The 195,942-nt window shown below is 42.1% G+C and carries 206 protein-coding genes, 4 pseudogenes and 2 other annotated features; of the genes and pseudogenes, 137 read left to right on the top strand and 73 right to left on the bottom strand.

From position 1 onward, the window contains the following. Nucleotides 1-222: 222 nt before the first annotated feature. The 5 genes from CHH48_RS13695 (at nucleotide 223) to CHH48_RS13715 (ending at nucleotide 4,678) form a co-directional block, all read left to right on the top strand. Nucleotides 223-1,170: an iron-hydroxamate ABC transporter substrate-binding protein gene (locus CHH48_RS13695; RefSeq protein ID WP_095219715.1), complete on the top strand. Its 948-nt coding sequence runs from the start codon at nucleotides 223-225 to the stop codon at nucleotides 1,168-1,170. Nucleotides 1,171-1,173: 3 nt separating this feature from the next. Further along, nucleotides 1,174-2,187: a FecCD family ABC transporter permease gene (locus CHH48_RS13700; RefSeq protein WP_095219716.1), complete on the top strand. Its 1,014-nt coding sequence runs from the start codon at nucleotides 1,174-1,176 to the stop codon at nucleotides 2,185-2,187. After that, the gene (locus CHH48_RS13705; RefSeq protein ID WP_095219717.1) at nucleotides 2,177-3,214 is read left to right on the top strand and encodes a FecCD family ABC transporter permease; all 1,038 of its coding nucleotides are present in this window, start codon (nucleotides 2,177-2,179) and stop codon (nucleotides 3,212-3,214) included. The genes CHH48_RS13700 and CHH48_RS13705 overlap by 11 nt, the downstream gene beginning before the upstream one ends. A gap of 4 nt (nucleotides 3,215-3,218) precedes the next feature. Further along, a complete protein-coding gene (locus CHH48_RS13710) occupies nucleotides 3,219-3,965 on the top strand; it encodes an alpha/beta hydrolase (RefSeq protein ID WP_095219718.1) in 747 nt (248 codons plus the stop codon). Between the two features lie 71 nt (nucleotides 3,966-4,036). After that, nucleotides 4,037-4,678: a FusB/FusC family EF-G-binding protein gene (locus CHH48_RS13715; protein WP_095219719.1), complete on the top strand. Its 642-nt coding sequence runs from the start codon at nucleotides 4,037-4,039 to the stop codon at nucleotides 4,676-4,678. A 41-nt stretch (nucleotides 4,679-4,719) separates the two neighbouring features. Here CHH48_RS13715 and CHH48_RS13720 read toward each other — a convergent pair whose 3' ends face one another. Beyond that, complete coding sequence (locus tag CHH48_RS13720; RefSeq protein ID WP_095219720.1) at nucleotides 4,720-5,391, bottom strand: hypothetical protein; 672 nt, start codon at nucleotides 5,389-5,391, stop codon at nucleotides 4,720-4,722. Between the two features lie 334 nt (nucleotides 5,392-5,725). On the opposite strand from CHH48_RS13720, the gene CHH48_RS13725 reads away from it, so the two are divergent. From CHH48_RS13725 to CHH48_RS13755, 6 genes are all read left to right on the top strand, one after another. Further along, the gene (locus CHH48_RS13725; RefSeq protein ID WP_095219721.1) at nucleotides 5,726-6,112 is read left to right on the top strand and encodes a PH domain-containing protein; all 387 of its coding nucleotides are present in this window, start codon (nucleotides 5,726-5,728) and stop codon (nucleotides 6,110-6,112) included. Further along, nucleotides 6,113-6,316 (top strand) — a binding site (T-box leader). It begins immediately after the preceding gene. Between the two features lie 40 nt (nucleotides 6,317-6,356). After that, on the top strand, nucleotides 6,357-6,815 hold the full coding sequence (locus CHH48_RS13735) for an HIT family protein (RefSeq protein ID WP_095219723.1): 459 nt from the start codon (nucleotides 6,357-6,359) through the stop codon (nucleotides 6,813-6,815). Beyond that, nucleotides 6,802-7,587 (top strand): protein phosphatase 2C domain-containing protein, encoded by a 786-nt coding sequence (locus tag CHH48_RS13740; protein WP_095219724.1) that lies wholly within the window; start codon nucleotides 6,802-6,804, stop codon nucleotides 7,585-7,587. Before CHH48_RS13735 ends, CHH48_RS13740 begins: the two co-directional genes overlap by 14 nt. Then, nucleotides 7,574-8,044 carry an ASCH domain-containing protein gene (locus CHH48_RS13745; protein WP_095219725.1) on the top strand — a complete coding sequence of 157 codons (471 nt, stop codon included), beginning with the start codon at nucleotides 7,574-7,576 and terminating at the stop codon, nucleotides 8,042-8,044. Before CHH48_RS13740 ends, CHH48_RS13745 begins: the two co-directional genes overlap by 14 nt. Before the next feature lie 50 nt (nucleotides 8,045-8,094). Then, on the top strand, nucleotides 8,095-8,748 hold the full coding sequence (locus CHH48_RS13750; protein ID WP_095219726.1) for a DUF3298 and DUF4163 domain-containing protein: 654 nt from the start codon (nucleotides 8,095-8,097) through the stop codon (nucleotides 8,746-8,748). An 86-nt stretch (nucleotides 8,749-8,834) separates the two neighbouring features. Then, nucleotides 8,835-9,797: a Gfo/Idh/MocA family protein gene (locus CHH48_RS13755; RefSeq protein WP_371809517.1), complete on the top strand. Its 963-nt coding sequence runs from the start codon at nucleotides 8,835-8,837 to the stop codon at nucleotides 9,795-9,797. Between the two features lie 37 nt (nucleotides 9,798-9,834). Here CHH48_RS13755 and CHH48_RS13760 read toward each other — a convergent pair whose 3' ends face one another. From CHH48_RS13760 to CHH48_RS13780, 5 genes are read right to left on the bottom strand one after another with little or no spacing between them, the layout of a single operon-like run. After that, the gene (locus CHH48_RS13760) at nucleotides 9,835-10,491 is read right to left on the bottom strand and encodes an ABC transporter permease (protein ID WP_095219728.1); all 657 of its coding nucleotides are present in this window, start codon (nucleotides 10,489-10,491) and stop codon (nucleotides 9,835-9,837) included. A 15-nt stretch (nucleotides 10,492-10,506) separates the two neighbouring features. Continuing rightward, a complete protein-coding gene (locus CHH48_RS13765; protein WP_095219729.1) occupies nucleotides 10,507-11,424 on the bottom strand; it encodes an osmoprotectant ABC transporter substrate-binding protein in 918 nt (305 codons plus the stop codon). Nucleotides 11,425-11,442: 18 nt separating this feature from the next. Next, a complete protein-coding gene (locus tag CHH48_RS13770) occupies nucleotides 11,443-12,096 on the bottom strand; it encodes an ABC transporter permease (protein ID WP_095219730.1) in 654 nt (217 codons plus the stop codon). A gap of 18 nt (nucleotides 12,097-12,114) precedes the next feature. Then, a complete protein-coding gene (locus tag CHH48_RS13775; protein WP_095219731.1) occupies nucleotides 12,115-13,245 on the bottom strand; it encodes a betaine/proline/choline family ABC transporter ATP-binding protein in 1,131 nt (376 codons plus the stop codon). A gap of 16 nt (nucleotides 13,246-13,261) precedes the next feature. Then, entirely contained in the window at nucleotides 13,262-13,945 is a 684-nt protein-coding gene (locus tag CHH48_RS13780; protein WP_095219732.1) for a TetR/AcrR family transcriptional regulator, read from the bottom strand. A 162-nt stretch (nucleotides 13,946-14,107) separates the two neighbouring features. On the opposite strand from CHH48_RS13780, the gene CHH48_RS13785 reads away from it, so the two are divergent. Beyond that, nucleotides 14,108-16,156, top strand: a complete 2,049-nt coding sequence (locus tag CHH48_RS13785) for a CocE/NonD family hydrolase (RefSeq protein WP_176466451.1) — start codon at nucleotides 14,108-14,110, stop codon at nucleotides 16,154-16,156. Nucleotides 16,157-16,173: 17 nt separating this feature from the next. Here the strand turns inward: CHH48_RS13785 and CHH48_RS13790 are convergent, their stop codons facing one another. Continuing rightward, nucleotides 16,174-16,824, bottom strand: coding sequence for a DUF975 family protein (locus CHH48_RS13790; protein WP_095219733.1), 651 nt, complete (start codon nucleotides 16,822-16,824; stop codon nucleotides 16,174-16,176). A 194-nt stretch (nucleotides 16,825-17,018) separates the two neighbouring features. Between CHH48_RS13790 and CHH48_RS13795 the strand changes: the two genes are divergently transcribed. From CHH48_RS13795 to pbp4b, 5 genes are all read left to right on the top strand, one after another. After that, a complete protein-coding gene (locus CHH48_RS13795; RefSeq protein WP_095219734.1) occupies nucleotides 17,019-17,342 on the top strand; it encodes a PadR family transcriptional regulator in 324 nt (107 codons plus the stop codon). 2 nt (nucleotides 17,343-17,344) lie between these two features. Further along, complete coding sequence (locus tag CHH48_RS13800; RefSeq protein WP_095219735.1) at nucleotides 17,345-18,094, top strand: HAAS domain-containing protein; 750 nt, start codon at nucleotides 17,345-17,347, stop codon at nucleotides 18,092-18,094. 100 nt (nucleotides 18,095-18,194) lie between these two features. Continuing rightward, the gene (locus CHH48_RS13805; protein ID WP_095219736.1) at nucleotides 18,195-18,389 is read left to right on the top strand and encodes a helix-turn-helix transcriptional regulator; all 195 of its coding nucleotides are present in this window, start codon (nucleotides 18,195-18,197) and stop codon (nucleotides 18,387-18,389) included. A gap of 2 nt (nucleotides 18,390-18,391) precedes the next feature. Continuing rightward, on the top strand, nucleotides 18,392-18,859 hold the full coding sequence (locus tag CHH48_RS13810; RefSeq protein ID WP_095219737.1) for a hypothetical protein: 468 nt from the start codon (nucleotides 18,392-18,394) through the stop codon (nucleotides 18,857-18,859). A gap of 119 nt (nucleotides 18,860-18,978) precedes the next feature. Then, the gene (gene pbp4b / locus CHH48_RS13815) at nucleotides 18,979-20,310 is read left to right on the top strand and encodes a penicillin binding protein PBP4B (RefSeq protein WP_095219738.1); all 1,332 of its coding nucleotides are present in this window, start codon (nucleotides 18,979-18,981) and stop codon (nucleotides 20,308-20,310) included. A 28-nt stretch (nucleotides 20,311-20,338) separates the two neighbouring features. Here the strand turns inward: pbp4b and CHH48_RS13820 are convergent, their stop codons facing one another. Beyond that, the gene (locus CHH48_RS13820; protein ID WP_095219739.1) at nucleotides 20,339-20,932 is read right to left on the bottom strand and encodes a C39 family peptidase; all 594 of its coding nucleotides are present in this window, start codon (nucleotides 20,930-20,932) and stop codon (nucleotides 20,339-20,341) included. Nucleotides 20,933-21,111: 179 nt separating this feature from the next. Here CHH48_RS13820 and CHH48_RS19820 point away from each other — a divergent pair, with 179 nt between their 5' ends. Next, nucleotides 21,112-21,204: a putative holin-like toxin gene (locus CHH48_RS19820; RefSeq protein WP_245609660.1), complete on the top strand. Its 93-nt coding sequence runs from the start codon at nucleotides 21,112-21,114 to the stop codon at nucleotides 21,202-21,204. Between the two features lie 145 nt (nucleotides 21,205-21,349). On the opposite strand, the gene CHH48_RS13825 is transcribed toward CHH48_RS19820, so the two are convergent. Then, the gene (locus tag CHH48_RS13825; RefSeq protein ID WP_095219740.1) at nucleotides 21,350-22,081 is read right to left on the bottom strand and encodes an ArsR/SmtB family transcription factor; all 732 of its coding nucleotides are present in this window, start codon (nucleotides 22,079-22,081) and stop codon (nucleotides 21,350-21,352) included. An 80-nt stretch (nucleotides 22,082-22,161) separates the two neighbouring features. Between CHH48_RS13825 and CHH48_RS13830 the strand changes: the two genes are divergently transcribed. Next, on the top strand, nucleotides 22,162-22,758 hold the full coding sequence (locus tag CHH48_RS13830) for a flavin reductase family protein (RefSeq protein ID WP_095219741.1): 597 nt from the start codon (nucleotides 22,162-22,164) through the stop codon (nucleotides 22,756-22,758). Nucleotides 22,759-22,794: 36 nt separating this feature from the next. On the opposite strand, the gene CHH48_RS13835 is transcribed toward CHH48_RS13830, so the two are convergent. Together CHH48_RS13835 and CHH48_RS13840 are read right to left on the bottom strand one after the other, a co-directional pair. Next, entirely contained in the window at nucleotides 22,795-23,472 is a 678-nt protein-coding gene (locus CHH48_RS13835) for an HAD family hydrolase (protein WP_095219742.1), read from the bottom strand. 12 nt (nucleotides 23,473-23,484) lie between these two features. Further along, a complete protein-coding gene (locus tag CHH48_RS13840) occupies nucleotides 23,485-24,249 on the bottom strand; it encodes a DeoR/GlpR family DNA-binding transcription regulator (protein WP_095219743.1) in 765 nt (254 codons plus the stop codon). A 226-nt stretch (nucleotides 24,250-24,475) separates the two neighbouring features. On the opposite strand from CHH48_RS13840, the gene lacG reads away from it, so the two are divergent. The 4 genes from lacG to CHH48_RS13860 all read left to right on the top strand — a co-directional run bounded on the left by lacG (nucleotide 24,476) and on the right by CHH48_RS13860 (nucleotide 29,637). Continuing rightward, nucleotides 24,476-25,876 carry a 6-phospho-beta-galactosidase gene (gene lacG / locus CHH48_RS13845; protein WP_095219744.1) on the top strand — a complete coding sequence of 467 codons (1,401 nt, stop codon included), beginning with the start codon at nucleotides 24,476-24,478 and terminating at the stop codon, nucleotides 25,874-25,876. Between the two features lie 74 nt (nucleotides 25,877-25,950). After that, nucleotides 25,951-26,265: a PTS lactose/cellobiose transporter subunit IIA gene (locus CHH48_RS13850; RefSeq protein WP_095219745.1), complete on the top strand. Its 315-nt coding sequence runs from the start codon at nucleotides 25,951-25,953 to the stop codon at nucleotides 26,263-26,265. A gap of 14 nt (nucleotides 26,266-26,279) precedes the next feature. Next, entirely contained in the window at nucleotides 26,280-27,983 is a 1,704-nt protein-coding gene (locus CHH48_RS13855; RefSeq protein ID WP_095219746.1) for a PTS lactose transporter subunit IIBC, read from the top strand. Between the two features lie 16 nt (nucleotides 27,984-27,999). Further along, complete coding sequence (locus tag CHH48_RS13860; RefSeq protein ID WP_217903026.1) at nucleotides 28,000-29,637, top strand: glycosyl hydrolase 53 family protein; 1,638 nt, start codon at nucleotides 28,000-28,002, stop codon at nucleotides 29,635-29,637. A 31-nt stretch (nucleotides 29,638-29,668) separates the two neighbouring features. Here the strand turns inward: CHH48_RS13860 and CHH48_RS13865 are convergent, their stop codons facing one another. Continuing rightward, nucleotides 29,669-30,184 carry a hypothetical protein gene (locus tag CHH48_RS13865; RefSeq protein ID WP_095219747.1) on the bottom strand — a complete coding sequence of 172 codons (516 nt, stop codon included), beginning with the start codon at nucleotides 30,182-30,184 and terminating at the stop codon, nucleotides 29,669-29,671. A 135-nt stretch (nucleotides 30,185-30,319) separates the two neighbouring features. Between CHH48_RS13865 and CHH48_RS13870 the strand changes: the two genes are divergently transcribed. From CHH48_RS13870 to CHH48_RS13915, 10 genes are all read left to right on the top strand, one after another. Beyond that, nucleotides 30,320-31,009 (top strand): response regulator transcription factor, encoded by a 690-nt coding sequence (locus CHH48_RS13870; protein WP_095219748.1) that lies wholly within the window; start codon nucleotides 30,320-30,322, stop codon nucleotides 31,007-31,009. Continuing rightward, nucleotides 31,006-32,007 (top strand): sensor histidine kinase, encoded by a 1,002-nt coding sequence (locus CHH48_RS13875; protein WP_095219749.1) that lies wholly within the window; start codon nucleotides 31,006-31,008, stop codon nucleotides 32,005-32,007. The genes CHH48_RS13870 and CHH48_RS13875 overlap by 4 nt, the downstream gene beginning before the upstream one ends. 105 nt (nucleotides 32,008-32,112) lie before the next feature. Beyond that, nucleotides 32,113-32,874 (top strand): ABC transporter ATP-binding protein, encoded by a 762-nt coding sequence (locus CHH48_RS13880; protein ID WP_095219750.1) that lies wholly within the window; start codon nucleotides 32,113-32,115, stop codon nucleotides 32,872-32,874. Further along, nucleotides 32,864-34,807, top strand: a complete 1,944-nt coding sequence (locus tag CHH48_RS13885; protein ID WP_095219751.1) for an ABC transporter permease — start codon at nucleotides 32,864-32,866, stop codon at nucleotides 34,805-34,807. Before CHH48_RS13880 ends, CHH48_RS13885 begins: the two co-directional genes overlap by 11 nt. A 165-nt stretch (nucleotides 34,808-34,972) precedes the next feature. After that, nucleotides 34,973-35,527 carry a YdhK family protein gene (locus CHH48_RS13890; protein ID WP_095219752.1) on the top strand — a complete coding sequence of 185 codons (555 nt, stop codon included), beginning with the start codon at nucleotides 34,973-34,975 and terminating at the stop codon, nucleotides 35,525-35,527. A 114-nt stretch (nucleotides 35,528-35,641) separates the two neighbouring features. Next, the gene (gene nikA, locus CHH48_RS13895) at nucleotides 35,642-37,171 is read left to right on the top strand and encodes a nickel ABC transporter substrate-binding protein (protein ID WP_095219753.1); all 1,530 of its coding nucleotides are present in this window, start codon (nucleotides 35,642-35,644) and stop codon (nucleotides 37,169-37,171) included. Further along, nucleotides 37,171-38,115, top strand: a complete 945-nt coding sequence (gene nikB, locus CHH48_RS13900) for a nickel ABC transporter permease (RefSeq protein ID WP_095219754.1) — start codon at nucleotides 37,171-37,173, stop codon at nucleotides 38,113-38,115. The genes nikA and nikB overlap by 1 nt, the downstream gene beginning before the upstream one ends. Nucleotides 38,116-38,124: 9 nt before the next feature. Next, nucleotides 38,125-38,958 carry a nickel transporter permease gene (gene nikC / locus CHH48_RS13905; protein ID WP_371809546.1) on the top strand — a complete coding sequence of 278 codons (834 nt, stop codon included), beginning with the start codon at nucleotides 38,125-38,127 and terminating at the stop codon, nucleotides 38,956-38,958. Beyond that, nucleotides 38,955-39,743 carry an ABC transporter ATP-binding protein gene (locus CHH48_RS13910; RefSeq protein ID WP_095219756.1) on the top strand — a complete coding sequence of 263 codons (789 nt, stop codon included), beginning with the start codon at nucleotides 38,955-38,957 and terminating at the stop codon, nucleotides 39,741-39,743. The genes nikC and CHH48_RS13910 overlap by 4 nt, the downstream gene beginning before the upstream one ends. Continuing rightward, nucleotides 39,740-40,501, top strand: coding sequence for an ABC transporter ATP-binding protein (locus CHH48_RS13915; RefSeq protein WP_095219757.1), 762 nt, complete (start codon nucleotides 39,740-39,742; stop codon nucleotides 40,499-40,501). The genes CHH48_RS13910 and CHH48_RS13915 overlap by 4 nt, the downstream gene beginning before the upstream one ends. A 29-nt stretch (nucleotides 40,502-40,530) precedes the next feature. Here CHH48_RS13915 and thrS read toward each other — a convergent pair whose 3' ends face one another. Then, a complete protein-coding gene (thrS, locus tag CHH48_RS13920) occupies nucleotides 40,531-41,724 on the bottom strand; it encodes a threonine--tRNA ligase (RefSeq protein ID WP_095219758.1) in 1,194 nt (397 codons plus the stop codon). A gap of 298 nt (nucleotides 41,725-42,022) precedes the next feature. Then, nucleotides 42,023-42,238, bottom strand: a binding site (T-box leader). Between the two features lie 61 nt (nucleotides 42,239-42,299). Between thrS and CHH48_RS13925 the strand changes: the two genes are divergently transcribed. The 3 genes from CHH48_RS13925 to CHH48_RS13935 are packed head-to-tail and all read left to right on the top strand — an operon-like array spanning nucleotide 42,300 to nucleotide 44,026. Beyond that, on the top strand, nucleotides 42,300-42,998 hold the full coding sequence (locus CHH48_RS13925; RefSeq protein ID WP_176466452.1) for a nucleotidyltransferase domain-containing protein: 699 nt from the start codon (nucleotides 42,300-42,302) through the stop codon (nucleotides 42,996-42,998). 23 nt (nucleotides 42,999-43,021) lie between these two features. Then, a complete protein-coding gene (locus CHH48_RS13930) occupies nucleotides 43,022-43,477 on the top strand; it encodes a hypothetical protein (protein WP_095219760.1) in 456 nt (151 codons plus the stop codon). 33 nt (nucleotides 43,478-43,510) lie between these two features. Then, on the top strand, nucleotides 43,511-44,026 hold the full coding sequence (locus CHH48_RS13935) for a GNAT family N-acetyltransferase (protein ID WP_095219761.1): 516 nt from the start codon (nucleotides 43,511-43,513) through the stop codon (nucleotides 44,024-44,026). On the opposite strand, the gene CHH48_RS19950 is transcribed toward CHH48_RS13935, so the two are convergent. Further along, nucleotides 44,017-44,190, bottom strand: coding sequence for a hypothetical protein (locus CHH48_RS19950; protein WP_342747556.1), 174 nt, complete (start codon nucleotides 44,188-44,190; stop codon nucleotides 44,017-44,019). The two genes, CHH48_RS13935 and CHH48_RS19950, sit on opposite strands and share 10 nt — an antisense overlap. On the opposite strand from CHH48_RS19950, the gene CHH48_RS13940 reads away from it, so the two are divergent. Together CHH48_RS13940 and CHH48_RS13945 are read left to right on the top strand one after the other, a co-directional pair. Continuing rightward, complete coding sequence (locus tag CHH48_RS13940) at nucleotides 44,161-44,799, top strand: HAD family hydrolase (RefSeq protein WP_342747553.1); 639 nt, start codon at nucleotides 44,161-44,163, stop codon at nucleotides 44,797-44,799. The two genes, CHH48_RS19950 and CHH48_RS13940, sit on opposite strands and share 30 nt — an antisense overlap. Further along, nucleotides 44,796-45,015: pseudogene (locus CHH48_RS13945) on the top strand (DUF3977 family protein). Before CHH48_RS13940 ends, CHH48_RS13945 begins: the two are co-directional and overlap by 4 nt. Before the next feature lie 20 nt (nucleotides 45,016-45,035). Here the strand turns inward: CHH48_RS13945 and CHH48_RS13950 are convergent. Further along, nucleotides 45,036-46,043, bottom strand: coding sequence for a FecCD family ABC transporter permease (locus CHH48_RS13950; RefSeq protein ID WP_095219762.1), 1,008 nt, complete (start codon nucleotides 46,041-46,043; stop codon nucleotides 45,036-45,038). Beyond that, complete coding sequence (locus CHH48_RS13955; protein WP_095219763.1) at nucleotides 46,040-47,041, bottom strand: FecCD family ABC transporter permease; 1,002 nt, start codon at nucleotides 47,039-47,041, stop codon at nucleotides 46,040-46,042. Before CHH48_RS13955 ends, CHH48_RS13950 begins: the two co-directional genes overlap by 4 nt. A 118-nt stretch (nucleotides 47,042-47,159) precedes the next feature. Between CHH48_RS13955 and CHH48_RS13960 the strand changes: the two genes are divergently transcribed. From CHH48_RS13960 to CHH48_RS13970, 3 genes are all read left to right on the top strand, one after another. After that, nucleotides 47,160-48,128 carry an iron-hydroxamate ABC transporter substrate-binding protein gene (locus CHH48_RS13960; protein ID WP_428848889.1) on the top strand — a complete coding sequence of 323 codons (969 nt, stop codon included), beginning with the start codon at nucleotides 47,160-47,162 and terminating at the stop codon, nucleotides 48,126-48,128. A 375-nt stretch (nucleotides 48,129-48,503) separates the two neighbouring features. Continuing rightward, nucleotides 48,504-51,554, top strand: a complete 3,051-nt coding sequence (gene ileS, locus CHH48_RS13965; protein ID WP_095219764.1) for an isoleucine--tRNA ligase — start codon at nucleotides 48,504-48,506, stop codon at nucleotides 51,552-51,554. 119 nt (nucleotides 51,555-51,673) lie between these two features. Then, nucleotides 51,674-52,255 carry a YjgB family protein gene (locus CHH48_RS13970; protein WP_095219765.1) on the top strand — a complete coding sequence of 194 codons (582 nt, stop codon included), beginning with the start codon at nucleotides 51,674-51,676 and terminating at the stop codon, nucleotides 52,253-52,255. 14 nt (nucleotides 52,256-52,269) lie between these two features. Here the strand turns inward: CHH48_RS13970 and CHH48_RS13975 are convergent, their stop codons facing one another. After that, entirely contained in the window at nucleotides 52,270-52,602 is a 333-nt protein-coding gene (locus CHH48_RS13975; RefSeq protein ID WP_095219766.1) for a hypothetical protein, read from the bottom strand. Between the two features lie 82 nt (nucleotides 52,603-52,684). Here CHH48_RS13975 and CHH48_RS13980 point away from each other — a divergent pair, with 82 nt between their 5' ends. Both CHH48_RS13980 and CHH48_RS13985 read left to right on the top strand, forming a co-directional pair. Beyond that, the gene (locus CHH48_RS13980; protein WP_095219767.1) at nucleotides 52,685-53,431 is read left to right on the top strand and encodes an SDR family oxidoreductase; all 747 of its coding nucleotides are present in this window, start codon (nucleotides 52,685-52,687) and stop codon (nucleotides 53,429-53,431) included. 124 nt (nucleotides 53,432-53,555) lie between these two features. Further along, nucleotides 53,556-54,779, top strand: coding sequence for an AAA family ATPase (locus CHH48_RS13985; RefSeq protein WP_095219906.1), 1,224 nt, complete (start codon nucleotides 53,556-53,558; stop codon nucleotides 54,777-54,779). A 119-nt stretch (nucleotides 54,780-54,898) separates the two neighbouring features. Here CHH48_RS13985 and CHH48_RS13990 read toward each other — a convergent pair whose 3' ends face one another. Next, complete coding sequence (locus tag CHH48_RS13990) at nucleotides 54,899-55,525, bottom strand: DedA family protein (RefSeq protein WP_095219768.1); 627 nt, start codon at nucleotides 55,523-55,525, stop codon at nucleotides 54,899-54,901. 17 nt (nucleotides 55,526-55,542) lie between these two features. Next, on the bottom strand, nucleotides 55,543-56,154 hold the full coding sequence (locus CHH48_RS13995; protein WP_095219769.1) for a DUF1232 domain-containing protein: 612 nt from the start codon (nucleotides 56,152-56,154) through the stop codon (nucleotides 55,543-55,545). A 114-nt stretch (nucleotides 56,155-56,268) separates the two neighbouring features. Here CHH48_RS13995 and CHH48_RS14000 point away from each other — a divergent pair, with 114 nt between their 5' ends. Continuing rightward, a complete protein-coding gene (locus CHH48_RS14000; protein ID WP_095219770.1) occupies nucleotides 56,269-56,919 on the top strand; it encodes a YoaK family protein in 651 nt (216 codons plus the stop codon). A gap of 31 nt (nucleotides 56,920-56,950) precedes the next feature. Here CHH48_RS14000 and CHH48_RS14005 read toward each other — a convergent pair whose 3' ends face one another. The 3 genes from CHH48_RS14005 to CHH48_RS14015 form a co-directional block, all read right to left on the bottom strand. Next, entirely contained in the window at nucleotides 56,951-57,883 is a 933-nt protein-coding gene (locus CHH48_RS14005) for an LCP family glycopolymer transferase (RefSeq protein ID WP_095219771.1), read from the bottom strand. A 350-nt stretch (nucleotides 57,884-58,233) separates the two neighbouring features. Continuing rightward, on the bottom strand, nucleotides 58,234-58,929 hold the full coding sequence (locus CHH48_RS14010) for a YqeB family protein (protein ID WP_095219772.1): 696 nt from the start codon (nucleotides 58,927-58,929) through the stop codon (nucleotides 58,234-58,236). A 1-nt stretch (nucleotide 58,930) separates the two neighbouring features. After that, entirely contained in the window at nucleotides 58,931-59,512 is a 582-nt protein-coding gene (locus tag CHH48_RS14015; protein WP_176466453.1) for a TetR/AcrR family transcriptional regulator, read from the bottom strand. Nucleotides 59,513-59,639: 127 nt separating this feature from the next. Here CHH48_RS14015 and CHH48_RS14020 point away from each other — a divergent pair, with 127 nt between their 5' ends. From CHH48_RS14020 to CHH48_RS14045, 6 genes and pseudogenes are all read left to right on the top strand, one after another. Further along, nucleotides 59,640-60,206, top strand: a complete 567-nt coding sequence (locus tag CHH48_RS14020; RefSeq protein WP_095219774.1) for an AAA family ATPase — start codon at nucleotides 59,640-59,642, stop codon at nucleotides 60,204-60,206. A 5-nt stretch (nucleotides 60,207-60,211) separates the two neighbouring features. Further along, complete coding sequence (locus CHH48_RS14025) at nucleotides 60,212-60,994, top strand: hypothetical protein (RefSeq protein WP_176466762.1); 783 nt, start codon at nucleotides 60,212-60,214, stop codon at nucleotides 60,992-60,994. Between the two features lie 14 nt (nucleotides 60,995-61,008). Further along, nucleotides 61,009-61,404 carry a thiol-disulfide oxidoreductase DCC family protein gene (locus CHH48_RS14030; protein ID WP_095219776.1) on the top strand — a complete coding sequence of 132 codons (396 nt, stop codon included), beginning with the start codon at nucleotides 61,009-61,011 and terminating at the stop codon, nucleotides 61,402-61,404. 112 nt (nucleotides 61,405-61,516) lie between these two features. Further along, a complete protein-coding gene (locus tag CHH48_RS14035; protein ID WP_095219777.1) occupies nucleotides 61,517-62,932 on the top strand; it encodes a hypothetical protein in 1,416 nt (471 codons plus the stop codon). 207 nt (nucleotides 62,933-63,139) lie between these two features. Continuing rightward, nucleotides 63,140-65,260: pseudogene (locus tag CHH48_RS14040) on the top strand (DUF5689 domain-containing protein); the annotation flags it as partial. Nucleotides 65,261-65,683: 423 nt separating this feature from the next. After that, nucleotides 65,684-65,800, top strand: coding sequence for a YjcZ family sporulation protein (locus tag CHH48_RS14045; protein ID WP_095219779.1), 117 nt, complete (start codon nucleotides 65,684-65,686; stop codon nucleotides 65,798-65,800). Nucleotides 65,801-65,822: 22 nt separating this feature from the next. On the opposite strand, the gene CHH48_RS14050 is transcribed toward CHH48_RS14045, so the two are convergent. Together CHH48_RS14050 and CHH48_RS14055 are read right to left on the bottom strand one after the other, a co-directional pair. Further along, a complete protein-coding gene (locus CHH48_RS14050) occupies nucleotides 65,823-66,287 on the bottom strand; it encodes a YrvL family regulatory protein (RefSeq protein ID WP_095219780.1) in 465 nt (154 codons plus the stop codon). A 56-nt stretch (nucleotides 66,288-66,343) separates the two neighbouring features. After that, on the bottom strand, nucleotides 66,344-66,865 hold the full coding sequence (locus CHH48_RS14055) for a GNAT family N-acetyltransferase (RefSeq protein WP_095219781.1): 522 nt from the start codon (nucleotides 66,863-66,865) through the stop codon (nucleotides 66,344-66,346). Between the two features lie 74 nt (nucleotides 66,866-66,939). Between CHH48_RS14055 and CHH48_RS14060 the strand changes: the two genes are divergently transcribed. The 3 genes from CHH48_RS14060 (at nucleotide 66,940) to CHH48_RS14070 (ending at nucleotide 69,319) form a co-directional block, all read left to right on the top strand. Next, nucleotides 66,940-67,566, top strand: coding sequence for a LysE family translocator (locus tag CHH48_RS14060; protein WP_095219782.1), 627 nt, complete (start codon nucleotides 66,940-66,942; stop codon nucleotides 67,564-67,566). Between the two features lie 69 nt (nucleotides 67,567-67,635). Further along, entirely contained in the window at nucleotides 67,636-68,721 is a 1,086-nt protein-coding gene (locus tag CHH48_RS14065) for a DNA alkylation repair protein (RefSeq protein ID WP_095219783.1), read from the top strand. 13 nt (nucleotides 68,722-68,734) lie between these two features. Next, nucleotides 68,735-69,319, top strand: coding sequence for a TIGR00730 family Rossman fold protein (locus CHH48_RS14070; protein ID WP_095219784.1), 585 nt, complete (start codon nucleotides 68,735-68,737; stop codon nucleotides 69,317-69,319). 14 nt (nucleotides 69,320-69,333) lie between these two features. On the opposite strand, the gene CHH48_RS14075 is transcribed toward CHH48_RS14070, so the two are convergent. Further along, nucleotides 69,334-69,753 carry a cytidine deaminase gene (locus CHH48_RS14075; protein ID WP_095219785.1) on the bottom strand — a complete coding sequence of 140 codons (420 nt, stop codon included), beginning with the start codon at nucleotides 69,751-69,753 and terminating at the stop codon, nucleotides 69,334-69,336. A gap of 101 nt (nucleotides 69,754-69,854) precedes the next feature. Between CHH48_RS14075 and CHH48_RS14080 the strand changes: the two genes are divergently transcribed. The 7 genes from CHH48_RS14080 to CHH48_RS14110 all read left to right on the top strand — a co-directional run bounded on the left by CHH48_RS14080 (nucleotide 69,855) and on the right by CHH48_RS14110 (nucleotide 73,860). Then, on the top strand, nucleotides 69,855-70,742 hold the full coding sequence (locus CHH48_RS14080) for a helix-turn-helix domain-containing protein (RefSeq protein ID WP_095219786.1): 888 nt from the start codon (nucleotides 69,855-69,857) through the stop codon (nucleotides 70,740-70,742). A 1-nt stretch (nucleotide 70,743) separates the two neighbouring features. Then, nucleotides 70,744-71,322: a hypothetical protein gene (locus CHH48_RS14085; protein WP_095219787.1), complete on the top strand. Its 579-nt coding sequence runs from the start codon at nucleotides 70,744-70,746 to the stop codon at nucleotides 71,320-71,322. 96 nt (nucleotides 71,323-71,418) lie between these two features. Continuing rightward, the gene (locus CHH48_RS14090; RefSeq protein WP_095219788.1) at nucleotides 71,419-71,772 is read left to right on the top strand and encodes a VOC family protein; all 354 of its coding nucleotides are present in this window, start codon (nucleotides 71,419-71,421) and stop codon (nucleotides 71,770-71,772) included. Beyond that, nucleotides 71,769-72,347, top strand: a complete 579-nt coding sequence (locus CHH48_RS14095; protein WP_095219789.1) for an AAA family ATPase — start codon at nucleotides 71,769-71,771, stop codon at nucleotides 72,345-72,347. Before CHH48_RS14090 ends, CHH48_RS14095 begins: the two co-directional genes overlap by 4 nt. A 53-nt stretch (nucleotides 72,348-72,400) precedes the next feature. Next, a complete protein-coding gene (locus tag CHH48_RS14100; protein WP_095219790.1) occupies nucleotides 72,401-72,886 on the top strand; it encodes a YbaK/EbsC family protein in 486 nt (161 codons plus the stop codon). A gap of 112 nt (nucleotides 72,887-72,998) precedes the next feature. Further along, the gene (gene lepB / locus CHH48_RS14105; protein ID WP_095219791.1) at nucleotides 72,999-73,526 is read left to right on the top strand and encodes a signal peptidase I; all 528 of its coding nucleotides are present in this window, start codon (nucleotides 72,999-73,001) and stop codon (nucleotides 73,524-73,526) included. Nucleotide 73,527: 1 nt separating this feature from the next. Further along, nucleotides 73,528-73,860, top strand: coding sequence for a CHY zinc finger protein (locus CHH48_RS14110; protein WP_095219792.1), 333 nt, complete (start codon nucleotides 73,528-73,530; stop codon nucleotides 73,858-73,860). A gap of 22 nt (nucleotides 73,861-73,882) precedes the next feature. Here CHH48_RS14110 and CHH48_RS14115 read toward each other — a convergent pair whose 3' ends face one another. Beyond that, entirely contained in the window at nucleotides 73,883-75,049 is a 1,167-nt protein-coding gene (locus CHH48_RS14115; protein WP_095219793.1) for a cation:proton antiporter, read from the bottom strand. A gap of 254 nt (nucleotides 75,050-75,303) precedes the next feature. Between CHH48_RS14115 and CHH48_RS14120 the strand changes: the two genes are divergently transcribed. After that, complete coding sequence (locus CHH48_RS14120; RefSeq protein WP_095219794.1) at nucleotides 75,304-76,500, top strand: AGE family epimerase/isomerase; 1,197 nt, start codon at nucleotides 75,304-75,306, stop codon at nucleotides 76,498-76,500. Nucleotides 76,501-76,557: 57 nt separating this feature from the next. Further along, on the top strand, nucleotides 76,558-77,109 hold the full coding sequence (locus tag CHH48_RS14125; RefSeq protein WP_095219795.1) for a GNAT family N-acetyltransferase: 552 nt from the start codon (nucleotides 76,558-76,560) through the stop codon (nucleotides 77,107-77,109). A gap of 42 nt (nucleotides 77,110-77,151) precedes the next feature. On the opposite strand, the gene CHH48_RS14130 is transcribed toward CHH48_RS14125, so the two are convergent. From CHH48_RS14130 to CHH48_RS14140, 3 genes are all read right to left on the bottom strand, one after another. Next, nucleotides 77,152-78,381 (bottom strand): L-lactate MFS transporter, encoded by a 1,230-nt coding sequence (locus CHH48_RS14130; RefSeq protein WP_095219796.1) that lies wholly within the window; start codon nucleotides 78,379-78,381, stop codon nucleotides 77,152-77,154. A gap of 110 nt (nucleotides 78,382-78,491) precedes the next feature. Further along, nucleotides 78,492-79,226: a LytR/AlgR family response regulator transcription factor gene (locus tag CHH48_RS14135; RefSeq protein ID WP_095219797.1), complete on the bottom strand. Its 735-nt coding sequence runs from the start codon at nucleotides 79,224-79,226 to the stop codon at nucleotides 78,492-78,494. 2 nt (nucleotides 79,227-79,228) lie between these two features. After that, nucleotides 79,229-80,893, bottom strand: a complete 1,665-nt coding sequence (locus CHH48_RS14140; protein ID WP_095219798.1) for a sensor histidine kinase — start codon at nucleotides 80,891-80,893, stop codon at nucleotides 79,229-79,231. A 317-nt stretch (nucleotides 80,894-81,210) separates the two neighbouring features. Here CHH48_RS14140 and kduI point away from each other — a divergent pair, with 317 nt between their 5' ends. The 4 genes from kduI (at nucleotide 81,211) to CHH48_RS14160 (ending at nucleotide 85,063) form a co-directional block, all read left to right on the top strand. After that, nucleotides 81,211-82,041: a 5-dehydro-4-deoxy-D-glucuronate isomerase gene (gene kduI / locus CHH48_RS14145; RefSeq protein WP_095219799.1), complete on the top strand. Its 831-nt coding sequence runs from the start codon at nucleotides 81,211-81,213 to the stop codon at nucleotides 82,039-82,041. Nucleotides 82,042-82,053: 12 nt separating this feature from the next. After that, a complete protein-coding gene (gene kduD / locus CHH48_RS14150) occupies nucleotides 82,054-82,830 on the top strand; it encodes a 2-dehydro-3-deoxy-D-gluconate 5-dehydrogenase KduD (protein WP_095219800.1) in 777 nt (258 codons plus the stop codon). A 214-nt stretch (nucleotides 82,831-83,044) separates the two neighbouring features. Continuing rightward, nucleotides 83,045-84,055, top strand: a complete 1,011-nt coding sequence (gene kdgT, locus CHH48_RS14155) for a 2-keto-3-deoxygluconate transporter (RefSeq protein ID WP_095219801.1) — start codon at nucleotides 83,045-83,047, stop codon at nucleotides 84,053-84,055. A 57-nt stretch (nucleotides 84,056-84,112) separates the two neighbouring features. Continuing rightward, nucleotides 84,113-85,063 carry a sugar kinase gene (locus tag CHH48_RS14160; protein WP_095219802.1) on the top strand — a complete coding sequence of 317 codons (951 nt, stop codon included), beginning with the start codon at nucleotides 84,113-84,115 and terminating at the stop codon, nucleotides 85,061-85,063. A 35-nt stretch (nucleotides 85,064-85,098) separates the two neighbouring features. On the opposite strand, the gene CHH48_RS14165 is transcribed toward CHH48_RS14160, so the two are convergent. Beyond that, complete coding sequence (locus tag CHH48_RS14165; protein ID WP_095219803.1) at nucleotides 85,099-85,860, bottom strand: IclR family transcriptional regulator; 762 nt, start codon at nucleotides 85,858-85,860, stop codon at nucleotides 85,099-85,101. Between the two features lie 96 nt (nucleotides 85,861-85,956). On the opposite strand from CHH48_RS14165, the gene CHH48_RS14170 reads away from it, so the two are divergent. The 3 genes from CHH48_RS14170 to CHH48_RS14180 all read left to right on the top strand — a co-directional run bounded on the left by CHH48_RS14170 (nucleotide 85,957) and on the right by CHH48_RS14180 (nucleotide 87,525). After that, a complete protein-coding gene (locus CHH48_RS14170) occupies nucleotides 85,957-86,616 on the top strand; it encodes a bifunctional 4-hydroxy-2-oxoglutarate aldolase/2-dehydro-3-deoxy-phosphogluconate aldolase (protein ID WP_095219804.1) in 660 nt (219 codons plus the stop codon). A gap of 56 nt (nucleotides 86,617-86,672) precedes the next feature. After that, nucleotides 86,673-86,891: a hypothetical protein gene (locus CHH48_RS14175; RefSeq protein WP_095219805.1), complete on the top strand. Its 219-nt coding sequence runs from the start codon at nucleotides 86,673-86,675 to the stop codon at nucleotides 86,889-86,891. A 181-nt stretch (nucleotides 86,892-87,072) separates the two neighbouring features. Continuing rightward, nucleotides 87,073-87,525 (top strand): GNAT family N-acetyltransferase, encoded by a 453-nt coding sequence (locus CHH48_RS14180; RefSeq protein WP_095219806.1) that lies wholly within the window; start codon nucleotides 87,073-87,075, stop codon nucleotides 87,523-87,525. A gap of 37 nt (nucleotides 87,526-87,562) precedes the next feature. On the opposite strand, the gene CHH48_RS14185 is transcribed toward CHH48_RS14180, so the two are convergent. Both CHH48_RS14185 and CHH48_RS14190 read right to left on the bottom strand, forming a co-directional pair. After that, the gene (locus CHH48_RS14185) at nucleotides 87,563-88,612 is read right to left on the bottom strand and encodes a hypothetical protein (RefSeq protein WP_095219807.1); all 1,050 of its coding nucleotides are present in this window, start codon (nucleotides 88,610-88,612) and stop codon (nucleotides 87,563-87,565) included. A gap of 90 nt (nucleotides 88,613-88,702) precedes the next feature. Then, nucleotides 88,703-89,068 (bottom strand): MerR family transcriptional regulator, encoded by a 366-nt coding sequence (locus tag CHH48_RS14190; protein WP_095219808.1) that lies wholly within the window; start codon nucleotides 89,066-89,068, stop codon nucleotides 88,703-88,705. Between the two features lie 133 nt (nucleotides 89,069-89,201). On the opposite strand from CHH48_RS14190, the gene CHH48_RS14195 reads away from it, so the two are divergent. Further along, complete coding sequence (locus CHH48_RS14195; protein WP_095219809.1) at nucleotides 89,202-90,044, top strand: SDR family NAD(P)-dependent oxidoreductase; 843 nt, start codon at nucleotides 89,202-89,204, stop codon at nucleotides 90,042-90,044. A gap of 248 nt (nucleotides 90,045-90,292) precedes the next feature. Here the strand turns inward: CHH48_RS14195 and CHH48_RS14200 are convergent, their stop codons facing one another. Continuing rightward, nucleotides 90,293-90,736, bottom strand: a complete 444-nt coding sequence (locus CHH48_RS14200) for a MarR family winged helix-turn-helix transcriptional regulator (RefSeq protein WP_095219907.1) — start codon at nucleotides 90,734-90,736, stop codon at nucleotides 90,293-90,295. Between the two features lie 28 nt (nucleotides 90,737-90,764). Continuing rightward, a complete protein-coding gene (locus CHH48_RS14205) occupies nucleotides 90,765-91,973 on the bottom strand; it encodes an MFS transporter (protein ID WP_095219810.1) in 1,209 nt (402 codons plus the stop codon). Nucleotides 91,974-92,099: 126 nt separating this feature from the next. On the opposite strand from CHH48_RS14205, the gene CHH48_RS14210 reads away from it, so the two are divergent. The 4 genes from CHH48_RS14210 to CHH48_RS14225 all read left to right on the top strand — a co-directional run bounded on the left by CHH48_RS14210 (nucleotide 92,100) and on the right by CHH48_RS14225 (nucleotide 95,893). Then, nucleotides 92,100-92,528 (top strand): NUDIX hydrolase, encoded by a 429-nt coding sequence (locus tag CHH48_RS14210; protein WP_095219811.1) that lies wholly within the window; start codon nucleotides 92,100-92,102, stop codon nucleotides 92,526-92,528. Nucleotides 92,529-92,822: 294 nt separating this feature from the next. Next, nucleotides 92,823-94,091, top strand: coding sequence for a DUF5068 domain-containing protein (locus tag CHH48_RS14215; RefSeq protein ID WP_095219812.1), 1,269 nt, complete (start codon nucleotides 92,823-92,825; stop codon nucleotides 94,089-94,091). 327 nt (nucleotides 94,092-94,418) lie between these two features. Then, on the top strand, nucleotides 94,419-94,868 hold the full coding sequence (locus tag CHH48_RS14220; protein WP_095219813.1) for a flavodoxin: 450 nt from the start codon (nucleotides 94,419-94,421) through the stop codon (nucleotides 94,866-94,868). Beyond that, a complete protein-coding gene (locus tag CHH48_RS14225; protein ID WP_095219814.1) occupies nucleotides 94,856-95,893 on the top strand; it encodes a ribonucleotide-diphosphate reductase subunit beta in 1,038 nt (345 codons plus the stop codon). Before CHH48_RS14220 ends, CHH48_RS14225 begins: the two co-directional genes overlap by 13 nt. A 34-nt stretch (nucleotides 95,894-95,927) precedes the next feature. Here CHH48_RS14225 and licT read toward each other — a convergent pair whose 3' ends face one another. From licT to CHH48_RS14245, 3 genes are all read right to left on the bottom strand, one after another. Then, entirely contained in the window at nucleotides 95,928-96,773 is an 846-nt protein-coding gene (gene licT, locus CHH48_RS14230; protein WP_095219815.1) for a BglG family transcription antiterminator LicT, read from the bottom strand. 552 nt (nucleotides 96,774-97,325) lie between these two features. Next, entirely contained in the window at nucleotides 97,326-97,775 is a 450-nt protein-coding gene (locus CHH48_RS14240; RefSeq protein ID WP_095219817.1) for a spore coat protein, read from the bottom strand. 13 nt (nucleotides 97,776-97,788) lie between these two features. After that, nucleotides 97,789-97,992 (bottom strand): hypothetical protein, encoded by a 204-nt coding sequence (locus CHH48_RS14245; RefSeq protein ID WP_038562919.1) that lies wholly within the window; start codon nucleotides 97,990-97,992, stop codon nucleotides 97,789-97,791. 353 nt (nucleotides 97,993-98,345) lie between these two features. Here CHH48_RS14245 and CHH48_RS14250 point away from each other — a divergent pair, with 353 nt between their 5' ends. The 3 genes from CHH48_RS14250 to CHH48_RS14260 are packed head-to-tail and all read left to right on the top strand — an operon-like array spanning nucleotide 98,346 to nucleotide 99,565. Further along, nucleotides 98,346-98,885 carry a TetR/AcrR family transcriptional regulator gene (locus tag CHH48_RS14250; protein WP_095219818.1) on the top strand — a complete coding sequence of 180 codons (540 nt, stop codon included), beginning with the start codon at nucleotides 98,346-98,348 and terminating at the stop codon, nucleotides 98,883-98,885. Continuing rightward, nucleotides 98,881-99,201 carry a DMT family transporter gene (locus CHH48_RS14255; protein WP_141230077.1) on the top strand — a complete coding sequence of 107 codons (321 nt, stop codon included), beginning with the start codon at nucleotides 98,881-98,883 and terminating at the stop codon, nucleotides 99,199-99,201. Before CHH48_RS14250 ends, CHH48_RS14255 begins: the two co-directional genes overlap by 5 nt. Before the next feature lie 13 nt (nucleotides 99,202-99,214). Beyond that, the gene (locus tag CHH48_RS14260; RefSeq protein ID WP_095219820.1) at nucleotides 99,215-99,565 is read left to right on the top strand and encodes a DMT family transporter; all 351 of its coding nucleotides are present in this window, start codon (nucleotides 99,215-99,217) and stop codon (nucleotides 99,563-99,565) included. Nucleotides 99,566-99,594: 29 nt separating this feature from the next. Here CHH48_RS14260 and CHH48_RS14265 read toward each other — a convergent pair whose 3' ends face one another. From CHH48_RS14265 to CHH48_RS14275, 3 genes are read right to left on the bottom strand one after another with little or no spacing between them, the layout of a single operon-like run. After that, nucleotides 99,595-100,599 (bottom strand): FecCD family ABC transporter permease, encoded by a 1,005-nt coding sequence (locus CHH48_RS14265; protein ID WP_095219821.1) that lies wholly within the window; start codon nucleotides 100,597-100,599, stop codon nucleotides 99,595-99,597. Further along, nucleotides 100,596-101,591, bottom strand: a complete 996-nt coding sequence (locus CHH48_RS14270) for a FecCD family ABC transporter permease (RefSeq protein WP_095219822.1) — start codon at nucleotides 101,589-101,591, stop codon at nucleotides 100,596-100,598. Before CHH48_RS14270 ends, CHH48_RS14265 begins: the two co-directional genes overlap by 4 nt. Before the next feature lie 42 nt (nucleotides 101,592-101,633). Then, complete coding sequence (locus CHH48_RS14275; protein ID WP_095219823.1) at nucleotides 101,634-102,551, bottom strand: iron-hydroxamate ABC transporter substrate-binding protein; 918 nt, start codon at nucleotides 102,549-102,551, stop codon at nucleotides 101,634-101,636. A 210-nt stretch (nucleotides 102,552-102,761) separates the two neighbouring features. On the opposite strand from CHH48_RS14275, the gene CHH48_RS14280 reads away from it, so the two are divergent. Then, nucleotides 102,762-103,808 (top strand): NAD(P)/FAD-dependent oxidoreductase, encoded by a 1,047-nt coding sequence (locus tag CHH48_RS14280; protein ID WP_095219824.1) that lies wholly within the window; start codon nucleotides 102,762-102,764, stop codon nucleotides 103,806-103,808. A gap of 192 nt (nucleotides 103,809-104,000) precedes the next feature. On the opposite strand, the gene CHH48_RS14285 is transcribed toward CHH48_RS14280, so the two are convergent. After that, a complete protein-coding gene (locus CHH48_RS14285) occupies nucleotides 104,001-105,263 on the bottom strand; it encodes a tartrate dehydrogenase (RefSeq protein ID WP_095219825.1) in 1,263 nt (420 codons plus the stop codon). Nucleotides 105,264-105,566: 303 nt separating this feature from the next. Here CHH48_RS14285 and CHH48_RS14290 point away from each other — a divergent pair, with 303 nt between their 5' ends. Continuing rightward, the gene (locus tag CHH48_RS14290; RefSeq protein WP_095219826.1) at nucleotides 105,567-106,898 is read left to right on the top strand and encodes a hemolysin family protein; all 1,332 of its coding nucleotides are present in this window, start codon (nucleotides 105,567-105,569) and stop codon (nucleotides 106,896-106,898) included. A gap of 33 nt (nucleotides 106,899-106,931) precedes the next feature. On the opposite strand, the gene CHH48_RS14295 is transcribed toward CHH48_RS14290, so the two are convergent. The 4 genes from CHH48_RS14295 to CHH48_RS14310 all read right to left on the bottom strand — a co-directional run bounded on the left by CHH48_RS14295 (nucleotide 106,932) and on the right by CHH48_RS14310 (nucleotide 110,779). Next, the gene (locus CHH48_RS14295; protein ID WP_095219827.1) at nucleotides 106,932-107,846 is read right to left on the bottom strand and encodes an ABC transporter permease subunit; all 915 of its coding nucleotides are present in this window, start codon (nucleotides 107,844-107,846) and stop codon (nucleotides 106,932-106,934) included. Further along, nucleotides 107,843-108,715 (bottom strand): ABC transporter permease subunit, encoded by an 873-nt coding sequence (locus CHH48_RS14300; RefSeq protein ID WP_176466455.1) that lies wholly within the window; start codon nucleotides 108,713-108,715, stop codon nucleotides 107,843-107,845. Before CHH48_RS14300 ends, CHH48_RS14295 begins: the two co-directional genes overlap by 4 nt. Nucleotides 108,716-108,849: 134 nt before the next feature. Further along, nucleotides 108,850-110,226: a DUF4179 domain-containing protein gene (locus tag CHH48_RS14305; RefSeq protein ID WP_176466456.1), complete on the bottom strand. Its 1,377-nt coding sequence runs from the start codon at nucleotides 110,224-110,226 to the stop codon at nucleotides 108,850-108,852. 1 nt (nucleotide 110,227) lies between these two features. After that, nucleotides 110,228-110,779, bottom strand: coding sequence for an RNA polymerase sigma factor (locus CHH48_RS14310; RefSeq protein WP_428848890.1), 552 nt, complete (start codon nucleotides 110,777-110,779; stop codon nucleotides 110,228-110,230). Between the two features lie 542 nt (nucleotides 110,780-111,321). Here CHH48_RS14310 and CHH48_RS14315 point away from each other — a divergent pair. The 4 genes from CHH48_RS14315 to CHH48_RS14330 all read left to right on the top strand — a co-directional run bounded on the left by CHH48_RS14315 (nucleotide 111,322) and on the right by CHH48_RS14330 (nucleotide 115,844). Continuing rightward, on the top strand, nucleotides 111,322-112,089 hold the full coding sequence (locus CHH48_RS14315) for a DeoR/GlpR family DNA-binding transcription regulator (protein WP_095219830.1): 768 nt from the start codon (nucleotides 111,322-111,324) through the stop codon (nucleotides 112,087-112,089). Then, nucleotides 112,089-113,375 carry a four-carbon acid sugar kinase family protein gene (locus tag CHH48_RS14320; protein ID WP_095219831.1) on the top strand — a complete coding sequence of 429 codons (1,287 nt, stop codon included), beginning with the start codon at nucleotides 112,089-112,091 and terminating at the stop codon, nucleotides 113,373-113,375. The genes CHH48_RS14315 and CHH48_RS14320 overlap by 1 nt, the downstream gene beginning before the upstream one ends. A 13-nt stretch (nucleotides 113,376-113,388) precedes the next feature. Next, entirely contained in the window at nucleotides 113,389-114,399 is a 1,011-nt protein-coding gene (gene pdxA / locus CHH48_RS14325) for a 4-hydroxythreonine-4-phosphate dehydrogenase PdxA (RefSeq protein ID WP_095219832.1), read from the top strand. Nucleotides 114,400-114,497: 98 nt separating this feature from the next. Next, entirely contained in the window at nucleotides 114,498-115,844 is a 1,347-nt protein-coding gene (locus CHH48_RS14330; RefSeq protein WP_095219833.1) for a gluconate:H+ symporter, read from the top strand. A gap of 40 nt (nucleotides 115,845-115,884) precedes the next feature. On the opposite strand, the gene CHH48_RS14335 is transcribed toward CHH48_RS14330, so the two are convergent. Beyond that, nucleotides 115,885-116,697 (bottom strand): TSUP family transporter, encoded by an 813-nt coding sequence (locus CHH48_RS14335; protein WP_095219834.1) that lies wholly within the window; start codon nucleotides 116,695-116,697, stop codon nucleotides 115,885-115,887. A 187-nt stretch (nucleotides 116,698-116,884) separates the two neighbouring features. On the opposite strand from CHH48_RS14335, the gene ftsW reads away from it, so the two are divergent. Both ftsW and CHH48_RS14345 read left to right on the top strand, forming a co-directional pair. Further along, nucleotides 116,885-118,015 (top strand): putative lipid II flippase FtsW, encoded by a 1,131-nt coding sequence (ftsW, locus tag CHH48_RS14340; protein WP_095219835.1) that lies wholly within the window; start codon nucleotides 116,885-116,887, stop codon nucleotides 118,013-118,015. Nucleotides 118,016-118,017: 2 nt separating this feature from the next. After that, nucleotides 118,018-119,205 carry an FtsW/RodA/SpoVE family cell cycle protein gene (locus CHH48_RS14345; protein ID WP_095219836.1) on the top strand — a complete coding sequence of 396 codons (1,188 nt, stop codon included), beginning with the start codon at nucleotides 118,018-118,020 and terminating at the stop codon, nucleotides 119,203-119,205. A gap of 181 nt (nucleotides 119,206-119,386) precedes the next feature. On the opposite strand, the gene CHH48_RS14350 is transcribed toward CHH48_RS14345, so the two are convergent. Further along, on the bottom strand, nucleotides 119,387-119,803 hold the full coding sequence (locus CHH48_RS14350; protein WP_095219837.1) for an Lrp/AsnC family transcriptional regulator: 417 nt from the start codon (nucleotides 119,801-119,803) through the stop codon (nucleotides 119,387-119,389). Between the two features lie 130 nt (nucleotides 119,804-119,933). Between CHH48_RS14350 and CHH48_RS14355 the strand changes: the two genes are divergently transcribed. Then, nucleotides 119,934-120,695 (top strand): MBL fold metallo-hydrolase, encoded by a 762-nt coding sequence (locus CHH48_RS14355; protein WP_095219838.1) that lies wholly within the window; start codon nucleotides 119,934-119,936, stop codon nucleotides 120,693-120,695. 64 nt (nucleotides 120,696-120,759) lie between these two features. Here the strand turns inward: CHH48_RS14355 and CHH48_RS14360 are convergent, their stop codons facing one another. From CHH48_RS14360 to CHH48_RS14375, 4 genes and pseudogenes are all read right to left on the bottom strand, one after another. Continuing rightward, nucleotides 120,760-121,503, bottom strand: coding sequence for an SDR family NAD(P)-dependent oxidoreductase (locus tag CHH48_RS14360; protein ID WP_095219839.1), 744 nt, complete (start codon nucleotides 121,501-121,503; stop codon nucleotides 120,760-120,762). Nucleotides 121,504-121,649: 146 nt separating this feature from the next. Next, complete coding sequence (locus CHH48_RS14365; protein ID WP_095219840.1) at nucleotides 121,650-121,901, bottom strand: alpha-glucosidase C-terminal domain-containing protein; 252 nt, start codon at nucleotides 121,899-121,901, stop codon at nucleotides 121,650-121,652. After that, nucleotides 121,902-123,335 (bottom strand): annotated as a pseudogene (locus tag CHH48_RS14370) (alpha-glucosidase); the annotation flags it as partial. Nucleotides 123,336-123,603: 268 nt separating this feature from the next. Further along, the gene (locus CHH48_RS14375; protein ID WP_095219842.1) at nucleotides 123,604-123,807 is read right to left on the bottom strand and encodes a hypothetical protein; all 204 of its coding nucleotides are present in this window, start codon (nucleotides 123,805-123,807) and stop codon (nucleotides 123,604-123,606) included. Between the two features lie 133 nt (nucleotides 123,808-123,940). On the opposite strand from CHH48_RS14375, the gene CHH48_RS14380 reads away from it, so the two are divergent. Further along, nucleotides 123,941-124,147: a hypothetical protein gene (locus CHH48_RS14380; protein ID WP_095219843.1), complete on the top strand. Its 207-nt coding sequence runs from the start codon at nucleotides 123,941-123,943 to the stop codon at nucleotides 124,145-124,147. Beyond that, nucleotides 124,144-124,626, top strand: a complete 483-nt coding sequence (locus CHH48_RS14385; RefSeq protein WP_095219844.1) for a tetratricopeptide repeat protein — start codon at nucleotides 124,144-124,146, stop codon at nucleotides 124,624-124,626. Before CHH48_RS14380 ends, CHH48_RS14385 begins: the two co-directional genes overlap by 4 nt. 119 nt (nucleotides 124,627-124,745) lie before the next feature. Here CHH48_RS14385 and CHH48_RS14390 read toward each other — a convergent pair whose 3' ends face one another. After that, entirely contained in the window at nucleotides 124,746-125,483 is a 738-nt protein-coding gene (locus CHH48_RS14390; protein ID WP_095219845.1) for an SDR family NAD(P)-dependent oxidoreductase, read from the bottom strand. A gap of 146 nt (nucleotides 125,484-125,629) precedes the next feature. Between CHH48_RS14390 and CHH48_RS14395 the strand changes: the two genes are divergently transcribed. Further along, a complete protein-coding gene (locus CHH48_RS14395; RefSeq protein ID WP_095219846.1) occupies nucleotides 125,630-126,232 on the top strand; it encodes a TetR/AcrR family transcriptional regulator in 603 nt (200 codons plus the stop codon). Nucleotides 126,233-126,324: 92 nt separating this feature from the next. On the opposite strand, the gene CHH48_RS14400 is transcribed toward CHH48_RS14395, so the two are convergent. Then, nucleotides 126,325-127,743, bottom strand: coding sequence for an MFS transporter (locus tag CHH48_RS14400; RefSeq protein WP_095219847.1), 1,419 nt, complete (start codon nucleotides 127,741-127,743; stop codon nucleotides 126,325-126,327). Between the two features lie 652 nt (nucleotides 127,744-128,395). Between CHH48_RS14400 and CHH48_RS14405 the strand changes: the two genes are divergently transcribed. Beyond that, nucleotides 128,396-128,821 (top strand): MaoC family dehydratase, encoded by a 426-nt coding sequence (locus CHH48_RS14405; RefSeq protein ID WP_095219848.1) that lies wholly within the window; start codon nucleotides 128,396-128,398, stop codon nucleotides 128,819-128,821. Between the two features lie 34 nt (nucleotides 128,822-128,855). On the opposite strand, the gene CHH48_RS20015 is transcribed toward CHH48_RS14405, so the two are convergent. Further along, nucleotides 128,856-129,716 carry a GNAT family N-acetyltransferase gene (locus CHH48_RS20015; protein ID WP_095219849.1) on the bottom strand — a complete coding sequence of 287 codons (861 nt, stop codon included), beginning with the start codon at nucleotides 129,714-129,716 and terminating at the stop codon, nucleotides 128,856-128,858. 53 nt (nucleotides 129,717-129,769) lie between these two features. Then, the gene (locus CHH48_RS14415; RefSeq protein WP_095219850.1) at nucleotides 129,770-130,834 is read right to left on the bottom strand and encodes a tetratricopeptide repeat protein; all 1,065 of its coding nucleotides are present in this window, start codon (nucleotides 130,832-130,834) and stop codon (nucleotides 129,770-129,772) included. A 266-nt stretch (nucleotides 130,835-131,100) separates the two neighbouring features. On the opposite strand from CHH48_RS14415, the gene CHH48_RS14420 reads away from it, so the two are divergent. Beyond that, complete coding sequence (locus tag CHH48_RS14420) at nucleotides 131,101-131,514, top strand: STAS domain-containing protein (RefSeq protein ID WP_255212177.1); 414 nt, start codon at nucleotides 131,101-131,103, stop codon at nucleotides 131,512-131,514. 176 nt (nucleotides 131,515-131,690) lie between these two features. Continuing rightward, on the top strand, nucleotides 131,691-132,104 hold the full coding sequence (locus CHH48_RS14425; protein WP_095219852.1) for a YbaN family protein: 414 nt from the start codon (nucleotides 131,691-131,693) through the stop codon (nucleotides 132,102-132,104). Between the two features lie 50 nt (nucleotides 132,105-132,154). Here CHH48_RS14425 and CHH48_RS14430 read toward each other — a convergent pair whose 3' ends face one another. Continuing rightward, on the bottom strand, nucleotides 132,155-132,538 hold the full coding sequence (locus CHH48_RS14430; protein ID WP_095219853.1) for a glyoxalase: 384 nt from the start codon (nucleotides 132,536-132,538) through the stop codon (nucleotides 132,155-132,157). A gap of 217 nt (nucleotides 132,539-132,755) precedes the next feature. Here CHH48_RS14430 and CHH48_RS14435 point away from each other — a divergent pair, with 217 nt between their 5' ends. The 7 genes from CHH48_RS14435 (at nucleotide 132,756) to CHH48_RS14470 (ending at nucleotide 138,641) form a co-directional block, all read left to right on the top strand. Continuing rightward, nucleotides 132,756-132,965, top strand: coding sequence for a DUF5316 family protein (locus CHH48_RS14435; RefSeq protein ID WP_095219854.1), 210 nt, complete (start codon nucleotides 132,756-132,758; stop codon nucleotides 132,963-132,965). A 1,069-nt stretch (nucleotides 132,966-134,034) separates the two neighbouring features. After that, nucleotides 134,035-134,655, top strand: coding sequence for a nitroreductase family protein (locus CHH48_RS14445; RefSeq protein ID WP_095219856.1), 621 nt, complete (start codon nucleotides 134,035-134,037; stop codon nucleotides 134,653-134,655). A gap of 20 nt (nucleotides 134,656-134,675) precedes the next feature. Then, the gene (locus CHH48_RS14450) at nucleotides 134,676-135,611 is read left to right on the top strand and encodes a ring-cleaving dioxygenase (RefSeq protein ID WP_095219857.1); all 936 of its coding nucleotides are present in this window, start codon (nucleotides 134,676-134,678) and stop codon (nucleotides 135,609-135,611) included. 136 nt (nucleotides 135,612-135,747) lie between these two features. Beyond that, nucleotides 135,748-136,692: a ring-cleaving dioxygenase gene (locus CHH48_RS14455; protein ID WP_095219858.1), complete on the top strand. Its 945-nt coding sequence runs from the start codon at nucleotides 135,748-135,750 to the stop codon at nucleotides 136,690-136,692. Continuing rightward, the gene (locus CHH48_RS14460) at nucleotides 136,692-137,291 is read left to right on the top strand and encodes an alpha/beta hydrolase (protein ID WP_095219859.1); all 600 of its coding nucleotides are present in this window, start codon (nucleotides 136,692-136,694) and stop codon (nucleotides 137,289-137,291) included. The genes CHH48_RS14455 and CHH48_RS14460 overlap by 1 nt, the downstream gene beginning before the upstream one ends. A gap of 142 nt (nucleotides 137,292-137,433) precedes the next feature. Then, complete coding sequence (gene wrbA, locus CHH48_RS14465) at nucleotides 137,434-138,045, top strand: NAD(P)H:quinone oxidoreductase (RefSeq protein WP_095219910.1); 612 nt, start codon at nucleotides 137,434-137,436, stop codon at nucleotides 138,043-138,045. 233 nt (nucleotides 138,046-138,278) lie between these two features. Further along, nucleotides 138,279-138,641 carry a hypothetical protein gene (locus CHH48_RS14470; RefSeq protein ID WP_095219860.1) on the top strand — a complete coding sequence of 121 codons (363 nt, stop codon included), beginning with the start codon at nucleotides 138,279-138,281 and terminating at the stop codon, nucleotides 138,639-138,641. 567 nt (nucleotides 138,642-139,208) lie between these two features. Here CHH48_RS14470 and CHH48_RS14475 read toward each other — a convergent pair. Both CHH48_RS14475 and CHH48_RS14480 read right to left on the bottom strand, forming a co-directional pair. Next, nucleotides 139,209-139,541 (bottom strand): hypothetical protein, encoded by a 333-nt coding sequence (locus tag CHH48_RS14475; protein WP_095219861.1) that lies wholly within the window; start codon nucleotides 139,539-139,541, stop codon nucleotides 139,209-139,211. 105 nt (nucleotides 139,542-139,646) lie between these two features. Then, the gene (locus tag CHH48_RS14480; RefSeq protein ID WP_095219862.1) at nucleotides 139,647-140,621 is read right to left on the bottom strand and encodes a Gfo/Idh/MocA family protein; all 975 of its coding nucleotides are present in this window, start codon (nucleotides 140,619-140,621) and stop codon (nucleotides 139,647-139,649) included. Nucleotides 140,622-140,750: 129 nt separating this feature from the next. Here CHH48_RS14480 and CHH48_RS14485 point away from each other — a divergent pair, with 129 nt between their 5' ends. After that, nucleotides 140,751-140,957, top strand: coding sequence for a hypothetical protein (locus CHH48_RS14485; protein WP_217903027.1), 207 nt, complete (start codon nucleotides 140,751-140,753; stop codon nucleotides 140,955-140,957). Between the two features lie 124 nt (nucleotides 140,958-141,081). Here CHH48_RS14485 and CHH48_RS19610 read toward each other — a convergent pair whose 3' ends face one another. The 3 genes from CHH48_RS19610 to CHH48_RS14495 form a co-directional block, all read right to left on the bottom strand. Next, entirely contained in the window at nucleotides 141,082-141,219 is a 138-nt protein-coding gene (locus tag CHH48_RS19610) for a hypothetical protein (protein WP_176466457.1), read from the bottom strand. Between the two features lie 16 nt (nucleotides 141,220-141,235). Continuing rightward, nucleotides 141,236-142,288 carry a tetratricopeptide repeat protein gene (locus tag CHH48_RS14490; RefSeq protein ID WP_095219863.1) on the bottom strand — a complete coding sequence of 351 codons (1,053 nt, stop codon included), beginning with the start codon at nucleotides 142,286-142,288 and terminating at the stop codon, nucleotides 141,236-141,238. 303 nt (nucleotides 142,289-142,591) lie between these two features. Beyond that, entirely contained in the window at nucleotides 142,592-142,813 is a 222-nt protein-coding gene (locus CHH48_RS14495) for a hypothetical protein (protein WP_095219864.1), read from the bottom strand. Between the two features lie 721 nt (nucleotides 142,814-143,534). On the opposite strand from CHH48_RS14495, the gene CHH48_RS14500 reads away from it, so the two are divergent. Then, complete coding sequence (locus CHH48_RS14500; RefSeq protein WP_176466458.1) at nucleotides 143,535-144,821, top strand: glycosyltransferase family 2 protein; 1,287 nt, start codon at nucleotides 143,535-143,537, stop codon at nucleotides 144,819-144,821. Nucleotides 144,822-144,884: 63 nt separating this feature from the next. Here CHH48_RS14500 and CHH48_RS14505 read toward each other — a convergent pair whose 3' ends face one another. Then, a complete protein-coding gene (locus CHH48_RS14505) occupies nucleotides 144,885-146,330 on the bottom strand; it encodes a DEAD/DEAH box helicase (protein ID WP_095219865.1) in 1,446 nt (481 codons plus the stop codon). A gap of 228 nt (nucleotides 146,331-146,558) precedes the next feature. Continuing rightward, the gene (locus tag CHH48_RS14510; RefSeq protein ID WP_245840390.1) at nucleotides 146,559-148,619 is read right to left on the bottom strand and encodes a peptidoglycan D,D-transpeptidase FtsI family protein; all 2,061 of its coding nucleotides are present in this window, start codon (nucleotides 148,617-148,619) and stop codon (nucleotides 146,559-146,561) included. Between the two features lie 142 nt (nucleotides 148,620-148,761). Between CHH48_RS14510 and CHH48_RS14515 the strand changes: the two genes are divergently transcribed. From CHH48_RS14515 to CHH48_RS14540, 6 genes are all read left to right on the top strand, one after another. Next, nucleotides 148,762-149,130 carry a DUF956 family protein gene (locus CHH48_RS14515; protein ID WP_095219867.1) on the top strand — a complete coding sequence of 123 codons (369 nt, stop codon included), beginning with the start codon at nucleotides 148,762-148,764 and terminating at the stop codon, nucleotides 149,128-149,130. A 380-nt stretch (nucleotides 149,131-149,510) separates the two neighbouring features. Beyond that, nucleotides 149,511-150,479, top strand: coding sequence for a mannose/fructose/sorbose PTS transporter subunit IIA (locus CHH48_RS14520; RefSeq protein WP_095219868.1), 969 nt, complete (start codon nucleotides 149,511-149,513; stop codon nucleotides 150,477-150,479). A gap of 41 nt (nucleotides 150,480-150,520) precedes the next feature. After that, the gene (locus tag CHH48_RS14525) at nucleotides 150,521-151,321 is read left to right on the top strand and encodes a PTS mannose/fructose/sorbose transporter subunit IIC (RefSeq protein WP_245840394.1); all 801 of its coding nucleotides are present in this window, start codon (nucleotides 150,521-150,523) and stop codon (nucleotides 151,319-151,321) included. 18 nt (nucleotides 151,322-151,339) lie between these two features. After that, complete coding sequence (locus tag CHH48_RS14530) at nucleotides 151,340-152,251, top strand: PTS system mannose/fructose/sorbose family transporter subunit IID (protein ID WP_095219870.1); 912 nt, start codon at nucleotides 151,340-151,342, stop codon at nucleotides 152,249-152,251. Nucleotides 152,252-152,412: 161 nt separating this feature from the next. Then, nucleotides 152,413-153,429, top strand: coding sequence for an oxidoreductase (locus CHH48_RS14535; protein WP_095219871.1), 1,017 nt, complete (start codon nucleotides 152,413-152,415; stop codon nucleotides 153,427-153,429). A 146-nt stretch (nucleotides 153,430-153,575) separates the two neighbouring features. Further along, nucleotides 153,576-154,991, top strand: a complete 1,416-nt coding sequence (locus CHH48_RS14540) for an amino acid permease (RefSeq protein WP_095219872.1) — start codon at nucleotides 153,576-153,578, stop codon at nucleotides 154,989-154,991. Between the two features lie 71 nt (nucleotides 154,992-155,062). Here CHH48_RS14540 and CHH48_RS14545 read toward each other — a convergent pair whose 3' ends face one another. Further along, on the bottom strand, nucleotides 155,063-155,767 hold the full coding sequence (locus CHH48_RS14545; protein ID WP_095219873.1) for a DUF421 domain-containing protein: 705 nt from the start codon (nucleotides 155,765-155,767) through the stop codon (nucleotides 155,063-155,065). 371 nt (nucleotides 155,768-156,138) lie between these two features. Between CHH48_RS14545 and CHH48_RS14550 the strand changes: the two genes are divergently transcribed. The 5 genes from CHH48_RS14550 (at nucleotide 156,139) to CHH48_RS14565 (ending at nucleotide 161,830) form a co-directional block, all read left to right on the top strand. Further along, nucleotides 156,139-157,176 (top strand): tetratricopeptide repeat protein, encoded by a 1,038-nt coding sequence (locus tag CHH48_RS14550; RefSeq protein ID WP_095219874.1) that lies wholly within the window; start codon nucleotides 156,139-156,141, stop codon nucleotides 157,174-157,176. 12 nt (nucleotides 157,177-157,188) lie between these two features. Continuing rightward, nucleotides 157,189-157,332: a hypothetical protein gene (locus CHH48_RS19615; RefSeq protein ID WP_175073889.1), complete on the top strand. Its 144-nt coding sequence runs from the start codon at nucleotides 157,189-157,191 to the stop codon at nucleotides 157,330-157,332. Between the two features lie 311 nt (nucleotides 157,333-157,643). Next, on the top strand, nucleotides 157,644-159,491 hold the full coding sequence (locus CHH48_RS14555; RefSeq protein ID WP_095219912.1) for a beta-glucoside-specific PTS transporter subunit IIABC: 1,848 nt from the start codon (nucleotides 157,644-157,646) through the stop codon (nucleotides 159,489-159,491). Nucleotides 159,492-159,496: 5 nt separating this feature from the next. After that, complete coding sequence (locus CHH48_RS14560) at nucleotides 159,497-160,951, top strand: glycoside hydrolase family 1 protein (protein ID WP_095219875.1); 1,455 nt, start codon at nucleotides 159,497-159,499, stop codon at nucleotides 160,949-160,951. 30 nt (nucleotides 160,952-160,981) lie between these two features. Next, on the top strand, nucleotides 160,982-161,830 hold the full coding sequence (locus tag CHH48_RS14565; protein WP_095219876.1) for a BglG family transcription antiterminator: 849 nt from the start codon (nucleotides 160,982-160,984) through the stop codon (nucleotides 161,828-161,830). A 170-nt stretch (nucleotides 161,831-162,000) separates the two neighbouring features. Here the strand turns inward: CHH48_RS14565 and CHH48_RS14570 are convergent. Continuing rightward, nucleotides 162,001-162,330 (bottom strand): annotated as a pseudogene (locus CHH48_RS14570) (RidA family protein); the annotation flags it as partial. A gap of 125 nt (nucleotides 162,331-162,455) precedes the next feature. On the opposite strand from CHH48_RS14570, the gene CHH48_RS14575 reads away from it, so the two are divergent. From CHH48_RS14575 to CHH48_RS14610, 8 genes are all read left to right on the top strand, one after another. Continuing rightward, entirely contained in the window at nucleotides 162,456-162,794 is a 339-nt protein-coding gene (locus tag CHH48_RS14575) for a winged helix-turn-helix transcriptional regulator (RefSeq protein ID WP_095219913.1), read from the top strand. Nucleotides 162,795-163,327: 533 nt separating this feature from the next. After that, nucleotides 163,328-164,326 (top strand): LacI family DNA-binding transcriptional regulator, encoded by a 999-nt coding sequence (locus CHH48_RS14580; RefSeq protein ID WP_095219914.1) that lies wholly within the window; start codon nucleotides 163,328-163,330, stop codon nucleotides 164,324-164,326. A gap of 114 nt (nucleotides 164,327-164,440) precedes the next feature. Beyond that, entirely contained in the window at nucleotides 164,441-165,415 is a 975-nt protein-coding gene (locus tag CHH48_RS14585; RefSeq protein WP_245840395.1) for a substrate-binding domain-containing protein, read from the top strand. Between the two features lie 78 nt (nucleotides 165,416-165,493). Then, on the top strand, nucleotides 165,494-167,008 hold the full coding sequence (locus CHH48_RS14590) for a sugar ABC transporter ATP-binding protein (protein ID WP_095219879.1): 1,515 nt from the start codon (nucleotides 165,494-165,496) through the stop codon (nucleotides 167,006-167,008). Beyond that, a complete protein-coding gene (locus CHH48_RS14595; protein ID WP_095219915.1) occupies nucleotides 167,001-167,978 on the top strand; it encodes an ABC transporter permease in 978 nt (325 codons plus the stop codon). The genes CHH48_RS14590 and CHH48_RS14595 overlap by 8 nt, the downstream gene beginning before the upstream one ends. Nucleotides 167,979-167,988: 10 nt before the next feature. Next, entirely contained in the window at nucleotides 167,989-169,023 is a 1,035-nt protein-coding gene (locus CHH48_RS14600; protein WP_095219880.1) for a Gfo/Idh/MocA family protein, read from the top strand. 480 nt (nucleotides 169,024-169,503) lie between these two features. Next, complete coding sequence (locus tag CHH48_RS14605) at nucleotides 169,504-170,604, top strand: hypothetical protein (protein ID WP_245840391.1); 1,101 nt, start codon at nucleotides 169,504-169,506, stop codon at nucleotides 170,602-170,604. Between the two features lie 54 nt (nucleotides 170,605-170,658). Beyond that, a complete protein-coding gene (locus CHH48_RS14610; RefSeq protein ID WP_095219881.1) occupies nucleotides 170,659-171,291 on the top strand; it encodes a copper homeostasis protein CutC in 633 nt (210 codons plus the stop codon). A 221-nt stretch (nucleotides 171,292-171,512) separates the two neighbouring features. On the opposite strand, the gene CHH48_RS14615 is transcribed toward CHH48_RS14610, so the two are convergent. The 4 genes from CHH48_RS14615 to CHH48_RS14630 all read right to left on the bottom strand — a co-directional run bounded on the left by CHH48_RS14615 (nucleotide 171,513) and on the right by CHH48_RS14630 (nucleotide 176,920). Continuing rightward, nucleotides 171,513-172,877: a sodium-dependent transporter gene (locus tag CHH48_RS14615; RefSeq protein ID WP_095219882.1), complete on the bottom strand. Its 1,365-nt coding sequence runs from the start codon at nucleotides 172,875-172,877 to the stop codon at nucleotides 171,513-171,515. A 215-nt stretch (nucleotides 172,878-173,092) separates the two neighbouring features. After that, a complete protein-coding gene (locus CHH48_RS14620) occupies nucleotides 173,093-173,689 on the bottom strand; it encodes a pyroglutamyl-peptidase I (protein WP_255212178.1) in 597 nt (198 codons plus the stop codon). 15 nt (nucleotides 173,690-173,704) lie between these two features. After that, the gene (locus tag CHH48_RS14625; RefSeq protein WP_095219883.1) at nucleotides 173,705-175,690 is read right to left on the bottom strand and encodes a S9 family peptidase; all 1,986 of its coding nucleotides are present in this window, start codon (nucleotides 175,688-175,690) and stop codon (nucleotides 173,705-173,707) included. Nucleotides 175,691-175,792: 102 nt separating this feature from the next. Continuing rightward, entirely contained in the window at nucleotides 175,793-176,920 is a 1,128-nt protein-coding gene (locus CHH48_RS14630; RefSeq protein ID WP_095219884.1) for an amidohydrolase, read from the bottom strand. Nucleotides 176,921-177,108: 188 nt separating this feature from the next. On the opposite strand from CHH48_RS14630, the gene CHH48_RS14635 reads away from it, so the two are divergent. The 13 genes from CHH48_RS14635 (at nucleotide 177,109) to CHH48_RS14690 (ending at nucleotide 189,876) form a co-directional block, all read left to right on the top strand. Next, nucleotides 177,109-177,555, top strand: a complete 447-nt coding sequence (locus CHH48_RS14635; protein ID WP_095219885.1) for an Lrp/AsnC family transcriptional regulator — start codon at nucleotides 177,109-177,111, stop codon at nucleotides 177,553-177,555. Nucleotides 177,556-177,570: 15 nt separating this feature from the next. After that, nucleotides 177,571-178,629 carry a M42 family metallopeptidase gene (locus CHH48_RS14640; protein ID WP_095219886.1) on the top strand — a complete coding sequence of 353 codons (1,059 nt, stop codon included), beginning with the start codon at nucleotides 177,571-177,573 and terminating at the stop codon, nucleotides 178,627-178,629. Between the two features lie 64 nt (nucleotides 178,630-178,693). Beyond that, on the top strand, nucleotides 178,694-179,542 hold the full coding sequence (locus tag CHH48_RS14645; protein ID WP_095219887.1) for a M55 family metallopeptidase: 849 nt from the start codon (nucleotides 178,694-178,696) through the stop codon (nucleotides 179,540-179,542). 34 nt (nucleotides 179,543-179,576) lie between these two features. Beyond that, nucleotides 179,577-180,503, top strand: coding sequence for an ABC transporter permease (locus CHH48_RS14650; protein ID WP_095219888.1), 927 nt, complete (start codon nucleotides 179,577-179,579; stop codon nucleotides 180,501-180,503). Nucleotide 180,504: 1 nt separating this feature from the next. Beyond that, a complete protein-coding gene (locus tag CHH48_RS14655) occupies nucleotides 180,505-181,449 on the top strand; it encodes an ABC transporter permease (RefSeq protein WP_095219889.1) in 945 nt (314 codons plus the stop codon). Between the two features lie 8 nt (nucleotides 181,450-181,457). Next, nucleotides 181,458-182,480, top strand: a complete 1,023-nt coding sequence (locus CHH48_RS14660; protein WP_176466460.1) for an ABC transporter ATP-binding protein — start codon at nucleotides 181,458-181,460, stop codon at nucleotides 182,478-182,480. Further along, entirely contained in the window at nucleotides 182,477-183,433 is a 957-nt protein-coding gene (locus CHH48_RS14665; protein WP_095219891.1) for an ABC transporter ATP-binding protein, read from the top strand. Before CHH48_RS14660 ends, CHH48_RS14665 begins: the two co-directional genes overlap by 4 nt. Nucleotides 183,434-183,454: 21 nt before the next feature. Next, nucleotides 183,455-185,056, top strand: a complete 1,602-nt coding sequence (locus CHH48_RS14670; protein ID WP_095219892.1) for a peptide ABC transporter substrate-binding protein — start codon at nucleotides 183,455-183,457, stop codon at nucleotides 185,054-185,056. 71 nt (nucleotides 185,057-185,127) lie between these two features. After that, nucleotides 185,128-185,496, top strand: a complete 369-nt coding sequence (locus CHH48_RS14675; RefSeq protein WP_095219893.1) for a DUF3899 domain-containing protein — start codon at nucleotides 185,128-185,130, stop codon at nucleotides 185,494-185,496. Nucleotides 185,497-185,658: 162 nt separating this feature from the next. After that, a complete protein-coding gene (locus CHH48_RS19620; protein ID WP_176466461.1) occupies nucleotides 185,659-185,835 on the top strand; it encodes a hypothetical protein in 177 nt (58 codons plus the stop codon). Nucleotides 185,836-185,969: 134 nt separating this feature from the next. Further along, nucleotides 185,970-186,449 carry a 23S rRNA (pseudouridine(1915)-N(3))-methyltransferase RlmH gene (rlmH, locus tag CHH48_RS14680; RefSeq protein ID WP_093726097.1) on the top strand — a complete coding sequence of 160 codons (480 nt, stop codon included), beginning with the start codon at nucleotides 185,970-185,972 and terminating at the stop codon, nucleotides 186,447-186,449. Between the two features lie 61 nt (nucleotides 186,450-186,510). Then, complete coding sequence (locus tag CHH48_RS14685; protein WP_095219894.1) at nucleotides 186,511-186,906, top strand: (deoxy)nucleoside triphosphate pyrophosphohydrolase; 396 nt, start codon at nucleotides 186,511-186,513, stop codon at nucleotides 186,904-186,906. 84 nt (nucleotides 186,907-186,990) lie between these two features. Beyond that, nucleotides 186,991-189,876 carry a DUF3427 domain-containing protein gene (locus tag CHH48_RS14690; RefSeq protein WP_095219895.1) on the top strand — a complete coding sequence of 962 codons (2,886 nt, stop codon included), beginning with the start codon at nucleotides 186,991-186,993 and terminating at the stop codon, nucleotides 189,874-189,876. Nucleotides 189,877-190,005: 129 nt separating this feature from the next. On the opposite strand, the gene CHH48_RS14695 is transcribed toward CHH48_RS14690, so the two are convergent. Next, complete coding sequence (locus CHH48_RS14695; RefSeq protein ID WP_245840392.1) at nucleotides 190,006-190,596, bottom strand: TetR/AcrR family transcriptional regulator; 591 nt, start codon at nucleotides 190,594-190,596, stop codon at nucleotides 190,006-190,008. Nucleotides 190,597-190,814: 218 nt separating this feature from the next. Between CHH48_RS14695 and CHH48_RS14700 the strand changes: the two genes are divergently transcribed. Further along, nucleotides 190,815-191,921 carry an NAD(P)-dependent alcohol dehydrogenase gene (locus tag CHH48_RS14700; RefSeq protein WP_095219897.1) on the top strand — a complete coding sequence of 369 codons (1,107 nt, stop codon included), beginning with the start codon at nucleotides 190,815-190,817 and terminating at the stop codon, nucleotides 191,919-191,921. A 32-nt stretch (nucleotides 191,922-191,953) separates the two neighbouring features. Beyond that, on the top strand, nucleotides 191,954-193,405 hold the full coding sequence (locus CHH48_RS14705) for an aldehyde dehydrogenase family protein (protein ID WP_095219898.1): 1,452 nt from the start codon (nucleotides 191,954-191,956) through the stop codon (nucleotides 193,403-193,405). A gap of 48 nt (nucleotides 193,406-193,453) precedes the next feature. On the opposite strand, the gene CHH48_RS14710 is transcribed toward CHH48_RS14705, so the two are convergent. Both CHH48_RS14710 and CHH48_RS14715 read right to left on the bottom strand, forming a co-directional pair. Beyond that, a complete protein-coding gene (locus tag CHH48_RS14710; RefSeq protein ID WP_095219899.1) occupies nucleotides 193,454-193,837 on the bottom strand; it encodes a hypothetical protein in 384 nt (127 codons plus the stop codon). Between the two features lie 122 nt (nucleotides 193,838-193,959). Further along, nucleotides 193,960-194,409, bottom strand: a complete 450-nt coding sequence (locus CHH48_RS14715) for an SMI1/KNR4 family protein (RefSeq protein WP_095219900.1) — start codon at nucleotides 194,407-194,409, stop codon at nucleotides 193,960-193,962. Nucleotides 194,410-194,746: 337 nt separating this feature from the next. On the opposite strand from CHH48_RS14715, the gene CHH48_RS14720 reads away from it, so the two are divergent. Continuing rightward, nucleotides 194,747-195,079: a hypothetical protein gene (locus tag CHH48_RS14720; RefSeq protein ID WP_095219901.1), complete on the top strand. Its 333-nt coding sequence runs from the start codon at nucleotides 194,747-194,749 to the stop codon at nucleotides 195,077-195,079. A 221-nt stretch (nucleotides 195,080-195,300) separates the two neighbouring features. Then, the gene (locus tag CHH48_RS14725; protein WP_095219902.1) at nucleotides 195,301-195,735 is read left to right on the top strand and encodes a hypothetical protein; all 435 of its coding nucleotides are present in this window, start codon (nucleotides 195,301-195,303) and stop codon (nucleotides 195,733-195,735) included. A 129-nt stretch (nucleotides 195,736-195,864) separates the two neighbouring features. On the opposite strand, the gene CHH48_RS19355 is transcribed toward CHH48_RS14725, so the two are convergent. Further along, a partial coding sequence (locus CHH48_RS19355) for an IS3 family transposase (protein ID WP_141230080.1) occupies nucleotides 195,865-195,942 on the bottom strand: 78 nt, incomplete at its 5' end.

A 195,942-nucleotide genomic window follows, 5' to 3' on the forward strand; every position in this document is an offset into this window, starting at 1 on the left:
CCCAGCCTCTTTTTTTGTTATAAGTACGAGCGGTATAGGTTCATAGTTATCAAGGCTGCAGATTGAGATTTCTGCAGCCTATTCATTTTTTCTATACAGCAAATTTCCATTTATTTATTGCATAAATTCTCTATTTTGTTATAGTTGATTATGATAATCATTATCAATTAGGCGATTGCTTTAGTCCTGATCAAGCTAAAGTACGAAAGGGAGAAGAGCAAAATGAAGTGGAAAACAGTAACTGGTATTGGTCTTGCAGCAGCCTTGAGCTTTTCTTTGGCAGCTTGCGGAAATAGCGACGATACAGCATCTAGCGAATCATCGGATAAGAAGGAACAGCAGATTACATATTTGGATAAGGAATACTCGCTTCCAGCAGAAACGGATACAATCGTGACAGCAAGTCTCGAGTCAATGGAGGATGCAGCTGTATTGGGAGTAAAGCCTGCCGGGGCGCTATCTGTGGGTGGTGAAACCCCTCCATATTTAGAAGAAGATTTATCAGGTGTAGAATTGATTGGCGAGAAAATGCAGCCAAATTACGAAACGATTCTTTCACTTGACCCCGATGTGATTCTAGGATCTTCTAAGTTTCCTGAGGATGTTAGCAAGTCACTAAATGACATAGCTATGACTATTCCATACTCTCATATCTCGGAGAACTGGGAAGCGAATCTGGAGCTGCTCGGTTCCTTGACTGGCAAAGAGGATGAAGCTGAACAGATCATTTCAGATTATGAAAAGGATTCGCAGGAAGCCAAAACGGAACTTGGAGAAGTGCTTAAGGATAAGCAGGTGTTAGTAGTCAGAATCCGGGCAGGCAGTCTGTACGTTTATCCGCAGAATGTCTATTTGAATCCTGTATTATACAGTGATCTAGGCTTGCAAGTACCTGAAGTTATCAATGAAGCGGAAGCACAGGCGGAAATTTCCTTGGAGAAGCTGGCAGAAGTAAATCCGGATTATCTGTTCCTGCAATTTGAAACGACTGAAAATCCTGAGAAAGCTAGTGCTTTGGAAGACCTGCAAAACAACGACATATTCAAGTCTATTAATGCAGCAAAGGAAGATCATGTATTCGTGAATGCTATCGATCCATTGGCACAGGGCGGAACGGCATGGAGCAAGACAGAATTCCTGAAAGCAGCAACTGAAAAGCTGGCTGAATAAGCAATGTATGGCACAAAGAATAGAATTGCTTGGATAGTGCTGCTCACTGCTCCTTTGACAGGAGTGCTCGTTGTATTCGCTTCAGTATTATATGGGGTTAAGGATATGCCAATCAGTACGATTTGGGATGCGATTTTACATTATGATTCTGACAATGTAGACCATACCATCTTGCTGACTGCGAGACTGCCAAGAGCTTTGGCTGCCTTGCTGGTAGGTGCTTTTTTAGCGATAGCTGGGTCAATTATGCAAGGCATCACACGGAATTATCTTGCTTCTCCATCTATCATGGGAGTCAATGACGGTTCTGCACTAGTAATTACATTGTGCATGGTCCTTGTTCCTGGTCTATCTGATCATATGATGATTCTTTCCTCTATGGCAGGCTCTGCAGTGGGTGCCGGTATCGTATTCGGCTTTGCCTCGCTGCTGAAAAATGGAATGGCTCCAGTTCAACTGGCTATTATCGGGACAGTCATCGGAACATTTCTCAGCGGCTGTGCAGCAGCTTTCGCCTCCTATTATCAGGTGTCACAGCATGTAAGCATTTGGTATAACGCGAGAATGGACGGAGTAGATGTCCATATGCTGAAATTGGCTGTGCCGATTGGTCTTATTGGGCTCGTTTTGGCTATGTCGGTATCCAAATCGGTCACGATCATGGCACTGGGTGAGGAAGTTGCTGCGGGACTTGGGCAGAAGACAGTTTATATCAAGATGATTAGCATGCTCAGCGTCGTCTGCCTGACAGGGACAGCTGTCGCCCTTGTCGGGAAGATAGCTTTTGTCGGACTTGTTGTCCCGCATATTACCCGTTTTCTAATCGGGGTTGATTACCGTCTGCTCATTCCTTGCTCTGCAGTGATTGGCGGAATATTCCTCTGCTTATCCGATGTGGTCAGTCGCTTTATCAACGCACCGTTCGAAACACCAATTGGAGTGGTGACTGCTTTTATAGGCGTTCCATTCTTCCTTTATCTCATTTGGAGAAAGGGAGGGAAGCAATATGCGGCTTAGTATCGGCTCAAAATTAATTCTAAGTGGAATGATTATTAGTTTGCTGCTGCTGCTTTCCATCTATCTGCATATAACGAGCGGCAGCTATACGATGACTGTAGGAGATATTTCTAGAACATTATTTGGATTGAGTGATGATCGCAAGCTTGAATTGGTTATCTTTCAGTTCCGTCTGCCGCGGATTGTAATTGGGGCACTTGTCGGCGCAGGTTTAGGCATCGCAGGAACTGTGATGCAAGGAGTCACGCGTAATGGATTGGCCGATCCGGGAATACTTGGCATCAATGCTGGTGCGGGGACAGCCATTGTTCTATATATCTTCTTTTTTCAAGGGATGATTCAATCCGAGACAATTGGCGGTTGGCTGGCGGTCTTGATGATGCCGATATTCGGCTTCATTGGCGGGCTGCTGGTGGCGCTGCTTATTTTTGCTTTCTCCTGGCGGCAGGGAACGCTTGATATGCAGCGGCTCATCCTGACGGGTATCGCTCTTGGAACAGGATTTGGAGCGCTGTCGCTATACATATCATTGAAGATGAATGCGAATGATTTTGAAATGGCCACTGTCTGGACGACAGGCAGCATTTATAATGCGAATTGGATTTATATCTATGCGATGCTGCCTTGGATCATCATCCTTGGTGCAGTGCTTTACCGGAAATCATATTTGCTCAATTATTTTCAATTGAGCGATGACTCGATTCGGAGCCTAGGCATCCGTAATGAACGCGAAAAGGCGATACTGCTGCTAGCAAGCATTGGTCTGGTGAGTGCCTGTGTGTCCGTTTCAGGTGGGATTGCATTTGTCGGATTGATTGCACCGCATATCAGCAGGCGTCTTGTCGGAAATGATTACCGATATAATATGCCAATCAGTGCTTTAACTGGCATGGTGCTGCTCGTCTTTTCAGATTATATTGCGAAGACTGTTTTTGCGCCGGCAGAACTGGCAGTAGGAATTGTTGTATCAATTATAGGCGTACCTTATTTCTTGTACTTACTGGCAAAAGCAAACAAAGGAGGCTGAAAACATGACAGAGGAATGGACACTTTCGGGGAAAGAGCCTGGAGTGAATTACCGTGTGCAACTATTTATCCCGGATCAACCCCCTCAATCAGAAGATGGCTATCCGGTTATCTATATGCTGGATGGAAATGCTTATTTTGGATTCGGTGCAGATGTCATACGCAATCAATCTCATAATATGCTTAAAACCGGAGTGGATCCGGCAATAGTTGTAGGTATAGCATTAGATGCAGAAGAGACGGTTATTAGGGAACGGCGTTTTTATGATTTTACACCGCCAGCATCAGCTTATGAATTTCCAGATAGAATGAAATGGAAAACAACCGGAAAGCATGGAGGAGCAGATATTTTCCTGGATTGGCTCATAGATGAGCTGCAGCCGAGAATCTTGGAAAACTATAACGTTCAGCATGAAAAGCAATGTCTGTACGGTCATTCCTTGGGTGGATTGTTTACGCTGTACAGCATGTTCAAACGTCCAGAAGCTTTCCAATGCTATTTGGCTATCAGTCCTTCTATTTGGTGGAATGACAAGCATATCTATTCCTTTTTGAACAAAGCCAAAGATTCCAAGCTCTTCATTGGTGTAGGAGAAAAGGAAGGTTTCATGGTAGAAGATGCGTTGGCGCTCTATCATCGTTTACCGAGCTCTATAGATGAAAAGACTGCATACTACGTTGCAGATGATGAAAATCACGCGTCAGTCGTTCCTGCTACGCTTAGTCGAGCGTTCCGCTATTTCTTCAGCTGACCCGGTTTTTTTGTTTCCTGCTCGATATCTGCTAAAATGAGAGGAAGCGATCAAAACGGAGGGATGTCCACATGCAAGCCTTTATCCGGAACGACCAATATAACAATATTAAGGAACAGGTACAGCAGCTCGTGAATAGTTCTGCTGCTGTAAGAGATATAGACATCATTTTTGGACTCCGCTCATTAGCTGAAGAGAAGATTCTGAATCGATTCGAGAAGCTCTCAGAGGAAGAGGCGGAAATGATTAAAAGAATCCAGGGTGTGCAGGATGAAATCGATGCAGAGCTCTTTTTAGCTCAGCTGCGTCCATCCATCAAGCCATTTCCTGCGCTTACGGAACAGCAGTTGCGGAAGCTATTCCCGAAAGTGAAGCATTTACATGTACCGAAACTTGATGAATTCGATTGGGAAAAAACATCCTATCTAGGGTGGAATGATCCTGGTCAGCAGGCAAAATACATGGTCGCCCCACATGAGGATGGCATGATGGCCGTCCGCGGCACTATGACCCCATCCTCTCAGCCTGGGATGTGCACCATTTGCAATAAGCTAGAAAGTGTAGGATTATTCATGGCAGATTCAATTGGGCGCGGCCAAGGGACGTATGTAAAACGCGGAAACTATGTTTGCAGGGATAGCGCCAAGTGTAATCGAAATCTAACAGATATCAACCGCTTCTACAGCTTCATCTCTAATCTGCATGCATCATAAATAAAGAAGGAGCACATGCCTTGAGGCGAGTGCTCCTTCTTTTATTCTTCGGGCAGATCAAATGTCAAATCAGCTGCCAGCAAGTCTTCTTCTTTATCAGTGATACTGGAGATACGCAATGAGAAGGAATCTTCTTCTTTGTAATCTTCCTGATCCATGAGGAAGACAACATATTTGGTCGAAGTCTGGCCAGGTTCGATCTCACCAGAATCTGCTTCCAAAACATTATGGTTCAGGATCCGGTATGTTGGAGTTTCAAGAAAAGCACCCATTTCCTTTAATGGTACCGCACTTTCCCCATCATTCTTCACTTCCAGCTTCGCTGTCGCTGCAACAATTTTCTCCGGATCCTCGAAACCGGTGAAGGAATCCTCATAGGAATCTGCCGGTTTCAGCTTCGTATATTGAATCCCTTTCAGGGTCACTTCCAGATTATCATCATTTTTGGACTGATCAAAGTTCTGTTCAGCTAGCATTTCCTTATCTGCAACCGCATCTTTCGTCAGGCGGTCCGGGAAGTAGGGATTTTCTGCTGTCACAGTGTCCGTCAAATTGACAGACAATGCATCTGTATCTTCGTTTCCTTCTGTAACTGCTGCTTGTGCCGTCGGTGCCTTTGGCTCTTCGGCTGCTTTTTCGTCCTTACTGCAGGCGGATAAAGTCAATGCGATTGCGAACAACAATACTGCAGCTGGAATACGGAACAGTTTCATATACTTCTTTCATCCTCTCTTTTAACAAGATCGTCTTCTAGAAAATAAGTAAATAAAGACATAAATATCATACCGTAACCCTATATGGAATGAAATGAAAAGAGCCTAATTTCCTAGAAGAAAGTCTAGGAAGGGCTGGAAAAATTGGAGATGAGAGGTATCATTTCTTTCTGTTAGCTGGTAAAATGTAGGAGAGTATGAGCAATGTATAACAAACAGAAAAGAGTTACATCTACAGCATTTTTTTATTGCATAAATTCTGAAGTGCGATATATATTTAGAAAGTATGAATCAGGATTGGAAGCAAGTACATTAAGTGAGGAGAACGCGGAAAATGGGGCAAAGAAGAGATCTGAAGGAATTGTCCATGTACCTAGAAGAAGACGAACGAATTTTTCTCTACGTACAAAGTAAGCTCGACGAGAGGAATGGCATCCTTGGTGTCACACAGAACCGAATCCTGTTTACGCACAAACCGTTGATAAAACCAGCTTATCTGGATACGACCAGCTATGACAGCATCGACTATATCCTTTATACAGAGGGTACAGGGGAAGGCGAATTGTCTATCCATATGAATAATGGAGATATAAAATATGTAACAAGCCATCGCCTGATCCATCTAAAGGGTGTAAGTGATATCGTCAGGATGTTCGTTAACAATCATCAGCGTGATCTCTTGTTCCGGAATACGTTCAATCGCAAGCAATTGTTGGAATAGATAGACGCAGGGAACAGAAGCAGTAGGATGGAAAACTGTCATAGAGAGCTGCCGGAAGGTGCAAGGCAGTCAGAGAAACATCCGAACTCATCTGTGAGTGCCCGGGAGGAAATGCCTGGTCGGCTGGCAGCCGTTATCAGCTTTGAGGGTGAGCTGGCTTTCTCGCCGAAAAAGAGTGGTACCACAATGTCCATTGTCTCTTTAGGAGATGGTGGACATTTTTTTATATAAGGAGGAGTGCACTATGGAGAATTGCTTTATCTGTGACAAGCATGCAGGACGTATAGAAGTGAGCGGTGATTGTATTTATGAAGACGAATATATTTATATGAGTCATATCGATAAAAAGGGACAACCGACTTATCTTGGTCATATTATGCTCGATTTGAAACGCCATGTCCCACAAATCGGGGATATGTCGGAGGAAGAAGCGGCTGCATTCGGTATTGCAATGAAACGCGCTGCAAAGGCATTGCAGGGGACATTGCAAGCAGAGCATGTGTACACACTTGTCTCCGGAAATGCTGTGCCTCATGTTCACATGCATATCATTCCTAGATATGCAGGAACTCCTGAAAAATACTGGGGACCGATGGATGTTTATGCTTGGCCAGATGCGCCTTTTGGCGGAGAGTTGGAAATAAGAGAGGTCACAGCAAAACTACAGTGCTTTATGAAAGAGAATTTCCGTGCAAACGTTTAGTTGGACAGGCGATCAACATACATTCCTGGATGAACCCGATGTGAAGCAAATCGAGAGTCTTGTGTTAGGAAGACTTGGTGGAATGACCCAGGCCGGTCAAACAAAAAACGAAGATGGAGTAGTATTGTTCATCGGAGAGAATTGGGAGTTCATACTTCTGATGGATGCGCATCATTCAGCAGATAGTGCTAGACTCGTTGCTGAAACTTTTCTGCAGGTAGAGCCTGAGTTACGAAAAGCTTGCGATGCAGCATCAGCATTTGGACAAGTACCTGCATTCGTTACAGATCAATTATCCCAGCCTTCTTTCATGGAAGCATGTCGAAATGTTAATGGGGAGACTGCATGTCTCTTTGTCTTCCGTAAAGATGCATATGTCTGGTGGCTATCAATAGGAGATTGTCTTTTTTATCTGTTCCATAGTGAATTAGCGGATATGGGTGAGTTTGAGCAAAATACCCGACATTTTTACGAATGGATCGGTCAGCAAAATGCCTGGTCATTACATGTTCCCTCCTATACAACAGGTACGCGGCAGCTAAGAAAAGGAAAGAATCAACTTTTCATGACGACAGATGGGTTGCTGGAATGTCCAGGACTGAACATGGATGGTCAAAAACTATATGATTTGTTATCCAGAATGGATGATGATGCGTTTGTGCAGCGGCTGCTATCTGATTTGGAATCTCATTCCGTTCGGGATAGCTCTACATTTGTTTGCTGGACAGTAGATATTGCAGAGGAAGGATTGATGCCAAGTGACAAATTATAACGAGAAAACAGAAGCTTTTTATCGAACGTATTTGGAACAAAACCCAGAGGCACCACAAACTTATACAGCCTGGAGCTTCGGCGGCGATGATGCTTTAGCGGATGAACTAGCTGAGCTGGTTGTTCAGGGGACCAAAACAGCAACATCTTCTAATCATCTGCTGTATGAATTGGAGAATGAGCCTGTCCCAGAACCTGGTCTTCATAGTATTGTTCTCGACAGAGCAGGAAATCCTCGTGCTGTGATTGAAATTATACAGGTAGAAGTAAAATCGTATAAAGAGGTTGATGAGACTTTTGCCTTCAAAGAAGGTGAAGGTGATCGTACACTTGCTTATTGGCGTTCTGTTCACGAGCCATTCTTCTCAAAGGAAATGGAAGAAATCGGACGTGACTTTTCAGCTGACATGCTTGTTGTATGTGAGGAATTCGCTGTACGGTTTATCGCTCATAAATAATTGGTGTCCTGCACACACTGTAGACAAGAAGATACAGTGGAGGGAAACTGATGAAAAAAGCGATAATATTGTTTGCGTTACTTCTTGCTTTTTCTGCTTTAACGCACCAAGTGCAAGCACAGCCTAAGAAGAATGTAATTGTGGAAACAGAGTACTACGATGGCATTGAAGAGCTGAAATATCCGCAAGTAAAACATGCGGGAACACCTAAGCTTACGAGAATGATCAACAAGGACTTCAAGACGTATATCGAGAAAGCTGCATCAGTACGCAAGGAGAATATAGAGGCTGGCAAAAAATATAATTATGATCCTGATTATCAGACTGATTTTGAAGTCAAATATAATACGGATCGCAGGCTTAGTATCCTGATGAGCAGCTATATCTTTACCGGTGGGGCGCACGGCTCTACTGTGGTAGAATCCTACAATTACGACTTAAAAGAAAAGAAACGCGTCTATTTGACAGATATTCTGCAGACACCGAGTCAGCTGAAGAAAGTGCAGCACTACGTCTTTACCTATGCTAAGGCGAGACCAGAGATATTCTATCCTGATCTGAAAAAAGAGGACATCCACCTAAATGAGAATACGGCGTTCTTTTTTACAGATGAAGGCATAGCGCTTGTATTCCAGCAATACGATATTGCACCATATGTCTCCGGCAATCAAGTTATCAAAATACCTAAGAAAATATACAGCTAAGAAAGAAGCCATGGAAGTATGCTGCATCCATGGCTTTTTCGGGTATATCTAATTAAATATAATAGAGAAATGGGGAGAAACAAATGATGAAGTGGGGAATTCTAGGACCAGGCTCGATTGCACATCATTTTGCGGAAGCTTTGCAGAAAGAAGGAGAATCCATTCTGGCGGTTGGCGCAAGGAACAAAGAAAAGGGACAAGCATTTGCAGAGAAATTCGATATACCTAGGGTGTATGAAGGATTCCAGGGTGTGCTGGATGACTCTGAAGTAGATGTTGTATACATAGCGACGCCTCATGCATTTCATTATGAAACAATCATAGAAGCCTTAAAGCATGGAAAACATGTGCTAGCCGAGAAAGCGATTACAGTGAACTCCAAGCAACTGGATGAAATCACTGCATTGGCAGCAGAGAAGCAGCTGATTGTAGCAGAAGCAATGACAATTTATCATATGCCGATTTATAAAGAACTACAGCAGTTGGTCGATGCTGGGAAAATCGGTGACATCCAGACATTAAGTGTGAACTTTAACAGCATCAAAGAAAATGATCCGAAAAATCGTTTCTTTAATCCTGATTTGGCGGGTGGAGCACTCTTGGATATAGGCGTTTATGCTTTGGCGTTTGTTCGTATGTTTATTCAGGAAGAGCCTAGTGAAGTTATCAGCACCGTTACGAAGCATGAAACAGGTGTGGACCAGCAGGCAGGAATAATTCTGAAGAACAAGAAAGGCCAGCTTGCTACCATCACATTATCCTTTATGGTGGAATCTCCAGAACGTGCTACAGTCATGGGTACAAAAGGATTCATTGATATGGAGAAGTTCTCCAGGGCCCAACATGCCACGGTTTGTTATGTAGAGCAAGGCAAAACAGAAACTATAGAAGCTGGAGAGACAGAGAAGGCATTGCAGTATGAAGTAAAAGCAATGAAGGAACTCATCGAAAAGGATGTTCCACATGTAACATTGCCCTATACAAAGGATGTTATGAAGATTATGGATCAGCTTCGGAAGCAGTGGGAAATAAGCTTTAGCTTTGAATAAAAAAATGCTCCGGACACTACCGGAGCATTTTTGCTGTTTAACTCAATTTTCTGCTGTTTGCCGGAGAAAGCAATTTCTCAAACCAACCCATAACTAAGTCGGCCATTACAGCCATGAGTGCAGTCGGAATAGCGCCTGCTAATATGATGGCGCCCCCTTCTGCTGCATTCGTACCTCGGACGATGATGGAGCCTAACCCGCCAGCGCCGATGAATGTTCCGATTGTGGCGATACCAATCGCAATAACAAGCGCAGTACGCAGTCCAGCCATAATGACAGATAGGGAGAGAGGAAGTTCAACCATACGCAAAATCTGGAATCTGGTCATTCCCATCGCATTTCCTGCTTCCTTCAATGTCTTATCTACTCCAAGTATTCCTGTATACGTATTTTTTATGATCGGGAGCAGTGAATAAAGGAATAACGCTAGGATGACTGTATTTGTCCCTAAACCCATCACCAGCATGAGAACAGCTAGCAATGCAAGTGCAGGCACTGTCTGGATGACATTCACAAAGGAAATGACCCAAGGACTGAGCTTGCTGTAGCGGGCAATCAATATACCGACTGGGATGCCCACGATACCCGCAAACAATACACCGTATGCAGACATAAGGAAGTGCCGATAGAACTCTGTCCAGATGTAAGCGCCGTTTTCGCTATAATATGTCATTAGTTCTTTTAATATATCCATCGTCTCTGCACCTCCTTAATTGTCCTCAAAGTAGTTATGTTCCTCTAAATATTCTCTTGCTACTGTACTAGGTTCCTTTTTCTCGATATCTGCCTGGTAGTTCAGTTCAACGATTGTTTCGTTATTGAATTTCCCTACCATCTTCTGCAAAATATCATCAATCTCTGGATGTTCCCGCAGTACTTCATTCGTTGCTACCGGAGAAGCGTCGTAAGGGGGGAAGAAATGTTTATCATCCTCCAATGTTGCCAGGTTGAATTGCTTCAATCGGGCATCTGTAGAGTAAGCCAATACGGCATCCATTTTTCCGCTGTTCAATGCGGAGTAGACGAGACCAATCTGCATCGGGTAGACTTTGTTGAATTCGAATCCATATCCTTTGACGAATTCGTCATAGCCAATCCCTTCACGATTAATCCAGCTATTATCAACACCGAATTGATATTTGTCGGCTACAGATTTCAGATCGGAAACTTTCTCCAGCCCTTCTTCGTCAGCTACATCCTGACGGACAGACAGAACATAGGTGTTGTCGAATCCGTAAGTGTCAAACCATTTCTGATCGAATTGCTCCTCGAATTCGCGCTGCACAATCGCCATCGCTTCATCAGGATCATTCACCAAATCCATGTGGAGGGCACCGCTAAGGTCAGTACCTGTATATCTTGCTGCAGATATATCTACATCACCATTGACCATTGCTTGATGCATAACGATGGAGGATCCCAAGTTTCCGACGATTTCTGCATGCAGGTCGGTATAATGCTCGATCATATATTTCTGAATATAGCCTAAAGTCTGTGTTTCGGATGTGGTCACTGTACCGATTTTTATCGTATCGGCGGAGCTGCCACCAAGGCCGGGAAGCGAACAGCCAGAGAGAAGAAAGGCCGTCATCATACCAACCAAGACCAGTTTGATTCGCTTTTTCATACCTGTTGTCGCCCCTTTCTATGCTGTTTCATAATGAGTGCTCTTTGTAGTAGGAGTAAGCTTCTTCTCAACCTTGCCCAGGATGAAATCAGCAAGCAGTGCTAGGACTGTAGAAGGAATTGCTCCTGCTAAAATCAATTCGGGTTGATAAAGATTTAACCCATCAAAAATGAAATCACCAAGACCGCCAGCTCCTACGAATGATGCAAGTGTAGCCCAGCCGATCAGGTAGACGGTAGAAACACGGATTCCTGCCATGATGATGGGAATGGCAAGTGGCATTTCCACGCTGAAGATAAGCTGTGTACTTGTCATACCCATCCCACGGCCGGCCTCCAGTAGATTTTTATCGGTGTTTTTGATACCAATGTAAGTGTTACGCAGAATTGGAAGCATGGAATAGAAGAATAATGCAACGATTGCCGGTACCTTGCCAACGCCTAAGATAGGAATGAAGAATGCCAGGATGGCGAGGCTTGGGAAGGTTTGAATGATACTGACAATACGAATGACTGTATCTGCTGCCCGGTTGATCCGCGTCAGCAGGATGCCCACCGGTACAGCGACAAGGATACCGAGCAAAACAGCAATCAATGATATATATAAATGCTCCCACGTTTTCAGGGCAAGTGTACTGCCTTGTTCCTGGAAGAATTGAATCAATGTATCCATGTGATTTGGACCTCCTTCTTAATTGTCATCCTCATCGCCCCAAATAGAATCATAGACAAGGTCTGCGAGTGTTGCTCTTGTAACGATACCTCTGAGTCTGTTTTGATCGTCTACGACAGGTACATATTTAGTATGTCTTCGCAGCATTTTCTGGATAGTATCACGTATGAGGCTGTCTTCTTTCACCTTGTAAAGCTCTGTTTCATAGATTTCACCGACGAGTGTTGATTTCTTACGATTCTCTTCTATATCCTCTACGTCGATGTATCCTTCAAGTGTTTGATCGTCTCCGATAACAAGCAAGGAATCCACTCGTTTTTCCTTCATGCGCTGAATCGCTGTCGATAATGTCTCTTCTTTATGAACTGTAGCAGGTATCTTGTTCATGATCTGACCAACTGTCGTAACATCTGGTTTTGTCTGGATAAGGCGTTCTTTTCCGATGAAGGATTCTACGAATTCGTTAGCTGGATTGCGCAGGATCTCATCTGGTGTATCTACTTGAACGATTTCTCCATCCTTCATGATGACAATACGGTCTGCGAGTTTGATAGCTTCGTCCATGTCGTGGGTAACGAAAACGATTGTCTTACCTAATCTTCTTTGAAGATCCTTGAACTCTTCTTGTAAGCCATCTCTCGTAATAGGGTCTAATGCACCGAAGGGTTCATCCATCAGAATGAGAGGAGGATTGGAAGCCAAAGCTCGTAGTACACCGATCCGCTGCTGCTGACCGCCACTTAGCTCCTGCGGATAACGATCAAGATATTCCTCAGGAAGATTGACCAATTTAATCAATTCTACAGCTCGCTCACGCCGCTTTTCCTTGGACCATTGCAACAGCTTCGGGACGAGCGTTATATTCTCACTGATCGTCATATGCGGGAAAAGACCGATTTGCTGAATGACATAGCCGATTTCTCTGCGCATCTGAACACGGTTCTGCTTCATGATATCCTTGCCATCGATCAAAATTCTTCCTTCTGTTGGTTCGATGAGACGGTTGACCATTTTCATACTTGTTGTTTTACCGCAGCCACTCGGACCGATAAAGCAGATGAATTCGCCTTTCTCGATCTGCAAGTTTAGGTTGTTCACAGCCTTCTTGCTGCCACTGTAGATTTTCGTTACATTCTCGAACGTCAGCACAAAAATAACCTCCTGTTTAAGGTGCAAATTTATTGTCTGTGAAATCAAATGATGTTTCATTACGGACAATTTCCGTAATATATCGCATCGTTTTTTGCATCGCAATTTCAGGATCATAAGTCCTGCGATGGTTCAGCACATTGTTGAACATCCCTTGCCAGATGAGGATAGTCAATTCGTTGATCGCATCTACATTCCTCTCGCTGATTTCACCAGCTTCTAATGCCAGCTCTAATGCAGAACGGCCGCGCTTGGACATATTGCGTTCCAGTAATGTCGGTTGAAGCTCCTCTGGGATGTTAAACAAATCCCTTGGAAACTTCGCATAATACCGCTCCAGCATATTTTCCGGGCTGTCACCAAGATCCATGATGAAAATAGCATGGAATAGCTTCGGGTGACGGAAGGAATACGTGCAAAAGCATTCCCAAGCCAGCAAATACTTTTCCAAAGGCTTATCGGAACGGTTCATATAGACGACGACTTCGTCGGTATAATCCTTAAGGAATGTCATGGATGCAAAGAAAACGAGGTGAGATAAATCAGAAAAGTAATTGTATATCGTGGCACTGTTGTAGCCCGCACGATCCGCTACTTTACGGATCGTAACTTTCTCTAATCCCTCTTCGCGAATAATATCCGCTGTCGCTTCCACGAAATATTTCCACATGCGGCTTTTTTGGATTTCCTTTTTGTTCATAGTGCTTTTTTTCTCCTTTACATACGCGTTCGTGCTCGCCTCCCCATGGTTGTTAAGTCGTAATCGCGTATGTTATTATAATCTCGATTAAAAAGTAATCATGATTATAAAGTATAGCATAGAAGCTTAACAATGCAAAATTGCCTAGGAGGGAAGATAGATATGGTATTTAACGTCCGCGATAATCAGCTGCAAATTAAAACGACTTATCCGCACAAGGTAAAAGAAATACCCCATATATGGATTCCGATGCGAGATGGTGTGAGATTATCGGCGAGAATCTGGCTTCCTGAAGATGCAGAAGAAACACCAGTACCAGGTATATTGGAATATATCCCGTATCGAAAAGATGATTTTACTGCTTTGCGTGATAGCATTCGTCATCCTTACTTTGCAGGTCATGGATATGCCAGTGTACGTGTGGACATCCGCGGTAGCGGGGATTCAGAAGGTATTCTTTATGATGAGTATTTGCCGCAAGAGCAGGATGATGCAGAAGATGTTCTGAAATGGATAGCTGAGCAGCCATGGTCAACGGGCAAAGTAGGTATGATCGGGAAATCATGGGGAGGATTCAATGGACTGCAGGTAGCTGCCAGAAGACCTCCAGAGCTGCAAGCAGTTATTACACTCTGTTCGACCGATGATCGCTATGCAGATGATGTCCATTATAAAGGCGGAGCACTGCTCGCATCGGACATGCTTTGGTGGGCATCAACAATGTTTGCGTATAATGCAAGACCTGCTGATCCCGAGATCGTAGGAGAAAAGTGGCGGGAGGACTGGATTCGCCGCATGGAAGAGACACCACCATTTGCACAAGAGTGGGTGCGGCATCAACGACGGGATGCTTATTGGAAACATGGTTCCGTCAATGAGGACTATCAGGATATAGAAGTACCTGTATTTGCTGTAGGAGGCTGGGCAGACGGATATACGAATGCAATTCCTCGGCTTTTGGAAGGATTAAAAGCACCGAGAAAAGGACTGATCGGACCTTGGGCCCATGAATATCCAGAGGTAGCTATACCGGGCCCATCTATCGGATTTTTGCAAGAATGTCTGCGCTGGTGGGATCATTGGCTCAAAGGGAAAGATAACGGAATAATGGAAGAGCCGATACTGCGAGCCTGGATGCAGGATAGTGTACCGCCTCAGGTAGAATATGAAGAGAGACCAGGCAGATGGGTAGCAGAAACACAATGGCCCTCACCAGTTATCAAGCAGAAGGAACTGTACTTGTTCAATCAAGAACTAGGCGAAGAGTCTAAAAGCGGTCTGCCTATAAATGTTTCAAGCATGCAGCAGCATGGACTTTATGCGGGAGTGTTTTGTCCATTTGGACAGCCAGGAGATATGCCATCTGATCAACGCTTGGAAAATGGATTTGCTACTGTATTCACCAGTACACCTTTGGAAGAAAGAATGGAAATTCTCGGGGCTCCGAAGCTGCAATTGGAAATAGCAAGTGACCAAGAAAAGGCGCTGTTGGCAGTTCGTCTAAATGATGTTGCTCCTGATGGAAGTGTTACACGTGTAACATGGGGGATGCTTAATTTAACGCACCGGAATAGTCACGAATTCCCGGAAAAATTAACACCCGGGAAGAAGGTACAAGTAACTGTACAGCTGAATGATATTGCTCATGCAATTCCAGCCGGTCACCGCTGGCAAGTAGCCGTTGCACCGACATATTGGCCACATGCTTGGCCGTCGCCTAAAGAGGCAACCCTTACCATCTATCCAGGCAAAGAGACGAAACTGCTGCTGCCAACGAGAGAGACACAATCTATCGATGATCAGCTGCCAGCATTCCAGCAGCCTGAAACAGCACCGGTGTTGAAAAAGGAAATATTGCGACCGGAAAGCCGAAAACGACAAATACATTATGACATGGTGGAAAAAACATGGATTCTGGATGATTATTCAGATGAAGGTGCGCGTAAGCTTGCGGATAACGGAATGGAATATGGCAGTACAAACCGCAACGTTTACACAATTAAAGAAGGAGATCCGCTTTCTGCTAGTGTCCAATGTGATTGGACAATGGATATAGGGCGCGATGATTGGCAGACGCATTTGGATTTGTCCTGCTATATGTGGTGTGATGAAGGTCACTTTTACCTTAAGCATAAACTTAAGGCCTTTGAAGGAGAGAAAGAAGTTTTTAAAAAGGAATGGAACGAAAAGATTCCTAGAGATTTTATGTAAGAGGAAAGCAGGCATCCTCAGGATGCCTGCTTTATTTTCAGTTCATAGAAACTGGCCATGGTTGTCCGGAAGTATGGTTCCAGCCAAAACAGGCCGATAAATAAGGTTAGAATGGATAACAAAGCCCAGCCTATAAAGCTCAGCTGCAATAAAAATAACTCCATCTTGTATCCGTGCATTTTTTCTTTACTTTCCCGAATAGCTTCGAAAATAGAATAATGTGGATTCTCCCGCAAAATGTAAAGTGTCTGGGAATAACTTAAATATTTGATGATGCCAGGTACAATCAACAATAAGGTCCAAAAAGTCAGCAGGATAGTCAAAATCAGTCCTGTCAGCATGTACCGCCAGAAACGCTTGAAAGGGGAAAAAATGAAGCCGAAGGAAGGTCGATTTCCTTGGACGAAGCTTTGAAATAGCCAAGTTGTTCCTACAAAAAGTGGCATAAGCAACACATAATCTAAAAGAGTATCTCGTATAAAACTTAACGACTCTTCCTTAATGGTGATGTCTTCTCCCGCCACAGCAGAAAAGCCAAACCAAGAGTTTGTTATTATCTTTATGGTAAATGAAATGACCGAGAAGAGGAAGACAGCAAGTACACCTTTTCCCCAATTGCCGCTAAGACTGTCTAGAGCATCCTGTTTTAGAGTACGATTATCAATCACATGTTTGTCCCCCAGCGTTTTTTCTAATGTATATGTCTAGTGCCGTCTTGAGCATACCATACATTAATGGAAAAGTATGGTTGTTATTTCGGGGAGCACATGTTAAAGTGTAACTATCTTGCAAAACAAAGTAGTGGGGTTCTTTTTTTGTCCAACTATCTTGTAAAACAATATAGTTGAGGAGGAAGTTGATTTTGTCATCCAGTCAATTATTAAAAGGCATCTTAGAGGGTTGTCTGCTTGCAATCATTGCTGAGCGTGAAACGTATGGCTATGAAATGGTGGAGAAGCTTGCTTCCTATGGTTTTACCATGGTAAGCGAGGGCAGTATCTATCCATTGCTGCTGCGTATGAAAAAAGAAGGCCTCGTTACGACAACCAGTAAGACATTACCATCAGGCGGACCAAAGCGGAAGTATTATAAGTTAACCGCAGAAGGTCATGCAGAACTGGAAGATTTCAAAGGGAGATGGGCAGTCATCTCTACGAGCGTGGATAACATTTTGAAGGGGGATTAATCATGACATTATCTAAGGAAAGCCAGACATTTCTCGATAACTTGCGGATTTATCTATTCGCCAGCAACAAAAAAGAAGACGAAGTGAATGAATTAATGGAAGAGTTGGAAGATCACCTGTATGAAGCAGAGCAGAATGGAAAAAATGTCGAGCATATTATCGGGAAGTCTCCAAAAGCATATATGAAGGAAATAGAAGCAGAGGTGGAAACGGATGGGAGGTTTTGGCTTATATTTGTCCCGCTTATCTTGTTGAATGCCTTTGCATATCTCATCATGAATAAGGCGATAGCAGACGAAAGGGATTATTCCATGCTGGCGCTCATTGGAAATCCCTTAGTATTTATTGTTACCATACTCTTGCTGTTTGGAATGTATCGTTTTATAGCAGCAAACAAACTATCCAAAAAAGTGACCGTCATGCTATATATAGTGATGGGATTCGCTCCTACTGCCATGTTCACGGGAATACTGGTGGCAGATCTTTTTATTGAGACACCAATGCTGACAATCAGTCCAGCCATGAATATAGCAGTGATCATTGCCGCTTGCATCATTTTCATTGCTGCAGCACTATATTGGAAAGCGTGGATTTCCGTCATCGTGCCAGCAGTTCTTTACATTCCGCAGGTGATTTTACATTTCATTAATATAAATGAGCAAAGCAAGCTTATTATTATTCTTTCAATCATTATTTTATTTTCTCTATCTCTAATAATTTGGCAACTTAGACTACTTAAGAAAGATAATTAGCGCATGCTTAGGCATGCGTTTTTTATTGACTGGGGAGAGATTTGGATGTAATATATACCCAACAAATGTAATGTATATATTACATAGGAGATCCTGATACATGAAAAATAAAGTGAAATTTACACGGATGGAACAGAAAATGACGCAGGAGCAATTGGCCAGGCAAGTGCGGGTGACCAGGCAGACAATCGGTTTGATCGAAAAAGGAGAGTACAATCCCACGCTTCAGCTCTGTGTTGCGATCGCAAAGGCGTTAGGGAAGACATTGGATGACTTATTCTGGGAGGTAGATTGAGAGTGGAGAAGACATGGATTCGTTTTTTGCTGCCGGATGATGAATACAAGCGCAGGACTATACTCGTTTACTTTGCGGAAGCTGCCATTTTGCAGCTGATAGCTGTCTTGACTCTGATTGTTATTTCTCAATTTGATTTTATTCCTATGGATGGTGTCGTTGTTCTGATTGGGATGTTGTTCGGAACAATAGCTTACGTCTGGATTCGTTATATTCTGTCAGGTATGGAGTTTGCTGAAATAATGACTGCAAAAGCTTATAGACGAGAGAGGAAATTGATTATTATTAAATCAACGTCATTTCTTGTTATTATGTGTGCGAGCATTGCGTCATTCGATGTATTTGGCATGATGTCAGTCCCTCTTATAGAAGGTCTGATCGTCAGCTTCATAGCAGCATTACTGCTGTTCTTAACTAATTATGTATCACTGAAAAGGTCCTACTGGAAAAACCGAGAGTTGATTGACTGACCAGATCATTTACCTGTCGAGCACTGCATATTGCAGTGCTTTTTTCGTGTTTTTCCAATGCGGAAAGGAATTTGTTTTAGCTTAAGGGAAACAGTAGACAAGACAAAGGAGGAGTTCGGATGAAACGTCTTGGTCAGCAGTTTGCTATTTTCTCACTTATATTCTTGCTATTATTTGTCCCTACGTCAGCATTGGCAGTTACAACTGAGTACCCAACATTGGATAAGGCGAAGAGAGTTGAAGAAGCGGGATTCACTAAGGAAGGGTTAGCGAAAGTGGATGAATTAATTGAAAGCGATATCGAAAATGGATTTCCGGGAGCATCATTGCTCATTATAAAGGACGGAAAGATTGTGAAGGAATCCCGTTACGGTTACCGTCAAGTATATGACGGACTGGAGGAGCTTAAAAATCCTAAGAAAGTGAAAAAAGATACCTTATATGATCTGGCTTCCAATACAAAGATGTACGCAACTAATTTTGCGCTGCAGCATCTTGTCAGCGAGGGAGAAATCAGGTTGACGGATAAAGTCAGTGATTACATTCCAGAATTCAAGGATGAGGCAAATGCAGCGATAAAAGGGAAGAATACGATTTTAATACAAGATCTGCTGCAGCACCAGGCAGGTTTTCCAGCGAGTATTGAATTCCATAACCCGGATACAGCAGGTGCATTTTATTCGCAGGATCGAGAGCGTACAATCGAACTTTTGCCTCAGGTTCCGCTCCAATATGAACCAAGAACCAACCACCTGTATAGCGACATTGATTATATGCTGTTGGGTGTCATAGTGGAACGTGTGACGGGTGAAAGACTGGATACGTATGTAGAAGACACCTTTTATGATCCGCTTCGCTTGAAGAATACGATGTTCAACCCCTTGAAGAACGGCGTGAAGGTGAAAGATGTGGCCGCGACAGAGCGTCTAGGTAACACAAGAGATGGGTATTTCTCTTTCCCGAATATCAGGACAGAAACGATTATCGGAGAAGTGCATGATGAGAAAAGCTATTATGCAATGGATGGTATATCCGGGCACGCGGGACTCTTCTCGACGACGAATGATATGGCTGTTTTGCTGCAAGTCATGTTAAATGGCGGCGGATATGGCAAACAGGAATTTTTTGGTGAAGATGTGATTGAGACATTTACAGCGGCTTCTCCTACAAATGAAACGTATGGGCTTGGCTGGCGCAGGAATGGCGATGAAGGGACGATGGATTGGATGTTCGGTTCGTTGGCAAGTGACACAGCCTACGGTCATACGGGCTGGACCGGTACAGTTACAATCCTCGACCCGGAATATGACCTTGGGATCGTCCTGCTGACAAACAAGAAGCACACACCTGTGCTTGATCCGGCAGCAAACAGTAATTTGTTTGCTGGAGACGAATATGCTACAGGCGATTATGGACCAGTTGTCCAGGCGATATATGAAGCGATGGAATGAAAAAACACGGTCATTTGACCGTGTTTTTCTATGTGATAACAAGGGCGCGCCTTCCCATTTCATCATAGATTCGGATAAACTGAGTTTTTCCTACCTTTACATGCTCGCCGCTTTTTTCTGTTGATTCACAGTCGTGGAAATAAACGTAGTCATCATCTGCACCGGTCACGACGATGCAATGCAGCGGACGGGGTGCTTGAACGACTTTCCCAGCTGGAGTGTGCCAGACACGTGGTGTAGGCATGTCATGGTGAATTGTAAACCAAACCAATACAGGGCGGTCATTTGCTACATGAGTTTCAATGACATCCCATGCTTTTCCGTACAGTGCCGAGCTGCCAGACCGGTACTTTTCTGCTACTTGTTTCAGCGGATTCGGGTTTATCGTAATACCATTATCGAATGGATCGCCGACAAAACCATCCTCCGGATCACCCCATATGCGGATTGTTCCATCCTCATTGCGTTCTACAGATGTTTTATCTATGGGCATTTCACGAGCTAATGATAGTTTATCGACATCTTCTCCATAATAGGACAGAGCCATTGCCAGCGCTGTTACTTCACATCCGGAAGGCAGCTCTGGGCGCTGCTTGATGTAGGGTACGTCTAGTAACCTCAAATCTCATCCCACCTTACGCAATTTTTCCTAATTATAGCAATAGAGCGGTGCCGTTGAATACAAGAAAAACTCCACCGAAAGTAAGATGTGGCCAAGAGACGAGCTTGGTATAATGAACAGACAATAGCATAGATGACTCAAGGGTGGTCGGCTCACTTATCCCTCCAGGGAGGGAGGTGATGCCTCTGACAGTATTCGAAACGCTGACGCTGATGATTTCTTTCGGTACGCTGGTTGTTGCGATCATGTCTGATAAAAACCAAAAAAAATAACCACCCTTGAGTGACAGCTCATGATGGGTAGGTTATTTTTTCGCTCTTTCATGGGTCGATTCCTTTGAGGAATCCTTGCTATTGCTTGACCGTTTGGTGTTACCAGCACCAGGCGGTCTTTTTTCGTTATTATCTTATGCACATTTTATCGTAAATAAACCTTGTTGTCATGTGTTTTATGTATGTTTGCAGTGTCCAAACCGAATACCTCAGCAAACCCATTTCTCCCTTTCTCTGTAAGAAGGAGAGCCCGCGATTCGGGTTTTCTTCTCAGCCATTCCATTTCCAGAAAACGTTCCAGCATTTCACTTCCTAAAGCGCCGGCGAGATGGTGCTTCCGCTCGCTCCAGTCCAAGCAGCAGTGGCTGAATGAACGCCTTTTTCTTCGCGTTGTTTCCAAGTTGATACCGAAATTTGAGAAGAAGGCTTCTCCTTTTGCTGTCAGGATGAATTGATCGTGATCTTGAATTATATAACCACTATCAACCAGAGCTTTCGCAACCTGTATACCGAGTGAACCAGCCAAATGATCATAGCAGGTCCTGGCATAGCGGATAGCTTGGTCTTCAGCTGCCTGCTTGAAGGAGGAAACTTGAGCAGGCGGTGTAATTGTCAGCAATGATTCGATTACTTGTGCAATGGCAGGATCTTTTAATCCGTAATAACGATGGCGTCCCTGCTTGGTCTGATCAAGGAACCCAGCTTCTTCTAGCTTTTTTAGATGAAAGCTGGCTGTCTGCGGCGTGATACCGGCAGCCCGAGCTAGCTCCCCTGAAGTATGGAATCTTCCATCGAGCATGTAAGTGAGCATGATACTCCGAGAAGATTCACTAAGCAGGCTTGCAGCTGCTGCGACATGTTGAGGATGCAAACCCATTCTCCTTTCGTAACATCCATATTTCGATGACGCTCGTAATATCTTTATTTTAAGCTAAAGATGGAGAGGGGAGAAGTAAGATGATGAAAACAAAAACAATTAATCCTAAGATTTTATATTATGGCAACGCTGTTGTCCTTCTCACGACAGTGAATGAGGATGGAACGACAAACATCAGTCCAATATCTTCTTCCTGGGCATTGGATCATTTTCTTGTCATCGGTCTCGGTACAACCGGGAAAGCATATGAGAATTTACAGCGGAGAGGGGGATGTGTGCTGAATATTCCAGGTCCTGATTTATGGCAGCACGTCGAACGGATTGCTGCTTGTTCAGGAAAAGAGGCGGTTCCGTCGGATAAAGCGGCATATGGATACATCTCTGTAAAAGATAAATTCCATGCAGCTGGTCTAACGAGAAAAATCTCCTCAGTTGTGAGCGCAGAGGCTATTGCAGAATGCCCATTACAAATTGAAGCAGAAGTAAGACATATCAGAGAACCGGACTATATGGAGGGTATTGCCATTATAGAGGTGGAAGTTGTAGCCGTCCATGCACAGGAAAACATTTTAAAAGAGGGGAAGCATATTGATCCAAGTAAGTGGAGTCCGCTCATCTACAACTTCCGTCATTACTTTGGACTTGGAGAAGAATTAGGCAAGACCGCGCGGGCATAATGGAAGAACCCCTCATCGGTCAGATGAGGGGTTCTGCTATTTAACGAGCAAAAGTTCTTGGAAAGTCGTAAAATCTTGAATAATACCACCTGAACCAAGCTCGTTCTGTTCAAAGGCTTCACGATTTTTCCCAAAAGGATCGATTGCAATGACTGTACCAATTCGGGCTTTCTTCGCGGCGGTGAGACCGGAAAAGGCGTCTTCGATGACAAGGCACTCGTTTGGCTGCAGACCTAGTTTATTAGCTGCTATCAAGAAGATATCAGGAGCAGGTTTTCCGGGGAAACTGCCATCATCGAATGTGACAGTTTCAAAATTGAACCACCTGTCCAGCTTGAAAACATCGAAGTAGAAGGCAACATTTTCTTTCACCGTTGCCGTTGCTATTGTAATAGGCGTACCCTGTGCTTTTAGGTGATCCAAAGTTTCCACCAAACCCTTGGTGAGTACAAGATCCTTCTCATTTTGCAGACATAGATCTCGGTAGAGACTTTCCTTTTCATCGGATAGTTTCTGTATATCTCCCTTTGTGAGGTCATTATTGATGAAGTGTCGTAAAATCTCACTGTTCGTGCGGCCGTGGATATTCTTGAAAATTTCTTCATCTGTTATGGGTGCTGCAGCATACTTGCGGATCATATGGAACCAAGCCTGCTCATGTAAATGGGAATCCAGGAACATGGTGCCGTTGAAATCGAAAATGACGCCTTTCATTTCTATTCCTCCTTATGCCTTTTGTGGTAATTGCATCTCAACATACTGCTCGTAATGCGCCTGAACGTCTGATCGTATCTTGTCATCCGTTATTAGATAATCCATATCATGCAGGTTGTAAAATACATAGAAATCTTCCCGATTGAATTTCGTATGATCGACAAGTAAGTATTTGCTGCGTGAGTTGTTCAGAGCAATCTGATGTGCTTCACCTTCTTCAATGCTGTAGGTAGAAATCTCTTCATTGTGAACCCCGTTCGCACTGATGAAAGCTTTTGTGAAATTGAGCTTTTGCAGGCTGCTATTTACTAGCGGTCCGACGAACGTACCAGTATTTTTTCGGAAATCCCCGCCGATCAGCATAATCTCAGCTGTATCACTTTGGGTTAGGATCTCAAACACTGGATAGCTGTTCGTGATGATTCTGATTTTCTTATGAAGTAAGTGGCGGGCAAGCAGTTCAATCGTTGTTCCTGGACCAAGAAAAACCGTATCTCGGTCATTTACGATAGAAGCAGCTAATGCAGCAATCTGCGTTTTTTCCTCTACTTGGACATCCAGCTTTTCCACATGGGACAACTCCTGGTCCATTGCATGGGTGATACTTTGTGCGCCGCCATGTATCCTTACTAGCTTACCTGCTTTATCCAATTCATCTAAATCTCTGCGGATTGTCATATCTGAAACGTTCAATTCGTGGATGATATCGTTGACTGTTATGATTCCTTGTTTGTTGACGATGTCCACTATTTTCAATAAGCGCTCTCTTTTCAACATATTTTCACCTCAAAACTTTAAACATAACTTATCATATGCAAGTTAATACAGTCAATATAAATAAACAAATACAAACACATGATTGTTTGTTATCCATTAACATTTGCCTAATTTTAGAAAAAAATTCGTTGACAGGTATATTGTATCCGTTTACAATAAACGAAAGATAACAAAAACAAACAATATATTACTGTTTAAACAAACATTCTGGAGGAGGAATCCGATCATGTATAAGTTGCCTGAGGATTTTATATTTGGGGGAGCAACAGCAGCCTATCAAGCAGAGGGTGCGACAAAGGAAGGCGGTAAGGGGCTAGTAGCCTGGGATGAATTCCTGGAGAAGCAAGGACGATTCAGTCCCGATCCTGCTAGTGACTTTTATCATCAATATCCAGAGGACATCAGGCTTTGTGAGAAATTCGGTGTAAATGGTATCCGTATTTCGATTGCATGGACAAGAATTTTCCCTGATGGAACCGGAGAAGTGAATCAAGAAGGTGTCGACTTCTACCATAATCTATTTGCAGAGTGTCAAAAGCGGAATATCACAGCCTTTGTCACCTTACACCATTTTGATACTCCAAAGACACTGTTCGATAAAGGAGACTTCTTGAATCGGGAGAACTTAGACGCCTTCGTCGACTACGCAGAATTCTGTTTCAAGGAATTCCATGAAGTTCACTACTGGAGCACATTCAATGAAATTTATCCGGTTGCCACAAACCAGTACTTATTAGGAACATTTCCGCCGTCTGTGAAAAGTGATTTTTCAATGATCATACAGTGTTTGCATAATATGATGGTTGCCCATGCTCGGACGGTTAACTTGTTTAAGGATAACAACTACCCTGGTGAGATTGGAGTTGTACATTCCTTAGAAACGAAATATCCGGCAACAGACTCACCGGAAGATCAGCATGCGGCTTTCTTGGATGATGCGCTTTCCGTCCGCTTCCTCTTGGATGCTACATATCTCGGATACTATTCAGATAAAACGATGCAAGCACTCGAAGAAATTGCCGAAGCGAACGGTGCGACTTATGAATTCCTAGAAGAAGATTTTGAGATTATGAAGAAGGCATCCCACCGTAATGACTATCTTGGAATCAACCACTATCAATGTCACTTCGTTAAAGCGTATGATGGCGAAACGCAGATTCATCACAATGGAACAGGAGACAAAGGGACTTCTGTCTACAAAGTAAAAGGAATTGGAGAACGAATCTATAAGGAAGGACTGAAGCGCACAGATTGGGATTGGCTGATCTATCCGGAAGGTATGTATGACATCCTAATGCGTATAAAAGAGGATTATCCTCATTACAACAAAATCTATATTACCGAAAACGGAATGGGCTACAAAGATGAGTTCGAGGATGGCGTCATCATGGACGAGGCACGGATCGACTATCTGAAAGTCTACCTGGAAGCTATCGGCAAGGCAATTGAGGATGGGGTGAATGTGAAAGGTTACTTCCTCTGGTCCTTGATGGATCTGTTTTCTTGGACAAATGGGTATAACAAACGCTATGGATTATTCTATGTTGATTTTGAAACACAAAAGCGTTATCCGAAGGCTTCTGCTTACTGGTACAAGCGTCTGAGTGAAACCAAAACAATCAGTTGATTCCCTGCACGGTGGGTCCTGCTCGCCGTGCTTTTCCGAAACTAATATAAAGCAAGCATTCTAGGAGGGTTATTATGACAAAAGAATCATTACAAATGCTAGGTTTTGAGATTGTTGCATATGCCGGGGATGCGCGCAGCTCGCTGATGAAGCTGTTGCGGGAAGTGCGTACAGGAAACTTCGAGAATGTAGAAGAAGAGCTGAAAAGTGCAGATGAAAATCTTAAATTAGCTCACAATGCACAAACGCAAATATTGGCAGATGAAGCAGCCGGCAAGGATATGGATATCGGCTTCATCTTCATCCATGGTCAGGATCATCTGATGACAACATTGCTTCTTCGGGAGCTCGTACAGGACTTCGTCGAGCTCTACCGTAAAACGAGTTAAGAGGAGGAAGTAGGATGAAAGGGATTATAGGGCAAATTGAGAAAGGGAAACCGTTCTTCGAGAAGGTTTCCCGGAATATCTATCTTGGGGCAGTCCGTGACGGTTTCCTGACGGCAATGCCTGCGATTCTGTTCGCCAGTATCTTCATCCTTCTGGCAGCTTTGCCGGAAGTACTAGGATTTGCCTGGCCGGAAAGTGTTTCGACATGGCTGTGGAAAGTATATAACTATTCCATGGGTGTGGTAGGCTTGCTTGTTTCCGCTACAACAGCCAGAAGTCTGAGTGAATCAGTGAACCGAAAAATGCCGAAGAATAAAGTAATCAACTCGACATCAGCAATGCTTGCATCCATTGTTGGGTTCATGCTGTTGAGTGTTTCGCAGATCGACGGTGGGTTCTCTGCCGAATACATGGGAACCAAAGGTTTACTGGCATCATTTGTATCCGCTTTCATAACGGTTAATGTTTATCGTTTCTGTGTATTGAAAAATATTACGATTAAAATGCCAAAAGAAGTGCCAGGAACGATTTCCCAGACATTCAAGGATATTTTCCCGTTCGCATTCTCTGTCCTCGGTATGGTCATTATCGACTTGATTGTGCGTACTACATTGAATGTGCCATTCGCGGAAGCACTAGTCAAACTGCTTTCCCCATTATTCACTGCGGCCGATGGCTACCTCGGTATCATGATTATCTGGGGTATGATGGCATTCTTCTGGTTTGTCGGTGTACACGGACCGTCTATCGTCGAACCAGCGATTGCTGCCATTATCTATGTCAACGTAGAAGCTAATCTGCAGCTATATAATGCAGGCGAGCAGGCATCCAATGTATTGACAGTAGGTCTTGGTAACTTTGTAGGTACGATGGGAGGGACAGGTGCCACGCTTGTAGTGCCGTTCATCTTCATGCTCTTGGCGAAATCCAAACAGCTGAAGGCAGTTGGTAAGGCGTCCTTCATCCCGGTTAGCTTTGCGGTGAACGAGCCATTATTATTCTCGGCGCCGATCATCCTGAATCCGTATTTCTTCATTCCTTTCTTGCTGACACCGATGATCAACGTGTGTATCTTTAAGTTCTTCGTTGATGTCATTGGCATGAATAGTTTCATGTATGTCCTGCCTTGGGCCACACCAGCACCAATCGGCCTTGTGCTCGGAACCGGAATGGGATTATGGTCGTTCGTGCTAGTGTTGACCTTGATTGTCGTAGACTTCTTGATTTATCTGCCGTTCTGTAAGGTATACGACAAAGAGCTCGTCATGCAGGAAGCGCAGAAAGCTCAGTTGGAAGCGGCTGCGGTGAGAACACAGCCAGCTATGGCTGCAGCAGTAAGCGGAATTGCAGCAACGCAAGCAGTGGTAGAACTGGGAGAAACAGAATCTGTTTCCAATGAAGTAAAACCAACAAACGTCCTCGTCCTTTGTGCAGGTGCAGGTACGAGTGCCATGTTAGCCAATGCATTGACAGAAGGAGCTGAACAATTCAGCGTTCCGATCTCAGCATCTGCTGGAGCATACGGCTCGCATTATGAAATCATGCAAGATTACGATATGGTCATCCTGGCGCCTCAGGTGGGATCGTACTTCGAAGATATCAAAGAAGATACTGATCGTCTCGGCATTAAATTAGCTGCAACAAAGGGCGCGGAATATATCAGTTTGACGCGTGATCCGAAGAAAGCAGTTGACTACGTTATCGACCAGCTTAAATAAGCAGGAGGAGAATATCTTGAAAAAGAAGTTCGCATTGCTGTTTGCCTTAATGTTAAGTTTCTCGATTGCTTTCCTAGCAGTTCAGCCCGCTGAAGCAGCTGGCTATGACAGCTCCTTCATCCGAGGTGCAGATATTTCGACGCTAGCGGATATGGAGAAGGCTGGAGCAAAGTATTATGAGAATGGTGTGCAGAAGGATCCCTTGCAAATCTTAAAAGACAATGGAGCTAACTATGTCAGACTGCGTATTTGGAATGACCCGAAAGATGCAGCTGGCAATTCGTATGGTGCAGGTACGAACGATTTGAAAACGACAATCGACTTGGCAAAGCGAGCTAAGGCGAAAGGCATGAAGGTATTGCTTGATTTCCATTACAGCGATTTCTGGGTGGATCCTGGTAAGCAAAATCTGCCGAAAAGCTGGCAGGGATTATCTTTCGAACAGCTAAACACGAAGGTATATGATTATACACACAGTGTGCTTGCCGAAATGAAGAAACAAAATGTCTACCCGGATATGGTTCAGATAGGGAATGAATTAAATAGCGGTATGCTGTGGCCTCATGGTAAAAGCTGGGGGGAAGGCGGCGGTGAATTCGACAGACTTGCAGCGTTCCTCAAGTCTGGTATCAAAGCGGTGAAGGATACAGAACCGAAAGATACTACCTTGATGCTGCATTTGGCAGAGGGCGGTAATTATGAAACCTTTAAATGGTGGTTCGACGAAATAACTGCCCGCAATGTAGAATACGATACAATTGGAATTTCCTATTATCCTTATTGGCACGGTACGCTGGATGACTTGGAAACAAATATGAATAATATATCCAAGCGTTATGGAAAAGATGTCATGGTTGTCGAAACAGCATATGGCCATACGACAGGTAATGCAGATGCAAAGGAAAATGCATTTGGTCAGGAAGAAGCTGCAACTGCTGGTTACGCAGCAACTCCGAAAGGACAACATAACTTTATGCAGGATCTGGTAACGTCTATCCAGCAAGTGCCGAATAAGAAGGGAACCGGATTCTTCTATTGGGAGCCGCTTTGGAATAACGGAAAAGTATCCTGGGCTACGACAGCTGGTATGAATTATCTCGGCGTTACAGATGAACCAGGTAATGAGTGGGATAACCAAGCAATCTTTGATTTCAATGGAAATGCATTGGATGCTGTGAAGATCTTTGGTACACCGAATGCAGCTGCTCAAACGAATTATGCGAAGAATCCTAGCTTTGAATCAGGCGCATCCTCTGGAACTCCGACGGATTGGACAAAATGGACTGCTGCAGGAACAACAGGAACGGCTGTGAAGACAGAAGCTGATGCACTTGATGGGAATTACAAGTTATCGTTCTGGGATGCAAAGGCATATGAAGCATCTATCTACCAGCAGCTGACTGGTTTGCAAAATGGAACGTATAAACTAACTGCTTGGGTGAAAGCAGGCGGTGTGCATTCGACTTCTGAGATCTATGCGAAAAGTGCTACTACGCAGCTGAAGCAGGCAATACCTAGTGTTGCTTCTGATTGGACAAAAGTAACGCTTGATGATGTCAAAGTCACAGATGGTAAGATAGAAATTGGCGTTTACAACAAAGCTCAAGCGAATGCTTGGCTGAATGTCGATCATATAAAGCTCCAGAAAAAATAAGAACAGCCCGCAGATATACTGCGGGCTGTTCTTATTCTGTTGTCAGTGCTTCGAGAGAGTCCAGAATATGATCAATCAGATTTGGAAGATCCTCCATTTGATTTTCATTAACTTTCCGGTCAAAACGGACTTCGGCTGTATTTTGGTAATGCTTTTGCTGTTTATCGTACGTATATTGCAATGTTTGTTCTGGGCGGCTTGGAGGTGTCCAAATTTGAGTCAGGATAGACTCGATCAGAGGACACTCTGTATCAGGATCTTCAACTGTCATATAGAAAAATAACCTTAAGGTACAGCCAGGATTCTTTTCTGGCTCTTCCAAAATCTCATCTGCCAAATCACTCAAAGAAGCGTCCAGACAGATTTCAGCAGTCACATTCGCATTTGCCCGCAACGTGAATCCGAGACGGAATTCACGTGACATTGTAGCCATTTCCAAACGGTCATGGCGGGACACGATGGTAATTTCCTTGTCTAAGTTATCCAAATCATATAGCTGATTCTCGAATGCCACTTTCAAGTTATCGAATACAGTAGGATCGAACATCGTGCAGGACCTCGCTTTGTTTATATGAGAAAACTCTAGCATAGTGCTGATATAGAAACAATCTTTACCCTGGGATGCTAGTAAAAACAGTGCATATTCGTTACAATTTTATGGAAGACGAATGAGGTGACGAACGTGTTTAAGATACTATTAATCGAAGATGACAAAAGTCTGTTCGAAGAAATCAGGACGCGATTGACGCAATGGTCTTATGAAGTGCATGGGATAGAAGACTTTGGACAGGTGATGGAAGAGTTCTCAAGTGTTCAGCCGGAGCTCGTGCTGATTGATATTCAGCTGCCGAGCTATGACGGGTTCCACTGGTGCCGGATGATACGGGCGCATTCGAATGTGCCGATTATCTTCCTTTCCTCTCGGGACCATCCAATGGATATGGTCATGGCGATGCAGCTTGGCGGGGATGACTTTGTTCAAAAGCCGTTCCATTTTGAGGTGCTAATCGCAAAAATACAGGCTATTCTTCGCCGCGTTTACAATTACAGTACGGATAAAGTCACATTAAAAACGTGGAATGGTGCAACAGTTGATTATGAAAAGAACGAAGTGGAAAATGACACAGGTAAAGTGGAGCTGACGAAAAATGAGATGTATATCCTGAAGCTTTTAGTAGAACAGAAAAATAAAATTGTCTCTCGGGAAAAACTGATTACAAGTCTATGGGATGATGAGCGTTTCATTAGCGATAATACATTGACTGTAAACGTGAATAGACTGCGGAAGAAGCTTGATGATATCGGGCTAGGACAGCAAATTGAAACGAAAGTAGGACAAGGCTACTGTGCGTTGGAGGTAAACCAGCCATGATCCGAAAGTATCTTCGGGATAAGGCGAGCTGGATAGGTATGTTCGTCCTGCTTTCCTGTTTACTGCTATTAGTGGCGTATGTGGATACGACGATTCCGTTTGATTCCATCCTCTACGTACTTTTGTTGTTCTGGCTGCTGCTAGCGGTATTCCTTTTTTTCCGTTATCACCGGGAAACACGTTTTTATCGTAGTTTGAATGATTGGGAAAAGAGTTTGGACGCGTCGACATTGCCTGAACCAGATCGGCCATACGAATATATCGTTCATGAGAGTCTCCAAGAGCAGGTCAATTTCCTTAATCGTACGTCTTCTGATCGCCGGGAGTCGTTAGAACGGGAGAAGGATGAACTGCTTTCCTGGATTCACGAAGTAAAGACACCGCTGACGGCTATGCAACTGATCATGGATCGTATGGAGGATGATGAACTAAAGCAGCAGCTGACTTATGAATGGCTGCGTGTACACATGCTGCTGGATACTCAAATCCACCAGAAGCGCATCACCTTCATTGAGAATGACTTATATATAGAAGAAATCGAGTTACATACAGTCATCAGTCAGGAGATCCGTTCCTTGCGTTCGTGGTGTATGCAGAAGGGAATTGGATTCGACCTTGATTTGCAAACAGAGGTAGTGCTGAGTGATACAAAATGGCTCACGTTTATCCTGCGTCAGCTGTTATCCAATGCAGTGAAGTATAGTGAGAACAATGATATTTATATTTCTAGTGAAAAAATCGATGGTCATGTGCAGATTCGTATTCAGGATCATGGTATAGGGATTGATGCAAAAGACTTGCCGCGTATATTCGATCAGGGGTTCACGTCCACTATCCAGCATAATAAGGCTGCCACCGGCATGGGGCTATATTTGACCAAGAAGGCGGCAATACCCTTAAAAATCAAATTGGATGTAACTTCAGAAATTGGGAAAGGCACTTGCTTTACACTCACTTTCCCGAAACGAAACGATGTGGTCGGCATGACTGGCGTGTGACAGGATTGTCACACGCTTTTGTTCGTTTGTTAGCTGAAAAGCAGGAGTATATTCTAGAGCATCCGTATACTTGAGGTAACAAATCACACAAAGAGGTGCGAAACAATGGGAATTCTAGAAGCGACAAGAGTCCAGAAGAATTACGGAAATAAATTCAATAAGCAAGAAGTACTCCGAGGTGTCGACCTTAGTATCGAGGAGGGAGAATTCGTCGGCATCATGGGTTCATCGGGATCCGGTAAGACGACACTGCTGAACGTGCTCTCTTCCATTGACCGTGCGAGCGGCGGAACAATCTTGATCCAAAACAACGAAATTACAAACATGAAAGAGAAGCAGCTGGCCGAATTTCGTAAGAATCATCTTGGCTTCGTGTTCCAGGAATACAACCTGCTTGATACGCTGACAGTGAAGGAAAACATACTGCTTCCACTATCGATTAAGAAAGTACCAAAAAAAGAAGCTGATCGTAAATTTGAAGAGGTAGCCAATCAGCTCGGTATTATGGAGATGCAGCATAAGTACCCAAGTGAGATTTCCGGCGGTCAGAAGCAGCGTACATCAGCTGCACGTGCATTCATTCATGAGCCAAGCATCATCTTTGCCGATGAGCCAACAGGTGCGCTTGATTCGAAATCAGCATCTGATTTGTTGAACAAGCTTAGTTCATTGAATGCCAACCGAAAAGCAACCATCGTCATGGTCACACATGATCCGGCAGCAGCCAGCTATTGCAGCCGTGTCATATTCATCAAGGACGGTCAGATTTATACGCAGCTGAACAAAGGTCAGCAAGAACGCCAAGCCTTCTTCAAAGACATTATGTCCACACAAGGTGTGCTCAGCGGGGTGCAAAATGAGCATTAATAGTCTGATACTCCGAAATCTGAGAAAAAACCTTCGTAACTATTATTTGTATGTGTTTGCTTTGATTTTTAGCTCCGGTTTGTACTTTGCCTTTGTCACCTTGCAATATGATAAGTCGATGGATCCAGTGGAAGGCTCTGTAAAAGGCGGTGCGGGTATTGCTACGGCTTCTGTGCTTCTGATCTTTATCGTCGCTGTGTTCTTGCTGTATGCAAATACGATTTTTATCAAACAGCGCAGCAAGGAAATTGGACTGTTTCAGCTGATTGGTATGACGAAAAACAAGATTTTTTGGTTGTTGAGCGCAGAAAATGCCATCCTTTATTTTGGCAGTCTCCTAATCGGCATTGCACTAGGATTTGCCGGTTCCAAGCTATTAATCATGATATTGTTCAAAGTAACAGGTATTGAAGGAATTGCATCCTTATCCTTCTCATCAAGGGCATTACTTCAAACTCTACTAGTATTCCTATGTATCTATGCACTTATCATGCTGATGAATATACTCTTCATTAAACGCCAGACGATTCTTTCATTGTTTCACGTGAAATCAAAAACAGAAATGACAGCGCGAAAGCTATCTGTTTTCCAAGTTATTATCGGTATCTTTGGGATTGCACTGATTGCAGTTGGTTATATTGTGTCAGGTAAATTATTTGATGGTGATTTCTCATCCATGATTGAATTGTTCGGAGCTATGTTCTTTATCCTGTTTTGTGTCATTGTTGGAACGTACTTGTTTTATAAAGGATCCGTAGCTTTCTTGGTAAGCCTTATTAGGAAGCAAAAAGGCGGCTATCTGAATATCAAGCAGGTACTGTCTCTCTCATCCATTATGTTCCGGATGAAATCGAATGCGATGCTGCTTACCATCATTACTACTGTATCTGCATTGGCGATCGGTTTGCTTTCCCTAAGTTACATTACGTTTTATTCTGCTGAGGAAACGGCTTATAACTATACGGGAGGAGAAGATTTCTCCTTACTGACAGAAAGCGATGCCGAAAGCTTCCGACAGGCAATGGATGATAATAATATCGCTTATACGGAGGACAAAGCAGAGGTGTACACCGTACAGCTCAATATCGAAAACATTCTGCAAACGGAGCTGGAAATGAACTTTGATTCTTCTATGATGGATACAGCTGTTATCAGTGAGAAAGCAGCAGGGTTGGATGTAGCCCCAGATGAACTGACACTGACTGGATACAATGAGCTGCTGCAGCGTTTCATGTCTCTAAAGGACGAAGGCGATGTTACTGTCCTTGGGAAAGAAACAGAGACAGCTCTGCATTACACGGGGCTTGAGGACGAGTATCCAATCTCTAACTATTACACCATGGGCGGTCTGCCGACAATGATTGTCGATGATGCTTTGTTCCAGGAGCTGAAGCAAGATATTAACCCAGATTTGAATCAAGGCTATCATTGGTATTTCGGTTATACAATTGAAAATAATGATCAGTTGCAAAAGGCAAATGATTTATTCAACAGTCTGGATTTCGAAGCAAAGGATAACAGTGAATCCAGAACTGATGTTGCTGCGGATCAGAAATCAACAATTGGATTAACACTATTCATCGTCGGCTTCCTAGGTCTGACATTCCTGATCACATCTGGCTGTATCCTCTATTTCAAGCAAATGGATGAAGCAGAAAGCGAGAAACCGAATTATACGATTCTGCGCAAGCTTGGTTTCACAACGACGGATCTTCGCCGCGGTATCCAGCGCAAGCAGCTGTTCAACTTTGGAATTCCGCTCGTCATCGGACTCTTGCACAGCTACTTCGCTGTCAAATCTGGCTGGTTCTTGTTTGGATCGGTCATGCTGACACCGATGATTGTCGTGATGGTAATCTATACACTCTTGTATTCAATCTTCGGCATTCTATCAGTTGTCCACTACAACAAGGTCATCAAACAATCGCTTTAAACTCATAGGGCTGCTCAGTAGCCTTGCATACTGGTAACGACTTTTAAGGACAGTCAACAGACTGTCCTTTTTGTGTGTCAGCATTCTTACGTTAACGAGAAAGATGGAAGGGTATAGGAGTAGGAGAGTATGATACATACTAGTGCTAAAAAGGAGGAGAATCGAATGAGGATATTTTTGATTCTGCTTGGGGCAGTTTTCATGCTAAGTGCATGCGGCAATGACGAGCCGCAAACGCAAGATAGTAAAGGTGCAGATGAAACGGAACATATGCAGCATGATGAATCCGGAAAATTACCGGAGGGTCTGGAAGAAGCGGATGATCCGGAATTCCCTCCAGGCAGCAAAGTAATCATCCAAGCCGATCATATGGAGGGGATGAAAGGTGCAGAGACAACTATTGTCGGTGCATTTGATACTTATGCTTATGAAGTTACATATACACCAACGAATGGCGGCAAGCATGTCGATAACCATCGATGGGTCATCCAGGAAGAGCTGAAAGAAGCAGCTGATCATCCGCTTGAGCCGGGAATCGAGGCTACTCTCGAAGCCGATCATATGGAAGGGATGAAAGGCGCGACAGCGATTGTTGAAAAGGTTGAGGATACGACCGTATATATGGTGGATTACAAATCGACCACTACAGGGGAAGAAGTAAAGAACCACAAGTGGCTGACCGAGGGAGAATTGACACATATGGAAGATAGCTCCGATTAACGGGGCTATTTTTTTGTAAAAATTTACTTTACAAAACGTAATCATTACGATAATATACAAAACGTAATGATTACGAATTTATTTACATATATATAGATTTGGGGAGGAAGACGAATGAGAAAGTTATTATTAAAGGTTATGGGAATAGCAGTACTTATCTTGCTGCTTGCAGCATGTACGAATAATGCAGATTCAGAGGGAGATAAGAAGCATCTGACCTTCGTCTATAACTTCGCAACGAATTCCTTGGATCCTAATGTAGATTCCAGTTATGTACCTTTGCGTGCAGGTATGACAGAAACGTTGGTCCGATTGAATGAAGAAACGTTAACGATTGAACCGTGGCTGGCTGAGAGCTGGGATGGTACTGATGAAGGAAAAGAATGGACAATCAAGCTTCGGGAAGGTATCAACTTCCAGAATGGTGAGCCAATGGATGCGGAAGCGGTAAAAGCATCATTGGAGAGATCTTTAAAGGATAACGTAGCTATCCAGAATGCTTTAAAAATTGATACTATCGAAGCAACAGATAATAAGACATTGCATATCACGAATACGCAGGCGTTTCCTGAATTTGTTTCAGAACTTGTAAACCCAAATGTATCAATTATTGATGTGGCAGCTGGGGATTTTGTAAATAACCCGATTGGGACAGGCCCTTTCAAATTGGAATCCTTTACGCCGGGAAGTAAATTGGAGCTTGTTCGGAACGAGGATTATTGGGATGAAAAAGCAAAGCTTGATTCTGTCACATTCTCCTTTAATGAAGATGCCAACGCACGATCCCTGGCATTAGAATCTGGTGATGCCGACGTTGTATTCCGTCCAGAAACGGAAAGCATTGAAAATTTGGAAGCGAAGGATGGCATTAAGGTTGAATCAACCGAAACCTTCCGTGTGCACCAATTGACAATGAATATGCAGCGAGAAGCTCTTAAGGATGTAAATGTCCGTAAGGCAGTGGATGCATTGATTGACCGTGACGAGATTGTAGATTCTGTGCTGCTTGGCTATGCACAGCCGGCAAAAGGTCCGTTCCCTGACTCCTTGCCATTTGCGCCTAGTTATAGTGAACATGAAATAGGAGAAGATGTTGCAAAGGATTATCTTGAGAAAGCTGGCTATTCACTAGAGGACGGAAAAATGCAGAAAGACGGGGAACCTCTTGAGCTGACGATGCTGACGTATTCTGCCAGAGCTGACCTTCCATTGATTGCACAGATTTTCCAATCAGATGCGAAAAAACTTGGTATTGATGTAGAGCTGCGCCAAATCGAGATTCCGGAAGAATATATGGCAGCAAATCGGGATTGGGATTTGGCCACATACAGTAACCTGACAGCTCCCCGCGGTGATGCAGGCTATTACTTGAATGCTACGTATCACCCAGATGGTGCTTTGAATTTCAGTGGTGCAGATGAACCAGAATTGACTAGAATCATAGATGAATTAAATGTAACAGTGGATACAGACAAGCGTGCAGAACTAGCTGAAGCGGCTGCCAACTACGTGGATGAGAATCAAATCAATAGCTTTGTTCTTTACCCAGACACACTCGTTGCTTACGATGAAACGAAAGTGAAAAACTGGGTTACAACTAGAAGTGAGTATTACATGATCACAAATCAATTGGATGTGAAGTGATGTTTCGTATTATTGGGAGACGATTATTGGAGGTTGTGCTGTTCGTCTTGTTCGTCACCTTCTTCAGTTTCCTTTTCCTTCGTCTTGCGCCTGGAGACCCGGCGCTAACCATCCTGAATGTGGATGAACTGAATGTCAGCCAGGAGCAGGTAGAGGCGCTTAGGGAAGATATGGGCTTTAACGATCCGTTACTTGTTCAATATGGGAAATGGCTGTTAGATTTTGTCCAACTTGATTTTGGCAATTCCTATATTACGAGTCAGCCAGTTTCGGAGATGCTGCTGACTGGGCTTCCGGCTACCCTGGAGCTGACTATCGGTTCCTTGATTGTTATGCTTTTGGTTGCTATTCCATTAGGATCTCTCTCGGCATTGTATAAAGGCAGCTGGATTGATCATATCAGTCGCTATTTCTCCATCATTGGCGCTGCGGTTCCGAGCTTCTGGCTCGGGCTTATCTTAATTGATGTGTTTGCGGTGAAGTTAAGCTGGTTTCCGACTATGGGGCGTGACAGTTTGCTGTCCCTTGTACTGCCGGCAGTGACGTTAGGACTTGCCATAGCGGGTGTGTATGTACGGCTGCTCCGCTCCAGCCTATTGGAGTCCTTAGGTCAGGAGTTTGTCCGCGCAGCGAGAGCGCGCGGCATTTCGGAAAGACGCATTTTCTTCTCGCATGCTTTCCGATACAGTTTGCCGCCTGTCATCACAGTATTCGGTGTCAGTCTGGGCAGCTTGATTGGCGGTGTAGTCGTGGTGGAAGTATTATTTGCTTACCCTGGTGTAGGAAAGCTTGTCGTTGACTCTATCCGCCAGCGTGATTATCCCCTGATTCAAGGCTATATCGTTCTGATGGCAGCTATTGTATTCGTTGTGAATACATTAGTGGACCTATCTTATCGTTATGTAAATCCTGAACTTCGATTAAAAGAAAGGAAGCTCAGCTAGATGAGTGTTATGGCTCTTTCTCAGAAAAAAATAAAGAAGACTAAGATCTGGCTGATCAGTGGGCTTCTGCTTGTATTGCTAGCATTAGTGGCATATACGTTTCTTTACTTGAAGCACGATGCAACGATGACGGATGTAGGGAACCGTCTGGCATCTCCGTCGTGGGAGCATCCGATGGGGACAGATCATTTAGGTCGGGATGTACTGACGCGGCTTCTACTCGGCTTCCGTCTGACTGTCGGCTACAGTATGATTGCTTTGGCAGCAGCAGTTATCATCGGTGTTCCGTTCGGTCTGCTTGCTGGGTTAAGAGGGGGCTGGCTTGATCGGGTATTCATGCGTATTGCAGATGGCTTCCTAGCTTTCCCGGATACCGTAATTGCTATTGTCCTGAGTGGTCTGCTGGGACCTGGTATTGGTAATCTGCTGTTTGCTATCGTTCTCGTGAAATGGGTTAACTACGCCAGAATGGTGCGCAGTACCGTACTGACAGAGGTGCAAAAAGACTATATCACGATTGCCAGAATTAATGGCCTTTCCACATTTACAATTATGCGTAAGCATCTGCTGCCGCATATTATCGGAAACGTGCTCGTTTTGGCCAGTCTGGATTTTGGTAAGATCATCTTGCTCATTTCCTCGCTTTCCTATATTGGCCTTGGTGCACAGCCGCCAACGCCAGAGTGGGGTGCCATGCTGAATGAATCCAGACCATATTTCCAAGGAAACCCAGAAATGATGGTGTATCCTGGATTAGCAATCGTTGCAGTAGTGTTAGTAGCAAATGTTCTCGGCGACTATTTACGAGATAAATTTGATGTAAAGAAGGAGGTGCAACCATGATCCTTTCGATTAAAGATCTAACCGTATCACATGGAGAGAAAACGATTGTCGATAAAGTCAGCCTTACAATCGACAAAGGAGAATGGTTTGCCCTCGTAGGTCAAAGCGGAAGCGGGAAAACGATGCTGTCACAAGCGATTGGTCAGCTGCTCGGACCTAATTTAAGCGCCTCTGGCAGTGTAAACTACCAAGGCGCCAATATACTAGTGCGCCCAAAAACAGAAATGAACGAGTTGCGAGGAAAGGCGATCAGTTATATATTCCAAGACTATCACGGCTCTTTCACGCCATTTTTAACAATCCAGCAGCATATGGATGAGTATTTGCAAACGCATGGAGTGAAAGAAAAGCAAAAACGTAACAGCATGATAATAGAGGCGCTGGAATCGGTTGGCCTGGACGATAGCTTTGTTAAGAGATATCCATTCCAGCTGAGCGGTGGTCAGCTGCAGCGTGCGTCTATAGCGCTTGCGCTGCTCTTAGAACCTGATATTCTGATTGCAGATGAAGCAACGACTGCACTTGATAGTGTATCTGCGCATAGGATTCTTTCCTTGCTGCAGGAGCTGCAGCAAAAGACAGGTTGTGCAATTCTTTTCATTACACATGATTGGCGTCATGTTGTTCGTTATGCGGATAAGATCGCTGTCATGAAAGACGGTAAGGTCATTGAAACAGGAACAAAACAAAAGCTGGTCCATCAGCCAGAGCATGCATATACGAAGCAGCTGATACAAGCTGCCCCAACACTTCCTATGCGTGTAAGGGAGGTAAGCAAGTCATGACCGTGATCGAGATCAATCATCTAAAAAAAAGCTATAATCCTGACAAGCTGGCAGTCAATGATGTGTCTCTTTCTATTGAAGAAGGTGAAAGCTTAGGTTTGGTAGGAGAAAGCGGATGCGGTAAAAGTACACTTGCTCGCTGTCTGTTGGGTGTGGAGAGAGTTGATGGAGGGTCCATTACATTTAATGAGAAACCTCTTGCAAATGCTAACCGGAAAGATCTTCGAGACTATCGCCGCAACGTGCAGACAGTCTTCCAAAATCCAACCGCTTCTTTAAATCCGAAGTTGAAGATTAAAGACTCACTTCTGGATCCATACTTGCAATTCCAGAATGAGCTTCAGTTAGAGCACTTTCATTTCACTTCTAAGCAAGCATTTGTCGAGCAGCTGCTCGAAATAGTGGAACTGCCAAAAGAACTGGGTGATCGTTATCCGCATGAACTGAGTGGCGGACAAAAACAGCGTGTAACGATTGCGCGTGCCATCAGCATCGAACCCAAACTCATCGTTCTGGATGAACCAACAGCAAGTCTGGATGTGCTTTCTCAGGGAGCTATTCTCGAGCTTTTAGCTACCTTGCAAAAATCACTAGGTATGTCATATCTATTCATTTCGCATGATTTGGCAGCTGTCTATCAGCTATGTCAGCGCATTGCAGTCATGAAAGATGGCGAGCTGCTAGATATGTTCCAGAAAGAAGATATTTATAATAGTCGCCGGCATGAGTATACAAAAGAATTGATCGGTATATTTTAAGCGGATGCTCATGGAGCACCCGCTTTTTCTTAACCCTCAAACTGTTTAATTAGATCTCCTACAGACATCTCCCCGATATTCCCTTCTGGGCGTTTTCGGACAGCAACTGTCTTGTTTTGCATTTCGCTGTCTCCGACAATAAGCAGATAAGGGATTTTCTGCTGTGAACCCTCCCGGATTTTCAGACCGATTTTCTCCGAACGATCGTCGACCGATACGCGGTAACCCGCCTTCCTTAGTTCTTCACAAACAGAATGTGCATACTCTGCGTGTGCATCGCTGATTGGAAGGATACTTGCCTGGACAGGTGCAAGCCAGAATGGGAAATCCCCAGCATAATGCTCGATAAGAATGGCCATGAAGCGCTCAATTGAACCATAGATAGCCCGGTGAATCATGATTGGCTGTCTGCGGCTGTTCTCCTGATCGATATAGCTGCAGTTGAATTTTTCAGGCATCTGGAAATCTAACTGAACAGTTCCGCATTGCCAGCTGCGTCCGAGGCTGTCTAGAATGTGGAAGTCAATTTTGGGCCCGTAAAATGCGCCATCGCCAGCGTTGACTTTATATGCAATTCCCTGTCGTTTAAGGACATTCTCCAAGGCTGCTTCCGCTTTATCCCAAACAGCAGGTGAACCCATGAAGTCTTCTGGACGAGTGGATAGTTCTACCTCATAAGTAAAGCCGAACAGGCTGTAAAAATCATCTATCAGCTGGAGTACTTTTTCGACCTCTTGCTCGATCTGATCTTCGCGTACGAATAAATGCGCATCGTCTTGTGTAAATGACCGGACGCGCAGTAATCCGTTCAGAGAACCTGACAGTTCATGCCGGTGCACCAGTCCTAATTCCGCATAACGCAATGGAAGATCGCGGTAACTGCGGAGCTTGCTATTGTAAATGAGTACGGCACCAGGACAGCTCATGGGTTTGATGGCATAGCGCTGGTCATCCACTTCTGAGAAATACATATTTTCGTGATAGTGATCCCAGTGGCCTGACTGTTCCCAGAGCTGCTGCTTCATCATGATTGGAGTCTTGATTTCATCATATCCAGCCTGTGCATGTTTTTCCTTCCACAGCTCCTCCAATTTATTACGCAATACCATTCCCTTTGGCAGGAAGAAAGGCATGCCTGGAGCTTCCTCCATGCTTAGAAAAAGCTCGAGTTGCTGTCCGAGTTTGCGATGGTTTCGTTTTTCTGCTTCTGCTTGTTTGTTCATGATAATTCCTCCTTTGAATATAAAAAAGACCACAATCCTCCCGTGATAGGGACGATTGTGGTCGTGGTTCCACCCAAAATTCCGCCAATACTGGCGCTTCATTCGTGATAACGGATTTCCCGATAGCGGATACTGCTAGTTCCCCGCCATAGCTTGAAGGTGGTAATCCAAATCGTTCTCCTGCAGGGCTCTCAGCCGGTGACCCTGCTTTCTGTGAGGAAAAGGTTGATATGAATCATGTCCTTCGCATCGCTTTTAAGATATAAAATTGTAAACAAAAAGACCGCACTCATCCCCCTGAAGGGACGATTGCGGTCGTGGTTCCACCCTAATTTCGTCAGCATAAAGCTGACGCTCCAAAATACGATAACGGTCTTCCCGATTACGGATACTTGTGTTTCCCCGTAATAGCTCCAAGGTGGTAATGCATGTGCTTATCTGCGAAGGTCCCAGCAATTCCTTCACTCTCTGAAAGATAGAGACGCGTGCATCTTGTCCTTATCAACGCTTCTGTTTTGTTGTATGCTCATTATACAGATACTGGATATAGCCGTCAAATGGAAATGAGGGATTTTATGCAGAAGCCGATTGAAGCAGCAAAAAGATTTATTAAAACTGCCCATCCTGACTGTGATGGCGCTGTGCTTGCAGGTAGCTGCGCCAGAGGGGAGGCTACAGCTACATCCGATTTGGATATCATTATTCTATATGAGGGAGAAAACCGTGCATATAGAAAATCGGTATACGTTGATGGCTGGCCGATAGAGATGTTTGTATACACAGGTGATGCCTATTTGGATTTCTTCAGCAGTGATGCTATGCGTGGAATTCCATCATTACCAAGGATGGCGAGCGAAGCGATCATCTTGAAGGAATCTACTGCTGTTCATAAGATGCAAGCAGAAGCAAATCGAATTCTAGCTGAAGGACCTTTGCCTTGGAGCGAGCAAATAATCGATCATCATCGATATATGATTACCAACTTGATCGATGATTTTCTCGACAAAGAAGATGGTGGGGAAGCTTATTTTCTAGCCAACAGCATCGTGCATGACCTGGCTGTCTTTATGCTTCGCACAAAGAAACACTGGATTGGCGCGGGGAAATGGATGTTCCGGGAGCTTCATGACTTGGATCCGGAACTCGCCAGTCAGTTTGAACAAAGTTTAGCCGCTTTTTACCGGCGGCATGATAAGCAAGCCATTGTTCACCTGGCAGATAAGTGCCTGGAGTTGTTCGGCGGTCGTTTTTTCGAAGGATATTATGTGGGTTAAATGAAAATAAAGGGGATTTAACTATGAACCTGAGAAAGGCCATTGCAGTTGTTAGCTGTTTGCTGCTATTAGGTTGTTTACTATTCTTCGCTTTTCAATGGGATGTAAGTTCATCCGAATCCACACCGCCTGTTTTGCAAGTGCAAGCTGGTGAAGAAATAATCACTGCCAATCAAGGCGGTTACTGCTGGAATGAACGAGGCAAAGCAGTTTGCGTAGATGCTACCGACCCTGCAGAAGATCTAGAGGAAAGACAAGGGGTAAGCGCTGTATCAGGAGGGAATGTCGAGTTGGTATTTGACAATCCTCCATATGCTATTGAAGTTGAAGGAAAGAGTATAGGAGGAAGATGGGAGAAACAACAGATAAATAACCTGCAGATGGAACTTCCCGAGACCAAAGATAACTATATCTACCGTGTATCCGGACAATGGGAGCAAGGAGATGTCAGCTATGCTTTTCTGGTAAGAGCAAAGTAGGGTGAAAGTTACAAGTATAGGAGGATAAAGTCTATGAATATAAGAAAATTGACTGCCGCAGATGCAGAAGTATATTGGGAACTAAGATTACAAGCATTGCAAGATCATCCAGATGCATTCGGCACATCTTATGAGGATGCGGTAAAACAGGAAGATCCAATCGGGCGGGTGAGAGATAATTTGGAGAGTCCGGATGCGGAAACCTATGGGATATTTGTGGACGGTAAGCTTGCCGGAAATGCAACACTAAGATACGAAACACCTGCCAAATTGCGGCATCGTGCTGAACTGGTGGCAGTTTATTTAGCACCGAAAACAAGAGGGAAAGGCTACGGAAAAATGCTTATCACAAACATGATTGAGGCAGCCCGCGACCGAGCAGGAATCGAGAAAATAAACCTAGTTGTAGCAGCAACGAACCCATTAGCGAAACACGTGTATGAGCAGGCGGGGTTCAAGCAGTTTGGAGTCGAGGAGCATGCATTGAAACTAGGAGATACATATATAGCAGAGATACATATGGCTTTGATTTTGGAGGATTACAAATGAATTTTATCTTCGATTTGGATGGTACGATCTGCTTCAAAGGTAGACCTGTTACAAAGAATATTATAGACACCTTGTAAGAGCTGGAGCTGAATGGTCATCAAGTAATTTTCGCTTCGGCCCGACCAATTCGAGATTTGCTGCCTGTTATCGATGAGCACTTTCATTCAACCACTCTGATAGGAGGCAATGGTTCCCTAATCTCCAGTAACGGAAAGGTGATTTTCTCTCGAGCATTTTCATTTGTTCAATTAGCTGCCATGGAGAAACTTATCGACACATATAAAGCCACGTACTTAATAGACGGAGAATGGAACTATGCTTATACAGGAGATCCTGAGCACCCGATAAAGTCCAATCTGGATCCAAATAGTCTGGCTGAAGAAGTGCCGTTGATGGATCTGGAGCATGTAGTGAAAATACTTATCCTTAGCTCTGCTGATCAGGAGAAAATGGCTGCAGAGGCAGAAAAGCTAGGTCTTCGAGTCCACCGTCATCATGGTGAGGATATTGTTGACATCAGCCCACCAGGTATCGACAAATGGAGTGCAATACAAGAATTTGGAATTAAGGAAAACGAGTATATCGCTTTTGGCAATGATTCGAATGATATTGAGATGTTCCGTCATGCCAAGTATGCGGTGATGATTGGCGAGCATGAAGAATTAGCCCGATATGCAGATAGAGCTGTTCCTTTGGATGAAATTTGCGAACAGACCATCGTGGATTGCTTGAAGGAATTAACTGATGAAAGAACGATTATGGAGCTTGCGTGAAATACATAGAGATTGATTGGGAAATTGCTGGCTGATACGGACAGAATGTGAAAATGAAGATAGAACTGAGTATGAAAAGAAGGGGATAGATTTCCACTCATTTTATTTCCATATTTGGATAAATCGATCTGCATTCATCTTAGATACAAAGGATGGAAGAAACAAAGAAAAGCCCGAAAAGCCTTCAAATTCATAATTGGTATAGTAAGTAAATGAACCCTCGCTAATGCGAGGGTTCATTCTTTAATCAACAAATAAATAAAGTAAGGTGCGCCAATTGCAGAGACAACCAATCCAATCGGAATCTCCGATGGGGCCAGGATCGTCCGTGATAAGGTGTCGGCTACGAGCATGATGAGCGCTCCGATAAGTGCACAAATCGGAAGCAGATGCTTGTGATTCGGACCGACGATACGGCGGGCTAAGTGGGGTGCGACAAGTCCGAGGAACGTAATTGCTCCCCCAGCGGCTACGCAGGCTCCGGCCAGTGCAACTGCAAGTAGCAGCAGAATTGTCCGTTCTCTTTGCACCGGAGCTCCAACACCTACAGCGATTTGGTCGCCTAGTGTTAAAACGTTTAATGCTTTTGCTTTATAAATTGCATATGGGACGAGCAGTATAATCCAAGGCAAGAGTGCCAAGACATAATTCCAGCTCGTTTGCCAGATGCTGCCGTTCAGCCAGATAGTCGCCTGCGTGAAATCCTTCGGTTCCATCATAAGCTGGAAGACGATAATCAGGCCGCCGAAAGCTGCGTTAACACCAATACCGACAAGGATAAGCCGGACTGGAGTGACGCCCTTCTTCCATGCCAGTGCATAGATAAGGCTTGCTGCCAGGAACGCCCCAGCGAATGCGAATAGTGGCATAATGAATACTTGCAGGCTGCCTGTGCCGGCTAGTTTGTCCTGCAGGAAGAAAATATAAAGGACGACAGCAAAACCTGCACCTGCATTAATTCCTAATATACCTGGGTCAGCCAGCCCATTTTGTGTTACACCTTGCAGAATTGCTCCTGCAATACCCATTCCGATGCCTATCAATAGTGCAATGACCATACGCGGCAGACGGAAATCGAATAAGATCACGTCAAATGAGCCATCCCCCGTACCAAGCAAAGTTCTTACAACATCGGCCGGTCCGATGGGGATTGTCCCTGTATTCAAGCTGATGAAAAATACAATGAGAATAGCAGCAAGTATTCCGATCGCTACCAGACTCGTTTTTTTCGCGGAGTGTATCATATGTTCTTACCCTCCCGCCGAGCTAGATAAATAAAGAATGGTACGCCGATCAAAGCAGTGAGGGCGCCAACAGGTGTTTCAAAGGGTGGATTGATCATCCGGGACGCAATATCTGCAAAGTTCAGCAGGATACCGCCCAATACAGCTGAACATGGAATAATCCAGCGATAATCTGGTCCGACGAGGAACCGGGTGATATGCGGAATAACCAATCCGACAAATCCGATTGTACCGCCTACTGAAACGGCAGCTCCTGTTAAAATCAGCACAACAAGCACTCCTGCTGCTTTCACCAGGCCAGTCTTCAAACCAAGTCCTGTCGCTACATCTTCTCCCAGACTAAGTGTCGTAACTGATCCGCTGATGAACAGTGCCAGTACCAAACCGATTGCAGCAGCAGGAAATAACAGTTTCACCGTATCCCATTGCACATTCGCAACACCGCCTGCATACCAGAAGCTCAAATCCCGAGCAACATCAAAATGAATTGCCATTGCGTTGGAAAAGGATCCAAGCAATGCAGTGACAGCAGTCCCTGCCAATGCCAGCTTCACGGGTGTTAATCCGGTTTTGGCCAAAAGACCGATCCCGAAAACAAGTCCAAGACCAAGTCCTGCACCAATAAATGAGAATAGGAGCAGATTCACATTGGAAATGCCAGGCAGGAAGACGAGTGCAATCGCAATCATGAACGTTGCACCTGAAGTTACTCCCATGATTTGCGGAGAAGCAAGCGGGTTACGAGTCATCCCTTGCATGATCGATCCGGATGCTGCAAGCATTGCGCCAATCAGAACTGCTGCTACAGTACGAGGCATGCGAAGCCGGTGAATGATCTGATGTGATGTATTTGTAGCATCGTAATGGAAAATACTATTCCAGACAGTATTAAGTGAAATATCCGCTACACCGAATGCAATGGATAATCCTATCGAAAAAATCAGCAGGGCGATACCTGCGATAAGTATGATTGTGCCAACTAGTCTGCGTGCTTGCATCGTTATCCCGCTTTCTAAGCTCTATCTATGCCAAAAGAATGAAATGACGCTTGTAATTGATAATGAGAATTGTTATCATCTAATATGAGATTATAACATAAACCAAGAGGTGAATCCCTTGTTCAAAAGAAAGAGTATGTTTTTACTTCTGGCAGTCTTCGCCAGTGTTGTATTCATTATAACAGGTTGCGGCAATAACGATTCAAGTGATAATGCCGAAAGTAACTCTTCTGACCAGGAGAGTAACGAAACTCGTACAGTGACAGATGCAATGGGTCATGAAGTTGAAGTTCCTGCAAATCCTAAAAATGTACTAGCTTCCTATTTGGAGGACAACCTTGTAGCGCTTGATATTACACCAGTAGCACAATGGTCTGTAAATAACGGCTCTCCGCAAGGGTACTTGCAGGACAGCTTGAAAGATGTACAAACGATTGATTCCACACTTCCTTTCGAGGCAGTAGCTAGTGTTAAACCAGACTTGATCATCATGGATTCTGCATCCATGGTAGAAGGCGATAAATATGAGCAGTACAATAAGATCGCTCCTACTTATGTAATGGGAACGGAAGAAAATGGCGACTGGCGCAAAGAACTTCAGACAATGGGTGAGATCTTCGGTAAAGAAGATGAAGCACAAAAAGTTCTGGATGAGTATGATGCAAAAGCTACAGATGCAAAAGAACAGATCCAAGGTGCAATTGGCGATGAATCAGCTGCAGCTATCTGGCTTGTTGGCGGACAGCTTTACATCGTTAGTGAAAACCTATCCAGCGGTGCGGTACTATATGGCGACCTAGGCATTACAGTTCCTGAAGGCGTCAAAGAAATTTCCGAAAGCGCAACAGCAAACTGGAATCCAGTTTCCCTAGAGCAATTGGCTGAAATGGATGTCGACCACCTCTTCTTAATTAATAGTGATGAAGGTGATGGATCTGAAATCCTTGATGATCCATTGCTTGCAAATGTACCAGCTATCAAAGATGGCAATGTGTATAAATACGATAAAGACACAAGCTGGCTGTACACTGGCCCGATTGCGAACGAGCAAATCGTGGACGATGCAGTTGAAAGCTTAGTGAAGTAAGTAAGAATAGACTTCTTCCCTGTGAAAATGGGGGAGAAGTTTTTTGAATTTGACATATACTAGAAGTAGCTGTAATCTTGTAAAAAACATAAGTAATTCGCTGACGAGAACAAGTAGTCAAGACAGCTTATCTTTAGAGAGTCGACGGTTGGTGCAAGTCGATGATAAGATCATGATGAAAATCCTCTCCGAGAAGCAAAGCCGACATGTAGGCTTTGACGGTTTTCCACCGATACAAGGGACGCGTATGATAGTACGTAGTGTTTCCGACTAAAAGCCCTACTTATGGTTTTTTTATTTTGGAATTTTCGGTAGATCCCGGCGCTGTGTATGCAGTGTCGGGATTTTTATTTTATCTGGAGGAGAGTGAAATAGATGCAGAATAAAGCAGCTTTAAAAGAGCAGAAAATAAGAGAGTATTGGCAGGAGAACGACACTTTTCATACATCTGTTCGAAACAGGGAAGGAAAGAAGCCATACGTATTTTATGAAGGACCGCCAACAGCAAATGGAATGCCACATGCAGGTCATGCATTAGGAAGAACGATCAAGGACTTTATCGCTCGCTACAAAACGATGGACGGTTATCAGGTCAAACGTAAGGCAGGATGGGATACGCATGGTCTGCCAGTTGAGCTGGAAGTCGAGAAACAGCTGAAGATAAGTGGTAAAGAGCAAATCGAAACGTACGGGGTAGAGCGTTTTATTGAAAAGTGTAAAGAAAGTGTATTCACGTATGAGCGGGAGTGGAAGCAGTTTACGGAAGCTCTCGGCTACTGGGTCGATATGGAGGATCCGTACATTACGCTGGATAACAGCTATATCGAATCTGTATGGCATATCTTGTCGCACATCCATGGGGAAGGTTTGTTGTATAAGGGGCATCGAGTCGTCCCATATTGTCCACATTGTGAAACATCCTTGAGCTCACATGAGGTAGCCCAAGGCTATAAAGATGTATCAGATTTATCTGCTACAGCTAAGTTTCTAGTGGAAGGTACGACTGACGAATACTTGCTGGGCTGGACAACTACACCTTGGACACTACCTGCGAATGTCGCAATCGCGGTCCATCCGGATCTTAACTATGTGACAGTCCAGCAGGAAAATGAGAAATATATCGTTGCAGAGGGATTGGCAAAGAAATTATTCAAAGAAGATTTTCAAGTTGTAGAATCCCGCAAAGGAAAGGACTTAGCGGGTGTCCGTTATGAAGCGCCTTTCTCTTACGTCCAAATAGACAAAGGGCACCAAGTAGTGTTAGCAGATTTCGTTACAGATCAAAGTGGAACGGGTCTTGTGCACATCGCTCCGGCATATGGGGAAGATGACTATCGCGTCGTTCAGGATAATGATCTTGATTTTGTCCACATTGTGGATGAGAAAGGGAGATATATAGAAGAAATCACACCGCTCGCTGGCCGTTTCGTAAAGGATTGTGATGTGGATATCATCAAGCTGCTTGCAGAGAAGAACAGGTTATTCCATAAAGAGAAATACACCCATAGCTACCCGCATTGCTGGCGCTGCGACTCTCCGCTTCTGTATTACGCAATGGAAGGCTGGTTCATCCGCATGACTGATGTGAAGGAAAAAATGCAGGAGAATAACCGGCAGGTCGAGTGGCATCCAGGTCATATGCAGGAAGGGCGGTTCGGTAAATTCCTCGACAATATGGTCGATTGGAATATCGGCAGAAATCGGTACTGGGGTACGCCTTTAAATGTATGGACCTGTAAATGCGGCAAAGAAAAAGCGCCCGGATCCATCGCGGAATTAAGGCAGGAAGCGATTGGTTCTGTACCGGAAGATGTGGAACTGCATAAGCCATATGTAGATCAGATCCAGCTGCGTTGTGAGTGTGGAGATACGATGCAGCGGACGAGCGAAGTGATTGATGTATGGTTTGACAGCGGCTCGATGCCATTTGCACAATATCATTATCCTTTTGGTGACAAAAAGTTGTTTGAAAGCCAGTACCCAGCTGATGTTGTCATCGAGGGAGTCGATCAGACAAGAGGATGGTTCTACAGTCTCCTTGCTGTATCTACTTTGGTAACTGGGAAGGCACCTTATAAACGTGTCCTGTCACTAGGGCACATCCTTGATGAAAACGGACAGAAGATGTCAAAAAGCAAAGGTAACGCGCTGAATCCGACTGAGCTCATGGAAACGTACGGAGCAGACGCATTACGGTGGGCGCTCCTTTCCGATAGCGCGCCTTGGAACAATAAGCGTTTCTCGGAACGAACAGTTGCACAAGCAAAATCGAAGATGATTGACACATTGTCTAACGTCTTTTCCTTCTATCAGCTCTATCAGCAAATCGATCAATTTGATGGAGAGAAGGACAATGGCGGAGTGCGTTCGACACTGGATGAATGGATCCTATCCCGCTTGCACAGTGTTACCAAGCAAGTAAACGATTATTTGGAGCAGTATGATATCACAAATGCTGCAAGAGAATTGGGCACGTTCTTAGATGAATTGAGCAATTGGTATGTAAGAAGATCACGTCAGCGGTTCTGGAGCAGTGGTATGACCGAGGACAAACGTGCAGCATTCAGTACGCTGTATGAAGTACTGAAGAAAACGGCACAGCTGCTGGCACCATTTACACCATACATCGCGGAAGACATCCATCTGCAGTTAACTGGTAACAGTGTCCATTTAACAAATTATCCAAAGCCTTGCGACGAGTTAATCAATACCCAGCTGGAGGAAGATATGACAACAGTCCTTCAAGTTGTTGAACTGACCCGTGCAGCCAGAAATACAGCCGGAATCAAGACAAAGCAGCCCCTCGCAGCAGTGTATGTGTTAGGCGAAAATTGTGTTGCTGAACGATTGGCAGGCTATGTTGCAACGATAAAAGAAGAGACGAATGTAAAAGAAATAAAATTAGAAAATAACGATGACTTGTTCACCTACTCTGCGAAACTGGATTTTGCAGCTGCCGGACCAAGACTCGGCAAGCGTGTTGGAGAAGCAAAACAGGCATTAGCTCAGATTGAACAGGTGCAGATAAAAGAGTTGTTAGAAAAAGGCAAGATAGCTATATCTAATTTAGAGCTGACAAAAGCAGAGGTCATCATAGAAAAAGTGCCTTCCAACCAGCTGCTGCTATCGGAAGGAAATGGACTGTCTGTCCTTTTGGATACGAAGCTTACAACGGAACTGAAGGAAGAAGGATTTGTTCGTGAAGTAATCCGTGAAGTGCAGACGTACCGGAAAGAGCTTGATCTGCCTGTTGAAAAGCGCGTGAATCTATATATCGATGCCAGCCCTACAGTAATAGATGTGCTGCAAAAATATACGGATATGCTTCATCATAATCTCGTTTTACAGGAAGTGCTTTATAAACAGTATGAGAAGGCAAAGGGTGTCGAAGTAGAAGGAGAGCATTTGCAGCTTGGGGTCGAATAAGTACTGTGCTTGCTGGACGATGGAACCGTAAATGTCGAAACAAATGATGTGTACTTCCTGTATGTTTGATAAAACCTCTATCGCGGTAAACATAACTATACCAAAAGGAGGTATGCTTTATGGCAAGAAGGAATCCAGCACGCAAGGCAGCGCTAAGTGTCGTTTGCGCAGGAGCTGTTCTAGGGGCTGGAAGCTTCATGATTCCGGGTGCGGTATCTGTTGACGCCGAAACTAGGGAAGCGGTCCATTCTTCCGAAACGAATGAAGCAGCTCTTGAAACACTCCAGACTATCTATACGCAGGCTTCTGAAGGATCTTCCATCGGAGCGGCCGGCAATTTCACTATAGGTGAAACGACGCGAACAGATATTGTGGATAGACTTGGGGAACCTTTCCTATCCGATAGTTTTGATACGTATCATGCAGAGATGGGAAATCCAGGATTCAGCTTCGCATACAGTCAAGATGGCACATTGAAGGAAATTCGCTATTTGGGAACCAATGTTGAGCGCCAGACGAATCTAGACAGCATCACACCTGCTGTATTGGAGGAGCAGCTTGGCAAGGCAGATGCCATTACTTCAATCTCGCAGACAAACCAGCATAAATATCTATATGAAACCGGCGATTTTGAACTGGAATTCATCGTGAATGATGAAACACTTCAAGTCGATCATGTAAATCTTGTACCAATTAATTAGGCGAAGCAGGAGGATCACTCCTGCTTTTTTGCTGCCCGAATTATATACTGCAGGGGCAGTATGAGCGTTCCAATCAGAGTTGTAATGAGGAGAAATATACTAGGTTGTGCGTGCAAGTAGATGTCCAGTGCAGTACAAATTGCTGCCGTCAGCAGAAAGAGGTCGTATGCAGAAAAACCTTTTTCTCTGCTGCTTGTCCAGCCGATTACATAAAGAGGAACAATGATAGATGTCCACATATCACTTTGAGTGAATGCAGATTCGGAAGTAGCTTTATAAAGAAGCCAGCTGTAAATCGGGATTGTCAGTATAAAGCTGCCAATTGTAAACAATAGATGCTTTTTCAATAGAAAGCCCCTTTCTTACAGGATTTCCTTTAAGTGTACACGAATGATGTTTGGATATGGTTAAAAATAGGAGGTTTCCTGAATGGCTAAAATAGCAATAATCACAGGTGTTTCGTATCCTCGCTCCATTGGTACAGCAGTATGCCGCCGATTAGCAGAACAAGGGATGGATATCTTTTTTACATATTGGCGCGCAGGTGAGACATGGCCCAATCAGTTAACGAATGAAATAAGTGAAATGGGAGTTAGGTGCAAAGGACTGGAAGCAGATCTTGAGCAACCGGAGGCAGCCGAAGCTATTCTGCATAAAGTACAAAAGCAGTTCGGAGTTCCGGCTATACTGGTCAATTGTGCTGCCTTTTCCGAGAATGGTACCTATGAGGAGCTTGATGTGATCCAGTTGGATCGTCATTATGCTGTGAATATGAGAAGTGTCTTTTTGCTTTGTTCGGGATTCGCAAAACTCTTCAAAGAGCATCGGCCAGCTGACAAAGGAAGTATCGTAAACCTCACTTCTGGTCAGAGCCAAGGTCCTATGCCTGACGAACTGGCATACATCGCTACAAAAGGTGCCATTACCGCATTCACCCAGTCACTTGCGGCTGACTTGGCGCAGTTTGGAATCAATGTGAATGCAGTCAATCCAGGGCCGACAGACAGTACATGGATGACAGACGATATAAGACATCACCTGCTTCCACAATTTCCAATGGGAAGAATCGGGGAGCCGGATGATGCTGCGAGACTCATCAGCTTCCTAGTCGGAGAAGATGGCTATTGGGTGACAGGGCAGGAGCTTCATTCAGAAGGGGGTTTCCTCCGCAGATGACATTTATGGAAAATAAATCTATTAATGGTTCCTGCTTTCAGTTAAGATGAAGGGGATGTAAGTAGGAGGGGGACACTAATTGCGCTATTTATATGAAGAAACTGTAAAGGAAACAGGAAAAGAGATGCCTGGGTATCCTGCATTTGCGGGATTGATGAAAAGCATGCAAGAGGAACTCCAAGAAAAGTACGGTGAATTTTACGCTGTGTATAATACAGACGATATTCATTTTGAATTATGGACAATCGTAGAAGAAGATATCCGAAAAGAAAATCCGGAAATTGAGCATGTTGCGCAGCTTTTTGAGCGGCTGGAGAGCTATACATTTGAATATGATGAAGAAGCACAAGTACCAGTTTACAAGGTATACCGTGCATTGAATAACCAGTTGTATGCCTATCCTGATGCTGGTGTAGCTTTTGCGAGAATCCCGTATTTCAGTGATGCGAGCATCGTGTATTTGCAATGTGTGCTGGCAACAGGGAAAGAGAATATCACCTCCTTCCTGCAAACACTTCGGGATAGAGTCTGGAAGAAAAGCAGAGATGAAGTTCTTGTCTTTAAGGATAATGGCGAGGGTGTATCACAGGAACAGCAGCAAGTAACGAATACAGTGACACGCGAAGATGTCGTGCTGAGTGAATCTGTAAAAAAAGAGATTTATGGCATGCTGGATCAATTCTTTACGGAAGATCGATCCTTCTTCACAACCTATGATATTCCGTATCGCCGTGGAATTCTTTTGTATGGACCGCCTGGAAACGGAAAAACAACACTTGTGAAATCAATCGCCAATACAGTTGCGGCACCAGTCGCTTACTGGCAGATTACTGAACATACATCCAGTGAATCAATAGAAGAAGTATTCAGTTCAGCTACACGACTGGCACCAATGGTTCTGGTTATCGAAGATATTGACTCTATGCCCGATGAAGTGCGTTCCTACTTCTTGAATACATTGGATGGGGCGACGTCTAAGGAAGGTATTTTCTTAATTGGTACAACCAACTATCCAGAGGAAATTGACCCCGGTTTGATTAACCGCGCAGGACGATTCGATCGAGGCTACGAAATTACTTTGCCAGATGCATCCTTGCGCAGCCAGTACGTAGAGAAAGTTGGTTTCCTGAATCTACTGGACCAAGAAGAAGTGGACAAAGTGGTGGTTAAGACAGAAGGTTTCTCGTTTGCTCAGCTCAAAGAGCTCTTTGTTTTTCTGGCAGCAGCCAAACATCAAGGTGATGAGGTTTCCGCTAAAGACATCATTAAGAATATGAAGCGGGAATTTAAGAAAAGCAAGTCCGGAAAATGGTGGGAAGAACAGCAGGATGAATTAGGATTCCGTTGAAAATCTGAGAGACACCATCTATGTGAAGAATAATAAAAGAGTCCGAAAATATCATCAAGAAGTTGTATTTAACCGGAGATGCATCTCCGGTTAATGGCTTTAATTGAAATATGCTGTTGTCACTTCAGCCCTTCAAGTTCTTTTTTTCTTTTTTTGCCTAATTTCCAGATGACAATCCCGCCGGCAGCAGCAATGATTAATGCTAACATGCCATACTTATAGTAATCGAGATATGCTTCCACCCTAGTCCATGAAGCCCCGACCCATACCCCTAACATAACGACTATCGAATTCCAGATCAAAGTTCCTATAGCAGAGAAGAAAAGGAATATTCCAAAATGCATCTTGGCCATACCAGCAGGAATAGAGATCAAGCTCCTTACGAGGGGAATGAAACGACAGAGGAATACAGCCCACATATCATACTTCTCGAACCATGCTACAGCTTTATGCAGATGAGCTGGATTGAGGCGCAGCCATTTGCGTCGCTTTTCTATCCAATTCGAAAGCTTGTCTATATCAAACAATGTTCCAATCCAGTACAAAATCGAAGTGCCAACCATCGCGCCTAATGTAGCTGCCAGTATTACAAAGATTGGATGTAAGCTAGTAGTAGCTGCAAGAAAGCCTCCGAACAACAGAGTGACTTCCGAAGGCAGCGGAGGAATTACAATCTCTACCATCATCAAGAGGGCAATAGCAGGATAACCATAGGCAGCCATTAATTCATTCATCCACGATTCCACGTAAGTATCTCCTTTTGCTATTTACTACTATTCATCATTGCGGTATGGACAACCAACGTATCATCTAGATAGCCGAATGGAAATATATAATCAGGCAGCACATCTATAGGATTGATAAAATAAAGTAAAGCTGCACCAAAAAGTATTAATTCTCGTTTTGTTCCGATACCGGATTGAAATTTATAAAACATGTGCTTTAGATCATTTACTAGTTTTCCCGCACTTCCAACAGATGAAATTTTGTCATTGAATTCTTTTTCAATTATTTGTTTCCCGCCATCAGTAAGTGAAATCTCCTCATATGCAGCCAGTTGATTTAACATTCTTTCTGTTGTGAAGGAAGGGTCGGCCTGTTTGCAAAGAGCTTCCAAATGATGTTCTGTTTGTAAGGTTTCGGTTTGGTCCAGAAAACCGGCCGCACGCATCAATTCCTCGTGTGAAACATCCAGAACTTCACTGAACTTCTTAAGGTGGTTAACGGTCACTTTGCGTTTACCATTCAGTATCTTGGATATGATAGCAGTATCAATTGCAGTGCGTCTGCTCACTTCTCGGATGGATAGATTTTTTTCCTTGATTAAGGAACGTAGAAGATTCTCTATATTGGAATTATCTTTGTTAATGTCCATAATGCAGACATCTCCTCTTTTAAGATTTCATTTTCTAACCGTACAAGGATGTTGACAATTTGTCAATAGATACGGTAGAAAGGAATAAGGAAGAAGGAAAGAAGGAAAGAAAAAATGCAAATAAAGCGTGACCACATTGCCATTTTGCTCTTATGTGCTATATCTGGAGTGATTGATGTATTAGGTTATATTGGATTATCGCATGTTTTTACTGCAAACATGACAGGAAACATTGTGTTGCTAGGTATTGATATCGGGGATGCAAGGCAGGTTGTTTTGAGTAATGCTGCATTAGCATTAGTGGGTTTCATCATTGGGATCGTTTCTACTGTATTTATACAAAGGAAGAGCGGTAAATCAAGAAGTATTTTAACTTGGGAATTTATTTTAATCTTACTTTCTGCGGTAGTGATTCTGCTCATGCCGGTCAATGGCACAGTATCATCAATTATCCTCCTAATACTAAGTACAGCTATGGGAATGCAAACTATAGCAGGAAGGAATCTCAAGATTGCTGGTCTTTCCTCAACAGTACTAACGAGTACACTTGCAGCTTTCGTAGAAGGGCTTATGGGGGCGATGCAAAAGAATGCTCAAAAGCTATCGCTTGATACATACCTTAGAGGTGGTGCTATTCTTTTGTACCTATTAGGTGCAGCTGCAGGTAGTTTAAGTGAAAGACTCATCGGACTGCATACTATTTGGATAGGTGTGGCGTTGCTAGCATTAGTACTCCTGCTTCAAAGGAAAAAAACTATTGAGTAATAAAGAAGAAGATCCAGACGGATCTTCTTCTTTATTTGCTTATAATATCATGTATAGCAGTTATCTCATCCTCTGGCACTATCAAGTAATAAATTCCATTGATTTTAGTGCCTTCGCCTCTCATTTCATGCTCTTGAACAGAATTACGAACATTACGGTAATCTGTTAGCAGATGACGCATGGAAGCAAGGTTGATATTTGTCTGCACGTTTTTGCCCAATACATCCAGTAAGTCATCAATTTTGCCGACAGATTTGATATTGGCACCTTTATTGAGTACGGCTTCAATTACTTGACGCTGTCTGGCGTTCCTTCCAAAATCCCCGTCAGGGTCTAAGTGACGCATTCTTGCATAGCCCAAAGCTTGCTGGCCATCCAAATTGATTTGCCCTTTTTTATAATGATAGTCTTTTTTGTAAAAGCCTTCATCATACCAGTCTAGGTCGTTTTCTACTGTCACACCGCCTACAGCATCCACAAGATCAGCTAGACCTTGCATATTAATCTCTACAAAATAATCGATATCAACATCCAGCAGATTCTCTACTGTTTCCAAGGACATGTCAACACCACCAAAAGCATAGGCATGATTGATTTTATCAACTGTATTGTGTCCAATAATTTCCGTTCGAGTATCCCGTGGAATACTTACCAATTCCATAGATTCAGTGGCTGGATCCAATGACATAAGCAACAAAGCATCTGAACGCCCAGAATCAAATTCCCTTTCATCAATACCAAGCAAAAGAACATTAATTCTCTCTTTGTTCTTGATTTTCTTAGATGTCACACCTTCATCAATCGCAGTCGTTTTCTTCTGAATACCGTCAACTGTCTGTTTTACATCCCTTGCGGTAAGAAGGAGGAAGGAACCAACTCCAATTACGAGGACAAGAAGGATAAGTATGATATACCTCCCTATTCGTCGCTTGCGCTTACGTTTTGTTTTACGTTGTCTTTCCATTTTCGTACTACCCCCCATACCATTCCAAGGTACGCTGTTGTTGACGATTTGTCAACAACGTGTATAAAAGAAACTGTTAGAGGGATACTAATTTTATCGTACTAATGGCTCCATTTACTTCCCAGCAACAGACCTGCCCGATGAGTATGGAAGGGAGGAATGTCTGCCATGAAGGAATGCCCAACCAATCCCAAACAGCCAAAAGATAATCTGGCTCTTCTGCTCGCACTCTTCACTGTCATCCCTACAGCTTGCAACCAACTACTTGATGCTGCTCATAAATTATTTCAGCTATTTCAACTCTTATAGTAAGAAGAGCTGTAAGGTTTCCCTTGCAGCTCTTTTTTTTGTTAATTTAATTTTTGGTCAATCGTTGAATGGTCAAGACGGACATATTGTTTATCTTTGCGATCTTTCACTGCAACACCTATTGCTGCTAGATCCAATCGTAACTGTCTAGCCATCGTTTCCTGGCCATTTTCCAAACAACCTTTTCTTGCTCGTAATAAGGCATGCACAGCTGCTGGTATTTGGTGGTCATTTTCATACCAGCGGCGGTAAGCGGCTTGGTATGGGTCTGAGTCGAACCATGGATATCCTAATGAGAGAAATATCTTTGCGATTTTCTTTTTGTTTCCCTCATATTTCTCATTGAACATCTCATTCTCTTGTTGCCCTACAAATACAAGTGATTTCCCGTCCATATAGATGGATTGAAGATCTTCTTTGCGGAAATTGTCTTTTGTATCTCGTATCTTAACAGTCACGGAATCATCGTTAATAAAGACTCTCAGTGTTTCATAGAAAATGAACTGGGAAAGAGCTATTCCAGCAACAATGCCTACAATGCAAAGGATGACAGATGCCGTCATTCCTGAATAAGAAGCTATTTTTTCAATGACTCCTTGATAAGGAAGCCATGGAAGCTTCAGAATCGATCTGGCTAAAACAGGTAAATACCAGCCAGCAACTGCTCCAAGAATGGGTGGTACTAAGTGTACAGCGTATTTTTCATTTCTCGTCAGCCCGAATTCAATATTCCTCATATCAGTCATCTCCCATCACATAAGAAACAGCTTGGGTCCAAACGGCAGTACTTTCCACTTTAATACCCATTAAAAGATAGCTGCTAATGTTGTCTAGAACCAATCCGAGTAATTGAGATTTAGCAGTTAAGTCTTCTCCTTCTTTTATTACACCAAGCTTCTGGCCGTGAATCAGCAGTCTTCTAAAGCCGTCGAGAAATTCTGTCAGTGTATGTTTGAGCTTTTCATCATAGGCCTGTTTCTGTCCGGCATACACAATAAAATGGTTAATTATTTTCAAAAGCTCAGGATTTTCATCGTACTCCTGCAGTAAATGCAGTCCATTGTCTGTAAGCAGGGAGGAGAAATTATCCTTTGTGTACGTTTCTAAAGGGAAATAGTGATCAAATTGATAGTCATCGAAAAGCAGATTAAATAAATGATCGAGTAGTGCTTCCTTAGAAGAAAAATAATAATAGATCGCTGGTTTTGATATACCAGCTTTGTTAGCTATCATTGATAAGCTGGCCTTCTCCAGCCCAAATTCTGCTACAAGTGCTAATGCTGAATCGATTATATGCTTATACGTATCTCCTTTTGCCACGGTCTCATCCTTATAAGTATGTTTATACACTGTATTTTACTTACCGGTCGGTAAAATTTCAAGTTTATAACAATAATTTACAATAATTCCAAATGGTTTGCTACAATGAGGAAAAAGGGGTGGTTACATGAAAGTCATCTTATTATTCGGACCACAGGCTGTCGGGAAAATGACAGTCGGACAAGAGCTAGAAAAGCAACTGGGTTACCGATTGCTGCACAATCATATGACAATTGATTTATTAGTGCCTTTCTTTGGCTTTAGTGAGGAAATGTGGCGTCTATCCACTCTTTTTAGGGAAGAAATATTCCAGTCAGTAGCTAAAACAAATCTTCCGGGTTTCATTTTCACATTTGTATGGGATTTTTCCAGTCACGAGGATTGGGAAACGGTTGAAAGAATGCGTTCCATATTTAAAAAGCAGCATATACCAGTCTATTTCGTCGAGCTGCAAGCTGGTGTTGATACCAGATTAAAACGTAATGTCACCGAAAACCGTTTGGAAAATAAAGCGACAAAACGAAATATTGCTTTTTCGGAAGCAGATCTGCTCCGGACGATGGAAACTAGCCGCCTTCAATCGAGGGAGGGAGAAATCAAAGAAACAAATTATTTGCGGATCCAAACTGATGACCTCTTAGCCTCTGAGACAGCAGGGCGGATTGTTGAGTATTTTGGTTTAGAGGAAAAGTAATGAGCATGAAACATAAATTTGGTGCGGGTTTTTTGCTCGTTAGTATGTTTTCTTTATGCATGGGCTTTTATTTCAGTGACTTCTTCGGCATTGGAACTGCAAATCAACTGGGTAATATATGGATGTCTGGTTCGTTTGTCTTCGCACTATATATGAGTCCCTTCATTTTTATATATGGCATCCTTATTTCCTGGCTGATTAGCCGAAAAGTACAGCTTGTTGAAACGGAAAGGACAGGACTGTATATCGCGCTGCATGGTTTAGGCGGGCTGCCTTTTGCGGTCCTGAGTCTTTCTTCGCAAAGTACGGCGGCTTTTTTGTTTACTGCTGGTTTGGGTGCATTATTGGCTATACTGTTCGCTCTCCTAGAACTGGGTCTCGGGTATATGACTAGAAAAGGGCGTATCGGCTGGCTGGTGCTGTATATACCTTTCCTGGCGTATCTGGCAGTTTACATTATTGGTCAGGTACAGTCGGTTCCGCCATCGGTTGACGAGGCGGCATACGATGAGCCGGGTTATTCGCGCAAAGAAGCAGTAGAATTTGTTACACAGCAGCATGGCCAGGGAGAAAACGGCGGTTTCCCTGCAGAAACGGGAAAAGTTGAGCATTGGGAGCTATTCGGTGAGCATTTTGCAAGAGAAACGATTATTGAAAACGTTCCGGGGGAAAAGGAAACGTATTATGTGACATTGATGGAAGAAAATTTGGACCGGCAGGAAGTCTATAAGACAACCTATCTTACGAAGGAAGATCAAATGACGCTTCATAATAGAGTGACGGAATAAAGAGGAGGGATAGGATGGACAACAAAGCAATCATTCTTTTTGATGGTGTATGTAATTTATGTAATAACAGTGTCCAATTCATCATCAAACATGACAAGGCTGCTTATTTCAAATTCGCTTCCCTCCAAAGTGACTTTGGCGGACAGTTGAAAGAGGCTAAGCAAATACCGGGTCACGTAGACAGCATCATACTTGTGGAAAATGGAAAAGTGTACATGCAATCCAGTGCGATTTTGCGCATTTCACGTCATCTGAACGGTCCCTGGAAATTGGCTGCAGCTGCGCTGATCATACCTAGGCCGCTTCGGGATGGGCTTTACCGGTATGTAGCTAAAAATCGTTATCGTTGGTTCGGCAGACAAGATCAATGCATGCTGCCATCACCCGATTTAAAAGAGCGATTTTTGTGAGAATAAAGATTTTATGAAGATTCAGCAGAGCTCCTATACAAATTGTCTGAGGAACGGTATCATACTAGCAGTAGCCAAGAACGGCAAATATTGCATAGAAAAGAGTCAGCTGATGAGAATAACGATCCTGGCCGCAATCGTACTGTGCTTGATTGGCGCGGGTATCTATTCGATTGCGTCGAACAACAAGAAGGAAGTGGAAGCAGTAACCGCTCCAAAACAGCTATTTGTCGCCACTGATGGGGATGATGAGAATGAAGGAACGAAAGAAAAACCTCTTCGTACGATACAAGCAGCAGTGGATCAGGCCACCGCTGGTACGACCGTTTATATTCGTGGTGGTACTTATACGGATGGATTTGAAGTAGCTCATAGCGGAGCGAAAGAGGCACCAGTGATCATTCGTAATTTGAAAGATGAAAAAGTGGTTATCAGCGGCAAAGACAAGGTAATGGAAGAAGATACAGCACTTGTAAATGTAGACAGTAAGCAATACATAACAATTCAAGGACTAACCATGCAGGATTTGAATGCAGATTCTCCAGACTTCGCTGTGATGGGTATTTTCATAACGGGCAACAGCTCTAATATTAATATCATTCAAAATCATATCCACCATATAGGAAACAACTCAGATGAAGGTAATGCTCATGGCGTTGCGGTATATGGAACCGGCAAGATGGAACAGATCCGAGTTATGGATAATATTGTAGAAGAATTGACGCTTGGTCTTAGTGAAGCGGTAGTGCTGAACGGTAATATTGATGGATTTGCTGTAACGGGCAATACTGTTCGTCATAATAACAATATTGGAATCGATCTTATTGGTTATGAGGGCACATCGGAAGACCCTGATGCAGATTATGTACGGAACGGAACAGTACAAGGCAATGTAGTACATGATAACTCTTCTTTTGGTAATCCAGCATATGGAGAAGATTATTCTGCAGGCGGCATCTATGTTGATGGTGCAAAAGATATCAAAATCAAAGCGAATACAGTTTTTCGGAATGACTTAGGTATTGAAGCAACGTCTGAGCACAAAGGACAGTACGCAGACAACATCGAAATCACTGAAAACAACGTATATGAGAACAACTATACAGGCATTTCAATCGGCGGTTACGACGAGGAGCGAGGCGGCACTAAAAATTCGTCTATCACTTATAACGTGCTCTTCCGAAATGACACAAAAGATCTTGATGGCGGTCAACTGCTTCTGCAGCATGATATTAGCGGCAATGATATATCACATAATGTGTTTACTTCCAGCAAAACAGGACTTTTCATATCTAATTATTTCAAATCAAACAGCAGCAATACTATGACAAGAAATGTTTACGATAAAGAAGAGAGCCGGGAAAACAGCTGGATTTGGAAACAGCAAGAATATAACGATTTTACTGAATATCAAGAAGCGACCGGACAAGAAGAGGATTCTGCTTTTATAGAAGTGCATTACATGGATGTCTCGAGTAAGGATTTCACCCTAAAAGAAGGTACGACTGCTCAAGCAGTAATAGACTGAGAAAAAACCTGCATGCTAAGCATGCAGGTTTTTTCGTAAGAAGGTTGTGGAATGACGATGCATCGCCCTTTTACAAAATAGGATTACAGCTGCGTAAATATTCTCTTATCTTTGTAGTGTTTCTGTAAACGGATACAAATATAGACGAGTATTTGCTATGCTTTATCTATTAAAATATAAGGGAGGAATCTGCTCGTGAAAAGAGCGATGGATTGGAAGTTCTTCATATTGGCTGTATTGCTTATTCCTATTACGTTTTTCGGCTATGCCGTACAAAGCCAGGCTGAAACTGCAGCTGACCCTGCACCGGAAATACAGCCAAAGGGGGAAGCGAACGGGAAAAAGGTCTTATTTGATAATTCACATGGACAGACTGCGGGTGCTGCAGACTGGGTTATTGATGGTGCTTTTTCTGATTTTGGTAATGGATTAGCTGAGGAAGGCTATTATGTGAAGGAATTACGGAAAACATCCGCTATCACGTATGAGGATCTGAGTGCGTACGATGTTTTCGTCATTCCGGAGCCGAACATCCCATTCAAGACATCGGAGCAGGATGCTATGCTGCGCTACACGCAGGAGGGCGGCAGTATTTTCTTCATCGGTGACCATTACAATGCGGATCGCAACTTTAACCGCTGGGATTCTGGTGAGATCTTCAACGGTTATCGCCGGGGCGCTTTTGAAGACCCAACCAAAGGTATGTCGGCTGATGAAGCGAATTCTGATCGAATGCAAGGTGTAGAAAGCTCTGATTGGCTAGGTGATAATTTCGGTATTCGCTTCCGGTTCAATGCTGTAGGTGATATCGAATCTGGACAGACTGTGGTCGAACCATCTGATTCTTTCGGTATTACAGAAGGTATTGAAGTCGTTGAATCCCATGCAGGAGCTACATTGACAATTCTCGACCCGACGAAATCCAAAGGCTTGATTTATTTCCCGGAAAATATCCCGGCTTGGCCGAATGCTGTCGACCAAGGGGTGTATGCTGGCGGTGGAATTGATGAAGGAGCTTTTGCGGCAATATCCAAATTGGAGAAAGGTAAAGCTGCATTCATAGGTGATTCATCACCTGTAGAAGATGCTACACCTAAGTATCTTCGAGAGGATAGCGGCAGAACTAAGCGTACGTATGACGGTTTTACTGGAGAGGGTAATAACGGGCAGTATCTGCTTAATGTCATGGAATGGCTAAGCGAAAAGGAAGACTATTCCAGCTTTGAGGAAACATCTATTTCTTTGAGTGAAGTGACGCCTTTGCTGGAAACAGCTACAATCAATGAAAATCCTGAACTGACTACTGAAACGGAAGCAGAGCCATGGTCAAATCCACCAGCTGGATACCGTTGGTATGATCCGAGTACATTTGCAGCTGGTTCTTACGGTTCCGATGAAGTAGCATCAAATCCGAAGTATGACGTCGTGACACCTGCTACATTGCCAACACAACAAGAGTTTACTGTGCGAGTTGTGGTTGAGGATTTACAGCCAGGTGAGACACTGACAGGTTTGCAACTGGGAAGCTACTTACCAGGCGGGCAGCAGATCGGGAAATTCAACACAACTGGATCTTGGCCGAGCAGCTATGGATATAGCAGCAGCTTCTCTGTCACAGCAGATGCGACAGGAAGAGCTGTAGCAGAAATTCCTGCACAATTAAATCCGTCGACCGCAGATGGCACAGCAAGCCTGCGACTTCGCAAGGATGGCAGCAATCTGCTGACGAAGTCTGTACAGGTCGGAAACGTTGAAACAGAGCCTTTACCGGAAGACGAGGTGGAGCTTCCGCAGCTGGTAGCTATTCAGGAAGCGCGCAACGTACAGGATGGAGAAGTTGTTACTATTGAGGGCATTGTAACATCTGCTCCGGGCAGCTTTGGCGGTAAAGGTTTCTATGTACAAGACGACACTGCCGGTATTTATGTTTTTCAGGACAGTGACAGTTTCAAAACTGGAGATCATGTCCAAATCAGTGCTGTAAAAACTACTTTTAATGGAGAAGTGGAAGTAACAGACATCATCAAGTCTGAAATTACTGGACAAGCAGATGTCCCTGCACCTAAACCTGTTTCTTCGATTGATGATACGAACCAAGGGCAGCTTGTTAAGCTTAGTGAAGTGACTATCCAGAATATCGAAGCGGTCGGCACTTATGGTACGTTCGAGTTCGATGCACAAACAGCTGATGGAAATGTGAATCGTGTGCGGGTCGACAATCGAATCGGATTAAATTATGATACCTTCACTTCACAATTCCAAGAAGGGGAAAAAGTTGATATTACAGGTATCTCATCTATCTTCAATGATACGTATCAGCTAAAACCTGTTGCAACGGATAATATCGTTAAGTCAGCTCAAGCAGAAGAACCGGTTCCATGTAAAACTGACAACGGAAAACACAAGGGTGCGGATAAAGGAAAAGGCAAAGGAAAAGGCCACGATAAAAGCTGGAAATGTGCCGCATAAAAGCAAAAAGAAGCAGGGATGTAATAATCCCTGCTTCTTTTTTTGTGCTGCTTCTTTCATGCTAAATGGTTTTCTTGCTCTCCATTTATAATCAAAGTAAATGTCAAACGTAATGCGTTTAACCATTTTTAATATGGATTCTTCGCTAATACCAATTAAACGGCATCAGCAATTGATGGAATAAAAGCGAATTTTCCGTTTGTGGAGCTTTCTTTTCATGTTAATCGGTACGCATCTGTAGTTACCTACATAGAATGACTTGAGTCAAAAAGGAGGGATATCATGTCTGAAAGTTACGGCGGAAAAGGATACGGTAGCGGTTTCGCGCTTCTAGTAGTTCTTTTCATTTTGTTGATCATCATCGGTGCTTCTTACGTTGGAGGCGGCTACGGCTACTAATCAATGCGAAAAGAAACCGCGGTTATTTACCGCGGTTTCTTTTCTTCTTTTTCTTTTCATAATCAAAGGTTACCTCTGTTAGGGCAATGAAAGCTGCGACAACTATCTCTATATACCATGCTAAATTTATAGGTTCGTATAAGCCGTTCACAATGGATATGGCAATCCAATTCACTACAAAGTTCAAGGAAAAAGCAACCATAAAATCATAAAATGTCTGTATTTTATGTTTCTTAGTGAAAATATAATAGATAACTTTTGCAATTAACTCACCGAAAATACTTAGAACAAGATATACACCTACAAATACGGCCAAATGCTTGGGAGATTCATAAGCAGCACCAAGGATACTTAAAGCACCCAGAAATCCGAAATAGTAGAGGGCAGCTACGAATGCGAATGTAAACCCTACTAGTATGGATAGAATAATTGTTACGGAAATCTTTGATACTCTGTTTCTTTTACCTTTACGCTGCTGTGTTGCCACGCTATCACCTCATGCATTCTCTCTGACTCTTAATACGAATAATCTATCTAAAAGTTTCATATAGATGGACAGTCAGAGCGAAGCAGGCTGTACATGACCATATCTAAAAAAATACCATTCAATTTTTCAAAATGACGTAAGGTACCTTCTTCATGAAAGCCAGCTTTTTCGAGCAGACGACGTGAAGGTGCATTGCCTGGCTCTACCTTTGCTTCTATTCTGTTCAATTTTAACGTTTGGAAGCCTTCCTCGATCAAGGCTTGTAGTGCTTGGGTCATATAACCTCTTCTCCAGAAATCCTTTCCTATCTCATAGCCAATTTCTCCGCGTTGATTCACGGCATCAATGTAATTGAACCCGCAAGTACCAACGATTGTGTCATCTTCTAGCAGGATTGTGTAGCGATCAGCATGTTCCAGTTGTATGATGTATAAAATCATCTCTTCTGCTTGCTCTACAGAATGCATTGGGGTGATATTCATAAAAGCAGTTACTTCCGGATTGGACCAGAATTGGAATAAGGTCGGTGCATCGGAAATGGAGATGGGACGCAGATGAATTGTTTTTTGATTGTACAAACTGTATGCTCCTCTCGTTGTATAATTAGTTAATATTATGTATATTTAATATATTCTGATAGGCGGTGATACTCTTGTTATCTCTGTTTCTGACAAATGTGCTTTTAGGACTTTCAATCGCTCTCCCGGTTGGTACAGTCACCATTGAAATGACTAAACAAGGCTTAAAGAATGGTTTCGTTCACGGCTGGATGGTCGGAGTTGGCGGTATGACAATCGATTTTCTGCTGATGGTCGCTCTTTTTCTTGGTCTTGCCCCGATCCTGGCAGCACCTACTATCCAGACTGGCATGTGGCTGCTTGGTGCGATTTTCTTATTGTATATTGCCTATGATAGTATCAAAAATGCGGACAAGCAGATTATGATTAAAGGGGAAAAAACGACAAAAAAGCTGCTATCATCTTACAAAAACGGATTGCTTGTAGCAATTTCACCTAGTAACCTCGTGTTTTGGATAAGTGTTTTCGGTACCTTTTTATCAAGCAGTTTTTCAGAAGGGAACGAGCTTTCCTTCATTGTCGCTGGACTCGGTATTCTGGCAGGTATCCAAGTACATGATATCGGGCTGATGAGTATCGTCGCAGGTACAAGAAGAGTCGTCAACGAGACTTTCGTGAAATGGGTTTCCATTGGGGCGGGGTTAGTGCTCAGTTACTTTGCTATCCTTTTCTTCACCCAATTTTTAAAACGCATCCTCTGACAAGGGCTATTTGTAGTTTACCGCTTTTTTCCTGTAGAATATAGATATAATTTCTTGGAGGCGGTAGTGGTGGCAGAACCCTTGAAAGCAATGTATACGAAAGATTTCCTGGAAGGTTTCGCTTCAAAGGTGAAGCAAGCCCATAATGATTTCGATGAGCTTAAATTCGTTGATAAGGTGATGGACGCTGATTGGGAAGGACTTGAATTGAAAGGCCGGATACGCCGGATTAGTTTGGTGCTCGGCTCCTTTCTCCCGGAGAGCTACCCGGAGGCTTTAGGCATTCTGCTTGCTATCCAGGACCAATGCGAAGGGTTTCCTTATTTATTTTTCCCGGACTTTGTCGAGGTCTTTGGGCTGGAGCCAGAACATGAAGAAATATCGCTGCATGCATTGGAGCAATTCACAAAACGGTCGACTGCAGAATTCGCCATCAGGGCATTTCTGATTAGATCCCCTGAGCGGATTATGAAACGAATGATGGAATGGGCACAATCAGAAGATCATCATGTGCGCCGTCTGGCAAGTGAAGGCTGTCGTCCGAGGCTCCCATGGGGCCAAGCAATTCGGCAGTTTAAAAAAGATCCAAGTCCGATTTTTGAAGTGCTGGAATTGTTGAAAGCAGACTCTTCTTTGTATGTGCGGAAAAGTGTTGCTAATAATTTGAATGATATTGCTAAGGATAATCCAAAACAAGTTATTTTCACGGCGAAGCGATGGAGTGGTTTTTCACCGGAGACAGACTGGATCATCCGGCATGGTTGTCGGACAATGCTTCGCAGCGGGGAACCAGAGGTAATGGCTTTATTCGGGTATGAGGAAGCAACTGAAACTCTAATTGACACTGCGATAGCCACGGATCGTCATCGCGTTACCATTGGAGAATTGGTAACTATGTCGTATTCTTTTAAAGTAAAGAAGCAGGCAAAGCTGCGTATAGAGTATGCAATAGACTTCGTAAAGAAGCGCGGGATTTCCCGAAAGAAATTTCTCCTCTCGGATCGGATATTTACAGCGGGAGAGAGTGTAGCGAAAGAGCGGGTACATAATTGGAAAGACTTGACTACTAGAGTTCATTATCCGGGTATACATCGTATTGTCCTGCTTGCCAATGGTATAGAAGTAGCTCAGACAGATCTGGAACTGATCAAGTAAAGGAGTGGAAAATATGAAACGTATTGCAGTATTCTGCGGTTCAAGCGTTGGCGCATCAGCAGCATACATCGCTGCCGCTGAAGAGTTAGGAAGAACACTGGCAGCTGAAAATCTGACTCTTGTATATGGCGGAGCGAGTGTAGGTTTGATGGGGGCAGTTGCGAATGGAAGCATGCAAGCAGGTGGTCACGTAATCGGTGTGATGCCTGAATTTTTGGAGAAGCGGGAAATCGCTCATACCCATGTGTCTGAACTGATCGTCGTATCTTCCATGCATGAACGAAAAGCTAAAATGGCAGAGCTGGCAGACGGCTTCATCGCACTTCCTGGAGGACCAGGTACGCTGGAGGAGTTTTTCGAAATTTTCACATGGGCTCAGCTGGGATTGCATAAGAAACCACTCGGTATTTTAAATGTGGAGGGCTATTATGATCTGCTGGTAAGCTTATTTGACCGCATGGCAGATGAGCAGTTCATGCATGAAAAGTACCGGACAATGACACTTTCAGATACGGAGCCTGCAAGACTTCTCGAGAAGTTCCGTCAATATGAAGCGCCGGAAGTAAAAACCTATATTAGACGACCAGAGCAGACGTGACAGCGTCTGCTTTTTTATTTACCGAAAATTTCTTCCTCTGGATAAGCATGAGTCCAATGAAACGGCTGTAACTCCTGTAAGGATACATACTTCACCTTATTCTCTTCGTGTGTCACAGCCACTTGTACGTCGCGTCCCCAGTAAAGTAATCGCTCCTGGCAGATGCCGCATGGAGTTAGTACTTTAAAGGAGCTATTTTCATCATCACGTGTCACGCAAATGGAATGGGTTACTGATGTTTGCAATTTATGAGCTTCTAGAATAGAGCCGACCTCCATGCATAGTTCGGTTGCAGCATTCAGTACTTCAGGAGCTACACTTGTAAGAACAACGCCCTCACTGGTCCGCATTGCAGCAGCACCACCCCAGCCACTCGGGTAACGTTTCTGTATTAACTGAATAGCTGCCTCATATAACATATCCATTACTATCACTCCTTTGCTTTTAGTATAGCAGGGTGATTTTTACAACTCAGCAAAAATTATCAAAAGTACAATATGTTTTTAAGTTAAGCTGTAACTAAGGAGGTGAGCAAGTGCAGGTACATGAAACAACTATACAAAGAGCTATTTCTTTTATCGAAAACAATTTACACGAACCTCTTACGGCCGACCAAGTTGCCGATCAAGCCGGATTCTCCAAATTTCACTTCCATCGATTATTCCAGGCCACTGTAGGTTTGTCATTCACAGATTATATCCGCCGAAGAAGATTGGCTGGAGCATCAGCTGCACTGCTGCATACCGAATTGGGAATACTCGATATCGCGTTCATGTTTCATTTTGAATCTCAAGAGTCATTTACCAGAGCTTTCAAAAAGCATTACAGCCTTCCGCCAGGAAAATACAGACGTATGATGCGGGCTGCGCTGCATCAGAAGGAGGAAAAGATGGAAGATAAACAAGTAAAAGGGTGGATATTAAGTGGCTCCGATCCCCACAATTATGAAATGGGAATTGACTATAAACAGGTACATCAAGGGAAAGCATCAGGTTACTTGAAGTCGAAAACAGTCACGGGAGCGGAGGAATTTGCCACGATGATGCAACAATTCAAGGCAGCGAATTATGTTGGTAAAAGACTGCAGCTGACCTGCTTCATCAAGACGGAAGAAGTGCAAAGCTTTGCCAGCATGTGGATGCGAGTGGACAATACATCAGATGATATCGTTCAATTCGATAATATGAGCAACCGCCCAATCCAAGGAACGACCAATTGGACCCGATACCGTATTGTGCTTGATGTACCGGAAAATAGTGCTGTCATTTCCTTTGGAGTGATCTTATCCGGAAAAGGAAAGGTTTGGGCGGATGGTTTTCGGTTTGAGGAAGTGGACGAATCTGTTCCAACTACTAATATTGATATGACATATCATATTCAGGATGAACCGGTAAATCTGGCATTTGAGGAGGAACTGAGTTGATATGCTTGATATACTGATAAATATCATTCAGCTTTTCGATTTGTATTGGAGGCAAGGTGTGCCTGATGAAGTGCTTTTCATATGGCTTTCTATACCACTGTTACTCGTGATTTCAGAAATGTTTACACGCAAGGTTATCCATCAGCCGGTACAAGGAATAGCAGCTTACATGAGACTCCTGTGTAATTGTATTTTGTTGAGCGGAGCATGGCTGGCTTTATTTCCCGGCTTGCTGCACGTAGCAAGGCAGTATCATATTCTATCCAACGAATTGTCATTAGAGGTATCTGTTCAACTAGCCGGCGTATCACTTGGACTTGCTGCGTCCCTGCTTCCTTTGGCTGTCGTATGGATTAGAATTGAGGGCCGAATTCTAAGATACAGCTATATTTTTATTTTCAGCATCCTTTATTATGTGCTTCTGCAGTTGGGTGTAGACGTATGGAAAGCAGCTATAGAGTTACCAATTCTAATAAGCATCGGATTAAGCCTGCTGTTCTTTGTGCTGACAGTAGTTATACCTAACTTGGATTACACAGATGAACAAGCAACGTACCGTCTAAAAGGACAGCATACCTGATATGCTTGTCCTTTTTTACGTTCGCTCTTCTAACCTATTACCTATATTACCAGTCTGACCCTTATGGTAAAATATTCAAAAAGGAGGCGTGGCAGTGTGTCGGATTTCCAGATTGGCAGTGTGTTTGTGCATGTGAAGGACGCGAATAAGGCAGCAAATTGGTATGCAAATCTTTTAGGTAAACCTGAACCGCAGCCAACGGAAGGGCCGGTGCAGTTCATGGAAACTGATGATGGAAGAGGACTTGTCATTGATGATAACCGGAATAATGCACCGGGTATCCGTCCTGCTTTCATGCTTGAGACGTCAGATATTCAGCTTGCCTATAAACGAGTTAGCGAGCAAGGAGGCAAGGTTGTCCGGGAACTGGAGGAAGATGAAGCAGTTGCTTTCTTCAATTTTGAGGATCCTGATGGCAATATTGTCATGGTGTGTGAACAACGTCCATGATTATCTGGATCAATGGGGCATTCGGAGCAGGCAAGACACAAACTGCGATCTCTCTACGGCACCGGCTGCCAAATGCATTCATCCATGACCCTGAAGAAGCGGGTTTTTACATAAGAAAGCATATACCGGATTCGATGCAGAAACCGGATTTCCAGGAGCATACCCTTTGGCGTTCCATCGTACGTGAGCATTTGGCTTATATGGCAGCAAATACGGAGGATATCATCGTTGTTCCGATGACAATAACGGAACCGTCCTACTATGAAGAAATCATTGGACAATTACGTAGTGATGGTCACCGAGTTTATCATCTTGTGTTAGCTGCTTCGGAAGAGACATTGCGTGGTCGTCTTGCCAAGCGGGGCAACAGACAGAATTCATGGGCTGCTCGGCAGATAACGCGTTGCGTACAAGGTCTATCAAGTCCAATATTCGAAAATAAATTGGCAACTGATAATATGTCGATAGACGAGGTAGCCGCAGCTATCGGCAGACAAGCGGGCCTTCGTCTGCAAAAGGATCACCGCTCTTGGTGGAAAACACAATGGCCGCGCTTAACCTCTAGATGGAGGTAGACAAACGGCTGCGTATGCTTATGCTATAATGCCTCAAAAAGGTGGTACATATAATGAGTATCGAAAACGTAAAAGATTATCTAGCAAATTACAACCGAAGCAGTGATATTATAGAACTCGATTTATCTAGTGCCACTGTAGATCTAGCTGCTACTGCACTTGGTGTGGAGCCTGCACGCATTGCTAAGACGTTAGCATTTAGAGGTAGAAAAGATGGGGAATCTGTTTTGATAGTTGCTGCAGGAGATGCAAAGATTGATAATAAAAAGTTTAAAGAGCTATTCGGCGTAAAAGCACGAATGCTTTCAGCTGAGGAAACGTTAGAACAAACAGGCCATGCTGTTGGCGGAGTTTGTCCGTTTGGTTTAATAAATGATTTACCTGTGTATATGGACATTTCCTTAAAGCGTTTTTCCACGGTGTTTCCAGCCTGTGGCAGCAGTAATTCAGCAATAGAACTAACTTGTGAAGAACTTGCCGAATATGGCAAGGGAAAAGAATGGGTAGATGTCTGCAAGAGCTGGGCAGACAATGGCTAAATGAAGGTAACGGCATAGCATGCAGGGGGTTCGGCTTTGCTTCTAACTCTGACACTGCTAAACTTAGCATGTGCCCTATACTTCACACAAAGATAGGTTAGGAGAAAGAATCATGTCAGATAATAATACAAAAAGAGAGATATTTTCCTGGTTGCGAGCAGTAGGGATTGCCGTCATCATTGCTTTTGGCTGCCGGTATTTCCTGTTTACACCGTCAACGGTGCATGGAGAGTCAATGCTGCCGACTTACCAGGACAGCGATCATGTCATTGTAAGCAAAGTTTCGAAGATAGAAAGAAATGATATTGTGGTATTCAACGCACCCGATGCGGATGCCCACTATATCAAACGGGTGATTGGTCTGCCTGGCGATACAATTGAGGTGATAGATAATGTGCTGTATGTGAATGGCGAAGCGCAGGATCAATCTTATCTGCCAGAGGATATGGTTACTGGTGATTTCAAACTGAAGGAATTGACTGGCGAGGAAAAGGTACCTGAAGGTGAAGTGTTTGTCATGGGTGATAACCGCACAAACAGTAAAGACAGCCGTATGTTTGGTTATATTTCGGAGAAAGAAGTAATCGGAGAAGTTAAGATGACTTTCTATCCATTTTCTGATTTCCACATCGGTAATTAATATGTGTCAAGTACATGGAAAAACAGTAGATGCGGAGACAAGATGTGTGCATTATCACTCCCCATTGGATGTTATAGCAATCAAGTTCGCGTGCTGCAATCAATTTTATCCTTGCCATCAATGCCATGAAGAGACGGCGGGTCATGAGGCCGAGGTATGGCCGAAAGACCAATTCGATGAGAAGGCGATACTATGCGGTGTGTGTAAATCGACGCTCAGTATCGATCAGTATATGAATATAGACCATTGCCCAGACTGTAAAGCAGCATTCAACCCTGGTTGTCAGCTGCATCATCATCTATATTTTGAATCAATAAAAAGAGACTGTCGTTGACTGACAGTCTCTTTTGTTTGTCTTAGGATACGGAACGATGCTGTGAAGTATCTCCTGTTTTGGAGAAGATAAACTTCAGCATAGATGGAGTCACAAGCGTTGTCACAATGACCATGATTATAATACTTGTGTAGTATTCCGGATCAAGTAAACCTGAACTTAAACCGGTACCAGCAATGATCAATGCAACTTCGCCTCTTGAAACCATGCCTGTTCCGATTGCCATGGAAGATCTTCCGTCGAAGCCGGTCATTCTTGCTCCCAGCGCTCCGCCGAACAGCTTCGTCACAATGGCCATAATACTAATGAGCACAATGAACAGAATCTGAGATCCAACCCCATCGAAGCTAATGTTCAAACCGATGCTTACAAAAAATACGGGAACGAAGACTCCATAAGCGATCGGTTCTAATTTATGTTCTACTACATTCTTGTATTCAGTTTGGGAAATGGCGATACCAGCCGCAAATGCACCGATAATACCGGCAACCCCCATATATTCAGCGAAGTAGCTAAACACCAGCGCCAGAATGATACCAGCAGAAACGATGGTCTCACTCACTTTGAAGCGAGCGAACAATTTCATCACTAGTGGAATCAGCCAAATACAAGCAACAATGACTACGCCGAAGAAGAGTACTTTCTTCCCGATCAAAGCTCCTAAGCTGACTGATTCTCCTGTACCCAGCACACTCATCAGCACTGCGAGTAAGACGACAACCAGAATATCGTCAACAACAGCAGCCCCAAGGATTGTCGTACCTTCTCGTGAATTCAGTTTGTTCATTTCCTTTAATGCCTGTACAGAAATGCTGACACTTGTCGCACAGAAGAGTAAAGCCAAAAACAGAGCATGTCCCTGACTCATCCCAAATGCAAGTGCAAGACTATAACCGCCGATGAATGGGAAGAGGACGCCGAGAACAGCAACTGCAAAAGCGGACTTCCAGTTTTCTTTCAGCTGCTTCAAATCTGTCTCCAGTCCAGCGATGAACATGAGGACAAGCACACCGATTTCGGAGAATTCATGGATGAAGGAGGTTTGTTGTATCCAGCCGAGTACTGCAGGACCGAGAATAACACCGGCAAGCAGCTCCCCCAGTACAGATGGCTGTCCAATCTTAAGTGCAAGCTGACCAGCGATTTTTGTGAATACGAGAATCAAAGCTAAATGTAAAATGAATTCCATATCTTACTCCTTTGTAATGTATTTATGCAATTTCGGACACAAAAAAGGCATATCCGCCAGTTTTCACTGTGGATATGCCTAAATGGACACAGAGGGGCCTGGGGTGGCAGGCTCCTCCGGGAAATGCATATGTAATTAATTTATAGTTACTCATTATAGAACAGTTATAGAATGAAAACAACCGCTTTTCATCTGTTTGCAGCTGGCAGAAAAGGGAAAACAGGTGACGTAACCTATGCAAAGGAGTGGCATTTGTGAAAAACACATTTGATTTTCATACAAAACAAGGACTCTATCAGCATATTGAAGAGACACTTGTATTCTATTATCCTGCAGCAATAGACAGCACTTACGGTGGATATAATGAAGGTTATTATATGGATGGAACGCTCACAGAGGATACAACCAAACATATCGTCGGACAGGCGCGGCATTTGTACGATTTCAGTGTCGGCTTCAAACTTACGGAAAAAACTGAATATCGGGAGGCGGCCGAGCACGGCATAACCTTTTTCCAAGAGACTCTGCGGGATAAGAAGTATGGCGGTTACTTTACAGAGATGAAGGATGGCAGTGTGACAGATGATAAGAAGCTGACATATGGTCATGCGTTTATATTCCGAGCTGCGGTAGCAGCAGTGGAAGCGAAGATAGAGGGAGCCGAGGAATTGCTTACGGACATCTATCAAGTGCTGGAGGAGAGGTTCTATGAACCATCCGCAAAACTATATAGAGATGAAGCATCACGTGATTGGTCCAGCTTTTTGGAATACCGCGGACAGAATTGCAACATGCACATATGTGAATCAGCAATTACCGCGTATGAAACAACAGGTCAGCAAAGATATCTGGATCAGGCTTTAAACATTGCAGACCAAGTAACCAATAAACTTGCGGCTCAAAGTAACGGACTTATATGGGAAAACTACGATGAGGCTTGGTTGAAGGATGAACAATTCAATCATGGCGAAACAAGGGACGAATTTCGCGCCTATGGATTCGTTGGAGGACACCAATTTGAATGGAGCAAGCTCCTTGCTTGGCTCTATATTCACAAGCAAGACAGCTGGCTTCTTGAACGTGCGGAAGAGCTTTATCAAACTGGCTGGAACCATTACCACGATCAAAAACAAGGTGGCATATTCTTTGTGATGAGCCCTGATAAAGAGTTGATTGATAAAGGGAAATCTTATTGGGTTTTAGCGGAAACACTGGCGGCATCAGCATTGCTGCATGGCCAGACAGGAAATGATGTATATGGTGAGCATTATGATGAGCTGTTCCGATATGTGCAGGAACATTTCATTGATCCAGAACATGGTGCTTGGTATCAATGGCTCACAGCCGATAATAAAGTGGAGGACGAGGTTAAAAGCCCTTCACCGAAAACGGATTATCATCCGATTAGTGCAAGCTTCCTGATAGCGACTTACCGTGGAGAGGATCTGTAGCGTAATGCGCAGATCCTTCTCTTATTGCTATAATGAGAAGGAAGGGAGCGGATTAGTATGTATGAAAGTGAAAGATTGCAAATCAAACCTTTAGAGAAAAAGCATGCCAGTGAGCTTCTGGATCTGAACCTGCGGAACAGAGAACTTTTCGAGTCTATCTCACCAGTAGACCGTAGTGATTCAGACTATACACTGGAGAAATACAAAAAGAATATCGAAGCGGCACAGAAAGATTGGCAGGAAGATAAACGCTACGAATTCGGAATATTCCTGAAACAAGATGATGTTCTGATTGGAACTGCTTCCTTATTCTTTATTGAGCGGAATACAGCGGAAAAATGCATGATAGGTTATTCGATGGATGAAGCACATAATGGTAAGGGATATATGACGGAAGCAGTACAGCTTGTATTAGATTTTGCATTTGGAGATGGGAAATTCCACCGAGTCGAAGCGGGAGTAATGCCGCGAAACCTAGGGTCGGTCGCGGTACTGGAGAAATGCGGGTTCCAACGAGAAGGATTGGAACGCGACTTGCTGCGTATTGATGGCAAGTTCGAGGATCATTATAAGTATTCGATACTGGCGACTGATCCGCGCATAAACTAAAACCCAGGAGCATTCATTGCTCCTGGGTTTAGTCATTAGACATTAATGCTGCTGGGATGGAACAGGGCGTGAATGCCGGCGTTCATTACTCTTCTTAGCAGCAACTGGCTGCTGCGGGCTGCGGACTGTGACCGCAAGGAAGAATGAAATGACACAAAGTACGGCAATCGCTACGAATGTCGGTTGGAAACCCCCGAGCAGTGAAGCGATGAATGAGCCTCCTAATGCACCGATACCAAACCCTTGATAAATGACACCATAGTTTTTACTTTGATTTCTCAATCCGAAATAATCTGCGACGATAGTCGGGAAGACTGTGATGTTACCGCCAAAGAAGAATGCAATGGCTGCCACACAGACGAAGAACAATGTTGTTGATAGTTCCACCATGCTTAATACTGCGACAGCTCCCGCAGTGACAAGAAGTCCTGCTGCAACCAAGTACAGTCGTTCCACTTTGTCAGACAAAGCACCTAGCACAACTCTTCCAGTTGTATTACAGATAGCTACGACAGCTACGGCATTTGCTGCAGTTGCGGCAGATAGACCCGCAAGTTCCATGCCGGCATCTTTAACGATACCAATTAAATACAAGCCGCTCATGCAGGCTGTAAGGAAAATGACGAATAGAATGTATGCTTGTTTCGTATGCAGCATTTCCTTAATACTGAAGTCTTTTGTTGCTGCCCCAGTAGTTGTTTCCTGTGGAAGGATAGCATCCTTAAGGAAGAAGGCTCCTCCACTGATTAGGATGAATGCTGCTATTCCCCAGATTAGGAATGTGCCTTGTACACCAGCTGAGGAAAGCAATGCCTGGTTAATATATTTGAAGACTAAGCTTCCTGTTCCGAAGGCTCCTACTGATATACCAGATATGAGGCCTTTCTTTTCCGGGAACCATTTGATTACGTTCGATAGTGTAGTGATATAAGCAATACCATTGGCAAATCCAACAACAACACCTGCTAATAGATAGATGAGCCATAGTGATGTAGCTAGAGAGCTTAGTATCAGCCCGGCACCGAGCAAAATACCGGCAAAGACAACCAGCTTCTTGATGCCGAGTTTATCCTGCAGCTTTCCGCCGAAAAGAGTGGCTACTGCCAGTGCGAAGCTTGTAATCGAGAAGGTGACTGCCACAGAAGATGTGCTCCACCCATATGCATCAGCCAATGGCTGGTTAAATAAACTCCATGTATAAATAGTACCTAGACCAATTTGGGTGATGATTGTACCAAGTACAATCAGCCAGCGATTCGTTCCTGTTTTCATGAGAAGTCCCTCATTTCATCTACGTTGTTTTGATAGTTTTATCATAGCCGCTGCAGATGTATCTGAAAGCGTTTTCTCATGAGTTGCTCGATTTGAGGAATGAATGGTCCTTAAAGGCGCATGATCTGTCTGAACTCTTTTGCTTTACTGCGACTGACTGGAATCTGCTCACCCAGTCCTTTCATTTTGACTAGATACGTATTATGGAACCAAGGAAGAATCTCATGTATTTTTTCCGTGTTTACTATATAAGAACGATGGCAGCGGAAAAATGCATCTGCTGGCAGCTGCTGTTCGAAAGTGCTGATAGAACCGGGGTAGGTATACACCTCATCCTTCGTGTGCACAGTTGTCTGCTTTTCATCAGCCTCAGCGTAGGCAATTTCCTTCAGATTGATCACATAGATCTTCTCGTCCTTCCAAACATTGAGCCGTGCTGGTGTTTCTGTCGGTTCTATTCGCTCCTCCATATCTACTGATGCATTCTTAGATTCAAGCTTCTTAAGCATTGCCGCAACGCGTTCCTCGCTGTATGGCTTCAATATATAATCGAATGCTTCAAGCTCAAATGCTTTAGCTGCATGTTCTTTATAGGCGGTGGTAAATACGATTATTGGTTTATGCTTGAACTGGGCCAAGCTTCCCGCAAGCATCATGCCATCTAGTGACGGTAGGTTGATATCAAGGAACAGTACATCCGTGGTGTGCTCCTGAAAATACTTCAGCACATCCAATCCATCATCAAAGCGGTCAGTCACCTCTATGGAACTGTATGTATCAATTAAATACTGCAGCTCCTCTTGTGCAGGTAATTCATCTTCTGCAATGATTGCACGTAGTGTCATGGTTATTTCCCTTCCTTCACTGGTATATCAAAGTAAATCTCCGTACCAGGATCAAGCCGATTGATAGTCAGACCTTTTCCATAAATCAGGCGGACACGCTGATGCACGTTGGCTAGTCCAATATTTTTCACACTTGCTTCATCCTTATACAGCTTTTCAACAATCTCCGGATCAATCCCAACTCCAGTGTCTCGAATACTGATGCGGATATCATTTTCCCGTGCTTTGACAGAGAGATAGACGGCACCCTGCCATTTGCGTTTCCGAACACCATGGTGGATTGCATTCTCTACCAAAGGCTGCAGCAGCAAACTAGGCACTTTTATCTGCACCGGATCAATATCATAAATTATTTGGAGCTTGTCACCGAAGCGGGATTTTTCAATCTCCACATAATGACGTACTTGCTTCAGTTCTTCTTCTATTGCGATCATTTCATCATGAAGCTCCAGGTTATAGCGCAAGTAACCAGATAGGTTATGAATTAGTTCGCGGGCACGATTCGGATCGCGTCTTGTTGTTGATGCAATTGCGTTCAGCGAGTTGAAAAGGAAATGCGGGTTTATCTTCGATTGCAGAGCCTTTAGCTCAGCTTTGTTGGCGGTCTCTTTAATCTGTTCAATCCGGGAAATCTCCATCAAGTTTGAAATGATCTGTGCCAGTCCGATACCAAGTGTCTGCAAAGAATCTGTTATCCGGTTTTCCTTTTCATAATATATCTTCAACGCACCTGTCACCTCGTCGCCTTCTTGGAAAGGAACGATAAGCAGGCAGTGCATCTGCGGCAGATGATGATCATCCACTTCATTCCGGATGACGATTTGCCCACTGTTAATAGCTTGTTTCGTCATTTCGCTTACAATCGACGTTGTATCCTGGTAGCGCTCAGCCCCAAGACCGTAATAAGCTACCACTGTTTTAGTATCCGTTATGGCGACAGCATCTGCACCAATCTCTTCTTTAATGATTTGGCAGATACGCTGCAAGGAAGCAGGCGTGATGGACCGGAAATATGGAAGCGTCTTATTGGCAATATCCAATGCAAGCTTCGCCTGTGCTGCGGCAATCTGTTTCTTTTCTCCTTCAATATTATGGACGAGAAGGATGAGTAAACCGATGCTGATTTCACCTATCATCATCGGAACAGCTATTTGTTCAACAATCGAAATACCTTGAGACCTTGGTTCTCCGAGTGCAATGATCAGCAGCATGGTCATTGTTTGGCTCAAAATACCAGCACCGATACCGATATACCACCAACGATGCTTTTTAACCCTGCGATTAATAAATCCAGACGCAAAGCCTGCTGTCACACTAGTGATCAAGCAGGGTAATGAAGTGATACCATCGATGTCGATTAAATAGCGATGCAAGCCAGATACAATACCTGTAATGATACCAACCCATGGCCCGAATAAAATACCTCCAGATAAGATAGCCACTGTCCTTATATTAACGAGACTACCTTCCACTTCAATCCCGGAATATGTCCCGAATATGGCAAAACTGCAGAAGACGACAGTAAGTACGCTAAGTTCCCGGACCGAATGATTTTCTTTTTGAAGTATTTCTTTAAACCCTTTAATTTTGGTCAGGAAAAATAAGATAATGAGCAGCAAGGCAGCACGCTCGAATATCGATATGATCATTTCCAAGGTTGAATGCATAGTTGTAATCCCTTTCATCTGTATTACTTACAGTTTATCAGAAATTTAGACTGGTAGGGAATGGATGCGATCACAAATAGCCTGGCAGATGATAGATTCATTTGATGAAAATTACTGCTTGGAAATAATATGTCATAATGTATAATTAGGCTGGATTTATAGGAATGAAAGCGCTATAATTAATATAATGAAACACTGTTCCACAATGCGGAACAAAGGCATGGGCATCTTTGTTAGATGCCATTATTTCTGAATTATAATGTAAGGGGTTTCATTGAATCTGTGGGAGCCACAAAAAAAGTAAGGAGATGATAGAAATGGAATTGCGATACGCAACTCATCCAGACCACGCCAAGACATTCACTACCGAGGAATTACGCAATCATTACTTAGTTGAGGAACTTTTTGTCCCCGGAGAAATCAAGCTTGTGTACAGCATGGAAGACCGGACGATCATCGGCGGAATTCAGCCAGCCGGCAGCTCAATCGCTTTGGGGAGCTATGACGCCATCAAGGCGGATTACTTCCTGGAAAGAAGAGAAGTAGGGATTTTTAATATCGGTGGCAATGGAACAATTTCTGTTGATGGAGAATCATACGAAATGGCGAATAAAGATTGCATTTATATCGGCAAAGGCAATCAGGAATTACTGTTTACTAGCAGAGATGAAACAGATCCAGCTAAGTATTATCTGTTTTCGGCTCCTGCACATACCTCTTATCCGACTAAGCATGTATCATTCCAAGATGTTCCGGGAGATGCGATGGGTGCAAAGGAAAGTGCGAATGAACGTGTTATCCGCCGTATCATTCATTTGGAAGGTATCCAAAGCTGTCAAATCGCTATGGGTATCACAATTCTGGAAAGCGGCAGTGTCTGGAATTCTATGCCGACACATACCCATAACCGCCGGATGGAAGCCTACCTATATATCGATTTAGATGAAAATGCACGTATGTTCCACTTGATGGGAGAACCAACAGAAACACGTCATCTTGTCATGAAAAATGAACAAGCTGTCATTTCTCCGCCTTGGTCAATCCATTGCGGAAGTGCTACTAGCAACTATGCATTCATTTGGGCAATGGCTGGAGAAAATAAGACGTACACCGACATGGATCAAGTGTCGATGGATGAGCTTCGCTAAAGGGGGATAAAGATGAGTCTAACAGACTTTTCTATGAAATATTTTGATTTGACTGGCAAGGTTGCAATTGTGACAGGCGGCAGCAAGGGACTCGGCCAGGGCTATGCAGTCGCTTTGGCAAAGGCAGGGGCTGATGTCTTCGTTGTGACACATCGAGACGATTGGGAGGAAACGAAAGCGCTAGTGGAAGAAGCTGGCGGCAAGGCTCATTTCCATCAAGCTGATCTGACAGATAGAGAAAAAGTGAAGCAAGTTGTAACGAGTTGTGTGGATGTCTTCGGTAGGGTTGATATTCTCGTAAATAACGCTGGTACAATCATCCGGACGCCGCTGCTTGAGTACAAGGAAGAAGACTGGGATAAGGTCATGGATGTTAACCTGCATGCTGTCTACCTGCTAGGGCAGGAAGCGGCTAAGGTGATGGCAGAACAAGGCGGCGGAAAAATAATCAATGTTGCCTCGATGCTGTCGTTCCAAGGCGGTAAATTCGTTCCGTCTTATACAGCCAGTAAGCATGCTGTAGCAGGGCTGACAAAAGCTTTCGCCAACGAGCTGGGTGCTTATAATATCCAGACGAATGCGATTGCGCCGGGGTACGTAGCCACTGCTAATACTGCACCAATTCGTGCTGATGAAAAACGTAATGCAGAAATTTTATCTCGGATTCCGAGCGGACGCTGGGCAGATCCGTCTGATTTGATGGGGGTAGTCGTATTTTTGGCAAGTCGCGCTTCTGATTATATGAATGGCCATGTATTGGCTGTTGATGGTGGCTGGCTCGCGAGATAAGCAGGTATTAAGAATTGCGTCGGAGTTGTTTGACGGGAAAGAGAGATTGAGAGGATTGGGAAGGTGACCAAAGATCTGAAGAATCTTTGTGTATGCCACCCTCTCATTCCAATGATCTGGGCGATCACTATAAAAATAGCATATCACGTAAAGTGATTCAAACATCTCAATTTCTTTTGCTCGATTACCTATAAGGAAAGGTAAGGGATGCAAAGTGAAAATAATGAAAACGATGGAGAGAATTCCTGGTGGGCTTATGCTCGTACCGTTATTTTTAGGAGCAATCATTAATACCTTCGCACCGAATTCGGCGGAATACTTCGGGTCCTTCACAGGCGGACTTATGACAGGAACTATTCCGATTCTAGCAGTCTGGTTCTTCTGTATGGGTGCAGGCATCCAGCTGAAATCGACTGGTATAATTTTACGCAAATCTGGTACTCTCGTTATCACGAAGATTGCTGTTGCGTGGGTTGTAGCTATCATTGCAGCGCAATTCCTGCCTGAAGGAGGCATTCAGACTGGTCTATTCGCCGGCTTTTCTGTTCTGACACTCGTTGCAGCTATGGATATGACGAATGGCGGGTTGTATGCATCGATCATGCAGCAATACGGATCAAAAGAGGAAGCTGGAGCATTTGTCCTTATGTCCTTAGAATCCGGTCCGCTCATGACGATGATCATCCTCGGTTCAACAGGTCTTGCTGCGTTTGAACCGCAAGTATTCGTAGGAGCAGTACTACCGTTTCTAGTTGGCTTCCTGCTAGGTAACTTGGATGGCGATCTACGTGCCTTCTTCAGCAGAGCAACACAGACTATGATTCCGTTTTTCGGTTTTGCATTGGGTAACTCAATTGATTTAGGTGTCATCCTGGAGACAGGTCTTGCGGGTATCCTCCTTGGCGTACTTGTTATCATCGTTACAGGTATTCCGCTTATGATTGCTGATAAATTTATCGGAGGCGGAAATGGAACAGCTGGTATCGCAGCTTCCAGTACGGCTGGTGCAGCCGTTGCAAACCCGATGATCATAGCCACAATGATTCCGGAATTCATGCCGATTGCAGAAGCAGCTACTGCACTTGTTGCAGCATCTGTAGTTGTTACGTCGATACTCGTCCCGATTCTGACAGCTTTTTGGGCACAGCATATGAAGAAGAAGGAAAAACAGAAGACAGACGATACAAATATCGATCCGAAAAATATCAACTCAAATACTGTATAAAACCACCGGAGAGGCATATACAGTATGTCTCTCTTTGCATAAAGGAGACGTTGACAGATGAGCAGAATCTTAACAATCGGAGAACCGATGGCACTATTTGTTGCGGAGCAGGAAGGGCTGCTGGATGATGCCGAACGTTTTTCTCGTTTCATCGCAGGAGCAGAAGTGAATTTCTCTATCGGAATGTCTCGCCTTGGGCATCAAGTGACGTATGTCACCCAGCTGGGCTTAGATCCATTCGGTCGAAACATTCATAAATTCTTACGGAAAAATAAGATAGATACCACTTATGTTAGCTATGAACCTGCCTTTGTGACCGGAATGCAATGGAAACAGAAAGTGAAAAGCGGAGATCCGGAAGTGTTTTCGGCACGGAAGAACTCGGCAGCTTCCCACATGGATAAAAAGCTGATTAAAAAAATCAAATGGGCTGATTACGATCATCTCCATCTGACAGGTATTCCCCCGGCTTTGTCTGAAAGCTGTCGTGAATTGGTTTACCAGATGATGAAGGAAGCTAAGGAAAATGGACTGCAGGTATCATTCGACCCGAACCTTCGGCCAGGTTTGTGGCCTGATAAGCAGGAGATGGCACTGGTTATTAATGAATTGGCCAGCCAAGCGGATATTATTTTCCCTGGTATAGCTGAAGGAAGACAATTGACTGGAAAAACTGATGTGCTTGATATTGCTGCATATTATCATGAAGCTGGTGTGCCGACTGTTGTGTTGAAACTGGGGGCAGAAGGAGCGTTTACCAGCTGTATGGACGGTACGCAATTCTATACAGAAGGTTTCCCGGTGAAAAAAGTGGTTGATACGGTTGGTGCTGGTGATGGCTTTGCGGTTGGTGTAGTGAGCGGGTTGCTAGAAGGATTAGAGATGCCTGACAGCATCGCAAGAGGAGCTGCTATCGGTGCACTTGCCGTCATGTCACCTGGAGATAATGATGGCTTACCGAACCGTGAAGAGCTTACACATTTCATGAAACGAGAGCCGATCGGATAAAAAAGGAAGACCTTCCAAGTGGAAGGTCTTCTCCTCTATCTGGTATAGCCTAATGCATGGGAAATTTCCAGGCTGCAGGCTTTCATTTTATTTATCAGTTCGGTGTTTACTCTGTCCATTGTTACACGATTGCTGGGACCGGAGATACTGAAGCTTGCAACAATCCGATGTTCATGGCTGTAAATCGGAGCGGCAATACAGCGAATGCCTTCTTCATTTTCGATATTGTCCAGTGCATACCCCTGTTGGCGGACTTTGTCCACTTCAGTGCGCAGCTCTTCTCTCGACGTGATTGTGCGCGGTGTGCGCGGTGTGAAGGTGGTGGAATCAGCTATTTCTTCTAGCTGGCCAGCCGCCATACCTGATAAAAGGATTTTTCCGACAGCTGTACAGTACATGGGCGCTCTATTACCGATTCGTGAGTACATGCGGATCGTCTGGTTGCTTTCAAGCTTATCGATGTAGACAATCTCACCTTTATCTTCGATGCAAAGGTGCACAGTCTCATTGACATCTGCACACAGCTGCTTCAGGTAAGGCTTGGCCACATTGGCGATGTTGTTGTTATTCAAGACACTGCGAGCAACATAAAGTGTTTGTAAACCTACTTTATACTTGTCTGATTCCGGATCCTTTGCCACATAATTCATGTCCGCAAGTGTTGCCAGAAGCCGATGTGTCGTACTCTTCGATAAATCTACCAGCTTAGTCAGCTTCGCAATCGACAAGCCATCAGGATAATCGGAAAGCGTATTCAAAATAGTTAAGGCACGTTCAAGTGATTGCACATTAGACATAGATATTACTCCGTTTCTATTGCATTCATTGCTTACTTCTATGATACGGGAACGGTTGGAGTTTGTAAATTCAGTACACATATGGAGGGAAAATAGATGAAAAAAGCAGAAGTTTTAGCTAAGCTTACTGACCAAGCTATTGTAGCAGTAGTTCGTGCGGATTCGCCAGAACAAGCTATACAGATTTCCGATGCATGTATAGAGGGCGGTCTTACAGGGATTGAAGTGACATTCACTGTTAAGGATGCTGATCAAGTGATCAAACAGCTCTCTGCCCAGTATGTTGAAAGCCCAGATGTGGTCATTGGGGCAGGTACAGTGCTGGATAGTACGACAGCCCGTTTAGCAATACTCGCAGGTGCGAGTTTCATTGTGAGTCCGACCTTTGATGCTGAAACAGCCAAGTTATGTAATCTTTATCAAGTTCCTTACTTGCCAGGATGTATGACAATCGGGGAAATAAAGCAGGCGATGGAAGCAGGAGTTGATATTATTAAGCTCTTCCCGGGAAGTGCTTTCGGTCCAAGTTATATCAAAGCAGTCAAAGCTCCGCTTCCGCAGGCGAATATCATGCCAACAGGTGGAGTCGATTTGGAGAATGTGGGCGATTGGCTGAAGAATGGAGCGGTAGCTGTTGGAGTCGGCGGCAATCTTGTAGCTCCTGCCAGCACAGGAGACTATGACAAAATTACATCGATTGCACAGCAGTATATCCAAAAAGTGAAAGAAGCAAAAACAGATCGTGTGAACATTTGAACATGGGTCAAGCTGCCTTGCACATAAACTGAACACGGAGGAAGGGGGCTTGCTTCGTGTCAGCAAAAAAGCGGGAAATTATAATCGTTGTTGTGAAAGCAACTGCTATATATTCATTTGTCGTGATTGATATTGCTGCAGGTACGGGATTATATCTGACTGCCAAGCTGTTAGGTGCGGGAGTGATTATTGCTTCGGTATGCAGTATGGCGGGAGTGGAAGGTTTGAAAAGGGGTCCTGCATTGGTACGTAATTTAAAAGGAAGAGAACGTTGAAAACATGGTGGAATATAATAAATATGACAAAGTCAGGAAGGTAAAATCACCTGCTAGACTTTGAAGGGGGCGTTCATTATGAAAATAACTAGAATAGATTCAGACAAAGCAAACAAAAAAGGGGAGCGTCCAACTAACTAAGTCGCGTAGCGTTTCCCCTCATCTTGGAAGGGGAATTATTTTGGAACAAAACAAGGTAAGTCTTACAGAACTAGATGCAAGCAACTGGTACGAATGCTGCCAGCTAAATGTATCTAAGGAGCAGGAAGCATTCATAGAATCGAATGCAATTTCCATAGCACAATCAAAATTTGAAACTACGTTAAGGCTATACGGCATTAGTTTGAATGAAAAGATAGTAGGTTTCCTAATGTTTAATACTGTTAAAGAAGAACTTGAGGGCTATTGGATTTATAGGATAATGATCGACAAAAACTATCAAGGCAAAGGGATAGCGAAACTGGCTGTGCAATTATTGATCTCAAGAATAGCAGAATTACCAGATGCTAATAAAGTCATTGTCGGTTACCATCCCGATAATCAGGCTGCGCATCATTTATACACCAGCATTGGTTTTGTTGATAACGGAGATAGATTCGGAAAAGAAATGGCTGTTATTAAAAACTTAGAGTAAAAGAAAATAAGAAGGAATGCAGAAAAAGCATTCCTTCTTATTTTGCTATTGTTTCGTCTACCCGCATATTGCCGACTGTAAAATAGAATGGTGCAGGAAATGGAGGTTTCTTTCCTCTTTTGAGCCGATCGCTCGCTTCATTGAGCCAGTAGATAGATTTATTAATGGCTGAAAAGAAGACGACCAGCTCTCCATTATCATCAACACAAAGACACGATCCGAATATGCCATTCTGATACCAGGCTTCTCCAGTGTCTGCTTTTATCAGCAGCTTCGGCTCCTCTGACCAATCTGCTCTCGTGAAGCTTGCTGTTTTACTTTTGAATAACCAGAGATCCTGCGACTTATAAGTATCCTCGCCAAAAGCATTGCCGCAGCGGCTGACGAGCAAGTAGTACATATTATGAATTCGCTTTGGCCTGGCATGCGTAAATGCATCCTCACGAGTGAAAAATAGACGTGGCTTCGTCCAAGTATCGAGGCCGTTCTCGCTTTCGGCAGCATACACCTCGTGCATTGGGATATCTCCTTTTCCGGGCTCGTGTGGTGTCGCCGCAAACCACATTTTCCACTTACCTTCATCGTAAATCACTTTTGGAGCAAGTACACTATCATTTCGAACCGTTCCGGTCATTACTGGCTTCGGGTAGCGAAACCATCTGCCATGCCTCATTTCCAAACAGCCGATCGAATAGGGAGATTCATTTCCTAAGACATTACTGGCACTTCGGCCGGTGTAGTAAATGCGGCGAACCAGCTCTCCATCCACTTTCCCCTCAACATAACACGGCTCATGCAATCCGTACCGATCCCAGGCAGCTTCCTTTGGCTGAGGCAGCAAAGGCTTCGCTTTGTGTGGCTTTCCGGGATACGTTGAAATCCTCCAGGCATTAGCTGTCGTCAGCGGCGATCCTTTTGGGAGACTGGCACTGAAAAGATTATTTTTAAAGTTGCGCTGGAACCCGCCAAAAAACATCCACCACTGATCATCAATCTTTTGAACACTCGGGTCACCCAGCCCTAGTAGATTACGGACCGGTTTATAGCCATCCAGCATCGAATATAATAGATTTGGTTTTACATCCATCCTAACCACCTCACTAGCAAGCAGTATGGACGGAAGAAGCATCAAACATACCAAGTGTTATAGTCTTGCAGAACGGAAGCTATACCAAAGTTATGCTTTCCTCTCCAGCCAGGATCCCTCCGATAATTTTTGATCGATAAAGTCTAAAACGGTCTGTAATTGGACCATTTGATTTTTAAGTTTTTCCTTGTGTTGAAGCATGCCTGCAATTAATTCAGGATGTTCATGTATATTGCTTGTTTCAGCGATATCAAGATAAGATTTCAACTCTTCTAAAGTAAAGCCGGCTTTTTTCATACAAATAATTATTTTCATCCGTTCAATGTCAGTCGGTAAAAAAGAGCGATGTCCATTTGCCAGCCGATTTATTGCAGGAAGTAATCCAGCTTTCTCATAAAAACGAATTGTATCGATGCTTAAACCGGAAAGCGTACTTGCTTGTTTGATTGTATACATACGTCCGCCTCCTTCTTATTTAAGCTTATTGTAGAACCTGAAGTTTACTCCAGGTCAAGAAAATTATTTTGTATTGACCCGGAGTAAACTCCATCTTATATACTACAGCCATTCACGAATGGAGGAGAAAATAATGACAGAAGGAAAGAAAAAAATAGCACTTGTTACAGGTGCAAATAGCGGTATAGGCTTGGAGCTGACGAAGAAACTGATCGAAAATGACTGGGAGGTAGTCGCATTGATTCGTTCAGGATTTCCGGAAGAAGAACAGGAGCTGCAGCAGAAAATCCATCAGCGGATCATCAGAATCTATCGTACCGATTTATCAGATTTCACAAAGCTAAAATCCGCTTTGGAACAAATAAAGGAGCTGGAACCAAAGCTCGATGCACTATTCAATAATGCAGGAGGCAGTTTTCCGGAGCTTCTCTTTTTACCACAAGGGCGTGAGCTTCATTACGAAGTGCAGACAGTAGTCCCATACATCATCACAATGGAGCTATTAGTGCTATTGAAAAAAGGTTCTCCAGGTATAGTCATCCAGACAAGTTCGGATGCATTCAGATTCAGGAAGACATTTGAACCTGAGGAATTAGCAAAACCGAAGAAGTTTCAGAAGCTTACGGGTCCTTATACATCTACAAAGCTAGCCATTACCCTTTGGACACACGCTTTAGCGCCAAAACTGAAGAAAGAAGGCATCACGATTATCAGTGTTGATCCAGGAAATAACAATACGATGCGAAAAGGCAGAAACGGAGGCTTACCGCTACTTATTCAGCCGTTCATCCGCTTCTTCGGCCCGCATCCGAGTGTAGGGGCAGGCAGATTGTTCGCAGGATTAGAAAGATCACCAGAGGACGCTGGATTGTATTTTTCAAAAGGCAAGGCAATCGAATACAAGTTCAAACAGCACGCATCCCAAGTACTTTTCCAAGTGGGAACTATTTATGAAAAAGAATTTGTCCCTTTGTAAAAGGCGTCGATTAGAACTCCTCTTATTTTTTCTGGCGCTGTTCAGGTGTTTTTAATCGGCGGAAGATAAGCCAGCCTAGTAATGCGCGTGTGAGGGAGCTGGCCAGGAAGCCCGGTATAAATGCCAATGCTCCAGCTTTTTGCCCCAGCATCAAATTAGCTATTGGAACAGAAAGGAACCCCTTAATGGGTCTACTGGAATGTCATTTAATGCAATAAAAAATGAGGTGCCACCAAAAGGTGTCACCTCTATTTCTTCTGTTCCCGTATGACATTATTAATCTTCACCATTGTTTCTGTCATTTGATGCAATTCATTAAGGTCGATCTTGGAATAATATTTATCGATGAGTATTTCGTCCAATTGCTTGAGACTATCCATATACTCTTGACCGTTGTTTCCAAGAGCTAAAAAGTATTCCCGCTTATTTGAAGGGTTAACTTGCTTGGTGATCATATCTCTTTTTTCTAGTTTAGATAGCACTTGGCTAACGGCACTTTTGGAAATACTGAAATCTGCTGCAATATCATTGGCTGTAGTTTGTTTGTTTTTCTGGATATAAGACAGCATGTACTCCTGCTGAATCGTTAAATCCAGCTCATCAAGTTTCTTTGTCTCTTGGGAGATAAGAATGCCAAACTCCTCATAGGCTTCATTCATTCTTCGGATAATTTCCTTATACGAAAGGCTCATGTGCATCGTTCCTTCCAAAACAACTTCTTTATTGCATATTACGCCATTTTTTAGCTTTTGCAAATACTAGGGCCGCCATAAGTAATCCAGCACCAGCAAATGCGGCAAGCAGAATACGTGCAGAAAAACCAACGCTCATCAAGGAACTGAACAGGGTTTGAGAAATAGGGTCGAATGCTGTGGAAGCTAAGAATACGATACTCATGACCCTTCCCATCATCGCAGGATCTGTTTTCTCCTGAATGATGACATCAGTTGGAATATACGTAATAAAACCGAAGAATCCAATCATCGTTGCAACTGGAATCAGCCAATGTAAACTTGGGATCTGACTGAAGACTCCAAGAGCCAAAACACTAGCAATCAGGAATATAAGAACTAGTCTTCCGCGATTCTTTTTTAGTGTGAAGAAAAGCAGGAAGATAGTGGCTGCAAGGGACCCAACAGAGAAACCAGCCTCTAAAAAGCTAAGATCCAAAGCGCTGCCGCCAAGCTCCTCAGCCAGGATAGGCAAGCTGAGGAACATTGGACCAAAAACAAAGAAATTCACAATGATAATAATGCTAATTGCGGATATATAGATAGAAGAGGATCGCAGGTAGCGATAGCCTTCTTTGAATTCCGTAATGAAGGAAGTCTTTTCTTTGTTTTTATCTGGTTTTGCATCTTTGATAAAGGCTGGGAAGACAATGCAAGCGCCAATTACAGTGGCTGCTATGCTGACAGCAAAGGTAGCAGTGAAATTGTAATAATGCAAAATTGCACCTGCAGCAATCGGACCGATTAGGAATATCAGTTCTTGGGAGCTATGAATAAGTGTATTGGCAGGCTGCAGTTCTTTTTGAGATACGATGTTTGGGACTAAAGATGACAGAGCTGGGAAGAAAAATCCATCCAAACAGCCAATAAAAAAAGATACAACAAGCAGTAATGCTATCGTCAGGGAATCATGTGCAAGCCCCCAGAGCAAGATACCAATCAATACTCCCTGCAGCAATTGGGTGCTGAATAAGATTTTAGATTTTTGAATGCGATCAGCAAGTACACCGCCGATTATCATTGTCACCATACGCGGTATAGACGCAGCTGCCATTACCAGGCCAAGGTATTGAGGATGATGGAGCACATCAACGACATACCAAGATACTGTAATCATATACATGGAAAAACTCAAAACCGAAAAGAGTTCGGAGAAGAGCAGAGCGGTGAATTGTTTGTTTTTAAATAAAGCCTTCATCGTAAGCACCTCATAAATTAAGTTAACTAAACTAAACTATATGAGTTTCTTTAATTGTTGTCAACAGGGAACAGGGAAACATTTATTTGGTATATACTGGAGACAGAGAATGGAGGAGGTATGGATATGAAAGAAGTACGAGTAGCCTACGCATTGATTCATAATGAAGAGACACAGCAAATTCTTATGGTACATAACAAAAAGAACGGCAGTTGGACATTACCAGGCGGCTTAGTCGAACCAGGCGAATCACTGGCTGAAGCTGCAGTACGGGAAGCAAAGGAAGAAACAGGTTTGGACGTAGAAGTGACAACTATCGTTGCCGTTAATGAGGCAAAATTACAAGCTGTCAATGAACACGCTACCTTTGTGACGTTTAAAGCTAGACTGATTGGTGGAGAAATTCAGATTCAGGATACGAAAAAAATAGCCGAAGCTGTGTGGAAGTCTTATTCCGAAGTGGATGAAGTGATGACGTACCATCCAGGTGGAATTGAGAGCCTTCTTCGTAATGGCATACCTTATGTGGATGAAGGGGTTATTGTTCCGACTTAGGAAGAAGTAATGGAATAAGACAAAGGTGGTTTATCTTTTGTAATTAATAATGGAAAAGGAGATCGTATACACGGTCTTCTTTTTTTTCGAAAGAATGTAGTTTATCGATGTGGTGGGTAAAAAAACACTGATATGAGGCATTATAGAGCGATTTAGGTACTTTATACTGCAATATATAAGGAGTCCTGGAAATGGAGGAAGTTACAAGACAAAATTTACTACTAAATGCCGATATTGCCAGATTATAGAACATGTTACGCTTATTATCATAAGTTCTGAATGGAGGATGAAAACTTGAATAAGAAATTAATGCTGCTCTTTGGCGCGCTTCTTTCTGTAATTATTATTAGTGGTTGCGGAAGTGACAGTAAAAAAGCGAGCACAGAAGAAAAACCAGCTGCATCTGAAGCAGCTAGCCAAGAAGATGAAGTAAAAGCAGAGGATACAGATACAGCTGCAGATAAAGAAGAAGCTGTTTCCGGCTCTGCCGATTTCGCCGAACTAATTGATTATATGAAAACGACTACAGATGCAGAGGAAACAACTGTCTTCTTTGAAGCTACCGAGCCACAAACACACGAAATGGAAGGTGTTTCAGTCTCCCTGGATTCTTACTCCCTAGTTGGTTTAAAGGACTTCCATACAGACTATAGTATTCCTTTCAATGATGAAACAAACGGAGGAGTCATTCTTGCTCAATATACAGTTAAGAATGACACAGACAAAGATCTCCACTATACACCGTTTATGTATATGAGTTTTACAGGTGCCGTTAAAGCTTATAATAACTACAAAGATATTATCCCGGAAGATGGTCAACTAGCGACAAAGCTAAGTCCTGATAATAATTACGAGCTTAAAGCAGGAGAAACCATTACTGGTACTTATGCTTATCCAATGGGTGAAACTGAACTTAAAGCAGCAATGGAATCAGGATCTGCTACTGTAGAAGTTCCTGCACCAACTACCAATCCGGATGATTTAAGTACAGCTCTTGGAACCAAAGGTCAATTCACTATTAATTTGAGTGAAGAAGGGGCAAAACAAACAGAAGCAAATGCAGCGTTTTATCAGGATGCCATTTCGGTTGATAACATGGGTGAAAAAACCATGATTGAGGAGAAGGAAGGCATCGGGCAAAGTCAGGAGCTTGGTGATTCTACGATTACATTGGATGGCTTCCAATTTGCTGATTTTACACCAAATGAATATGAGGCACCTCGCTTTGAGAATTTCCAAAATGGCGTTGTCTTGCTGACTGTTAAATTCAATGTTGATAACAAAGGATCAGATAATATCGGATTGGATAACATTGCATCCAATCTTTATGTAAATGATGGTTCACAGTATCAAATGAGCGAACGTATGCTATCTCCTTATGAGTACCAGCAAAGCATTGCAGCGGGTGAATCCGGTGAATTGCTACAGGTATATGTACTTGATAAGGAGCAGTACGACAAGATATGGAAAGATAAAGCATTCGATATCGAGCTTGGACCTTTGTATGATGAAAATTCAGAGGACATTTCCAAAGGAAAGAAAGCTGAATTCAAACTTAAATAAAGTCTGCTTTTATTCTTAGTAATAGCGCTTAAAATTGTAGTGGAAAACCGACTGGCACGTGCCAGCCGGTTTTTTTAATGACGCTTAGGATATAACGATTAGAGCTACTATTGAACCAATACTAGATTTGATCCTGTAAATAATATGTTCACAAATTATATTAGACAGGCACTATATGTATGTTAATATTAAATGATAAAGTCTATATATAGTTTTCTTTCTATGGCTAAGGGAATAGCTTACAGTACCGAAGAGGCCCGGAATATGATAGAATTATGAACAGATTGGACTGATACGATGGGACTTTCTGAAAGAGGATCAGCAACGATGGCGAAACCCCTCCAAACAAAAACCTTACTCATCGCATATGCTTCTGTCAGCGGCAATACGAAAGAAGTTGCAAAGCTGATTGCACAAGAGCTGACACATAAACAGCAGGACGTGACGCTTTATTGCATGAATGGCAATGAGCCGTTTCCGCATGTGCCAGATTATGATGCGATGCTGATCGGTACGTATACATGGGGATCTGGTGATACCCCATTCGATGTGAAGGATTTTGTGGCGGATGTCGGATATAAGCCAGAGAATGTGTTTGTGTTCGGCACTGGTGATACACAGTTTGGCGGTGATGATATGTTTTGTATGGCAGCGGACAAGCTGTCCAAATTCTATCATTCGCCAATTGCACCGCTTAAAATAGAGCAATCGCCAAGAGGATCTCAGGAAGAAGAAGTATTGGAATGGACGAGAGGAGTATTGGAATGGCTAAATTGATGAAGGCTACCGTTTTGGAGCCGACGAATCCAAATAAATCTACTGCATTATTTAACGGAGATGCAAGCGGAATCCTACATTGGGATAACGTTGCTTACCCACATTTCTATGAACTGCGTAAAACAATTCGCGGTTTGTTTTGGACTGCCAATGAAGTGAATATGGTGGCAGATACAAAACAATTTGCGAATCTATCTGATGAGGAGCGTACAGCATTCCTGAAAATTATCGGTTTGCTGGCGACATTGGACGGCCCTCAAACGGATATCGCTTCCAAAATAGCTGCTTATTCGACAGACCCAAGTGTCAAATCGATTTTAGCAACAATTGCTGACCAGGAAAGCGAGCATAATCATAGTTACACATATGTACTTGCTTCTGTAACAAATTATGATAACCAGATTGCTTCCTTTAACGAAGGACGCACAGATAAGGTATTGTTGGAACGGAACGAAAGAATTGCTGCTGTTTACAATGAATTTGCGCAAAATCCGACCATCGAGACAGTTCTTAAGGCAATGGTATACTCTACACTTTTGGAAGGATTATTCTTCTACAGTGGATTCGCGTTCTTCTATAACTTGGCGCGTAATCAGAAAATGGTCGGTACCTCGACGATGATTTCCTACATCAATCGGGATGAACTGCATCATGGTCGTTTTATCAGTGAATTGTTCCGTGCGACACTAGCGGAAAATCCAGAGTACAATAACGACGAATTCATTGAGTGGGTGTATGATCAATTCCGTCATTCAGTAGAGCAAGAAGCGCGCTGGAGCCGTTATGTATTGGACGGTATCGATGGAATCAACCTGGATGACATGGAAGGCTACGTGAAATATCGTGCGAATAAAATGCTTCGTATGCTTGGACTAAGCGAAATTTACGAAGGTTATGAAAAGAATCCAATGAAATGGATTCGTGCCTACACGGATAATTTCAATGGTACGAAATCCGATTTCTTTGAACAAAAATCCCGTCAGTACACGAAAACAAGTGATTTGAACGGATTCGATGATCTATAAGAACAGCAATAAAGCCAGCCGATGACGGCTGGCTTTATCTGTGTTCCTCTTTCTTTTGAACGATTCGGTGAATGTGGATCGTCAGGTAAAGTAGATCTTCATTGGTCAGCTGCTCCTGGTACATCTTCTGGATGTAGGACTGGACCTTCTGCGCACATGCATAGGCTTTACTATAGTTGGTCTTTACCATTTCGAATAAGCTATTATCTTCGTCCTTATGTTTGCGGTGATTCAAGATCCTCTGGGCAAAGAACTTCAAGTGTGTAACAAATCGGTAGTAGGCTAGCGACTCTTCATCGTATTCAATACCAAAATGGAATTTAACGATATGAAGGACATCCTGGATGAACTTTGTAATATTGATCATTACTGGCATGTCTTCATTCATCTGAGCATTGACGATATGCAAAGCAATGAAGCCTGCTTCGTCCTCAGGCAGAATAATGCCGACTTTTTCCGCAATAATCGAAAGTGCATGCTGTCCGATACGATATTCATCTGGATAAAATCGTTTGGTTTCCCAAAGCATTGCATTCTTAATATCGATTCCTTGCTTGAATCTTTCAACCGCATAGTATATATGATCAGTCAGGCTGACATAGATATTGTCATGTATTTTCTTATTTGTGTGTTGCTTGGCATATTGGATAATCTCTTCAGATACTTCGACAAAGGAAAGGGGAATCTCAGATAATAATTCCATCAGTCGTTTGTTCATTTCCTTATCATCGAGCTTGAATGTCTTTTCAATCTTCGTTTCATCCACTTCATCGCCAGCTTTACAGCCAAAGGCAATTCCCCGCCCCATGATGACAAGCTCTTGCTCCTGCTCGCCCAAGACGGTGATGACGTTATTATTCAACACTTGCTTGATCTGCATCAGGACCACCTATTCCTTAAAAAGGATAAACTATCTAGGTCTATAGTATAGGAAAATGATAACGATTACAATCGGCAATATCTTAATTACATGACAAATTAGTGAGCAGATATGCTTTTTGAATAATATGGGTCTTTTCATCCTTATATCCATAATGTGGAACTGGTAAATTGGGAGTGAAAATAGCTTAAGAAGGGGGGATTCATTATCGCTCCAGGTGTATTGCCTATATTCTTGATTGCCGGAATTATTGAGTTTGTTACTATCGCCAGTTTTATTTTTATGCTGGAAAGTGAATTTGACTTTGTCATTTTAGTAGTTATTCTTATCATGCTGAGTGTACTATCAACAACGTTATTTTTGGTTGGTATAAGAAAAAATAATCACTATCAGAAGAATAAATAATAATAAAACTAGGTGCTGTAGATGCAGCATCTTTTTGTAGTTTATTAGTATATCAAGTAGATAAGAAAGCATGACAAAAAATATGTGTAATAATTCTATACTATGTAAACATAAAGAGCCGAGCAACGTGCCCGACTCCTTCATTACTTACAGGATATCTACTCTTACAAGCAGTGCTACTAGCAATTGAACGAGCAATTGAACATTTACAGCTATATCAGTATCTGTGGTTGTTACTCTAACATTACGGGAATTTCTTACAAAGGTCTTCTGAACATTTTTCTGTTTTACAGTAGCCTTCTGGAAGAGTTCTTGGGCGATCTGATCTGATCTGCTGCTATCTCCAATAGAGATATTCAAGATGACTGCAATAGCTGCTTGCAAAGCCGCTTGAATAGTCAGTGCGGCTTGCGTGTCAGTTGTTGATACTTCTACATCTACAGAATCGATAACATAGATACTTTCCTTAGAAAACTGTTCTGTTACAGATTTTTGTCTAGCTTCTTGATTCACATCAGGGTCGGAGAAGGATCCTGCTGTTCTTGGATCTAGAGCACTCCACTTTTGACTACTATCTGGACGCCAAACATCACTCATCTATATCACCTCCTTAATCTAGTATTCGTTTAAGTTCTAACTGAAGTTCGTCAGAAATCTTCTTGATTTGATTTTTTCTTTCAGGGGAAAGATTCCGTAGAGCATTATCGGATACCCCATGTTTTGCTAGAACATCCGTTAGCAGTAAATCCATAATGGATCCTTGAGGATTGCTTCCAGCAGCTTCCATGAATTTCTTTTTGAAATTCTCATCCATGAATGGCCAGCCTCCTTCTTTTAAGTTTTTCATTCGTATAGTGTAGACTATGAGGAAATGCAATTTTGTAGTGGGTCAATCACAGTTATGAAAAACCTATTTTTCCGCAAACTAGAATAGATGTCCCTGTTTTAACTAGATAAAAGTCCTTATGGAAGTAAAAATGGGACAGGTGTCTCTATTAGATTTATGAAATATTTCCATAAGTACTTTTAGTATCGTTATAGTAGTTGGTAGGCAGATAGTGTGACATGTCTTCTATACGATTTCTTTTCTGTTTTATTTGATTTGTCAAAAGCAATTAGTGGTGTTATCTTGATACTGTACCGTCTGGACGGTTAGGAGAGATAAAAATGAAGACACAAGATAAAATCCTGGATGCAGCAGCTGCGCTTATCCTGGAAGAGGGCGTCAGCAATGTCACACTCGAGAAGATAGCAAAGCGTGCAGAAATCAGCAAAGGTGGCTTGCTGTATCATTACCGCACAAAGGAAGCATTATTTCAGGAATTGAATGTAGCTGCCATCAGGGAATTTGAAGAAGCCATTGAACGGTATCTAGATAAACAGCCAAACGCAAGAGGAGCATATGCAAGGGCTTATGCATTAGCAACAATTGAAGATATCCAAAAAGGCGGCACACATCGCAGCAGTGCACTTATATCTATTTTCAGTGACCATCCGGAAATAATGGAGATATGGAAAGAAAGCTACGTGAGATGGCAGCAAGGATTTGATCAAGATGGGTTGGAGTGGGAAGAAGCTGCCACCATACGTTATGTTTGTGATGGTCTTTGGTTCAATGAAATGGCAGGCACAACAAGCACAGTAGCTTTTGCTGCCGACTTATTGCACAAATTACTGGCGCGTATAGACAATCGAGAGGGGGATTAATATGTCTTATTTGTTTTTGGCTGCATCCATCTTATTTGAGGTATTCAGTTCCACAATGCTGAAATTATCGAATGGATTTAAACGTCTGCTGCCTGTGGTCGGGATTGTCGTAGGATATGGCATCAGTTTCTATGCGTTATCCATCACATTGCAGTCCCTCCCGCTAGGGGTTGTTTATGCGACGTGGAGTGGTGTTGGTACCATATTGACTGTGGTAATCGGTGTATTGCTTTTCAAAGAGAAAGTAAATAAAAAGGGTGCTCTGGGCATTGCAATACTGCTGGTCGGGCTTGTATTGATGAATCTATCGAAGTGAAGGAGGGTGTAAAATGAAAGCAGGTATTTTTCTTGCATTAGCCATTATACTGGAGACGATCGCATCTTCCATGCTGAAAGTATCAGATGGGTTTTCTGTTTTGCTTCCGTCGATAATCGTAGTAATCGGATACCTAGGTGCATTCCTATTTTTATCCTTCACGCTGAAATCGATGTCGTTATCTACTGCTTATGCAACTTGGTCCGGTGCAGGTACGGCTCTGACAGCAATGATCGGGATAACCATATTTGGAGAATCGGCTTCCTGGATGAAGTTTATCGGTTTGGCACTGGTGATTATTGGGCTCGTATTACTGAATACACAGCATAAGGAATCAAAAGAGAAAGAGGCTTCTGTCCAATAAGAAAAGAGGTACTGCACATGCAGTACCTCTTATTTTTTCAGCAGAAGATAAAGGAAATAAGGAGCGCCTATGAAGGCGACAACGATGCCAGCTGGAAGTCCATCCACTGTTGCGATATTCCGTCCAATTGTATCAGCCAGCAGCAAGAGCCAGCCGCCAATTAAGGAGGCAACAGGAAGCACGTACTGATGTCTGGCTCCTACAAGCGCTCGCGCGATATGTGGTGCCATCAAACCAACAAAGCTGATGCCCCCAGCAACTGACACAGCTGCAGCAGCAATGGCCACCGCCGCAATCATGAGAATGATACGGTCGCGATTCAGCTGAACACCTATCCCAACTCCGACTTCTTCACTAAGAGCCAACACATTGAGCCGATTCGCCATGTAAAGCGCAAGCGGCAAAATGATAAGGATCCACGGCAGCAGTGCAAGGACGAATGGCCAGTCCGTACCCCATATATTTCCCGCCAGCCACTTAGCGATGAAATCTACCTTTTCCCTGTCAGCGGCGGATATCAGGACGATCATCATACCGGATAAAGCCATGGAAAAACCGACACCGACCAATACAAGCCGGACTGGCTGGAGACCGTGCTGTTTGCTGTATGAGAAAAGATAAATCAGCATGGCTGTCAAAAGTGCACTAACAAAACCTACAATCGGCAAGATATATGCAAAGCTTCCTGCATCAATCGGCATAAACAGGAAAAACACTGCAATACCTATTCCGGCGCCGGAATTGATACCGATGATTCCGGGATCTGTGAGATCATTCCTCGTAATTCCTTGCAGGATCGCACCGGACAAGGCTAGTGCCATCCCAGCGAGCAGTGTAACTGTAATACGAGGAAGCCGGATATCAAACAAAACAAATGATTCAGGGAAAGTCCCATTGCCAAATAATGTTGGCAGTAAACGATTATAAGATAACGATGCAGGACCAAGTCCCATTCCGATGATGATTGTAACAAGGATCAGCACAGTCAGAGAAATCATCATGATCGCCTGTTTGCCTTTTTTTGCTGTTTTCATGAGTAAGCGCGACCTCCCCGATGGACGATGAGTAAGAAGAATGGCAGACCGAGAGCGGCTACGATAGCCACAAGCGGCGTTTCATAAGGTGCATTGATCGTCCGGGCAGCTGTATCAGCGAGCAGCATGAAGGTTCCGCCGGCAAAAAAGGACAACGGAAGTATATAACGATAATCCGTGCCAGCAAAAAAACGCACAATATGAGGAATCATCAGACCGATGAAGGTCATGTTACCAACCAATGCGACGGATGCTCCTGCCAGCAGGATAGTCACTAGGAATAATAATGCTTTGATTGCAAAGGTCTTCTGACCAAGGCCGACAGCTACTTCATCGCTTAAGCTGAGCAGCGTTAGCTGATGAGATAAAAATAACGACAAGATGATTCCCGCCAGTATGATTGGAATAACGAGCTTTAACTGCGTCCAGTTAACACCGACTAGACCGCCAGCTGTCCAAGCGGACACTTGTTTGGACAGCTTAAAGCTTAAGCCAATTGCTTCTGATACGGCATATAACAAAGCAGATACAGCAGCACCAGCCAGAACGACTTTTACAGGGGATAGACCGCCAAGACGAAGCGATCCAATACCGAATACAAGACCGGCTCCGACAGCAGCACCTATAAAGCAGGCAATAATTATAACGATGTAATTTGCTTGGGGGACGAACGCCATAGCAGCTGCCAGTGCCGCATTCGCTCCGGCTGTCAAACCGAGCAGGCCTGGATCTGCGAGCGGATTACGTGTCATACCCTGCATGATCGCACCAGCTACAGCTAAAGCTGCACCGACAAAAAAGGCTCCAACTTCACGCGGCAGCCGATTTTCACGGATGATAAGGATATCATCATTTGTTTGACTGCTGAATAATGCGTTCCAGATATCACGTAAGGAAATATCGGCAGCACCGAGAGACAAAGCCACAGCAAATGCTGTAATAGACAATAGGATTCCAATAACAAGTTTCAAAACAAATGGTATGTTCTTCATCGGCCAGCCATCTTTCTATGTAAGGATAAGGGAAAGAGCTTCCTAATTTCCTAGGAAGCTCTCTTTGATAAATTCTAACTGATAATCCAGTGTATTGGAATCGTTAAAGTAGAAGGCATTTCCATCAACTTCATATACCTGGTTGTTTTTTGCAGCAGTAGTATTCTGGAATGACTCAGAATCTTCTACAGATGTATCTGCATCATCAAATTTGCTGAAGATGACATAGTCACCCATATAGTCAGGCAGTACTTCTGTTGATAATGCGAAGTAACCTGCCTCCAGTGCATCTTCTTTCACTTTCTCCGGCATATTCAAGCCCATTGCCTGGTACAGCACTTCGGTTCCTCGTCCCCAGTTATCACCGTATACGTACAGCTGTTTATCGAAGTTCTCGACAACAGATACTGTCGCGTCAGCTCCGATTTTTTCCTTAATCTGTTCCCCAGTCTCTGTTGCACGTTTGGTAAAATCATCAGCCCAGGCTTGCGCTTCATCCTCTTTATTGACAAGCTTACCGATTTCAACGTGCTGATCGAGATAGTTCAATTTGCCGTAAGTGAACGTAACAGTAGGTGCAATTTCCTTCAGCTTATCTAGGTTTTTCAAACCGGTAAGACCTATGATCAAGTCCGGTTTAAGCTCGATGATCTTCTCTAGATCATCTTCAGTTACTTCCTCAGCATCCTTCAATGCATCCTCAAAGCGTGGATTCTGCATGGACCAGGCATCTGCTCCTACAATTGGTACGTCCAAGTCGATTAAATCACCGACGTAAGAAGAAAGCACCACGACGCGTTGCGGATCAGCAGGTACCTCAACTGGACCATCTTCTGATTCATATGTAATAGTTTCGTTTCCAGATGAAGATGCTTTCTCTTCAGAGTTAGATGAATCATTGCTGCCGCAAGCAGCTAATACAAGCACTAAAATAAATAATACCGGAAATAGCTTTTTCATTATGTATGTCACTCCTCATGTTATAGGGGGGAGTGCCCTGTTAGGGGGACAGGGCACCAGGGTTATACGATGAGAATGAGAATGATTATCAATCTCGCTTGATTCCATCATAAAGGCAGAAAATTTGTATGTCAACATTGATTTTGAGAATTTTTTCCGGTATATTTGAATGAGAATGATTATCACTATCGGAATAAAGGAGGAGTCAGTGTGCAGGAAGAATTGCTCTATGATGTTACGATCATTGGTGGAGGTCCAGCGGGATTATATTCCGCTTTCTATAGTGGGTTACGGCAAATGAAGACGAAAATCATCGAGTTTCAGCCTTATTTGGGCGGTAAGCTCCATGTTTATCCGGAAAAGATGATTTGGGACGTTGGCGGATTACCGCCGCTTCCGGCAGGCAAACTGATTGACCAGCTGACAGAGCAGGCACTTACCTTCGATCCGGAAGTGGTATTGAACGAGAAGGTAACAAGCATTAAACGGGACGATGATGGTATCTTTGAACTTCACGCTGCAAGTGGTACAGTTCACTATTCCAAGACAATCATTGTAGCAGTCGGCGGCGGAATACTTAATCCGCAAAAACTGTCTATAGAAGGCTGTGAGAGGTTTGAAGTAGCGAATCTCAACTATACAGTCAAAGACATGCAGCGTTTCAAGGATAAAACTGTCATTATCTCTGGCGGCGGCAACTCTGCTGTCGATTGGGCAAATGAACTGGAGCCTATCGCGAAACAGGTATACGTTACATATCGCAATGAGGCACTAAAAGGTCATGAAGCATCAGTAGAGCGATTGCAGTGTAGCGGTGCCAAGTGTTTCCTTTGTACATCAATCACGAAACTCGTAGCATGTCCGAACCAGCAACATATTGAACGTGTTGAATTGACGAATCACGACACTAACGAGACTACTTTCTTGCCAATTGATGAAGTTATTGTGAATCATGGCTATGAACGGGATATGGATCTGATTCAAAACAGCGAAGTGGATATTGAGCTTTTGGATAATTACTATATCGCTGGAACATCAAGCGGGGAGTCCTCTGTACCTGGTCTGTTTGCTGCAGGAGATATTCTGAAGCATGATGGCAAGGTCACCTTGATTGCCGGCTGTTTCCAGGATGCAGCCAATGCTGTCAATAAAGCGAAACAGTTTATCGAGCCTGCTGCAGACAGCTGGGGTATGGTTTCTTCTCATAACGCATTGTTCAAACAGCGTAACCGTGAGCTGTCTAAGAAATTGGTCTAAGAGCGCATATTGCGCTTTTTTTTTGCAGAAAAGAAAAGTGAACAGGTGGACAAAAGAGACACAGACTATTGGCAGGAGTTATATGGAAAGTCGTTTAGTATAACAGAATCATAATGAAATCCATTTCATTTGAGAGTGAAAGTAATATTTAAGAAAGAAGCCGCCAAATGGCAGCTTCTTTTTCTTTTAGGGTTATAGTTTGTGTACCCTGTCGACAATCGCTGCCGTGACATCCTCTGTTGCATACTTTCCGCCCAAGTCAGGTGTCAAAATCCTAGCCGCTGTCACATCTTCAATGATATCCAGCAGTTTAACTCCGAGCTCTTCCTCTCCAAAGTGATCAAGCATTAGCTTCGCTGTCCAAATTTGTCCGATTGGATTGGCGATGCCTTTACCGACGATGTCCGGGGCAGAACCGTGGACGGGCTCGAACATGGAGGGGTACTTACCATTTACATTGATATTAGCAGCAGGAGCAATACCGATACTTCCCATGATGGCGGCGCCGATATCGGTAAGAACATCACCAAATAGATTGCTTGCCACAATGACATCAAAGCGCTGCGGCTGCGTGACGAAGAAAGCAGCAAGGGCGTCGATGTGCTGGCTGTCTGACTCAATATCTGGATAATCACTTTTCACAGCTTGGAAGACTTCATCCCAAAACGGCATGCTATGGACGATTCCATTCGACTTCGTTGCGCTCGTTACATGCTTTCTGCGCTTTGCGGCAAGCTCGAATGCATAGCGCATTGCTCGTTCTGTCCCGCGTCTTGAGAAAATCGCATTTTGAATTGCTACTTCATCTTCACCGCGGAAAATCCGGCCGCCGACTTCGCTGTATTCGCCTTCACTGTTTTCCCGTACTACAAGCAAGTCGAAGTCCTTCGGGTTCGTAAGTGGTGAGGTAATGCCCTTTAATAGCTTGGCAGGCCGAATATTGATAACTTGCTCAAATTCACGCCGTATCTTGATCAGCATGCCCCATAAGGAAATGTGGTCTGGTACGAGCTTCTGATTCCCGACAGCTCCAAGAAAAATAGCATCTGCATCCTGCAAGCGTTCCAACGCATCATCCGGCATCATCTGGTTATGTTCCAAATAGTATTCACAGCTCCATGGATATTCGGTGAAATCAAACTGCATTCCGCCATGCACATTGGAAACCGCTTTCAAAACTGTCTGAGCTGCTGGAACGACTTCTTTCCCGACTCCATCTCCTGGTAAACTAGCTATCTTTAATCTTTTCATACGTCTCCTCCTTGTTTGGCTTCTGTAATTGTTTTCCCGCTTTTCTTCATGGAATTCATCTTGTGAGACTGAGGTAATGTAATCAAAAGGAGTATAGCTGTTATCTGGTACAGTCTTATGGCGGATGAGCTTATAGAAACTGATACCTAACACCAAAACGACTCCGACACAGAAACTGAGTATCATAATAAGTAAAAAGAGCATTCCTACCTCCTGCACGGTAAGCGGTTACTATTATTCTACCTGAGTGAACTAAAATTCGAAAATATTTCACGGTGATTTATTTGAAAATACAGCATATATACCTTATAATCCTGATAAGCTAGTATACATGAGCGGAGAAAAAAGCCTCCATCCCGGTAACGAGATGGGGGCTTTTTTTCAAAACTGAAAGGAGGCGATTCCCTTGGGAAGGTGAAGGTAATGAACATGTTAACGCAGCGAAAGAAGACACCAATATAGAAATACAACATCATACGGAGGTGAACCCCTGTAAAGGGGGAAAATTTGGACCCATTATTAGCACTTAATTTAGCTTTAGTCGCCTTGTTCATCATTCTGACGGCATTCTTCGTCGGTGCCGAGTTCGCAGTCGTGAAAGTACGTATGTCACGAATTGAGCAGCTCATCGAGGAAGGGAACAAGACCGCCTTAGTCGTACAGAAGCTTGTCCGTGATCTTGATTACTATTTATCTGCTTGTCAGCTCGGAATTACTGTAACTGCACTGGTATTAGGTGCACTTGGTGAGCCGACTGTCGAAAAGATATTGCACCCAGTATTCGAGTACTTCGGTTTATCAGAATCTCTTTCTACCATTCTTTCATTCGCCATAGCCTTTGCGGTCGTGACATTCCTGCACGTCGTAATTGGTGAGCTGGCTCCGAAAACATTGGCAATCCAATATACAGAGAAAATGACGCTCATTCTGGCGCGTCCGCTGTACTGGTTTGGAAAGCTGATGGCACCTTTTATCTACACACTGAATGGATCTGCACGTGTATTTCTGCGGATGTTCGGCGTAAAGCCAGTCGCGCATGAGCAGGCCCACTCCGAAGAGGAACTGAAGATCATCATGGCACAAAGCTTCCAGAGCGGTGAGATCAACAAGACTGAGCTGGATTATATGGAGAACATCTTTACATTCAACGATCGCGTCGTCAAGGATATCCTTGTACCGCGGACACAGGTTATTGCTATTTCTGATACGATGACACGGCATGAAATTCAGGAAGTGATGGTTGAGCATCAATATACTCGCTATCCTGTAACAGAAGACGGTGACAAAGACCGTATTTACGGCTTTGTTAACGTTAAAGAAATGCTGACTGATTTCACATCGAAAGAGGATAAGAAATTAGATGCCTTCATTCACCCAATCCCAACGGTGCATGAAGGAACAAGCCTGAATGATACATTGCTGACAATGCAGAAGAGGCGTGTTCATATTGCGCTAGTCGTCGATGAGTACGGCGGAACTGCTGGTATTGTAACAATGGAGGATATGCTTGAAGAAATCGTCGGGGAAATACGCGACGAATTCGATGAAAATGAAAAACCAGACATCCAAAAGGTTGCAGAAAATAAGTATCGCCTGAATGGTCGGGTCCTGATTGAGGAAATTGAGGAGCAATTCAACATTCGATTCGTCAACGAAGCAGAAGTCGATACAATCGGCGGCTGGATGCTCACCAATCTTCGCAGTATCGAAGAGCATAGTGTCATAGAAGCTCATGGATATGAGTGGGAAATAACCGAGACACTGAACCATCAAATCGTTGAAGTGGAAATGCGCAAACAAACCCAGGTCGAAAAACTGGAAGAAAGCATCTCCAATTAAAGAAACGCCGCCCTAATGAAGGGGCGGCGTTTTTTACTGCTGAAAATACTTTTGTATTCCATTGATCAGTAATTGAAAAGAAACGATTGTCACAATAATTGCCAGCAGCGGCACCCATAATAGCCAAGTTGCCCCAGTTAAAAAGGAGTCATAATAATTCCCCATGAAAGAGAACCACTCATTCGTAATCGGAGCGGGCGGAGAAGGAGAAAAAGGATCATAGCTAACCTTTGTTCCTCCGAAAAACAGCTTAAAAATGCTCAAGTGCCCAATGATTAGAAAGGCCTGAACCAGGCATCGGAATAGAAGCTGCAGCAAGGTTGTTCGAATACCAGGCAGTACATGAAGGCGGAAAAGATGCCAGCGTGAAGCACCGAGTGTAACGCTTGCTAGAATATATTCCGTCTGTAAAATCTCTCTAATCGAATCGGCAATCAGTAAACTGGCAGGAGGAACAAGTAAAATTCCAATTACCATAATTTGAATAACGATTCGCTCTGCCAGTGAGTGTTGGAATCCTTCAAAAGGCTCCCATAAAAACGGCTTTAAGATAAGGTAAGCCAGTAAGGATCCGGGGATAAAATAGAAAGAAAATAAGCTATTCTTCATCAAAGTTCGAAGATGTCTTCCTTTATTAAAACCTAACACAGTTCCAAGCAGGAAAGCGAGGAGCATCGCAATCAGTGCGATAGCGATAACACCGCCTATCGTATACTTCGCTCCCATCAGCAGAGTCGGAGCAAGGTGATTCCCTGCATGATCGGTGCCTAAAAAGGAAAATTCAAAGGGTGCGAATGGAGGCCCCTGTAAATCGCCAGCATCATTGTATGCAAATGAAGTCTGGGGAATATAAGAATGGTAGAACAAACCATAAACGATACTACCGGCAATAAGCAAAAACAGTACTATGCTTCCAATAAGAAAAGAGGGAATCCGCCAAATTTTCATAGCTCCGCTCCTTCTCCAAGCAATAGAAACAGACCGATTTCAATAATTTTCAACAAGGCATAAATCGGCAGGAAAAGCAGAAGAGCGCTAATGAAAAAGATGGCTGGCTGCGTATATGACAGCAGAAATGTCGTGATTCCAAAATTATTGAACAGAACCTCCACAATGAATAGATTGCCTAGTAAAGTAGCAATGATGAACTTGAGGTGGTAAGAGAGCCGCACCAGTACATTACGCAGGAGATGCTTTTGCAAGACGGCAAATCGTGAAAGACCTTTCCCTTTTGCCAATTCTATGTATGGTTTCTGCCATTCTATCTCCATCAAGTTTACGAGAGTATGGTACAAAAAGAGCGTAGGTACGATGCTTAGTACAAGAATAGGCAGTCCAAATGCTTCTGCTTCGCCGGCTCCAGTAAAACGTAAGAAACGGATCTGTGTTAGCTGGTAAGCAGCTACAACCAATAGCTGAGCAGAGACAATATAAACAAGATCTGGAATCGTCTGCAGAAAGGAAGCGATCGTCTCCATTAATCGACTAAAGCGTGGAGGCAAAAATTGCTGCACACATGCAAGCAGCAGTGCGATACAGAGAGATAGTAAAAGTGATAGAGAGAATATCGTAAAGCTCGACCGAAAAGCCTCAAATATAAGCGGAAATAAAGGGCGTTCTACGCCAGATATGCTGTTGATGTATGTCAATGTCTGAGGGGTGAGCAGGTCACGGAAGAACCCAGTGATTGCCTTCGGGCTTGGCGGCTGTAGACCGGCAGAGGTAATACATAACGGAATCAAGCTGAACAGAAAGATGCTAAAGAGGAAAATAAATAATTTTCCTGATTCCTGTATGAGTGATTGTAACCGCAGCAACTGCATCTTCTCCTTTAATAAATGGTATAAATATACTTTTAGGCTACCATATACCAAAATAATCGGGTAGGATGGCAGCCTAATAAGTTTTTTATTTGTACATCTCGCTTACGTTTCTGTCAGCTTTTTAGCTGCTATTGATTCAGATCTACAGTAAATGCTTCATCAAAGTAATACGTATTTGGACTATAAATAGTATATTCTTCATCTAAAAGTTTTCCTTCTATTACTACTATTGCATCTTTATTGGCCCGAGAAGCAATACTTTCATCTAAAATCCTTATATAATCTCCTCCGTTTTTATCTTTAATGATAAAAGGCAAATATTCGTTTACTGGAACATCAGCGTGATAGGAAATATATGTTTTACCATCCTTCACCTCTACGTTTGAAATGGTAATATATTCATTATCACCTATAGGGAGTTTCGTTTCCCCATTAGGCTGGAACATAGTAGAATTTTCTGCTGAGAATTCGACGCTCATATCTAGTTTATACGGCACAACTGTTAAATTCTTCATCAAAGGATTAATGTTTTCATAGCTGCTTAACATTCTTTCAGAACCATTTTTACCGACTCCGACTGACCCATTCAGCCAATTCTTTGCTTCGCCATCGTTGTCTTCAATTAGAAAATCAATAATGCCGGCGTGTTCGTGCTGTACACTTTGCAAGTGAATTCTGATAGGGGTTATTACTAATTTCTCCACCTTTACATCTGTACCTAAAGCAGGAAGATTCTTATTTACTTCCACTGTCTTACTTTTAGTAGCTGCTTTCTTCGTGTCCACTTGAAGGGAAAAATGCCATTCTCCTTTCAGCTTTTTATCCTCTTCAAAGCCTAGAGCAGTTGCTTTCATATCTAATTTAAATTTCTTCGGTAATTCTGAGATTTCAATTTGATTTCCTTTTACTAAGATGTCAGGGTCTAACTTTGCTTCATCTGTATCACTAACAGTAAATGCCTCTTTGTTTAGGGGGAAAATCACCATGCCATCATAAGCTTTTTTGTTTTTATCTAAAAACTCACCTACCTCATTTGAAGGAGAAATGGTTGATTTAAAACCATTGTATGTAATTTTCGCCTCTTCAGGGAAGAGGCTAGGTGTTTCCGAGAAAGGCTGATCACTCTCAGCATGATAGGAAACCATTAAGTAATAGCCATCAAAAATTGCCTTGGTAATGGATATTTTTACACCATTACTTTCTTGTACAATGTTAGCTTCATTGGATACTTTCTCCGCATCACCTAATGATAGCTTATCTATAATTATATTAGGAACTCCTATACTGCTTGCTAATGAGGGATTCAATTGAACACTCATCAAGAAAATGGCAAGAATAGCAGCAGCAACTGACCACGTAATAGCTTTCTTTTTTCTTTTTCTGCGGAGATTTTTATCAGGTAAGTTTGCCAAAGTATCGTCTATTTTTACTTGGATGTGTTCTGGTATATTATTAGTATTTTTCTTTATCTTATCTTTGAAGTTTTCGTCAAATTTGCTTGTCACGTTACTGCTCCTTTCTAATTTCACTTAATTTTATTTGTAAGAGTATCCTCGCTTTTGATAATCTGGAGCGAACAGTTCCTTCAGGTATAGATAATATTTTAGCGATTTCTTTTGTTGATAGATCTTCATAATAAAAGAGTACAGTAACAATTCTTAGTTTTTCTTTAAGAGAATAGAGAGCTTCTTGTAATTCTAGATTTTCGTATGTATCTTCAATAGAAGCTGTTTCATGATTGGAGTTATCTAAATAAACTGTTCGATATCTTTTCCTTAACATACTCTTACATTCGTTAATAAGTATCCGAATAAGCCAGGTTTTGAAGTAATCGGCTACTCTCAATTTGCTTATATTTTCATAAGCTTTCAAGATAGTAATCTGAATGGCGTCTTCGACATCTGCTTCATGATGTAATATTCCTTTTGCCACACGATATAAGTTTCGCTTGTTTTCTTGAATCAGTGATGAAAATGCTTCTTTGTCACCATTTTTTGCTAAAAGTGCTAAGTCCATTTTTCTCTCCATTTGTATATTTTTAAAAACTACTGTTTTCACTACCTTACCTCCTTTCACACTCATTAGAGAAGACAGCGTGATAATATGTTCACTTTTTTTATTTTTCTTTTTAAATTAAAAGATATAGGGACGAGCCAGTTCCCTGGATATAAACACGGTGTTTTGATCATCATCTGATTTATCTTTGCCTTACAGTCCAGAAAGTTTATGTGGGTCTTCTTTGCAATCAACTTTCTCTGCCGAGGATATAGATAACCAGGCCACAGGATTACATTTCTGCTATATGAAAACAAGTCCGCATCGACCAAATGTTTATACATACTCATTCTTAGTAAATGAATTGGTTTTTGCATTGGAAGGTGCAGCAAAAGAAAAAGAGTTCAATAGGACTGCGTAAGAGTGGTATAGTTAATACTTTAAAATTCACTTTGCAGTTACTGGAGTTTTAATTTAGAAAATGTTAATGATTAACACCGATAATAACAAAATTGAAAATTAATAACATAATATTGTTGACAATTAACATCAATAAGCATATTATGAACACATAAGATGTTCATGATTAACAAGGGTGATACAAAATGCAGCCAAATGAACGCAGAAATGTGATTTTAGAACAATTAAATAAGAATGAAAAGATAGATATCGATGCATTAGCCGAAGAACTCAATGTATCTGCTATGACAATCCGACGAGATTTGAACTATTTGGAGGAACAAGAGCAGATTATCCGAACGCTGGGTGGTGCAATCCTCAACAAACCGCTGGTGATGGAATCGTCATTCCAGACAAAAGAAGGCAAGCATGCTGATGAAAAGCGTCTGATTGCTAAACGGGCTGTTGAGCTGGTGCAGGAACACTTTACAATCCTGCTTGATTCAGGAACAACGACACTTGAGATCGCGAAGCTGCTTAAACAAAAGCAGAATTTGACAGTCGTAACGAATGATATCAAGATTGCAGCCGAGCTGATGGATAGTGAGGTTAAGGTGATTCTAACAGGCGGAGAGATGCAGAATAATATCGGGGCGCTATTTGGTCCGCTCACAGAGCAGACATTGCGTAACCTGCATGTAGATTTGTTTTTCTTAGGTGCACATGCAGTTCACCTGCGAGTTGGTGTGACAGCACCTACTTTTGAGAAGGCTTCCATTAAAAAATTGATGGTTGAATCAGCGCAGGCTACTTGGCTGGTGGCGGATTCAAGCAAGCTGGATCAGAAGGCGCTTGCTAAGGTTTGTGATTTAGGTGTATTATCCGGTGTCATTTCGGATAGTGGCATAAGGGCTTATCATCCGAGAGAATTACCGGAGCTTTTGGAGGTCGTAGCAGCAGAGGAGGAAGCCTGATGAAGATTGGTGTAATTGCAGATGATCTAACTGGTGGAAATGGAACTGGTGTTAAGCTGACGAAGCTTGGATATAACGTTGCGACGATGGTCTTCTACGACCATCTCCCTTCCTCAGACCAGATCAACGGTGTGATTGTCGATACCGATAGCCGATATGTTAAGAGAGAGGTCGCGCACCGTCGTGTGAAAACGGTTGCGGAAAACTTGAAGAAGTGGGAGACGGATATCGTCTGCAAGCGGATCGACAGTACAGTACGCGGTAATATCGGTGTTGAGCTTGATACACTGCTCGATGAACTGGGAACGCAAGCAGTTGCTGTCGTCGTACCAGCTTATCCGGATTCCGGACGAATCGTATCTGGCGGGTACTTGCTCGTTCACGGCGTACCTGTTCAATTGTCAGATGTGGGTAAGGATCCGGTTAAACCGGTTACAGAATCACATGTGCCAAAACTGGTAGAAAAACAGAGTAAATTCAACGTAGCAAGCATCGGCCTTGAGACAATCCTTGCAGGCAAGCAAGCGATTGAGAGCAAGATGCAGGAAGCAATTGACGCCGGTGCCAGAATCATCGTGCCGGATGTTATCACGAATGAAGACATTGATGCAGTTGCAGGTGCCATGGCAGAGCTTGAAGCTTACCAGATGGTGCCGACTGATCCTGGCCCGCTGACAGCGGCATTCGCCCGCGCATTCAGTCGGAAGCGGATGAAGGATAAGAAAATTATCGTCACAGTTGGAAGTGTCACATCGAATAGCTCGAAACAGCTGCAATATCTGAAGGATAAGACGAATCTCCGACCAATTTATGTGGATTCCAAAAAGCTGGCGACAGTGGATGGTGTCTGGGATGAAGAGGTAGATCGGGTCATTGCTCTGGCAAAGCAGGAAATGGAGAAGCAGGATATACTGCTAATCACAACTGATGCACCTGGTTCTGAAATCCTTGATTTGAAAACGCTTGGAGCACAGCAGGGCGTGAGTCAGGATGCGTTGGCGAAACGTATTGCCGATGGTCTCGGCAAAATAACACGAGTTGTTGTACAAGAAAGCAAGTTTGAAATTGGGGGCTGTTTCTCTAGTGGTGGAGATGTAACCGCTTCACTGTGCTCGATAAGCAGAGCAGAAGGAATTCAGCTGTTGGATGAAATCCTGCCTCTAATCGCTTATGGGAAATTTATGGGAGGATACCTGGATGGCATTCCAATCGTAACCAAAGGCGGCACAGCAGGCGGAATGAAAGCAATTTATACAAGCGTGAAATATTTGGAAGCTAAATTTTAAGGAGGAATAAACAATGACAGAAAGAGCAATTATCGCAATTCCAATGGGAGATCCAGCAGGTATCGGACCGGAAATTACAATGAAGTCACTAACAAAACAGGAAATTTATGATGTATGTAAACCACTTGTGATCGGTGATACAGCAGTCATCAAAAAAGCTATTGAAATCGTTGAAGCGAATCTAGAAGTAAATGAAGTTTCCTCTCCGACAGAAGGAAAATATGAACTAGGTACTGTCGACGTAATCAATCTGGACAACATTGATATCGAAAAGCTAGAGTACGGTCAAGTTTCCGTTCAAGGCGGCCAAGGCGCGTTCGAATATATCAAGAAATCTGTAGAGCTTGCGATGGATGGTCAAGTACAGGCACTAGCGACAACACCGATTAATAAAGAGTCCTTGAAAGCAGCCAAAGTTCCTTACATCGGACATACAGAAATGCTTGAAGACCTTGCTGGCACGGATGATCCGCTGACAATGTTCGAAGTAAACGGCATGCGTATCTTCTTCCTTACACGTCACCTTTCCTTGAAAGATGCTATCGCGCAGATGACGAAAGAAAGAGTTCAAGATTACCTGATCCGCTGTGACAGAGCACTTCAGCGTCTAGGGGTGGAAAATCGCCGCTTTGCAGTGGCAGGCTTGAACCCGCATAGCGGTGAAGGCGGCTTGTTCGGCTGGGAGGAAGTAGAACAAATCAAACCTGGTATCGAGCTTGCTGTTAAAGACGGTATCGATGCAGTCGGACCAGTTCCTGCAGACTCTGTATTCTTCCAAGCACTTAACGGCAAGTACGATGCAGTTCTTTCCTTGTATCATGACCAAGGTCATATCGCAGCGAAGATGACAGATTTCCACCGTACTGTTTCCATCACGAATGGTCTGCCGTTCTTGCGTACATCCGTTGACCACGGTACAGCATTCGATATTGCTGGTAAAAACATCGCGGAAAGCATCAGCATGGAAGAATGTATCAAAGTTGCAGCACAATATGCACCAAACTTTACTCGTACGACACTTTAAGCAAAACAATATACCGTCAGAAAGGAAGGATGCGTTAGTCCTTCCTTTCTGACGGACAACAATGAAAACACTTACAAAGGGATTTGGGGGAAATCATCATGCCATTACTGATTATAGCTTTAGGTGTACTATTATTGCTTATTATGATTATGGGACTTAAGCTCAATACATTTGTTTCGTTGATTATTGTTTCCTTTATCGTCGCATTGCTGTTAGGCATGCCGATGTCAGAAGTAGTTGGCTCAATTGAAAGCGGTTTAGGCGGTACGCTCGGACATATCGCACTGATATTCGGTATGGGTGCTATGCTTGGCCGTCTGATTGCAGACGCTGGAGGTGCCAATCGAATTGCGACTACGCTTATTGATAGATTCGGTGAAAAACGGATTCAATGGGCAGTTCTATTTGCTTCCTTCATCGTTGGTATTGCTTTGTTCCTTGAAGTAACAATTGTCTTGCTTATTCCGATCATCTTCTCGATCGCAAAAGAATTGAAAGTATCTATCGTGCATCTTGGATTGCCGATGGTAACAGCGGCACTTGCAACACACGCATTCCTTCCGCCGCACCCAGGTCCAACTGCAGTAGCAGCGGAATATGGTGCTAATATTGGACTTATGCTTATTTATGGTATCATCGTTGCAATTCCTACTGTTATCCTTGCAGGTATTCTGTATCCGAAGCTTGCTAAAAGAATTGTTCCGACTGCATGGACACGTGAGGGCAGTGCATCCTTTGGTGTAGCGAAAACATTCAAAGAAGAGGAAATGCCAGGTTTCGGTATCAGTGTCTTCACAGCATTATTCCCGGTTATCCTCATGGCAATCGGTGCGGCTGTGGATATCCTGCAAACATCATTGAAGTTCGATGACAATATGTTGATAGAAATCATTCGTTTTGTGGGTAACTCATCCACAGCAATGGTAATTTCCCTGTTAGTTGCGATATACACAATGGGGATAAGAAGAAATATCCCGATCAAGAAACTGATGGATTCTTGTGGATCTGCTATCAATGCACTTGGTATGCTGCTATTGATCATCGGTGGAGGCGGAGCCTTGAAGCAGGTGCTTATCGATGGTGGTGTAGGTGACTATGTTGCTTCTATCTTTGCAGACACTTCTATGTCACCAGTATTCTTCGCCTGGATGGTCGCGGCAATACTTCGTATCTGTCTTGGATCCGGAACTGTGGCTACACTGACAACGGCAGGTTTGGTCATTCCGTCACTAGGTACAATGCCGGATGTTAACCTGGAGCTGGTTGCTCTTGCCACGGGTGCAGGCAGTGCGATTGCTTCTCATGTCAACGATGCTGGATTCTGGATGGTAAAAGAATCACTTGGTATGACATTGAAAGAAGCCTTTGGTACGTATACGGTACTATCGACCGTTGTAGCTGTTTCTGGTCTAGCATTTACGATGATTTTGGATATCTTCATCTAAGGAAACACCCCGGTCAAGCGATACTTGACCGGGGTGTTTTTTATAGTAGAAACAATGTGATGATCGCTAAGAATAAGCAATAGATAGAGAAATATATCAATTTACCTTTTTTCATGACGTCGATAAACCATTTCAGGGCAAAATAAGTCCCTATGAGAGAGGCGAAAAAAGCTACAGCATACGCGATTAGATAATCCGTAGTAATATTTTGATTGAACATGTCAGGAATTTCTAGGATACTAGCTCCTAAGCTTACCGGTATATATAGTAAAAAGGAGAACATTAATGCTGTGTCTCGATTCATACCTGTCAGCATGCCTGTCACCACTGTCGCACCGGAGCGACTCACGCCAGGTATAAGAGCTATTGATTGTCCAAGTCCAACCAATAGTGCCTCTTTCCAGCCTATTTTTTTCATATCCTTCGTTCCTTTGATATTTCTGATTAGGAATAAAGATATTGCAGTTAAAAGTAGTGCGATGCCAACCGTAAATGTACTCTTCAGATTCTCTCCAATAAAATCGTTAAATAACAATCCCAATAATGCTGCTGGTATCGTCCCAATAATAAGATAGATGACGAGATTAAAATCATCTTTTTTTGTTTCTTCTCGTTTCACTATGTATTGGTAAGATGACGTAGCCAATCTGGCAATTTGGTTTTTATAAACAAGTATCACAGCGATAAGAGAAGCTGTGTTAACGATTACTTCAAAGTTTAAATCCTTTACTTCTATACCTAACAGATGCTGCGCAATGATTAAATGTCCGCTGGAACTAATAGGAATAGGTTCAGATATTCCCTGGATAAGACCTAAAAAGAGATATTTAACGAGCAAAATCCATAAATCCATAATTAATTTCCTCACTATTTGTTTCTGACTTTTTTCTCACTAGGATACCATATAGAAATGTTGATGATTTGTCAATGTATAGGTAGAAATTTAGCGGTAATGTTGACATATTGTCAACATTACCGCTATCATGGCGAAAGTCGGTAATTTCTAAATGACTTAGTTTTCTTAATTGGAGATGCTCAATATGTTATCGAAAATGAAAGAGCTAGATAAGACGTTATTCTTTTTGGTTATTTGTATTTGCTTATTTGGATTGATTATGGTGTATAGCGCTAGCTACCCATTAGGTTCAATAAAATATAATGCCTCAAACTTCTTTTTTCATCGACAATGGATCTCTTTTTTGATAGGAATTTTTGCTATGACAATAGGTTTTTTCCTGCCCTACAAGCTGTATCAAAAATGGAGTCCGCTTCTTGTTATAGGATCAATGATACTACTCATACTTGTCCTCACACCTTGGTTTGGAGAAGTTCGGAATAACTCCCAGCGTTGGCTGCAGTTAGGTCCTCTCGTCCTCCAACCGGGAGAATTCGTGAAGTTTACAATGGTTGTCTATTTTGCATCTGTTTGCGGAAAAAAACATAAGGCACTTACAAGTTTCAGAAAAGAATTATTACCGCCGCTCTTACTGCTAGGGGTGGTATTCCTACTTATTCTTATGCAGCCGGATCTAGGGACTGCTACTTCTATAGCAATACCTTGTTTCTTTATTCTGCTATGTGCAGGTATCAAGAAACGTCATCTGTTCGCCATCGCTGGAGTTGGTGCATGTGCTGTAATTTATTTAGCTGTATCTGCTCCTTATCGATTAGCACGTATTTTATCCTTTCAAAACCCATTCAGTGATCCGAATGGTAAAGGCTATCAGCTGATTAATGGTTATGAAGCCATCGCTTCTGGCGGTGTGTTTGGAAAAGGTATGGGAGGCAGTGTTCAGAAACTCGGTTTTCTTCCCGAAGCTCATACCGATTTTATTATGGCAGTCGTTTTGGAGGAACTGGGTACTTTGGGGCTGGCTGTAGTGTTCTTCCTTTATTTTGGGTTTCTCATAAAAGGAGTCTACATAGCATTGCATGCAAAGAATTCATACGGAACTTTATTGACGATTGGGTTTTTGTTTCAGATTATGGTTCAAGTAGTTTTTAACTTAGGTGCAGTTGCCGGTCTTTTACCGATTACGGGGATACCATTGCCCTTTATCAGTTATGGCGGTTCCTCTCTTATTGTGAATCTATTTACGATGGGTATTATTTTGCAGATATCGCGGAATGCCAAACAAATCCGCATTCCTATCGTGGAAAGAAGGCGTTAACTATGTTTGTAAAGAAATTGCGGTTGGCCGAGTTGGATAAGCTGATCTTAATCATATTATGTTTGTTGTGCGGAATCAGTATTTTGTTCATTTTTAGTACGCAGTCTGGAGGGCAATTCGGTGCCCAGAATTTTGCATTGAAACAATCTATCAATTATGTAATTGGCTTTACTTTATTGTTATTGTTCAGACTATTGGATTTGAATCAGCTTCGTTTACTAGCTTGGTCATTCTACATCGTTTCAGTTTTGTCTCTATTGCTTCTTACTATTGCACCGGAATCGATTGCGCCTAATATATTGGGGGCGAAGAGATGGTTCAGTATTCCTTTCGTAGGATCTATCCAGCCATCAGAGTTTTTCCGTATTAGTTTAATTGTAATAGTAGCCAAATTAATAGCAGATCTTAAAGAAAAGAGCTTACATAGAACAATGCAGGAGGATTTGCTTCTACTGGGTAAGATATTGCTGGTAACGATTCCTCCTAGCTTGCTTGTCTATCAGCAGCCAGATACAGGTATGGTCATGCTTTACATGTTTGCGATAGTGGCAATGTTAGGAATGATAAAGCTTAATAAAATTGTGGTGACAATAGGCATACTTGTTCCTTTACTAGCTATCAGTATAATTGCTTGCTTATTCTTATTTAAACCAGAGATTATTTATGATGACGTTATACCGAAGCTGAAACCTCATCAGCAGGACCGAATCATTGGCTGGCTGGATCCAAGTGATAACAGCAACCAAGCTTTTCAAAGCAGAAGATCTGTTTTAGCAGTTGGAACAGGCGGATTGATAGGAAAAGGAATAGAAGGCGGAAATGTGTATGTCCCGGAAAAGCACACAGATTTTATCTTTGCTTCTATTGCAGAAGAGGGAGGTTTTCTGACGGGGGCAGCTGTTATTTTGCTCTTTTTCCTACTAATAACGAGAATTTTAGAAATAGGTTCAAAGAGTAATGATCCATTCGGAACGTATATCTGTGCCGGATTGGCTTTAAGTCTTACTATACAAATAGTGCAGAACATAGGTATGGTAGAAGGAATGTTACCAGTTAAAGGCATTGCGCTTCCGTTTTTGACATATGGAGGAAGCTCTTTATTTTCTAATATGATTCTTCTGGGAATTGTTATGTCTGTTCGGAATACATATGCCCATCAGTTTTTTGGAGAACCGAAAAGATCTACTTAGAAAATCAAAAGATATCGAAATAATAAAAAGCCTAAAATAAGAGAAATCGCCCCCATCAAGCTGAGACATATAGAGCACCTCCAAAGTCGGAAACAAATTATTACGTTCCGTAACAAATATGGAGGTGTTTTTTTTATGGGCGCAATAAATGAGGGGGCGGACCCAGTACGGTAATCTGCTTTTATAAGTCTTTATTTATGACAATAGAGAGTTTATAGTTTGCATACTGGTTTAAGGATTCCAAAAACGCATTCATTGTTTCGTTAGACTGAAATTTACATTCTAGGAGGTAACAGCCATCTCCGCTGATTTTGTAGTTCTGGATAATAGACGCTTTTTGTGTATTCACAAACGATAGATAAGGCCTGTGATTTGTATTTTGTATAATGATGGTTATGAAAGCGTGTATGTAAAATCCCATTTTGACTTCATTAACTTTTATTGTATAAGCTTCGATAATACCGCTATCCTCTAATTTTGCCACTCTAGCTGACGCAGCAGGTCCAGTCAAATGGACTTTTTCACCTAGCTCCTTCATGGTGACTCGACTGTTCTTAGAAAGTTCTTTTAGGATATGAATATCTGTATTGTCTAACATGATGTAACTCCTTTCATTAATAAAGTCAACTAGCCAAAAGACTTTACTTAGAGTATGTATCTATAGATAGGTCATTATATAGAATATACATAGTGCCGAGGAAAGTACAAAAAAGAGGAGCGAAATTTTTATGAATATAACCACAATACGTAATGCAACAATCGTAGTCGAGTATGCAGGGAAAAAGTTTTTAATAGACCCAATGTTAGCAGACAAAGGTTCATTTCCGCCTTTTCCAAATTCTCCGAGGCAAGATCAAAAGAACCCTGTCGTAAGTTTACCACTTTCTATTGATAGTATAATCCAGGATATTGATGCTGTTGTTGTCACGCATCTGCACACCGATCACTGGGATAATGCAGCTAAAGATGCGTTACCAAAAGAACTTAAAGTATTTTCCCAAAATGACGAAGATGCAGAAGAGATTCGAAAAGCAGGTTTTGAAAATGTTGAAGTTCTTACGAGTGAAACTGTCTTTGAAGGTGTTCAATTAATCAAAACAAAAGGTGAACACGGCAGAGGAGAAATATTAAAAATGGCAGGGCTTGTTTGCGGCATTGTGTTTAAGCATGAGAGCGAACAAACATTATATGTAGCTGGCGATACAGTCTGGTATGAAGAAGTTGGAAATACAATCGATACTCATAAACCAGAGGTTATCGTGGTTAACGCTGGCGATAACCAATTTTTAGAGGGAGGTTCTCTGGTAATGGGGAAAGAAGACGTCTATGAAGTGTATAAAGCAGCCACCAATGCAAAGATTATTGCAGTGCATATGGAAGCGGTCAACCATTGGACATTGTCTAAGGAAGAATTGAAAAGCTTTAGTCATGAAAAAGGTATCAACTCAAATGTGTTAGTACCGGATGATGGCGAATCATATACCTTCTAATAGAAGGACTTATAAAATTATATTAAAAAAGGAGATCAGCCCGGCTGTTCTCCTTTCCTTTATATTACTGAGCTAGGTAACCGCCATCCACTACAAGCGTTTCACCTGTTACGAAGTCGTTTTCTGTCAAGAATACGATAGCATGTGCAATTTCATCAGCTTTGCCAAGACGGCCGATTGGGTGTTTCGCTACAAGGCTATCATAGAAGTCTCCAAGAGCTTCTTTGTTTACCATTCCTGATTCTACGAAGCCTGGGTTTACAGCGTTAACACGAATGTTTTTATCGCCATATTCCACAGCTAGAGATTTAGTCAATGTGTTAACAGCACCTTTGCTGGCATTGTAAGAGAACGCGCCAGGCTGTGCAACGAAGCCTAGTACAGAAGACGTGTTGATGATGACACCACCACCTGATTTCAGCATTTCTTGGATAGCATATTTGGAAGCCAAGAAAATACCATCCTGGTTGATTGCGATTACTTTGCGGTAATCTTCATAAGATAGCTCATGAGTTGCGCCCATGCCACCGATACCAGCGTTGTTTACAAGAATATCAACTTGACCGTAGTGTGCTACTGTTTGATCGATCAAATTTTTAATAGAATCTTGTTCAGCAGCGTTGAACTCGATGAATAGAACGTCTCCGCCAGCTGCTTTCAGTCTGTCAGTTTCTCTTTGTCCTGCTTCAGCGTTATAGTCTGCAATAACTACTTTACCGCCTTTATTTACATAAGCTTCTGCGGCTGCAAGACCGATACCAGATGCTGCTCCTGTAACGATTGCTACTTTTCCTTCGATTGTTGACATATACGTTGCCCCCAGTGTGTTTAGGTAAATTATCCTACAACTTTATGATGAACTTTTGAACTAGATAAGTCAAGAAATTGACACATTAGTTGCATATTTTTCATATTAAAAGAGAAGTGTTTGGCAGACACTCCTCTTTAGTGTTTCTATTCTTTTACATACTTATACACAATTGCCTCATACGGTCTTAATGTATTCTGATTATCCACATGTGGATAATTGCTGATGACATAATTCTTTTTATCCCAATCATCCACACACTCTTTGGGGATATCGTACTGAGCTTCCGTATCTGTCATATTCAGAAGGATAATCCATTCCTCATTTTCCAATCGACGTATATACCCAAAGATTTGCTCGTGATTGTTTAGGATAATTTCAAAGTCCCCGTACACCATAATGGAGCTTTCCTTGCGCAGCCGTATCAGCTTTCTGTAAAACTGCAGAACGGAATCTGGATTATCAACACCCGATTGCACGTTAATTTCTTTATAATTCGGATTAACCGGAAGCCAAGGTGCGCCTGTTGTGAATCCTGCTTGCTCAGATGTATCCTACTGCATTGGGGTTCTGGCATGGTCACGCGTCTTTTCTCGTATCCGGTCCATAATAGTCGTTATAGAAGCACCTTGCTCGTTTACTTTTAAATCATAGTAGCTGAGTGCTTCTTGGTCATCTATTGAGTCTATAGAATCAAAATGCGGAAAGTTGGTCATACCAAGTTCTTCTCCCTGAAAAATGAACGGCGTCCCACGTAAAGTATGGAGCATAGTAGCTAACAGCTTTGCTGATGGAATCCTATATTCTCCATCATCTGCAAAGGTAGAAACCATTCGCGGTGCATCATGATGGCTGAGGTATAAGCCGAACCAGCCGCCATCATCGCCGACGTCCTTCTGCCATTTGCGAAGTACCTCTCGAAAATCATGTACTGTCCATTTCTTACTCTTGTATTTATCCTCATCCTGATCAGCGAGCTCAGATGCTTCAGCAGATAGTACCATATCCAATTCTTCCCGCTCTTGCTTTGTATACCGAAGTACATCATGATCATGTACGGCAGAGGTTTCGCCTGCTGTGAAGAATTCGAAATCCCTTTTCAGCTCTTTGTTCATTTCATGCAGATAGTCGTGGATGTGCGGACCGTTTTTATAGAATTCCTCACCTTTAGCCTGTAATGTCTCTTGATCAGAATCTGGGAAGCGTCGATCCTTCGAGATGACATTTACTGCATCAATACGGAAACCGTCAATTCCTTTTTCCAGCCAGAAACGCATAATGTCATATATTTCTTGGCGAACTTGAGGGTTATCCCAATTCAAATCAGGCTGTTTGTCGCTGTACAGATGCAAATAATATTCCTCTGTCTGCTCGTTCCACGTCCACGCAGGGCGTCCAAGATGGGAGCGCCAATTCGAAGGTAGAGTGCCATCGGGGTTTTCTTTTTCCCAAATATAATAATTATGATAAGGATTATCCTTAGAGGATCTCGCTTGTTGGAACCATTCATGTTCAATGGAGGTATGATTCGGTACGATATCGAGTACAAGCTTAATGCCGCGACGATGACATTCAGTCAGTATGTTTTCAAATTGTTCCATTGTCCCATACTCTGGTTGAATGGATCTAAAATTCTTTACATCATAGCCGCGGTCAACATCTGCGGATACATAGATCGGCGGAAGCCATACTGTATCCACTCCGAGATATTCTAAGTAATCTATTTTCTCTAAGATACCGCCAAAATCCCCGATTCCATCTCCATTGCTGTCTTTAAAGCTGCGAGTATACAATTCGTAAATAACACTTTCCTTCCAGTACTTCCTCTCCATCTAATCACCTGTCCTCCAAAATTTTCTTGTAGGACTATTCCCTTAGTAGAGATAAACGAAAACCGCCAAGCTCAGTGAGAGAAGGCGGTTTTGTGTTAGCTGCGTATTTTCTTGATGATAAAGAAACAAGCTGCTGCAGCAATTCCAGCTGCAGCATACGGGGAGATTTCCAGCTTTATTTTTATAGAAAACTTCATCGCTTTTTCCTCCCTTTATAATCGAAGGATATTATAAAAAAGTGGCCACACGAAATGCTGATTTCCTCCGATTATTCTTTAGACTCGTGCTTAGTCGCAGCTATTTTTTTAGATCTGCGGTACAGCAATAATCCAGCCAATCCATAGACTAGTCCAAGCACAACAAAAGCAATTCCTAAATAAAATTTATCACTAGCCCAAATCATCACACCGATTCCTGCGAGAATACAAAGTGTACCAAGGAAAAGTATATAAAGGGCATTCTTTTTTAACATAAATAAAAGCCTCCTAAACGGGTGTTAAGCTCGTACTATTATAACAGAAAGCAGACAGTTTGAAGCCGTATCTATTAATCTGGAATGCTTTCCGATAAGATGGATCTAAGAAATATTATGGGAGGTAGGCAGCATGCTGAGTTTGGTTCCATTAATGATTGAACGGGTGGGGATCATCCTGATAACGGTTTTCCTGTTCTCCCAATTGAAAGCGTTTCGACGGCTTATTCTTCACAGCCATTCGTTGAAAGAGAACCTGCTGTTATTGCTTATATTCGGATTCAAAGTTCCGGTGAGCAGAACTTATGTGAGAGAAGTAAAGGAGCGATTTCGTTTATGAATGAGCTGTTTGAGGCGATTAGTTTAAGAGAAGCAGGCAAGCTGGCGGAAGCTAATGAAAGATTGATTGAATTGGCTTCCGTTTATCCAGATGATGCTGAAGTACAGTATCAATGTGCGTGGAGCTTTGATGTACTTGGACAGGAAGCGGCTGCTGTACCTTATTATGAACGTGGAATTGATCTGGGATTACCAAAGGAGCATGAGGAGGGAGCCTATTTAGGTTTAGGAAGTACCTACCGGACATTAGGAAATTATAAAAAAGCTGAGCAAACCTTGAAAGAAGCAATGAATCTGTTCCCGAAAAATAATGTTTTCCCTGTTTTTTACGCCATGGTGAAATATAATCAAAAAGAACATGGCGAAGCGATGAAGATTCTCCTCCAATTGCTTGCCGAAACAACATCCGATAATGATATTTTGGAATATCAGAGGGCAATTGCTTTTTATGCGGATAAGCTGGATATCGTGTGGAACTAAAGAGCATCTGTTAAGCAACAGATGGTCTTTTTTTCTGGAATAAATAATCTGTAATAGAACATAATGTCTCGTAATAAAAAAATCCCCTCTCTTTATGCAAGAGAGGGATTTTGCTTCTATTATTGTGCTGTATAACCGCCATCAACGATCAAGCTGTTACCAGTCATATAAGAAGAGTCATCAGAAGCTAGGAATAACACAGCTTTCGCCATTTCTTCCGCTTTACCAAGACGCTTCATTGGAGTCATCGTGGAAAGTGCAGCTTTGTCATCTTCCGGAATGATTGGAGTGTCGATGAAGCCTGGGCATAGTGAATTTACGCGGATGTTTTTGTCCGCATATTCAAGTGCTAGAGAACGTGTAAGGTTCACGACGCCGCCTTTAGCCGCATTATATGCTGCAGATCCAGGTGAGCCGACCCAGCCGTACATAGAAGCGGTATTCACGATAGTGCCGCTGCCATTCAAAAGCATGACGCGAAGTGCTTCACGGGCAACTAAGAATACACCGTCCAAGTCCACGTTCACTGTGTTGCGCCATTCAGCATAATCCAAGTCGTGCGAAGGGTGAACACGTCCGATGCCGGCATTGTTGAATACAATATCGACTTTTCCAAAAGCAGAAACTGCTTGTTTGAACAAATCAGCTACTTCGTTTTCACTAGTAATATTTGTTTTGATGAAGACTGCTTCTGTACCAGCTGCTTTAAGCTCTTCCTCCACTATTTTTCCTTTTTCTTCGTTCAAGTCGACTAATACGAGCTTAGCGCCTTCTGCTGCGAAAAGACGAGCTGTAGCAGCGCCAATTCCTGATGCTCCCCCTGTAATTAGTGCAACTTTATTTTGTAATTTCCCCATTTTTGTTTCCCCCAGTATAATAGAATTAAATCGGTTACAATTTAATTGTAATACTTTGGACACATATCTCAATCAGTAGCTGAAAAGCAGATGTCTAATTATTAGACAGATAATCCAATAATGTCTGACTAAGGGGGGATTTTTTAATGGAATATGAACAAGATTCGACATCTAAACGGCGTAATCGGACAAAAGAGCATTTTCGTGAGGCATTGATTAAGCTGATAAAGAAAAAGGGGTATCATGCGGTCACAGTGAAAGATATTGTCGAAGAAGCAGCTTATAATCGCAGTACATTCTACTTCCATTATCAAGATAAAATCGAGTTGGCAGAGGATCTGCTCGACAAAATGTTTACGGGGCTGGAGGACGCTGCGGGTATTATGTACACACTTGGAAGAAAAACATCTACAAAAGATATAGATGTCCCGTCCTTCTCACTTATTGCGTATATTTACGAAAATAAAAGCTTCTTTGAGCTAATCAAATATGAAGACACGTTGCCGGGTATGCATACCCGCTTTCCAAATGCTATTAAGAACATATATGAAAAGCAATTTGAATTTGAGACAATCAATGAGATGCATGTGAATATGAACTACTTCAAGATTTATACGGCTTTTGGATTCTACGGACTTGTCCGCAACTTGATTGCGGAGGATTTCCGGATTCCTGAGGAGCAATTCACAAAAGATGTTATTGAATTATCACAAACGCATATTCAATCTTTCAAATACATCGGACGTTAGTTCAAATAAAACAAGCTCAACCTCACATATGCCAGCGAGGTTGAGTTTGTTATGTTTACCTTGATAGTAATTCGAGCAGAATTGAAAGCTTGTTACACAGGTTTATTTTCTTCTTCTTCTTCTTTCCACCATAAGGCATCCTCTGGATTCTCAACAGCTTCTTTATAATCAGACTTTGTAGCAACTGTTGGATAAGATCCTTTTAAGGATTTTCCTGAAGTACTCTTGAACAAGAATAGAATCACAAGGAATCCAATGATACTCACGATTGTTAAATACCAGCCAGGTGCTAAGTTATTCCCTGTTTGGTGGACGAGCCATGTGGAAACTAGTGGTGTAGTACCACCGAAAATGGAAACCGAGACATTAAACGTGACAGATAATGTTCGGTAACGTATATCTGTGTAAAACATCGTCGGCAATGATCCAGGGATGGAGCCTTCATACGTTGCAAGCAGCACACCAAGAATGAGAATACCTATCGAAACAAATACCAAACCATTCAAGTTCACTAAGTAAAAAGCAAACGCAGAAAGCAGTGTTAATCCGCCTAACCCAATTAAGAATACAGTTTTGTTTCCAATTTTATCACTGAGCCTACCGAACAGTAATGTAAGTGGCACCATGATGATCATGACAAGCGTAATTAATACGGTACCTACAGTACTGGATAAGCCAATAATCTCATCTAAATAGGATGGCATGTAAGATAATAGCATATAGTTTGTCACATTAAAGAATGCTACTGCTACGAAACAAACAATAATATCTTTTTTATGGTTTTTCAGTATAGACAGGAAGCTTTCTTCCTCTTGTTCTTGACCTTCATTATTTGAAAGTTCATTTTCAAAAATTGGTGATTCCTCTAAGCTTTTTCTTAGATACATCCCAACTAGTCCTAATGGTAAGCCAAGCAGAAACGGTAATCTCCATCCCCATGAAGCCATCTGTTCATCAGATAAAACGATAAAGAGCAAACTGGCAACTAGTGAAGCTAAAATATAGCCTGTGAGCGTACCAATTTCTAATCCGCTTCCCAGTATATTACGCTTATTATCTGGAGAAGATTCTGCAATATAGACCATTGCACCAGCATATTCACCGCCAGTTGAAAATCCTTGAATAATTCTTGCGATTAATAAGAGTATCGGAGCCCATATACCTATTTGATCATATGTAGGCAATAATCCGATGAGTAATGTAGAAAAGGCCATCAATATGATTGTGGTCGTTAAAACGACTTTCCTTCCTAATCTATCGCCAATTTTACCGAATATAATTCCGCCCACTGGGCGCATCAAAAAGGCAATCGCAAATGTTGCAAAGGTGAACACTAATTTCAGCTCATCATTCTGAACAGCACTAAAAAAGTTTTGACTAATAATAACAGCCAAGTAAGAATATAAACCAAAATCGAACCATTCCATAGCGTTTCCTACTCCGGTAGCAAACACACTTTTCTTCGCTGTTTGAATATCTACAACGTTAATCTTTTTCTTGTTAAATTTCATTTTTTGTCAACTCCATGGTATACGGTTATACAAGGACAACAAATACAGTTAAACTGGCTTCCAATCACTGCATTTCCCTTTGGGAATCAGGGGTAAAACCAGCAAAGCTGTAACATGAGGAAAATGTATCTAACTGTAAACACCCGTACTTTTTGATTTAAGGTTTAATCCATCGCGATCCGCTTTATGTAACATATTGTGTGCAAAAGCTTCATAACCATACTGATAATGATTTAAAAAATGTAATTAAAAAAGCTTTCAAAGTGTATTTGAAAGTTTTTTGATTCAGTAAGTTAAATTGTATCAAGCTTAATAAATCAACTAGCATAGGAGAGCGCATCCTCCTTTCTTCTACACATATTTCCATCTATTCACTGAATACACAGCCATGGTTATCATCCAAGACAATGATGACCCCTTGTATTACCTCTTTTATTTAACTCATATTAAATACCCTAACATACCAAAGACTAAACATAAAAAAGTCTGCTTTTTACTATTAGCATTGAAAATCGGATATATACCACAGTGTACTTCTCTTGTTTTTTTCTATATAATACCGACATGAATTCATATACACATCGCAAAGCAATTTGATCCGTATATAGGTAACAGTATAAGCAGCAAAACAGATAGAAATAGAGGTGCCAAGATGAAATTCAGTGAATATGAAACAGGACAGCGCTACGAAACGAAAGCACTCAAGCTTTCGAAAGAAGACATTATCGAATTTGCCAAAGTGTACGATCCTCAATACATGCATATAGACGAAGAAAAGGCGAAGCAGGGGCGCTTCGGTGATCTGATAGCGTCTGGTATGCAGACGATGAGCACTTCCTTCAAGCTGTGGGTTGAGACTGGTGTTTACGGAGAGCACGTAGTAGCCGGGACTGGAATGAACAATATCCAATTTATCAAGCCAGTTTTTCCAGATGATGAGCTGCGGGTTGTCGTAGAAGTGATCGAGACAGTCCCGAAACGTCGCGGCAATGGTATCGTAACGGTGCAGTTAAGCACGTATAATCAAGATGAAGTGAAAGTATTTCAAGCGGAACTTAGCGCACTTATTGATAATTAATAGAAAAGGAGGCATCTTTATAGATGCCTCCTTTTTAGCTCCCGGTTATTTCATTAACAGCTTTCTCGAAGCAAATATTCACCGTCCGCTGTTGGGAACGGGTCCGGTGCATGACACCAGCAGGGATAGTGAATAGGTCACCCGGCTGTAAGCTGACTGTCCTTTCTTCCAGGTCAATATATAGTTCGCCCTCGAGAACGAGGAATGCTTCATCACAATCATCATGCTTATGCCAATGATAGTCACCGTCAATAACAGCCAAGCGTACGACGTGATCATTCACTTCACTAACAATTTCATTCACATATGATGCGGAATGCTTTGTCAGGTCTAGCAAATGCAGCAGTTTGAGCTGTCCGATTCGTTCGGCTGCTGCCAAGGAGCGGAATTCGGAATGGAGCAGACTGAAGAGAAGAACATCCTGAAACTGTCCTTCCCACTTTCGACCTTGACGAATGGTACCCTCCTGTCGGAAGCCTGCACGTCTGACCAAGCGCTGAGAAGCGATATTATCGGCATTGACCTTGACCTCGAGCCTATTCAGCTGCAATCTGTCAAAGCCGATGTGCAAAAGCTCCTGCAGGGCTGCCGTCATGAAACCTTGACGCCAAAAGGCACTGCCGAGCTCGAATTCTATTTCACCTGTTTCATGCAGGAAGTTCAAGCGTTTGAATCCACAAGTACCAATGATGGTCTGGCCCTCGTGCTTTCGAATCGTATACCGGCTTGTATGCTTTGTCTGTTCCAGCTGCTTAATCCGGGTTTTTACTTCTGATAAGGAATGCAAAACAGGATATCGCGTCCATTTCGTTACTGCTGCATCTGACCAGATTGGCAGCAGTGCGTGGGCATCTTCCTCGGAAATCGGCTTTAGTAGAACTAAATTATGAGACATGCTCTCCTCCTTATAGTGATACTTCTGCCGTTTCTTGTTGTGTTTTTCGTGTACTAGGATTGCAAAGAAAGCTTGTAATAATAAATAGCCAATTCGTTTTGTCCAGTTTCCGTAAAGTAAGCCGCTAGTTCACTGGCATAAGTTCGTACATTGAACTTATCACCTTGTTCCAAGAAGTATTCAATTCCCTCTGCCCACACCGTTTCGAAATTTGCATGATCGACAAACTTCTTATGCAACATGGCAAATTCCCATTTAAATATGTCATCTTTCTCCTCGATACTTAGCTGGAATCCTTCCCGATAGGCATCCATTGCCTGGTCCTGCTGTCCAGTTTTCCAATAAGATTCTGCCAAAAGGAATAAGGTCTTCAAATAAGCAGGATATGTCCGATACTTCCGGGCAGCTGTTAAATATGGAATAGCTGCTAATGGCATTTGCTGTGCAGCATATAAATATCCAATATTATGCTGAATTAATGCAGCCAGTGCACCTTCATCTTTAAAATCTGTATGTGAAAGGGCATCATTTAAGGCACTCTCTGCTTGGGTGAATTTCTTTTGGTCGATAAAGTTGAGCCCTCGCATTAAAAGACTACGAGCAAGCAGATAGCGGTAAGCTGGGTACTTTTCAAATACTTTCACTGCATATTCTGTATGGAAGACAGAAAGAGATGAAATATCCAAGTGGAAATATGTCATTGCTTTGCGGAAGTGGAAATCACCTTGTTCTACTTCATCTTCAATAGATGAGAGATATTCCTCTGCCTTTTCTAAGGAAGCGAGTGCGCATATATATTCCATTTCCTCACCTAGACGCATTCCTTCTGTAAGATGATAATAATAATATAATGCTGGCGCGAAAGCATGCTTATACTTGCCTGCTTCGTCGTGATACCGTTTACTTTTCTTCAAATCTGATACAAGCACATGAAACCGGCTGGAGAGTAATAAATAGACTATGTAAAGCGTATCCTCCTGTTTCAGTTCCTCTAAACGGTCTGACAATTCATGATACATGTCCGAAGCTTCCTGCCGCTTCCCAAGTCGGATATGTAAATACCAATCCTCCAAAGCCGCAGTCAAATCCTGATCTATTACGAGTAAACTCCTATCCATACGCGTCCCCTTTATAGTCGTCTTTCGTTATATTTTACCATTTCCGCCGAATTTTGTAGATAAAGATGCATTAATATGTAAATTACAAGTAGATTACACACTATGAGAAATGGGAAGTATATTCTATATCTCAGGAAGAGCGTGTATAATACTGCTATAGATAGAGAGGAAAAATTCACAGTAAGGTGATGAGGGACATAGCAAGCATAGAAGAATTGCATCTGGAAAATGAAAGGCTGAAGAAAAAACTTGCAGAATATGAGGGAATGATTAAGGAATTATCTGCACCGATGATTCCATCCATTGTACCGAATACGATTCTTGTTCCGCTGACTGGAACATTTTCTGTGGAACGTTTTACACATATTCAGGAAAAGATCGTAGGCAGCGTCGTCGATGTTGATGCAGATACAGTCATCATTGATCTTACCGGTATCAACTACTTGGATATAGATACAATTGGCTACGGGGAGCTAAGTGCCAATATAAAAAATCTGACAGAGGCACTGAAGCTGATGGGAGTTGAAACGATATTCGTCGGCTTTTCCGCCAAATTGGTACAAAAGCTCGTCCTATCTAATTCAGGATTCCAAGGATTCAAGTCGTATTCGACATTCCGTTCAGCTCTTAAAAGCTTGTTAAAGCAAAAAGGCATGGAAATTAGGGAAATAGAAAAATAAGCAAATCCAGAGCTCTTGCAAATGCGAGGGCTCTTTTTTTCAATACTTTTCCATTATATTGACAGAATTCTTACAGTTTCCGCGCGGACGTCAGTATTAGCAATATAACTGCTTACTTTTCATCTTATTTTTTTGATATAATGCGAGGTAATCAAAGGTATTTATAAAGTAAGGTGATGATCATAAAAAAACTGAAGAACGTCTTATTCTTCCTGCTTGGAACCATTTTCTTAGGCTTTGGGATAGCAGGAATCGTTTTGCCGGTACTGCCCGGCGGCCCGTTCTTAATGATAGCTACATTCTGTTACGCGAAAAGCTCCAAACGAATCGACGATTGGTTTAAAAGCACCACTTTCTATACAAAATATGTGCTGGCTATCACAGAGAAAAAAGGCATGACCCTTAAAGAAAAAATCCGAATTAACATAATTGCAGATGCCTTCATTTTATTTTCGGTATTTTATATTGATATATGGCTAGTGAAAATTGTATTAATTGTACTTGGTTTAATAAAACACTATTATTTCATAAAGAAAATTAAAACGATAAAGCCAGAAGAAGTAAGCGACGGCGTTAAGAATCGTGCATGACTTTTATAGATAAAGAGAAAGACCGTTTTCTATTTAGAAAACGGTCTTTCTTATGAAATTTTGTTCCCGACTGCTATCCATCTGCCATCTATATCTTCAAACACAAACTCCTTACTGCCATAGTTGGTCACCATTAATGGGCGGACGAGGGTGATGCCTTTGTTCACAAATTCCTGCTGCATCGCTGCCTGCTTTTCTGTAATGAAATACGCATCATATCCGTAGCCATACTGTATACGGTTCGGGAAGATTTTATCCAGTGCAGATTGCGTCAAAATCAGCTCGATAGTATCACGGTACAGGCATATATGCGGCTCCGCATTATTAAGATAGGAAACAGACCGAAATCCTATTTTTTCATAATAAGCTGCAGTCTTCTGTATATCCGGACAGGGAAAAATCTGCAGTAAATGGGAGAAGGATGCTTGCGTCATAAGGACACACTCATGGCAGCAGTGATCACAAGCCGAGTTTGGTGTGAGGTGAATTCGTTATGTAAGATATTCATATTCTTTCCTCCTTCATTTATCTATACGCTGTTTGCTGTTTCTTTTCCTTCTTATAAGAGCATCTACATAGAAGTGATATTCCAATAGCAACCTTTTTCGTATATACACGTATAAACACTATAAGAGCCGAAGGAGGATACATATGGCGAATGTATTACTCATTATTGGTGTTATCGCAATCATTAATGGTGGGATATTTATGGGTGCTCTAACTAGCGGATCACAGCAGCGGGCGAACTACCACACCGAGACGAAGGAAGATAGATTGCTGCGGTTAAAGGTTGGAAGAATTTCTGTGTTAGTGGGTGTACTTGTCTTACTTCTAGGACTAATTTTGCATGTTATTTTATAGTAAGTTAAGTTCACCAATGCGGAAAATGAAAGCTGTGTAAGCGATGCAGGAACGGGTTAAAGAGAGGCGCCGTTTAAAATTTCGCAGTAACTTCCTGCTGCATTGTTTATATATCTTTGTATAGTTAGTCATCTAATTGTTTTCCTTTTTGGTATGATTATAAAAACGGAATTGTAAGGGGGACCTAGGACGAAAGCTTTCTCTCTGTGGTTGCGAATTACTACCTTTGCTGTCATAACTTTATGGCTAGTTGCTCATTATTATCCAGAAATAATTGCTCTGCAGTATATGCATAGCAATTGGCTTGCTGCGGTTGCTGTTATTTTAATAATTGGCGGGGCTCTGGCAGCAAGGAGCTTAGTCTATGATATTATCTTCCTGGCATTCTTCCTGTTCGTTTTAACGGTATTGAATATCTTAAGTCCTACACAAGATACTGTGTTTGGTTTTAATCAATTCTACTATTGGGGATTAACTTTCCTTATGATATGGCAAATTATACTTTTAAGAATTAGAAAAGAAGGACAAGCTGAATCAGCATGAGAAAGCTCGGACAGTCAATCTGTCCGAGCTTTCTCTTTTCCGTGAACAATAATGGCGGCAATGTACTGCAGGGTTGATAGTACAAATGCAAGGAGCGAATAGTCAAAGATAAGACCTAAAACCAACATCGTCAAAGCACCGGTAACAAATAACAGATTGCTTATATATTTTCGCATATTCTTAGCATAACATTTCCAGTTAAATGGGTGTCGAGTTATCAGTATTTTATTTCTTGAACATTTAATCGCTTCTTTTGCATTTCAACCTTCCAAACCTGTAACTCATAGTATAAAAAGGAGGAAAGACCGGTGCATTAGTGCCGGTCTTTTTACGTAGGGAAAAATATTAAAAAGAACCTGTTGACATGTTTAATTGATGTGATATATAATTATCTCGAATTCGAGATAAAAACTTCTTCTTAAGAGCTCATATTTTTTTGATCAAATGTCTCGAATTCGAAGTAAATTTCTTATATTTTTTTAATCAGATATCTCGAATTCGAGGTAAATGAGGAGACGAAGAAGATATGTCAGAATTTATCGAGTTAGTAAATCAGCGGAGATCAGCAAGTAACTTTCTCCCAGACAACCCAATAACAAAAAAAGAACTTGATGAGATCTTCAACTTAGTGAAGCTAGGTCCATCAGCATTCAATCTGCAGCATACAAATTACGTAGTCGTCCTAGATCCTGAAAAGAAACAGAAATTAAAAGAAGCAGCAAACGGACAGTACAAGGTTGAGAGTTCATCTGCTGTGGTCCTTGTACTAGGTGATAAACAAGCCTTCCAGCAAGCAGCCGATATTTATAAGGGCTTGAATTTGTTAGGAGTTATTAATAAACAAGAATATGACCTTATGGTGAATGACACCGTCTCCTTCTATGAAAAGCGGGGGCAGGAATTTCACCGGGACGAAGCAATTCGGAATGCATCCCTATCCGCCATGCTGTTCATGCTGGCGGCCAAGGAAAAGGGCTGGGATACTTGTCCGATGATCGGCTTTGATTCCGACAAAGTAAAGGAAGCATTAAATGTTCCGGCGCAATATGAAGCAGTACTAATGATTACGATTGGCAAAGAAAAAACGGAAAGCAGAAAACCAAGAGGATATCGCAGGCCGATTAATGAATTTGTTAGTTATCAATAAAAAATAGGGAGTGTATAGACATGACAAAACAAACACAAGGAATTCATCACATTACTGCAATTGTAGGTCATCCACAGGAAAACACTGATTTTTATGCTGGTGTATTAGGACTTCGTCTCGTGAAGAAAACCGTAAACTTTGATGATCCCGGCACATACCATCTTTACTTTGGCGACGAAAAAGGAAAACCAGGGACAATCATTACCTTCTTCCCTTGGCCAAATGCTTACCAAGGCAAGATCGGCGACGGTCAAGTGGGCGTTACATCTTATGTGGTTCCAAAAGGTGCACTTGCTTTTTGGGAGAACAGACTGGAAAAATTCGAAATTGCGTATACGAAAACGGAACGCTTCGGTGAGCAGTACTTGCAGTTTGATGATGTACATGGGCTGCATTTAGAAATCGTGGAAAGAGAAGCAGGCGAAACGAATACATGGACTTTCGGTGATGTGACACCTGAAGTTGCGATCAAAGGATTCGGAGGGGCAACTCTATATTCTAAGACTCCTGGCGCAACAGCAGAGCTACTCGAGCAAATGGGTTTGGAGAAAGTCGGAGAAGAAGGCGATTATGTCCGCTACAAAGCTGCAGGCGATATCGGAAATATAATTGATATTAAACTGACAACTAGCGGAAAAAGCCAAATGGGCGTCGGTACTGTTCACCACATCGCATGGCGTGCAAGCGATGATCAGGATCAGTTAGATTGGAGCGAATATGTGGATGGACTTGGTTACGGTGTAACACGTGTTCAGGATAGAAACTACTTCAATGCGATTTACTTCCGGGAGCACGGCGAAATTCTATTCGAAATCGCAACAGATCCTCCAGGATTTGCAGTTGATGAAACCCAGGAAACAATGGGGGAGAAATTGATGCTTCCAGCGCAATATGAACAGCATCGCAGTAAAATTGAAAATCATGTATTGCCATTCGAGGTTAGAGTTTTAGACTGATGTGAGCGAAAGCAGAAGGTCAGTTGCTTCCCATCGATCCTGCGATCTTACAAAAAAATTATAAGTTTCCAACCGGAGTCTGCTCTACTGAAAGGCCGAAATAAGTCGCTATCTCATGGCGGAAGGATTGAGAAAAATGCTTAGAACAGCGGGAATTCATCATATCACTTCAATGGTTAATGATGCGCAAAGAACAGTTGATTTTTATGCAGGTGTTCTTGGGTTAAGACTTGTGAAAAAGACGATCAACTTTGACAGACCAGAGGTATACCATCTTTATTTCGGGGATCAGCTGGGCAGTCCTGGTACGATCATCACATTCTTTCCGTGGCCGAAACAGCTCAAGGGTCGTATTGGAAAAGGGCAAGTCGGCGTAACCAGCTACAGCATTCCAGATGGAGCTCTTCTGTTCTGGGAGGAGCGGCTGAAGAAGTATGAGATAGTGACTGAATCTGCTGAACGATTTGGCGAAAGGTATCTACGCTTTGATGATCCCGATGGTCTTCATTTGGAGCTGGTGGAACAAAAACAAGGTCCTGTGAACAGCTGGAACTTTGGCAGCATCACATCAGCCGTTGCGATAAAAGGATTTGCAGGTGCGACATTGTATTCGGCAGCCCCTCATCAAACAGCTGATATTCTGGAAAACATTCTAGGATTGACATGCATCGGCCAGGAAGGCAATTATCTCCGATTCCGTGCCGAATCGGCCATTGGCAATACAGTTGATATTCAGCTCACTCCTACAGTCCGTGGCTTGATGGGTGCTGGAACTGTTCACCATATTGCTTGGCGCGCAAAAAGCGAGGAAGAGCAGAAGGAGTGGCACAAGCTTTTGGAAGAGAAGGGTCATCATCCGACCGAGATAACTGATCGAAATTATTTCAATGCATTATATTTCCACGAAGCCGGTGGCATTCTTTTTGAAATCGCGACAGATCCACCAGGCTTCTCGGTAGATGAACAAACAGAACGGCTTGGAGAGAAATTGATGCTGCCGTCCTGGTTTGAATCCAAACGAGATGGATTGGAACAAACACTACCGGACATCACAGTAAGAGTTTTGAAGGGGGATTCATGATGAAACACTTTTTTCATAAAGGTAAAGATAGCACCAAGCCGACTTTCCTGCTGCTGCACGGAACCGGCGGGAATGAATTAGACTTATTGCCTCTAGCGGGAAGAATCGATGAAGATGCTTCCGTACTGAGCGTTCGAGGAAGTGTCTTGGAGAACGGCATGCCGCGTTTCTTCAGACGTTTAGCGGAAGGTATATTTGATGAAGAGGATCTTGTATACCGTACAAGGGAATTAAATAAGTTTCTTGATGAAGCTGCAGCAGAATATGACTTTGACCGGGATAACATCATCGCAATCGGCTACTCAAATGGCGCCAATATCGCTGCAAGCTTGTTGTTCCATTATCAGAATAGCTTAAAAGGTGCCATTCTCCATCACCCAATGGTGCCAAGAAGAGGAATCGAGCTTCCGGATCTAACCGGTAAAAACATCTTTATTGCCGCAGGTACCAATGATCCAATCTGTTCACCGGCGGAATCATTGGAACTGGTCAAGCTACTGAAAGAAGCACATGCAGACGTCCAGCTCCATTGGGAAAACAACGGACATCAGCTAACAAACACAGAAGTGGAAGCAGCTCGGGAATGGTATGTTGACTAGATTGTTATAAGAATGTATCAGCGCAATTGTGCATCAATCAATGAGGTTGATTCTAAGCAAGTGTGAAAGCAACAGATGAGGAGTGTAAACACAAATGGGATTTTTAGATAAATTATTCGGAAAAACAAAGGAGAATGAAACAATGGAAAACGTTAAATTAGCAGTAGTTTATTACAGCATGGGCGGCACAAACTATCAAATGGCAAAATGGGCGGAAGAAGCAGCAAAAGAAGCAGGCGCAGAAGTAAAAGTACTGCAAGTACAAGAGCTTGCACCACAATCCGTCATCGATAGTAATCCAGCTTGGAAAGCACAAGCAGAAGCAACAATAGACGTACCTGTCGCATCTTCTGCTGATTTGGAATGGGCTGACGCCATCATCTTCAGCGTACCAACACGTTTTGGTAACATGCCATCTCAAATGAAGCAATTCCTTGATCTTCAAGGCGGCCTTTGGGCTAACGGCAAAACAATCAACAAAGTAGTCAGCGCTATGACATCTGCGCAAAACCCGCACGGCGGACAAGAAGCAACCTTGCTTTCCCTATACACAAGCATGATGCACTGGGGAGCAATCATTGCAACACCAGGCTACACAGATCCAGTATTATTCGCAGCTGGAGGAAACCCTTACGGTACAAGTGTAACAGTAGGCCAAGATGGCAAGATGATTGAAGATGTGGAAGCTGCTGTGAAGCATCAGGCAAAACGTACAGTTTCTGTTGCGGAGAAGATTAAAAAAGGTAATCAATAAATTAGGGGTTATACTATTTAAAAAGCCTGCGCCTGATCAAAGACGCAGGCTTTTTTTGTGATTTAGATTACTTTAAAAAAGATCCCTTCAATTAAAATCTTACTACTGGATAAGATCTAAGATACAGCTGCATCATATCAGAGTGAAAATAGCGATTCATAATTTTACAACCATTTGGTATGATTATGGAAGATATTTCTATAAGGTCAATAAATAGTAAAAGGGGCTTTTATATGTTTGTATTTGGAGGATTAGCTGCAGCCACTGTAATGGTACTAGGTTTATACTTTATGTCAAAAAATGTGCGGTTCCAAAAGTATGCCAGACTTCTGCAAATCATCGGTATTGTCATACTTATAGTATCCTTTTTAGGGGCGAAGGAATGGTCGGATCACCAGCGAAATGTAAGGGATAAAAAGCTTTCTACATTCGAGGAAGTGGTTGATACAGATGATTTTTCAGTGATGAATATTGAGGAAAAAACTACTATTTTTGTTGTTAAAGAAAGAGATGAGAGTGAAACAAAATACACAGTAGAATTTAATGGCGCCGGAGACAAAATAGAAGCAATGACTGAGGAACCAATTTCTGAATAACAGAGATTAGCTTGAATAGCGATTTTTCTGCATATAGCTTATATATCAGCTTAAGAGATAAAAGTATTTTTAAAAGTCGGATGGGTTCTTAAAACGTTTATTGTTGATGCCCAGCAATATAAGCCTCGAGACATATCTTGTTTAAAAGTAGGGATAATCAATGAGCTTCTTCATAACAACATTATTTTTAACTATCTTAATTATAGGTATCTCCTTGTTAGTCAGGAAAAAAAGATTTCCTTTATGTATTTGGTTCCTATTTTTTTGGCGGTAGTTAGTATGATATTGTTTCTAAGCAGTTTCATTATTGGAGGATGGGGTGGAGTCAGAATGATTGCAATAAGTACTTCCTTGTTGATTTCATCTGTAACTGCACTAATCATAATAGCTCTGATCAATTATTTGCTTACTAATTAAGAATACCTATTTATCTATTATTGAGTGATAGCTTGGATATATGTATCCAAGCTATTTTTATGTATATACTTCTGTGCTCATTGACGTTAAATCAGTTTCTACATTACTCTAGGATCCTTTCTCATGAAAAACTCCCAAATAGAGCTCCACTTAATAATAATAAGTGCCTTCTACTGTTGTAGTATGTACGGGTCTTAGATTTCCATCTGGATTAAATTTTTTATCACGGTAAAAAAAGGTAGTGGTGTCGCCTTTCTTCATTTTGACAGCTACCATATATTTTTCTTCACCTTCTCTATTGGTCTTGTATATCTCTAATCTTTCAAAAGCAGAACGACTTACCCCTGCTCTTTCCCATTGGTCATATACAAATTGCCTTAGTTCATATTTTTGGTAACCATCATAGATAAAGTATGAACCACTTATACCAAGAAATAAGATGATGACAATTAAAGGTGGAATCCAGTCTTTGAATTGTTTCATGTACTCCCTCTTTCTGGAATATATGTAATTGTTTTATTCTATCATAAAAAAAGCCTCCACCTTTAGTGGAGGCAAAAATCTTTGGAAATACTGCTTCAGGAATATTTAGTTTATATCCACGCCCATCTGTCTTCTCGCCTGATCAAGTATATCCATTGTGATAATTGAATTTTCCCATGTATTGATCGATGACTGCTGTTTATTCGTTTGGATAAGCTGGATGAACTCAGCAATTTCGTAGTACATCGGGTCATATTCCTGCTGCCTGCTAATGTCTTCACTTGTTCCGTCAGGGTAATGTATTTCCGCTTTCTTTGGACTAGATATATGGTGAATTACAATCGTGCCTTTTTCGCCGATGATTTCAGTAGGAAGATAGGAGTTCGTAATGCAGGAGAACATGACACTCGCTTTGACTTCTTCATAGTCAAGGAGCATATGCCCTTGCCCGTCAACGTCTGATTCCAAAATGGTTCCAGTCGTTTGGATAGATGCTGGTCTGCCAAACAGTGCAACCAATGGAGCGATGGTGTAAACACCAAGATCCATTAAAGCTCCGCCAGATAAAGCGGGATTGAATAGGTTTGGCAGTGATCCGTTCTTCAAATCATCGTAGAAAGGAGAGTAACGGCAGCTTGAAGAAAAATAAGATCGCACAGGGCCAATTTTATGCAGATTTTCTTTAACTGTTAAGAAGTTCGGCATGAATGTAGATTTCATGGCCTCCATCAGAACAACGCCTTTTGTTTCTGCTTTTTCGATCATTTTTGATACTTCCATGCTGGTGGAGGCAAAAGGCTTTTCGCACAGCACATGCTTGCCGTTTTCCATGAATGATAATGCTTGCTCTGCATGTAAAGCGTTAGGGCTTGCAATATAGACGGCGTCTATTTCATCATGATTAGCCATCTCGTTGATATCAGTAAAGAAGAGTTGAAGCTGATGCTTCTTAGTAAATGCTTGACCTTTTTCATCTGACCGGGAATACACTGCTGTTACTTTGAAATCCTCATGTTGTCTACCAGCTGCAATGAATCTCTCGGTAATCCAATTTGTACCTACAACACCGAATCTAATCAACCTGCATCCACATCCTCTCAGGGGCAGTATACTATTTCTCTTATAAGATAATATTACTTCATATAAGCGTTAAATAGCAGAGATATGAATAAATTCAACCTTATCTTTGTATAGAATAACGTTCCAACAATGGAAATCGATATGCATAATGACATCATGTCTGAAGGAAAAGCAATGATTGGCGTCAATGAAGGAGAAGCGGTACCAAAACTTATTGATTACTACAAGAAGGGACTATTCCCATTAGACAGGCTTGTGAAGTTCTATAATTTCGACCAGATTAACGAAGCCCTTGCTGATTCAAAAGCTGTGGCGTTGCATGGAAGCCAGTTTTGAAAATCAGCTGAGAGATTATAGCTCGGTTTCCTCCTGGAAAAAGAAGTTTGCAAACGAAGAACGGACATCAGTATCACATGATGTCCGTTCTTTCATTCAATATAATGCTGGCTACTAATAATGCTTATTTATCTTTTAGGAGAAATACTGTACTGCCAAGATCGGTTGGCTTTTCTGTAATTCTATGATGATTTGCATATCCGACTAAGCTACTTATAACAATAGTACCTATCAGTACCAATGAAAAAATAACTTTCTTCAAACAAATCCCCCTCTTTTTAAGTAAGAGTTAACAGATAGTACTTCATTGCAAGGTCATGCTGATTGTTATCTGCATAGTATTGGGCTAATTCTTTCGAAAAAAGCCTGACATTATACATATCCTCTACACTTTGAAAATACTTTATCCCCTCCTGCCAGACAATTTCAAAATTCAGCCTGTCTTCATATTTTTTATGGAGCATGGCGAATTCCCACTTCTTTGTCATATTATTTTCTTCAATGCTGGCTTGAAATCCTTCTTTATAGGCTTCTATTGCTTTAGAAGGTTGATTCGTTTTCCAATAACAATCAGTTAATAAGTACAAGATCTTTAATTCAATTCGTTTTTGTTTTCCTTGCAACGCTGCATTAAGATAGGGAATTGCCATAGCCGGCAAACCACGCTTCACATAAAGCACGCCTAGATTAAGATTTGTAGAAGAGATAAAATTTTGATTTTCTTTTTTCTTGAAGATTGTTAACGCCTTGAGAAGAGATTTTTCAGCTGATTCGTAGTTGAGTTGATCTATGTAATTTAATCCCTGCAGCATTTGCGTTCGGGCAAGCAGGAATTCCAGTCTTTTAGAAGATTTGAATACTTTTGCAGCTCTTGCAGTGTGAAGAACAGACAGATTGGTAATGTCGAGAAAATAGTAGGTCATGGCTTTTCGAAGATGGAATTCACCTATACTTATAGGATCATCCAGCTGTTCGATGTAATTCTCAGCTTTCTCAAAATAATGAAGTGCTTTTTGGTAATTTCCTTCATCATAGAAAAGAATACCTTCTGCTAAGTACAAGAAATATCGGTGGGTTTCATGGAAGTAGTCTTGGTGTGCTTTTGCATTATCAAGCGATATAGCGCTATTCACAGCATCTTTTTGAATCAAATAATAGCGGCTCTCAAACAGGTAATATGTGATAAGCTTCTCGACATCGAACTCGCTGATTTGTTTTTTAAGCTCTTTATGGATAGTTGCAGCAGCACCTTTTTTATCAAGCTGAATACTGACAGACCAATTATCCATTAGAGCCGCAATATCGAGGTGATTCGGGAGATTGCGTCCCATAGTGAAAGGCTCCTTTTAGAATTATTAATAAATGCAATTCTACCATTTTTTGTCGAATATTGAATTGGGAGACTTGAAATTGGAAGGAATTACTATGCAAGATTAAAGTATTACATGTTCAGAAGACGAAATAAAGGTTATTTCAACAGCTATAATAACAGATTTCTACAATAGTAAGAAACAAGCAATTCTAATTTGAAGTAAAATTTAAAAATAAATAAGAAAAGCTCTCCTGCTTAGGAGAGTTAAAATCCAGTTGTGAATATTGTTGCCACGAAGAATAAGATACTTTCTTAGAAGTAGTTATGCGGCTTTTTCCTGCAGTATAAAATGCAGCACAATGAGAAATAAGCCGATTATCCCTGCGATGATGGGGAACCACAGAGAACCTGTATGGTAGTATCCTTGCATCACTTCTTCATCAAATAGCATTACATTATGCGGAAAAACCCTAGAGAACAAATCAACGAAAAAGAACATTACAATTGAAATGGCAATGAAAATAATTCCGGATATAAAGTACATAGATCCTCTCTCCCTTATAATTCCTCAAATATGCAGCCCTACAATGTAGGACCCCATTTATTATGAAGGTTGTCATAATTTATAAATAAGATTTAGTAAATCCGACATTTATTCCTTTAAGAAAATACTATATTTCTTTTATGTAAATATTAATCTCCATGACAGATAAACCAGTTTTTAGACAGGTTCTTATAAGAATCGGCGTCTTTCCAATAGGAGGCGTCGTTTTGTGTTAGCCTATTTAATCAAATCTTTACAAGAAACGTAATTAGAGAAAATCTATGTTTGTTACATTTATGTTGGGGTACAAAGAAGTGAAAATATTGCTATTTCATATTAATTATTTTAGAACATTACGTTTGACACTGATGCATAAATAAAAGCCCCAATGCCCTGCAGATCATAACTAGAAGGAAGCTATCTCTTTGTGAACGTGATAATAATCCATAGTGAAATGAATCATGGAAGTCTTATTCACTTACTTAAGGAGGAAAAAAGGTGAAGCAGCTTTTCTTGAAAGAGATTAACAGTAATTGGGTGAATCCTTATTATACAGTTTTTGGGAATGTGTGTGTAATTTTCTACCGGAATATTGGAAGCTGTCACAAGTAGGGAAGAGCTTGCCTCCATAAGCGTATTTAAAACAACGCAAGAAATTAGATAGTGATGGATATTCAAAGATTAAACTATCAGGCTATTACTCTAAGATGCGGGGTGTATTATGGTCAAAGATACGTTAGAGATGTTAAGTCATTTTATTTTTTACATTGGATTATTATTTACATTGGTATTTGTTTATAAAGTTGTCTACATAATTGTTGCCTTTAAGGCGAGAAGGAGCAAAGATTCAAACGAGAAAGAAGCTCCTCTTCGTAAATACGCTTTTTTAATTCCAGCTCGAAATGAAGAGCTTGTTATCGGACAGTTGATCGAAAGTATAAAAAACCAGAATTATCCTAAAGAGTTATATGATATCTTCGTCATTGCTGACAACTGTACGGATAATACAGCCCAGTTTGCCAGGGAAGCAGGAGCGATTGTCGCGGAACGCTTCAATGATAAGCTGGTTGGGAAGGGATATGCGCTTAAGCATATACTGAATATCATTGAAATGAACTATTCATCTAAGAATTACGATGGATACTTTGTTTTTGATGCTGATAATCTGCTTGATGAGAATTACATACATGAGATGAACAAAACATTTAATCAAGGATATAGAGTCATTACGAGTTATCGGAATTCCAAAAACTATGATCAGAATTGGATTACGTCTGGATATGCGCTTTGGTTTTTATATGAAGCAGAATTCCTTAATCGTCCAAGAATGTTTCTTAAAACAAGTTGTGCCGTTTCGGGCACAGGGTTTTTAGTCAATGCTAATGTTTTTAAAGAAAATGGCGGCTGGGTTCATCATCTTCTTACAGAAGATATCGAATTTACGGTGGCGCAGATCATAAAAGGTGAAAAGATTGGGTATTGCAGCAGCGCAGTATTTTATGACGAACAGCCGTCTACATTCAGTCAATCGTGGAAACAGCGGTTACGTTGGGCAAAGGGATTTTACCAGGTCTTCATTAAGTACGGTAAAGAGCTATCTTATGGGATGTTCCGTGGAAAAGGAAATAGATTTTCATGCTTTGATATGATGATGACGGTTCTGCCAGTAGTGATTGTTTCCATGCTCTGCCTTATCGGTAATATGTTGATTCTTTTACTTGTATCATTCGAAGGAAAAGGACTGTTCCAAACCTATCTTATAGGAGGAACTTTAGGGATTCTATGGATTTATGGCTTGCTATTTGCGCTTGGACTAATAACCACCATAATGGAATGGGATAAAATACGTTGTCCAAGCTGGAAGAAAATCCTTTATCTGTTCACTTTCCCACTCTTTTTGTTTACCTATCTGCCAATCTCCATCGTGGCTTTGTTCAAGAAAATAGAGTGGAAACCGATTCCTCATACGGTTGTGAAATCTCTCGACGATTTGCGTCAACGATCTTAAAATTTCACAGTAATCAAAAATCCCCCTCATTTTAAAGTGAGGGGGATTTAAATTTTTTATAATTTATTTAATTGCTTTGCTGACTTTTAACTTTTTCCCTTTAATAGTCGTATTCTCCATGGCTTGTAAAACTATTGAGCCCTTTCCATTCAGAATATCAACATACGACATTTGATCCTGGATGGTTATGATGCCGATATCTTCTGCTGTGACTCCAGGGATTTTTGCGAGCGTTCCAACAAAATCAACAGCGCGGATTTTCTTCTTTTTACCGCCGTTGAAATGGAGTTTCATAATATCTTGGTTGATTCGAGCTGTTTTATTATTTCTTACAATGCGTTTGCTGCTAAGTTTTTCTTCAAAAGCAGCTTTTCCACCTGCAACTTCCTGAGGACTAGGAGCTTCTGTAGTAGGTAACTCAAAGCCGATATATCTTTCAATTGCGTTAATGAATTTTCCTTCAAATGTGGTCGAAAACGTAATAGCTTTTCCTTTATTTCCGGCACGGCCAGTTCTACCGGTTCGGTGCACATAGGCCTCTTTTTCCATAGGAACGTCATAGTTGATAACAAGTTTCACATTATCTATATCGATACCTCTGGCTGCTACATCAGTGGCCACTAGATAGCGGAAGTTTCCCATTTTGAAACCTTCCATAACAGCAAAACGATCATCTTGTTCTAGTCCCCCATGGAGCCTCTCACAAGGATATCCAGCTTCATCCAGCTCACTATACACAGTATCCACGTGTTCTTTGGTTCGGCAGAAAATGAGGCAGCTGTCTGGATTTTCTACAACCGTGACATCTTTAAGAAGTGAAATCTTTTCTTCTTCTTTGGCTTCGATTAACAAATGTTCAATGGTGTCGGCAGTTACTCCAGTTGATTCAATTTCAATACGAGTAGGATCTTTCATATATTTAAGGCAAAGATCTTCAATATCTTTAGGGAAGGTAGCAGAGAAAACCATTGTTGTACGGTTTGAAGGCAGCTTTTTAATGATCGCTTCCACTTCATCGATGAAACCTTTATTCAGCATCTCATCAGCTTCATCAATGATAAGATATTTTATCTGTTCCAAATCTAGGGTTTCTCGTTCAATATGATCCATGACCCGTCCAGGCGTACCAACAACTACATGCGTTTTTTGTTGTAATTCATCTTTTTGCTTCTTAAAAGGTTCTTTTCCATAGACGGCTACTGCCTTAATACGTTTAAACCTTCCGATATTCGTAATATCTTCGCGGACTTGGACCGCAAGCTCCCTAGTTGGGGTAAGTATTAACGCCTGTGGTTTTTTTTCCTCCCACACAACCATTTCGGAAACAGGAATACCAAAGGAAGCAGTCTTTCCACTTCCTGTTTGAGCTTTTACGAGAAGATCTTGATTTTCCAATGCTAGTGGAATGACTTCCCTCTGAACTTCAGTTGGAGTTTTGTATTTTAACACAGTTAGTGCTCTTTTTATTTCTTCGCTTACATGATAGTCCGCAAAACTTACTTTACTCATTATTTAACCTCATTTTTTGTTTTTTCATTATGTGTATAGTATTTTTTACAACAAATATTATATGCATGATCTGAATAGGCTTCATTATACTTGAAAAGTGAGGAGCATATCGGGTTTTATTTTAGATTATAAAAAGAAATTAAGGCATGTGACCGGTACAATACCAGACAACATGCCTTAATAAGGTAACATATCTAACTTTGTGAGTTCTTTCGAGTACTGTTATTCCTATTTCTCTTCCTCTTCAGGTGCAGTATGCTCGTAGTAGTATTCAAGAGCGCTGTTGGCAATATTATAAGTTATTGGATACTGCTGTCCACTGCTGATGATACCGAGGTTTGGTACCATGATAGCGAATGCTATCTCAGGATTATCCGCATCGGCATAGCCGATCAGCGTCCAGTTCTCCAAATCCGTGCCATTTTTACTTGTTTGGGCAGTACCTGTCTTACCAGCAATATTATAGCTTTTAGCTTTATCGGTAAGATGTCGAGAAGCAGTACCGTTCGTTGTTTGGAAGACCATCTCAAAACCAGTCTTTACTCTTTCAATTTGTTCATCGGTTGCAGTTATTTTATTTAATATTTCCGGTGACTTCGTTTCCGCAAGCGGACCCAGTTTGTCCTTTTCGTTCGAAGGTTCATGAATTTCGCTTACGAAATGAGGTTTAATCCTGTAACCGCCATTTGCAATAGTAGAGACATACTGTGCTAATTGCATTGTGGTATAAGTGTCAAACTGTCCGATAGAGAAATCGAGAAGGTTACCCGCCTGACCGGTAGTTCCTACATAACCTACAGACTCCGAAGGTAAATCTACTCCTGTCTCTACACCTAATCCAACTTGATTATAATAATTACGCAATATTCGGAATGCATCTTGATCGAATGATACACTTTCTCCATTTTTCTGATTATATTCGCCGCCAATATGTAAAGCAACATTAAACATGTATACATTGGAGGACATTTGTAAAGCTTGTAAGTCATTTATCCAGCCCATATTTTTATAAGAGGATTTCTCAGGAGTATCTTTAATTATCATTGGTGTATCTAAGAATTGTGCCCCCATCGTTACAGCACCTTCTTGATATCCGGCAAGCAATGTTGCTCCCTTGACGGTGGAACCAACAGCATTTGCGCTAAAAACAGTGTTCATATCAGCAGATTCATACTCATTATTTTCCCGGTTATAGTGTTGTCCGCTGGCAGCATAAATTTCTCCTGTATTCGGGTTTAGCATGACTGCCATCGCATCTTCGAGATAACGGTTTGCACCAGGATGTCTGTTGATGGCACTCTTTAGTTCATCGCGTACAATCTTATCTAATTCTTTTTGGAAGTCCATATTGATAGACAATTGAAGGTCCTGACCGCGCTGTCCATCAGAAATAACTTCCTGTGAAACGATGTTATTGTTATTGTCCGTTACATAACGAACACGTTTTTTGTCACCTTTCAGGAGACTTTCGTATTCCTTCTCCAAACCGCTTGTACCGATACGGTCATTCAATTGATAGTTGTGGGATTTATAATAATCTTCTTCCCCTTCTGGGATACCGGTCTTAATACTGCCAAGAATACCTTGAAGGGAACCGTCATATGGATAATTACGTGTCCAATCGGTTGTAACATTGATACCGGACATTTCGCCCATGTTCTCTGCAATTGTCGCATATTCCTTTTCGGTTACGTCCTTGTTTTTAATCACATGCGGTACAAGCTCGGTTGCGCTATCCAGCTCACGCTTGATGGCAATAATTTGTTTCGCTTTCTCATCATTTTCAAGCTCTTTGTAATCATCCTCGGTGATACGTTTAAGTGTCGTGTCGTACACTTCTGTATCATCTAGTGATTCTTTTTCAGAAGCTGTTATTCGTTTATTCGCTTCTTCTGAATTTAATAGGAACCAATATTCCTTGTATTCACGTTCAGTAATTTTTTCTGTGGATTTATCTTCCATCTTGATAATATCGGCGAGTTTAGTCGCGATATCGAGCCGTTTATCAGCAGGATCTCCGTTCTTTGGCGGGGTGTATGTAATAGAATAAACTGGTTCATTTCCTACAATCACATTTCCACCACTGTCATAAATCATGCCGCGCGGAACAGAAATCTCAGCGATATCATTAGTTGTCTGTTCCAATACTGCCTGGTGCTCTTCGCCATTGATGATTTGCACAACTCCAAGCTGCAAAATCAAGGCAGAGAACAGCAGGAAAACAATCGCAAACAAAATATTGAGACGGAAAGGAAGCAACGCGCGCTTTTTCCTCCTTTTTTTGGTCATAATGTTCTTTGCCTCCAATTTTTCCATATTGATTCCATTATATCATTGACCTAGTATTGCTTCATCATAGTTCTGAGTTTTTTTTGCATAAACTAGTAATGCATGTATAATTATCACTAGTAAGAGAATTGGGGGAGATTAAATGGTTCAATCAATTAATACAAAAGTCGATTTAGTTATTAATGCAACCTCACATAAAATGTCGGAATATGGGAGAATCATGATCGGGGATAAAGGATTTGAATTCTACAATGATCGTGATGCGCGCAAGTTTATTCAAATTCCTTGGGAAGAGGTTGATCTTGTGATTGCTTCGGTCTTGTTGAAAGGGAAATGGATTCCGCGCTATGCAATCAAAACAAAACGCAATGGGACATATACATTTTCTTCTAAAGATCCAAAGCGAGTTTTCCGAGCAATCCGCGAATACGTTGATCCGAATCACATGGTCAGATCATTAGGTTTCTTTGATGTCATAAAACGCAGCTTAAAGAGTAAAGTTAAAAAGTAACAATATCTAAAATTGTTATCTGGTAAGAATGAACTAAATTTTTGAACTTATAGTCTTGTAAGGCGAAAAATGGTGTGCTACAATATTTTTGGAAGCTCACTAAAGAACTCAAGTGCTTTATTTTTTGACACATAATTAAAGCGCTTGCAAAATAGAATTAAATAGCCATCGCAATTATTTTTTACGTGTTACTGATTCGATCAGGCATGAGTAAAAAAGTATTGATTAAAACGAAGAAGGGTCCTTCTATACCTATGCCTTCCTTTAATCTGCTTTTTACTCATGCCTTTTTTAATGCCTAATATCGAAAATGTAACCATTTTAGATGAGCTGCCATTTTTCTGTAAGCTTTCACAATACTACTAATAGGAGGTAAAGAGATGGTAGGAATTATCATTGCCACGCACGGTGAATTTGCCACTGGTATCTTGCAATCCGGGACGATGATCTTCGGAAAGCAGGAAAATGTAGCAGCTGTTACATTGATGCCGAGCGAAGGACCTGCTGATGTAAAGTTAAAAATGGAAAAAGCAATCGCCTCTTTTGACAGCCAAGACGAAGTATTAATCTTAGTCGATCTTTGGGGCGGAACGCCTTTCAACCAAGCTAACAGCTTGATGGAAAGCCACAAGGACAAATGGGCAATCGTTGCTGGTTTGAACTTGGCCATGCTGATTGAAGCTTTTGCATCGCGCTTCTCCATGAATTCTGCGCATGAAATTGCGGCCCATATCCTAGGCACAGCAAAAGAAGCGGTTAAAGTGAATCCGGAAGAACTGGAACCAGCAGCTCCTGCTGCAGCTGCCAGCGGTCCATCCAATACCGGTGCTCCTGGTACATTTGACTACGTATTAGCACGCATCGATACACGTTTGCTTCACGGTCAGGTAGCGACTGCTTGGACGAAGAGCACAAATCCTACACGTATCATCGTTGTTTCCGATGAAGTCGCAAAAGATGATCTTCGGAAGAAATTGATTCAGCAGGCTGCTCCTTCAGGGGTAAAGGCACACGTTGTTCCGATCAATAAAATGATCGAACTGGCAAAGGACGACCAGCACTTTGGCGGCCAGCGTGCACTGCTTCTTTTTGAAAACCCGCAGGATGCACTTAGAGCAGTAGAAGGCGGCGTACCACTTGAGACAATCAACGTTGGTTCGATGGCACACTCACCTGGTAAAGTGCAGCCGAATAAGGTACTTGCCTTCAGCCAGGACGACATCGATACGTTCGCGAAGCTAAAAGAGCGCGGTCTCAAATTCGATGTACGCAAAGTGCCGAACGATTCAAAAGGCAATATGGACGACATTTTGAAAAGGGCACAAGCGGAGTTAAACAAACAAAGGTAATCCTGACTATCAGATAAAAAGGAGGATTAATAATTATGGATTTGACAATGATTCAAATCATTTTAGTTGTTATCGTGGCATTTTTAGCCGGTGTCGAAGGAATCTTAGATGAATTCCATTTTCACCAGCCAATCATTGCCTGTACGTTAATCGGCTTGGTTACAGGCGAAGTTGTACCATGTCTTATCTTGGGCGGAACCTTACAGCTGATCGCTCTAGGTTGGGCAAACATCGGGGCAGCCGTAGCACCGGATGCTGCGTTGGCATCTGTAGCATCTGCAATTATTTTAGTTTTAGGCGGGCAAGGTGAAGAAGGTGTTACTTCTGCAATCGCGATTGCTGTACCGCTTGCTGTAGCTGGTCTTCTACTTACAATCATTGTTCGTACGCTGGCAACAGGTATCGTGCATCTAATGGATGCGGCAGCGAAGGAAGGAAACTTCCGAAAGATTGATATGTGGCATATTATCGCCATCATCATGCAAGGTCTGCGTATTGCAATCCCGGCTGCATTGATTGTAGCGATTGGCGCAGCTCCGGTTAGAGACTTGCTTACAGCTATGCCAGCTTGGCTGACAGACGGTTTGGCAGTCGGCGGGGGAATGGTAGTAGCGGTTGGTTATGCAATGGTTATCAACATGATGGCTACAAGAGAAGTATGGCCATTCTTCGCAATTGGTTTCGTCTTGGCGACTATCCCATCCATTACACTTCTAGGACTTGGCGGTATCGGTGTAGCGCTTGCACTTATCTATTTGGCACTTACTAAACAAGGCGGTTCAGGTGGTGGCGGAAACGGAAACACTGGTGATCCGTTAGGCAAAATCATCGATGACTATTAAAAAGGAGGAGGAGAAAAAATGGCTGAACAATTGAAGTTAACCAAAAAAGATCGTGTTTCTATTTGGTGGCGCTCCACTTTCATTCAAGGCTCTTGGAACTATGAGCGTATGCAAAACGGCGGCTGGGCATTTTCCATGATTCCCGCAATCAAAAGATTATATAAAACAAAAGAAGATCGTGCAGCTGCATTGCAGCGTCACTTGGAGTTTTTCAATACACACCCATATGTAGCTTCACCGATTATCGGTGTAACTCTAGCGCTTGAAGAAGAACGTGCTAATGGTGCGCCTGTTGATGACAAGGCCATTCAAGGGGTTAAAGTCGGTATGATGGGACCTCTAGCCGGTATCGGGGATCCAACCTTCTGGTTCACGGTTAAACCGATCCTTGGTGCATTGGCAGCTTCTCTTGCTTTGACAGGTAACATACTAGGCCCAATTCTTTACTTTGTTCTTTGGAACCTAATTCGTATGGGATTCACATGGTATACGCAGGAACTTGGTTACAAAGCTGGTTCCAAGATTACCGAAGACTTATCTGGCGGACTGCTGCAGGATATCACCAAAGGCGCCTCGATACTCGGGATGTTCATACTCGGGGCACTGGTAAACCGATGGGTATCCGTCGCCTTTACGCCGACTGTATCGGAAGTTCAGCTCGACGAAGGTGCTTATATCGACTGGGATGAATTGCCGGGAGGCACCGAAGGCATGAGGACGGCCTTGGAACAGCAAGCCGCCGGCCGATCATTAAGCGACACTAGTGTAACAACTTTACAAGATAACTTGGACAGCTTGATTCCAGGTTTGGCTGGACTATTGATCACATTGCTTTGCATGTGGCTGCTTAGAAAGAAAGTTTCTCCGATTGTGATGATCCTTGGATTGTTCGTAATCGGTATTGGCTTCCATGCTATCGGCTTGATGTAATAAGTAATTCTATATGTAATAGAGAAGTACCTCCTGGTATGATGAACTTATCCATCCTAGGAGGTACTTTTTCATACAGCAATATGGAAGAAGTTATAGAAATCTCATCACTTAGGATAAAGCAATAAATGAAGGTACATATAAATCTTAGGAGGCTGCTTATGCTTACGATCGGTTATATCGGAAATGGAAAAAGCACGAACAGATATCATCTGCCATTCGTTCTGCAAAGAGAGAATATAAAGGTAAAAACAATTTATCGAAGAAATCCTAACCACGATAATTGGGATAAGCTTGCAGGAGTAACCTACACTTCAGATTTAGATGAATTACTGAATGACAAAGATATTCAGCTCATCGTAATTTGTACAAAACATGACAGCCATTACGAATACGCAAAACTTGTATTGGAACATAACAAACACTGTTTGGTTGAAAAGCCATTTATGGAAACTTCAGAACAGGCAAAAGAGATTTTTGCATTGGCAAAAGAGAAGGGATTACTTGTACAGGCGTATCAAAACAGACGTTTTGACAGTGACTTCTTAACTGTTCAAAAGGTTATCGAAGAGGGGAAAATAGGGGACTTGCTGGAAGTGGAAATGCATTACGACTATTATCGTCCCGAAGTACCCGAAGCTGCTGATTCCTTTGATCCTGCTGCGTCTTATTTATACGGACACGGCTGCCATACACTAGATCAGGTTATCAGTTATTTTGGCAAGCCAGACCATATCCATTATGATGTGAGGCAGTTATTGGGACAAGGAAGAATGAATGATTATTTTGATTTGGATCTTTATTACGGGACGTTAAAAGTATCCGTAAAATCCAGTTACTTCAGACTGAAAGAAAGACCTAGCTTCGTCGTTTATGGTAAAAAGGGAAGCTTTGTGAAGGAAACGAAAGATCGTCAGGAAGAACATTTAAAGCAATTTTATATGCCTGAAAACAAGGATTTTGGAATCGACACACTAGATCATTATGGTGTACTGACATATGTGGATGAAGATGGTACCATCCGCGAAGAAAAAGTGAAATCGGTAAATGGAGATTATGGAAGAGTATATGATGACATTTATGAAGCTGTCATTAATGGTAAAGAGAAAACCATTACGGATGAACAAACTGTGCTGCAGATGGAAATGTTGGAGACTGGGGTTAAGAACTTAAAGTAAAATGAAGTACGAATAATATGGGGGAGAGGAGTTAGCGCCAGCTAACTCCTCTTTACTATGTGTTGGTCGACTCCCGTATATCCTTTAAGAATCTTTTCCTCATAAAAGCAGATAATAACTCCATACATCACATTGAGGAGAAGATTATGCAAAAAAAAGGGAAAGGTTTGTCTGCTTCACAGTTAACAATGATGGCGTTGGGGAGTGTAATAGGAGGTTCATTCTTCCTTGGTTCATCAGTAGCAATCCGAGCAGCGGGACCTTCTATTATAATTGCTTATATTTTGGCAGGGGTGCTGGTCTACTTCATCTTGTATGCTTTGTCAGAGATGACGGTGGCCAATCCTTCCATGGGATCATTCAGCACCTTTGCTGCCCAGAACCTTGGGCAAGGAGCAGGATTTGTAGTTGGCTGGCTTTATTGGACGGGCACCATATTGTCTATGTCCAGTGAAGCTACTGCAATCAGTATTTTGTTCAGGCAGTGGTTTCCCAATGTCTCCATTGCGTTGTTAGGGAGCTCGGTTATTATTGGCGTGACGCTTATTAATTTATTGGGCGCTGATAAACTAGGCAAGCTGGAGAGTGCGCTTTCTGGTGTGAAAATATTTGCCATCATCTTCTTTATCGTTACAGCAATTGTATTGATCTTTGGATGGCTTCCAGGATCAGCACCGGTTGGAGCAGGGGCGCTGACGGATGAACCGCTGATGGCGGGAGGTCTTCGTGGTCTTGCCGGAAGTATGCTGCTAATCGTTTTTGCATATGCAGGTTTTGAAATTATCGGACTTGCTGCCTCTGAAGCGGAGAATCCACGTGAAACAATTCCAAAAGCAATTCGTTATACAGTTTTTTCGCTGGTTGGTTTATATGTTCTTTATGCTGCTGTATTGCTGCCGCTTATTCCAACTGCATCACTTAATGAAAACACCAGTCCGATGGTCGCTTCCCTTAATCGCTGGGGCATTGGCTGGGCAGGGACTGCTATTAACATCGTCCTTATTTCAGCTATTCTTTCGGCGATGCTGGCAGCAATCTTTGGACTTGGCAGAATGATTCGATCCCTTACCGACGAGAGACATGCACCGAGCTGGTTAAGAGATAAGGGAGATGTCCCTTACCGCGGGATTCTGTTTTCCGGACTTGCTATGTTGCTCGGGCTGGGGTTTGGTCTTTTGTTTCCAAGAGCGTATTTAGTTTTAATCAGTACCGGAGGTTTTGCGTTAATATTCACTTACGCCGTCATCATGGCAAGTCATATCCGCCACCGTAAAAAGCACGGCTGTCCACCGAATGGTATTTGCCAAATGCCGGGGTTTCCCTATAATTCCTGGATAGCTCTAATAAGCATGATTATCGTCTTGCTCTGTATGCCTTTTGTTCCAGGGCAGGAAACAGGCTTGATTTCAGGGATTGTCATGGTTGTATTTTATACGCTTGTCTATTTGGCTGTAAGATCACGTAATCGAAGGAAAGCAGGTTTTGGTCCGCCTTTGCAAAACTTGGTCACGGAATTTTCCGAAGAACTGACTGAGGATGCAGAGGGAAAAGAGAAAGAATGAGATCAAAGAAACCGCCGTATCCCAAAAGGATGCGGTTTTTGTTTCTTGAGACTGATATGCGATACCTAAATCTAGCGATACAAGAAAACGTTTAGATTCTCATTCTTATCAGTTGTAGCAAGTAGCACGTTTTTTACTTCTGTTTGGTACGCACTATTTAAATAAGACACAACCCACGCTTCATCCTTTGTGGTTTCTGCCAGTTCTTCATAAATAATTTTCCCATCTTTTATAATTGTTCTCGGCAGATAAAAAGGCTGCATGTTTATCTGCATCGTCTCTGGTGTGACAGGTTCATATTTAGGATCCAAAAAGAAAGATATTCTTCCTTCCGCTTCCCAAAGCGCTAAAGCCACTTTTTTTACATCCACTACTTTTCCTTTTCGTAATTCTTCTAATAGAACGTCAATCGATATTCTGGCATGGCGCAAGCCTTTATAGAGAATTTCGCCATCCCGGACAACTGGGATAGGCTTATGATTGATTAACTTTCGAAACCAAGGCCATTTCAGAATAAGGAAGATTCCTGCAAGGTATAGGAGCACCAATACAATAGTTGTAATGAGGGAGCCTTTCAGACCGAGTTCTTCGTCAGATAAAGGATGGGCAATAATATTCCCAATGACTAAAGCAATAACAAAATCAAGAAGCCTTAGCTGTGAAATAGAGCGCTGTCCCAGCACTTTAGCGACTATCAATAAGAAGGCAAAAGCAACAACTGCTCGAAGAACCCATTCAATAGAAGTAAGTGTTTGCTGGCTATGAAAAAAATCCAAATAAGGCACATCCTTTGTATAAGTGGACTATCTAGGTAGTAATTTGTTTTCAATCGTTATTACTATTATTTCCCAAACAAACTTTTGGTATCCTTTAAAGGGTACATAATCGCAACTATTCTATACACTATTTATTAACTGAAGAAATCATAGCTATACCATGATATACAAGGTCTGCAAAGAGGTTTTTTTACTAGCGTACTTCACGCCATAGTAGCCTTAACGCAATTCTTAATTTGATTTCCTAAATCAAGAAACCTACTAGTGAAAACTATCAATTCAGCTGACTTTTTAAGGATATTATTCCCAATATATCATTTTACAAATAGTGGTAAAGTGGTTGTATAATAAATAGTAAGGGAGGTTTGTATATGGAGCGTCTTGATGTAGCAGGTCATCTGGATAATTGGTCAGTGAGTATTCGACTCAACAAAATAGAAGCTGCACGCAGCATTTACGAAGAGTTGAGTAAACACAGGATCGATTATGATTCAGAAACATTTATCACATTTTCATTAATGGAAAGCCGTTACCATTCTATGCTTGAAGATTTTCAGGAAAGTAAGCATTCGTTAGCGAAAGCCCGAGAGCACGAAGAGAATTTCACAGAGCTACATAAATACCAGCTTTTCTTTGCTGAAGGGATCATCCACTATTATGAAGAGCAGTTTCAAGATGCACTAGTTAGTTTGGAGCAAGCCGAAAAATATATTACCCCCTCCATGGAACCAGCAGTAGTAGGAGAATTTCATCTTATTAAGGCGATGGTCTATTATTTCCTCGATATTACAACTCTATCTGCTGTACATGCAGCAACGGCAGTAGAAAAGCTAAAGTCAATTGAAGCATTTAATTTCCTGCTGGCTCGATCAGAATTAATCCAAGGCATGAACTACTTGGATTTGTCTGATTTCGAAATGGCGGAAGAATACCTGCACAAAGCATTATCAACTTGTAAAAGAATTGAAAATCAAAGTCTTTTAGCTTCCACAAACCTGAATCTAGGACTCTTGTATGTCACACGTGAACTGCCCGCAACTGCTATTCGCTATCTGGAAGATGCATTAGCGGGAAAACAAGAGCGTATCGAATTGAAAGTTTTATATCTGTTAGCCGACTCTTATTGGAAAACCAATCAAACCACGAAGGCTATGCACGCATATAAAAATGGATTTGATAAGAGTATTGATAGTGATAATACTAATATGAAATGGGAATTTGCCATGCTGCACAAGAAATATGAGGATAGAATTAATTTCGAGAGTGTTTGGCAAGAAGGTATAGAATATTTTCGAAAAATTAACGATTTATTCAATGTTAGGCACTATTCAAGGGAACTAGCTCAGTACTATACTGATAGTAAGCAATATGAGCTTGCGACGAAGTACTATATCTTGACTCTAAAATAAGGAGACGATTTCATGAAAAAAGTTGTATTTTCAGTAATACTAATTGGGACAATCGTTATCAGTGGTTTAGTCGGGTATGGTAATCAAGAGGGCTTAGCAAGTAAAAAAGGTGATTTTGGCAGCGTTATATCTTCTTTGAATTTACTAGATAAATAATGGACAAACCTTCCTTTGAGGAAGGTTTGTTTTTTTTCAGATTCTCTCTTCAAATACACAAACGACACCTTCCTAGAAACTAATTAACATGCTTTTATCAAGAAGTAATCTCTCTTGATGATTTTTAGCTAGATAAAAAAATGTTGACGCTTACATTTTTGTGTTTTATACTGAAGTCAGTTAAATAAAACCATTAGACATGTGACTGGTAATGCAGGCAGGATCTAATACGGCAAGTTTTCTTCATTTGCCGTATTGGGTCCTTTTTTGTTTTCTTTCTACCCGTCGCATCGAGGAAGAGAGGGTTGGGAATGGATTACAAACAAGTCGCAACAGACGTTTTGCAGCATATTGGGGGCAAGGAGAATATCGCGCATCTTGGACACTGCTCGACGCGTCTGCGTTTCTCACTCGTCGATAACAAGAAGGTCGATATCAAAGCGCTGGAAAGTACGCCAGGTGTCATCGCTGTCCGCATGACAGCACAATGCCAGGTTGTTATCGGGAATGATGTTGTCGAGGTGTATGAGGAGCTGCAGAAGCTTGTTGGAGACGTTGGCGGGGAAGAAGCAGCTGATCAGCCGAAAGAGAAGAAAAAGATCGGCGCAACGATTCTTGATTTCATTGTTGGTGTGTTCCAGCCGCTAGTACCAGCTATCGCCGGCGGCGGTATCCTGAAGTCACTATTACTTTTGCTTGCCTTGATGGGAGTCCTGGAAACAGAAAGCCAGACATATCAGATCTTGAACATGGTCGGGGATGCGCCATTGTACTTCCTGCCATTGCTAGTAGCCGTCACAACGGCTAACAAACTGAAAGTTAATCCTCTTGTAGCGTTATCAGCAGTTGGTGCCCTTATTTTACCGAACATGACAACGATGCTAACAGAAGGTGCACAGCTGTTTTCATTCAATCTGCAAAATATCGCGTATGCATATCAAGTATTCCCGGCAATTCTTACAGTCTTGTTCTACGCACAGATGGAAAAGCTGTTCACGCGCTTCTCACCGAAGCCGATTCGGATATTCTTCGTACCGATGATGTCACTAGTGATTACAGTGCCGATTGCGTTACTATTGCTCGGTCCTGCTGGTTTCACTTTTGGTCAAGGCTTCGCAGCTGTCATTCTATGGGTGTATGAATATGTTGGCTGGCTGGCAGTTGCGTTACTAGCCTGTGTGCTGCCATTCATGGTTGCAATGGGAATGCACAAAGCGTTGCTGCCATACGCACTGACAACTTTGAGTGGTACTGGCCGTGAAGCACTTTATATGCCAGCTTCTCTTGCACATAACATCGCAGAAAGCGGCGCCTGCTTTGCCATCGCATTGCGCACGAAAGATAAACGACTTCGTACAACTGCAATATCTGCCGGTATCTCTGCATTCTTTGGAATTACAGAACCTGCACTATACGGTGTTACATTACAAAACAAAAAGGTGCTCGCGAGTGTTATGATAGGGGCATTCGTAGGCGGTACATTTGTCGGTATTGTTGGTTTGCAGGCATTCGTTATCGTTGGTCCAGGGCTTGCCAGCATGAGTATGTTCCTGTCCGAGGATCTGCCACGTAACATGCTGTATGCAGCAGTTGGATTTGTCCTGTCGTTCGTAGTCGCTTTCGTTGCTGCGTTCATCCTTGGTAAAGACAAAGAACAAGTGCAGCCAGAGGAAGAGAAATTTTCTGAGAAAATCGGAAGAGGTGAAACTTTCACCAGTCCAGTAGCCGGAAAAATGATACCGCTATCACAAGTGCAGGATGAAGTTTTCTCTTCCAAAGCAATGGGAGATGGAATCGCAGTTGTCCCATCTAAAGGAGAGCTATACGCACCGGTAGACGGCGAAATCTCGATGATTTTTGAAACAAACCATGCACTCGGCATGAAAACAGAGACTGGAGCAGAAATATTGTTCCACGTGGGACTAAATACAGTTCAGCTTGGCGGCGAGCACTTCACTCCACAGGTCAAAGTTGGAGATCAAGTAAAAGAAGGCGATGTGCTGCTCACATTTGATCTTGAGAAAATCAAAGCTTCTGGCTTTGATCCAGTCACACTCGCAATCATCACGAATACCGACAAATATGATGTTCAAATCAATAAACAAGAAAACGTTACCCGTCAGGATAAGCTGATGGTTATTACCCAACTAGGAGGCTGAAACAGATGACATTTTCAAAAGATTTCTTATGGGGCGGCGCTATTGCCGCAAATCAAGCAGAGGGTGCTTGGAATGTAGACGGCAGAGGCATGAGCGTAGCGGATGTAGCGAGCTACCGTTCTGATCTTAGTCTTGATGATTATGAAGGCCATTTAGCGATTAGCTCTGAGCTTGTTCAAAAGGCAATGGATGATCAAACCGATAAATATTATCCGAAACGCCGCGGTATCGATTTCTACCATCATTACAAAGAAGATTTGGCGCTGTTCGCTGAAATGGGCTTTAAAGCATTACGTGTCTCCATCGCCTGGAGCCGTATATTCCCAACAGGAGAAGAACAAGAGCCAAACGAAAAAGGCCTGCAGTTCTATGACAACCTGTTCAAGGAAATGAAAAAGTACAATATTGAGCCAATCGTGACACTATCCCATTATGAAATGCCTTTGGCTCTCAGCGTGAAATATAACGGCTGGGTAGAGCGCAAAGTAATCGATGACTTTGTCCGCTTCTCAAATGTGTGCTTCAATCGCTATAAAGATTACGTGACATACTGGCTCACTTTCAACGAAATCGACAGCATCAACCGTCACCCGTTCACAACTGCCGGCATCATCCCGGATAAGTGCCCGGAAGGTAAGGAAGAAGAACAGGTATATCAAGCGCTGCATCACCAGTTCGTCGCATCAGCTCTTGTCACAAAAGACTGCCACGAGATCATCCCTGGCAGCCAGGTCGGCTGTATGCTGACGAAGCTGACGACGTATCCGAATACTTGTAAGCCAGAGGATGTGGAAATCACGCTCAAGAAGAACCTACAGAACTACTTCTATGCTGACGTGCAGGTATTCGGGGAGTATCCGCGTCTGACACTGAAAAAGCTGAAACGTAAAGGTATCCACATTCAAATGGAAGAAGGCGACTTGGAGATTTTGAAAGAAAACACAGTCGACTATCTATCATTCAGTTATTACATGTCACTGACAGAATCTGCTAAAGACGGCTTGGAGAGGGCAGCTGGTAACACGGTAACAGGAGTCAAAAATCCGTATCTTCCAGCTACCGACTGGGGCTGGCAAATTGACCCGGTCGGGTTGAAGATTAGTTTGTTGGAGCTGTATGATCGTTATAGAAAGCCGCTTATCATCGTAGAAAACGGTATGGGCGCAAAGGACGTCGTCGAAAGCGATGGCAGTATCCATGATGATTACCGCGTCAACTACTTCCGCGAGCATTTCCGTCAAATGAAGGAAGCAGTCGAGGAAGGTGTCGAGCTGTTCGGCTACACTAGCTGGGGTTCAATCGATATCATCAGTGCCGGCACCTCCCAAATGTCGAAGCGCTATGGCTTCATTTACGTCGACCAAGATGACGATGGCAACGGTACACTTGAACGTACCCGCAAGGACTCCTTCTACTGGTACAAAAAAGTGATTGAAAGCAATGGGGAAGACCTCGACTGATAGATACACAGCAGAGGATAGGTGAGGCCGATGATTAAGATCAAAAAAGTGCTCAATTCCAGCGTTGTGCTGGTTGAGGGCGAGGAAAAACAAGAATATATCCTATTCGGCAAAGGAATCGGCTATGGCCAAAAAGCAGGCAGCATCATCAAAGAAGACCAAGCAGACCAGACCTTCATGCCGATTGAAAACGCCAAGGCCAAGGAGTTCCTGCGTCTTTTGGACTCCATCCCACAAGCATATATTGACCTGACACAGCAGATTGTTCAGCATGCCGAGCAGCAGCTCGGCACAAAGCTGAACACCGGCATTTATTTCACGCTCATGGACCATCTGCATTTCGCGGTCGAACGCTATAAAAAGAATATCAATATCACCAATCGTGTGTTCTGGGAGATCAAGAATTTCTATCAAGAGGAATTTGAGGTTGGCACGTACGCCCTGGAGTTGATCAATAAGCAGTTCAAAATTGAACTACCGAAAGAGGAAGCAGCCAATATCGCCTTCCACTTGATTAACGCCCAAGGCGAAAAGCAGGAATCGAACGACGGAATGAAATACGCCAAAATGATCGGCGGCATCGTCAACCTTGTCCGCTACGCCCTCCAAATCAAAATGGACACCGACAACATCCATTACGGCCGTTTCATCACGCATGTGAAATTCTTCGTCGAGCGTTTCTATGCCGACAGCATGCTCGACGACCCAGAAAACCTATTGTTCGAACAAATCGCCAACCTGTATCCGCAAGCCATGGACATCGCCTTCAAGATCGAGAACTACATCTCGCAGGTACACGGCAGTATGCTGCCGAAGGAAGAGCTTGCGTATTTGGCAGTGCACATCCATCGGTTGGCGTCTTATCAGCAGTTGAAATAAAAAAGAACAGTAAATAATCAAAACCCGATCTAATGCAAATCTTCCCAAACAGATGTGTAACATAGATCGGGTTTTCTTTTAGGTGGAGTGCTCTTATCCCAGTCTCTTCTTCATGTAAAAGTAATATATAACTCACGACACATTTCATAGAATACAATACAGATTATTTATTAGGTGTGTGCGATAGCTGAAATCTCGATCAACTGCTCTGGAAATGCCAGGTAGGTTACGCCGATGAGGCTGCCTGCTGGCCGGTGAGTATCTAGGTATTCCTTAAAGAGGTTGATAACGGACTCCGTATGCGCTTGGGGATTAGTTAAATAGATTTCCACATAAGCAAGGTTGGACTTTGTGGCATTCAATTCTTTCAGTACACGATCAAGGTTTTCGAGCGTTTGTCGCGTCTGGGCTTCGATATTGTCCTCGCCAATGAATGTGCCGTCCTCATTATGTGAAAATTGGCCTGAAACGTAAATCGTACCGTTCGCGCTGTAGCCTTGAAAGTTTTAATATCCTTCATATTTTTCTCTCCTTTTATTTGAATTAAGGTAAGTATAGAATGAATAGGAAAAGGAAAATAGTACGCACTTTTTTGATAGATACTACCAGAAAGGATAGTGTTCATATGGGTATGGCTGATTATAAAGGGAAGGGGAATGTCCAGGAGACGCCTTTTGGTTATACGCTGTCCGTTGTTGGAGGTAAGTGGAAAATGCTTATCCTTTATCTATTGGCAGAAAATCAACCCGTTCGTTTTAATGAAATGAATAGAAAATTAGAGCCAATCACTTTTAAGATGTTAAGTTCCCAGCTTAAAGAATTAGAAGCGGATGGGATGGTTACAAGAAAAGAATATCCTCAAATTCCCCCTAAAGTGGAATACAGTCTCACACCTAAAGCAGAAACGCTATTACCTGTTTTGGAGCAGTTATGTGAATGGGGAGAGAAAAACCGTAATAATTAACTCCTGTCAGTATAGCTGTACAAATGACAGGTATTGTTTCAAAAGATTAGTGAAGTTGATATGCAAATCTTTAAATAAAGAGCAGCCGATCACATAATATAGAAAATCCATATTGAAGAGAGCCCCTTCAGTAAGAGCAGAGGGGCTGTTCGTTTACTACATACATTTGGATTATGCTGAAAGTAATACATTACATAGCAAATGGAGAGTGCCAATCCAGGATAAAACGACAGTTCCTAAAACCCTGCAACATGTAAGAAGACCTAAATTCCTTTCTGTTTGAAACGGAATTTAGGTCTTCTTTTCTTTTTAAGTAAGAGCATTCGATAAACTATAATCCCCAATTACAGACTTCGTACTCATTACCAAATTACTGATAATGTAATCCATTACAAAATTAGCATATACCTCTGAATGCACCCATATCGTTAAAGTATCAATAAATCATACCAACTTGAGTAAAAAAGTTTTTTGGAAATGTAATCGATTTCATTTAGGCGCATACAATGGGTCTTAGGAAAGTAGGAAAAAAGTTGGCGAACATTCAGGAGGTTGCAAAACAAGCGAGAGTTTCTGTTGCAACGGTATCAAGAGTACTCAATGGACAAAACACTGTATCTGAAAAAACAAGAAAAAAAGTGGAAGAAGCAATAAAGAAATTAAATTATGAACCTAGTATGTTGGGGAGAAACCTAAGAAATTCGGAAAGTCGGCTTTTCTTAATCTTAATTCCATCGATCTCCAATCCATTTTATTTAGAAATAATCAAAGGAATTGAAGCAGTTGCAATTAGCCAAAATTATAACATTCTTTTATGTGAAACAGATTCGAACCCTGAAAGAGAGAATATCTATTTCGATCTTGTTCGAAAAAAGATGGCTGATGGAATTATCTCAATGGACCCTACTGTAAATATAGAAACACTGAAAAATCTCTCGGAGAATCATGCAATTATTCAATGCAGTGAATATGAGGAAGGGAGTGGGATTCCTTATGTGACGATAGATAACGAGGATGCTTCTTACCGAGCAGTTAAGCACTTAATTCAAATTGGCCACAAAAACATTGCCTTAATAAACTCTGATGAAAAATACTTATACGCACGACAAAGAAAAATGGGTTATATAAGAGCTTTAGAGGAGTATGGTATTACTTTAAATAGTCAGTTTATCATTCTTACCCAGCATTTAGGATTTGAGAATGGCCAACATGCAATGAAAAAGCTATTGAATCTTCATGATAGACCAACTGCCGTATTTGCTGTATCAGACCTTTTGGCTATTGGAGCACTTAAAGAGATACATGCTTCTAGATTGCATGTACCAAGTGATATTGCCGTAGTGGGTTTTGATAAAATTGATTTTTCAAATATGACGAATCCAACCCTTACAACCATTGCCCAACCGATGTATAAGATGGGAACTGTTGCAGTAAAAATGTTGATTGATAAGATGAATGGAAAAGAGGTGGAAAGTATCATATTAGATCATGAACTCGTGGTAAGAGAATCAACATCTGGTCAATTCATCTAATATTAGCTCTCTGCTATTAAAGAGGTTAATAGCAGAGAGCTGACCTTAGATGTGAAATGTAATGTAACCGATTACAAATCACGTATAAGGAGCGTTTTTTCAAAAAACAAAGGGGTGAAAGATTTGAAAAAATGGCTGGTCTCCATGTTAGCTTTCGTAACAATCTTTGGTTTGGTTGCATGTAACAGTGATACTGGGAGTTCTAATAGCACAGAAGAGGATGACACACTAAAAATCGGTATTTCCTTACCATCTGCAACACATGGTTGGATGGGAGCGTTAATTGATAGTGCTGAAAAGCAGGCAAAGACACTGAAGGACAGTGATGGTATCGAGTATGTGATGACAAATGCTGCTGATCCAAACAAGCAAGCTAATGATGTTGATGATTTAATTGCTCAAGATGTGGATGTTATTGTAATGCTTCCTATTGAATCGGCGGCACTTTCTCCTGTAGGGCAAAAAATCAAGGATGCAGGGATTCCGTTAGTCATTGTTGACCGCGAGCTTGAAAATGACGCGGCTACTGTAGTAGTTAAAGGTGATAATGAAGGAATTGGTGTCAATGCAGGCAAGTACTTTGTCGAAAAGTTAGAAGGAAAAGGGAAGGTGGTTGAAATCACTGGACCGCCAAGTTCTGTTACAGAGCAACGAGGTGCAGGCTTTAAAGAAGCAATGGAAAGTTCAGATATTGAAGTCATTGCTTCGCAAAGCGGAGATTTCTCAACCGAAAAATCTCTAGAAGTTATGCAGAATATTTTACAGGCAAATCCTCAAATTGACGCTGTGTTTACACAGGATGATGGAATGGCACTTGGTGTTATCCAAGCTATCAAAGAAGCTGGCCGTACAGATATACAATTTGTAACAGGTGCGGGTGGTGGAAAGGCTGTATTTGAAGATATCCAAGCAGAGGGCTTAATTACAGCAACTTTTCTATATTCTCCTACGATGGTGGAGGACGCAGTGAAAATTGCAGCAGACATTGCTAAAGGAAATGATCCTGCGGAATCAATGGTAGTAAAAGAGGCTACTCAAGTTACAAAAGATAATGTTGATGAGTTCTATGATCCAGATTCTAAATTCTAAATAGTTGATAGGAAATACAATGATGGTGAGTAATGATTGTATTTCCTATTTTCTTTTAAGGGAGGGATAATCTACGCCATGACTACAAGTCCTTTCATGACAATGAACAATATTGATAAATCATTTAACGGAGTATCAGTGTTAAAAAAGGTGACTTTTCATGTTGCACAGGGTGAGATACATGCACTCTTAGGAGAAAATGGTGCAGGTAAATCTACACTGATGAATATCTTAGGCGGCGTCCATCCATTTGATAATGGCTCTATACAAATTAATGGTGAAGAAGTAAAAATAACGAATCCAAGGGCTGCCCAAGAATATGGTATTAGTTTTATCCATCAAGAGCTTAATGTCGTGTCCGATCTAAGAGTCTACGAAAATATGTTTTTGGGTTCAGAAATTCGCACTAGATACGGATTTCTAAAGGTAGATGAGATGTGTCAAAAAACAAATGAAATACTAGCAAAGCTTGGCGTAGATATCGATCCAAAGGAATATGTTAGAAATCTAGAAACCTCCTACAAGCAATTAATTGAGATATCCAAAGCACTATTACACAAATCCAAACTGATTATTATGGATGAACCTACAACTTCTTTAGCAGATCATGAAGTGAAACGATTATTTGGATTGATGAATAACTTAAAGCAATCTGGTGTGTCTATTATTTATATCTCTCATAAATTAAAAGAAATCAAGGAAGTTTGTGACAGATATACAGTGCTTCGTGATGGCGAGCTTGTTGGTAATGGGAGTATGGAAGAGGAGAATTTAGATACGATAACTAAACTTATGGTTGGCAAATCTATTTCCCAAGAGCGATTAATTCAAAAACATACCTTTGGTTCAGAAGTGTTAGAAGTAAATAACTTATCAAGTCCAGGGTCTTTCAGCAACATTAGCTTTACTCTAAAAAAAGGCGAGATAGCAGGCTTTACTGGCTTAGCAGGCGATGGGAGAACGGAGCTTTTTGAAAGCTTATTTGGTTATCGAAAAACATACACTGGTGACATTAAAATAAATAATCAGCTGACAAAAATAGATCATCCACGTAAAGCAGTAAAAGCAGGATTAGGACTTGTGCCGAAGGATCGAAAGGAAAATGCAATTATTAAAGATCTAAGCGTTATTCATAATATGAGTTTATCATCTATCGGACACTTTGAGAGAATGGCTTTTATCCAAGATAAACTGGAAAAAGAAAGATTTCAGTACTATAAGGAAAAGTTGAATATAAAAGTACACAATCCACGCGTTACAATCGACAAGTTAAGCGGCGGAAACCAACAAAAAGTCATTATTGCTAAATGGCTGGAGGTTGATACCGACATTATTATTTTTGATAATCCAACACAAGGAATTGATATTGGTGCAAAACAAGAAATATATCATCAAATCGTCTCTTTAGCCGAACAGGGCAAGGCAGTTGTTATTTTGTCTTCAGAAGCACCTGAAATACTTAAGATATGTCATCAAATCTATGTGATGTTTCAAGGCGAAATAACAGCAAGTTTTAAGGGAGAAGAAGTTACAGAAGACGAAATAATGAGTTATGCAACTGGCTCAAAAAGGGAGGCAAATGAAATTGGCTGATACGAATAGTCTCAAAGAACAAAAGCCGCAAATCTCTCCTATAAAAGGCAAGCTCTCGTGGCTGTGGTCTGAGTATAGCGTCATCATTGCCTTCATTATTATTTTTATTGCAGCATCAGTTTTGAGTCCTAGATTTCTAGATATGAATAACCAGCTCAATATATTAATGCAAGTATCTATTATTGGAATAGTAGCTTTAGGTATGACTATTGTCATGTTGTCAGGTGGTATCGACCTTTCAGTGGGCTCTGTGCTTGTATTGGTCGGTGTTGTCACGGTTTTAGCATTAAATGCCACAGGCAGTATTTGGATTGCCGTATTAACGGCATTTATAGTTGGATCAATTGCAGGTTTCTTAAATGGAATAATGGTGGCTAAAGGAAGGATTGCGTCTTTCATTGCGACCCTCGGAATGATGGCGGCTGCCCGCTCTATTGCCTTATATATTGCGGAAGGTGGCAGTATTTCTGGTGAAGTTTCAGGGTTCACTGCCATTGCTAATAACAATTTATGGATTTTTGATTATCCCATTATTATCTTCCTGATTATGACGGTACTTGTTTATATTTTAATGCATAAAACACGTTTCGGACGTCATGTATACGCCATAGGAAGTAATGAGAAAGCTGCCCTTCTTTCAGCCATTCGGGTAGATCGGATAAAAATTGGTGTCTATAGCTTGGCAGGCTTACTCGTGAGTATAGCAGCTATTATTGAAACATCTCGACTGAACTCTATTTCTTCTTCTAGTTCAGGCGTCCAATATGAACTAGATGCAATTGCTGCTGTCATAATTGGTGGCACAAGAATGACTGGTGGACGCGGAAAAATCATAGGTACATTTTTTGGAGTGCTCATCTTAGGGATTCTAAATAATATGATGAATTTAATGAACGTATCCCCGCATCTTCAAGGGTTTGTTAAAGGCTTGATCATTATTATTGCAGTAGTATTCCAAAAGAGAGAGTAGGGGGATTGCTATGGGCATAAAAGTGGGAATTATCGGGTGTGGATCGATCACTAAATTACGCCATGCCCCTGAATATAAAGCTAATCCGTATGTGGATGAGATTGTTTTTTTCGATCGGAATGCAGATCGTGCGATAGAGCTTGCAAATGAATTTGGCGGGAGAGTTGTTCAATCAGTGGAAGAGCTATATGCCGATCCTGCTATTGAAGTAATTAGTGATTGTTCGACTAATGAATATCATCATATTTATTCTACCAATGCACTGCTAAGTGGCAAGCATGTCTTATGTGAAAAGCCAATTTCTTTAACTATTGAGCATGCTAATGAAATAGTGGCAGCCCAGAAGAAAACTGGAAAGAAATTAATGATTGATCACAACCAGCGATTTAATCGTGCGCATCAAAAGGCAAAAGAAATTATCAGTAATGGAGAACTTGGAAAAGTACTAACTTTTAAGACAACCTTTGGACATTCTGGACCCGAACAATGGGGGACAAATAAATCAAACTCTACATGGTTTTTTAAGAAAGAGAGGTCCGGACTTGGGGTGGCCGGAGATTTAGGCATTCATAAGGTGGATTTAATCCATTACATCTTAGAGGATGAAATCGAGCAAGTCAGTGCTTTTCAAGGTGCTCTGGACAAAGTGGATGAGTATGGAGAGCCCATTGAAGTGTGTGATAATATTGTCTGCAGCTTAAAGACAAATAAAGGCCGCATAGGTACAGCTTCCTTTTCATGGACGTATTACGGAGAAGAAGATAATAGTACAACTATCTATTGTGAAAAGGGAATAGTAAAGATTTATCAAAATGAATCCTACCAATTAGAAGTAATAAGAGAAAATGGAGAGAAGATACATTATCAACTTGAAAGTATCCAAACGAATAGTAAACAAACGAATAGTTTTGTGATAGATGCGTTTATTGATTGTGTAAGACTCGATCATACCCCACTGGTATCAGGAAATGACGCATTATCCTCATTAAAGGTTATTTTGGGCATTTTAGAAGCTGCAGAAACAAAACAGGTTGTTACTGTTTAAGTAAGATTGGGCTTTATGATAATGAATGTAATACTTAAATCGCGAATATGTGATTAAAAAAATCATGAAGTTCTTAGAAGCTATGAAATTGGAGTTTTAATATTCAAGTACGTATATGAACATTTAACTCTTAGAAAAATCCTCATTTAGAGATATCAAGGTGAACCTACCTAAGTGAATGAGGCTTTTTTTATGTGCTCAAGGTTAACATTGATAAGAAAAGCCCCTCGGAGGTTCCTCTGAGGGGCTGCTTTTATACAGTAACCGCGCGTATCTTGAATTTTTAAATGGGGAGCATTGGTTGATGTAAGTAGTAATTTAGTTTGTAAAAATAGGACTCTTGTTAAAGGTTTATTAAAATTTCCTAGGTGGTAAGCTTAATAAGCAGCTTTTAATTTATGTTAGATTTATACTATTCATTTGTTTGATGCAGAACCACTCTCAACATATGAAATACTCTTAAACTACAGGTGGGATAAAGTGAAAAAACTAATAATGGCAGGTGCTAGCCTTGCAGTCATTCCGGCTTTACTGTTAGCGGGCTGTTCGCAAGATGCAACTTCACAAGACCAAGAGCCGAAGTCAAAAGAAAAGTCAGAAGTGAGCTCGAATGAGCAGGCGGCAACTTCGGAACCTGCGTCTCAGCCAAGCTATCAAGCTATTAAACCTTCTGAGGCAGCCCAACCGCTGAAAAGTCATTATACGGAAACACAGCTGGCGGAAATGCCAAAAACAGAAGCTCATGGGGATGACACGGAGAGGAGCGTTCCTTTAGGTCAAACCTTGGAAAAAGGTACGGAAGATGGAACAGAAGGACCGCTTCAGAAAAATAGAATCGTTTCTTATTATGGACATCCTGATTCTACTAGCATGGGGATATTGGGAGAATACAGCCCGGAGGAATTAATGGAGAAATTGAAGGACCAAACCAAGGCTTATTCAGAGCTTGACCCAGAAAGACCGGCTATCCCGGCTATTGAATTAATCGCAACGGTTGCCCAGCGAAATCCTGGGGAGGATGGTCTTTATATGCACGCAACAGCTGACGAGGATATCGAAAAATATGCGAAGTTAGCCGAAGAGAACGATGCGCTGCTGATCCTCGATGTTCAATTAGGCCAAGATAATATCATGAATCAAGTAAAGTCATTGGAGAAATATTTGAAATTGCCTTATGTCCACTTAGCTATTGATACGGAATTTCATGTGAAAGAGGGGCAAGTTCCCGGAGAAGATTTGGGACATGTCGATGGCGAGAATGTACAGGAAGCAATTGACTATGTATCAAATCTAGCATCTGAGAATGGACTTCCTGATAAGGTTGTCGTCGTCCATCAATTTGCAGACATCATCATCAACAATAAAGAAGCCATCCATCCCACAGAAAACGTGGAAGTGGTGCTGAATAATGACGGCCATGGCATTGCAGCTTTAAAACGATCAGGTTATCATCAGCTTGTACATAATCAGCCTATCCAATATGGAGGATTCAAGGTGTTTTATCAGAAAGACGAACCTGTCATGACACCGGAAGAGGTTCTGGAACTAGATCCTGCACCTGCGTTTGTTAATTACCAATAGTAATAGTACGGTGGAATCGCAGCGAGCCATAATATAAGTAAGGTGGATATACATATGCTTAAAGAAGTCTGTGTAGAGAATTTCACGAATGTCCCTCAATTAATTGCTAAAGGTGCTGACAGAATTGAACTGTGTGACAACCTTGCAGCGGGAGGTACCACAGTCAGTCACGGTGTAGCGGATGTGACGATTACCTATTGCCACAGCAAAAACATTAAGGTTATGAGCATGGTAAGGCCAAGAGGCGGAAATTTTGTTTTTAGTAAAGAAGAAGTGGACATGATGAAGCGGGATCTTGTGCATTTGAAAACATTAGGTACAGATGGAGTGGTACTGGGTTGTTTAAATGACACTGGCTGGATTGATGAAGACGCTATGATCAGCTTATTAGATTTAGCAAAAGGACTAGAAGTAACCTTTCATATGGCGTTTGACCATATAAGCCCCCAAAATCAGCTTAAAGCGATTGATTGGCTGGTGGAACGCGGGGTGCATCGAATCCTTACCCATGGAGGTCCGCTAGATACGAAGATTGAAGATAACCTAGTCAGATTGAATGAATATATTGAGCATGCAAATGACAGGATCATTATCCTTCCTGGGGGAGGAATCTCAAATAAAAATCTTGAATTAGTCACATCTGAACTGAATGTTAGAGAAGTTCACGGGACAAAAATAGCTGATTGAGCACGACACGAGACTCTAAGAATGATACCTCTAAAAGATAAATTAATAAATAATCAGACCTTGTGAAATGGACGGGCCTTTTCTGTGAAAGCAGATGGGCTCTGTTTCTTATGAAGTGGATCACCAAAGACATACCAATCCTCTTCGTTTTGGCTTAGATTGGGTAATTGGATACATAAACAAAGAGGACGTAAACCTACGTCCTCTCAACTATTATCCACTTATGAAAATAAATCAAAAATAAAATCCCAAAGCCCAAGCACATCTAAAAAGACAATAATGATAGCGATTGGCGTGACATATTTTAATACATAATACCAGATATGAAAGAATACCTTGCCAACATTTGATCCAAGTGCCATCTCTTCGTAAAGCATACTTTTGCTCATTCTTAGTGGAATAAAGAGTGAAATAAGCAATGCCCCCAATGGCATTAATATATTGCTAACGGTGTAATCAAATAAGTCAAATATCGTCTTGTCGAATAGTAGGAAGTCAGACAGCACGCCATATGACAGACAGGACGGAATTCCGACCAAGAAAATCAACATCCCGAGCTGCCATGATCGTTTTGTGCGCTTGGTGTTGTCTTTTTTTGTCGTGGCAGCCACAAAGATCTCCAGCATAGAGAAGGCGGAGGTTAAAGCTGCAAATAAGAATAATAGCAGGAAAATGATGAAGAATAGGGTACCGAATTGCATGTTGCTGAATACCGCTGGCAATACAGCAAAGATCAGTACCGGGCCAGCATCAGGTTCCAACCCAAAGGAGAAGACTCCTGGGAAAATAGCTAAACCTGCTAAAAGCGCTACAAAAATATTAATAATAATGATAGAAAAAGCCGCTTGCGGCAGATGCTGTGTTTTTGGCAAATAGGAAGCATAAGTAACCATAACAGATACACCGACGGATAGAGTAAAAAATGCTTGCCCAAGTGCGAACAACACAGACTCCGATGTCAGTTTGGAAAAATCGGGAACCAGCAAGAACTTGATGCCTTCCATTGAGCCATCCAAGCTGACAGAGCGAATGACTAAGACAAGGAATAGGAGAAATAGCGCCGGCATCATGATTTTACTTGTTACTTCAATTCCTTTTTGCACACCCTTAGCAACCACAAGGATGGCAATCAGCATAAATAGAAATTGAGCGAAGAGTGTTGGGCCAGGGTTTGCGATGATATCGTTAAACAACGTGCCATAACCATCCTGTGATAGTCCATCAAGGCTGCCGCGGATTGCTTCAAATAGATAAATAATAATCCATCCGCCAATAACGCTGTAAAAGGATAATAAAATAAAGCATGTGACGACACCAAGTCTGCCGATGACAGTCCAGAATGACCCAGGTGCAATCTTTTGATAAGCAGATACAGCATCAAGCTTTGTTCTGCGGCCAATGATAAACTCCCCTATCAAAAGCGGCGCGCCAAGTATAACAGTAAAAAGTAAAAAGATTAGAAAGAATGCGCCGCCTCCGCCAGTACCTGCGATATACGGGAATTTCCAAATGGCTCCCAATCCGATGGCAGAACCAGCAGCTGCCAATATAAAACCTATTTTAGATTTCCAGTGTTCTTGTGACATGATGCAACTCCTATTCAGATCAAAAAATAGTAATGGGAGTATAGTAGCACAGTTACATATTAATGGACAGATAATTTTAAAAAATAACATAATATCCGAGGGGCAGCTGATATAGAGTATATGTACAAGTATAATAAAGCTCCTCCTGTATAGCAGGAGGGGCTTTATCTGTTAGTAATATCTCTATCCAAACTTTTTAGAGTTCACAACGAATTTTAAACTTCTCCAATAATAACCCGCACCGCTTCTTCCAAATCCTTAAGTGACCAAGAAGGCAGCTTAGGATTGCTTAATGCCAATCCATGATGTGCTGGTATGTGCACAAATCCTGAAATCATATCCAGCTTATTTGTTTCGATGTGATGTCTGACGGTGTACATTGTTTGGTTGCATAAATAGGTGCCGGCGGTGTTGGAGATTTTCGCTGGCAGGTTATGTTCCAGCAGTTTGGTGGTCATCTTTTTGATTGGCAATGTCGAGAAGTAAGCATCAGGTGCATCCTTTAGTATCTTTTGCCCGTCATACTGATTTTCGCTATTGTCGGGTTCTCCATCCATGCAGTTTATCGCAATTCTCTCCGGGGTGATTCTATTTCTGCCAGCTGCCAGTCCTAAAGAAATGACAGCAGAAGGCTGGTATTCGTCGATATGTTCTAAGATGATGCTGGAAGTTTTCTTGAAATCGACTGGAAGCACCTTGCCGATTATCTTTTTCCCATTTATCGTTTCTCCGTCCAGGCTGCGGACAATCACTTCTGTAGGGTTGGATGTCATCCCCAAAAAAGCTTCAAACCCAGTGAGTAAGATATTCAATTTTACTTCTCCTTTTTACTTCAAATACTGATCGAACCAGTCTGTTATTTCATTCAGACGAATAATACGTAAACCAGGGTCTCCGCTACGGGACAGCTCGTGATTTGATTCTGGGAAACGTACAAAACGTGTAGGTTTCTTTTGTTGTTTCAATGCGATATACAATTGTTCAGCTTGCTCAATCGGGCAGCGATAGTCGTTTTCGCTATGCAAAATGAGCAGCGGCGTTTGTACATCCTTCACATAACATAGCGGAGAAATTCTCCACAGCTCTTCAGGATCCTCCATAACTGTTGTTTTGTGTTCCCATTCGGTAAAGAAGTAGCCAATATCACTCACGCCATAGAAACTGAGCCAGTTACTAATCGAACGCTGTGTAACTGCCGCTTTAAACTTATTCGTATGGCCGACAATCCAGTTCGTCATAAAGCCGCCATAGCTTCCGCCAGTGACACCTAAGCGGGAGGCATCTATCCAATCGTAGTTTTCCAAAGCATAATCCACTGCGACCATCACATCGTCATAGTCAATGCCGCCATAGTCGCCGCGCACTGCATCAACAAACTGCTGCCCATAGCCATGACTTCCTCTTGGGTTCATGTATAGGACCCCATAGCCTTTACTAGCAAGCACCTGAAACTCGTGCATAAAGGCATGGCTGTACATCGCGTGCGGACCGCCATGAATTTCAAGGACAAGTGGATACGTTTCGCCATCCTTGAAGCCTGTTGGTTTCATAATCCAGCCTTGCAGCTCCGTTCCATCATTCGCTTTAAAACGAAAATCCTCTGGAGTAGATACTGTTTTCGTTTGCAGCAAGTTCTCGTTCACAGCTGTTAAACGTTGCTCGTCACTGCCTGACAAGGTCGACACAAATAGGTCGCCAGGGATAGCTGCGGATTGGCTAACTGCATACACAAATCGGTCTTGATTCTTATCCGTACTGTACGCGTAAACCTGGCGTTTTCCGCCAATAACTTTGGTGATGTTTTTATCTAACGTCACTTGATATAAGTGAGTTGATCCTAGTTCGCTTGCTAAGAAGAAGACGGCGTCATTTGTTTTGCTCCAGACGGCGCCAGAACTTGCAGCTCCTGTACCCATATCATTAATCGCAACATCATGGCACTCCACATCCCATTCACTCGTTAAACAGGAGAGTTCTTTTGTTGCAAGATCCAAGGACCACACTCTCGTGAGGGTGGCACCTGTGTATTCCAAATCATCACCAAGCAGAGATAGCTTTGTTCCATCCGGTGAGTAGTTTGGCGTATAGAATCTTTTGTCACTGCTCGTTAGTTTTTCTGTATCATTCGTTGCTAAATCTAGCTGATAGATATCAGAGAAGAATGTCTGCTCAGGATCTTCAGAACGGTTTGCGCTATAAGCGACGTGCATTCCAGCTGGTGAAAATGCAGGCGAATGATGATTATATTGTCCGTCTGTTAGTAAGGTTTGAGTGCCAGTTTCTAAATCTATTAATGCTAAATGGTCGAAGGTTTCGTCTGAAAAGCCTTTCGCATCGGATTTGTATTGCAGGTTCGTAGTGATATAAGGCTTTAGTTTTTCTTCTGTCTTTTCTTTTGTTTCCTTGTCTTCCAAGCTGTCGGATGCGGTTAACGGTACGGTAACGATAAGCTTCGTCCCGTCTGGTGACAAAACAGACTGCGAAGCACCTCTTTTAAAAGTAGTAACCTGACTTGCTTCGCCTCCGCTAAAAGCAATTTTCCATATTTGCTGCTTCCCGGAGCGATTAGACACAAAGAATATGTATCGTCCATCAGGTGACCATCTTGGCTGCACATCTGAGAAATTACCTTGGGTAAACTGGGTGGTTTCCTTTGAATCCACATGCAATAGGAATAGATTCGATTGATATTTTTCTTTCTCGTTAATTACTCGCTTCACAAAAACAACCCACTTGCCATCAGGTGATAGCTGCGGATCCGATAAAAATGAAAATTCTAATAAATCTTGTGCTGATAGACCGTTTGTTGTCATAGTTTGCTGCCTCCTGTCATGGGACATCTATTTATTTGTCGTGATATGGGACAAGTTTCTCAAAATAAGCCGCCTGGCTTATTAAGAAACCTGTACACACTCTTATACTAATTCGCCATTTATATAGGTTTGTACTGCTTTGTTTCTCAAATCGAAGGGGTTGCCGGTCCAAAGGACAAAGTCTGCATCCTTGCCAACTTCAACTGATCCAACTCGATCGTCTACACCTAGATGCTTCGCTGCATTTAGTGTAATAGCTTTAAGAGCCTCTTCTTCTGGCAGACCGTATTTAACAGCTAAAATCGCACTTGTCATTAAATGCTCAATAGCAATTACTGGATGATCGGTCGTGATGGAGAATGGTACAGATTCTTCTGCTAGTGCCAACAGTGTATTCCAGCCTTTATCGGCCAGCTCTATTTTTGAGCGAGGTGTCATTGTCGGGCCTACTGACACCCGAATGTCGTGTTTAGCGATGAACGGTGCTATTTGATGTCCCTCTGTGCAATGCTCAATCGTTAAATCAATTTCAAATTCCTTTTTTAACCGTAGAACAGTGACAATATCATCAGCGCGGTGGGCATGTACACGAAGCGGTATTTCTTTATTCAATACTTTGACGATATGCTCTAAGCCTAGGTTTCTAGCTGCTTTTCCTGCTTCGCGATCTTCCTTATATGTTTGTGCCTCAATAAATTTCTCACGAAGAATGGCTGCGATTCCCATTCTAGTTGTCGGCATTCTACCTTTATCACCGTGGAACCGTTTTGGATTCTCTCCTGTTGCAGCTTTTAGACCTGAAGGATTACGAATGACCATTTCATCTACGATTGTCCCTGTCGTTTTTAACACACACATTTCTCCGCCAATGACATTGGCACTCCCAGGCATAACTTGGACTGTGGTAACACCTGAACGCCTGGCATCTTCAAATCCTCTATCCAGTGGGTTTATCCCATCAATTGCGCGCACCTGTGGAGTGGCTGCGGCGCTTGTTTCATTGAAGTCATGTCCTTCTTTTCCTATTCCTTCTTCATGTACACCTAAATGGGTATGTACATCTATTAATCCTGGAGTAAAGTATGTACCGCTAGCATCAATAATTTCATATCCATCTGGAATGCTGGATGTACCTATAGAAGTAAATTTGCCGTCCTTAAATAAGATAGTTGTACCGCTAAATGTCTTTCCTGTTCCATCTACACCAGATACATTTGTTATGGCCTTCATACAATAACCTCCATAAAAATCCAAATTATCATTGATTTCTGAAAATTTATCCAATATAATACCCTCTATACCTAATTCCTAATTACGATATTAAAACAATTTTTGAATATTGTAAATGTTCTTCAATGTAAGGTTATGTATCAAAAAGGGGAGTATAATAGGAGAAAAGTCCGAAAGTAGGAAGAATAGTGGAGTATCAAATTGATGAGTTGGACCGCGGTATTATCCGGATGTTATCCAAGGATGGCCGCTTAGCTTTTTCAGAAATAGCGAGTGAATTAAAAGTGACGGAGAAAACAATCAGACTTCGTTACAAAAACTTAGTGCAGCACAACATCATTGAAGTAGTAGGCGTTGTGAATCCAATCGCCCTTGGTTTGAAAGCTGGAGCGATTATTCAAATAAAAACAAAGCAAGGGACAATTAAAAAGGTAAGAGAAGCACTGAGCACGATAAAAGAAGTTCGCTATATTACGATGACTAGCGGACACTACCAGCTGCTGATTCAAATTAATGTCCGAAGCCAGGAAGATATAAAGGACTGTATGCTGAAGCTGGATGGTATTGAAGGAATTACAGAGATCAATACAATAATCCAATTAGAAAACTATAAGAATACGTTCGAATATTTATAGAAGGAGCTGCTCAACTTGATTGGATTACTAAAGAAACTAACTAGTTTGCAGGGCCCAAGCGGCTTTGAACAAGAGGTTAGTTATTTCCTGAAAGATTATCTAAAGGATAAAGTGGATGAAGTTGAGATAGACCCTATTGGTAATGTCATCACCAAAAAGAAAGGTACAAGCCCAGGACCTAGCATTCTTTTAACAGCTCATATGGATGAAGTCGGCTTTATTGTAAAAAAGATAGAAGCAAACGGATTACTGCGATTTGAAAAGCTGGGCGGTAATGATGACCGGAACCTTGTGGCACAGCCAGTGAAGGTACTAGGCGAAGAGGGGCATATCAATGGGGTGATTGGAACACTTTCTGCACACTTTGCTAAATTTGATGACGCGCAAAAGGTGAGAAAGCATAGTCAGCTATACATAGATGTTGGAGCAAGTTCTTCTCAAGATGTACTGGAAATGGGCATAGAGATTGGAACCCCTGTCACTTGGGGTTCTGAACTGCAAATCCTCGGAAGTTCTGAAAAACCTAAGATACGTGCCAAGTCATTGGATGATCGTGCAGGGTGCGCCGTTATTCTACAAGTTTTAGAAGAAATAGGGCAAGATTTTGCAGGCGAGCTCATTTGTTTATTCACAGTTCAGGAAGAAGTCGGATTGCGAGGGGCAAAAACAGCATCCGAACATATTGATGCGGATGTTGCTATCGCAATTGATACAACTGCAGTGAGCGATACGTTTGAGCAAACGATGGATCAGACTCTTAGCTTAGGAAACGGGACAGGAATTAAGGTAATGGATGCAAGTTTAATTGTCCCGAAAACAATGAAGAAGCTGCTCGTTCAGCTAGCTAAGGAACAAGATATTCCTTATCAGCTGGAAGTGTTCACTGGAATTGGGACAGACGGCGGTGCAGTCACGTACGCCAACAAAGGAATTCCAACAGGTGTATTATCGATTCCTTCTCGTTACACACATTCAAGCATCGAACTTATCGACTTGGGTGATCTTATCGCAACGAAGGATATAGTAAAAGCCTTTGTAAAGAGTGTCGATGAACAATCACGTTTTCCTTTCTGAATTACATATTTTTTTAAGATAAGAAGTTAGAAAATTTATAATAGTAATTTAAAGGTGGGTATTTATGAAAATATTTATTTCAGCAGATATGGAAGGTATCTCGGGTGTTGCAACCAATCAGCAATTAAAAACAAATTCCGAATACCAGCGTTTTAGAAAGCTTATGACAGCGGATGTGAATGCCGCAATTGAAGGAGCCTTTAATGGCGGAGCAAAAGAGGTGGTTGTCGCCGATGGGCATGGCAACATGTCGAACATATTGGTAGAAGAGTTAGATCCACGTGCAAGACTAGTCTCTGGTAATAACCGCGTCATGTGCCAGCTGGAAGGCCTGGATGACACCTTTGATGGAATTATGTTCGTTGGACATCATGGACGTGAAGCTGGATCAGAACGTACAGTCATTAGCCATACACTGGCAGGTATCTGTGTGAATGAAATGAAGATTAATAACCGAGTTGTTGGTGAGACGGAAATGAACACACTAGTTGCAGGCGGCTTTAACGTACCGGCGATTTTCATTAGTGGCGATGATGCGTATGTAAAAGAGGTGCAAGAAACATTGCCAGATGTAAAAGGTGCTGTAACCAAACGTGCTGTTGATCGGTTTGCAGCCGAGCTGCTTCACCCAGAGGTTGCCCGCAAAGAGATCCGCGAAAAAGCAGAACTAGCAGTAAAAGATATTAAGAGCTTCAAGCCGCAAACAGTTGAAGGACCTGTTACCTTTAACATCGAGTTTAAAGGGCCACAGCAGGCAATGATGACGACAACACTTCCTACAGTGGAATTAACTGGTCCACGAAGCATTCGTTTTACTTGTGATGACGTTGTCACAGCATACAAGCATATGTGGGGCTGTGTGATTATTGCGATGACAGCGACAAATGGTGTACTTGGCAGTGTGAATGCGTAAATGTAACAACTAGAAAAATAGTGGAGGTGAATCCGTGTATATTGTAAAACGAATACTTATCATGCTGCTTACAATATGGGTTATTGCGAGTTTGACATTTTTGATCATGAAATTTATACCTGGTGATCCATTCGCTTCAGATGCAGATGTGCTTCCGGAAGAAGTATTACAAAACATCAGGGCTAAATACAACTTGGACGAGCCGATTGCAGTGCAATATGTATTATATATGAAGGATTTAGTGACATTTGATTTAGGGTTCTCCATTCAATCGGAAACAAGATCAGTAAATTCTATTATTGCTGATGGTGCTCCAGCATCCGCTTTACTAGGCTTGCAGGCATTGATCATTGCCTTAGCTCTAGGGTTGCTGCTAGGGATTGTAGCGGCTTTGAATCATAACAAACTACTCGATTATGCCTCTATGTTTATTGCGATAATCGGTATATCTGTTCCGAGCTTTATCTTGGCCCCATTGCTAATCAAGTATTTTGCCGTAGAGTGGGGGATGTTACCTGTTGCGTCATGGGGGACATGGCAGCATTCCATCTTACCAACCTTAGCATTAGCGGCAACACCGCTTGCTGTTATCGCACGATTTATGCGGTCCAGTATGCTCGAAGTAACGAATCAGAATTATATCAAGACAGCAGATGCCAAAGGGCTGTCCAAAACAAAGCTAGTCATCAGGCACGGCATCCGAAATGCTATCTTACCGGTTATTTCATTTATTGGTCCTTTATTTGTATCTTTAATTACCGGAACATTCGTTATTGAGAAAATATTCGCAATTCCGGGTATCGGACGCTATTTCGTAGATAGTATTTTCAACCGGGATTATCCAGTAATCATGGGAACAACAATCTTCTTCAGTGTATTGCTGGTGTTAACGTTATTCATCATTGATATATCGTACCGCTATATTGATCCAAGAATAAAACTAACGAGTGGAGGGGAGTAAGATGGAAGCTAAACGCGTGGATGATTCCCTTTTTCGCCCCTTATCACCAGAAAAAAGAGGACATGACCCTATCCAGCGCCCGAGCATGAGCGTGTGGAAGGAAACGATTCTTAACGTATTAAAAAACAAGATGGCAGTGCTTGGCTTTACCTTGCTTCTCGTCATTGGATTTTTTGCAATAGCTGGTCCGCATATGGTTCCATTCGATCCGGCGAAACAGGACTTGGTGAATACCAATGTTGCGCCAAACAGTGAGCATTGGTTCGGAACCGATGATTTAGGCAGGGATGTATGGTCGAGAACCTGGTATGGCGCCAGGGTTTCCTTAACCATCGGGCTCATTGCCGCAGCCATTGATATCATCCTCGGCGTAACAATCGGAGGTATCTCTGGTTATATGGCCGGCCGAAGCAAGTCCGGTGACCGGATTGATAGTATTTTAATGCGAATCGTTGAAATTTTGTATGGTATTCCTTACCTGCTGATTGTCATCCTGCTGATGGTGATCATGGAGCCAGGTATTACCTCTATCATTATTGCTCTTTCAGTTACCGGCTGGGTAGGGATGGCCAGGATTATACGCGGTCAGATACTCCAGCTGAAGTCACAGGAATATGTGTTAGCTGCCCAAAAGATGGGGACCTCCCACCCCAAAATCATTTGGCGGCATTTGATTCCGAATACAGCAGGTATCATCATCGTGAATTTAACCTTTACGATACCGTCAGCAATCTTTGCGGAATCATTCCTAAGCTTTCTAGGATTAGGAGTTCAGGCTCCTTTTGCCAGCTGGGGAACGATGGCGAACGATTCCTTAGGCGTTATTCTTAGCGGACAGTGGTGGCGTCTCTTTTTCCCAGGCTTTATGATTGCCCTCACCATGTTTGCCTTTAACGCATTCGGTGACGGCTTGCAAGACGCACTTGATCCGAAAGCAAATAAATAGGAGGTGGGATGTTGGAACGCTTACTGGAAGTGAACAATTTGGAAGTGATTTTTAAGACATATGGAGGAGAAGTGCAAGCCGTCCGGGATGTTTCCTTTCATGTTGATAAAGGAGAAATCCTAGCGATAGTCGGGGAAAGCGGCAGCGGGAAAAGTGTGACCGTGCAATCCATCATGGGCCTGATCCCAACTCCGCCAGGCAAAATAAAGAACGGAGAAGTGCTTTTAGAAGGACAGGATCTCTTAAAGCTATCCAAACGAGAGATGCAAAAGGTGAAAGGCTCAAAGATCAGCATGGTCTTTCAGGATCCGATGACTTCTTTAAATCCTACGATGAAGGTCGGCAAACAAATCGCGGAAAGTATTACGACCCATCAAAACATCAAGGGACAGGAAGCGAAGGAACGCGCGATTGACATGATCCGTCGTGTTGGTATTTCAAATCCTGCCGAACGCTATGAGCAGTATCCGCATGAATTCAGCGGCGGGATGCGCCAGCGGATTATGATTGCCATCGCGCTGGCATGTCATCCGAAGGTACTTCTTGCGGATGAACCTACGACAGCATTGGATGTCACCATTCAAGCACAGGTACTGGATTTGATGAAGAATCTAAAAGATGACATGGACACTTCTATTATATTGATCACCCATGACCTTGGTGTTGTAGCCGAGACGGCCGAACGGGTGGCCGTTATGTACGGTGGCATTATTGTCGAAACAGCTCCGGTAAATGAATTATTCAATAACCCAAAGCACCCATACACATGGGGATTGCTTGAGTCGATTCCAGATATTGATGTTGCAGATAAAAAGCGATTAGTACCAATTGAAGGTGCACCGCCAGATTTATTTTCTCCTCCGAAGGGCTGTCCATTTGCACCACGATGTAAATATGCCATGGACGTGTGTGTCGAAGAAATGCCTCCTGCTTTTTCTATCGATAATGGACATGAAGCGAAATGCTGGCTGAACGATTCCAGATCACCAGCCCTCAAAGAATTAGTTGCAGCAGGGAGGCAGTTGTCATGACAGAAACGATCATCCAGATCGATCAAATGAAGAAGTATTATCCGATCGGCAAAGAAAAAACGGTTAAATCTGTCGATGATATCTCCATTGAGATAAAACGTGGCGAAACATTCGGTTTGGTAGGAGAGAGCGGCAGCGGGAAATCAACGCTAGGCAAAACGATAGTTGGCTTGGAAGACCCAACATCAGGCAAGATTGTATACAATGACCTGGATTTGAGTCAATTAAATAAGAAACAAAAGAGACAGATAAACCGGGAAATTCAAGTGATCTTCCAAGACCCGCACGCCTCGTTGAATCCACGGATGCGCGTTGGCGACATTATTGCGGAAGGGATTGATGCGCATAAACTAGCGACAGGCAAAAACCGGCAGGATCGGGTGTATGAGCTATTAGAAAGAGTAGGTTTGCAGCCAGAGCATGCCAAACGCTATCCCCATGAATTCAGTGGCGGGCAGCGTCAGCGAATTGGGATTGCCCGTGCGCTTGCTGTCGAACCGAAATTCATCGTAGCCGATGAACCGATATCAGCACTGGATGTATCGATTCAAGCACAGGTAATCAATCTGCTGGAGGATCTAAAAGAACAAGAGGATCTGACATACTTATTCATTGCCCATGATCTAGGCATGGTCAAACACATTAGTGACAGAATTGGTGTCATGTACTTAGGGAAAATGATGGAGCTCTCAGACAGTGATGAGTTGTTTCACGATCCGCTTCATCCATATACAAAAGCGCTATTATCTGCTATTCCTATTGCAAATCCCGAAGCTGAAAGACGTGAAAGAATTGTGTTAGAGGGCGACCCGCCGAGTCCAGTCGACCCGCCAAGCGGCTGTCGTTTTCGGACACGATGTCCATTTGCGATGGATGTGTGTGCCAAGGAAGTGCCAGAGTGGCGAGAAGTGAAAGAGAGGCACTGGACTGCGTGTCATCTTTACAATAATTAAAATTTGAAGGGGGAAGATGTTATGAAAAAATGGCTAGTAGGTATGCTGATACTTGTAATCGTTGCTGCAGGCTGCAGCAATGGCAGTTCAGGAGGAAGCGGAGCTGACATTGCACAGGAAATCACAGTGAATGCTATGAGTGAGCCGCCAGATTTGGATCCGGCACTTGCAACAGATACGACATCAGGCTGGGTATTGGATCACGTATTTGAAGGTCTTTATACGAAAGATGAAAGTGGAAATCCAGTTCTAGGGGCAGCTGAAAATGTAGATGTCTCGGAAGACGGAAAAACGTACACGTTCACTCTTCGTGACGACACAAAATGGTCCGATGGAAGTAATGTAACAGCACAAGACTTCGAGTACGGCTGGAAACGAGTTCTAAATCCAGACACAGGTAGCTCCTTCGCCTTCTACATGTACTATATCAAAGGTGCAGAAGCTTACAACAAAGGCGATGGCGCGGTAGAAGATGTTGGTATCACAGCACAAGACGATAAGACACTCGTAGTAGAATTAGGCGCACCACTTGGCTACTTCGACGAGCTATTAACAATGTGGACATTCTATCCAGTGAAACAAGAGCTAGTAGAAGAAAATAGCGCATGGTCTGCAGAAGCAGATACATACGTAAGTAACGGACCATTCAAGCTGACGAAATGGGCGCATGACAGTGAAGTGGTCATCGAAAAGAATGAAAACTATTGGGATAATAGTGTTGTAAAACTAGATAAAGTAACATACAAAATCGTCAACGACGCAACAACTTACTATCAAATGTTCAAAACAAATGAGCTAGACTTGATTCAAACATTGCCTTCAGATGTTCTTGATCAAGAGAAAGAATCCGAAGAATATAGCGAAGTACCATACTTCGGTACGTACATGTACATGTTTAACGTAGAAAAAGAACCATTTACGAACGAGAAAATCAGAAGAGCATTCACGCTTGCAGTTGACCGTGAAACACTCACACAAAACGTAACCAAATCAGGTGAAACACCAGCATACGCATTTGTACCACCAGGTGTGGAAACGCCAGAAGGTGATTTCCGTGAAACTGGCGGCGAATACTTTGAAGAAGATGGAGCAGAAGCGAAACGACTTCTAGAAGAAGGGATGGAAGAAGAAGGCTGGACCGAGCTGCCTGAAGTATCGATCTCTTATAACACTGCTGAAAACAACAAGAAAATTGCGGAAGCAGTACAAGCAATGTACAAAGACAATCTTGGCGTTGATGTGAAGCTTGAAAACCAAGAGTGGAAAACATATTTGGATACAACACAGCAAGGTAACTTCCAAATGGCTCGCATGGGCTGGATTGGCGTCCTTGTAGATCCAGTTGTTATCCTGGACTATTACTTGGGTGACAGCCCGAACAACCGCACAAACTGGGTGAATGAAGAGTACGACCAGCTTATGGCCGATGCTAAAGTAGAACAAGATCCAGAAGCACGTTATGAACTATTGCACCAAGCAGAAGCTGTACTAATGGAAGATCTGCCGTTCAACCCGATCTACCATTATACAAACAACTACCTGACTTCACAGAACTTCGAAAACATTGTCTATCCGGTAAACCGCTATCCTTACCTGAAATGGGCAGAAAAAGTATCTGAGTAACACTGAACTGATGGAAAGCGGGATCTCTGGCAGATCTCGCTTTCTGTTACATAGGAAAGGAGCTTATATCAATGAAGTGGAAAGTATCTCTATTCTTCTTAACCCTCCTCGGCTGGTACATCGCAACAGTTGCTGCTCCATTTTCGCTAGCAGATCTATCTAATATCGCATTTCTAATCGGCCTCATTTTAATCATAATCGCAGCAATCGCACTCATCCTACATACAGGATTCCTGACTCCATTGATCCACGGCTTCCAAATAATCGGCGAACGTATGGTACGTAAATCGAGGTCTGCAGAACGTGCAGACAGCCAAATGAGAAATGATCCTAACATGCAATCATTCAAAGCTAATTTAGCGGATCGTATTACGCAAAGCACTTTTATAGTAGGAACTAGCTCTATACTTACTTCTGTGATTATTATATTTATGCTTTAAGAGAGAGAAACAAAGCTTATAAGAGCAGCTTCTTCTGTGCGAGCAGGAGGGGCTGTTTTTGATGGAACTTTAGCGTAGGGTATACGTAATTTAAAAGAGACTCTGCTTTAATGATTAAAACTCTCACTGATTTTAAGTGTGATATACAGGAGGTGTTCCCGTATGAGAACGCTCACGACTTTGATTGTTATCATAGCCGTTATGCACATTAGTAGCCTTATCAATGTAACGCTCTTGGATGGAGAATGGAGCGGCATTGTGACCTGGCTTTCAACTATCTTATTTGTCGTAAGCATGGTCGTATATGGCAGAGAAGTGAATAAATATCGAAAGAAATAATTCTGAAATCGGAAGATTATCCCTCAAAATACATGATATATACTCCGTCATTCTTCATAAAACACTGTGTAAACTCTGCCAATCAGCTATATAATGACAGATAGAGACAATTTGGACGGAAAGAAGGCAATCAAATGAAAATCACCATCATCAGCGTCGGCAAACTAAAGGAAAAATACCTCAAGCAAGGCATAGAGGAATACACCAAACGCCTCGGCGCCTACGCCAAAGTCGACCTAATCGAAGTACCAGACGAAAAAGCCCCCGAAAATCTAAGCGAAGCCGACATGCAAATCGTCAAACAAAAAGAAGGCGACCGCATCCTGTCGAAAATCGGCCCCGACGACTACGTCATTTCCCTGGAAATAAAAGGCCAAATGATCACATCTGAACAACTCGCGTCGAAAATTGACAGTTTAGCGACGTATGGAAAGAGCAAAATTGTGTTTGTGATTGGAGGATCGTTGGGGTTGAGTGAGGAAGTAATGCAGCGAAGTGATTATGCGCTGTCGTTTTCGAAGATGACTTTTCCGCATCAGTTGATGAAGTTGGTGTTGGTGGAGCAGGTTTATCGAGCTTTTCGGATTATTAAGGGGGAACCGTATCATAAGTAAATGAGGTAGAATTAGAAGATAGTCGCTTTTATTTACTAGAGAAATAATAAGGAGAGTAAAAATGAAGAAAAATATATATGTCGTAGGCGCGGTAATAAAACGTAATAACAAGATTCTATGTGCTCAAAGAGGAACCGAAAAATCCTTACCTCTAAAATGGGAATTCCCCGGCGGCAAGATCGAAAAAGATGAAACACCTCAAGAAGCTTTGAAAAGAGAAATTACTGAAGAGATGCACTGCACTATATCCATAGGGGAAGCTGTAGAAGATACTACATATGAGTACGATTTTGGAATAGTAAACTTAAAGACATATTATTGTGAACTACTTAAAGGTGAACCCATACTAACGGAACATGTAACAATAAAGTGGTTGGCTCCAGAAGAATTATCTTCATTAGACTGGGCGCCTGCTGATATTCCGGCAATTGAAAGAATCCAATTAGATCATAAATAAGCACAATTTACTAACTATCCATTTACATACACCGATAAAAAACATTACAATTAAACTATTAATTGGTAATGAATGGTGGAGTGAATGGATAATTTTATTAACAGCCTGAAAGATTCATTGCATAACGGATTTATTGATCACACATATAGTAACCAAAAGAATTTTAATCCACAATTATTAGTAAATAATCATCAAGAGAATACAACAGTCTTACAATCCTTATTGGAGGAATTGGAAGTTTGTCAGAGCTTTATTTTCTCAGTTGCTTTTATTACAGAAAGTGGATTGGCTACATTGAAGACACATCTGTATGATTTGGCGCGTAAAGGGATAAAGGGGCGTATTTTAACGTCTACTTTTCTACAGTTTAATTCGCCGAAGGCTTTTAGAGAATTACTTAAAATCTCAAATGTAGAAGTAAGGCTAACAGATTTACCAGGATTCCATGCCAAAGGTTATATATTTCATCATAAGATGTACCACACCTTAGTTATAGGTAGTTCGAATTTAACTGCACAAGCACTTCAAGTGAATTATGAGTGGAATGTGAAGCTGAATTCTCATGAGAATGGCGAGATTATTCGGCACTTTTCTAATCAATTTGATGATGTGTGGGATCAGGCCTTTCCTTTAACGGAGGAGTGGATCAATCGGTACGCTGCAATTTATGAAGAAAGTAAAGAAAAGCGTGCTATAGATAAGGTTATTGAATTACCTGCTGATTATCGAATAAATTCTATTCAAGATGCTATAAGTATTGAACCCAACAAAATGCAAGTAGCAGCGTTAGCACAGATTAAGGCAGTGAGAGATGCTGGTCATCAAAAAGGCTTAGTAGTATCTGCTACCGGGACAGGGAAAACTTTTCTTTCTGCTTTTGATGTACGTAATGTGCAGCCGGAACGCATGCTTTTCATTGTACATAGAGAACAGATCCTACACAAAGCAATGGCGGACTATAAGAAAATCTTAGGTGGCCACGATGAGCAATTCGGTATTCTATCAGGGGCTTCTAGAGAGATTGATAGAAAGTACGTATTTGCTACGATACAAACATTGTCTAAATCTGACAATCTTGCTTTATTTGATAAAGAGGCATTTGATTACGTACTTATCGATGAGGTCCACAAGGCAGGAGCAAAATCTTATCAAACCGTAATTGATCATTTTGAGCCTGCATTCTTGTTAGGAATGACGGCAACGCCAGAGCGGATGGATGACTTTAATATCTATGAACTATTCGACTATAATATTGCCTATGAGATTCGTTTACAAGAAGCTTTAGAAGAGGATATGTTGTCTCCTTTCCATTACTATGGAGTTACGGATATTGAGTACAACGGCGAGTTGATAAGCGAAACAGCTCTGCTTTCGCATTTGGTGACGGAAGAGCGTATTAACCATATTATTGAGAAGATCAATTATTATGGGTATTCCGGTGAATCGGTTAAAGGGCTTATCTTCTGCAGTAGAAAAGAAGAGACGTATCAACTGGCAAGTGCATTGAATGAAAGAGGTTTTCGAACCTGTGCATTAACCGGTGATGATTCTCAAAAGGAGCGTTTAAGTAGAGTCGAACAATTAGAAAATGGAGAACTTGACTACATCTTGACGGTGGATATCTTTAATGAAGGTATAGATATACCAAGTATTAATCAAGTTGTGATGTTGCGACAAACACAATCTAGTATCATCTTTATTCAGCAGCTAGGACGAGGTCTGCGAAAGCACGGTTCAAAGGAATATGTGACAATCATCGATTTTATCGGAAATTACAAAAACAATTACCTAATTCCGGTAGCACTCTCCGGCGAAAGCTCTCAAAACAAGGATGCGATCCGTCGCCGGATGAAGAACACTGATTATATTAAGGGAATCTCGACTGTTAACTTCGAAGAGATTGCTAAGAAACAGATTTATAAATCTATTAGTGATAGCAAACTGACAGCAATGAAGACATTAAAAGATGCTTATACTGCTTTGAGAAATCGATTGGGTAGGGTTCCTTATTTGCAGGATTTTATTTTGAACCACTCCATAGATCCAGCTGTACTTATTAAAGCTAAGGATAATTATCATCAATTCTTGATTGCTGTAAAAGAAGAAGTACCTCATATCACGGATTATGAAAATAAAGTTTTAACAATGGTCTCTCAGGAGTTACTAAATGGAAAAAGACTCCATGAAGTAGTCTTATTAGAGATGTTAAGTGAGCGCTCAGAAGTTTCCTGTGAGGAGTATCGAAGTTCACTTGCTGAAAAAGGATTATCATGTGATGATGCTACCATTACCTCCGTGCTGCGTATACTGGATCTATCTTTCTTTAGTCAAACGAACCGTAAAAAATATGGTGAATGGCCACTTGTTGAAGTAGAGAGCCATATTCTGAAGATAAGGAAGGAAGTAAAAGAAAGTATTAACACGAATAATACTTTTGCTAAACTTCTTAAGGATGTCCTATTAACTTCTATAGAGAAGAGTAAACAATATGACAACAATATACTCACACGCTACGAAAAATACACTCGTAAAGATGCATGTCGTCTGTTGAATTGGGATAGCGATGAAAGCTCCACAATATATGGTTATAAAACAAAACATCAAACATGTCCGATTTTTGTAACGTATCACAAAGACGAAGACGTCGAGTCCAGTGTTGCCTACGAAGATACTTTTTTAAATGAACAAACATTTAAATGGTACACCAGAAGCAAACGTACTATCGCGTCTAAAGAAGTAGCAGAAATCATAAACGCGGATGATAACGACATTGATATTCATTTGTTTGTGAAAAAAGATGATGATGAAGGATTAGGTTTTTATTATTTAGGTCAGGTTCATCCAGATAAACAAACTGTTCAGCAGGAAGAGATGAGAAGTGGAGAAGATAAAGTTATTCCTGTTGTGACAATGAATATGAATTTGGAAGAGCCGGTGGATAAGAAGATTTATCGGTATATTGTGGAGTAATAAAGGTATTAAGACTGTTTTAAATGCACCTCAGCCGATTATTCTCGGCTGGGGTATTTTAGTGGGAGCAATGTCCTTTCAACTTAGAAAAGGCTATAGATCTATTATCTATTTAAAATTAACCTAGAGTTATTTATTTACCTCTCTCATCAAAGAAGAATGATAATGCAACAAATTAATAATCCTCCTCGCCATCTCTGAAGGCGTCGCATCATACCCTGCTCTAATCCACTCCAAAAGCCATCCGTATATCCCATAAGCTCTATAATGCGTGAAATAGTCAGCATTAATCTCGGCGGCCTTATCGCCGATAAAGGAAAATCGGTTTTGGAACATATCCTTCAGCACCTCTAATAAAGCTTCACAGATTCCTGGTATCGGATCTTGAATAACAAGTAAGTCATAGTAATAGCTGTTGTCCTTCATATACTGAAAGACATCTGTTTCATTCGGGCTCATCTTCGTTAAGTCGAGGATGGGATTATCGCGAACTGGTTTGCAGAACTCATAACAGAAACGCGCCATTTCCAGTTCGATCATTTCTTTGGCTAATTGCTCTTTGCCGACGTAATGTACGTAAAAGGTGGTGCGGTTGTAATTGGCTTCGTCTACGATATCTTTTACTTTAACTTTGGAAAAGCCTCTCTCTAAGACAAGCTTCTGGAATGTTGCTATTAAGGTGGATTTCGTGCGCTCAATTCTTCGGTCTGTTTTTGGCATGATTTTCCCTCGCTAGATACCTTCTCTATGATAGATGAATTTTAGACATTTTATTTTTTTTGTTGAAAAACTATACAGTACTATCCTCATAGTTGAAAACCCATACATTTTCAGTTTTTCAATGATTGAAACGCCGCTTTCTAATTCTTTATACTTAGGTTAATTATATTATAAATCTCTTTAATATAATTGAAAAATGTATAACTGGGGGAATTAGGATGGAAATCCAAGCAATGTTAACTACTGAAGAGAGTGATTTCAACAAGCAGACACTGCAGTTGGATGAGCCAAAAGCTGATGAGGTGTTGGTACGAATTGTTGCTTCGGGTGTTTGTCATACAGATGCAACTGTGCTGGATGGCTCGCTGCCAGTACCATATCCGGCTGTACTGGGACATGAAGGTTCAGGGATTGTAGAAAGAGTAGGCAGCAATGTTACTACTGTTGAACCAGGGGATCATGTCGTACTAGGATTCAGTTATTGCGGTCATTGTGATAACTGCCTGGAAGGTAATGCAGGCGGCTGTGAAAACATGATGGAGCTTAACTTCGCGGGTAAAAACAAATATGGTGTATCACCAATTCATAAAGAGGAACAAGAAGTGTCACAGTTCTTTGGCCAATCTTCTTTCGCTACGTACAGCACGGTAGATGAGAAGAACGTGGTGAAAATCGATAAAGAGGCTGACCTTCGTCTATTGGGCCCGCTTGGCTGCGGTCTAATGACAGGCAGTGGTACTGTCTTGAACTCCCTTGCTCCAGAAGCTGGTACAAGCTTTGTCGTATTCGGTACAGGAGCTGTAGGTCTATCTGGTATGATGGCTGCGAAAATCGCAGGCTGCTACCCAATCATCGCTGTTGATATCCATGACAGCCGTTTGGAATTAGCAAAAGAGCTTGGCGCAACACATACTATCAATAGCAAAAACGAAGATGCCGCTGAGAAAATCAAAGAAATCACTGGCAAAGGTGCACACTACTCCTTGGAAACAACAGGTGTTCCAGAAGTAACACTAGCAGCAATCCGCTGCTTACGTGTGAAAGGTGAATGTGCGACAGTTGCCGTTGGTAAACGCGACCTGACAATCAACGTTACCAATGAAATCATGACGAAAGCTGTAACACTGAAAGGTGTTGTAGAAGGCGATGCTGTACCGCAATTGATCATTCCGAAACTAGTGAAGTTCTACCAAAACGGTCAATTCCCATTCGATAAATTGGTGAAATTCTATGAAATGGATGATATTCAGCAAGCATTTGAGGATTCAGCGAATGGGTCTACTATTAAGCCAATTTTGATTATTGATAAAGAATATCAAGCTTAATAGCTTGGTATTTCTGTATGGGAGGTACAGCTATGCATATACAAGAGCTGACGAAAAGCTATATAAATGGTGCTTGGGTAGAAGGCGAGGGCTCTTCTGCTTATAGCTTATTGAATCCGTATGATTCTTCTGTATTGGCAGAGTTCCCGATTGCTTCGAAGCATCAAGTAGAGCAAGCATACGAAGCTGGTAATACAGCATATAAAGCATGGGCAAAAGATACACAGCTGCGGACTGAAGTTTTGCAGAAGGCATTGAACTTCTTTAAAGAAAACGAAGAAGAAATTGCTGAATTCCTAGCGCTGGAATCTGGTTCTACCTACATCAAAGCTAAAGTGGAAATCGGGTTGACAATTGCTTGCTTTGAAGAGGCATTAACCTTTGTTGATTCACTCGGATTCAGAGAACTACCTGCATCTATGCCAGGCAAAGTGAATAAAGCCTATCGCAAGCCTTTAGGCGTGATATCTTCTATTTCACCGTTCAACTTCCCATTGTATCTGTCTATTAGGACAATCGTTCCAGCGCTAGCGCTAGGTAACGCAGTTGTGCATAAAGGGGATATCCAAACTGCTGTTACTGGCGGTACAATCATCGCGAAAGCGTTCGACCAAGCTGGTCTTCCTAATGGTGTATTGAATGTGATTGTGACCGAAGTTCCTGAAATAGGGGATATGATGATTGAACATCCTTATTCCAAGTTCATCAGCTTTACAGGATCAACACCTGTTGGCCGTCACATTGGCCGCTCGGCTGGGGGCTTATTAAAGCCAGTGGCATTGGAACTAGGAGGCAACGCACCGTTTGTTGTCCTGGAGGACGCAGACGTTGACCAAGCAGTGAAAGCAGCTGTTTTCGGTAAGTTCCTGCACCAGGGTCAAATCTGTATGATGATCAACCGAATCATTGTGCACGAAAAGCTATACGATGTATTTGTTGAGAAATTCGTGGCACACGCGAAGACATTGCCGATAGGCAACCCAACAGATAAATCCGTCATCATCGGACCAATGATCAATGAACAACAGCTTCAAAAAGCACTATCCTTCATCGACCAGGCGAAGGAAGACAATATCGAAGTACTGCTGGAAGGAACACGCGAAGGAAATATCTTAACACCAACTATTTTCGGAAACGTTCCTCCAGACAGCAGCCTAGCTCAATCCGAACTATTCTCTCCAATCGCTTCTATCATCAAAGCAGCATCTGATGAAGAAGCCATGGAGATTGCAAATAACTCAGAATTCGGTCTAAGCTCTGCTATCTTCACTGGAGACCTAGCTAAAGGTGAACAGCTGGCAGCTACGCTAGAGTTTGGAATGTCACATGTAAATGACCAAACAGTAAACGCAGTGGAAAACGCACCATTCGGCGGAGTGAAAAGCTCCGGAATGGGCCGCTTCGGTAATCCTTGGATTATTGAGGAATTTACGGAGACCCAGTGGGTTTCGGTACAGGTGGAGACACGGGAGTTTCCTTTCTAATAACATAAAGATGCTCAGCGAATACAACGCTGAGCATTCTTTATCTCTCTACTCTCTTTTTAAAAACTCTACACTAATCCTATCCACTTTCAGCTCGACATTTTTTCCGATTAACTCTGGATATTCAGAGAAGTACTCATCCTCATCATTGATTACGATTCCTGCATCTACTGAATCTCTTTGCAATAAACCTCTTAAATAATATTCATAACCTGTATCTATACGTTCTATATCTTTTTTATTATCTTTATATTCACGTATAAGTAAATCATCAAGTATAGTAAATCCAATTAAAACCGGGTAACTTTTCTCTAATTCAATTTTGTAGGGGCAAATAAAAGCAAAGGCTGTGAACTCGATATTGTTAACTTCAAGGGTTACTTCTTCCTCAATATTAGCGTCTAGTTTCTTAACTTTAGCCATGTTTATCATAGATAAGATCTCTCTTCCTTATTATTACCCATTATAGTTCAGTTTCTTTTGCAAGAACCTAGTTGTAGTAAAGCTTAGACCAAACGCATTCGTACGTAAGGTTACCGAATGCAGTAACAAATTTAATTATCTTCGTCTTCATAAAGATTTCCAAGAAACTCATCTATGTTATTCGCTAAGAAATACATATTACTGATATCCTCATTATCGTCCTGTTCGTTCTCATGATTCCAAAAATATATATTATCGTAATAAGGTTCATTAGTGCCCAGACATATTACGTTGCCACCAGGATCATTTGCTATTGGTACAAATCCTGTTGGTAATCTATATTCATATATGTCGATATAATCGGACAAATCACTTTCGTCATCACCAATTCCATAGAAATGGTCTAGAACACTAACACCTTTTTCATCTGATATTTTAAATAAACTAGGTTCTGGATATCCGCCATTCCAATTAAGTAGGAAACCTTTGTATCTTTCTGGTAAATTAACATTATATTCAGTTTCAAAGTTTTTGATCTCTTCTAAGGAAACTCTCTCATTGGAATCTACAATTTTAGCCATATAGACAACTCCTATTACTTATTTTTAGTAACGTTTAATACACCGACAGAATGAGTAAACTCCGCATGTATTTTTGATTTAACTAAGATTATTGTCTTGTCCCCGTGTATTGTTTTAATCACTTATTAAAGATGGTATTTTTGTTTACGTGTGACTTAAAATGAGGTTGGCGGAGTTTTGTACAGATCCATACGCAAGGAACTTTGTGATGGAGAATCCGAATAGGGTGCGAGCATGTTATACAAGACTACTATATGTAAAATAACATTTGAAGGTAGTTTCTATAATAATTGCTATCATTTCCATCGCATATGTCCTCTGTTTCGGATTAGGACATATGTATGCAGCAAGTGAAGGGAGGTACCCCACAACTAGTATCAATGGCAATACTTATTTAATAGTAGATACATATGAGAAAGATCGATATATTGTAAAACATCTACTAAACGGTAATGTAGGAGATAACTTTAAATTTATAGAAATGAAAGATGTAGAATACATTAAATATAAGAGAGTGTTCAACAGAGGTTCTAACGAAGTCTTAGAGGTATTTGAACAATTAATAAAAAGTAGTGCTGTGGAAGAAAACCTAGTTATATACCTTGAAGAATATTTCATTGTAATAGATGATATAGACGTTGAAGGTGAAGAGGTAAGTTTCTCCGTGTAACATAAAGAATAAATTAAGCCACCTTGCTGGTGGCTTTTATATTAGAAGAAGGAAAAAGGATACAAGAAGCCTCTGAGAGCCTGTTGAAGGCTTTGAACGCAAAGATTATAAGACAGATAACATAGAAACTGAAGTAATAGTTACACTTACACATTGATTGACGATACATAATATGTTAATTGTGGTTTTGAAAGTAATTTTTGGAAAAAGGAGCGATTATATTGTCTAAGAAATTAGTGAGTTTAATGCTAGTAACTATATTAATAATAGGAGGAGTACTAGTAAAACCGGATTCTGCATCAGCAGCTTCTACCACTACAGCATATACTCAGTACCACAAAGCTGTTGGTAAAAGTATCAAGCACACTCTGTTTACCTCTGATAGTGGATCAAACGTCAAAATTTCTGTTGTTCAAGGAACAGTTGTAGGTGGAACCTATGAATGTAATGGTTGTCAATATGATGTTAAAGTGGAACTTCAGAGAAGGGTTAGTGGTACATTTAAAACAATCGCAACAAAATCAGGTACTGTTAGAGCTGGGAGACCTTTACATCATACATTCACCAATGTTAAGTCTGGTACAATGCGTGCAATAATCACATCAAAACTTCCTGGTGATACTAGAGTGGCTGTAAGTACTTATTGGACTAGATAACGGTAAAATGATAGTTTGTATCTAAATAGGTCCTCATGTGATATTGACTTTTAAAGTAAGCTACTATGCAAAAAAAGGTGTACGTAAATGGGACTGACCCCCGTTTTTGAGACAGGGATCAAAATACCTTCAAATAGCCAATTGCCGATATTGCATCGGTGATTGGTTGTTTAGTTTCGTTTGAATACGAATGTTGTTATAATAATA

The sequence above is a fragment of the Terribacillus saccharophilus genome (assembly GCF_002272075.1).
GTDB lineage: Bacteria > Bacillota > Bacilli > Bacillales > Amphibacillaceae > Terribacillus > Terribacillus saccharophilus_A.

Excerpts from the sequence above, each read along its gene's own strand:
- CHH48_RS13695 (WP_095219715.1), top strand. The coding sequence starts at position 223 with ATGAAGTGGAAAACAGTAACTGGTATTGGTCTTGCAGCAGCCTTGAGC.
- CHH48_RS13700 (WP_095219716.1), top strand. The coding sequence starts at position 1,174 with ATGTATGGCACAAAGAATAGAATTGCTTGGATAGTGCTGCTCACTGCT.
- CHH48_RS13705 (WP_095219717.1), top strand. The coding sequence starts at position 2,177 with ATGCGGCTTAGTATCGGCTCAAAATTAATTCTAAGTGGAATGATTATT.
- CHH48_RS13710 (WP_095219718.1), top strand. The coding sequence starts at position 3,219 with ATGACAGAGGAATGGACACTTTCGGGGAAAGAGCCTGGAGTGAATTAC.
- CHH48_RS13715 (WP_095219719.1), top strand. The coding sequence starts at position 4,037 with ATGCAAGCCTTTATCCGGAACGACCAATATAACAATATTAAGGAACAG.
- CHH48_RS13720 (WP_095219720.1), bottom strand. The coding sequence starts at position 5,391 with ATGAAACTGTTCCGTATTCCAGCTGCAGTATTGTTGTTCGCAATCGCA.
- CHH48_RS13725 (WP_095219721.1), top strand. The coding sequence starts at position 5,726 with ATGGGGCAAAGAAGAGATCTGAAGGAATTGTCCATGTACCTAGAAGAA.
- CHH48_RS13735 (WP_095219723.1), top strand. The coding sequence starts at position 6,357 with ATGGAGAATTGCTTTATCTGTGACAAGCATGCAGGACGTATAGAAGTG.
- CHH48_RS13750 (WP_095219726.1), top strand. The coding sequence starts at position 8,095 with ATGAAAAAAGCGATAATATTGTTTGCGTTACTTCTTGCTTTTTCTGCT.
- CHH48_RS13755 (WP_371809517.1), top strand. The coding sequence starts at position 8,835 with ATGAAGTGGGGAATTCTAGGACCAGGCTCGATTGCACATCATTTTGCG.
- CHH48_RS13760 (WP_095219728.1), bottom strand. The coding sequence starts at position 10,491 with ATGGATATATTAAAAGAACTAATGACATATTATAGCGAAAACGGCGCT.
- CHH48_RS13765 (WP_095219729.1), bottom strand. The coding sequence starts at position 11,424 with ATGAAAAAGCGAATCAAACTGGTCTTGGTTGGTATGATGACGGCCTTT.
- CHH48_RS13770 (WP_095219730.1), bottom strand. The coding sequence starts at position 12,096 with ATGGATACATTGATTCAATTCTTCCAGGAACAAGGCAGTACACTTGCC.
- CHH48_RS13780 (WP_095219732.1), bottom strand. The coding sequence starts at position 13,945 with ATGAACAAAAAGGAAATCCAAAAAAGCCGCATGTGGAAATATTTCGTG.
- CHH48_RS13785 (WP_176466451.1), top strand. The coding sequence starts at position 14,108 with ATGGTATTTAACGTCCGCGATAATCAGCTGCAAATTAAAACGACTTAT.
- CHH48_RS13800 (WP_095219735.1), top strand. The coding sequence starts at position 17,345 with ATGACATTATCTAAGGAAAGCCAGACATTTCTCGATAACTTGCGGATT.
- CHH48_RS13805 (WP_095219736.1), top strand. The coding sequence starts at position 18,195 with ATGAAAAATAAAGTGAAATTTACACGGATGGAACAGAAAATGACGCAG.
- pbp4b (WP_095219738.1), top strand. The coding sequence starts at position 18,979 with ATGAAACGTCTTGGTCAGCAGTTTGCTATTTTCTCACTTATATTCTTG.
- CHH48_RS19820 (WP_245609660.1), top strand. The coding sequence starts at position 21,112 with ATGCCTCTGACAGTATTCGAAACGCTGACGCTGATGATTTCTTTCGGT.
- CHH48_RS13825 (WP_095219740.1), bottom strand. The coding sequence starts at position 22,081 with ATGGGTTTGCATCCTCAACATGTCGCAGCAGCTGCAAGCCTGCTTAGT.
- CHH48_RS13830 (WP_095219741.1), top strand. The coding sequence starts at position 22,162 with ATGATGAAAACAAAAACAATTAATCCTAAGATTTTATATTATGGCAAC.
- CHH48_RS13835 (WP_095219742.1), bottom strand. The coding sequence starts at position 23,472 with ATGAAAGGCGTCATTTTCGATTTCAACGGCACCATGTTCCTGGATTCC.
- CHH48_RS13840 (WP_095219743.1), bottom strand. The coding sequence starts at position 24,249 with ATGTTGAAAAGAGAGCGCTTATTGAAAATAGTGGACATCGTCAACAAA.
- lacG (WP_095219744.1), top strand. The coding sequence starts at position 24,476 with ATGTATAAGTTGCCTGAGGATTTTATATTTGGGGGAGCAACAGCAGCC.
- CHH48_RS13850 (WP_095219745.1), top strand. The coding sequence starts at position 25,951 with ATGACAAAAGAATCATTACAAATGCTAGGTTTTGAGATTGTTGCATAT.
- CHH48_RS13855 (WP_095219746.1), top strand. The coding sequence starts at position 26,280 with ATGAAAGGGATTATAGGGCAAATTGAGAAAGGGAAACCGTTCTTCGAG.
- CHH48_RS13865 (WP_095219747.1), bottom strand. The coding sequence starts at position 30,184 with ATGTTCGATCCTACTGTATTCGATAACTTGAAAGTGGCATTCGAGAAT.
- CHH48_RS13875 (WP_095219749.1), top strand. The coding sequence starts at position 31,006 with ATGATCCGAAAGTATCTTCGGGATAAGGCGAGCTGGATAGGTATGTTC.
- CHH48_RS13880 (WP_095219750.1), top strand. The coding sequence starts at position 32,113 with ATGGGAATTCTAGAAGCGACAAGAGTCCAGAAGAATTACGGAAATAAA.
- CHH48_RS13885 (WP_095219751.1), top strand. The coding sequence starts at position 32,864 with ATGAGCATTAATAGTCTGATACTCCGAAATCTGAGAAAAAACCTTCGT.
- CHH48_RS13890 (WP_095219752.1), top strand. The coding sequence starts at position 34,973 with ATGAGGATATTTTTGATTCTGCTTGGGGCAGTTTTCATGCTAAGTGCA.
- nikA (WP_095219753.1), top strand. The coding sequence starts at position 35,642 with ATGAGAAAGTTATTATTAAAGGTTATGGGAATAGCAGTACTTATCTTG.
- nikB (WP_095219754.1), top strand. The coding sequence starts at position 37,171 with ATGTTTCGTATTATTGGGAGACGATTATTGGAGGTTGTGCTGTTCGTC.
- nikC (WP_371809546.1), top strand. The coding sequence starts at position 38,125 with ATGGCTCTTTCTCAGAAAAAAATAAAGAAGACTAAGATCTGGCTGATC.
- CHH48_RS13910 (WP_095219756.1), top strand. The coding sequence starts at position 38,955 with ATGATCCTTTCGATTAAAGATCTAACCGTATCACATGGAGAGAAAACG.
- CHH48_RS13915 (WP_095219757.1), top strand. The coding sequence starts at position 39,740 with ATGACCGTGATCGAGATCAATCATCTAAAAAAAAGCTATAATCCTGAC.
- thrS (WP_095219758.1), bottom strand. The coding sequence starts at position 41,724 with ATGAACAAACAAGCAGAAGCAGAAAAACGAAACCATCGCAAACTCGGA.
- CHH48_RS13925 (WP_176466452.1), top strand. The coding sequence starts at position 42,300 with ATGCAGAAGCCGATTGAAGCAGCAAAAAGATTTATTAAAACTGCCCAT.
- CHH48_RS13930 (WP_095219760.1), top strand. The coding sequence starts at position 43,022 with ATGAACCTGAGAAAGGCCATTGCAGTTGTTAGCTGTTTGCTGCTATTA.
- CHH48_RS13935 (WP_095219761.1), top strand. The coding sequence starts at position 43,511 with ATGAATATAAGAAAATTGACTGCCGCAGATGCAGAAGTATATTGGGAA.
- CHH48_RS19950 (WP_342747556.1), bottom strand. The coding sequence starts at position 44,190 with ATGAAAGTGCTCATCGATAACAGGCAGCAAATCTCGAATTGGTCGGGC.
- CHH48_RS13950 (WP_095219762.1), bottom strand. The coding sequence starts at position 46,043 with ATGATACACTCCGCGAAAAAAACGAGTCTGGTAGCGATCGGAATACTT.
- CHH48_RS13955 (WP_095219763.1), bottom strand. The coding sequence starts at position 47,041 with ATGCAAGCACGCAGACTAGTTGGCACAATCATACTTATCGCAGGTATC.
- ileS (WP_095219764.1), top strand. The coding sequence starts at position 48,504 with ATGCAGAATAAAGCAGCTTTAAAAGAGCAGAAAATAAGAGAGTATTGG.
- CHH48_RS13970 (WP_095219765.1), top strand. The coding sequence starts at position 51,674 with ATGGCAAGAAGGAATCCAGCACGCAAGGCAGCGCTAAGTGTCGTTTGC.
- CHH48_RS13980 (WP_095219767.1), top strand. The coding sequence starts at position 52,685 with ATGGCTAAAATAGCAATAATCACAGGTGTTTCGTATCCTCGCTCCATT.
- CHH48_RS13985 (WP_095219906.1), top strand. The coding sequence starts at position 53,556 with ATGCCTGGGTATCCTGCATTTGCGGGATTGATGAAAAGCATGCAAGAG.
- CHH48_RS13995 (WP_095219769.1), bottom strand. The coding sequence starts at position 56,154 with ATGGACATTAACAAAGATAATTCCAATATAGAGAATCTTCTACGTTCC.
- CHH48_RS14000 (WP_095219770.1), top strand. The coding sequence starts at position 56,269 with ATGCAAATAAAGCGTGACCACATTGCCATTTTGCTCTTATGTGCTATA.
- CHH48_RS14005 (WP_095219771.1), bottom strand. The coding sequence starts at position 57,883 with ATGGAAAGACAACGTAAAACAAAACGTAAGCGCAAGCGACGAATAGGG.
- CHH48_RS14010 (WP_095219772.1), bottom strand. The coding sequence starts at position 58,929 with ATGAGGAATATTGAATTCGGGCTGACGAGAAATGAAAAATACGCTGTA.
- CHH48_RS14020 (WP_095219774.1), top strand. The coding sequence starts at position 59,640 with ATGAAAGTCATCTTATTATTCGGACCACAGGCTGTCGGGAAAATGACA.
- CHH48_RS14025 (WP_176466762.1), top strand. The coding sequence starts at position 60,212 with ATGAAACATAAATTTGGTGCGGGTTTTTTGCTCGTTAGTATGTTTTCT.
- CHH48_RS14030 (WP_095219776.1), top strand. The coding sequence starts at position 61,009 with ATGGACAACAAAGCAATCATTCTTTTTGATGGTGTATGTAATTTATGT.
- CHH48_RS14035 (WP_095219777.1), top strand. The coding sequence starts at position 61,517 with ATGAGAATAACGATCCTGGCCGCAATCGTACTGTGCTTGATTGGCGCG.
- CHH48_RS14045 (WP_095219779.1), top strand. The coding sequence starts at position 65,684 with ATGTCTGAAAGTTACGGCGGAAAAGGATACGGTAGCGGTTTCGCGCTT.
- CHH48_RS14070 (WP_095219784.1), top strand. The coding sequence starts at position 68,735 with ATGAAACGTATTGCAGTATTCTGCGGTTCAAGCGTTGGCGCATCAGCA.
- CHH48_RS14085 (WP_095219787.1), top strand. The coding sequence starts at position 70,744 with ATGCTTGATATACTGATAAATATCATTCAGCTTTTCGATTTGTATTGG.
- CHH48_RS14095 (WP_095219789.1), top strand. The coding sequence starts at position 71,769 with ATGATTATCTGGATCAATGGGGCATTCGGAGCAGGCAAGACACAAACT.
- CHH48_RS14100 (WP_095219790.1), top strand. The coding sequence starts at position 72,401 with ATGAGTATCGAAAACGTAAAAGATTATCTAGCAAATTACAACCGAAGC.
- lepB (WP_095219791.1), top strand. The coding sequence starts at position 72,999 with ATGTCAGATAATAATACAAAAAGAGAGATATTTTCCTGGTTGCGAGCA.
- CHH48_RS14110 (WP_095219792.1), top strand. The coding sequence starts at position 73,528 with ATGTGTCAAGTACATGGAAAAACAGTAGATGCGGAGACAAGATGTGTG.
- CHH48_RS14115 (WP_095219793.1), bottom strand. The coding sequence starts at position 75,049 with ATGGAATTCATTTTACATTTAGCTTTGATTCTCGTATTCACAAAAATC.
- CHH48_RS14125 (WP_095219795.1), top strand. The coding sequence starts at position 76,558 with ATGTATGAAAGTGAAAGATTGCAAATCAAACCTTTAGAGAAAAAGCAT.
- CHH48_RS14130 (WP_095219796.1), bottom strand. The coding sequence starts at position 78,381 with ATGAAAACAGGAACGAATCGCTGGCTGATTGTACTTGGTACAATCATC.
- CHH48_RS14135 (WP_095219797.1), bottom strand. The coding sequence starts at position 79,226 with ATGACACTACGTGCAATCATTGCAGAAGATGAATTACCTGCACAAGAG.
- CHH48_RS14140 (WP_095219798.1), bottom strand. The coding sequence starts at position 80,893 with ATGCATTCAACCTTGGAAATGATCATATCGATATTCGAGCGTGCTGCC.
- kduI (WP_095219799.1), top strand. The coding sequence starts at position 81,211 with ATGGAATTGCGATACGCAACTCATCCAGACCACGCCAAGACATTCACT.
- kduD (WP_095219800.1), top strand. The coding sequence starts at position 82,054 with ATGAGTCTAACAGACTTTTCTATGAAATATTTTGATTTGACTGGCAAG.
- CHH48_RS14160 (WP_095219802.1), top strand. The coding sequence starts at position 84,113 with ATGAGCAGAATCTTAACAATCGGAGAACCGATGGCACTATTTGTTGCG.
- CHH48_RS14165 (WP_095219803.1), bottom strand. The coding sequence starts at position 85,860 with ATGTCTAATGTGCAATCACTTGAACGTGCCTTAACTATTTTGAATACG.
- CHH48_RS14170 (WP_095219804.1), top strand. The coding sequence starts at position 85,957 with ATGAAAAAAGCAGAAGTTTTAGCTAAGCTTACTGACCAAGCTATTGTA.
- CHH48_RS14185 (WP_095219807.1), bottom strand. The coding sequence starts at position 88,612 with ATGGATGTAAAACCAAATCTATTATATTCGATGCTGGATGGCTATAAA.
- CHH48_RS14190 (WP_095219808.1), bottom strand. The coding sequence starts at position 89,068 with ATGTATACAATCAAACAAGCAAGTACGCTTTCCGGTTTAAGCATCGAT.
- CHH48_RS14195 (WP_095219809.1), top strand. The coding sequence starts at position 89,202 with ATGACAGAAGGAAAGAAAAAAATAGCACTTGTTACAGGTGCAAATAGC.
- CHH48_RS14200 (WP_095219907.1), bottom strand. The coding sequence starts at position 90,736 with ATGAGCCTTTCGTATAAGGAAATTATCCGAAGAATGAATGAAGCCTAT.
- CHH48_RS14205 (WP_095219810.1), bottom strand. The coding sequence starts at position 91,973 with ATGAAGGCTTTATTTAAAAACAAACAATTCACCGCTCTGCTCTTCTCC.
- CHH48_RS14210 (WP_095219811.1), top strand. The coding sequence starts at position 92,100 with ATGAAAGAAGTACGAGTAGCCTACGCATTGATTCATAATGAAGAGACA.
- CHH48_RS14220 (WP_095219813.1), top strand. The coding sequence starts at position 94,419 with ATGGCGAAACCCCTCCAAACAAAAACCTTACTCATCGCATATGCTTCT.
- CHH48_RS14225 (WP_095219814.1), top strand. The coding sequence starts at position 94,856 with ATGGCTAAATTGATGAAGGCTACCGTTTTGGAGCCGACGAATCCAAAT.
- licT (WP_095219815.1), bottom strand. The coding sequence starts at position 96,773 with ATGCAGATCAAGCAAGTGTTGAATAATAACGTCATCACCGTCTTGGGC.
- CHH48_RS14240 (WP_095219817.1), bottom strand. The coding sequence starts at position 97,775 with ATGAGTGATGTTTGGCGTCCAGATAGTAGTCAAAAGTGGAGTGCTCTA.
- CHH48_RS14245 (WP_038562919.1), bottom strand. The coding sequence starts at position 97,992 with ATGGATGAGAATTTCAAAAAGAAATTCATGGAAGCTGCTGGAAGCAAT.
- CHH48_RS14250 (WP_095219818.1), top strand. The coding sequence starts at position 98,346 with ATGAAGACACAAGATAAAATCCTGGATGCAGCAGCTGCGCTTATCCTG.
- CHH48_RS14260 (WP_095219820.1), top strand. The coding sequence starts at position 99,215 with ATGAAAGCAGGTATTTTTCTTGCATTAGCCATTATACTGGAGACGATC.
- CHH48_RS14265 (WP_095219821.1), bottom strand. The coding sequence starts at position 100,599 with ATGAAAACAGCAAAAAAAGGCAAACAGGCGATCATGATGATTTCTCTG.
- CHH48_RS14270 (WP_095219822.1), bottom strand. The coding sequence starts at position 101,591 with ATGAAGAACATACCATTTGTTTTGAAACTTGTTATTGGAATCCTATTG.
- CHH48_RS14275 (WP_095219823.1), bottom strand. The coding sequence starts at position 102,551 with ATGAAAAAGCTATTTCCGGTATTATTTATTTTAGTGCTTGTATTAGCT.
- CHH48_RS14285 (WP_095219825.1), bottom strand. The coding sequence starts at position 105,263 with ATGCTCTTTTTACTTATTATGATACTCAGTTTCTGTGTCGGAGTCGTT.
- CHH48_RS14295 (WP_095219827.1), bottom strand. The coding sequence starts at position 107,846 with ATGAAAATTTGGCGGATTCCCTCTTTTCTTATTGGAAGCATAGTACTG.
- CHH48_RS14315 (WP_095219830.1), top strand. The coding sequence starts at position 111,322 with ATGCAGCCAAATGAACGCAGAAATGTGATTTTAGAACAATTAAATAAG.
- CHH48_RS14320 (WP_095219831.1), top strand. The coding sequence starts at position 112,089 with ATGAAGATTGGTGTAATTGCAGATGATCTAACTGGTGGAAATGGAACT.
- pdxA (WP_095219832.1), top strand. The coding sequence starts at position 113,389 with ATGACAGAAAGAGCAATTATCGCAATTCCAATGGGAGATCCAGCAGGT.
- CHH48_RS14330 (WP_095219833.1), top strand. The coding sequence starts at position 114,498 with ATGCCATTACTGATTATAGCTTTAGGTGTACTATTATTGCTTATTATG.
- CHH48_RS14335 (WP_095219834.1), bottom strand. The coding sequence starts at position 116,697 with ATGGATTTATGGATTTTGCTCGTTAAATATCTCTTTTTAGGTCTTATC.
- ftsW (WP_095219835.1), top strand. The coding sequence starts at position 116,885 with ATGTTATCGAAAATGAAAGAGCTAGATAAGACGTTATTCTTTTTGGTT.
- CHH48_RS14345 (WP_095219836.1), top strand. The coding sequence starts at position 118,018 with ATGTTTGTAAAGAAATTGCGGTTGGCCGAGTTGGATAAGCTGATCTTA.
- CHH48_RS14350 (WP_095219837.1), bottom strand. The coding sequence starts at position 119,803 with ATGTTAGACAATACAGATATTCATATCCTAAAAGAACTTTCTAAGAAC.
- CHH48_RS14355 (WP_095219838.1), top strand. The coding sequence starts at position 119,934 with ATGAATATAACCACAATACGTAATGCAACAATCGTAGTCGAGTATGCA.
- CHH48_RS14360 (WP_095219839.1), bottom strand. The coding sequence starts at position 121,503 with ATGTCAACAATCGAAGGAAAAGTAGCAATCGTTACAGGAGCAGCATCT.
- CHH48_RS14365 (WP_095219840.1), bottom strand. The coding sequence starts at position 121,901 with ATGGTGTACGGGGACTTTGAAATTATCCTAAACAATCACGAGCAAATC.
- CHH48_RS14375 (WP_095219842.1), bottom strand. The coding sequence starts at position 123,807 with ATGTTAAAAAAGAATGCCCTTTATATACTTTTCCTTGGTACACTTTGT.
- CHH48_RS14380 (WP_095219843.1), top strand. The coding sequence starts at position 123,941 with ATGCTGAGTTTGGTTCCATTAATGATTGAACGGGTGGGGATCATCCTG.
- CHH48_RS14385 (WP_095219844.1), top strand. The coding sequence starts at position 124,144 with ATGAATGAGCTGTTTGAGGCGATTAGTTTAAGAGAAGCAGGCAAGCTG.
- CHH48_RS14390 (WP_095219845.1), bottom strand. The coding sequence starts at position 125,483 with ATGGGGAAATTACAAAATAAAGTTGCACTAATTACAGGGGGAGCATCA.
- CHH48_RS14395 (WP_095219846.1), top strand. The coding sequence starts at position 125,630 with ATGGAATATGAACAAGATTCGACATCTAAACGGCGTAATCGGACAAAA.
- CHH48_RS14400 (WP_095219847.1), bottom strand. The coding sequence starts at position 127,743 with ATGAAATTTAACAAGAAAAAGATTAACGTTGTAGATATTCAAACAGCG.
- CHH48_RS14405 (WP_095219848.1), top strand. The coding sequence starts at position 128,396 with ATGAAATTCAGTGAATATGAAACAGGACAGCGCTACGAAACGAAAGCA.
- CHH48_RS20015 (WP_095219849.1), bottom strand. The coding sequence starts at position 129,716 with ATGTCTCATAATTTAGTTCTACTAAAGCCGATTTCCGAGGAAGATGCC.
- CHH48_RS14415 (WP_095219850.1), bottom strand. The coding sequence starts at position 130,834 with ATGGATAGGAGTTTACTCGTAATAGATCAGGATTTGACTGCGGCTTTG.
- CHH48_RS14420 (WP_255212177.1), top strand. The coding sequence starts at position 131,101 with ATGATTAAGGAATTATCTGCACCGATGATTCCATCCATTGTACCGAAT.
- CHH48_RS14425 (WP_095219852.1), top strand. The coding sequence starts at position 131,691 with ATGATCATAAAAAAACTGAAGAACGTCTTATTCTTCCTGCTTGGAACC.
- CHH48_RS14430 (WP_095219853.1), bottom strand. The coding sequence starts at position 132,538 with ATGACGCAAGCATCCTTCTCCCATTTACTGCAGATTTTTCCCTGTCCG.
- CHH48_RS14435 (WP_095219854.1), top strand. The coding sequence starts at position 132,756 with ATGGCGAATGTATTACTCATTATTGGTGTTATCGCAATCATTAATGGT.
- CHH48_RS14445 (WP_095219856.1), top strand. The coding sequence starts at position 134,035 with ATGTCAGAATTTATCGAGTTAGTAAATCAGCGGAGATCAGCAAGTAAC.
- CHH48_RS14450 (WP_095219857.1), top strand. The coding sequence starts at position 134,676 with ATGACAAAACAAACACAAGGAATTCATCACATTACTGCAATTGTAGGT.
- CHH48_RS14455 (WP_095219858.1), top strand. The coding sequence starts at position 135,748 with ATGCTTAGAACAGCGGGAATTCATCATATCACTTCAATGGTTAATGAT.
- CHH48_RS14460 (WP_095219859.1), top strand. The coding sequence starts at position 136,692 with ATGAAACACTTTTTTCATAAAGGTAAAGATAGCACCAAGCCGACTTTC.
- wrbA (WP_095219910.1), top strand. The coding sequence starts at position 137,434 with ATGGAAAACGTTAAATTAGCAGTAGTTTATTACAGCATGGGCGGCACA.
- CHH48_RS14470 (WP_095219860.1), top strand. The coding sequence starts at position 138,279 with ATGTTTGTATTTGGAGGATTAGCTGCAGCCACTGTAATGGTACTAGGT.
- CHH48_RS14475 (WP_095219861.1), bottom strand. The coding sequence starts at position 139,541 with ATGAAACAATTCAAAGACTGGATTCCACCTTTAATTGTCATCATCTTA.
- CHH48_RS14485 (WP_217903027.1), top strand. The coding sequence starts at position 140,751 with ATGGAAATCGATATGCATAATGACATCATGTCTGAAGGAAAAGCAATG.
- CHH48_RS14490 (WP_095219863.1), bottom strand. The coding sequence starts at position 142,288 with ATGGGACGCAATCTCCCGAATCACCTCGATATTGCGGCTCTAATGGAT.
- CHH48_RS14495 (WP_095219864.1), bottom strand. The coding sequence starts at position 142,813 with ATGTACTTTATATCCGGAATTATTTTCATTGCCATTTCAATTGTAATG.
- CHH48_RS14500 (WP_176466458.1), top strand. The coding sequence starts at position 143,535 with ATGGTCAAAGATACGTTAGAGATGTTAAGTCATTTTATTTTTTACATT.
- CHH48_RS14505 (WP_095219865.1), bottom strand. The coding sequence starts at position 146,330 with ATGAGTAAAGTAAGTTTTGCGGACTATCATGTAAGCGAAGAAATAAAA.
- CHH48_RS14510 (WP_245840390.1), bottom strand. The coding sequence starts at position 148,619 with ATGACCAAAAAAAGGAGGAAAAAGCGCGCGTTGCTTCCTTTCCGTCTC.
- CHH48_RS14515 (WP_095219867.1), top strand. The coding sequence starts at position 148,762 with ATGGTTCAATCAATTAATACAAAAGTCGATTTAGTTATTAATGCAACC.
- CHH48_RS14520 (WP_095219868.1), top strand. The coding sequence starts at position 149,511 with ATGGTAGGAATTATCATTGCCACGCACGGTGAATTTGCCACTGGTATC.
- CHH48_RS14530 (WP_095219870.1), top strand. The coding sequence starts at position 151,340 with ATGGCTGAACAATTGAAGTTAACCAAAAAAGATCGTGTTTCTATTTGG.
- CHH48_RS14535 (WP_095219871.1), top strand. The coding sequence starts at position 152,413 with ATGCTTACGATCGGTTATATCGGAAATGGAAAAAGCACGAACAGATAT.
- CHH48_RS14540 (WP_095219872.1), top strand. The coding sequence starts at position 153,576 with ATGCAAAAAAAAGGGAAAGGTTTGTCTGCTTCACAGTTAACAATGATG.
- CHH48_RS14550 (WP_095219874.1), top strand. The coding sequence starts at position 156,139 with ATGGAGCGTCTTGATGTAGCAGGTCATCTGGATAATTGGTCAGTGAGT.
- CHH48_RS19615 (WP_175073889.1), top strand. The coding sequence starts at position 157,189 with ATGAAAAAAGTTGTATTTTCAGTAATACTAATTGGGACAATCGTTATC.
- CHH48_RS14555 (WP_095219912.1), top strand. The coding sequence starts at position 157,644 with ATGGATTACAAACAAGTCGCAACAGACGTTTTGCAGCATATTGGGGGC.
- CHH48_RS14560 (WP_095219875.1), top strand. The coding sequence starts at position 159,497 with ATGACATTTTCAAAAGATTTCTTATGGGGCGGCGCTATTGCCGCAAAT.
- CHH48_RS14565 (WP_095219876.1), top strand. The coding sequence starts at position 160,982 with ATGATTAAGATCAAAAAAGTGCTCAATTCCAGCGTTGTGCTGGTTGAG.
- CHH48_RS14575 (WP_095219913.1), top strand. The coding sequence starts at position 162,456 with ATGGGTATGGCTGATTATAAAGGGAAGGGGAATGTCCAGGAGACGCCT.
- CHH48_RS14590 (WP_095219879.1), top strand. The coding sequence starts at position 165,494 with ATGACTACAAGTCCTTTCATGACAATGAACAATATTGATAAATCATTT.
- CHH48_RS14600 (WP_095219880.1), top strand. The coding sequence starts at position 167,989 with ATGGGCATAAAAGTGGGAATTATCGGGTGTGGATCGATCACTAAATTA.
- CHH48_RS14610 (WP_095219881.1), top strand. The coding sequence starts at position 170,659 with ATGCTTAAAGAAGTCTGTGTAGAGAATTTCACGAATGTCCCTCAATTA.
- CHH48_RS14615 (WP_095219882.1), bottom strand. The coding sequence starts at position 172,877 with ATGTCACAAGAACACTGGAAATCTAAAATAGGTTTTATATTGGCAGCT.
- CHH48_RS14625 (WP_095219883.1), bottom strand. The coding sequence starts at position 175,690 with ATGACAACAAACGGTCTATCAGCACAAGATTTATTAGAATTTTCATTT.
- CHH48_RS14630 (WP_095219884.1), bottom strand. The coding sequence starts at position 176,920 with ATGAAGGCCATAACAAATGTATCTGGTGTAGATGGAACAGGAAAGACA.
- CHH48_RS14645 (WP_095219887.1), top strand. The coding sequence starts at position 178,694 with ATGAAAATATTTATTTCAGCAGATATGGAAGGTATCTCGGGTGTTGCA.
- CHH48_RS14655 (WP_095219889.1), top strand. The coding sequence starts at position 180,505 with ATGGAAGCTAAACGCGTGGATGATTCCCTTTTTCGCCCCTTATCACCA.
- CHH48_RS14660 (WP_176466460.1), top strand. The coding sequence starts at position 181,458 with ATGTTGGAACGCTTACTGGAAGTGAACAATTTGGAAGTGATTTTTAAG.
- CHH48_RS14665 (WP_095219891.1), top strand. The coding sequence starts at position 182,477 with ATGACAGAAACGATCATCCAGATCGATCAAATGAAGAAGTATTATCCG.
- CHH48_RS14670 (WP_095219892.1), top strand. The coding sequence starts at position 183,455 with ATGAAAAAATGGCTAGTAGGTATGCTGATACTTGTAATCGTTGCTGCA.
- CHH48_RS14675 (WP_095219893.1), top strand. The coding sequence starts at position 185,128 with ATGAAGTGGAAAGTATCTCTATTCTTCTTAACCCTCCTCGGCTGGTAC.
- CHH48_RS19620 (WP_176466461.1), top strand. The coding sequence starts at position 185,659 with ATGAGAACGCTCACGACTTTGATTGTTATCATAGCCGTTATGCACATT.
- rlmH (WP_093726097.1), top strand. The coding sequence starts at position 185,970 with ATGAAAATCACCATCATCAGCGTCGGCAAACTAAAGGAAAAATACCTC.
- CHH48_RS14685 (WP_095219894.1), top strand. The coding sequence starts at position 186,511 with ATGAAGAAAAATATATATGTCGTAGGCGCGGTAATAAAACGTAATAAC.
- CHH48_RS14690 (WP_095219895.1), top strand. The coding sequence starts at position 186,991 with ATGGATAATTTTATTAACAGCCTGAAAGATTCATTGCATAACGGATTT.
- CHH48_RS14695 (WP_245840392.1), bottom strand. The coding sequence starts at position 190,596 with ATGCCAAAAACAGACCGAAGAATTGAGCGCACGAAATCCACCTTAATA.
- CHH48_RS14700 (WP_095219897.1), top strand. The coding sequence starts at position 190,815 with ATGGAAATCCAAGCAATGTTAACTACTGAAGAGAGTGATTTCAACAAG.
- CHH48_RS14705 (WP_095219898.1), top strand. The coding sequence starts at position 191,954 with ATGCATATACAAGAGCTGACGAAAAGCTATATAAATGGTGCTTGGGTA.
- CHH48_RS14710 (WP_095219899.1), bottom strand. The coding sequence starts at position 193,837 with ATGATAAACATGGCTAAAGTTAAGAAACTAGACGCTAATATTGAGGAA.
- CHH48_RS14715 (WP_095219900.1), bottom strand. The coding sequence starts at position 194,409 with ATGGCTAAAATTGTAGATTCCAATGAGAGAGTTTCCTTAGAAGAGATC.
- CHH48_RS14720 (WP_095219901.1), top strand. The coding sequence starts at position 194,747 with ATGTATGCAGCAAGTGAAGGGAGGTACCCCACAACTAGTATCAATGGC.